General features: G+C 67.5%; 201 protein-coding genes and 1 pseudogene (1 of these 202 cut by a window edge). 83 read left to right on the top strand and 119 right to left on the bottom strand.

What is annotated here, in order from left to right:
- Positions 1-890 carry the 3' portion of an NRAMP family divalent metal transporter gene (locus QZM72_RS01010; protein ID WP_301736881.1) on the top strand. 412 nt of this gene lie to the left of the window's left edge, so 890 of the gene's 1302 nt are visible here — the last part of the coding sequence; the start codon falls outside the window, past its left edge; its stop codon occupies positions 888-890.
- 111 nt (positions 891-1001) lie between these two features.
- Here QZM72_RS01010 and QZM72_RS01005 read toward each other — a convergent pair whose 3' ends face one another.
- From QZM72_RS01005 to QZM72_RS00975, 7 genes are all read right to left on the bottom strand, one after another.
- A complete protein-coding gene (locus QZM72_RS01005; protein WP_089471203.1) occupies positions 1002-1613 on the bottom strand; it encodes a DUF892 family protein in 612 nt (203 codons plus the stop codon).
- 59 nt (positions 1614-1672) lie between these two features.
- Positions 1673-2287, bottom strand: coding sequence for a DUF4142 domain-containing protein (locus QZM72_RS01000; RefSeq protein ID WP_301736880.1), 615 nt, complete (start codon positions 2285-2287; stop codon positions 1673-1675).
- A gap of 34 nt (positions 2288-2321) precedes the next feature.
- On the bottom strand, positions 2322-3179 hold the full coding sequence (locus QZM72_RS00995) for an SDR family oxidoreductase (RefSeq protein WP_301736879.1): 858 nt from the start codon (positions 3177-3179) through the stop codon (positions 2322-2324).
- A gap of 127 nt (positions 3180-3306) precedes the next feature.
- Positions 3307-3873: a hypothetical protein gene (locus QZM72_RS00990; RefSeq protein WP_089471201.1), complete on the bottom strand. Its 567-nt coding sequence runs from the start codon at positions 3871-3873 to the stop codon at positions 3307-3309.
- A gap of 67 nt (positions 3874-3940) precedes the next feature.
- The gene (locus QZM72_RS00985; protein ID WP_089471200.1) at positions 3941-4240 is read right to left on the bottom strand and encodes a DUF2795 domain-containing protein; all 300 of its coding nucleotides are present in this window, start codon (positions 4238-4240) and stop codon (positions 3941-3943) included.
- A 27-nt stretch (positions 4241-4267) separates the two neighbouring features.
- The gene (locus QZM72_RS00980; protein WP_301736878.1) at positions 4268-5296 is read right to left on the bottom strand and encodes an SDR family oxidoreductase; all 1029 of its coding nucleotides are present in this window, start codon (positions 5294-5296) and stop codon (positions 4268-4270) included.
- A 30-nt stretch (positions 5297-5326) separates the two neighbouring features.
- Positions 5327-5725: a BON domain-containing protein gene (locus tag QZM72_RS00975; protein ID WP_301736877.1), complete on the bottom strand. Its 399-nt coding sequence runs from the start codon at positions 5723-5725 to the stop codon at positions 5327-5329.
- A gap of 245 nt (positions 5726-5970) precedes the next feature.
- On the opposite strand from QZM72_RS00975, the gene QZM72_RS00970 reads away from it, so the two are divergent.
- Together QZM72_RS00970 and QZM72_RS00965 are read left to right on the top strand one after the other, a co-directional pair.
- A complete protein-coding gene (locus tag QZM72_RS00970; protein ID WP_301736876.1) occupies positions 5971-7290 on the top strand; it encodes a glycosyltransferase family 1 protein in 1320 nt (439 codons plus the stop codon).
- Positions 7290-8336, top strand: coding sequence for a UDP-glucuronic acid decarboxylase family protein (locus tag QZM72_RS00965; RefSeq protein ID WP_089471197.1), 1047 nt, complete (start codon positions 7290-7292; stop codon positions 8334-8336). Before QZM72_RS00970 ends, QZM72_RS00965 begins: the two co-directional genes overlap by 1 nt.
- A gap of 42 nt (positions 8337-8378) precedes the next feature.
- Here the strand turns inward: QZM72_RS00965 and QZM72_RS00960 are convergent, their stop codons facing one another.
- Positions 8379-10682, bottom strand: coding sequence for a PAS domain-containing protein (locus tag QZM72_RS00960; RefSeq protein ID WP_301736875.1), 2304 nt, complete (start codon positions 10680-10682; stop codon positions 8379-8381).
- Between the two features lie 119 nt (positions 10683-10801).
- Here QZM72_RS00960 and QZM72_RS00955 point away from each other — a divergent pair, with 119 nt between their 5' ends.
- Both QZM72_RS00955 and QZM72_RS00950 read left to right on the top strand, forming a co-directional pair.
- A complete protein-coding gene (locus QZM72_RS00955) occupies positions 10802-11509 on the top strand; it encodes a PIG-L family deacetylase (RefSeq protein ID WP_301736874.1) in 708 nt (235 codons plus the stop codon).
- A complete protein-coding gene (locus QZM72_RS00950; protein WP_301736873.1) occupies positions 11488-12411 on the top strand; it encodes a glycosyltransferase family 2 protein in 924 nt (307 codons plus the stop codon). The genes QZM72_RS00955 and QZM72_RS00950 overlap by 22 nt, the downstream gene beginning before the upstream one ends.
- 17 nt (positions 12412-12428) lie before the next feature.
- Here the strand turns inward: QZM72_RS00950 and QZM72_RS00945 are convergent, their stop codons facing one another.
- A complete protein-coding gene (locus QZM72_RS00945; protein WP_301736872.1) occupies positions 12429-13796 on the bottom strand; it encodes a sigma-54 dependent transcriptional regulator in 1368 nt (455 codons plus the stop codon).
- Between the two features lie 353 nt (positions 13797-14149).
- On the opposite strand from QZM72_RS00945, the gene QZM72_RS00940 reads away from it, so the two are divergent.
- Complete coding sequence (locus tag QZM72_RS00940) at positions 14150-15193, top strand: sigma-54-dependent Fis family transcriptional regulator (RefSeq protein WP_301736871.1); 1044 nt, start codon at positions 14150-14152, stop codon at positions 15191-15193.
- A 42-nt stretch (positions 15194-15235) separates the two neighbouring features.
- Here QZM72_RS00940 and QZM72_RS00935 read toward each other — a convergent pair whose 3' ends face one another.
- The 11 genes from QZM72_RS00935 to QZM72_RS00885 form a co-directional block, all read right to left on the bottom strand.
- The gene (locus tag QZM72_RS00935; protein ID WP_089471192.1) at positions 15236-16186 is read right to left on the bottom strand and encodes a glycosyltransferase family 4 protein; all 951 of its coding nucleotides are present in this window, start codon (positions 16184-16186) and stop codon (positions 15236-15238) included.
- Positions 16176-17264, bottom strand: a complete 1089-nt coding sequence (locus tag QZM72_RS00930) for a glycosyltransferase family 9 protein (RefSeq protein ID WP_301736870.1) — start codon at positions 17262-17264, stop codon at positions 16176-16178. The genes QZM72_RS00935 and QZM72_RS00930 overlap by 11 nt, the downstream gene beginning before the upstream one ends.
- Positions 17265-17489: 225 nt before the next feature.
- Complete coding sequence (locus QZM72_RS00925) at positions 17490-18491, bottom strand: glycosyltransferase family 2 protein (protein ID WP_301736869.1); 1002 nt, start codon at positions 18489-18491, stop codon at positions 17490-17492.
- Positions 18488-20233 carry a carbamoyltransferase C-terminal domain-containing protein gene (locus QZM72_RS00920; RefSeq protein WP_301736868.1) on the bottom strand — a complete coding sequence of 582 codons (1746 nt, stop codon included), beginning with the start codon at positions 20231-20233 and terminating at the stop codon, positions 18488-18490. Before QZM72_RS00920 ends, QZM72_RS00925 begins: the two co-directional genes overlap by 4 nt.
- 3 nt (positions 20234-20236) lie before the next feature.
- Entirely contained in the window at positions 20237-21439 is a 1203-nt protein-coding gene (locus QZM72_RS00915; protein WP_301736867.1) for a glycosyltransferase family 9 protein, read from the bottom strand.
- Positions 21436-22047 (bottom strand): HAD-IIIA family hydrolase, encoded by a 612-nt coding sequence (locus tag QZM72_RS00910; protein WP_089471187.1) that lies wholly within the window; start codon positions 22045-22047, stop codon positions 21436-21438. Before QZM72_RS00910 ends, QZM72_RS00915 begins: the two co-directional genes overlap by 4 nt.
- Entirely contained in the window at positions 22038-22787 is a 750-nt protein-coding gene (locus tag QZM72_RS00905; protein WP_301736866.1) for an SDR family oxidoreductase, read from the bottom strand. The genes QZM72_RS00910 and QZM72_RS00905 overlap by 10 nt, the downstream gene beginning before the upstream one ends.
- Positions 22788-22984: 197 nt before the next feature.
- Positions 22985-23512: a hypothetical protein gene (locus QZM72_RS00900; RefSeq protein WP_301736865.1), complete on the bottom strand. Its 528-nt coding sequence runs from the start codon at positions 23510-23512 to the stop codon at positions 22985-22987.
- Positions 23454-26255 carry an ABC transporter transmembrane domain-containing protein gene (locus tag QZM72_RS00895; RefSeq protein WP_301736864.1) on the bottom strand — a complete coding sequence of 934 codons (2802 nt, stop codon included), beginning with the start codon at positions 26253-26255 and terminating at the stop codon, positions 23454-23456. The genes QZM72_RS00900 and QZM72_RS00895 overlap by 59 nt, the downstream gene beginning before the upstream one ends.
- Before the next feature lie 46 nt (positions 26256-26301).
- Complete coding sequence (locus tag QZM72_RS00890) at positions 26302-27153, bottom strand: BON domain-containing protein (protein WP_301736863.1); 852 nt, start codon at positions 27151-27153, stop codon at positions 26302-26304.
- Between the two features lie 184 nt (positions 27154-27337).
- Positions 27338-27691 (bottom strand): chemotaxis protein, encoded by a 354-nt coding sequence (locus QZM72_RS00885; RefSeq protein WP_089471184.1) that lies wholly within the window; start codon positions 27689-27691, stop codon positions 27338-27340.
- 268 nt (positions 27692-27959) lie between these two features.
- Here QZM72_RS00885 and QZM72_RS00880 point away from each other — a divergent pair, with 268 nt between their 5' ends.
- The gene (locus QZM72_RS00880; RefSeq protein ID WP_301736862.1) at positions 27960-29552 is read left to right on the top strand and encodes an ATP-binding protein; all 1593 of its coding nucleotides are present in this window, start codon (positions 27960-27962) and stop codon (positions 29550-29552) included.
- Between the two features lie 10 nt (positions 29553-29562).
- Here the strand turns inward: QZM72_RS00880 and QZM72_RS00875 are convergent, their stop codons facing one another.
- The 3 genes from QZM72_RS00875 to QZM72_RS00865 all read right to left on the bottom strand — a co-directional run bounded on the left by QZM72_RS00875 (position 29563) and on the right by QZM72_RS00865 (position 32073).
- Positions 29563-29886, bottom strand: a complete 324-nt coding sequence (locus tag QZM72_RS00875; protein ID WP_301736861.1) for a four-helix bundle copper-binding protein — start codon at positions 29884-29886, stop codon at positions 29563-29565.
- A gap of 57 nt (positions 29887-29943) precedes the next feature.
- A complete protein-coding gene (locus QZM72_RS00870) occupies positions 29944-31149 on the bottom strand; it encodes a zinc-dependent alcohol dehydrogenase (RefSeq protein ID WP_301736860.1) in 1206 nt (401 codons plus the stop codon).
- Positions 31150-31434: 285 nt separating this feature from the next.
- Positions 31435-32073 carry a MarC family protein gene (locus tag QZM72_RS00865; RefSeq protein ID WP_089471687.1) on the bottom strand — a complete coding sequence of 213 codons (639 nt, stop codon included), beginning with the start codon at positions 32071-32073 and terminating at the stop codon, positions 31435-31437.
- 122 nt (positions 32074-32195) lie between these two features.
- Between QZM72_RS00865 and QZM72_RS00860 the strand changes: the two genes are divergently transcribed.
- The gene (locus QZM72_RS00860; RefSeq protein WP_059574987.1) at positions 32196-32414 is read left to right on the top strand and encodes a DUF6566 family protein; all 219 of its coding nucleotides are present in this window, start codon (positions 32196-32198) and stop codon (positions 32412-32414) included.
- A gap of 197 nt (positions 32415-32611) precedes the next feature.
- Here QZM72_RS00860 and QZM72_RS00855 read toward each other — a convergent pair whose 3' ends face one another.
- The 4 genes from QZM72_RS00855 to QZM72_RS00840 form a co-directional block, all read right to left on the bottom strand.
- A complete protein-coding gene (locus tag QZM72_RS00855) occupies positions 32612-34138 on the bottom strand; it encodes an FAD-dependent oxidoreductase (RefSeq protein ID WP_301736858.1) in 1527 nt (508 codons plus the stop codon).
- Between the two features lie 346 nt (positions 34139-34484).
- Entirely contained in the window at positions 34485-34940 is a 456-nt protein-coding gene (locus tag QZM72_RS00850; protein WP_301736856.1) for a DUF1269 domain-containing protein, read from the bottom strand.
- Positions 34941-35036: 96 nt separating this feature from the next.
- The gene (locus tag QZM72_RS00845; protein ID WP_301736855.1) at positions 35037-35489 is read right to left on the bottom strand and encodes a phosphate-starvation-inducible protein PsiE; all 453 of its coding nucleotides are present in this window, start codon (positions 35487-35489) and stop codon (positions 35037-35039) included.
- Entirely contained in the window at positions 35486-35860 is a 375-nt protein-coding gene (locus tag QZM72_RS00840) for a LysR family transcriptional regulator (protein WP_367620019.1), read from the bottom strand. The genes QZM72_RS00845 and QZM72_RS00840 overlap by 4 nt, the downstream gene beginning before the upstream one ends.
- Positions 35861-36279: 419 nt before the next feature.
- Here QZM72_RS00840 and QZM72_RS00835 point away from each other — a divergent pair, with 419 nt between their 5' ends.
- The 5 genes from QZM72_RS00835 to QZM72_RS00815 all read left to right on the top strand — a co-directional run bounded on the left by QZM72_RS00835 (position 36280) and on the right by QZM72_RS00815 (position 44383).
- Positions 36280-37359, top strand: a complete 1080-nt coding sequence (locus QZM72_RS00835) for a Dyp-type peroxidase (RefSeq protein ID WP_301736853.1) — start codon at positions 36280-36282, stop codon at positions 37357-37359.
- Positions 37352-38167: a family 1 encapsulin nanocompartment shell protein gene (locus QZM72_RS00830; protein WP_301736852.1), complete on the top strand. Its 816-nt coding sequence runs from the start codon at positions 37352-37354 to the stop codon at positions 38165-38167. Before QZM72_RS00835 ends, QZM72_RS00830 begins: the two co-directional genes overlap by 8 nt.
- Before the next feature lie 104 nt (positions 38168-38271).
- The gene (locus tag QZM72_RS00825) at positions 38272-38541 is read left to right on the top strand and encodes a hypothetical protein (RefSeq protein WP_089471686.1); all 270 of its coding nucleotides are present in this window, start codon (positions 38272-38274) and stop codon (positions 38539-38541) included.
- A gap of 608 nt (positions 38542-39149) precedes the next feature.
- Positions 39150-41981, top strand: a complete 2832-nt coding sequence (locus QZM72_RS00820; protein WP_301736851.1) for an ATP-dependent Clp protease ATP-binding subunit — start codon at positions 39150-39152, stop codon at positions 41979-41981.
- A 122-nt stretch (positions 41982-42103) separates the two neighbouring features.
- The gene (locus QZM72_RS00815; RefSeq protein ID WP_301736850.1) at positions 42104-44383 is read left to right on the top strand and encodes an FdhF/YdeP family oxidoreductase; all 2280 of its coding nucleotides are present in this window, start codon (positions 42104-42106) and stop codon (positions 44381-44383) included.
- 294 nt (positions 44384-44677) lie between these two features.
- Here the strand turns inward: QZM72_RS00815 and QZM72_RS00810 are convergent, their stop codons facing one another.
- From QZM72_RS00810 to QZM72_RS00795, 4 genes are all read right to left on the bottom strand, one after another.
- A complete protein-coding gene (locus QZM72_RS00810) occupies positions 44678-45124 on the bottom strand; it encodes a hypothetical protein (RefSeq protein ID WP_301736849.1) in 447 nt (148 codons plus the stop codon).
- 235 nt (positions 45125-45359) lie between these two features.
- On the bottom strand, positions 45360-45971 hold the full coding sequence (locus QZM72_RS00805) for a hypothetical protein (protein ID WP_089471171.1): 612 nt from the start codon (positions 45969-45971) through the stop codon (positions 45360-45362).
- A gap of 29 nt (positions 45972-46000) precedes the next feature.
- Positions 46001-46294 carry a RebB family R body protein gene (locus QZM72_RS00800; RefSeq protein ID WP_050014033.1) on the bottom strand — a complete coding sequence of 98 codons (294 nt, stop codon included), beginning with the start codon at positions 46292-46294 and terminating at the stop codon, positions 46001-46003.
- Positions 46295-46407: 113 nt separating this feature from the next.
- Positions 46408-46965, bottom strand: a complete 558-nt coding sequence (locus tag QZM72_RS00795) for an RNA polymerase sigma factor (RefSeq protein ID WP_089471170.1) — start codon at positions 46963-46965, stop codon at positions 46408-46410.
- A gap of 411 nt (positions 46966-47376) precedes the next feature.
- Between QZM72_RS00795 and QZM72_RS00790 the strand changes: the two genes are divergently transcribed.
- Positions 47377-48051 carry a Crp/Fnr family transcriptional regulator gene (locus QZM72_RS00790; RefSeq protein ID WP_089471169.1) on the top strand — a complete coding sequence of 225 codons (675 nt, stop codon included), beginning with the start codon at positions 47377-47379 and terminating at the stop codon, positions 48049-48051.
- 81 nt (positions 48052-48132) lie between these two features.
- Here QZM72_RS00790 and QZM72_RS00785 read toward each other — a convergent pair whose 3' ends face one another.
- From QZM72_RS00785 to QZM72_RS00770, 4 genes are all read right to left on the bottom strand, one after another.
- The gene (locus QZM72_RS00785) at positions 48133-48456 is read right to left on the bottom strand and encodes a RebB family R body protein (RefSeq protein ID WP_089471685.1); all 324 of its coding nucleotides are present in this window, start codon (positions 48454-48456) and stop codon (positions 48133-48135) included.
- Between the two features lie 173 nt (positions 48457-48629).
- A complete protein-coding gene (locus tag QZM72_RS00780) occupies positions 48630-49001 on the bottom strand; it encodes a RebB family R body protein (RefSeq protein ID WP_301736848.1) in 372 nt (123 codons plus the stop codon).
- A gap of 190 nt (positions 49002-49191) precedes the next feature.
- Positions 49192-49527 carry a RebB family R body protein gene (locus QZM72_RS00775; RefSeq protein WP_034209306.1) on the bottom strand — a complete coding sequence of 112 codons (336 nt, stop codon included), beginning with the start codon at positions 49525-49527 and terminating at the stop codon, positions 49192-49194.
- Between the two features lie 80 nt (positions 49528-49607).
- Positions 49608-50249 carry a hypothetical protein gene (locus QZM72_RS00770; protein WP_301736847.1) on the bottom strand — a complete coding sequence of 214 codons (642 nt, stop codon included), beginning with the start codon at positions 50247-50249 and terminating at the stop codon, positions 49608-49610.
- A 472-nt stretch (positions 50250-50721) separates the two neighbouring features.
- On the opposite strand from QZM72_RS00770, the gene QZM72_RS00765 reads away from it, so the two are divergent.
- Positions 50722-50877 (top strand): hypothetical protein, encoded by a 156-nt coding sequence (locus tag QZM72_RS00765; RefSeq protein ID WP_301736846.1) that lies wholly within the window; start codon positions 50722-50724, stop codon positions 50875-50877.
- Positions 50878-51086: 209 nt separating this feature from the next.
- Entirely contained in the window at positions 51087-52100 is a 1014-nt protein-coding gene (gene trpS / locus QZM72_RS00760) for a tryptophan--tRNA ligase (RefSeq protein ID WP_301736845.1), read from the top strand.
- 70 nt (positions 52101-52170) lie between these two features.
- Here trpS and QZM72_RS00755 read toward each other — a convergent pair whose 3' ends face one another.
- The 3 genes from QZM72_RS00755 to QZM72_RS00745 all read right to left on the bottom strand — a co-directional run bounded on the left by QZM72_RS00755 (position 52171) and on the right by QZM72_RS00745 (position 54404).
- Positions 52171-52833, bottom strand: a complete 663-nt coding sequence (locus QZM72_RS00755) for an amino acid ABC transporter permease (RefSeq protein WP_301736844.1) — start codon at positions 52831-52833, stop codon at positions 52171-52173.
- Between the two features lie 27 nt (positions 52834-52860).
- A complete protein-coding gene (locus tag QZM72_RS00750; protein ID WP_301736843.1) occupies positions 52861-53511 on the bottom strand; it encodes an amino acid ABC transporter permease in 651 nt (216 codons plus the stop codon).
- A gap of 65 nt (positions 53512-53576) precedes the next feature.
- Positions 53577-54404, bottom strand: a complete 828-nt coding sequence (locus QZM72_RS00745; RefSeq protein ID WP_089471163.1) for a transporter substrate-binding domain-containing protein — start codon at positions 54402-54404, stop codon at positions 53577-53579.
- Positions 54405-54889: 485 nt separating this feature from the next.
- On the opposite strand from QZM72_RS00745, the gene QZM72_RS00740 reads away from it, so the two are divergent.
- The 6 genes from QZM72_RS00740 (at position 54890) to QZM72_RS00715 (ending at position 61568) form a co-directional block, all read left to right on the top strand.
- Positions 54890-55828: a LysR family transcriptional regulator gene (locus tag QZM72_RS00740; protein WP_301737222.1), complete on the top strand. Its 939-nt coding sequence runs from the start codon at positions 54890-54892 to the stop codon at positions 55826-55828.
- Between the two features lie 102 nt (positions 55829-55930).
- Positions 55931-57079, top strand: coding sequence for an SRPBCC family protein (locus QZM72_RS00735; protein WP_301736842.1), 1149 nt, complete (start codon positions 55931-55933; stop codon positions 57077-57079).
- A gap of 49 nt (positions 57080-57128) precedes the next feature.
- Positions 57129-58307, top strand: coding sequence for an ABC transporter ATP-binding protein (locus tag QZM72_RS00730; protein ID WP_301736841.1), 1179 nt, complete (start codon positions 57129-57131; stop codon positions 58305-58307).
- A gap of 2 nt (positions 58308-58309) precedes the next feature.
- Positions 58310-59374: an ABC transporter substrate-binding protein gene (locus QZM72_RS00725; RefSeq protein ID WP_301736840.1), complete on the top strand. Its 1065-nt coding sequence runs from the start codon at positions 58310-58312 to the stop codon at positions 59372-59374.
- A gap of 87 nt (positions 59375-59461) precedes the next feature.
- Positions 59462-60709 carry an ABC transporter permease gene (locus QZM72_RS00720; RefSeq protein ID WP_301737221.1) on the top strand — a complete coding sequence of 416 codons (1248 nt, stop codon included), beginning with the start codon at positions 59462-59464 and terminating at the stop codon, positions 60707-60709.
- A 25-nt stretch (positions 60710-60734) separates the two neighbouring features.
- Positions 60735-61568, top strand: a complete 834-nt coding sequence (locus QZM72_RS00715) for an ABC transporter permease (RefSeq protein ID WP_089471158.1) — start codon at positions 60735-60737, stop codon at positions 61566-61568.
- Between the two features lie 187 nt (positions 61569-61755).
- Here the strand turns inward: QZM72_RS00715 and QZM72_RS00710 are convergent, their stop codons facing one another.
- Positions 61756-62022 carry a hypothetical protein gene (locus QZM72_RS00710; protein ID WP_301736839.1) on the bottom strand — a complete coding sequence of 89 codons (267 nt, stop codon included), beginning with the start codon at positions 62020-62022 and terminating at the stop codon, positions 61756-61758.
- Here QZM72_RS00710 and QZM72_RS00705 point away from each other — a divergent pair.
- The 6 genes and pseudogenes from QZM72_RS00705 to QZM72_RS00680 all read left to right on the top strand — a co-directional run bounded on the left by QZM72_RS00705 (position 62000) and on the right by QZM72_RS00680 (position 67678).
- A complete protein-coding gene (locus tag QZM72_RS00705; protein WP_301736838.1) occupies positions 62000-63352 on the top strand; it encodes an NAD(P)/FAD-dependent oxidoreductase in 1353 nt (450 codons plus the stop codon). The two genes, QZM72_RS00710 and QZM72_RS00705, sit on opposite strands and share 23 nt — an antisense overlap.
- 58 nt (positions 63353-63410) lie before the next feature.
- Complete coding sequence (locus QZM72_RS00700) at positions 63411-63857, top strand: RidA family protein (protein ID WP_301736837.1); 447 nt, start codon at positions 63411-63413, stop codon at positions 63855-63857.
- Between the two features lies 1 nt (position 63858).
- The gene (locus tag QZM72_RS00695; protein ID WP_301736836.1) at positions 63859-64536 is read left to right on the top strand and encodes a DUF1028 domain-containing protein; all 678 of its coding nucleotides are present in this window, start codon (positions 63859-63861) and stop codon (positions 64534-64536) included.
- Complete coding sequence (gene argE, locus QZM72_RS00690) at positions 64529-65713, top strand: acetylornithine deacetylase (RefSeq protein ID WP_301736834.1); 1185 nt, start codon at positions 64529-64531, stop codon at positions 65711-65713. The genes QZM72_RS00695 and argE overlap by 8 nt, the downstream gene beginning before the upstream one ends.
- Positions 65714-65935: 222 nt before the next feature.
- A pseudogene (locus tag QZM72_RS00685) lies at positions 65936-66814 on the top strand (amino acid ABC transporter ATP-binding protein).
- Between the two features lie 141 nt (positions 66815-66955).
- Positions 66956-67678, top strand: coding sequence for a class II aldolase and adducin N-terminal domain-containing protein (locus QZM72_RS00680; protein WP_089471153.1), 723 nt, complete (start codon positions 66956-66958; stop codon positions 67676-67678).
- Between the two features lie 58 nt (positions 67679-67736).
- Here the strand turns inward: QZM72_RS00680 and QZM72_RS00675 are convergent, their stop codons facing one another.
- The 4 genes from QZM72_RS00675 to QZM72_RS00660 all read right to left on the bottom strand — a co-directional run bounded on the left by QZM72_RS00675 (position 67737) and on the right by QZM72_RS00660 (position 71744).
- Entirely contained in the window at positions 67737-68150 is a 414-nt protein-coding gene (locus tag QZM72_RS00675; protein WP_089471152.1) for a VOC family protein, read from the bottom strand.
- Between the two features lie 93 nt (positions 68151-68243).
- Positions 68244-69164, bottom strand: coding sequence for a bestrophin family protein (locus QZM72_RS00670; RefSeq protein ID WP_089471151.1), 921 nt, complete (start codon positions 69162-69164; stop codon positions 68244-68246).
- A gap of 169 nt (positions 69165-69333) precedes the next feature.
- Entirely contained in the window at positions 69334-70341 is a 1008-nt protein-coding gene (gene cydB / locus QZM72_RS00665) for a cytochrome d ubiquinol oxidase subunit II (RefSeq protein WP_050014042.1), read from the bottom strand.
- Between the two features lie 2 nt (positions 70342-70343).
- Positions 70344-71744 carry a cytochrome ubiquinol oxidase subunit I gene (locus tag QZM72_RS00660; protein WP_089471150.1) on the bottom strand — a complete coding sequence of 467 codons (1401 nt, stop codon included), beginning with the start codon at positions 71742-71744 and terminating at the stop codon, positions 70344-70346.
- Positions 71745-72166: 422 nt separating this feature from the next.
- On the opposite strand from QZM72_RS00660, the gene fdhD reads away from it, so the two are divergent.
- The 5 genes from fdhD to moaD all read left to right on the top strand — a co-directional run bounded on the left by fdhD (position 72167) and on the right by moaD (position 76520).
- Positions 72167-73039, top strand: a complete 873-nt coding sequence (fdhD, locus tag QZM72_RS00655; protein WP_089471149.1) for a formate dehydrogenase accessory sulfurtransferase FdhD — start codon at positions 72167-72169, stop codon at positions 73037-73039.
- On the top strand, positions 73036-74250 hold the full coding sequence (gene glp / locus QZM72_RS00650) for a gephyrin-like molybdotransferase Glp (protein ID WP_089471148.1): 1215 nt from the start codon (positions 73036-73038) through the stop codon (positions 74248-74250). Before fdhD ends, glp begins: the two co-directional genes overlap by 4 nt.
- A 217-nt stretch (positions 74251-74467) precedes the next feature.
- Complete coding sequence (gene moaA, locus QZM72_RS00645; RefSeq protein WP_089471147.1) at positions 74468-75592, top strand: GTP 3',8-cyclase MoaA; 1125 nt, start codon at positions 74468-74470, stop codon at positions 75590-75592.
- A 47-nt stretch (positions 75593-75639) separates the two neighbouring features.
- A complete protein-coding gene (locus QZM72_RS00640) occupies positions 75640-76212 on the top strand; it encodes a molybdenum cofactor biosynthesis protein MoaE (RefSeq protein WP_089471146.1) in 573 nt (190 codons plus the stop codon).
- A 50-nt stretch (positions 76213-76262) separates the two neighbouring features.
- Complete coding sequence (gene moaD / locus QZM72_RS00635) at positions 76263-76520, top strand: molybdopterin converting factor subunit 1 (RefSeq protein ID WP_089471145.1); 258 nt, start codon at positions 76263-76265, stop codon at positions 76518-76520.
- Positions 76521-77419: 899 nt separating this feature from the next.
- Here the strand turns inward: moaD and QZM72_RS00630 are convergent.
- Positions 77420-78844, bottom strand: a complete 1425-nt coding sequence (locus QZM72_RS00630; protein WP_089471681.1) for a PLP-dependent aminotransferase family protein — start codon at positions 78842-78844, stop codon at positions 77420-77422.
- A gap of 563 nt (positions 78845-79407) precedes the next feature.
- Between QZM72_RS00630 and QZM72_RS00625 the strand changes: the two genes are divergently transcribed.
- The gene (locus QZM72_RS00625) at positions 79408-81588 is read left to right on the top strand and encodes a DUF4132 domain-containing protein (protein ID WP_089471144.1); all 2181 of its coding nucleotides are present in this window, start codon (positions 79408-79410) and stop codon (positions 81586-81588) included.
- 10 nt (positions 81589-81598) lie between these two features.
- On the opposite strand, the gene QZM72_RS00620 is transcribed toward QZM72_RS00625, so the two are convergent.
- Entirely contained in the window at positions 81599-83011 is a 1413-nt protein-coding gene (locus tag QZM72_RS00620; protein ID WP_089471143.1) for a PLP-dependent aminotransferase family protein, read from the bottom strand.
- Between the two features lie 230 nt (positions 83012-83241).
- On the opposite strand from QZM72_RS00620, the gene QZM72_RS00615 reads away from it, so the two are divergent.
- Both QZM72_RS00615 and QZM72_RS00610 read left to right on the top strand, forming a co-directional pair.
- Positions 83242-84471 (top strand): FAD-binding oxidoreductase, encoded by a 1230-nt coding sequence (locus QZM72_RS00615; protein ID WP_089471142.1) that lies wholly within the window; start codon positions 83242-83244, stop codon positions 84469-84471.
- Between the two features lie 38 nt (positions 84472-84509).
- On the top strand, positions 84510-85664 hold the full coding sequence (locus tag QZM72_RS00610; RefSeq protein ID WP_089471141.1) for a branched-chain amino acid ABC transporter substrate-binding protein: 1155 nt from the start codon (positions 84510-84512) through the stop codon (positions 85662-85664).
- 34 nt (positions 85665-85698) lie between these two features.
- On the opposite strand, the gene QZM72_RS00605 is transcribed toward QZM72_RS00610, so the two are convergent.
- The 6 genes from QZM72_RS00605 to QZM72_RS00580 form a co-directional block, all read right to left on the bottom strand.
- Positions 85699-86619 (bottom strand): hypothetical protein, encoded by a 921-nt coding sequence (locus QZM72_RS00605; RefSeq protein WP_301736833.1) that lies wholly within the window; start codon positions 86617-86619, stop codon positions 85699-85701.
- Positions 86620-86657: 38 nt separating this feature from the next.
- On the bottom strand, positions 86658-86783 hold the full coding sequence (locus QZM72_RS00600) for a hypothetical protein (RefSeq protein ID WP_301736832.1): 126 nt from the start codon (positions 86781-86783) through the stop codon (positions 86658-86660).
- 55 nt (positions 86784-86838) lie between these two features.
- Positions 86839-88575: a site-specific integrase gene (locus QZM72_RS00595; RefSeq protein ID WP_301736831.1), complete on the bottom strand. Its 1737-nt coding sequence runs from the start codon at positions 88573-88575 to the stop codon at positions 86839-86841.
- Positions 88576-88758: 183 nt separating this feature from the next.
- On the bottom strand, positions 88759-88950 hold the full coding sequence (locus QZM72_RS00590) for a DUF2964 family protein (protein ID WP_027786097.1): 192 nt from the start codon (positions 88948-88950) through the stop codon (positions 88759-88761).
- Positions 88951-88963: 13 nt separating this feature from the next.
- The gene (locus QZM72_RS00585) at positions 88964-89443 is read right to left on the bottom strand and encodes a universal stress protein (RefSeq protein WP_301736829.1); all 480 of its coding nucleotides are present in this window, start codon (positions 89441-89443) and stop codon (positions 88964-88966) included.
- 92 nt (positions 89444-89535) lie between these two features.
- A complete protein-coding gene (locus QZM72_RS00580) occupies positions 89536-89685 on the bottom strand; it encodes a hypothetical protein (RefSeq protein WP_301736827.1) in 150 nt (49 codons plus the stop codon).
- 55 nt (positions 89686-89740) lie between these two features.
- On the opposite strand from QZM72_RS00580, the gene QZM72_RS00575 reads away from it, so the two are divergent.
- The 4 genes from QZM72_RS00575 to QZM72_RS00560 all read left to right on the top strand — a co-directional run bounded on the left by QZM72_RS00575 (position 89741) and on the right by QZM72_RS00560 (position 95328).
- Positions 89741-90502: a 2-keto-4-pentenoate hydratase gene (locus tag QZM72_RS00575; protein ID WP_301736826.1), complete on the top strand. Its 762-nt coding sequence runs from the start codon at positions 89741-89743 to the stop codon at positions 90500-90502.
- Between the two features lie 31 nt (positions 90503-90533).
- Positions 90534-91946, top strand: a complete 1413-nt coding sequence (locus QZM72_RS00570; RefSeq protein WP_301736825.1) for a 3-deoxy-D-arabino-heptulosonate 7-phosphate synthase — start codon at positions 90534-90536, stop codon at positions 91944-91946.
- A gap of 498 nt (positions 91947-92444) precedes the next feature.
- The gene (locus tag QZM72_RS00565) at positions 92445-94613 is read left to right on the top strand and encodes a hypothetical protein (RefSeq protein WP_301736824.1); all 2169 of its coding nucleotides are present in this window, start codon (positions 92445-92447) and stop codon (positions 94611-94613) included.
- Between the two features lie 7 nt (positions 94614-94620).
- Positions 94621-95328, top strand: a complete 708-nt coding sequence (locus tag QZM72_RS00560) for a DUF3142 domain-containing protein (RefSeq protein ID WP_089471134.1) — start codon at positions 94621-94623, stop codon at positions 95326-95328.
- A gap of 139 nt (positions 95329-95467) precedes the next feature.
- Here QZM72_RS00560 and QZM72_RS00555 read toward each other — a convergent pair whose 3' ends face one another.
- Both QZM72_RS00555 and QZM72_RS00550 read right to left on the bottom strand, forming a co-directional pair.
- The gene (locus QZM72_RS00555) at positions 95468-96304 is read right to left on the bottom strand and encodes an alpha/beta fold hydrolase (protein WP_301736823.1); all 837 of its coding nucleotides are present in this window, start codon (positions 96302-96304) and stop codon (positions 95468-95470) included.
- 135 nt (positions 96305-96439) lie between these two features.
- The gene (locus QZM72_RS00550) at positions 96440-97273 is read right to left on the bottom strand and encodes an oxidoreductase (protein ID WP_089471132.1); all 834 of its coding nucleotides are present in this window, start codon (positions 97271-97273) and stop codon (positions 96440-96442) included.
- Positions 97274-97367: 94 nt separating this feature from the next.
- On the opposite strand from QZM72_RS00550, the gene QZM72_RS00545 reads away from it, so the two are divergent.
- Complete coding sequence (locus tag QZM72_RS00545) at positions 97368-98339, top strand: AraC family transcriptional regulator (protein WP_301736822.1); 972 nt, start codon at positions 97368-97370, stop codon at positions 98337-98339.
- Positions 98340-98560: 221 nt separating this feature from the next.
- Here the strand turns inward: QZM72_RS00545 and QZM72_RS00540 are convergent, their stop codons facing one another.
- Together QZM72_RS00540 and QZM72_RS00535 are read right to left on the bottom strand one after the other, a co-directional pair.
- A complete protein-coding gene (locus QZM72_RS00540) occupies positions 98561-99766 on the bottom strand; it encodes an MFS transporter (RefSeq protein ID WP_301736821.1) in 1206 nt (401 codons plus the stop codon).
- Positions 99763-100128: a RidA family protein gene (locus tag QZM72_RS00535; RefSeq protein ID WP_089471129.1), complete on the bottom strand. Its 366-nt coding sequence runs from the start codon at positions 100126-100128 to the stop codon at positions 99763-99765. The genes QZM72_RS00540 and QZM72_RS00535 overlap by 4 nt, the downstream gene beginning before the upstream one ends.
- A gap of 134 nt (positions 100129-100262) precedes the next feature.
- Between QZM72_RS00535 and QZM72_RS00530 the strand changes: the two genes are divergently transcribed.
- On the top strand, positions 100263-101081 hold the full coding sequence (locus QZM72_RS00530; protein ID WP_301736820.1) for a TrmB family transcriptional regulator: 819 nt from the start codon (positions 100263-100265) through the stop codon (positions 101079-101081).
- A gap of 16 nt (positions 101082-101097) precedes the next feature.
- Complete coding sequence (locus QZM72_RS00525; protein ID WP_301736819.1) at positions 101098-101958, top strand: PhzF family phenazine biosynthesis protein; 861 nt, start codon at positions 101098-101100, stop codon at positions 101956-101958.
- Positions 101959-101985: 27 nt separating this feature from the next.
- Here QZM72_RS00525 and QZM72_RS00520 read toward each other — a convergent pair whose 3' ends face one another.
- Entirely contained in the window at positions 101986-103149 is a 1164-nt protein-coding gene (locus tag QZM72_RS00520; protein WP_089471127.1) for an aldose epimerase family protein, read from the bottom strand.
- Between the two features lie 103 nt (positions 103150-103252).
- A complete protein-coding gene (locus tag QZM72_RS00515) occupies positions 103253-104158 on the bottom strand; it encodes an AraC family transcriptional regulator (RefSeq protein ID WP_089471126.1) in 906 nt (301 codons plus the stop codon).
- A 120-nt stretch (positions 104159-104278) separates the two neighbouring features.
- Here QZM72_RS00515 and QZM72_RS00510 point away from each other — a divergent pair, with 120 nt between their 5' ends.
- Complete coding sequence (locus QZM72_RS00510; RefSeq protein ID WP_089471125.1) at positions 104279-105187, top strand: LysR family transcriptional regulator; 909 nt, start codon at positions 104279-104281, stop codon at positions 105185-105187.
- Between the two features lie 145 nt (positions 105188-105332).
- Here the strand turns inward: QZM72_RS00510 and QZM72_RS00505 are convergent, their stop codons facing one another.
- The 6 genes from QZM72_RS00505 to QZM72_RS00480 form a co-directional block, all read right to left on the bottom strand.
- Positions 105333-106820: a mechanosensitive ion channel family protein gene (locus tag QZM72_RS00505; protein WP_301736818.1), complete on the bottom strand. Its 1488-nt coding sequence runs from the start codon at positions 106818-106820 to the stop codon at positions 105333-105335.
- Positions 106821-106931: 111 nt separating this feature from the next.
- Positions 106932-107351, bottom strand: a complete 420-nt coding sequence (locus tag QZM72_RS00500; protein WP_089471123.1) for a DoxX family protein — start codon at positions 107349-107351, stop codon at positions 106932-106934.
- Between the two features lie 230 nt (positions 107352-107581).
- Entirely contained in the window at positions 107582-109393 is a 1812-nt protein-coding gene (locus tag QZM72_RS00495) for a winged helix-turn-helix domain-containing protein (RefSeq protein ID WP_301736817.1), read from the bottom strand.
- A gap of 434 nt (positions 109394-109827) precedes the next feature.
- Positions 109828-110649, bottom strand: coding sequence for an alpha/beta fold hydrolase (locus QZM72_RS00490; protein WP_301736816.1), 822 nt, complete (start codon positions 110647-110649; stop codon positions 109828-109830).
- A 64-nt stretch (positions 110650-110713) separates the two neighbouring features.
- Positions 110714-111145, bottom strand: coding sequence for a DUF3331 domain-containing protein (locus QZM72_RS00485; protein WP_301736814.1), 432 nt, complete (start codon positions 111143-111145; stop codon positions 110714-110716).
- A 125-nt stretch (positions 111146-111270) separates the two neighbouring features.
- Positions 111271-111690, bottom strand: coding sequence for a hypothetical protein (locus tag QZM72_RS00480; protein ID WP_301736813.1), 420 nt, complete (start codon positions 111688-111690; stop codon positions 111271-111273).
- Here QZM72_RS00480 and QZM72_RS00475 point away from each other — a divergent pair.
- Positions 111671-112492, top strand: a complete 822-nt coding sequence (locus tag QZM72_RS00475; RefSeq protein ID WP_256979803.1) for an alpha/beta fold hydrolase — start codon at positions 111671-111673, stop codon at positions 112490-112492. The genes QZM72_RS00480 and QZM72_RS00475 overlap by 20 nt on opposite strands.
- A gap of 100 nt (positions 112493-112592) precedes the next feature.
- Here QZM72_RS00475 and QZM72_RS00470 read toward each other — a convergent pair whose 3' ends face one another.
- A complete protein-coding gene (locus QZM72_RS00470) occupies positions 112593-114173 on the bottom strand; it encodes an MFS transporter (RefSeq protein ID WP_301736811.1) in 1581 nt (526 codons plus the stop codon).
- Positions 114174-114256: 83 nt separating this feature from the next.
- On the opposite strand from QZM72_RS00470, the gene QZM72_RS00465 reads away from it, so the two are divergent.
- Both QZM72_RS00465 and QZM72_RS00460 read left to right on the top strand, forming a co-directional pair.
- Positions 114257-115285, top strand: a complete 1029-nt coding sequence (locus QZM72_RS00465) for an HlyD family secretion protein (protein ID WP_301736810.1) — start codon at positions 114257-114259, stop codon at positions 115283-115285.
- Positions 115282-116730: an efflux transporter outer membrane subunit gene (locus QZM72_RS00460; protein WP_301736808.1), complete on the top strand. Its 1449-nt coding sequence runs from the start codon at positions 115282-115284 to the stop codon at positions 116728-116730. The genes QZM72_RS00465 and QZM72_RS00460 overlap by 4 nt, the downstream gene beginning before the upstream one ends.
- A gap of 27 nt (positions 116731-116757) precedes the next feature.
- On the opposite strand, the gene QZM72_RS00455 is transcribed toward QZM72_RS00460, so the two are convergent.
- Entirely contained in the window at positions 116758-118029 is a 1272-nt protein-coding gene (locus QZM72_RS00455) for an NAD(P)/FAD-dependent oxidoreductase (RefSeq protein ID WP_089471116.1), read from the bottom strand.
- Positions 118030-118255: 226 nt separating this feature from the next.
- Between QZM72_RS00455 and QZM72_RS00450 the strand changes: the two genes are divergently transcribed.
- The 7 genes from QZM72_RS00450 to QZM72_RS00420 all read left to right on the top strand — a co-directional run bounded on the left by QZM72_RS00450 (position 118256) and on the right by QZM72_RS00420 (position 126511).
- Positions 118256-118528: a ubiquitin carboxyl-terminal hydrolase 14 gene (locus QZM72_RS00450; RefSeq protein WP_089471115.1), complete on the top strand. Its 273-nt coding sequence runs from the start codon at positions 118256-118258 to the stop codon at positions 118526-118528.
- 325 nt (positions 118529-118853) lie between these two features.
- Positions 118854-120140 (top strand): cytochrome c, encoded by a 1287-nt coding sequence (locus QZM72_RS00445; protein WP_301736807.1) that lies wholly within the window; start codon positions 118854-118856, stop codon positions 120138-120140.
- Entirely contained in the window at positions 120137-120637 is a 501-nt protein-coding gene (locus QZM72_RS00440; RefSeq protein ID WP_301736805.1) for a (2Fe-2S)-binding protein, read from the top strand. The genes QZM72_RS00445 and QZM72_RS00440 overlap by 4 nt, the downstream gene beginning before the upstream one ends.
- A complete protein-coding gene (locus tag QZM72_RS00435; RefSeq protein WP_301736803.1) occupies positions 120637-122898 on the top strand; it encodes a molybdopterin cofactor-binding domain-containing protein in 2262 nt (753 codons plus the stop codon). The genes QZM72_RS00440 and QZM72_RS00435 overlap by 1 nt, the downstream gene beginning before the upstream one ends.
- Positions 122899-123003: 105 nt before the next feature.
- Entirely contained in the window at positions 123004-123921 is a 918-nt protein-coding gene (locus QZM72_RS00430) for a LysR family transcriptional regulator (protein WP_089471111.1), read from the top strand.
- Positions 123922-124102: 181 nt separating this feature from the next.
- Positions 124103-125320 carry an MFS transporter gene (locus QZM72_RS00425; protein WP_301736802.1) on the top strand — a complete coding sequence of 406 codons (1218 nt, stop codon included), beginning with the start codon at positions 124103-124105 and terminating at the stop codon, positions 125318-125320.
- A 78-nt stretch (positions 125321-125398) separates the two neighbouring features.
- Positions 125399-126511, top strand: coding sequence for an alkene reductase (locus tag QZM72_RS00420; protein WP_089471109.1), 1113 nt, complete (start codon positions 125399-125401; stop codon positions 126509-126511).
- A 94-nt stretch (positions 126512-126605) separates the two neighbouring features.
- Here QZM72_RS00420 and QZM72_RS00415 read toward each other — a convergent pair whose 3' ends face one another.
- From QZM72_RS00415 to QZM72_RS00405, 3 genes are all read right to left on the bottom strand, one after another.
- Positions 126606-127280, bottom strand: coding sequence for a phosphohydrolase (locus QZM72_RS00415; RefSeq protein WP_089471108.1), 675 nt, complete (start codon positions 127278-127280; stop codon positions 126606-126608).
- 79 nt (positions 127281-127359) lie between these two features.
- Complete coding sequence (locus tag QZM72_RS00410; protein WP_301736801.1) at positions 127360-129258, bottom strand: amidohydrolase; 1899 nt, start codon at positions 129256-129258, stop codon at positions 127360-127362.
- A 144-nt stretch (positions 129259-129402) separates the two neighbouring features.
- Positions 129403-132336, bottom strand: a complete 2934-nt coding sequence (locus tag QZM72_RS00405) for a winged helix-turn-helix domain-containing protein (protein WP_301736799.1) — start codon at positions 132334-132336, stop codon at positions 129403-129405.
- Between the two features lie 400 nt (positions 132337-132736).
- Between QZM72_RS00405 and QZM72_RS00400 the strand changes: the two genes are divergently transcribed.
- Positions 132737-133657, top strand: a complete 921-nt coding sequence (locus QZM72_RS00400; RefSeq protein ID WP_089471106.1) for an AraC family transcriptional regulator — start codon at positions 132737-132739, stop codon at positions 133655-133657.
- Positions 133658-133833: 176 nt separating this feature from the next.
- Here the strand turns inward: QZM72_RS00400 and QZM72_RS00395 are convergent, their stop codons facing one another.
- Both QZM72_RS00395 and QZM72_RS00390 read right to left on the bottom strand, forming a co-directional pair.
- On the bottom strand, positions 133834-134823 hold the full coding sequence (locus QZM72_RS00395) for an alpha/beta hydrolase fold domain-containing protein (protein ID WP_301736798.1): 990 nt from the start codon (positions 134821-134823) through the stop codon (positions 133834-133836).
- A gap of 184 nt (positions 134824-135007) precedes the next feature.
- Positions 135008-137650 (bottom strand): winged helix-turn-helix domain-containing protein, encoded by a 2643-nt coding sequence (locus QZM72_RS00390; protein ID WP_301736797.1) that lies wholly within the window; start codon positions 137648-137650, stop codon positions 135008-135010.
- Between the two features lie 174 nt (positions 137651-137824).
- Here QZM72_RS00390 and QZM72_RS00385 point away from each other — a divergent pair, with 174 nt between their 5' ends.
- On the top strand, positions 137825-138796 hold the full coding sequence (locus tag QZM72_RS00385; RefSeq protein WP_301736796.1) for a LysR family transcriptional regulator: 972 nt from the start codon (positions 137825-137827) through the stop codon (positions 138794-138796).
- A 316-nt stretch (positions 138797-139112) separates the two neighbouring features.
- On the opposite strand, the gene QZM72_RS00380 is transcribed toward QZM72_RS00385, so the two are convergent.
- Positions 139113-140159: an MBL fold metallo-hydrolase gene (locus tag QZM72_RS00380; protein ID WP_301736795.1), complete on the bottom strand. Its 1047-nt coding sequence runs from the start codon at positions 140157-140159 to the stop codon at positions 139113-139115.
- A gap of 216 nt (positions 140160-140375) precedes the next feature.
- Between QZM72_RS00380 and QZM72_RS00375 the strand changes: the two genes are divergently transcribed.
- Complete coding sequence (locus QZM72_RS00375; protein WP_301736794.1) at positions 140376-141281, top strand: LysR family transcriptional regulator; 906 nt, start codon at positions 140376-140378, stop codon at positions 141279-141281.
- A 23-nt stretch (positions 141282-141304) separates the two neighbouring features.
- On the opposite strand, the gene QZM72_RS00370 is transcribed toward QZM72_RS00375, so the two are convergent.
- The 5 genes from QZM72_RS00370 to QZM72_RS00350 form a co-directional block, all read right to left on the bottom strand.
- Complete coding sequence (locus QZM72_RS00370; RefSeq protein ID WP_301736792.1) at positions 141305-142777, bottom strand: alginate export family protein; 1473 nt, start codon at positions 142775-142777, stop codon at positions 141305-141307.
- A 14-nt stretch (positions 142778-142791) separates the two neighbouring features.
- Entirely contained in the window at positions 142792-143745 is a 954-nt protein-coding gene (locus QZM72_RS00365) for a VOC family protein (protein WP_089471100.1), read from the bottom strand.
- Between the two features lie 170 nt (positions 143746-143915).
- Positions 143916-145805, bottom strand: coding sequence for an amidohydrolase (locus QZM72_RS00360; protein WP_301736790.1), 1890 nt, complete (start codon positions 145803-145805; stop codon positions 143916-143918).
- Between the two features lie 19 nt (positions 145806-145824).
- Positions 145825-145992 (bottom strand): DUF1427 family protein, encoded by a 168-nt coding sequence (locus tag QZM72_RS00355; protein WP_014725963.1) that lies wholly within the window; start codon positions 145990-145992, stop codon positions 145825-145827.
- Between the two features lie 168 nt (positions 145993-146160).
- A complete protein-coding gene (locus QZM72_RS00350) occupies positions 146161-146847 on the bottom strand; it encodes a hydrolase (protein ID WP_301736789.1) in 687 nt (228 codons plus the stop codon).
- 306 nt (positions 146848-147153) lie between these two features.
- Here QZM72_RS00350 and QZM72_RS00345 point away from each other — a divergent pair, with 306 nt between their 5' ends.
- A complete protein-coding gene (locus tag QZM72_RS00345; RefSeq protein WP_301736788.1) occupies positions 147154-147432 on the top strand; it encodes a XapX domain-containing protein in 279 nt (92 codons plus the stop codon).
- A gap of 158 nt (positions 147433-147590) precedes the next feature.
- A complete protein-coding gene (locus QZM72_RS00340) occupies positions 147591-148499 on the top strand; it encodes a LysR family transcriptional regulator (RefSeq protein WP_301736786.1) in 909 nt (302 codons plus the stop codon).
- A gap of 155 nt (positions 148500-148654) precedes the next feature.
- Here the strand turns inward: QZM72_RS00340 and QZM72_RS00335 are convergent, their stop codons facing one another.
- Positions 148655-149392, bottom strand: coding sequence for a YoaK family protein (locus tag QZM72_RS00335; protein WP_301736784.1), 738 nt, complete (start codon positions 149390-149392; stop codon positions 148655-148657).
- Positions 149393-149759: 367 nt separating this feature from the next.
- Between QZM72_RS00335 and QZM72_RS00330 the strand changes: the two genes are divergently transcribed.
- From QZM72_RS00330 to QZM72_RS00320, 3 genes are all read left to right on the top strand, one after another.
- A complete protein-coding gene (locus QZM72_RS00330; RefSeq protein WP_301736783.1) occupies positions 149760-150479 on the top strand; it encodes a TetR/AcrR family transcriptional regulator in 720 nt (239 codons plus the stop codon).
- A 136-nt stretch (positions 150480-150615) separates the two neighbouring features.
- The gene (locus QZM72_RS00325) at positions 150616-151491 is read left to right on the top strand and encodes an alpha/beta fold hydrolase (protein ID WP_301736781.1); all 876 of its coding nucleotides are present in this window, start codon (positions 150616-150618) and stop codon (positions 151489-151491) included.
- Between the two features lie 41 nt (positions 151492-151532).
- The gene (locus tag QZM72_RS00320) at positions 151533-152675 is read left to right on the top strand and encodes an FAD binding domain-containing protein (protein ID WP_301736780.1); all 1143 of its coding nucleotides are present in this window, start codon (positions 151533-151535) and stop codon (positions 152673-152675) included.
- Here the strand turns inward: QZM72_RS00320 and QZM72_RS00315 are convergent.
- The 6 genes from QZM72_RS00315 to QZM72_RS00290 form a co-directional block, all read right to left on the bottom strand.
- On the bottom strand, positions 152603-152872 hold the full coding sequence (locus QZM72_RS00315) for a hypothetical protein (protein ID WP_301736778.1): 270 nt from the start codon (positions 152870-152872) through the stop codon (positions 152603-152605). The genes QZM72_RS00320 and QZM72_RS00315 overlap by 73 nt on opposite strands.
- On the bottom strand, positions 152869-153147 hold the full coding sequence (locus tag QZM72_RS00310) for a DUF4148 domain-containing protein (RefSeq protein WP_301736776.1): 279 nt from the start codon (positions 153145-153147) through the stop codon (positions 152869-152871). The genes QZM72_RS00315 and QZM72_RS00310 overlap by 4 nt, the downstream gene beginning before the upstream one ends.
- 173 nt (positions 153148-153320) lie before the next feature.
- Positions 153321-154070 carry an amino acid ABC transporter ATP-binding protein gene (locus QZM72_RS00305; RefSeq protein WP_301736775.1) on the bottom strand — a complete coding sequence of 250 codons (750 nt, stop codon included), beginning with the start codon at positions 154068-154070 and terminating at the stop codon, positions 153321-153323.
- Entirely contained in the window at positions 154057-154707 is a 651-nt protein-coding gene (locus QZM72_RS00300; RefSeq protein WP_089471090.1) for an amino acid ABC transporter permease, read from the bottom strand. Before QZM72_RS00300 ends, QZM72_RS00305 begins: the two co-directional genes overlap by 14 nt.
- Positions 154704-155390 carry an amino acid ABC transporter permease gene (locus tag QZM72_RS00295; protein ID WP_089471089.1) on the bottom strand — a complete coding sequence of 229 codons (687 nt, stop codon included), beginning with the start codon at positions 155388-155390 and terminating at the stop codon, positions 154704-154706. The genes QZM72_RS00300 and QZM72_RS00295 overlap by 4 nt, the downstream gene beginning before the upstream one ends.
- 89 nt (positions 155391-155479) lie before the next feature.
- Positions 155480-156286 carry a transporter substrate-binding domain-containing protein gene (locus tag QZM72_RS00290; RefSeq protein WP_089471088.1) on the bottom strand — a complete coding sequence of 269 codons (807 nt, stop codon included), beginning with the start codon at positions 156284-156286 and terminating at the stop codon, positions 155480-155482.
- Positions 156287-156755: 469 nt separating this feature from the next.
- On the opposite strand from QZM72_RS00290, the gene ansP reads away from it, so the two are divergent.
- The gene (ansP, locus tag QZM72_RS00285; protein ID WP_301736774.1) at positions 156756-158246 is read left to right on the top strand and encodes an L-asparagine permease; all 1491 of its coding nucleotides are present in this window, start codon (positions 156756-156758) and stop codon (positions 158244-158246) included.
- A gap of 67 nt (positions 158247-158313) precedes the next feature.
- On the opposite strand, the gene QZM72_RS00280 is transcribed toward ansP, so the two are convergent.
- Both QZM72_RS00280 and QZM72_RS00275 read right to left on the bottom strand, forming a co-directional pair.
- Complete coding sequence (locus QZM72_RS00280) at positions 158314-158640, bottom strand: DUF4148 domain-containing protein (protein ID WP_301736773.1); 327 nt, start codon at positions 158638-158640, stop codon at positions 158314-158316.
- A gap of 141 nt (positions 158641-158781) precedes the next feature.
- A complete protein-coding gene (locus tag QZM72_RS00275) occupies positions 158782-159045 on the bottom strand; it encodes an AbrB/MazE/SpoVT family DNA-binding domain-containing protein (protein ID WP_301736772.1) in 264 nt (87 codons plus the stop codon).
- Positions 159046-159252: 207 nt separating this feature from the next.
- On the opposite strand from QZM72_RS00275, the gene QZM72_RS00270 reads away from it, so the two are divergent.
- From QZM72_RS00270 to asnB, 4 genes are all read left to right on the top strand, one after another.
- Positions 159253-162492, top strand: coding sequence for an efflux RND transporter permease subunit (locus QZM72_RS00270; protein WP_089471085.1), 3240 nt, complete (start codon positions 159253-159255; stop codon positions 162490-162492).
- Between the two features lie 49 nt (positions 162493-162541).
- On the top strand, positions 162542-163960 hold the full coding sequence (locus tag QZM72_RS00265) for an efflux RND transporter periplasmic adaptor subunit (protein ID WP_301736771.1): 1419 nt from the start codon (positions 162542-162544) through the stop codon (positions 163958-163960).
- A gap of 31 nt (positions 163961-163991) precedes the next feature.
- The gene (locus tag QZM72_RS00260) at positions 163992-165500 is read left to right on the top strand and encodes an efflux transporter outer membrane subunit (protein WP_301736770.1); all 1509 of its coding nucleotides are present in this window, start codon (positions 163992-163994) and stop codon (positions 165498-165500) included.
- A gap of 574 nt (positions 165501-166074) precedes the next feature.
- Complete coding sequence (asnB, locus tag QZM72_RS00255; RefSeq protein ID WP_301736769.1) at positions 166075-167895, top strand: asparagine synthase (glutamine-hydrolyzing); 1821 nt, start codon at positions 166075-166077, stop codon at positions 167893-167895.
- Between the two features lie 245 nt (positions 167896-168140).
- On the opposite strand, the gene QZM72_RS00250 is transcribed toward asnB, so the two are convergent.
- The 6 genes from QZM72_RS00250 to QZM72_RS00225 form a co-directional block, all read right to left on the bottom strand.
- Positions 168141-169601: a heavy metal sensor histidine kinase gene (locus tag QZM72_RS00250; RefSeq protein WP_301736768.1), complete on the bottom strand. Its 1461-nt coding sequence runs from the start codon at positions 169599-169601 to the stop codon at positions 168141-168143.
- Positions 169598-170275 (bottom strand): heavy metal response regulator transcription factor, encoded by a 678-nt coding sequence (locus tag QZM72_RS00245; RefSeq protein WP_050014215.1) that lies wholly within the window; start codon positions 170273-170275, stop codon positions 169598-169600. Before QZM72_RS00245 ends, QZM72_RS00250 begins: the two co-directional genes overlap by 4 nt.
- Positions 170276-170595: 320 nt before the next feature.
- Entirely contained in the window at positions 170596-171996 is a 1401-nt protein-coding gene (locus tag QZM72_RS00240; protein ID WP_301736767.1) for an efflux transporter outer membrane subunit, read from the bottom strand.
- 71 nt (positions 171997-172067) lie between these two features.
- The gene (locus QZM72_RS00235; RefSeq protein ID WP_301736766.1) at positions 172068-174062 is read right to left on the bottom strand and encodes a MacB family efflux pump subunit; all 1995 of its coding nucleotides are present in this window, start codon (positions 174060-174062) and stop codon (positions 172068-172070) included.
- 4 nt (positions 174063-174066) lie between these two features.
- Positions 174067-175248 (bottom strand): efflux RND transporter periplasmic adaptor subunit, encoded by a 1182-nt coding sequence (locus QZM72_RS00230; RefSeq protein ID WP_301736765.1) that lies wholly within the window; start codon positions 175246-175248, stop codon positions 174067-174069.
- A 322-nt stretch (positions 175249-175570) separates the two neighbouring features.
- Positions 175571-175816: a hypothetical protein gene (locus QZM72_RS00225; RefSeq protein WP_301736764.1), complete on the bottom strand. Its 246-nt coding sequence runs from the start codon at positions 175814-175816 to the stop codon at positions 175571-175573.
- A gap of 458 nt (positions 175817-176274) precedes the next feature.
- Here QZM72_RS00225 and QZM72_RS00220 point away from each other — a divergent pair, with 458 nt between their 5' ends.
- Together QZM72_RS00220 and QZM72_RS00215 are read left to right on the top strand one after the other, a co-directional pair.
- Positions 176275-177927, top strand: coding sequence for a PAS domain-containing sensor histidine kinase (locus QZM72_RS00220; protein ID WP_367620011.1), 1653 nt, complete (start codon positions 176275-176277; stop codon positions 177925-177927).
- A complete protein-coding gene (locus QZM72_RS00215; protein WP_301736762.1) occupies positions 177909-179288 on the top strand; it encodes a sigma-54 dependent transcriptional regulator in 1380 nt (459 codons plus the stop codon). The genes QZM72_RS00220 and QZM72_RS00215 overlap by 19 nt, the downstream gene beginning before the upstream one ends.
- 80 nt (positions 179289-179368) lie before the next feature.
- Here QZM72_RS00215 and QZM72_RS00210 read toward each other — a convergent pair whose 3' ends face one another.
- The 4 genes from QZM72_RS00210 to QZM72_RS00195 form a co-directional block, all read right to left on the bottom strand.
- Positions 179369-180934 (bottom strand): methyl-accepting chemotaxis protein, encoded by a 1566-nt coding sequence (locus QZM72_RS00210; RefSeq protein ID WP_301736760.1) that lies wholly within the window; start codon positions 180932-180934, stop codon positions 179369-179371.
- 101 nt (positions 180935-181035) lie between these two features.
- The gene (locus QZM72_RS00205) at positions 181036-181509 is read right to left on the bottom strand and encodes a hypothetical protein (protein WP_301736759.1); all 474 of its coding nucleotides are present in this window, start codon (positions 181507-181509) and stop codon (positions 181036-181038) included.
- A 91-nt stretch (positions 181510-181600) separates the two neighbouring features.
- On the bottom strand, positions 181601-182887 hold the full coding sequence (locus QZM72_RS00200; RefSeq protein ID WP_301736758.1) for an MFS transporter: 1287 nt from the start codon (positions 182885-182887) through the stop codon (positions 181601-181603).
- A 48-nt stretch (positions 182888-182935) separates the two neighbouring features.
- Positions 182936-184360: a M20 family metallopeptidase gene (locus tag QZM72_RS00195; RefSeq protein ID WP_301736756.1), complete on the bottom strand. Its 1425-nt coding sequence runs from the start codon at positions 184358-184360 to the stop codon at positions 182936-182938.
- A gap of 134 nt (positions 184361-184494) precedes the next feature.
- Between QZM72_RS00195 and QZM72_RS00190 the strand changes: the two genes are divergently transcribed.
- Positions 184495-185391: a LysR family transcriptional regulator gene (locus QZM72_RS00190; protein ID WP_301736755.1), complete on the top strand. Its 897-nt coding sequence runs from the start codon at positions 184495-184497 to the stop codon at positions 185389-185391.
- A gap of 253 nt (positions 185392-185644) precedes the next feature.
- On the opposite strand, the gene mdeB is transcribed toward QZM72_RS00190, so the two are convergent.
- Entirely contained in the window at positions 185645-188335 is a 2691-nt protein-coding gene (mdeB, locus tag QZM72_RS00185; protein WP_301736754.1) for an alpha-ketoglutarate dehydrogenase, read from the bottom strand.
- Positions 188336-188412: 77 nt separating this feature from the next.
- Positions 188413-189429 (bottom strand): 1-aminocyclopropane-1-carboxylate deaminase, encoded by a 1017-nt coding sequence (locus tag QZM72_RS00180; RefSeq protein WP_089471069.1) that lies wholly within the window; start codon positions 189427-189429, stop codon positions 188413-188415.
- A gap of 173 nt (positions 189430-189602) precedes the next feature.
- Here QZM72_RS00180 and QZM72_RS00175 point away from each other — a divergent pair, with 173 nt between their 5' ends.
- The 5 genes from QZM72_RS00175 to QZM72_RS00155 all read left to right on the top strand — a co-directional run bounded on the left by QZM72_RS00175 (position 189603) and on the right by QZM72_RS00155 (position 193951).
- Complete coding sequence (locus QZM72_RS00175) at positions 189603-190115, top strand: Lrp/AsnC family transcriptional regulator (RefSeq protein ID WP_301736753.1); 513 nt, start codon at positions 189603-189605, stop codon at positions 190113-190115.
- Between the two features lie 454 nt (positions 190116-190569).
- Positions 190570-192300, top strand: coding sequence for a methyl-accepting chemotaxis protein (locus QZM72_RS00170; RefSeq protein ID WP_301736752.1), 1731 nt, complete (start codon positions 190570-190572; stop codon positions 192298-192300).
- Positions 192260-192865: a chemotaxis protein CheW gene (locus QZM72_RS00165; RefSeq protein WP_301736751.1), complete on the top strand. Its 606-nt coding sequence runs from the start codon at positions 192260-192262 to the stop codon at positions 192863-192865. The genes QZM72_RS00170 and QZM72_RS00165 overlap by 41 nt, the downstream gene beginning before the upstream one ends.
- On the top strand, positions 192862-193275 hold the full coding sequence (locus QZM72_RS00160; protein WP_089471065.1) for a hypothetical protein: 414 nt from the start codon (positions 192862-192864) through the stop codon (positions 193273-193275). Before QZM72_RS00165 ends, QZM72_RS00160 begins: the two co-directional genes overlap by 4 nt.
- A 406-nt stretch (positions 193276-193681) precedes the next feature.
- A complete protein-coding gene (locus QZM72_RS00155) occupies positions 193682-193951 on the top strand; it encodes a hypothetical protein (RefSeq protein WP_301736750.1) in 270 nt (89 codons plus the stop codon).
- Positions 193952-194155: 204 nt separating this feature from the next.
- Here the strand turns inward: QZM72_RS00155 and QZM72_RS00150 are convergent, their stop codons facing one another.
- Positions 194156-195724 carry a methyl-accepting chemotaxis protein gene (locus tag QZM72_RS00150; protein WP_301736749.1) on the bottom strand — a complete coding sequence of 523 codons (1569 nt, stop codon included), beginning with the start codon at positions 195722-195724 and terminating at the stop codon, positions 194156-194158.
- A gap of 276 nt (positions 195725-196000) precedes the next feature.
- On the opposite strand from QZM72_RS00150, the gene QZM72_RS00145 reads away from it, so the two are divergent.
- Positions 196001-196291, top strand: coding sequence for a hypothetical protein (locus QZM72_RS00145; protein WP_301736748.1), 291 nt, complete (start codon positions 196001-196003; stop codon positions 196289-196291).
- Here the strand turns inward: QZM72_RS00145 and QZM72_RS00140 are convergent.
- The 13 genes from QZM72_RS00140 to QZM72_RS00080 all read right to left on the bottom strand — a co-directional run bounded on the left by QZM72_RS00140 (position 196253) and on the right by QZM72_RS00080 (position 217060).
- Positions 196253-197167 carry an endo alpha-1,4 polygalactosaminidase gene (locus tag QZM72_RS00140; RefSeq protein WP_367620010.1) on the bottom strand — a complete coding sequence of 305 codons (915 nt, stop codon included), beginning with the start codon at positions 197165-197167 and terminating at the stop codon, positions 196253-196255. The two genes, QZM72_RS00145 and QZM72_RS00140, sit on opposite strands and share 39 nt — an antisense overlap.
- A gap of 66 nt (positions 197168-197233) precedes the next feature.
- Positions 197234-198607: an exopolysaccharide Pel transporter PelG gene (pelG, locus tag QZM72_RS00135; RefSeq protein WP_089471062.1), complete on the bottom strand. Its 1374-nt coding sequence runs from the start codon at positions 198605-198607 to the stop codon at positions 197234-197236.
- Positions 198607-200253 (bottom strand): GT4 family glycosyltransferase PelF, encoded by a 1647-nt coding sequence (gene pelF / locus QZM72_RS00130; RefSeq protein ID WP_301736747.1) that lies wholly within the window; start codon positions 200251-200253, stop codon positions 198607-198609. The genes pelG and pelF overlap by 1 nt, the downstream gene beginning before the upstream one ends.
- Positions 200250-201344, bottom strand: a complete 1095-nt coding sequence (locus QZM72_RS00125; RefSeq protein ID WP_301736746.1) for a hypothetical protein — start codon at positions 201342-201344, stop codon at positions 200250-200252. The genes pelF and QZM72_RS00125 overlap by 4 nt, the downstream gene beginning before the upstream one ends.
- The gene (locus QZM72_RS00120; protein WP_301736745.1) at positions 201337-202797 is read right to left on the bottom strand and encodes a PelD GGDEF domain-containing protein; all 1461 of its coding nucleotides are present in this window, start codon (positions 202795-202797) and stop codon (positions 201337-201339) included. The genes QZM72_RS00125 and QZM72_RS00120 overlap by 8 nt, the downstream gene beginning before the upstream one ends.
- Before the next feature lie 34 nt (positions 202798-202831).
- Positions 202832-203329 carry a penicillin-binding protein activator LpoB gene (locus QZM72_RS00115; RefSeq protein WP_301737219.1) on the bottom strand — a complete coding sequence of 166 codons (498 nt, stop codon included), beginning with the start codon at positions 203327-203329 and terminating at the stop codon, positions 202832-202834.
- A 171-nt stretch (positions 203330-203500) separates the two neighbouring features.
- Positions 203501-207709, bottom strand: a complete 4209-nt coding sequence (locus tag QZM72_RS00110) for a tetratricopeptide repeat protein (RefSeq protein ID WP_367620018.1) — start codon at positions 207707-207709, stop codon at positions 203501-203503.
- Complete coding sequence (locus QZM72_RS00105) at positions 207624-210398, bottom strand: sugar ABC transporter (RefSeq protein ID WP_301736743.1); 2775 nt, start codon at positions 210396-210398, stop codon at positions 207624-207626. The genes QZM72_RS00110 and QZM72_RS00105 overlap by 86 nt, the downstream gene beginning before the upstream one ends.
- Positions 210399-210489: 91 nt before the next feature.
- Complete coding sequence (locus tag QZM72_RS00100) at positions 210490-210960, bottom strand: hypothetical protein (RefSeq protein ID WP_301736741.1); 471 nt, start codon at positions 210958-210960, stop codon at positions 210490-210492.
- 536 nt (positions 210961-211496) lie between these two features.
- Positions 211497-212582 carry a Rieske 2Fe-2S domain-containing protein gene (locus QZM72_RS00095; RefSeq protein ID WP_301737217.1) on the bottom strand — a complete coding sequence of 362 codons (1086 nt, stop codon included), beginning with the start codon at positions 212580-212582 and terminating at the stop codon, positions 211497-211499.
- Between the two features lie 24 nt (positions 212583-212606).
- On the bottom strand, positions 212607-214307 hold the full coding sequence (locus QZM72_RS00090) for an NAD(P)/FAD-dependent oxidoreductase (RefSeq protein ID WP_089471057.1): 1701 nt from the start codon (positions 214305-214307) through the stop codon (positions 212607-212609).
- Between the two features lie 51 nt (positions 214308-214358).
- On the bottom strand, positions 214359-215444 hold the full coding sequence (locus tag QZM72_RS00085; RefSeq protein ID WP_301736739.1) for a monodechloroaminopyrrolnitrin synthase PrnB family protein: 1086 nt from the start codon (positions 215442-215444) through the stop codon (positions 214359-214361).
- Positions 215444-217060, bottom strand: a complete 1617-nt coding sequence (locus tag QZM72_RS00080) for a tryptophan halogenase family protein (RefSeq protein WP_301736738.1) — start codon at positions 217058-217060, stop codon at positions 215444-215446. The genes QZM72_RS00085 and QZM72_RS00080 overlap by 1 nt, the downstream gene beginning before the upstream one ends.
- A gap of 793 nt (positions 217061-217853) precedes the next feature.
- Here QZM72_RS00080 and QZM72_RS00075 point away from each other — a divergent pair.
- The 4 genes from QZM72_RS00075 to QZM72_RS00060 all read left to right on the top strand — a co-directional run bounded on the left by QZM72_RS00075 (position 217854) and on the right by QZM72_RS00060 (position 222322).
- Positions 217854-218456 carry a LysE family translocator gene (locus QZM72_RS00075; protein WP_301736737.1) on the top strand — a complete coding sequence of 201 codons (603 nt, stop codon included), beginning with the start codon at positions 217854-217856 and terminating at the stop codon, positions 218454-218456.
- A 470-nt stretch (positions 218457-218926) separates the two neighbouring features.
- Complete coding sequence (gene rbsK, locus QZM72_RS00070) at positions 218927-219853, top strand: ribokinase (protein ID WP_301736736.1); 927 nt, start codon at positions 218927-218929, stop codon at positions 219851-219853.
- Between the two features lie 40 nt (positions 219854-219893).
- Complete coding sequence (fucP, locus tag QZM72_RS00065; RefSeq protein WP_089471052.1) at positions 219894-221267, top strand: L-fucose:H+ symporter permease; 1374 nt, start codon at positions 219894-219896, stop codon at positions 221265-221267.
- 2 nt (positions 221268-221269) lie between these two features.
- Complete coding sequence (locus QZM72_RS00060) at positions 221270-222322, top strand: aldose 1-epimerase family protein (protein ID WP_301736735.1); 1053 nt, start codon at positions 221270-221272, stop codon at positions 222320-222322.
- A 19-nt stretch (positions 222323-222341) separates the two neighbouring features.
- Here QZM72_RS00060 and deoR read toward each other — a convergent pair whose 3' ends face one another.
- The gene (gene deoR / locus QZM72_RS00055) at positions 222342-223112 is read right to left on the bottom strand and encodes a DNA-binding transcriptional repressor DeoR (protein ID WP_124557405.1); all 771 of its coding nucleotides are present in this window, start codon (positions 223110-223112) and stop codon (positions 222342-222344) included.
- Positions 223113-223258: 146 nt separating this feature from the next.
- On the opposite strand from deoR, the gene deoC reads away from it, so the two are divergent.
- Complete coding sequence (gene deoC, locus QZM72_RS00050) at positions 223259-223939, top strand: deoxyribose-phosphate aldolase (RefSeq protein WP_089471049.1); 681 nt, start codon at positions 223259-223261, stop codon at positions 223937-223939.
- A 116-nt stretch (positions 223940-224055) separates the two neighbouring features.
- Here the strand turns inward: deoC and QZM72_RS00045 are convergent, their stop codons facing one another.
- On the bottom strand, positions 224056-224508 hold the full coding sequence (locus tag QZM72_RS00045; RefSeq protein WP_301736734.1) for a hypothetical protein: 453 nt from the start codon (positions 224506-224508) through the stop codon (positions 224056-224058).
- On the opposite strand from QZM72_RS00045, the gene QZM72_RS00040 reads away from it, so the two are divergent.
- Positions 224507-225109, top strand: a complete 603-nt coding sequence (locus QZM72_RS00040; RefSeq protein ID WP_301736733.1) for a hypothetical protein — start codon at positions 224507-224509, stop codon at positions 225107-225109. The two genes, QZM72_RS00045 and QZM72_RS00040, sit on opposite strands and share 2 nt — an antisense overlap.
- A 121-nt stretch (positions 225110-225230) precedes the next feature.
- On the opposite strand, the gene QZM72_RS00035 is transcribed toward QZM72_RS00040, so the two are convergent.
- Positions 225231-226202 carry an ATP-binding protein gene (locus tag QZM72_RS00035; protein WP_301736731.1) on the bottom strand — a complete coding sequence of 324 codons (972 nt, stop codon included), beginning with the start codon at positions 226200-226202 and terminating at the stop codon, positions 225231-225233.
- A complete protein-coding gene (locus QZM72_RS00030; protein ID WP_301736730.1) occupies positions 226199-227107 on the bottom strand; it encodes a DMT family transporter in 909 nt (302 codons plus the stop codon). The genes QZM72_RS00035 and QZM72_RS00030 overlap by 4 nt, the downstream gene beginning before the upstream one ends.
- Before the next feature lie 91 nt (positions 227108-227198).
- On the opposite strand from QZM72_RS00030, the gene QZM72_RS00025 reads away from it, so the two are divergent.
- A complete protein-coding gene (locus QZM72_RS00025) occupies positions 227199-227999 on the top strand; it encodes a helix-turn-helix transcriptional regulator (protein WP_301736729.1) in 801 nt (266 codons plus the stop codon).
- On the opposite strand, the gene QZM72_RS00020 is transcribed toward QZM72_RS00025, so the two are convergent.
- The 4 genes from QZM72_RS00020 to QZM72_RS00005 all read right to left on the bottom strand — a co-directional run.
- A complete protein-coding gene (locus QZM72_RS00020) occupies positions 227956-228297 on the bottom strand; it encodes an anthrone oxygenase family protein (protein WP_301736728.1) in 342 nt (113 codons plus the stop codon). The genes QZM72_RS00025 and QZM72_RS00020 overlap by 44 nt on opposite strands.
- 128 nt (positions 228298-228425) lie before the next feature.
- Positions 228426-229280 carry a 3-hydroxybutyryl-CoA dehydrogenase gene (locus QZM72_RS00015; protein WP_301736726.1) on the bottom strand — a complete coding sequence of 285 codons (855 nt, stop codon included), beginning with the start codon at positions 229278-229280 and terminating at the stop codon, positions 228426-228428.
- A gap of 38 nt (positions 229281-229318) precedes the next feature.
- Positions 229319-230512 carry a beta-ketothiolase BktB gene (gene bktB / locus QZM72_RS00010; RefSeq protein ID WP_089471044.1) on the bottom strand — a complete coding sequence of 398 codons (1194 nt, stop codon included), beginning with the start codon at positions 230510-230512 and terminating at the stop codon, positions 229319-229321.
- Positions 230513-230559: 47 nt separating this feature from the next.
- Positions 230560-230686: 4Fe-4S dicluster domain-containing protein (locus QZM72_RS00005; RefSeq protein ID WP_131931286.1), on the bottom strand; the 127-nt coding region annotated here is incomplete at its 5' end.

The raw sequence follows: 230686 nt of genomic DNA, 5'->3' as shown, positions 1-230686 counted from the left end.
ACGGCCTGGCGTCGCTCGGGCTGCAGGTGCTGCTGTCCTACGAGCGCTACGCGCGCTGGCTCAAATGGATGACGCTCGGCCTGCTCGCGTACGTGATCGAACTCGGCTTCGTGCACGTCGACTGGGGCAATCTGCTGCGTGCCATCGCGCTGCCGCAGATTTCGTTCACGCACGACTATGCGACGACCGCAGTCGCGGTGCTCGGCACGACGCTGAGCCCCTACCTGTTCGTATGGCAGGCCGCGCTCGAGGTCGAGGAGACCCAGGCGGAGCGCCGCAACGGCGACCGGTCATGCGCGCCGGCCGCGCGCCGCGAGACCGAACGGCGCATCACGTTCGACACGTGGACCGGGATGATCGTGACCAACGCGGTGTCGTTCTGCATCATGGTGATCGGCGCGGCCGTGTTCTTCGCGCGCGGGCGGCACGACATCGGCAGCACCGCGCAGGCCGCCGAGGCGTTGCGGCCGATCGCCGGCGAAGCCGCGTTCCTGGTGTTCGCGTTCGGCATCGTCGGCTGCGGGCTGCTCGCGATTCCCGCGTTCGCGGGCAGCGCGGCCTACGGTTGCGCGGAAGCGTGGCGGTTCCGCGAAGGGCTGAACGAGCCCGTGCGGCGCGCGCCCGCGTTCTACACGGTGCTCGCGCTGTGCGTGATCGTCGGCATCGCGATCTGCTTCAGCCCGATCGACCCGATCCGCGCGCTGTACTGGAGCGCCGTGCTCAACGGCATCGCGGCGGTGCCGATGCTCGTGTTCGTGATGCTGCTGGCGCGCCGGCGCGATGCGGCCGGCCAGCCCGGCAGCGGCCCGGTATCGAAACTGTTCGGCTGGCTGGCGGTCGCGCTGATGGCGGCGTCGGTGGCGACGATGATCGTCGATCTGCTTTCGTGAGGGATCGAACCTCACTGGGTCGCTGCGTGGACGGTTGCGTACGCAACCGGATGGAATACGGGCGGCGCCGCATGCGACGCCGCCCGCTTGCCCGCGTACTACAACCGCGTATTACATCATCTTGCCGCGCGAGCGCTCGGCACGCGCCGCATCGGCGGCGGACTCCACCTTCTTCACTTCTTCCGGCGGCGGCAGCACCGCCTTGAAGCCCATCGACTCGATCCACATCTCGCGCGCCCAGCCACGCGTGTGATACAGGTGATGATCCTCGTCGGCCTCGACCTCGTCGTGCGCGGCCTTCAACACCTTCGCCGCGTCGCTGTCGGGCAACTGGTCCGCCGCGTAGCCGATCAGCTCCCAGTTCAGGTGATCCTTGGTTTCGGCCAGCACCACGCACTCGGCCGCGACGACCTGCGCGACGGCCGGGTCGGCCTGCTGCTTCGCCTGCTCGATCACCCGCACCAGCGATTCGCCGGTCGCCGCCACCGCGGCGCGCCCCGGCGATTGCGCATCGGGATCGAGGCCGAGCGTGTCGAACACCTTGCGCAGCACCTCCTGGTGATGCAGCGTCTCGCGATGGTACTTCTCCCATTCCTTGTGCAGGTCCTCGTCGGTCGCGCACTGGAGCGCGGCCTCGTAGATCTTCGCGCCGCCAAGCTCGGTTTCGTATGCCTGGCAGAGCAGTTCGAGGATACCTTCGTGCTTCGATTGCCGTTGGGCCATGACTGCTTCTCCGAAAAAGCGGGCCGCACGTGCGGCCCTGGGGTGGAACCGGGCGCGCGTTACTGCGCGCCCACCTTGCGTGCCAGCGTTTCCGCCATGCTCAAGTGATGCTTGAGCGTCGGCAGCGTGGATCGGGCGAACGCGCGCAGCTGCGCGTCCTTGCCGTCGCGTGCTTCGTCTTCGAACAACGCAACCGCCTTCTTGTGCGCATCCGGGCCGGCCGCCGCGAGATACGCGGTGTCGAAGTCGCGCCCACGCTTGCCGCGCAGCGCCTCGACGTCGGGATCCGAGATCTGTTCGACCTGCGGCTTCATGCCCTTTCGCGCGGCGATTTCGGCGAGCTTCGCGTTCGCCTTGCCGTGATCGGCGACCATCCGTTTCGCGAACGCGCGCACGTCCGCCGACTGCGCCTGCTTCAGCGCGAGCTGGCTCGCCTGTACCTCCGCCTTGCCGGCCATCGCGGCCTTGTCGACGAACTCCGCGTCGGTGCCCTTCGGCGCTTTCGCGATGCCGGAATCGCCTGCACCGGCCGCGCCCGACGACGGATTGATCACGCCGCCCGGCACATGCGCATTCGACGCGGGCGGCTCGCTCGGCATCTGCGCGCGGGCGAGCCCCGATACGGCGAGCACGCCGGCGGCGAGCGCGGCGATCGTCCAGTGGGGTTGTCTCATCTGCTTTCTCCTTGTGCTTGCGTGGAAACGGCCATCAGCCGCCGACGATCGAGCCGCCGTTCGGATGCAGCGTCTGCCCGGTCATGTAGCTCGCGCCTTCGGAGGCGAGCAGCACGTAGCAGCCGATCAGTTCGTCCGGCTGGCCCGGCCGCTTGAGCGGCACGTTCGAGCCGAATTTCGCGACCTGCTCGGGCGTGAACGTCGACGGGATCAGCGGCGTCCAGATCGGCCCCGGCGCGACCGCGTTCACGCGGATATCGCGCTCGGCCAGCTCGATCGACAGCGAGCGAGTGAAGGCGACGATCGCGCCCTTGGTCGCCGAGTAGTCGGGCAGTTTCGGGCTGCCGTGATACGCGGTGACCGACGCGGTATTGACGATGCGGCCGCCCTGCTTCATGTGCGGCAGCGCGGCTTGCGTGCAGAAGAACATCCCGTACACGTTCGTGCGGAACGTGCGTTCCAGCTGCTCCTCGGACACGTCCTCGATGCCCGGCTGCGGATGCTGCTCGCCCGCATTGTTGACGAGCACGTCGAGCCGGCCGAGCCGCTCGACCGTGCGCGCCACCGCGTCGCGCGCCTGCCGGCGATCGCCCACGTCGCAGGCGATCGCCTCGCAGCGCCGGCCGGCCTGCTCGATCAACTGCTTCGTATGCGCGGCGTCGTCGGATTCCTCCAGATAGACGATCGCGACGTCCGCGCCTTCCTTCGCGAAGCCGATCGCCACGGCGCGGCCGATCCCGCTGTCGCCGCCCGTCACCAGCGCGACCTTGCCGGCGAGCTTGCCGCTGCCGACGTAGTCCGCCGCTTCGTCGCGCGGCTTCGGCTGCATGCCGCGCTCGGTGCCCGGCTGCTGCGTCTGTTTCTGCGGGGGTGGAGTCTGTGCGGTGCTCATGGGTTCCTCCTTGAACGGGTGCCGCGGATGCTGCGCAAGCGGCGTGCCACGTGCGGCGCACGCCCGCCCGCACGCGGCGGCCATGCGCGCGCGGGTGGCATTGCAAGCGTTTGGAAAAAGGGCGTAGTCAGCGCGGGCCGCGGGACGCGGCTTCGTCGGGCCGGCGCACCGGGTCGAAATCGCGCCATTCGCCGTCCTGCCAGTCGCCTTCGACGCGCTCGATCGACTTCGCGCCGGTCGCGCGCAGCACGTCTTCCGCGGCCGTCGCGGTGTCGGGCGTCACGCGCGCGGCGAGGATCACGCCGGTTTCGCTGCGCGCGAGCGTGCCCTTGCCTTCGGCCTGCTCGCCGCGCATCCGGCCGAGCGCGCCGCCGAATGCGCCGAGATACGCGCCGGCCAGCGCGCCGGCGGCCGGCACGAACCAGTAGCGCAGGCCGAGCGCATATACGATCAATCCGATCACGACGCCGATCAGCAGCCCGCGCATCGCGCCGACCATCGCGCCGCGCCCGCCCGGCTTCGCCGCCGTGTCGGCGTACACGTCGCCGCCGATCGGAAAGCGCGCGTGCTGGCCGCCGGGGTTCAGGAAGAAGATCGACACGTCGTCGGGCCCGAACGCGCGCTCGTAGAGGTGACGCGCCCCACCTTCCGCTTCGTCGAACGTCGTGAAACGGCCTGCGACGATCATCGCCATGGTCGTGCTCCTCGTGAGGGATTGGGATGCGCCGCGCGCACACGCACGCGGCGCGACGGGGCGGCCCTTACATCAGCCGCCCGAGTTCCTTCGATACCGATGCCGGCGTGTCGTACTCGCGCTCGGGAATCTTGCGCAGCATGTCGAGCACCTCGCGGCTCGCATGCGAGCGTTCCGCGCACTGCACGACGTCCGACTTGCTCGCCGGATAGTCCATCCCCTTCAGCGCCTTCTGCACGTCGACCGGGCTCGGCGGCTTGCCGTGGCCTGTCTGGTGCCCGCCCTTGTCGTGATCCTGCTGCGTGCGCTCGCCTTCGTGCGCGCGCGAGTGACTGTATTCGTGGCCCGTATGTTGTCGGGATGTCATGAAAGCCTCCTTGGGAAATGATCGAAATCACGCGGACGAACGGCGCGTCCGCGCGAATGCGGCAAACACCAGCGCCGCCGCGCCGAGCGCGACCGCGCCGGCGACCTTCGGGCGCTGCACCACCGTGTTGTACGCACAGCTGCGCAGCACCGTCCCTTCCATGCCTTCGCGCTCGTGCAGCGCGTGGCGCGAGTCGTACAGCGCGTTGTCGTCGCGCGGCCGCGCGGGCCGCACCGTGCGCTGGCCGCGCGAGAACAGCGTGGCCGCGACGCGATCGAACAGCCGCGGCGCGTGATACGCGCTCGCCGACGTGAACTTCGCTGCGCCGCCGACGAACAGCGTGCGGCGCGGATGCGCGGCCGCGAACAGAACGGCGTCGGCCACCAGCTCGGGGTCGTAGATCGGCGGCGGCAGCTTCGCCTCGACGTTCATGTAGTTCTTCGCGTGCATCACGAACATCGTGTCCATCGCGGCCGGCTTGATCAGCGTGACGGACACCGGCAGATGATCGGCTTCCATCTCGAGCCGCAGCGAATCGGTGAAGCCCTTCACCGCATGCTTCGACGCGACGTACGCGCTTTGCAGCGGCAACGGCGCGTCGGACGCCTCGCTGCCCATGTTGATGATCGCGCCGCCGTGGAAGTCGCCCTTGCGCCGGAAATGGTCGGCCGCGACGAGCGAGCCATGCACGACGCCCCAGTAGTTGGTGTCGAACAGCCGGCGTTGATCCTCGAGCGGCACCTGGGCCGCCGTGCCGAAGATCGACACGCCCGCGTTGTTCACCCAGGTGTCGAAGCCTCCGTACGTGTCGGCCGCGGTCGCGGCCGCGCGCTGCAGATCCTCGATGTTGCCCACGTCGCCGGCGACCGGCACCGCGAGCCCGCCGTGCTGGCGGATTTCCTCGCACAGCGTGTTCAGCGCGTCCTCATTGCGCGCGAACAGCACGAGTTTCGCGCCGCGCCGTGCCGCCTTGCGCGCGGTGACGAGGCCGATGCCGCTCGTCGCCCCGGTGATCACGATCGTCTGTTCGCCGACCGGTTTGAGCATGCAATTCATCAGTGGACTCCTGTTACGGTCGCATCGCGATTATTTGGGCCGGATGGTCAACTGGTCGCGCACGCTCTGCACGCCGTCGATCTGCTTCACGACGCCGACGGCCTGCGTGCGCTGCTGCTCGTCGGGCACGCTGCCGGTGAGCGTCACGGTGCCGTGCCGCGTCTTCACGTGGATGTCGCCGGACGACAGACCGCTCGTGCCGGTCAGCTCGGCCTTCGCCTTGGTCGTGATCGTCGCGTCGCGGATCTTCGTGCGGGTGCTCGAGTGCGACGACGTCGACGACGACGCCCCGTCGTCGCCGGCGGCGAGCGCGTTCGGCGCGACCACCATGCATGCGGTGGCCGCGGCGATCGCGACCGCCATGCCGGTGCGCAGCGCGCGCTGATGGCGGATGCGCGGAGTGCGGGCTTGCAGCGGGGATACCTTCATCGTGACCTCCTTTTTCATCGGGCCGGACGAACCGGCGGGTGAGCAGAAGTCGCGCAAATCGCGTGCCGCGCCGCGTGCGCCGCATGCCTGCGCGCCATCGCGATCGGACGCCCTTTCATCCAACGCGTTGTAATTTTTGCGGCACCGGGGGAAGCGGTTTTCCCCGCCATGCGGCGGGCATGCCGATTGCCGAGGGGCCGATAACGGCGGCCCGTGTGCGCGGCCCCGATATCGGGAGCACTACCATGCAGAGAATTGCGTTGATCAGTGAACATGCATCGCCGCTGGGCGTGATCGGCGGCGTCGATGCCGGCGGCCAGAACATCTATGTCGCCAACGTCGCGAAGCAGCTCGCGGAGCGCGGCCTCGACGTCGACGTCTACACGCGCTGCGACAATCCCCACTTGCCGGAGGTGGTGCCGATCGGCCCGCGCATGCGCGTGATCCACGTGCCGGCCGGGCCGCCGACCGACGTGCCGAAGGAGCAATTGCTGCCGTACATGGGCGCATTCGCGCAATACATGATCGCGCGCATGCGGCGCGAGCCCGACCCGGTCGACGTGATGCACGCGAACTTCTTCATGTCCGGCGACGCCGCGCTGCGCGTGAAAAAAACGCTCGGCATCCCGCTCGTCACGACCTTCCATGCGCTCGGTCGCGTGCGCCGGCTGCATCAGGGCACGGCCGACGGCTTCCCCGACGCGCGCTTCGCGATCGAGGACACGCTCGCGCGCCGCTCGGACCGCCTGATCGCCGAATGCCCGCAGGATGCGCTGGATCTGACGACACACTATCGCGCCGATACCGCGCGGATCGAGATCGTGCCGTGCGGCTTCGACGCACAGGAATTCCGGCCGGTACCGCGCGTCGATGCACGCGCGCGGCTGGGCTGGCCGCAGGACGCATTCGTCGTACTTCAGCTGGGCCGCCTCGTGCCGCGCAAGGGCATCGACACCGTGATCGACGCGCTCGCGCGCATGCCGCGCGACCCGCAACGGCCGACGCACCTGTACGTCGTCGGCGGCAGCCAGGCGACGCCCGACCCCGCGCGCGACCCGGAACTCGCGCGGCTCGCCGCCTTCGCGCACGAACTCGGCATCGCGAACCGCGTGACCTTCGTCGGCCGGCGCGATCGCGACGCGCTGCACCTGTACTACAGCGCGGCCGACGTGTTCGTGACGACGCCGTGGTACGAGCCGTTCGGCATCACGCCGGTCGAGGCGATGGCGTGCGCGGCGCCGGTGATCGGCAGCGACGTCGGCGGCATTCGCACCACGGTCGACCACGGCGCCACCGGTTATCTCGTGCCGCCGCGCGACCCGGCCGCGCTCGCCACGCGCCTCGTGCAACTGCGGGCGCAACCCGACCTATGCGCGGCGCTCGGCCGCGCCGGCTACCTGCGCGCGCATCGCTTCTACACGTGGCAAGGCGTAGCCGGCCGGCTCGTCGACATCTACCGCGACGTCGCCCACGCGCAGCGCGCCGGCACGTCGGCCGGCACCGGACGGCGCACGCCGGTCGCCACCACGCGAGGCGTGCTCGCAAACCGCAAGGAGAATACGTAATGAAGGGCTACGATCGAAAACGCGTGCTCGTCACCGGCGGCGCCGGCTTTCTCGGGTCGCATCTGTGCGAACGCCTAGTGACGGCCGGGCACGACGTGCTGTGCGTCGACAATTTCTACACGGGCGCGAAGGACAACATCGCGCACCTGCTCGATGCACCGAACTTCGAGCTGATGCGGCACGACGTGACGTTTCCGCTCTACGTCGAAGTCGACGAAATCTACAACCTCGCGTGTCCGGCGTCGCCCGTCCACTACCAGCGCGACCCCGTGCAGACGACGAAGACCAGCGTGCACGGCGCGATCAACCTGCTCGGCCTCGCGAAACGCGTGAAGGCGCGCATCCTGCAGGCGTCGACGAGCGAGGTGTACGGCGACCCCGACGTCCACCCGCAGGACGAGCACTATTGCGGCCGCGTCAATCCGACCGGCATCCGCGCGTGCTACGACGAAGGCAAGCGCTGCGCGGAAACGCTGTTCGCCGACTACCACCGCCAGTACGGCGTCGACGTACGGATCGCGCGGATCTTCAATACCTACGGGCCGCGCATGCATCCGGCCGACGGGCGCGTGGTGTCGAACTTCGTCACGCAGGCGCTCGCCGAACAGCCGCTGACCGTCTACGGCGACGGCAAGCAGACGCGCTCGTTCTGCTACGTGGACGACATGATCGACGCGCTGATCCGGCTGATGGAGGAACCGGGCGACGCGAGCGAGCCGGTCAATCTCGGCAGCGACGTCGAGATCGCGATGATCGACGTCGCGCGCGAAGTGGTGCGGGTCGTCGGCGCGAACGTGCCGATCGAGTTCCGGCCGCTGCCGTCCGACGATCCGCGTCAGCGGCGGCCGAATCTGGCCGCCGCGCAGAAGCGGCTCGGCTGGCGCGCGACGACGACGTTCGCGAACGGGCTCGCGCATACCGCGCGCTACTTCATTCAACGTCAGGTCACGCACCACGCGCCCGGCGACCTCGTGCGCAGCACGCGCATCGCGTCGCATCTGCTCGCGCAAGTCCACACGCAGAACCGGCCGGCGCCCACCACCTGACGCGATCCGACGCGACCTGACGCCGCCGCCATGCAACGCGCGTCAGCCGTCGCCCTTCGTCACGTGCGCGATCTTGTGCGCCAGTTCGCGCACGTCGACGGGCTTGCACAGGTAGCCGTCGAAGCCGGCCTCCAGCGCACGGCGCTCGTCGGCGAGGCCCGCATGCGCGGTGACGGCCAGCACGCGCACGTCGAACGGGCCGCCGTCGCCGTTCGTCGCGCCGCGCCGCAATGCGTCCAGCAGCCAGAAGCCGTCGCCGTCGGGCATCGCGAGATCGGACAGCACGACCGTCGGGCGGATGTCGGCCACCATCGCGAGCGCCTCGCGACCGGACGACGCGATCGCGACGGCCGCGCCGAACGTGGTGAGCGCGGCCGTGAGGCTCGCACGCGTGGTCGCGTCGTCGTCCACGATCAGGATGCGGTGCATGTCGAGCACCAGCGCGTCGCGGCGGCTGCCCTGCACGATGCTCCACGCCATCGCGCCGGCCGGCTGCCAGCCGGCCGGCAGCGTCACCGTGAACGTCGTGCCGAGATTGCGGCCCGCGCTCGCGACGCTCACGCGGCCGCCGTGCAGCTCCGCGATGTGCCGCACGATCGACAGGCCGAGCCCGAGCCCGCGCCGCGGCGACGCGGGCGAATCGTCCGCGCGGCGGAACATGTCGAACACGTACGGCGCGAACTCCGTCGCGATGCCCTGCCCGGTATCGACCACGGTCAACACCGCCTGCTTGTCGTCGCGCACGAGGCCGACCATCACGCTGCCGCCGGTCGGCGTGAATTTCAGTGCGTTCGAGATCAGGTTCGACAGCATCTGACGCAACCGCTCGGCGTCGCCGGACACGATGCACGCGGGCGCGGCGCAGTCGAATTCGAGCAGGATGCCGGCCGACGATGCGGCGGTCTGGAACGTGCCGACCTGGTCGGAGAACAGCCGCACGACGTCCACCGGCGTCGCATCGAGCCGCAGCTTGCCGGTCGCGAGCGACGACGCGTCGAGGATGTCGCCGACCATCCGCGTGAGCGAGCGCGCGCTGCGGTCGATCGCGTCGACCGCCTGATGCTGCAACGCGGGGTCGCTCGTATTGCGCAGCACCTCGATCCATCCGTAGATGACGTTCAGCGGTGTGCGCAATTCGTGCGACACCGTGGCCAGCAGCTCGTCCTTCAGCCGGTTCGACGTGTCGGCCTGATCGAGCGCATCGCGCGCACCCTGCAGCGAGCGCTGCGCCCGCAGGTCGCGGCGGCGCTGCGCGCCGGTTTCGCGCAACGTCAGCGACAGCGCGACCCACGCTCGTGCCTCGCCGAGCACCGGGCATGCCGATACCCTCGCCCGAAAACGCCGGCCGTCGCGTCGCACGCACAACAGTTCGAGCGGCCCGATGGGTTCCTGCATCGTGTCGAACGATTCGGCGAGCGGGTTGAGCCGCAGCCAGCGCCGCGCGATCAACGTGTCGAACCGGCGGCCGCGCGCATCGGCCTCGTCGTATCCGAAGATCCGTTGCGCCGCCGCGTTCCAGCTCGCGATGCGGCCGCTCGCGTCGATTCCGACGATTGCGTCCGGCGACGCATCGACGACCGCATGCTGAAGCCGCGACGCGTCGACGCGCGCCCGCTCCGCCCCGGCATCGCGCAGCAGCAGCACCGCGCCGTCGAGGTTGCCGTGGCCGTCGCCGATCGGCGACGCGACCGCGACGATCGGCACCGGCTCGCCGCTGCCGGCCTGCAGCCAGTGGCGGTCGGACGTCGCCTCGGCGCCGCCGAGCGCGTGGTCGAGCGGCGTGGTCGGCACGCGATGGCCTTCGCGATCGACGAGCCGCAGCACGTCGCGCACGGGCCGGCCGATCGCATCGTCCGCCCGGCAGCCGACGAGTTCGGCCGCGGCCGCGTTGAGATAGGTGAGCCGCCCGTTCGGATCGGTCGCGACCACGCCGTGCGGCAGCGCGCGCAGCACGGCTTCGAGTTGCCGGCGCGCGGCCGCCTCGCGCCGGCGCGCGCGATCGTTCGTGAGCCGCGTGTGATGCAGCAGCGACGCGACCGCGCATACCAGCGCACCGATCAGCATGAACGCGCCGAGCTGCACGAGCCGCTCGGGCAGCGGCGCCGTATAGGCGGCGGGATCGGACAGGAACAGCGTCCAGATCAAGAGCCCGCTGACGACTGTCGACACGATGCCGAACAGGAACGACGTCGCCCACGCGGCGCCGGCGAGCAGCGGGTAATACAGCACGAACGGCAGATTCACGCCGCCGAACCGGATCGCGAGTGTCTGCAGCACGGTCGCGATCGCGACCAGCATCACGGCCGTTGCGTAATTTCCGGCCTGCGGCCGTGCAATTTCGCTCATTGGACACGCTCCTGCGGGGACAGTCGACGGCGGCCGGCGGCGGGCACGACACGTGCTGGCCCGCATGCTGGCCGATTCGCACCGGCGGCCCGGCCGCTCACGATGGAGATCTTTACGCCATGCCCGACCCGACACGCTGGCTCGTCGTCTCGCCGCATCTCGACGATGCCGTCTTCAGTTGCGGGCAACTGCTCGCGCAGGCGCCCGGCTCGATCGTCGTCACCGTCTTCGCGGGGATTCCGCCGCGCGGCACGCCCGCACCGCCGTGGGATCGCCGCGCGGGGTTCCGCCACGCCGACGAAGCGGTGCGCGCGCGCCGCGACGAAGACCGCCGCGCGCTCGCGCTGCTGGACGCACGCCCGCTGTGGCTCGATTTCCTCGACGATCAGTACGGCGTGCCGGCCACGTCGACCGCGATCGCGGCGTGCGTGGCCGACGTGATCGACGCGCACCCCGGCTTCGGCGTGCTCGCGCCGGCCGGCCTGTTCCACCACGATCATCTGCAGGCGCAAGAGGCCATGCTCCGGCTGCTGCGTGACGACGATCCGCCGGACGACGCATCGCGCCTCTGGCGCTTCTACGAGGACGTGCCCTATCGTCGCATCGACGGATTGATGGCCAAGCGCGTGATCGGCTGGCGCGAACGCGGCTGGATCGCGCATCCGGTCGCCGCGCCGGCCGGCAGCGAGACGGACGGCGTCGCCGCGAAAGCCGCCGCCGTCGACGCGTATGCCAGCCAGGTGACGCTGCTCGAGCCTCATATGCGCGCCGCTCTCCGCGAACCCGAAACGATCTGGCGACTCGAATGCGACGTCACGTCCGTGTAACGCCCCCGCGCGCCGCGCTGCCGCCGGCCGAACCGCGCGTGACGGCCGTCGTGCTGACCTGCCGGCGCCCGGCCGAACTCGCGCGCACGCTCGAACACCTGTGCGCGCTGCCCGACCGGCCGGCGATCGTCGTCGTCGACAACGGCGCCGACGACGAGACGGCCGCGCTGATCCACGCGCGCTTTGCGCACGTCGCGCTCGTGCATGCGCCGGGCAACCTCGGCGCGGCCGGCCGCAATCTCGGCGTCGACGTCGCGCGCACGCGCTACGTCGCGTTCTGCGACGACGACACGTGGTGGGCGCCCGGCTCGATCGCCGAAGCCGCGAACCTGCTCGATGCGTATCCGCACGTCGCGGCCGTCACCGCGCGCGTGCTGGTCGGCCCTGACGAGCGCGAGGACCCGACCTGCCGGCTGATGGCCGACAGCCCGCTCGACGCGCCCGTCGCGCTGCCGGGCAGGCCGATCCTCGGGCTGCTGGCCGGCGCGAGCGCGTTCCGGCGCGACGCGTTCGTGCACGCGGGCGGCTATCATCCGCGCTACTTTCTGGGCGGCGAGGAAGCGCTGCTCGCGCTCGACCTGACTCGCGCGGGGCATTGGCTCGTGTATGCGCCGGGCCTCACCGTCCATCACCATCCGTCGACGCGGCGCGACCGGCCGACGCGCGAGCGCACCGCCGCCCGCAACGCCGTGTGGACCGCGTGGCTCAGATGGCCGGCCGCCGCCGCGTGGCTGCATACGGTGCGCATGCTGCCGCTGCTGCGCCGCGAACGCGCGATCGTGCGCACGTTCGCGGGGCTGCCGTGGATCGTGCGCGAACGACGCGCGATCCCGCCGCACGTCGAACGCATGCGCCGACGCCTCGCGCGCGATACGCGCCGCGAGGCCGGAACCGAAACATGAACGCGATCGTAGCGGCATCAGGAATCGGGCTTCTCCGCTTCGTCTTCCAGTTGTGCGAGCCGGTTGTAGATTGTCTTCAGGCTGACGTCGAGCACCTCGGCCGCCTGCGCCTTCACGCCGCCGCATTGGGCGATCGTGCCGAGGATCAGCTTGCGGTCGACTTCCTCGAGCGGCGTACCGAACGGCACCGTCACGCGATCCTCATGCGAATCGACCATGCTGGATAGTTCGTCCATGATCGGCGGCGGCAGCGTGTCGATCACGTCGGCATCGGTGAAGATGCTCGCGCGCTGCACGAAGTTGCGCAGCTCGCGCACGTTGCCGGGCCATTCGTAGGTTTTCAGCGCTTCGCGCGCGGCCGGCGAGAAGCGCAGGTTGCGGCCGCTCTCCTCGTTGTAGCGCTGCAGGAACGCATCGGCGAGCATCGGGATGTCGTCGCCGCGTTCGCGCAGCGACGGCAGCGGGATCGGGAACACGTTGATCCGGTGGAACAGGTCGGGCCGCAGCTTGCCGTCGGCCATCGCGGCTTCGGGGTCGCGGTTCGTCGCGGCGACGATGCGCACGTCGACGTCGATTTCGCGTGTCGAGCCGAGCCGCGTGACGCGCCCGGTTTCCAGCACGCGCAACAGCTTGACCTGCGATTCGACCGGCATTTCGGTGATTTCGTCGAGAAACAGCGTGCCGCCGTCCGCGCGTTCGAAGAAGCCCTTGTGCTGGCGTTCCGCGCCGGTGAAGCTGCCGCGGTCGTGGCCGAACATCTCGCTCTCCACGAGATTCGCGGCGATCGCGCCGCAATTCACCGCGAGGAACGGCCCGCGGCGACGCAGGCTCAGGTCGTGCACGGTTTGCGCGGCGAGTTCCTTGCCGGTGCCCGACTCGCCGGTGAGCAGCACCGACGCTTCGGTGCGCGCGACGCGGCCGATCGCATCGTAGACGGCCTGCATCGCGGGCGAACTGCCGAGCATGCGGCCGAAGCGGCCGAGGCGCTGCAGTTCCGAGCGCAGCTCCGCGATTTCCTCGTGCAGCGCGGTCGTGCGCGGCACGCGCGCGAAGATGCTGTTCAGCCGCTGCATGTTGAGCGGCTTCACGAGATAGTCGGTCGCGCCGCGCCGCAATGCATCGATTGCGGTTTCGAGGCTCGCGTGGCCGGTGGTCAGCACTATTTCGCAATGCGCGCGCTTGGGCAACGCATCGAACAGATCCATCCCGTTGCCGTCGGGCAGCACGAGATCGCATAGCACGAGATCGGGGGTATGCGTCGAGACGAGCGTGCGCGCTTCTTCAAGCGTCGCGGCGGTATCGCACGCGAGTTGCTGCGTGCGTGCGAGCGTGGCGAGCATCGTTCGCGTATCGGCATCGTCTTCGACGATCAGGACGTAAGGCATCGAGGCTCCTGGTAATGCGGCCCGACGCACACATCGGCCGGTACCGCGACACGTGCGGCGCCATGCACGTCGTCATGGCCTGTTCACGACGGCATCTTCAACGCCGCACACACGAATGGGCGGACAAGCCGTCCTGCACTGAAAACGCGTGCTTAGCAGTATAGAAGAATGGTGTCTCGCATTCGTCGTTCATCGAATAAATCTATCTGTTCGCGCACACCGCATTGTCAGATTCAATGTCGTCGCACCGGTATAAAAGGTATTCTGAAGATACGTAAAAAACGGCGAATGCCACGCCATTTTTTACCGGTCATGACACATTCGGTCAAAACTTCCCAACCCGGTCATACTCCATGTCGAAATCCGACGATGACGGCACGCGACTGTTCGGCCGTTCGCGAACCATTCAGGATCTGCTGCTGAAAGTGTCGCGCGTCGCCGCCACCCGCGTGAGTGTGCTGGTGGTCGGCGAAAGCGGGGCGGGCAAGGATATCGTCGCCCGCCTCATTCACGACATGAGCCCGCGCCGGCGCGGTCCGTTCGTGCCCGTCAACTGCGGCGCGATTCCGAAAGACATCGCGGAATCGCACTTGTTCGGTCACGAAAAAGGCAGCTTCACGGGCGCCGTTGCACAACATGTGGGCATGTTCGAAGCCGCGCGAGGCGGCACGCTGTTTCTCGACGAAATCGCCGAAATGCCGCTCGAATTGCAGGTCAAGCTGCTGCGCACGCTCGAAACCAACACGATCGTGCGCGTGGGCGGCCACGAGGCGATCCCGCTCGACGTGCGGATCGTCGCGGCCACCCATCACGATCCCGTCGAGGCCTTGCGCAACGGCACGCTGCGCGAAGACCTGTTCTACCGGATCGCGCCGATCGCGCTGCACGTGCCCGCGCTCAGGCAGCGCGAGGACGACGTCGGCGACATCGCGCTGGAGATCGTCGAACGGCTGAACGCGCGGCACCGCACGAGAAAGCGCCTGTCGACGCAGGCGATGAAGGCGCTGCGCACGTACACGTGGCCCGGCAACGTGCGCGAGCTGCGCAATGCGCTGGAGCGCGCGTTCATCCTCGCCGACGAGCAGATCGAACTGCAATTGCCGCGCCGGCCGCCGCCGCGCGAGGAAGTGCGCCACAACGCGATGACGCTGCATATCGGCACGACGCTCGCGCATACGCAGCAGCGCTTCATCGTCGCGTCGCTGCGGCACTTCAACGGCGACAAGCCACGCACCGCGAAGGCGCTCGGCATCAGCCTGAAAACACTGTACAACCGCCTCGCGCTGCTGCCCGAAAGCGAACGCAATGCGGTGAGCGGCAACACGCCGGCGGCGCCGAATGCCGCGAACACCGCGAATGCCGGCACCGCGCCCGCTTCGCCGCCCGCGACGCCGTAGTGAGCGCGGCGGCTCGCGCCGCGCTCACACCGCCGTACACCGTCACGCCGTCGCGTCCCGCAATGCAGCGTCCCAGTCGCGCGCGAAGCGCTCGATGCCGAATCGCTCGCAGGCGTCGCGTTTGGCCGCCGCGCCCCACTCGCGCGCGAGTTCCTGATCGCGGATCAGCATCCGCATCGCATCGATCAGCACGGCCGGCCGCGTGTCGGCCACGCCGTTGCTGCCCGTCTTCACGAGTTGCGCCATCTCGGTCGTCGCGAGCGCGACGATCGGCAGCCCGATCATCATCGCCTCGATCACCGCGAGTCCGAGGCTCGTGTAGCGGATCGGATTGAAGAAGAACCGGTAGTGCGACAGGAATTGCGGCAACGCCGGATTCGGCACCTCGCCGATCCCGCCGAGTTCGCACGAGCCCATCCCCACCAGGTCGATCGGCACGCTGTGCCGCACGACTTCGAACACATCCGCACCGAGGCGCCGGCCGCGGCGCGCGAGGTTGTTCACGACGGCCACGCCCTTCGGCAGCGTGCCGCGATACTCGACGTCCTTCGGCACCAGCACGCCGTGCTCGATCACGCGCGTCGGCGTCACGCCGTTGTCCCACATCAGCGCATTGAACGGCGTCACGTGCACCAGCAATACGTTCGGATCCTGCACCGGATGCAGCGTGTCGGTCGGATGCTCGCGCGGCGGATCGTGCTCGACGAACAGCGTCGGCAGCGCGCGCTGCGCTTCGCTCAGCAGCCGCAGGCGGTCATGCTCGTAGTGCTTCGCGTGCTGATACAGCACGCAGTCGAATGCGGTGTCGCGCACGCATTCGGCCGGCACCTCGTGCACGTTGTCGCCCCACGGCAGGTGCCCCACGCGGCCCGCATAGCCGGGCGGATGCTGCGGCTTCGTCACGATGTAGAAATCGTGCGGCGCCTGCGACAAGTAATACAGATAGTTGCCATGCACGTGCCAGGTGAGCACGCGCAACCGCTTACGTGACATGACGTCTCTCCTCCGCGAGCAGTTCGCCCGCCCGGTCCATCACATCGCCGACGCCGATCGCGGTCGCGCACTCGTGCCCGTACGGGCAGGTATCGAACATGCACGGCCGGCACGCCGGGTAGTTCGCGAGCACACGATGACGTTCGGCGTCGAGCGGCGCCCAGCGGGCCGTATCGCTGCCGCACGCGACGACGATGCTCGGCGTGCCGAGCGCCGCCGCCACGTGCGATACGCCCGTGTCGTTGCACAACAGGAGCCGCGCACGGGCGATCAACGCGGCCAGCGCGCCGAGCGGCGTGCGGCCGCACAAGTTCACGCACGGCCGCCCGAGATGCTCGGCGAACGCGCTCGCCAGCCCCAGTTCCCCGCGCGTGCCGGTCAGCACGATCTGCCAGCCGTCGTCCGCGAGCTGCCGCGCGGCGAGCGCGAAGCGTTCGACCGGCCAGCGCCGCGACGCCATCCGCGCGCCGGGATGGACGATCACGTAGCGGCCGGGATCGAGCGCATGTTCGTCGCAGAGCACGTGCCACAGCGCATAGTCGAGGCCGCCGAGCGGGAATTCGAGGTAGTCGCCCCAGTCGGCGTAGCCGAGCTTGCGCGTGAGCGCCAGATAGCGCGCGACTTCCGGTTCGTCGTCGCGCCATGCGAGCGCGCAGTCGAGCGCGGTCGTGCCGCCGTCGGCCGGCACGAAACCGGCCGTGCGCGTCGCGCCGAGCGACGCGACGATCGCGTTCGTGTGCGCGCCGCTGCCGTGCAGCTGGATCGCGAGATCGAAGTCGCGCGCGCGGCATTCGGCGATGAACGCCTCGCGCGCGGCCGCGTCGGGCTCGGGCTGCTCGGCGAGGCCGGGCGCGCCGGGGAACGAGATGAAGCTGTCGATGTAGTCGGAAAAGCGCGATGCGAACTCGCGCGCCCACGGCAGGCCGATCAGCGTGATGCGCGCGTCCGGTTCGCCGCGCCGCAGCGCGCGCAGCGCGGGCACCGCGCACAGCATGTCGCCAAGCTGCAACGCACGGAACACCGCGATCCGCTTCGGGCCGCGCGGGCCGTCGGAATCGACGCTGGGATCGAGCTTCATCAGTTGCTCCGAAAAACCCTGTCCTTCAGGACCGGGAGAAAAGGAGCGCCGCTGTTTGACAGCGGCATTCCACCGTTTAAATGGCCGGCATGATCCTTGTCTATCGCTACCGGGTGAAATCGCTCGACGGACTGCTCAACAAGCAGAGCCGCGCGGTGAACTCCGTCTGACACTTCTGCAACGACACGCGGAAACAGGCGCTCAACCTTCAGGGAGAAGAGGACGTCAAAGGAAAATCACCCGGAAGTGAAGCGCGCCGCGCATGCGCCAGTACAACGACACGGGCGGAATCGCGATGGACGTGACGATCATCTCGGCCACGTGCGACGCCGTGAGCTGCGTGCCGCGCAATCGTTTCGCGCAGAACCCTGCAGTAATCGCGGCCCACACCGCCGCGCACACGATGGCCGGCGCCGGCCAGCCGGCGGCGAAACAGCCGATCGCGCCGAGCGCGGCGAGCACGGCCGCGTAGTAATGCCACGGCGGCACGGGCCGGATGTGACGCCGGTAGGTCGCGCGGTGCTTCTTGTACAGCAGCGCATCGAAATACACCTTCGACTGCGCGCCGATGCTCGATCCCCAGCGCGCGGGACGCACCGGATGCACGATGCGCGCGGCGTCGGCCTCGACGATCGGCCCCGCATGCTCGCGCAGCGCGAACATCAGGTCGGCGTCCTCGCGCCACGCGCGCGTGAAGCGTTCGTCGAAGCCGCCGATGCGTTCGAGCGCCGCGCGCCGCACGAAGCAGTTCGCGGTCGCGAATTCCGCATGCGCGAGCCCCGCCGCGTCGCGTTCGTAGTCGGTCGGGCACGGCCGCAACGGCACGTCGATCCGGCCGGCCGCGGCCGCCGCCGACGGCTCGGCCAGCAGCGCGGCCGCGCCGTGGCGCAGCCAGGTCGGATCGGGAATCGTGTCGTCGTCGGTAAATGCGATCAGCGCGCCGCCCGCGCTGCGCCAGCCGACGTTGCGCGCGCCGGCCGGGCCTTGCGTGTCGGGCGCGGTCATGTAGCGGATCGCCGGCACGTGGGTCACGCGCGCGCGGCACGCATCGACGACGGCGCGCGCACTGCCGGCCGGATCGTCGTCCACGACGACGATCTCGTAGGTCGTCGGATCGAACACCTGCGCGCACAGCGCGTCGAGGCAGCGTTCGAGCAGATCGGGCCGCCGGTAGGTCGGCACGACGACCGATACGACCGGCGGCAGGTGCGTGTCGCGCATGTTCATCTCGGTTTCTCCAGCAGGAACGGGCCGATCACGAGCGCGTCGAGCGGCGACGTCCAGAAGCATTCGACCGCGTCGCGCGGCGAGCACACGATCGGCTCGCCGCGCGTGTTGAACGACGTGTTGACGAGCACCGGCACGCCGGTGAGCGCGTCGAACTCGGTCAACAGCGCATGCAGCAGCGGATGTTGCGTCTCGTCGACGGTCTGCACGCGCGCGGTGCCGTCGATGTGGCGCACGGCCGGAATCCGGTCGGCGCGCTCGGGCACGACGTCGTACACGAACAGCATGAACGGCGCGCGCAGCGGCGTGCGCCGGCCGCCGCTGAACCAGTGATGCGCGCGATCCTCGAGCACGACCGGCGCGACCGGCCGGAAATCCTCGCGATCCTTGATCCGGTTCAGCTTGTGCTGCATGTCCGGGTCGACCGGCGACGCGAGGATCGACCGCGCGCCGAGCGCGCGCGGGCCGAACTCCATGCGCCCCTGGAACCAGCCGATCACGCGGTTCGCGGCGAGCAGCGCGGCCGTCTGCGCGGCGACGTCGTCGAGCCGCCGGTACGGCAGCTGCGCTTCCTTCAGGAACGCCTCGATCGCGCCGTCGTCGTAGGCCGGCCCGAGGTACGCATGATCCATCCGCCAGCCGCCGCGCACGCCGCGCATCCGGAAGTCGGTCCACAGCGCGGCGCCGAGCGCGGTGCCCGCGTCGCCGGCGGCCGGCTGCACCCACACGTCGTCGAACGGGCCGCGATCGCGGATCTTCGCGTTCATCACGCAGTTCAGCGCGACGCCGCCCGCCATCGCGAGCTGCCGCTCGCCGGTCTCGCCGGCCAGCCAGTCGACCGCCTGCAGCGTCGTCTCCTCGAGCACGAGCTGCAACGCATGCGCGATGTCGTAATGATGCGGCTCGATCGGGCCGCCGCGTTCGCGCGGCGGCCCGAACCGTGCCGCGAGATCCTCGTCGCGCACGTCGTAGCGCCCTTCGCCGCGATACTGCACCAGCTTGCGCATCTCGTCGGCGAACACCGGCTTGCCGTACGACGCGAGCGCCATCACCTTGTATTCGTCCGACGAGTGCAGGAAGCCGAGATAGCGCGTCACGCGCTCGTACAGCAGCCCGAGCGAGTGCGGCAGATTCACCTGCCCGAGCCGCCGGTACGAGCGGCCGTCGAATACGCCGTAGCTCGTCGTCGCGCGCTCGCCGCGCCCGTCCATCGTCATCACCGCGCAGCGCTCGAACGGCGCCGCGAGAAACGCGCTCGCCTCGTGCGCGAGGTGGTGCTCGACGAAATGCCAGCGGAACGGCCCGTCGTGCGTGACGCCGCGAAAGCGCCGCTGCAGATGATGCGGCACGCCGCCCGCGAGCTGGCGCGGCGCGTTGACGATCGACGACAGGAACAGCGGATGCCACGGCGACGCGCCGTCCTCGCGCGGCGCATGCGCGGACGGCGACAGCGGCAAGGTCAGCGCCGGCGCCGCGCCTTCGCGGTCGAGTTCGAACGAAGGGTCGTACGAATACGCGACGTGGTCCACGTCGGCGAGCGTGATGCCGGCTTCCGCGAGGCAATAGTCGATCGCGTGGAAAGGCAGCTCCCAGGTCGAGAACGGCACCGGGCGCTTCGCGTGCTTCACGTGCGTGAAGCGTTCGTCCTCGGCCGCCGCGATCACGACGCCGTCGCGCACGATGCAGGCGGCGCTGTCGTGGAAGGCGGCGTTGATGCCGAGCGTATGGATCGGATCAGGCATGCGTCAGTTCCTCGTGATGACGTGCGCGAACGGAATCACGTTCGATGCGTGCGCGGCGACCGGCTCGCGGGCGTCCGCGGCAGCCCGCGCGGCCGTGCGTTGCGCATGGCGCGCGCTGCCACGCAGCAACGCTTGCACGGCGTCGACGACGTCGTCGACGCTCACGCCGCTCAAGCACGGATGGCCGGGCTGGTTGCACACGCTGCGGTAGCAGTTGCGGCACGGCACGTCGACGTTCAGCACACGGTGCGGCACACGCCACGGCGTGTGCTGCGGATTGGTCAATGCATACAGGTCGACCACCGGCGTGCCGAGCGCGGCCGCGAGATGCACGGGGCCGCTGTTGTTCGACAGCACCAGGTCGGCCGTCTCGATCAGCGCGCCGAGTTCGCCGAGCGGCAACACGCCCGCGAGCGGCACCGCGCGCGGCCCCGCCCGTTCGCACACCGCGTCGACCAGCGCGCGCTCGTCCGCGCCGCCCGTCACCGCGATGCCGTCGAACAGCGGCGCGACCGCGGCGGCCGCGTCGCCGAAACGCTCGGCCGGCCAGCGCCGCGACGCGGCGGTCGCGCCCGGATGGACCACGAGCCACCGCGGGCGCGCCGCCGCCGGCTGGCGCGCACCGCCGAAGCGCTGCAACGCGGCCTGCAGGCGCGCATGCACCGCATGCCGCGCCGCGTCGCCCGGCTCGAACGCCATCCGCCAGTCCACCGTCTTCGCGCCGACGGCACGCACCAGCGCGAGCTGACGCGCGACCTCGTGGCGCACGTGCGATTCCGGTTCCGTTTCCGGCACGCGATCGGTCAGCAGTTCATACGGGTTCTCGCGGCAATGCGCGAGCCGCAGCGGGATGCCGGCGAGCCAGCACATCATCGCGGCGGGCAGCGGATTCTGGCTGTAGACGGTGAAGATCACGGCCGCGTCGAAACGGCCGGCCAGCAGCCGGTCGATCATGTCGAGATCGGCCACCGGATCGCCGCGCACGTCGGGGTGCTTGACCCATGGCGCGTCGTAACTCCACACGTCGTCGACCATCGGCAGATGCTTCGCGAGCGCGGCGCCCGTGCGCGACGTCAGCAGCGTCAGGTGACGATCGGCGCCGCTCTCCTTCAGCGCGCGCAGCGCGGGGGTGGTCATCAGCACGTCGCCGATGCTGTCGAGCCGCACGCACAGGATGCGGCGCGCGCGGCTCCAGGCCGTGCTCATGGCCGCACCCACGAGCCGTGCCGAAGCGCGGCTTCGCGTACGACGATGTCGGCGGCCAGGTCGACGCGATCGACGACGTGATGCGGCGTGCGCGCGGCGTTGAGCCGCCACTCGGTCTCGTTGCCGCAGTCGACCAGGATCGTGCCGCAGCGCGCGGTGCGGCCGGCCTCGACGTCGTCGAGGATGTCGCCGATCATCCAGCTCCATTCGGGCGCGGCGCCGAGCGCGGCCAGCGCGCGGCGCAGCATGCCGGGGCGCGGCTTGCGGCAGAGGCAGTCGCAGGTGTAGCGCGGCACGCTGCCCCGCGGGTGATGCGGGCAGTAAAAAAAATCCGCCAGCGTCGCGCCGTTCGCTTCGAACAATTCGGCGAGACGCTGGCGGACCGCGCCAAGCTCCTGTTCGGTAAAGCGGCCGAGCGCGACGCCCGGCTGGTTCGACACGACCGCCAGCGGCATCCCGGTCGCGCCGAGCGTGCGCAGTGCGCGCGCCGCGCCCGGCGCGAGGCGCATGCGCGCGGGATCGACGTTGTACGGCACGTCGTCGAGCAGCGTGCCGTCCTTGTCGAGCAGCACCGCGCCGGGCAGCCGCCGTTCGCGCTTCAGGGCCATGACGTCTCCTTCATCGGCAGCACCATCAGCTCCGGCACCACGGTGCCCGGCGGCTGCGTCAGCACGAAGCGCACGGCGGCCGCCACGTGCTCCGGCGGCTGCAGCGTGTCCTCGTCGATGTCCGGAAAACGGTCGAGCAGGAACGGCGTGCGCATCCCGCCCGCGACGATCGCCGACACGCACACGCCGCTCGGCCGCAGCTCGGCATGCAGCGCGTGCGACAGGCCGAGCAGCCCCCACTTCGTCGCGTGATACGCGGACGCATTCGGCCACGCGCGCTTGGACGCGGTCGACGCGATGTTCACGATATGGCCGTTGCCGCGCGCCTTCATCATCGGCACGGCCGCGTGACACATCAGGTACGGGCCGAACAGGTTCGTCATCAGCACCTGCTGCCATGCGTCGACGCTCACGTCGTCGATCGGGGCGGTCACGTCGATCGCCGCGTTGTTGACGATCACGTCGAGGTCGCCGAGCGATTCGCGCGCGTCGTGCACGACCTGCAGCACCGATGCTTCGTCGCGCACGTCGAGCGGCCGGCCCACCGCCTGCCCGCCGTGGCGTTCGAGCCGCTGCGCGACGGCGGCCGCGCGGTCGCCGTCGAGATCGGCGACGACGACGTGCGCGCCGTGCCGCGCAAGCTCTTCGCAAATGGCTTCGCCGAGACCGCGGCCACCCCCGGTCACGAGTGCGGTCCGGCCGGCGAGCGGCGGTTTGGCTGGATCGTGAGTCACGTTCACCTGCACCTCCTGTCGATGTCGGAAAGCAAATCCGGATGACGGCGACGCTTGTCGCGACAACCGTCCGTGCAGGAGGTACAGCGAAAACCGTGCCGGCCTGCGCGCGCCCGCGCCGCATCGGGCCGTGGCGCGCGCTCGCTGGCTTTTTTATAACCGGCTGTAAAAACCGGCCCGGGCGGCCGGGCCCAGGCGGCCCCTCAGATCGCGAGCGCGTCGGGCGTGGCCTGCGCGCGGTGCTTCGCGAGCGCGCGCAGGCAGTGCGCGATGCAGCCCGCGAACGCCTCGTCGAACCATGGCTGCGCGCCCGACACGCCGACCACGATGCCGCCGAGCGCGACGCCGCCCCACAGGTTCGTGTCGCCCGCGCGCAGCCGGTACGGCTCCAGCGCCTGCACGACGTGGCCGTCGCGGCCCGTTTCCCACGACAGCCGCGCCTTGGCCCGCGCATAGGCGCGATAGTCGGCGTCCCAGTCCTTCGGGTCGGGCAGCGAAAACTCATACAGGATCGCGTCCTCGAACGCCGCGTCGCGCGGCCCGAGCGCGGGGTCCATGATCACGACGTGCAGGCAGCCGCTGTCGCCGACGAAATCGCTCTGCAGCGCGGCGGACAGCGTCGGCAATAGCAGCTCGACGGCCGCCACCGCGGCCTGGCGGTCCGCGAACGCGCTACCGCCGCGACGCGCGTTCAGGGCTTCGGGTGTCGTCGGATTCAGAAGGTTCGGCATGAATTTCTCCGGAGGAAAACGCGAGCGCACGCAACGCCGCGATCAGGTCGGCCGCTACCGCGGGCTTGGTCAGGTACGCATGGAAACCGGCTTCGACCGCGCGCGTGCGGTCGCGATCGCGCGCATGGCCGGACAACGCCAGCGCCTCGAGCGGCGCACGGCCGTCGCGATCGCGCGCGGCGTCGAGCTGACGCACGCGCGCCATCACCGTGTAACCGTCCTCCTCGTCGTCGCCGAGGTCGATGTCGCAGACGAGCAGCGCCGGCCAGTCGGCCCGGCGCGCGCGCCACAGGTCGTCCAGCAACGCCTGGCCCGACGCATACGCATGCACGTCGGCGCCGGCCGTCTTCAAGAGCGCGGTGAGGGCCTCGCGCGCCTCGTCGTGGTCGTCCACGCACGCGATGCGCAGCCCGTCGAGCGGCTTCGCGGCGGCTGCCGCACCGGCATCCGGAGGTGGCACGGCGTCACCGGATGGCATCGACGCCGGCGCCACCGCGTACATCGGCAGCGACAGGTGCAGCGTCACGCCGATATCGTCGCGTTCGCGCACGACGTAGCCGCCGGCTTCCTCGATCGCGTCCTGCAGGCGCTCGAGATCGATCAGCGACAGCTCCGTGGCGTCGACGCCCGTGCACGCGATCGTGATGCGCGCTTCCGGGTCGTGGCGCGCCGTGCGCACCTCGAGCTGCCCGCCACTGCTCGCTTCGATCGCGCCGCGACACAGCTCCCACACGAAGCGCCGCAGCGCGGTCGGATCGGCGTTGACGACGAGATCCTCGTCCGACACATGGCGGAACACCGGCACGCCGCGCCGCGCGGCCGCCTCCGCCAGCGAATCGAGCACCTGCGACACGAGCGGGTTGATCCGTACCGGCTGCCGCGCGAACTTCGCCTCCGTGCGTTCCAGCTCGCGCTGCTTCGCCTGCAGCGACCACATCTGCGCATACACGCCGCCGCTTTCGAGCAACTCGTCGTGGGTGCCCTGCTCGACGAGCCGGCCGTACTCCATCACGAGGATGCGGTCGGCATCGACGATCGTCGACAGCCGGTGCGCGATGATGAGGCTCGTGCGATGCCGCGCGACGCGCATCAGTTCCTGCTGGATCGCGCGCTCCGAGCGCGTGTCCAGCGCCGACGTCGCCTCGTCGAACACGACGATCGGGGGCGCCTTCAGCAACGCGCGCGCGATCGCGACGCGCTGGCGCTCGCCGCCCGACAGCCGCACGCCGCGCTCGCCGACGCGCGTGTCGTACGCATCGGGCAGCCGCTCGATGAACGTGTCGAGTTGCGCGCCGCGCGCGGCCGCGATCACGTCGCCGCGCGTCGCGTCGCGCTTGCCGTACGCGATGTTGTACGCGAGCGTGTCGTTGAACAGGATGGTGTCCTGCGGGACGATGCCGAGCGCGTCGCGCAGGCTGCGCTCGGTGACGAGCCGCAAGTCCTGGCCGTCGATCCGGATGGTGCCTGCATCGGGCTGGTACAGCCGGAACAGCAGTCGCGCGAGCGTCGACTTGCCCGAGCCGCTGCCGCCGACCACGGCGATCGTCTGCCCGGGCTCGATGCGGAACGACACGTCGAACAGGATCTGCCGGCTCGGCTCGTAGCCGAAGTCGACGTGCTCGAACTCGATCGCGCCGCCGCGCACGACGAGCGGCTGCGCGCCGGGCGCATCGCCGTCCTCGCCCGGCTTGCCGCGCGCGTCGAGCAACCCGAACAGCCGCTCGATGTTCGTCATCGCGTCGTTCGCCTCGCGGAACACGAAGCCGAGCGCATTCAGCGGCAGGCTGATCTGGATGACGTAGGCGTTGATCAGCACCAGATCGCCGATCGTCATCGCGCCGCGCGCGACCTGCTGCCCGGCGAGCAGCATCACCGCCGCGATCCCCGCGCCGATGCACGCGCTCTGCCCGATATGCAGCGTCGACAGCGCGTACTGGTTGTCGACGCCGGCCTCGCGCCATTCGTCGAGCACGCGCTCGAGCCGATCGCGCTCGACGTCCTCGCGCGCGAAATACTTGACCGTATCGACGTTCAGCAGGCTGTCGACCACGCGCGAATTCGACTCGGCCTCCAGTGCGTTCACGCGCCGCTGGTAGCGCATGCGCCGGCGCGTGAACACCACCGTATACGCCGCGTAGACGGCGAACGTGACGAAGATGATCGCGGTGAACCCGCCGCCGTACTTGCTGATCACGATCACGAGCACCGAGCCGATCTCGATGGCCGTCGGCACGATCGTGAACACCGCGACGCCGAGCAGGTAGCCGATGCCGGCGGTGCCTTTCTCGAGGTCGCGCACGACCGCACCCGTCTCGCGCTGCGCATGAAAACGCGCGCCGAGGCGGTGCAGATGGCCGAACGTGCGCACGGTAAACGACGCGACCGTATGCTGCGTCACCTGCACGAAGGTCATGTCGCGTACTTCGTTCAGGGCGTTCGACGCGAAGCGCACAACCGCGTACGCGAACAGCAGCAGCACCGGCCACGCCATCGGCTGGCCGGCCGCGCGGCCGAAGCCGTCGACGATATCCTTGAGCAGCAGCGGCACCGATACGGCCGCCGCTTTCGCGAGCACCAGCAGCGCGATCGCCGCGAGCACGCGTGCGCGGTAATGCCAGATCGCGCGCCAGAGTTCGACCGCGATCCGGGCTCGCAGGCCGCGCTTGTCGCGGCGATGGCGGAGGTCGCGGCCTGCGGCCGCATCACGGTCCTTCGCGGGCGTTTCGTCGATTCCGGTCGTCATGCACGCATTACTCGCGGTCGGGGGCGCGGCGTCTCACGCACGGGAGTCAGTGGCGCGGCTCGCGCTCGCGGCCGCTCGCCACGACGCCCGGTTCCGGGTCGCGCGCGGCAGGCTGGGTCGGTGTGACGGTCCGCTGGTCCGGATGCAGCACCATGCCCGCGTCGGGTTCGTCGGCGCGGCGCACGCGCACGCGGTTCTCGACGTCGCGCACGCCCAGGCAACCGTCGGCCAGATCCTCGATGTCGTGCTTCATCCAGCGCGCCGGCACCGTGCCGTCCAGTTCGACGCGCCCCGCGCTCACCTGCACGCTGACGTCGCTCACGTCGATCTCGAGCGCATGCGCGAGCCGCTCGCATACGTCCTCGCGAATCCGCTCGTCCGAGCGCGTATAGCCTTTCGGCCCGCGGCGATGGCGCAGCGCGTCGCGTTCGGTATCCCGGCCGAAGCGCGACAGGTCGGGGGCACCGCCGTAGCGCGGATCGCCTACGTCGCGCTCGCCGCCGTACGAACCCATCCGGTGCGGACTGCGGAATTCCGGCCGCTCGCCGCCGTACCGGCCTTCGTGGCCCGCCGCCGTGCGGCGGCCCGGTTCGCCGTAGCCGCGCTCGGGGCCGCGCGCCGGCTGGCGCGCGCCGCCCGGCCAGTCCGGGTCGGCCGCGCCGCGCTGCTGGTCGACCGGCCGCGCGGCGCGCTCGGTCCATTCGCTGCCCCAGTCTTCCGGGCCCACGTCCTCGCTCGCGAAGCGCCGGTCAGCCGATTCGTAGTCTTCTTCCGGCCAACGGGCCGGGTCGTCCGGGATGCCGCGCTCGCCGGCGCCCCGGTACGCGCGTTCGTTGCGCTCGTACCAGTCGGGCGGGCCGCCGCGCTCGCCGGACCGTCCGGGATATCGTCGTTGCATCGTGTCTCTCCTTGATCGCCCGCGCCGCGCACGACACCCTGCCGGGCCGCGGCGCGCGTCGGTCGGGTGAATGCAAATCGCGTGCCGGCGCCGTTGCCGTGCCGCGACGGTCGCGCGCCGCCGCGCCGGGAAGCCGTCAGGCGCCCCAATCTGCAACGCGATTGCAGTTTTTGCGTGTCGGGCGTCACGGGGCACCGCCGGGTTCGTCCGGGTCGTCGGTGCGACCGGGTTCGCTCAGCCGCTCCGTGCGGTCCGGCTCGATGTCGGCGCCGTCCTCCAGCGTCGAATCGCCGTCCGCCGACGCGCGCTCGCCCGTCCCCGCGCGATCCGTATCGGTGTCGAGTGCCGCATCGCCGCGCTCCAGCGCGTGGTCGTCCAGCGGCGAATCGACATCGAACGGATGGCGCCGCGCCCCCGCCGTATCGCTGCCGCTGTCGGACGAGTCGCTCGGGCCGAGCGCCCGGCCGTCGCGACCGCGGCTGGCGTTGTCGTCGTCCGGGCCGGCCGGTTCATTGTCGGGATTCAGCGTGCTGTTCATGTCGGCCTCCTTGCCTGGCTTGCCGCCGCGAGATCGGCCGGATGGCCGCCGCACCGCAGGCGGACCATCCTGGCGTGCAATCGGCATGCCGCGCCCGGCGCGGACGGCCGGCCCGACAGACGGCACGCCCCGTGCGCACCCATTGATAAGCTGAATCGAGTTCCTTTATGCTTTCGAACGTGCCAATTCGCTCCGTATGGCCGCCGCCGGCGCGTCCGGCGGCGGGCCGGCGACCTGCGGCCGCCCGCATTTTCAACTTGCCGCTCCGATGAAGAAAGACGACGCCGATCTCCAACCGCATCCGCCGCCGCCCGGCTCGTCCGACGCGCGCGACCTGCAGCACCGCTTCGCCGAATTCCGGTTCCAGACCGTGGTGAAGTCGATCACCGACTATGCGGTATTCATGCTCGACCCTTATGGCAACGTCGCGACGTGGAACGCCGGCGCCCAGCGCATCAAGGGTTACTCCGCCGCCGAGATCGTCGGCCACCATTTCTCGCTGTTCTATCCGATCGATGCGATCACGGCCGGCCGGCCGTCGCAAGGGCTCGCGCTGGCCGCCGCGCACGGCCACTTCCTGGACGAGGGCTGGCGCGTGCGCAAGGACGGCACGCAGTTCTGGGCAAGCGTGACGATCACGCCTGTGTACGACGCGGCGCACGATCTGTGCGGCTTCATCAAGATCACGCGCGACATGACCGAGCGCAAGCGGCTCGAGGAGCTCGAGGCGTCGACGCAGCGGCTCAGCGTGTTCATCGCGACGCTTGCGCACGAGCTGCGCAATCATCTCGCGCCGCTGCGCAATTCGGTCGGCGTGCTGCAGACCCTGCCCGATCCGCCGCCTGCGCTCGCGCAGTGCCGCGACGCGGTGAACCGCCAGGTCGGTCAACTGACACGGCTGGTCGACGATCTGCTCGACGTCGGGCGCATCACCGCCGGCAAGGTCGAACTCGACGCACGCCCCGTCACCGTGCGCGACCTCGTGTGTCGCGGGGTCGAAAGCATCCAGCCGAAGCTGGCCGCGCGCGAGCAGTGGATCCGCGTCGACCTCCCGGCCGACGCGGTGGTGCTGCACGGCGACGACGCACGGCTCGTCCAGGTCCTGCACAACCTGCTCGACAACGCGTCGAAATTCTCGCCGCACGGCGGCCGGATCGACGTCGGCGCGCGGATCGAAGGGCAGTCGGTAGCGATCCACGTCGTCGACCGCGGCGTGGGGATCGCACCCCGCGCGCTCGAGACGATTTTCGACCTGTTCGAACAGGAAGGGGGATCGGGCCAAGCCCCGTCCGGCGGTTTCGGGCTCGGTCTGGCCATCTGCCGGTCGTTCGTCGAACTGCACGGCGGGCGAATCGCCGCGGAAAGCGACGGGCCCGGCCACGGGGCGACGTTCACGGTATGGCTGCCGATCGCGCACGTGGCACGCGACGAGCCCGCCGCACCGCCTGCACCCGCCGCCTTCGCACAGCCGGCCGTCGAGCCGCTGCGCATCGTCGTCGTGGACGACAACCACGACTCGGCCGACACGCTCGCGGTGTTGCTGCAGATGAAGGGGCACGCGCCGCGCGTCGCGTACGACGCGGACGAAGCGCTCGCGCTCGCCCGCGACTACACGCCGCATCTGATGATCCTCGACCTGACGATGCCGGACGTCGACGGCTTCACGCTGCTGCAGGAATTGCGCACGATCGACGCGCTGCGCGACACGACCTGCGTCGCGCTGTCCGGCCATGCGCGCGCATCCGACCTCGCGCGCACCGAAAGCGCCGGCTTCGACGACCATCTCGTGAAACCCGTCGAGATGGCCGTCCTCGACGCGCTGCTGGAGCGCGTCGCGCGTCGGGTTGGGGATACGCCGTAAGCGCCCGTGCTCACGCCATCGCGCGGCACATCGCGGCACACGCCTCGCACGCGCGCGCGCAGCGACGGCAATGCTCGTGCGCATGCCGCGAACACTCGGCCGCACACAAATCGCACGCATGTGCGCACAGCGCACAAATGCGCGGTGCGAGCCCGCTGCGGCGCGCCATCGCGCCCGACGCGAAGCGGCACAGCTGCGCGCATTCGATGTCGAGCGCGATGCAGGTGGCCAATGCGTGCACGTCGCGCTCCGCGAGGCAGGCGGCCGCACAGGTGTCGCATGCGTGCGCGCAGGCGTCGCACGCGGCCATGCAGTTGTCGTATTGATCGCTCATCGTAGTGCTCCCGGTTTCGGTTGATCGTTTCGGTTCGCATCGTTTCGGTTCGTGTCGTCACGGCGTCAGCTTCACCTTCATCCAGCCCGGCTCGCGCACGTCGAACGCGCGATACGCATCGATCGCGTTCGTCAGCGGCTCGCTGCGCGTGAGCACCGACAGCGGGTCGAACGCGCCGCTGCGCACCAGTTCGACGAGCGGCGGCGTCACCGTCCGGTGATTGCAGTTGCCCATCTTGATCGTCAGGTTCCGGTTCATCGCCTCGCCGATCGGAAACACGCGCGCCGCCTGCGGATACACGCCGATCACCGAGATCGTGCCGGCCTTCGCGACCACGCGCACCGCCCATTGCAGCACCTGCGACGGCCCGTCGCCCGGCACCCAGTTGCGGCCGTCCGGCTTGCGGTGCGGCGCGACCGCCTCGACTTCCGCATTGAACGCACGCGCGGCGTCGCGATCGGCCGCGGCCGGCCCGTGCGTCGCGCGCATCGCGTCGACACCCACCGCGTCGATCACGCGGTCGACGCCGATTCCGCCCGTCAGCCGCAATATCGTGTCGACCGGGTCGTCCTCGGAAAAATCGACAATCTCGGCGCCCTGCGCGCACGCCATCTCGAGCCGCGACGCGATGCGGTCGACCGCGATCACGCGCCCGGCGCCCATCAGCTTCGCACTCGCGATCGCGAACTGGCCAACCGGCCCCGCGCCGAACACGGCGACCGTATCGCCCGGCTTCACTTCCGCAAGCTGCGCGCCGAAATAGCCGGTCGGGAAGATGTCCGACATCAGGATCGCGCGATCGTCGTCGATCTCGTCGGGCAGCCGGATCAGGCTCGCATGCGCAAGCGGCGTGCGTGCGTATTCGGCCTGCAGCCCATCGAACGGGCCCGTTTCCGCCGGCCCGCCGAAGAACGACGTGCCCGCGCGCGGCCCGCCGGGGTTCGCGACGTCGCATTGCGCGGTGTAGCCGGCGCGGCAGTAAGCGCAGCTACCGCATGCGATCGTCGACGGAATCAGCACGCGATCGCCGCGCCGCAGATTGCGTACGTCGCGCCCGACCGCCTCGACGATGCCGACGCCCTCGTGGCCGAGAATCGTGCCGGGCTTCATCCCGCCGAGCGTGCCGCGCACCATGTGCAGATCGGTGCCGCAGATCGCGCTGGCCGTGAGACGCACGACCGCGTCGGTCGGCGCGGAGACTTCCGGATCGGGCACCGTGTCGATGCGAATATCGCCGATACCGTGAAATACGACTGCTTTCATGTCAGGCCCTCCTTGTCGAAAGCGGAAACGGTGAAGGTCACCGTCGAGCCGATCGAGCAAGGGGTGCGCCTGTGCAACGCACACTGCGCGTGGTGACACGCGGGCGGGAAGCGCTGCGATTTCGGGGAAAGACCGGGCCGGGGAATCAGTGGGTCGGCGCGACGTTGCCGCGGGTGCCGCCGTTGTCATTGCACGCGTTCGGCCACGGAGATCGCTTCGACGCGCTTCAGTTCGTCGTCGATCGACAGCGTCGTGCGGCCACCCGATGCAGTCGAACGGACGCGCTCAGTGCGGCAGCCCGAACGCGGCCTTCAGGCTCGCGACGATCATCTGCATCGCGATCGCCGCGAGAATCATCCCCATCAGGCGCTGCGTGACGGCCGTCACGCGCGGCGACAGGAAATGGCCGATCAGCGGCGCCGACAGCAGCGACACGGCGAGCAGCACGAGAAACGCGCCAAGCCCGAGCGCGAACGCGAGCTCCTGCCCGCTCGCGACGGCGCCGTGTCCGAGCACGATCATCGTCGCGATCGTGCCGGGGCCAACGAGCAACGGGATCGTCAGCGGATAGATCGCGACGCTTTCGGCGGCCGTCGGATCGGCGCTTTCATCGCTGCCCGGCGCATGCTGGCGGCTCGGCGAACCATGCAGCATCGACAGCGCGATCAGCAGCACCAGCAGCCCGCCCGCGAGGCGGAAATCGTCGATCGTCAAGCCGAACACGCGCAGGATCGCGCCGCCCGCGACGGCCGACACGATGCAGCCGACCGTCACGCCGATCGCGGCCGTCAGCGCGACCTTGCGGCGCACGCCGTCCGCCGCGCCTTCGGTCAGCGACAGGAACACCGGGATGTTCGCGATCGGGTTCATGATCGCGAACAGCGCCGCGAACACCTTGATCGAAAAGGTCAGGTCGAAGGTCACCGGGTCGCTCCCCTCTCGCGCGGCAAGCGACAGGCCGCGGCCGGTTCGTTTTCGATGCGCGGCGCACGCGAGGCTGATACGATCCACGCACCACGTTCATTCACGACGGAGGGCCCCGATCGATGCAAGCCACCGACACTTTCATGGGTCACGAGATTCGCGTCGACGCGACGCGCAACGCGAACGGCGCGTGGGTCGCGCAGGTGCGGATCTTCCGCGACGGCGCGCCGGTCGATCTGCCCGCGCCCGAACTCGTCACGCCCGAATGGCTGACGTGCGACGAAGCGCTGCGCGGCGGCATCGACCAGGGCCGCGTGATGATCCGGACGCGCGACCGGTAACGACGCCCGCATTGTCCGCGCACCGTCGGCCTGCCCTGCCCGCCGTGCGGCACGACGTCGACCTTCACCTCGCCGGGCTGATACAGGTCGCGCAGGCGCGTTGCGATACGCGGCGCGAACCCGGTTTCGAAACGTACACGGACGTCGGGGTTCATCTCGTCTCCCTTCAAGGTTCGGCGGGTGTCGTCATGCTGCGTTCAGGCGGGCGCGATCTGCCGCTCGAGCGCCGCTTCGGCCTTCAGGCTGTCGAGATCGCGAGCGATCGTCACGACCGCGAGCCGCGTGTTGCCGCGCCAGTACGCGATCGAGCAGTCGTGCGCGCCGAGGTCGCCGTCGATCTCGACGCGATCCCATTGCTCCGCATGCCCGACATAGCGAAGCGTCAGGTCGTAATGCTGACTCCAGAAAAACGGCACCGCGTCGAACGGTCGCTGCTGGCCGAGCAGGTTGCGCGCGGCGACGATGCCCTGCCGCTCGGCGACGACCCAGTGTTCGACGCGAATCCGCTCGCCCGTCAGCGGATCGGGCCACCGCGCGATGTCTCCGGCCGCGTAGATGCCGGGCGCGCTCGTCTGCAGGAAGCGGTCGACCGTCACGCCGCGTTCGACCGCGAGCCCGGCCTCCTGCACGAGTTCGACGTTCGGATGCACGCCGATGCCGACCAGCACGACGTCGGCCGGCAACACGTCGCCGTTCGACAGCGTCACGCTGTCCGGCCCGATCCGCGCGGGCGTCGCGCCGAGATGGAACACGACGCCGTGCGCTTCGTGCAGCGCCTTGATCGTGTCGCCGAGCGCGTCGCCGAGCACGCGGCCCATCGGATGCGGATCCGGTGCGACCACCTGCACGTCGAGCCCGCGCGTGCGCAACGCGGCGGCCGCTTCGAGCCCGATGAAGCTCGCGCCGACCACCACGCAGCGGCGCGCGGTTTTCAGCTTCGCGATCAGCGCATCGCAATCGGCGCGCGAGCGCAACGTACAAACGTGCGGTAAATCGGCACCGGGCACGTTCAAACGGTTCGGCTCGGCGCCCGTGGCGAGCAGCAGCGCGCCGTATTCGATACGGCTGCCGTCGGCGAGCTCGACCGCCCGCTGCGCGGGATCGATGCGCGCGACTCGCGTGTTGCAGCGCACGTCGATCCGCTGCCCGCTATAGAACGACGGTGCGCGCAGCGGCAGCCAGTCGGCCTGAGCCGTGCCCGCGAGGTAATCCTTCGACAGGTTCGGCCGGTCGTACGGCGGATCGGCATCGGCGCTCAGCAGCGTGATCGCGTGCGGGTAGCCTTCCTGCCGCAGTGTCACGGCCGCCGCGATCGCAGCGGCCCCGCCGCCGACGATCACGACCGATGCGGGCAGCCCGGCCGCCTTCGGCGCAGGCGGCGCGGCGGCCGGCCGCGCGTCGACCACGACCGCGCGGCCGTCGCGCCGCTCGACGCGCCAGCACGGCAACCCGTCGAGCGCCGGTGCACGCTCCATCTCGCCGGTGCGCAGGCAGAACGCCGCGTGATGCCACGGGCAGCGAATCGTGTCGCCGACGAGCAGGCCCTTCGCCAGCGGGCCGCCGTAGTGCGGGCATTGCGCGCCCACCGCGAACAGTTCGTCGCCGCGGCGCACGAGCAGCACCGCCGCATCGCCGACATGGCCTTCGATCATCGCGCCGTCGGCGAGATCGTCGAGCGCGATCCCTTGCGTGAGATCGGGTGAGGACGCATCGCTTCCAGTCATGACGTGGCTCCCGAAAAGTCAGGTAACGATCCCATTATCGACATCCCTCCTGAAAAGAACAGGTACAGACGCCTCGCAGCGCACGCAAACGCGGACGGTAGCTCGTACACGATCCGCGACCGGCGTAGAACCTGATCGACGTTGCGGCGCAACACGCCGGCCGCGCGGCGAGGGGCCGCGCGAGCCGCGCAATCCGCGTGCCGCCTTCACCTGCCAAAGGAGCACTACCCGATGGCCACCGTCCTGTGCGTGCTCTACCCCGATCCTGCCGATGGCTATCCGCCACGCTATGTGCGGGATTGATCGACGCGCATGCAATGCTCCCGAATCGGTTCGAAAGGGGCGCTCAGTCGAGCGCGTGGCGAAAGACCTTGCCGCCAAATCCCGTCACGACGTTGTCGACCGAGAACGGCGTGTCCTCCTCGGCTTCGAGAATGACCGCGACGCTGCCGGGCACGAGCCGTGCCGCGACCGTCTCGACGAACGTGCCGTCGAGCAGCGCATTGCCGGCCGCTTGCGCGAGAATGCCGGCGCCCGCGCCGGCCGCCATGCCGGTCACCATGCCGATCGGCCCGGCCAGCATGCCGAGCAAGCCACCGGCGATCGCGCCGATCACGCCGCCCTTGAACGGCCGCGATTCGGTGTCGAGCACCGCGAGCTTGCCGTTCGCGTCCTTCTCGACGACGACGCCATTCTCGATGTGGAATCCTTCGTTCTTCTCCGACAACGCCTCGAAATCGTTCGCGGCCCGGCGGGCCGTCTCGACGCTGCCGAACACGGCGACGATCAATTGTCTGGTCATGCAACACCTCGTGTGTCGGGATGAAGATGAATATGAAGATGAAGCCGCACGTCGCACGGCGCACCGGGGTTCGCTTCGCACGCCACGCGGGCCGCGTTACTTGCGGGCATGCACGTCGTCCTCGACATCGTCGACGTCCGCCGGAAAGCGATGCTGGCCAAAGCTGAGGATCAACACGCCGACCGCGAGCAGCACGATCCCGAAAGTCGTCATCAGCATCCGCTCGGGGCTGTCCGTCGCCCCACGCAGGATCAGGTCGCGCGCGAGCGACGTCATCGCGATGAACAGCGGAAACCGCACCGGCAGCCGGCCGAGCCGCAGGTAGCGCAGGTTCATCGCGAGCACTTCCAGATACAGGAACATCAGCAGCAGGTCGGTCAGCGACACTTCGCCCGCGAGCACGACCTTCCACGCCTCCTGCGTCATCGCGAACGCGGTCGCCAGCCCGATCACGACCAGCCCGGCCAGCTCGGCCGCGTGAAGGAAATGGCCGAAGCGGCGACGAATGCGCTCGGCGGCCGTATCGGCGGAGGCAGTGGAGATATTCAACGCGTCGTCCGGTGCAGTGTCGTCGGTGCCGCGATCGATGCGCCATCGCCGCGGCGGCGGGTGTCGGGAAACGGAAAGCCTGAGACGGGCGGGCGGAAAACCGTTGCGCACGCACCGGTTCCGACCGCGCCGGTCGCCTGCGCGACCGCGGACAGCGTGCGCCGGCAACACGCATGAAACGCGACGCCGGCCTCGGTGCACACGACGTCGCCCGAGCGGTCCAGCAGCAGCCGGCAGCCTAGATAGCGTTCGAGGCCGTCGAGCCGCGCACTCACCTGCGCGACGTCGAGCTGCAGATCGGCCGCCGCGCCGGACAGCCCGCCGTGCTCGACGATTGCACGGAAAATACGCATCGCTTCCAAAAGGTTCATCATGATGGTCGTCGCCGGGCGGAGCGGAACCTAATCTACTGCACGCGACATGCACGCTCAAGAGCACAGCGCCGCGCGCGCGAGGAGTACAGCTGCGCGGGCGCCGCACAAAACCGAGCCCTGTTTGACCCATTCGAATGACAGATCATCGATACGTGTTCCAAAGCCCCGTCGAAGCTGCTAGATTGCAGGCTCGACGACGTTACGCGGTGCGGACAGTTCACGCGCCGGGCGAACGCGCGGCCGATACGTCCGCCTCCCCATCGCGCCGGGAGCCGGCCACCGCCGCTGCGGCCCGTTGCGCGATGCCCGCGCAACGTCCTTCATCCGCATGTCACAAAGCACAGAGAACAGTCGCATGACACAGTTCAACCGTTCGCCTTCGCGCGCCGCGGCTGCCGCGGCCCGTCCGTCCCGACATGACTGACCGGCAAGCCGCGATGCAGACTCCCCCTCCCCCGCTCTCCCAGGCCGTCCACAGCCCGATCACGCGCAGCGCGATCTTTCTCGTGGCGACGATCAATCCCGGCGCCGATCACGCCGACACGATCCGTTCGTGGTGCGGCGACATCGCCGCGCTCGTGCGCTCGGTCGGCAAGCGCGTGCCGGGCGGCAACCTCACGTGCGTGTGCGGCTTCGGCTCCGACGCATGGGATGCGCTGTTCGGCGAACCGCGCCCCGCGTCGCTGCATCCGTTCCGCGAATTCGGCGCCGGCCAGCGCGTCGCGGTCGCGACGCCCGGCGACATCCTGCTGCACATCCGAGCCGAAGCGATGGACCTGTGCTTCGAACTGGCGACGCAATTGCTCAATGCGCTCGGCGACGCGGTCACGGTCGTCGACGAGGTGCACGGCTTCCGCAATTTCGACCAGCGCGCGATGATCGGCTTCGTCGACGGCACCGAGAACCCGGAAGGCCGCGAAGCGGTCGACTTCACGGTAATTGGCGACGAAGACGCCGAATTCGCGGGCGGCAGCTACGTGCTCGTGCAGAAGTACCTGCACGACATGGCCGGCTGGAACGCGCTCGCGGTCGAAACGCAGGAGCGCATCATCGGCCGCACCAAGCTGTCCGACATCGAGCTCGCGCCGGACGTGAAGCCGTCGTGCTCGCACAGCTCGCTGACCACGCTCGACGAGGGCGGCCAGGAAGTGAAGATCCTGCGCGACAACATGCCGTTCGGGCGCCCGGGCGCCGGCGAATTCGGCACTTATTTCATCGGCTACGCGCGCTCGCCGGCCCCGATCGAGCAGATGCTCGAGAACATGTTCGTCGGCCGCCCGCCGGGCAACTACGACCGCCTGCTCGACTACAGCCGCGCGGTCACCGGCTCGCTGTTCTTCGTGCCGTCGGCCGACCTGCTCGAGGCGCTCGCCGACCGCCCGGCGCCGCCCGCCGAAGCCATCCAACCGGAATCCACGCCGTCCGCGCCTGCCGCACCGCATCGCGACGGCTCGCTGAACATTGGCTCGCTGAAAGGAACCCCAACCTATGAATAATCTGCACCGCGAACTCGCGCCGATCTCGTCGGCCGCCTGGGAACAAATCGAGGAGGAAGTGGCGCGCACCTTCAAGCGATCGGTGGCCGGCCGCCGCGTCGTCGACGTCGACGGCCCCGCCGGCCCCGATCTGTCGGCCGTCGGCACCGGGCACCTGCTCGACGTCGACGCGCCGCGCGAGCTCGTGAACGCGCGGCTGCGCGAAGCGCGCACGATCGTCGAGCTGACGGTGCCGTTCGAACTGAGCCGCGACGCGATCGACAGCGTCGAGCGCGGTGCGCGCGACGCCGACTGGCAGCCGGCGAAGGAAGCCGCGCAACGGCTCGCGTTCGCCGAAGACGGCGCGATCTTCGACGGCTACCGCGCGGCCGGCATCGTCGGCATCCGCGAAGGCACGTCGAACCGCCGGCTCACGCTGCCGGCGGACGTCGGCGCGTACCCGGACGCGATCAGCGACGCGCTGGAAGCGCTGCGCCTGGCCGGCGTCGACGGCCCGTACTCGGTCGTGCTCGGTTCGGACGCATACACCGCGCTCAGCGAAGCGCGCGACCAGGGCTATCCGGTCCTCGGTCATATCAAACGGATCGTCAGCGGCGAGATCATCTGGGCGCCGGCGATCAGCGGCGGCTGCGTGCTGTCCACGCGCGGCGGCGATTACGAGCTGCACCTCGGGGAAGACGTGTCGATCGGCTACACGAGCCACACCGACAAGGGCGTCCGCCTGTACCTGCGCGAAACGTTCACGTTCCTGATGCTGACGAGCGAGGCATCGGTGGCCGTGGCGCCGCAGGGCAACGCGGCCGCCTGAGCGCGGTTGCCGGCGCGCGCTGCCCGCCCGGGCGTCGCGCGCGACGGCCGCACCGCCGGCCGCGGGTTCGTCGCCGATCCAGCCCATCTTGCATGGAGGATGTCATGAGCGAATCGAATGACGCATTACAGGCGCTGCAGGCGTCCGTCGCTGCCCTGAAGCAGACGGTGGACGCGCACGCGAGCAGCCAGGCCGGCGACACCGCCGTGCTGTTTACCGTCGTGTCGCTGATGCTGGCCGAGCTGCCGCCCGACACGCGCAACCTGGTCGAGGATTCGTTCTCCGTGTGGGCCAATGGTCTGCAGAATGCGGCGCTGTCGGCCGACGTCAAACAGATCGCGCGGCAACGGCTCGCGATGACACTCTCCGACTGATCGTGGTGCACCGCGGTTGCGCGATGTCCGGCGCGTGCGGTGTCGCCCGCCTTCGCCTTCTCCGGCCGCACGGCGCATCGCGCCTTCGGTGCGCGCATGGCCAAACGCCACCGGTTCGCGCCCGCGCGTCGCGTGCCGTCTCGCGTCCCGCCTCGCGCCCCGTTCGGCCGCTGCCGGGGCACTGCGCGCCGATGTCGCACCGCGCGCCGTTCGGGCGTCGCCCTGTCCCGCTTCCTGCGCCGCAAGCCGTACGCGCCGCACACGCCCGCGCCGCCGCCCGCTTGCGCGTCTGTACTCCTTGCCGCCCCGTCCCGCGTCGATGCGAGGGTGCAATTCACGACCGGTCCGGCATGGAACTGTGTCTTGGACGGACCGCGTCGATTCGTTATTTTGAACGCAGTCGAAGCGATGCCGTGGGCTCCTTGCCGCACTCGCGCGTCCCGCCGCGACCGCGATCGTGCACCACGCCGGCGCGCACCGCGCGACCGCGCGGGTGCGACACGCGCCGCCGCAGCCTGTGTCGTGCGGACGCGCTCGGGACGTGCGAGCGCCGCACCGCATCGGGCGTCACGCTTCGACCCACCTTCACCGACAGGAGCCAGACCACCATGCCCGCACTTTGCGATATCTGCCACGCGCGGCCGGCCGTTGCGCGCGCCACCGTGATGCAGGACGGCGAGCGCAAGACGATCTCGATCTGCGATTACCACTTCCGTCAATTGATGCGGCATCAGAGCATGCTGAATCCGTTCGATTCGCTGCTCGGCGGTGGCGGACCGTCGTCGCTGTTCGGCGGGCTCGGCGACGAATCGCCGCTCGCCGCCGAGATTCCGCGCGAATCGGTCGACCCGACCGACGCGTTCAGCGAGCAGACGCTCGAACTGCTGCAGCGCGCGGCCGAGAAGGCGCACGCGCTGCGCCGCAGCGAGCTCGATTCCGAACACCTGCTGTACGCGCTCGCGGACACCGACGTGTGCGCCGCGCTGCTGAAGGAACTGAAGCTGTCGCCGGAGGACATCAAGTCGTACATCGACGCGCATGCGCACACCGGCACGGCCGACCCCGATGCGCCGCTCGACAAGCTGTCGATCTCGCCGCGCGTGAAGAAGGCGGTGCAGTACGCGTTCCAGGCGTCGCGCGATCTCGGCCACTCGTACATCGGCCCCGAGCACCTGCTGATCGGGCTCGCATCGGTGCCGGACAGCGTCGCCGGCACGCTGCTGAAGAAATACGGCGTGACGCCCGAGGCGCTGCGCCAGAAGGTCGTGAAGGTGGTCGGCAAGGGCGCGGAGGACGGCCGCGTCGATGCGCCGACCGGCACGCCGAATCTCGACAAGTTCGGCCGCGACCTCACCGCGATCGCGCGCCAGGGCAAGCTCGATCCGGTGCTCGGCCGCGCGCAGGAAATCGAGAGCACGATCGAGGTGCTCGCGCGCCGCAAGAAGAATAACCCGGTGCTGATCGGCGAGCCGGGCGTCGGCAAGACGGCGATCGTCGAGGGGCTCGCGCAGCGGATCGTGAACGGCGACGTGCCCGAAGTGCTGCGCGACAAGCGGCTCGTCGAAGTCAACATCAACTCGATGGTGGCCGGCGCGAAGTATCGCGGCGAATTCGAGGAACGCGCGAAGCAGCTGATCGACGAAGTGACCGCGAAGCAGGACGAACTGATCCTGTTCATCGACGAGCTGCATACGATCGTCGGCGCGGGCCAGGGCGGCGGCGAAGGCGGCCTCGACATCGCGAACGTGCTGAAGCCCGCGCTCGCGCGCGGCGAGCTGAGCCTGATCGGCGCGACGACGCTCAATGAATATCAGAAGTACATCGAGAAGGACGCCGCGCTCGAACGCCGCTTCCAGCCCGTGTTCGTGCCGGAGCCGAGCGTCGAGCAGACGATCGTGATCCTTCGCGGGCTGCGCGACAGCCTCGAGGCGCACCATCAGGTGACGTTCGCCGACGACGCGTTCGTCGCGGCCGCCGAGTTCGCCGACCGCTACATCACGTCGCGCTTCCTGCCCGACAAGGCGATCGACCTGATCGACCAGGCCGCCGCGCGCGTGCGGATCGGCGCGACCTCGCGCCCCGTCGACATTCAGGAAGGCGAAGCGCAGATCGCGCAATTGAAGCGCGAGCAGGATTACGCGACGTCGCGCAAGCGCTTCGACGAAGCGAAGCAGTTCGAAGAGCAGATCAACGCGAAGCAGAAGGCCGTCGACGAGATGATGGAGGCGTGGCAGCGCAAGACCGGCTCGGAGACGCTCGAAGTGACCGTCGAATCGGTGGCCGAGGTCGTGTCGCGGCTCACCGGCATCCCCGTCTCCGAACTCACGCAGGAAGAACGCCAGAAGCTGCTGAAGATGGAAGAGCAACTGCGCGAGCGCGTGGTCGGCCAGAGCGATGCGGTGGTCGCCGTCAGCGATGCGGTGCGGCTGTCGCGCGCCGGGCTCGGCCAGACGCACCGGCCGATCGCGACGTTCCTGTTCCTCGGGCCGACGGGCGTCGGCAAGACCGAGCTCGCGAAGGCGCTGGCCGAAACCGTGTTCGGCGACGAGCAGGCGATCATCCGCATCGACATGTCCGAATACATGGAGCGCCACGCGGTCGCGCGGCTGATCGGCGCGCCGCCCGGCTACGTCGGCTACGACGAAGGCGGCCAGCTCACCGAGCGCGTGCGGCGCCGCCCGTACAGCGTGATCCTGCTCGACGAGATCGAGAAGGCGCATCCGGACGTCTACAACGTGCTGCTGCAGGTGTTCGACGACGGGCGTCTCACCGACGGTAAGGGCCGCGTGGTCGATTTCAGCAACACGATCATCATCGCGACCAGCAATCTCGGCGCGGCGATCATCAGGGACAACCTCACGCAGCCGGAGGCCGCGCGCAAGACCGACAAGGCGATCCGCGAGGAACTGATGCAGGTGTTGAAGGGGCATTTCCGGCCCGAGTTCCTGAACCGGATCGACGAGGTGATCGTCTTCCACGCGCTGTCGAAGGACAACATCCGCGCGATCGTGCAGATCCAGCTCGACCGCGTGGTACGCACGGCCGCCGCGCAGGACATCACGCTCGTGATGGGCGACTCGCTCGTCGCGCACCTGACCGAAGCCGGCTACCAGCCGGAGTTCGGCGCGCGCGAGCTGAAGCGCCAGATCCGCCAGACCATCGAGACGCGGCTCGCGAAGGAGATCCTCGCCGATCGGCTGAAGTCGGGCGACACGTGCGAGCTCGACTACGACAAGGACAGCGACGAAGTGAAGTTCAACAAGCTCGCCGCGCCTGAAGCGAAGGACGCGAAGGACGCCGACGGCAAGGCCAAACCGAACGGCAAGGCCGGCAAGGCAGCCGCAGACGCAAAGGCGGACGACACGCCTGCCGACGCCCCGCCGCGCGCCGCGAAGCCGTCGGGCAAGAAGTCGTCCGGCGCGAAGAAGGACGCGCACTAAAACAACGCATGCCCCGCACGCCGGGGCGCGCATGATCGGCTCCGTCCGCGGACGGAGCCGCCCCACGCCGCGACACGGCGCAACCGAGCCACCCGCATCGGGCCCGGCTATTGGAGATTCACATGACAAATCGACGCGAAGTGCCTGGCATCAGGAAATACGACGGGCCCGCCGGCGGTTGGGGCGCGCTTCGCGCGACCGCCGATGCGGTGCGCTCGCAGATGGAAACCATCGAGGCGCCGATCGTGCTGATGCGGACCAACCAGCCCGACGGCTTCGACTGCCCCGGCTGCGCGTGGCCGGACAAGGAACACAAGTCGACGTTCCAGTTCTGCGAGAACGGCGCGAAGGCCGTCACGTGGGAAGCGACGACCAAGCGCGTGACACCCGAGTTCTTCGCGGCGAACACCGTGTCGTCGCTGCTGCGCATGTCGGACTACGAGCTGGAGAACATGGGCCGGCTCACGCATCCGCTCGTCTACGACCGTGCGACCGACACGTTCCGCGCAATCGAATGGGACGACGCGTTCGCGCGCATCGGCGAAGTGCTGCGCGCGCTGCCGCCCGAGCAGGTCGAGTTCTACACGTCGGGCCGCGCGTCGAACGAAGCCGCGTACCTGTATCAGCTGTTCGCGCGCGAGCTCGGCACCAACAATTTCCCCGACTGCTCGAACATGTGCCACGAGCCGACCAGCGTCGGCCTGCCGCAATCGATCGGCATCGGCAAGGGCACTGTGTCGCTCGAGGATTTCGACCACTGCGAGCTGATCATCTCGATCGGCCACAACCCCGGCACGAACCATCCGCGGATGATGGGCACGCTGCACGAGTGTTCGCGCCGCAACGTGCCGATCATCGTGTTCAACCCGCTGCGCGAACGCGCGCTCGAACGCTTCGCCGATCCGCAAGACATGATCGAGATGGCGTCGTTCGGCTCGACGCGCATTGCGTCGACGTACTACCAGGTCGACGCGGGCGGCGACGCGGCCGCGCTGAAGGGCATCATGAAGGCGCTGCTCAAGCTCGAAGCCGAGCGCGGCGACGTGCTCGACCGCGATTTCATCGCGCAGCACACCGACGGCTTCGACGCGTTCTCGGCCGATCTCGAAGCCACGTCGTGGGACGACATCGAGCGCGCGAGCGGCCTCAGCCAGGCGCAGCTCGAAGAGGTCGCGCTCGCGTACGCGAAGTCGAACGCGACGATCGTCACGTACGGAATGGGCGTCACGCAGCACAACAAGGGCACGGCCACCGTGCGGCTGATCGCCGACCTGCTGCTGATGCGCGGCAACATCGGCAAGCCCGGCGCCGGCGTATGCCCGCTGCGCGGCCATTCGAACGTGCAGGGCAACCGCACGGTCGGCATCACCGAGAAGCCGTCGGCCGAATTCCTGAAGAAGATCGAGGACGTGTGCGGCTTCACGCCGCCCGCGAAGCACGGGCACGACGCGGTGCAGGCGATGCAGGCGATGATCGACGGCACCGCGAAGGCGCTGCTGTGCCTCGGCGGCAACTTCGCGGTCGCGCTGCCCGATCCCGAGCTGTCGTTCCCGGCGATGGCCAAGCTCGACCTGAGCGTGCATCTCGGCACGAAGCTGAACCGTTCGCACCTGCTGGTCGGCAAGGAAACCTTCATCCTGCCGGTGCTCGGCCGCACCGAGCTCGACATGCAGGCCACCGGCCGGCAATCGATCACCGTCGAGGATTCGATGTCGATGGTTCATGCGTCGGCCGGCAAGCTCAAGCCGGCGTCGGACCAGTTGCGCTCGGAGCCCGCGATCGTCGCCGGCATCGCGCATGCGACGCTGCCGAACAGCAAGGTCGCGTGGCTCGATCTGATTGCGGACTACGACCGCATCCGCGACCTGATCGACAAGACGGTGGCCGGCTTCGACGCGTTCAACGAGCGGATTCGCACACCGGGCGGCTTCCGCCTGCCGCTGCCGCCCACCGAGCGCGTATGGCCGACGCCGACCGGCAAGGCGATGTTCTCGGTCTACAAGGGTGTAAAGGAGGACGCGGACGTGCTCGGCGCGGAACAGGTGCTGCGGCTGATCACGCTGCGCAGCCATGATCAGTACAACACGACGATCTACGGGCTCGACGATCGCTATCGCGGCGTGTTCGGCCGGCGCGACGTGCTGTTCATGAACGCGGCCGATCTCGAGAAGTACGGGCTCGAGCACGGCGACCTCGTCGACATCGAGACGGTCACCGCGTCGGGCCGCACGCTGCGCCTCGAGAAGATCACCGCGATCGAGTACGACATCGCGCCGGGCTCGGTCGGTGCGTACTATCCGGAAGCGAACGTGCTCGTGCCGCTCGACTACATCGACAAGGAAAGCGGCACGCCGTCGTACAAGTCGGTGCCGGTGCGCGTCGCGCGCTCGGCGGTCGTCTGATGCCGCGGCACGCGCAGCCTCTGCCCGGCGGCTCGCTCATCGTCACGCCGGCCTGCCCGGCGCCGACGGCGAGCGGATCGATCGAGGGCGTTGCGACTGCCGCGGCTGTCTCCTTCTGAAATGCCGCTCACGCAGCGTTCGTGTCGTCGCGTGAGCGGCAAGGGAGACAGTCGGCTGACAGGCTGAGCGGCGCGAAATGCGGTTGTTGGCTGGTGTTGACGCGCCAAAGCCGGGACGGCGCCGTCACCGGCGCCCGCGCGCATCGCGGGCACCGGTTTCGACGAATCGTGTCGGCTACACGTCGGCCCACGCGTCGGTGCCCTTCTGATACTGCATCACGCCGCCGTGGAGCCGCACCCGCAGGTTGCCGTCCGGCACCTGCACCCAGTTGGTCATGTCGAGGCTCATCATCAGCGCGGCGAAGAAATCCTGCACCTCTTGCGACACGTTGGCCTGCCAGACGTCGATGCGCCCGAGGCACGCACGCATGTCGCCGCTTTGCTGCATGATCGTCTCGACCTGCCCGGCGACATCCGCCGCCGTATCGTAGACCTTCGTGCCGCCGTCGCCGATGATCGACAGATGGATGCCGCGCACCAACGTCGGCTGGCCCGGCGTCTGCTCGACGAGCGCGATGCAGCTCGTCATCGCGCCGAAATCGATTTCCGTCGCATCGCCCCATTTGCGCTCGCCAACCCCCAGCGGCGCGACACCGTGTACGTTCTGAATGATGTAGGACATGGGTTCCTCACATGATTGGACAGCACTGCCGGTAGCAGGCCGCGACACGTTCAACCCGGAACGTGCGTCGCGCCCGCCGCTCACATCCCGCATCGGGCCTGCCGGCCCGGCGGGTCGTGTCGATTGAGACTGCTTCGCCTGCCGCACGCGCGGCACGCGCATGCCCCGCTGGTTCTCGAGGCCTGATTGCCCGCGACGTTCGTATCGACGCCGCGCGCTGCGTGCGCTGCGTGCTCTACGTACCCTTCTTGTCCAGCAGCGCCTGATACTTCTGCAGGCTCTCGTCGATCCGGTCGAGCGCGACGCTCGCGGCCTCCCCTTCGATCGCTTCCGCGGCGCCCGCGACGACCGCCGCGGTCGCGACGAACAGATCCGTCAACAGCAGGCCCACCGCATCCATCGCCATGCCTTTCACGTCCTCGTCGATGGTCTTCTGCGCGAGGTCCTTCATCAGCACGCTCTTGCCCGCGATCGCCAGCGACGTCGACGCCTCGAAGTAGTTGGCCGCCGCCTGCGCGACCATGCCGCCGGCCTGCGTGATCATCATGTTCGGGCCGACGGCGATCTGCGTCGTCGCGTAGGACGCCGCCTCCGCGTTGATCGCCTGCACGGTCTTCAGCGCCGACGGGGCGGCCCCGGTCGCCCCCGCGATCTGGTCCGGCGCCTTCAGCGCATCGGTGAACCTGCGCAGCCGGTTGACCGGCCACGCGCGCTTGCCGGGTGTCGGCGTCGCGTCGTGCGGCGCGACCTCGGCCGGCGCCGTTGCTTCGGCCGCGGCGTCCACGGCGTCGTCCGGCGCTTGCGTCGCGCCTTCTCCGCGTCCGCCCAAAAGACCTTTCATGTTCATGATTCAGGTATCCCGATAGTCGTCGCGTTCTAATGCGTGGAACCCGTCGGCGAGCCGCCCGCCGCGGGCAGCGACGCACCGCCCGATGCCGGCTTCGGCGATGCCTCGACGGACAGGATCATGGCCACGGCCTTCGACACGACGGCGTTCGAAATCTGGTTCAACGCCGCCTGCTGCTGTGTCATGTTCTGCGCCGAGATGCCGACGGCCTGGCTGAACATCTGGTAAAGCATGCCCAACGCCTGGGCCGGCGATCCCGCGACGACGTTGACGTTGGTCTGCGTCAGCGCATCGGTAATCTGCTCATTGACTTTGTCTGCCACGAGGCCTCCTCGGATCTCGGCTCCGGCATGCGATTGAAGGAACGGCGGGCCGGCAGGCCATCGACGCCGCGCATGCCGTTAGGAACGCTGCATGCCGGCATTCGTGAACGCGCTCACGCGAGTTCCTCGCGCAACTTCTTGCGCAGCAGTTCGACGCGCTTTCTGGCCAGCGGCTCGTTGATCCCGAGCGTCGCGGCGATGTGGAAATACGGCCGGTCCTCCTCGAACTTCAGCGTGAACAGCATCTGCTGCTGCGGGGAGAGCACCGACAGCGCCTGCTCGAGACGCAGCAGTTGTTGCCGCAGCAGCAGTTGCTGCTCGACCGACGGCGCGTGGCCGGCCAGTTCGACCGCGTGATCGTCGTCCCAGGCCGGATCGAATTCGAGCATGCCGCTTTCGCGCAGGCGGCGGCGCGCGCCATCGAGGAACGCGTGATTCAGCGCGAGAAAGAGAAAACCCGTCAGGTTTCGAACGCGCTCGGGCGAGCGCTGCAGGTAAATGTGGACCTTGAGCGCGGTATCGGAAAGCAGTTCGTCGGCGCGGTGAATATCGCCCTTGCACAACAGGCGCGCGCGGCGCCGCAATTTCCCCTGCATTTCCCGCCACGTGCGGTCGAGCTGCTGCGCCGGAGATTCAGGCGTCGGGGCAGCGTGCTGGTTCGAGGTCGTCATCCCGTGTCTTCCTTTTTTATGGAAAACACAGAATCGATTCGATGCCGGGAATGGCGCTGTTACCCGTGTAACACCGATATAACGATAATCGGTTTCGGTAAATTTTCTTGATTATTATGAATGGAAATTCAAATTCACCGGCATAACCCGATCCGTCGTTTCAGGTGCACCGCCGGGCCTGACCGAATAACGGCATGGCGATGAAAAAGAACGATTGCCGCCGCGATGCGTCCGTGCGCCGGCCTGCTGCTTTCAATGTCGGTCGATCACACGCACTGGCTGCCAAAGTGCCGCCTTGTCCGTACCGCCCGTCGATTATTTCGATACTTTCATTATTCATTTTTCACGCAATGCCGAAAGCAGCGTTTTTCGCTAGGTGGCTGCATCGTCCAACAACCTCGCGCGGAAAACATGCCTGCCCTTGCTAACGCTCAAACGCTGCGCAATATACCGATACTCGCCGATCTGCCGGAAAGCCTGCTCGCCCACGTCGAGCGGCATGTCACGCCCTGGCCCGAACACGGCAATCGCCTGTTGTTCTTCAAGGGCGACCCGGGAGATTTCGTCGCGTTCGTGCACCGCGGCCGCGTCTACAAGACGCTGCACGAGCCCGGCGGACGCGAGATCATTCTCGGCCACTCGATGCCGGGCGAGCTCATCGGCGAAAACACGCTGATTCTCGCGCACCGGCGCAGCTTCACCGCGCAGTTGAGCGCCGACTGCCGCATTTCGCTGCTGCATCGCCAGCACTTCGCGCCGCTGCAGGCCAACGCGGAATTCATGGCGCGCATCCACGAGCAGTTGTGCCGGCACATTCATCAGCTGAGCGACTTCGTCGAGTCGGCGTGCCTGTACCGGCTCGAAGCACGACTCGCGCGCCATTTGCTGAACCGCATGCAAGGGAACGATCTCGAGGTGCCGCTGCCGGAGAGCCAGAGCATTCTCGCCGCGATGCTCAACGTCAGCCGGCCGCGACTGAACAGCAGCCTGCAGAAGATGCAGCGCGACGGCCTGATCCGGCTCCACGAACACGGCGTGACGATTCGGAAACCGGAGCAGCTCCGGACCATCGTCGACGCCAATTGACGCCCCGGCAAGCGTGCGCGTGACGCAGCGCCGCCGTGCGGGCAGGTTGCGCGCGCCGCGTTGCGCGGCGCGCCGTGACGGTCAGCCGCGCCCGTGGCCGATGGCGTTCATCAACTGCGCGACGGCGGCCAGTTGCGAGACGAAGCTGTCGTTCGCCGACCGCGCCGCGCTGGCCTGCGCCGCCGGCGAGCTCGCATAGAGCTGCATGATGCCGACGGTCGTGGCGGCGAGGTTGGACGCCGCCTGGTTCGCCTGCATCTGCACCGCGTTGTGAAGCAGGATCGCGGACGCGTGGCTGTTCGATTGCATGAGCGTGCCCAAGGCCACGGCGGGCGCTTCGCCTACCACCTTGACGTTGGCTTGCGTGACTGCATCGGTCATCGCAGGGGAAACCTGTTCCGGCATGTCGTTGCTCCTGATGGGATCGCCGCTGCGGCGCGGCCGCGGCGAAAGCATGAGTGGGTCGGTCGGCGCCGTCGAGACGCGGCAGGACGTCCGCCGTCACGGGCGCCGACACGACGTCGGGCGCCGGGCGACAGCCACCGGGTTCGGGGCCGCCGCCCGGCGCCGACGCCGGGTTACGCGGCCAGCGCCTTGCCGAGCGCCAGCACGTCAGCCAGCACGGACAGCACGCCGTTCGAGCCGATTTCCGTCGCGGCGGCGCCAGCGCTCGCCGGCCCGAGCGTGTACAGCTGCATCGTGCCGACGTTCGTCGAGGTCGGCAGTTGCACCGCGGACTGCGACTGCTGCTGCACGGCGTTCTCGAACAGCACGCTGAGCGAATGGCTCTGGGCCTGGTACAGCGAGCCCGTTGCCATCGCGGGCGCTTCGCCCACCACCTTGACGTTGGTCTGCGTGACCGCGTCGGTGATCGCGGCGTTCACCGCGCAGGTCTTGCAGGGGGCCTTCGGATCCTTCGTGTCAAGCGGATCGTTGACGTCGTTTGCCATCGTATTTCTCCTGGTTCGGGAACGGGCACCGCATCGAATCGGCTCGGCCCGCTCCGTCGTTTGCTCCGGAACACCGCGCGGCGCCGCTGGTCGGGCGCCGGCGGTCATGCTGCGAATCCGCGGCACAGCGGCGGTATCGGCGGCGCGTGCCGCTTGCGCCGCCGCTCGGCCACGGCGCCGCGACGACGCCTTACTGCTTGGTCACGGCCTTCCCGATCGCGATCACGTCGGCCAGAATGGAAATGATCCCGTTCGCGCCGATTTCCGTGGCGGCCGCGCCCGCGCTTTCCGGTCCGATCGTGTAGAGCTGCATCGTCCCCACGTTCGTCGACGTTTGCGACTGGATCGCGGCCTGCGACTGCTGCTGCACCGCGTTCTCGAACAGGATGCTGAGCGAATGGCTCTGGGCCTGGTACAGCGAGCCCATCGCCATTGCCGGCGCTTCCGCGACCACCTTGACGTTGACCTGTGTGACCGCATCGGTAATCGCGGGATTGACCTGGCACACTTGACACGTATCAGCCATTTGTTGCTCCTTGGTTCACGTAGTTGAGAGGTCGCACATCGGGGCCGGCCGGTTTCGCGTTCGGCCGCATGACCCGCGTGCTACTCCATGGACGCTGCGCCGGGCGTCTCGTGAACGGCAGCGGTGGGTTCGGACGGTTCGGCCGGGCTGGCGCCGATGCGCCGCAACCGGTCCTCCATCGCGTCGAGTTTGACGGCGAGCGCTTCGGCAAGCCGTTCCGCAAGCGCATCGCCGTATTGCCGGAAGCATGCTTCGATTTCCTGACGGATCAGGCCCGTCAACTGTTCGCAGATCATCGTCAGCGCCTCGCGGGTGCTGTCCTGGATCGCGGCCACGTCGGATGCCTGCGCGTCGCCGGCCGGCTCGTGCGCGTCGAGTACGCCCGATACTTTCCGCTGTTCCGACGCGAGCATGCCGAGGGTCGTCTCGTTCTGCGTGTCGATCGTCTGCAGGATGCCGCGCATCTTCTCGTACGCCTTTTGCTGGTTGAGCTGCAGAAAATGCTTGACCTGTTCGCGCGCCTCTTGCCGGGTCTTGAACTGCGGCAAGGGCGGCTTCGCGGCGCTCGCCTGCGCGGCCGGGCCGGCGGCGGGGGCCGGCGGGTTCCCGTGCCGGCTCGGTAGCCGCTCCAGCAGCACCTGTTCTTCGGCCGGCTCGAGAGGCCGCCGCAGTCGCTTCTCCGCAAGTTGCCGCAGCAGCGGTTCGAGTGCTTCGTTGCTCATGGCTTACACCCCGTAAAGGTTCGCCCGCGGCACGGATATATGCGGTTCGGGTTTGGATGGACGCCGCGCCACGGCGGCCTGGTCGGCGTGCTGCAATGGATATCGCATGGGGTTCTCCTGGAAACGGATGTGCGACGGCCTGGCCGGAATTTCGGCAGGACCGTTGCAAGGACGAACCGTGGGACGGGGATGTGAAGTCGGCCGCTGGCGGCGCACCGGTCGCGCCCATTCCCGACAATTTTTGACTGTGTCCGGCCCATCGAACTGGTAGGATGCCGGTCGCCCCGACGCGGGCAGCCGGCATCGACCACGAACTGCCCCTTTTTCGAGGGCCCGCGACTGGTAAACTTCGCGCTCGGCTCGGACAACCCGGGCGAACAGTACCCTATCCCCGTAAAACCCGTCATACCCAGGCTCGCCCCGCGCGACCCGTTGCAGTAACCGTTGGAGTGGCGCACCCGCGCCTGCAAGCATGAAGAAATCGAAGCAACCCATCCGCCCCTCACGCGACAAGGACCGCACGCCGCTCGTACGCGCCGGTGCATGGCTGCTGATGGCCGGCCTGCTGTACCTGCTGTGGCCGTCCGCCGAAACCGCCTACCTCGCGATGGAATCGGTGATCCGCTGACGCACACGTCTGCCCGCGCACTACGCTATACTGCCGCGATGGAAACTCGACCCGCCTCGCCGATCGTGCATTGCTGGTGGCGCGCCTGACCCAGGCGGCCCGTTTCCTTTTTCATGTCCCAAACGTGATGCCGCCAGCCATGGCGGCATTTGCGTTTCTGCGCTGACGTCATCGCTGGCGGCCTCGACAACCCGGAGCCAACCACGACCATGACGCAACCCACCCGCCCGACCATCCTCACCGGCGACCGCACCACCGGCCCGCTGCATCTCGGCCACTACATCGGCTCGCTGCGCGCACGCGTGCAGATGCAGCACGAGGCGACGCAGTTCCTGCTGCTCGCCGATACACAGGCGCTGACCGACAACATGGGCCGCCGCCAGCGCGTCACCGAGAACGTGATCGAAGTCGCGCTCGACTACCTCGCCGTCGGCATCGATCCGGCGATCTCGACGATCGTCGTGCAGTCGCAGGTGCCCGAACTCGCCGAGCTGTCGCAATACCTGCTCAATCTCGTCACGGTCGCGCGCCTCGAACGCAATCCGACCATCAAGGAAGAAATCCGCCTGCGCGGGTTCGAGCGCGACATCCCCGCCGGCTTCCTGACCTACCCGGTGAGCCAGGCGGCCGATATCACCGCGTTCAAGGCGACCCACGTGCCGGTCGGCGACGATCAGTTGCCGATGATCGAACAGACCAACGAACTCGTGCGCCGCTTCAACGCGACCGTCGAGCAGCCGGTGCTGGTCGAGTGCGAGGCCGTGCTGTCGGCGGTCACGCGGCTGCCGGGCATCGACGGCAAGGCGAAGATGAGCAAGTCGCTCGGCAACGCGATCACGCTCGGCTCGACGCCGGACGAGATCGCGCAGGCCGTGAAGGACATGTACACCGACCCGAGCCACCTGCGCGTGAGCGACCCGGGCCAGGTCGAAGGCAACGTCGTGTTCACGTTCCTCGATGCGTTCGAGCCGGACGTGGCGAAGGTCGACGAGCTGAAGGCGCACTATCGCCGCGGCGGCCTCGGCGACAGCGTCGTCAAGCGCGTGCTGAACGAGCGGCTGCAGGCGCTGATCGAGCCGATCCGCGCGCGCCGTCGCGAGTTCGAGGCCGACAAGGCCGAAGTGATGGCGATCCTGAAGCACGGCACGCTCCATGCACGGGAAGTGGCGGGGGCGACGCTCTCGGAGGTGAAGGGCGCGATGGGGTTGACGTATTTCGATTGAGCGGCGATGCCGGCATGCATTGCACCCGCCATGCCATGCACGCCGGACCTGAACGTCGACGTGGGCCGCGTCATGCGAGCCGACGCGCGACGCGCCGTTCGACGGCCGTACCCACCCACGTCGCCATTTCGACGAGCAACAGATAACACGCGGATAGCGCGAGCAACGTCTCGACGAACGCGAAGCTCGCCGAGCCTATACCGGTCAACACGAATGTCAGTTCCGGAACGGTGACGATCGACAGCACCGCGGTTTCCTTGCTCAGCACGATGGTCAGATTGGTCAGCGCCGGCAGGATCAGCACCATCATCTGCGGCAATTGCACGCGAAAAGTCGTTTGCCAGCGGCTCAGGCCGAGACAGGATGCCGCTTCGACATGCCCTTTCGGCACCGCCAGGAATCCGGAACGAAATGCCTCGGTGAAATAGGCGCCCGCGTAGAGGGCAAGGCCGACCACGCCGGCCGTCAGCGGATCGAGCGTCAATCCGAATGCGGGGCCGCCGTAGTACAGCAAAAAGAGCTGCACGAGAAACGGCGTGCCGCGAAACAGCTCGACATAGACACGAATCGCCGCGCGTACGAAGCGGCCGCCCGCCTGCTGCGCAAGCGCCGCACCGAACCCGATCGCCGCCCCCGCGAGCGTACTCGCCGTCCAGGTCGCCACGGTCATCGCGAGACCCGCGCCGATTTCCGGCAGGTTGTTCACGAGTACATCGGGATGGAAAGTCAGCATGAGGATCTCCGGCGAGCAACTGATGCGTCATGCGGCGCGCAGGCGCCGCTCCGCGCCATGCGCGATCAGCGCCAGCGAACCGCAGAGCAGAAAATAGATCATCCCGGCCGCGACATAAGCCTCGAGCGGCTGGTACGTGCTGGCCGCGATGTTCTGCGCGGTTCGCGTGATCTCCGCCACGCCGACCACGGAGACGAGCGACGATGCCTTGATCAGCAGCACCATTTCGTTGACGAGCGACGGCAGCGTCATCCGTACGGCCTGCGGCACCTGGATCCTCCACAGGCGATCCTTCGCCGAGAGCCCGAGCATCGTCGCCGCCTCGAGCTGCCCCTTCGGGAGATTCGCGAATCCGCCCCGGAGAATTTCGGCGATGTATGCGGCCGAGCACAGCGACACGGCGCTGACGGCCGCCATCACGGGCGGCACGTTGACGCCCACGAACGGCAGGAAGTAGTAGACGAGCAGCAGTTGCACGAGCAGCGGCACCCCGCGAAACGCCCGCACATACGCGCCCGCCGCGACACGTATCGCAACGTGCGGTGCAAGCCGCCCGCAGCAGATCGCGAGGCCGATGAAGAAGCCGAGCACGAGCCCGGCCGCGGACACTTCGAGCGTCATCAGCGCCGCATGGAACAGCAACGGCAGGCCGTCGATGAAAGTGTTCAGGCTGAACATGGCAGGTTGCTCGGTAGCGGTGCTCGTCGGCGGTCGCGCTCGATCGTGTTGCCCGGACGCGGCGCTCAGTAGTTCGGCGTGGGCATCTCGGTCGGCAGTGCGGTCGCGACGCCGAGCCACTTGCGCTGCAGTGTCGCCAGCGTGCCGTTCTTGTTCAACGTGACGAGCGCCGCGTTGAACGCATTGGCCAGCGACGCGCTGTCCGCATCCTTGCGCAGCGCATAGGCGAAGTAGACTTTCGCGCCGAACGCAGGCTGCACCACCGAGAATACGGCCGGGCGCTGCTTCGCGACATACGCGATGTTCGTGAGCGAGTTGGCGACGGCGGCGATGCGCCCGGTCGCGAGGTCCGCATACGCCTGGTTGTTATCGACGTATTCGCGGATCGTCGGCGGCTTCGGCAGCGTCGCCGCGTAGCTTTTCAACTGTTCGAGCTGCGCGCTGCCCTTGCCTGCTCCGACGACTTTACCCGCTATATCGGCAGAGGTCTTGAGACTGCCGTCGCCGGTTCGCTTGAGCAACGCATCGGTGGCCTCCGCGACCGGCAACGAGAACGCATAGCGCTCCGTGCGCGCCTTCGTGACGGTCAGCGGTCCCGCGACCATGTCGTACTTGCCCGCGTCGAGCCCGGGCAGCACGCTCTCCCACGGCAGATCGATGAAGCGCACCTTCACGCCGACGATCCGACCCACCGCCGCGAACAGATCCTTGTTGAAGCCCGCCTGCTGGCCGTTTTCGAGGAAATCGAACGGCGCGAACTGCATTTCGGTCCCCACCACCAGCTCGCCGTGCTGCTTGACGCGATCGAGCAGGCTCTCGGCATGCGCGGCCACACCGGCTGCCGCGAGGGTCAATGCGATGAACAGCGAAGTGCAGCACTTGGATCGTTTCATCTGACGTGTTCCTTCGAATCGGAATTGACCGGATGACCGGATGACCGGATGACCGGATTGACTCCCGCCCGGTCGTCGCCCGGCGAATCCGTCGTCAATGCAATCTACGTGGCCAATTTATCGGCAGAAATATTGTTTTCCGATCCACCGAAAAGCTTTTCCTTATGCACGCCGTCTTGCATCGTCTCCGCGCCGCTTCGTGGTGCGGAGACGCGTCTCGCGCGTGCAATCAATCGTCTGCCAATTCATTGCCCGGACGAGCGGTTTGCACGGTTTTGTCGCGTCATGCACCAGTGCGGGTCACCCGTTCGAGCGCTGGATGCACGTACGGAAGCATCCACGCCGTCCTCGGGACGCACGCGCAAATGCGCATGGGAAAAAATGATGCAGATCTTCGATCATCCTCTTTTTGACTATGCAAAATGGCAGCGCGCCTCGCGTTGCGAGCCGTGCCCGATCCCGACACTTTGTGCGAGCCACGCTTCATGGAAAATATTGCGTTGCGCTATTCGTTGCGCCAGTTGCGCTACTTCGTGGTCACGGCGGAAACGCTGTCGTTTACTGCCGCCGCGCGCCAACTGCACATTTCCCAGCCGTCGATCTCCACCTCGATCGGCGAACTGGAATCTTCATTCGGCATCCAGCTCTTCATCCGCCATCGCGCGAGCGGCGTGTCGTTGACGCCGGCCGGCCGCGACCTGCTCGGCCAGGTGCGCAATCTGCTGAAAAACGCGGAAGAACTGCAGACGATGGCACGCGAGATGGACGGGGGCATGTCGGGCACGATCGCGCTGGGCTGCCTCGTCTCGCTGGCTCCCCCGTTGATGCCGGCATTGATGAGCCGCTTCGTTTCCGAGCACGGCGGTATCGGCTTCCGCACGATGGAGGCCAACCAGGACGACCTGCTGTCGGCACTGAGCAACGGCACGCTGGACATGGCGCTCACCTACAGCCTCGATATCGCCGAAGACATTTCGTTCACGCCGCTCGTCACGCTGCCGCCATACGCAATCCTGCCGCCCGAACACAAGCTCACGCGCGGCAAGACGGTCGCACTCGCCGATCTGCTCAACGAGCCGTATGTTCTGCTCGACCTGCCGCACAGTCGCGAGTACTTCGCGGGACTGTTCGACCCGCTGGGCCGACGGCCGACGCCGACGTTCCGTTCGTCGCAGCCGGAAGTCGTGCGCGGCATGGTTGCCAACGGTCTTGGCTACAGCATCCTGAACTTCCCGCTTCGTTCCACCCGCACCGTCGATGGCGCGACTTTCGCGGTCCGTCCGTTTCGCGACGAGGTCACGGCGATCACCCTCGGCATCGCCATGTCGCGCAGCATGAAACCCCGCCAGCTCGTCACGCGCTTCGCGCAATTCTGCGAAACCTACATCCCTCAGGTGCACGTCCAGGCAACGCCGGCCGCATAGGAAAAAACTTCTTGTTGCATCCGAAAAGAATATTTCGACTCTTTATTGGACTTGTTAAATTGGTCGCCAATGTGATCGGTTTGAACGTTTCCCGGAGGCACGATGCGTTCCATTCCTACGGCAGCGCCGTCTATCGACGTGATCGTCCGCGACCTGAAAACCAACTGCGAACGCGACTTCAGCGACGCCCGCGCGATGCCGCCGGGCGTCTACACGTCGCCCGAGTTTCTCGAACGGGAACGGCAAACGCTCTTTCGCAACGAATGGCTGTGCATGGGCCGCGCGAGCGCGCTGCCGAATCCGGGCGACTACCTGACAGCGGAGATCGCCGGCCAGCCGATCATCGTGATCCGCCGCGACGACGGCGCCCTGCGTGCAATGTCGAACGTATGCCTGCACCGCATGTCCACCCTGCTCGAGGGCCGCGGCAACGTGCGCCGTATCGTCTGCCCCTATCACGCGTGGAATTATTCTCTGGACGGCGAGCTGCGTGGCGCGCCGATGATGGACAGGCAGGACGGTTTCTGTAAGGACAGCTACAAGCTTCCGCAGGTTCGCTGCGAGATCTGGCAGGGCTGGGTCTACGTCACGCTCAATCAGGAGGCGTCGCCTGTTGCCGCTCGGTTGAAGGAACTCGACGAACTGATCGCCGATTACGACATGGCGTCGTATGTCGAAACCTTCCACGAAGAACACGTGTGGGACACCAACTGGAAGATCCTCGCGGAAAACTTCATGGAGAGCTATCACCTGCCGATGCTGCATCGCGCGACGGTCGGCCCGCACTCCAAGCTCGACGAGATGGAGTGCCCGCCCGGACTGCCCGCATTCAACTATCACTGGATCACGAAAGAGGCGTCGCTGCCGATCGGCAATGCGCATCCGAACAACACTCGCCTGCAAGGTCAATGGCGCAAGACGACGGCGCTGCTCGCGATCTACCCGACTCATCTCGTCACGCTGACGCCGGGCTATTTCTGGTATCTGGTGCTTCAGCCGCTGGGCGTCGATCACGTGCATATCCGCTTCGGCGGCGGCCTGTCGCCGGAATTCATCGACGACCCGAAGGCCGCCGAATACATGGCGACGCTGAAGAAGCTGCTCGACGAAGTCAATCTCGAAGACCGGCGCGGCGTCGAGGCGGTGTTCCGCGGCGTGCATGCCCCGCTTGCGAAGCCCGGTCATCTGAGTCATCTGGAACGGCCGAACTACGACTTCGCGCGCTATCTGGCGTCGCACGTCGCGATTTGAAGCCGCAGGCCAACGACTCGCCACCCACGTCACCTCATTGAAGCTCACGATGACCAGCCAGCCCTACATTTCGTTCGTCGGCGTCAGCAAGTCCTACGACGGCCGGCATGCGGTTGTCGACGGTCTCGATCTCGACATCGCCCGGGGCGAATTCGTCTCGCTGCTGGGACCGTCCGGCTCGGGCAAGACCACCACGCTGATGATGCTCGCCGGTTTCGAGACCCCGACGGACGGCACCATCCTGCTCGACGGGCACCGCCTCGACGACAAGCCACCGCACCAGCGCGACATCGGCATGGTGTTCCAGAACTACGCGCTGTTCCCGCACCTGACGATCGCCGAGAACGTCGCGTTTCCGCTCTCCGTGCGCAAGACCGGTCGCGAAGCGCGCAAGCAGCGCGTGCAGCGCGCGCTCGACATGGTGGAGCTGTCGCATCTCGCGTCGCGGCGCCCCGCCCAGTTGTCCGGCGGCCAACAGCAGCGCGTCGCGCTGGCCCGCGCACTGGTATTCGAACCTCGCGTGGTGCTGATGGACGAGCCGCTCGGCGCGCTCGACAAACGGCTGCGCGAAACGATGCAATACGAAATCATGCGGCTGCATCGCGATCTGTCGCTCACGATCGTCTATGTGACGCACGATCAGAACGAAGCGCTGACCATGTCGAATCGCGTCGCCGTGTTCTCGGACGGACGCATCCAGCAGGCCGCGACGCCTACCGAACTGTACGAAAACGCGCAGAACGCCTTCGTCGCGAACTTCGTCGGCGAGAACAACGGTCTCGCCGGGCGCGTCAGCGCGCTCGATGGCGAATGGGCCGTGCTTCAGCTTCGCGACGGCATCACGATCCGCGGTCGCCGCGGCAGCCAGATCGAGGCCGGCGACGACGCCACGCTCGCGCTGCGCCCCGAGCGCGCGCAGGTACTCGGCGCGGCCGAAGCCGCGAACGTGCCGGCGGGCTCGAACGCCCTCGCGGCGACCGTGTGCGACATCGTGTATTGCGGCGATCATCATCGCGTTCAGCTGCAACTCGGCAGCGGCGACACGATGGTCGTCAAGGTCTCCAACACGCGCCTCGTCGCGCTGCCGCCGATCGGTGCGGCCGCAACGATCGTCTGGCGACACGACGACTGCAAGGTGCTGTCGCCGTCGGCCATCACCCGCGTCGCGAGCGCCGCCGTTCGTTTACCCACCCTGCCTGTTGCCGTGCCCATCGCCTCTGGAGCCTGATAATGCAAAACCCTCGCTACGCGTCCCCGCGCCGCACGATCGCGGCTGTCGTCGCACTCGGCGCCTTTTCCGCGCTGCCTGCCGCTCGCGCGGCGGATACGCTGTCCGTCGTCACGTTCGGCGGCGCCTATGAAACGGCCGCACGCCACGCGTGGTTCGAGCCGTTCACCGCGAAGACCGGCACCCAGTTCCAGACCGAGTCGTACGACGGCGGCCTGGCCAAGCTGCAGGCCATGGAACAGGCGAAGAACCCGACGTGGGACCTGATCGACATGGAGACCAACGACGCGATCAACGCCTGCGACGAAGGTTTGCTCGAGAAGCTGGACAGCAAGACCATCGGCAACACGTCGGATTTCCTGCCGGGCGCGCTGCGCGAATGCTCGGTGGCCGCGATGGTGTGGTCGACCGTGTATGCGTACGACGCGTCGAAGCTGAAGACCGCACCGACACGCATCGCGGACTTCTTCGACCTGAAGAAATTCCCGGGCAAGCGCGGCCTGAGAAAGTCGCCGAAGGTCACGCTCGAATGGGCGCTGGTCGCCGACGGCGTGGCCCCGGCGGACGTCTACAAGGTGCTCGCGACCCCCGCCGGCGTCGATCGCGCATTCGCGAAGCTCGACACGATCAAGTCGAGCATCGTCTGGTGGGAAGCCGGTGCGCAAGCGCCGCAGCTGCTCGCGGACGGTGCCGTGACGATGGTGCAGGCCTACAACGGCCGCATCGACAGCGCCGTTCACCAGGACAAGAAGCCGTTCAAGATCGTCTGGGACGCGCAGGTGTACGACTATGAATGGTGGGGTGTGCCGAAGGGGGCGAAGCACGCCGCGACCGCGAAGCGGTTCATCGCCGCATCGGCGCAGCCGCAGGCATACGCGGATCTGTCGAAGTACATCGCCTACGCGCCGCCGCGCAAGGCATCGTTGCCGCTGATCGACAAGGCGCGCCTTGCCGACCTGCCGACCGCGCCCGCCAACTTCAAGCGACCGATCCAGATCGATGCGAACTTCTGGGCCGACAGCGGCGATGCGCTGACCAAGCGCTTCCAGACATGGCTCGGCCAGTAATGCGCGTCTGCATGACGTCGTAGCGGTTTTACGCGACGCGCCCCGCTCCGGGCGCGTCGCTCCGGAGTTCCGATGAACGATTCGCCAATGTTTCCCATGACGGCGGCAAGCCCCGCGCTCGCCGCCGGGCACGCCGTCAAATACCGGCAGGCGCGGCGCAAGGCGGCGTTACGCGCGCTGCTGCTGACGCTGCCCCTGCTCGTGTTCCTGCTCGCCACGTTCATCGCGCCGATTGCTTCGCTGCTGGCCCGCAGCGTGCGCAATCCGGAACTGTCCGGCTCGATGCCGTCGTTCGCGCAGACGCTGCGACACTGGAACGGTCAGGGCGTGCCGGACGAGCGGGTGTTCGCGTCCCTCGCCAACGGACTGAAGAGCGCCGGCGACGCCGGCACGCTCGGCGACGTCGCGCGCCGGATGAATTTCTATCAGCCCGAGTTCCGCACGCTGCTGCTGAAGTCGGCACGCACGGTGCGTGCCCAGGATGCCGTCACCGCATGGAAGCCCGTCCTGCTCGCCGCCGACGATCGCTGGAACCGGCCAGAAACCTGGCGCCTGCTGAAACGCGCGGCGTCGCCATGGACGCCGGACTATCTGCTGAACGGCCTCGACGCGCAGGTGTCGCCCGATGGCGCCGTCCATTCGGTGCCCGCGAACAGCGCGGTCTACCGCACCGCGTTCATGCGCACGGTGTCGATCAGCGCCACGGTCACGCTGCTGTGCCTGCTGCTCGCGTACCCGGTATCGTGGCTGCTCGCCAACCTGCCGGCCAGGCAGGGCAACCTGCTGATGCTGTTCGTGATCGTGCCGTTCTGGACCTCGCTGCTGGTCCGCACGACCGCGTGGTACGTATTGCTGCAACCGGGCGGTGTGGTCAACCGCGTACTGCTCGCGCTGCATGTCGTCGATCATCCGCTGCCGTTGATCTTCAACCGCGCCGGCGTGCTGATCGGCATGACGCACGTGCTGCTGCCGTACATGATTCTCGCGATTTACTCGGTGATGAAAAGCGTGCCGCCGATCTACATGCGCGCCGCGCAATCGCTCGGCGCTCACCCGGTCGTCGCGTTCTTTCGCGTGTACGTGCCCCAGACGCTACCGGGCATCGGCGCCGGATGCTTTCTCGTGTTCGTGCTGGCGCTCGGCTACTACATCACGCCGGCCCTGCTCGGCGGTGCGGGCGACGAGATGATCAGCCAGCTGATCGCGTCGCAAACCAACGATCTGCTCAACTGGGGGCTGGCCGGTGCGCTGTCCGCGTATCTCGTGATCTTCACCGCCGTGTTCTATTTCATTTTCAACCGGCTCGTCGGCATCGACCGGCTCCGGTTCGGCTGACGCCCGACGTCACTGGAGCCGCATCGTGTCCGTGAACCCCAACAGCCTGCCGTCGACGCGCATTGCCACTGCCGGTGTGCGCATCCACTGCGCGGTCGTGCTGTTCTTTCTGGTTGCGCCGATCCTCGTGATCATTCCGCTGTCGTTCAATTCGGGTTCGTATTTTTCGTACCCGATGGAAGGCTTCTCGCTGCGCTGGTACGCGCAGGCATTCGGCAGCCCGGACTGGCAGCGGGCATTCCTGAACAGCCTCGCGATCGGCGCGGCATCCACAGCAATTGCAACGACGCTCGGCACGCTCGCCGCGATCGGTCTCGCGCGCGACGACTTTCCGTTCCGCTCGCTGATCATGCCGATCCTGATCTCTCCGATGATCATCCCGATCGTCGTGGTCGCGGCCGGCTTCTACCTGATCTTCGCGCCACTCGGGCTCGTCAACTCCTATCCGGGTGTGATCCTCGCACATGCGGCACTCGGCACGCCGTTTGTCGTGATTACCGTGACCGCGTCGCTGCTGTCGTTCGACCGGAGCCTGCTGCGCGCCGCCGCCAATCTCGGCGCCGCGCCGTGGACGACCTTTCGCCGCGTGACGCTGCCGCTGATCCTGCCGGCTGTGGCCACCGGCGCCGTGTTCGCATTCGCGACATCGTTCGACGAAGTGATCGTGATCCTGTTCATCGGCGGTCCCGATCAACGCACCGTACCCCGGCAGATGTGGAGCGGCATTCGCGACCAGATCGACCCGTCGATCCTCGCCGTCGCCACCGTGCTGATCGTGTTCGCGATCCTGCTCTTCATCAGCATCAACTGGCTGCGTGGCCGTGCGCAGGCCGCGGGCGCCGCGCGCGAAGCGGCATAGCGGCCGTCCGCCGCGCAGCGGGAAGGCGGCCTCGACCCATGCCGTCGCGTCGTGCGTTTCGTTGCGTCCGCTTCCTTTCTTTTCCCTGCTTCGATGGCGGCCTCGGCGTTTTGCCGGCGCCATCCGCTTGCGTTCAGTTCATTGCCGGTCCGTACGCACGCATCTGCATAGGCAAACCGGATGCAATTCATTTTTTAAATATATTTTTCAGATTCAGTGCACCGGCGTAGATTTTCTTCAGCAGAACGCAATGCTCAGGAAACACGTCCGCACGACGCACATCGCTTCGGATTACCGACGCGTTCCGGCTTCGGTGCTTGAACGTCGCGATCGCCTTGCGCAATCGCATCGCGAGCACTGCGGCGAATTGCGGCGAAACGGATTTATCCGTCCATGAACAACCCGATCGATACGCATCAGGAAAAATCAACATGACCGTCGAAGTCACATCCATCGATACGCTGGTGGTCGGCGCCGGACAGGCCGGCATCGCGATGAGCGAACACCTCCGTGCGCTCGGCGTGCCGCATCTCGTGCTGGAACGCGCTCGCATCGCGGAGCGCTGGCGCACCGCGCGCTGGGATTCGCTGGTGGCGAACGGCCCGGCATGGCACGACCGCTTCCCCAACATGACTATCGGCGGTGTCGATGCGGACGGGTTCGCAACGAAGGATCAGATGGCCGAGTACTTCGTCGACTACGCGCGCATGATCGACGCGCCGATCCGGACCGGCGTCGACGTCAGGCGCGTGGTCCGCGACGCCGGCCGTCAGGGCTTCGTCGTCGAGACGTCGGACGGCACCTTCCACGCGAACCGCGTCGTGGTTGCGACCGGGCCGTTCCAATGCCCGCTCATTCCGGCCATCGCGCCCACCGACGCGCGCCTGACGCAGATTCATTCCGCCGACTACCGCAATCCGGCGCAACTGCCCGCCGGCAACGTGCTGGTCGTCGGCGCGGGGTCGTCGGGCGTCCAGATCGCGGCCGAACTGCAACGCTCGGGCCGTCAGGTCTATCTGTCCGTCGGCCCTCACGACCGTCCGCCGCGCGCGTATCGCGGCCGCGATTTCTGCTGGTGGCTCGGCGTACTGGGTCTGTGGGACATGGAAACGATGCGCCCCGGCCGGTCGCACGTGACGATCGCCGTGAGCGGCGCGGACGGCGGCCACACGGTCGACTTCCGCCGTCTCGCGCACGACGGCGTGACGCTGGTCGGCGTGACGCGAGCGTTCGATCAAGGCATCGTCACGTTCGAAGCGGATCTCGCGGCCAACATCGCGGCCGGCGACGAAAACTATCTGTCGCTGCTGGACGCCGCCGACGCGTACGTCGCCAGCAACGGTCTCGATCTGCCGGAGGAGCCTGAAGCCCGCCACATTCCCGCCGATCCGCCATGCCTGGCCGACCCGCTCACGCAACTCGACCTCGCCGCGGCAGGCGTCACGTCGATCATCTGGGCGACCGGCTACGCGAACGACTTCGGGTGGCTGCAGGTCGACGCCTTCGACGAGCACGGCAAGCCGAAACATCAGCGCGGCGTCGCCAGCGAGCCCGGACTCTATTTCCTCGGTCTGCCGTGGCTGTCGCGGCGCGGCTCCGCGTTCATCTGGGGCGTCTGGCACGACGCGAAACATGTGGCCGGACATATCGCGACGCAGCGCAGCTACCAGCACTATCACGAGGCTGCCGCGCGACGCAGCATTGCGGCCGCGCCGCAAGCCGACGATCACGTCGCCGAGCCAACCATCCCGAGCCCGATGCCGACCCGCGCCGCCGCGCACTGAACGCACGACCGAGTCGCACCGCACGGTCTACCGAACCCTCCTTCAGGAATTCATGACGATGAGCCAGCCGACCCACACCCGTATCCGGATGTTCAACACGAAAGACACCTACCCGAACCAGGCGCTCGACAACGATCTGTGCCAGGCTGTCCGGGCCGGCAACACGGTCTACGTGCGCGGCCAGATCGGCACCGACTTCGACGGCAATCTGGTCGGCCTCGGCGATCCGCGCGCGCAGGCCGAACAGGCCATGAAAAACGTCAAGCAACTGCTCGAGGAGGCCGGCAGCGACCTCACGCATATCGTCAAGACCACTACGTACCTGATCGATCCGCGTTATCGCGAGCCGGTCTATCAGGTCGTCGGCAAGTGGCTCAAGGGCGTCTATCCGATCTCGACCGGCCTCGTGGTCAGTGCGCTGGGCCAGCCGGAATGGCTGATGGAAATCGACGTCATCGCCGTGATTCCCGACAACTGGCAGCCGACCGCCGCCGCCGGAGCGTGACATGACATTCTCGATCGTCGGACGGTGTGCCGAAACCGGACAACTCGGCATCGCGATCAGCTCCTCGAGCATCGCAGTGGGCGCGCGCTGCCCGTGGGTTCGCGCCAGCGCGGGCGCCGTGGCGACGCAGAACGTCACGCTGCCGTCGCTCGGCCCGCAGGTGCTCGACCTGCTCCGCGACGGCGCGGCCGATCCCGCGCAGGCGCTCGAAGCCGCGCTCGATACCGATCGCTGGCGCGACTACCGGCAGGTCACGGTCGTCGATGCGCAGGGCCGCACCGCATTCTGGACCGGCGCGCAGGCGCTCGGCCTGCATCATGCGGTGGCGGGCCGACAGTGCGTCGCCGCAGGCAACATGCTGGCCAGTCAGGACGTGATCGACGCGATGGTGCCGGCGTTCGAGCAGACGCCCGGCCCGCTCGCCGATCGTCTGCTCGCGGCGATGCAGGCCGCGATCGACGCAGGCGGAGAAGCCGGTCCGGTGCATTCCGCCGCGTTGAAGATCGCCGATACGCTGGTGTGGCCGCTCGTCGACCTGCGCGTCGACTGGACCGACGATGCGCCGATCTCGGCACTCGCCGCGCTGTGGCATGCATACCGTCCGCAGATGCAGGACTACGTAACGCGCGCGCTCGATCCGACGACCGCACCGAAATACGGCGTACCCGGCGATGAGTGAGCCGACCAGCCGCACGCTGCTCGCCGAACTGATCGGCTTCGATACGGTCAGCCGGCACTCGAACCTCGCGATGATCGAGTTCATCCGCGACTATCTGGCGGGCTACGGCGTCGACAGCGAACTGTTCTACAACGACGCGCGCAGCAAGGCGAACCTGTTCGCCACGATCGGGCCGCGCGAGCGCGGCGGCATCCTGCTCTCGGGTCATACGGACGTGGTGCCCGCCGACGGCCAGGCATGGACCGTCGAGCCGTTCCGGATGAGCGAACGCGACGGCCGGCTGTATGGCCGTGGCACCGCGGACATGAAAGGCTTTCTCGCGTCGATGCTGGCCGCGGTACCGATGTTCGTCGAGCGACCGTTGTCGTTGCCGATCCATCTCGCGTTCTCGTACGACGAGGAGATCGGCTGTCTCGGCGTGCGGCCGATGCTGGCCGAACTGGCGAAGCGCCCGCATCGGCCCGTGCTCTGCGTGATCGGCGAGCCGACCGAATTGAAGCCCGTGCTCGGCCACAAGGGCAAGCTGGCGATGCGCTGCCACGTCACGGGCGCCGCGTGTCATTCCGCGTATGCGCCGTACGGCGTCAATGCGATTCAATATGCGGCGCGTCTGGTCAACCGGCTGGAGGAAATCGGCGAGCGCCTCGCGCAACCGGAGCATCACGACGCTCGCTTCGATCCGCCGTTCTCGACTGTCCAGACCGGCGTGATCCACGGCGGCAAGGCGTTGAACATCGTTCCCGATGCATGCGAATTCGATTTCGAGGTCCGCACGCTGCCCGGCTTCGACGCCGATGAAGTGACCACCGAATTGCAGGCCTATGCGGAGCAGCAACTGATGCCGACGATGCGCGCGGTTCACGCGGATTGCGATATCCGGATGCAGCCGCTGTCCGCCTATCCGGGGCTTTCGACACCGGACGACAGCGACGCCGCCCGCCTGCTGGCGATACTCAGCGGATCGAGCGCGTTCGGCACCGTCGCCTTCGGCACGGAAGGCGGACTGTTCGAGCAGGCCGGCATCCCGACCGTGGTGTGCGGACCGGGCAGTATGGATCAGGGGCACAAGCCGGACGAGTTCGTGAGCGTCGAGCAACTGCAGGGTTGCGATGCGATGCTGCGCCGGCTGGCCGACCATCTCTCCACGACCGAAACGACCGATCGCAAGACTGGCTGATTTCGGTTCCGGCAGCGTACGTGGCGGGCCGGCGCCACGCAGGGTCGCTCGATACGGCGAGCCGGCAGGCGATGCTGCATTGGAAAAACCTGCGAACCCCATTCGAAAAGAGTTTTTCCCGATCAATATTGACCACGTAAAGTCGGCTCGTCGAACTCGCATTGCGCCTTTCGCCCGACACGCGTGAATACGGCGCGGCGACCCGAACCGATCGAGGCAATCATGAACGCAGTCAGCGCCCTCCCCGCAAGCGGACCCGCCGCAACGCTCGCCCCGGCGTCCGCCACGTCGCTTGTCGAAGTCAAGGGTTTGCACAAGCGGTTCGGCGAGACCGACGTGCTGCGCGGAATCGATCTGTCGATCGCGACATCCGAAGTGGTCTGCCTGATCGGTCCGTCCGGATCCGGCAAGAGCACGCTGCTGCGCTGCATGGCCGCCCTCGAAACCTACGATCACGGCGAGATCCGGATCGGCGGCGAGATGCTCGGCTATGTCGAACGCAACGGCGCGCGCGTGCGCGCGTCGAGCGCCGAGATCAACCGCGTGCGCCGCAACATCGGCATGGTGTTTTAGCAGTTCAACCTGTGGCCGCACATGAGCGTGCTCGGCAACGTCACCGAAGCGCTGCGGCGGGTGCGCCGCATGTCGCGCGCGGACGCGAACGCTGTCGCTGGCCGCATGCTCGAAATGGTCGGCATGTCCGGCAAGGCGGACGCCCATCCGTCGAAACTGTCCGGCGGCCAGCAGCAGCGCGTGGCGATCGCCCGCGCGCTGGCGATGGAGCCGCACCTGATGCTGTTCGACGAGCCGACCTCCGCGCTGGACCCGGAACTCGTCGGCGAAGTGTTGCAGGTCATGAAGCAGCTCGCGCGCGACGGGATGACGATGGTCGTCGTCACGCACGAGATGGGCTTCGCCGCCCAGATGGCCGATCGCGTCGTGTTTCTCGACCACGGCCGGATCGCCGTGAGCGGCGCACCGGGCGACGTGTTCCGCCGCTCCACGAACCCGCGGCTGCAGCAGTTCCTGCAAAACTATCGCGACCGCAACGCATTCTGGAAATCGGACGACGCAACGGCCGACGCGAACGGACCGCCCTGAGACAGCAAGCGGGTCGATGCATCGACGCATGGCCGGCGCTCGGCCGCCCCACTGGTCGAGCCTTTTCTGCAACTCGGTGCGTCCAACCATGAACTTGCGGCCGGCGCCCCCTTTCTCACGCTTCCGATCACGCACTTTGACATGAACGAAACCCAGCTTCGCATCGATCTCGCCGCGGCTTTCCGCTGCTTCGCCCGCCTCGGCATGCATGAAGCGGTCGCGAACCACTTCAGCGTGGCCGTTTCGGACGACGGCCGCCGCTTCCTGATGAACCCCAAATGGATGCACTTTTCGCGGATCCGCGCGAGCGACCTGGTTCTGCTGGACGCAGACGATCGATCGAGCCTCGAAAACGGCAGCGTCGACCCGACCGCGTGGGCGATCCATGGTCAGTTGCACCAGCAACTACCGCATGTACGCGTCGCCATGCACCTGCATCCCGTCCATGTCACCGCGATCTCGACGTTGTCCGATCCGACCATCCTGCCCATCGAACAGAACACGGCCCGCTATTTCAATCGCGTTGCGCTGGACACCGCATTCTCCGGAATGGCGGATACCGAAGACGAAGGCGCCCGCCTCGTGTCGCTGCTCAAGGACAAGTCACGCCTGCTGATGGGCAATCACGGCGTACTGGTGACCGCACCCACGGTCGGCGAGGCGTTCGACGACATGTACACGCTCGAACGCGCTTGCCAGATCCTCGTCAACGCGTACGCGACCGGCAAGCCGATCAACGTGCTGTCCGACGAAGTGGCCGAGAAGACCGCGCGTGACTGGGAAGGCTTTCGTGAATTCTCGATCGCGCATTTCGACGAGATGAAGCACATCCTCGACGTCGAGGAGCCGTCGTATCGCGATTGAATCGATGCGAATCGGCGGATGCGGATAGACCCGATGCATCGACTGGCTATCGCCACGGTCAGGGTTGCCCACGCTCCGCCACCGCCGCATGACACACGGCCTCGATCCGGTTGCCGGCCGGATCGACCAGAAAAGCCGCGTAGTAGTCGCCGTGGTACTGCGGCCGCAAGCCGGGATCGCCGTCGGACTGCCCACCCGTAGCGAGGCCCGCCTCGAAAAAAGCATGCACCTGCTCGCGGGAAGCGGCCTTGAAACACCAGTGCCGCTTGCTCGCCCCGACTTCGGCGGGATCCAGATACACCGCCAGAAAGGTCGATGCCGGATCGTTCGCGTTGCAACGCTCGCCATAGCCGAGCGCATTGGGCCGGTCATAGACCTTGGTCGCGCCGAGCGCAGCCATGACGGCGTCGTAGAAGGGCCGTGCCAGATCGATGTCCGGCACGCTGATCGACACGTGATCGAGAAGTTGCATGGTGTGGGCTCCATTGAACGAGCACGAGTCTACACAACCGCCCCCGCTCCAGCCGAGCAACCTTACCGACGACTACACTACCGCCCCCGCCGCCTACGTGATCTGATACGTCGACGCAGGCACGAATTCCTCGGGCATCGGCCGATCGCCGAGTTCGAGCACCGATCGCTCGATCGTGCGCGTGATCGCATCGAGCGCGAGCGCATTCGGCGCAAGACCGAACGGTTCCGCCACTTCGTTCGCAATTGCCTCGAGCGCGATCAGCGTGTAGGAAATGAACACGCAGATCAGCGGCGTGAAGAACTCCGTCGAATCGACGAGCCCGAACGGCAGCAACACGCAATACGCATACACGGTGCGATGGAGCAGCACGCTGTAGGAAAACGGAATCGGCGTCGACAGGATGCGCTCGCAGCCACCGATCGCCTTGCCGAGCGCATCGAGTTGCGTCTCGACCATCCAGCACGTCGCGTCGCTGCCGGGCGCGCGCCCCATCGCACGGACGATGCCGCCGCGCAATTCGTCGAGGATCGCGACCGGCTTGTAGCATTTGCCGCCGAGCGCGGCCGTGCGCTCCGTGCCGAGGATGCGCACCAGGTCTTCGGTCGGATCGGTATGACGCAGCTGGTGTTTCAGCGCATAGGCGAGCGCGATCAGCAGATCGGCAAGCCGGTTGCGCTCGGCGTCGCTCACGCCGTCGGGCAGGTAGCGATGCAGTTGCGACGTCACGGCGCGTGCGGCGATCAGCAGGTTGCCCCACAGATGCCGCGCCTCCTTGAAGCGCTCGAAGCTCGCGTTATTGCGAAACCCGAGGAAGATCGCGAGCGCGAGCCCGAACAGCGTGAACGGCGCGGTGTTCAGCGGAATCTTCTCGCCGAAGATGCGCCCGTTCGTGAAGACCGCCAGCGTGCTGACGATCGCCATGAACACGAGCTGCGGAATGATCGATTGCAGCACGGAGCCGTTCCATACGAACAGCATCCGGAGCCAGTTCTGTCGTGGTCGGACGATCATGATGTTTTCTCGACTGGCAAAGGAATAGGGAACCCGAATACGCAACCCGTTGCGCCCGCACCCGATGTGCAACGGCCCGCGCGTGGCGGGCCGCTTTCACATCGGGTGCCGTGCCGGACGCGGCGCGTGATGATACCCGCGCGCCGCGCCCCGTCACCTCGCTTGCCGCTCAGTGATAGCCGATATCGCCCTCGCGCACCTTGCCGCGGAACACGCGGTACTGCATCGCGTTGTACACGAGGATGATCGGCAGCACGATCACGGTGCCGACGAGTGCGAACAACTGGCTCGAGTGGCTCGACGACGCGTCCCAGATCGACAGCGACGGCGGCACGATGTTCGGCCAGATGCTGATCACGAGCCCCGTGTAGCCGAGGAACACGAGCGCGAGCGTCAGCAGGAACGGCGTGGCCTCGTGCGCACGCTTCACCGCGTAGAAGATGCCCCACACGCATGCGACGACGAGGATCGGCACCGGCAGGAACCAGCCGAGGTTGCCGCTGCCGAACCAGCGGTGCGCGACGGCCGGCAGCCCGATCACGGTCCACAGGCTCACCACGCCCATCACCGCGAGCAGCACGCCCGTGAGCGGCTTCATCAGCAACCGCATCTTGCGCTGCAGTTCGCCGTCGACCTTCAGGATCAGCCAGCCGCAGCCGAGCGTCGCATAGGTGACGAGCACGCCGATCCCGCACATCATGCTGAACGGCGACAGCCAGTCGAACGGCCCGCCCGCGAACTGGTTGTTCTCGATCTTGATGCCCTGCAGCAGCGAACCGAGCACGATCCCCTGGCAGAACGCCGCCAGCGCCGAGCCGCCGATGAACGCGAGATCCCACATGTGCTGCGTGCGGGTGGCTTTCGCGCGCAGCTCGAACGCCGCGCCCCGGAAGATCAGCCCGACCAGCATCAGCACCAGCGGCAGGTAGTTGGCCGGCAGCAGCGTCGAATACACGACCGGGAACGCGCCGTAGAGGCCCGCGCCGCCGAGCACGAGGAACGTCTCGTTGCCGTCCCACACCGGCGCGACGGTGTCGAGCATCACCTGGCGCTCGGCCTTCGCATCGAAGAACGGAAACAGCAGCCCGATGCCGAGATCGAAGCCGTCCAGCATCACGTAGATGAATACGCCGAGGCCGATGATCGCGGCCCAGACGACAGGAAGATCGATGTGCATGGTTACTCCGCCTCGGTCACGTTCAGCGGCGTGGACAGCGCGCTCTTGCGCAGCCCCGGATGCCGGTGCAGTTCGATGTAGCCGGCCTGGGCCGCCGGCCCGCGCTTCATCAGTTTCATCATGTAGTAGATACCCGTTCCAAACACCAGGAAATACACGACCACGAAGACCAGCAGCGACACGCCGACCTGCTGGGCGGTGAGCGGGGAGACCGAATCGATGGTGCGCAGCACGCCGTACACGGTCCACGGCTGCCGCCCGACCTCGGTCGTGATCCAGCCCGCCAGCAGCGCGACGATGCCCGACGGCCCCATCGCGACCACGAACCACTGGAACCAGCGCGTCTCGTACAGGCGCCCGCCCTTTCTCAGCAGCAGCCCGAGCAGCGCGGTCAGCAGCATCAACATCCCGAGGCCGGCCATGATCCGGAACGTCCAGAAGATGATCGGCGAATACGGGCGGTCCTGCGGCGGAAATTCCTTCAGCCCGCGGATCTCGCCGTCCCAGCTGTGCGTGAGGATCAGGCTGCCGAGGTGCGGCACCTGGATTGCATAGCGGGTGGTTTCGGCCTGCATGTCGGGCAGCCCGACGAGGTTCAGCGCGGTGCCGCCCTTCTCCGTTTCCCACAGCCCTTCGATCGCCGCGATCTTCGCCGGCTGGTATTCACGGGTGTTCAGCCCGTGCGCGTCGCCGACGAAGATCTGGATCGGCGCGAGCACCAGCAGTATCCACAGCGCCATCGAGAAGCTGCGCTTCACCGGCTCGTCGCGGCGCCCCTTCAGCAGGTGCCACGCGCCGCAGGCGGCGACGATGAAGCCCGCGACGATGAACGCCGCGATCGTCATGTGCGCGAGACGGTACGGAAACGACGGGTTGAAGACGATCTTGAACCAGTCGACCGGCACGACGAGGCCGTTCTCGATCTTGTAGCCCTGCGGCGTCTGCATGAAGCTGTTCGACGCGAGAATCCAGAACGTCGAGATCAGCGTGCCGACCGCGACCATCAGCGTCGCGAAGAAGTGCGCGCGCGGGCTGACGCGCTGCCAGCCGAACAGCATCACGCCGAGGAAGCCGGCTTCGAGGAAGAACGCCGTCAGCACTTCATACGTGAGCAGCGGCCCGGTGATGTTGCCCGCGACGCGGGAGAACCCGGACCAGTTGGTGCCGAACTCGTACGCCATCACGACGCCGGAGACCACGCCCATCCCGAAGCCGATCGCGAAGATCTTCGACCAGAACTGAAACATGGACTTGTAGGCGGCGTCGCCGGTGACGAGGTATCGCCATTCCAGCACCGCCAGGAAGCTCGCCATGCCGATGCTGATCGCGGGGAACACGATGTGGAACGACACCGTGAATGCGAATTGCAATCGGGCGAGATGGAACGCATCGAAGATTTCCATGACCGTAATTTGCTCGTGGTTGTGAGGACGTACGCTCGAAGCAGGAAATCGCGCGACGGCTTGACGACGACACATGCGCGCACCAGCGGTTGCTCGCACGGCATCGAAGCGTGAACGACGATATCGCGTTTGCAACGATACTCGCAATCATTCGAACGTGCGCTGAAACTGTGCTGCTTGCGCCGCCGAAGATGTGTGCACGGAAAATAGTTACCATGCCGGCGGGACGCTCAGCTGTACTGCTTTCCGCGTGGCGGCGCTGTGCGTCGGACGCACTGTTCACTCCACTTAACATGTCGTGCAACACCTGCCCGCGGCGGTCGCGCGCCCTTCGGCGCCCGCCCGGCGGCATCGATACCCGTGGTTCGGCGTACGCGCCGAGCCCGGCCGGCCCGCCGGCCGCCCCGCCTGGAGAAACCCGCATGGAGTCCTGCATTCGCCGCGACGACCCGACCGGCAGCACCGCGTGCCGGGTGACGCGCCATCGTGCCGGCGACGCGCGCGACACCGTCGATCGCGTCGTCGACGAAACCCCGGTTGCACTCGTGTTCAACGGCATCTCGCACACGGTCATGATGGCGACGCCGATCGACCTCGACGCGTTCGGCCTCGGCTTCGCGCTGAGCGAAGGCATCGTCGAGCGCGCGTCGGACGTCTTCGACATCGAAAGCGAATGCCGGCCCGGCAGCGCCGAAGTGCGGCTCACCGTGTCGCAGCAGGCGTTCATGGCGCTGAAGGCCCACCGCCGCGCGCTGGCCGGCCGCACGGGCTGCGGCGTGTGCGGCATCGAAAGCATCGCGCAGCTCGACCTGCACGCGCCGCGTATCGCGGCCGCCGGCACGGCCGCGGGCATCGGCGCCGACGCGATCGCGTGCGCCGCGCGTGCGTTGCCGGCCCGGCAGACGCTGATGCGCGAGACGGGCGGCATCCACGCGGCCGCGTGGTGCGATAGCAACGGCGTCGTGCTCGACGTGTGCGAGGACGTCGGCCGCCACAACGCGCTCGACAAGCTGATCGGGCAGTTCGCACGCCGCCGCGCCGACCTGCACGCGGGCTTCGTGTTCCTGTCGAGCCGCGCGAGCTACGAACTGGTGCGCAAGGCCGCGCGGGTCGGCATCCCGATGATCGCGACGATCTCGGCGCCGACGTCGCTCGCGATCGACGTCGCCCGCGAAGCCGGCGTGCGGCTGCTCGGCTTCTGCCGCAACGACGGCTTCGTCGAATACGTGTCGCCCGCCGCCGTTCACCCCGATCCACACGAACCCGCACCGGCACATCCGGCCCACGCTTCATGACACACCTGTCCGATTTCGATACCGCGCAGCAACGGTTCGCCAGCGCGTTCGCGCCGCTCGAGGCCGTCACCTCCGTGCCGATCGCGCAAGCGGCCGGCCACGTGCTGGCCGCGCCGCTGACGGCCGTGCTCGACCAGCCGCCGGCCGACCAGAGCGCGATGGACGGCTACGCCGTGCGTCATGCGGACCTTGCGCACGGCGAGCCGCTGCGTGTCGCGCAACGCTGCTATGCCGGCGATACGCCCGCGCCGCTCGCGCCGAGCACGGCCGCCCGCCTCTTCACCGGCAGCCTGATTCCGCCCGACGCCGACACCGTCGTGATGCAGGAGCATGCGCACGAACTGGACGGCCGCGTCACGTTCGACATGCCGCAGCGCAGCGGGTCGCACATCCGCCGCCGCGGCGAGGAAGTACGCGCCGGCGCGCTGCTCGTGCCGGCGGGCGTGCGGATGGGCGCGATGCACGTCGGCGTGGCCGCCGCGCAAGGTCTCGCCCGAATCGACGTGCGCGCGGCGCTGCGCGTCGGCATCCTGACGACCGGCGACGAGCTGGTCGCATGCGGCCAGCCGCGCGCGCCGCAGCAGATCTACAACAGCAATGCGCCGATGCTCGCCGCGCTGGTCGCCGGAACCGGCGCCGACGTCGCGGCGAGCGTGCACGCGGCCGATACGGTGGCCGCCGTCGAACGGGCGCTGCGTGACCTGCACGCGCAGTGCGACCTCGTGATCTGCGTCGGCGGCGCGTCGGTCGGCGACAAGGACCTGCTGCGCCCCACGCTGGCCGCGCTCGGCGCGTCGTTCCTCGTCGCCGGCGTGCGCATGAAGCCCGGCAAGCCGGTCGCGCTCGCGCGGCTCGATGCGCGGCCCGTCGTGCTGCTGCCCGGCAATCCGGGCGCCGCGATGACGACGTTCGCACTGTTCGTCGCGCCGCTGATCCGACGCCTGCAGGGGCGCGACGCTTGCGTGCCGGTCGTGCCGTCGCTGCCGATCGACACCGGCTTCGAGCCGGACGCGCAGCGCGAGCGCTTCGTGCGCGTGCGCTGGACGGTGGGCGCGGACGGCGCGCTCGCGCTCGACACGCTGCGTCAGCAAGGCGCCGGCACGCTGCAGTCGCTGGTGCAGGCCAGCGGGCTCGCGCGGCTGCCGGCGGGACTCACCATCGCGCGCGGCGACGCGGTTCCGTACTACGAATTCGCGCGCTGGCTCGCATGAGCGCAAAGTCGACTATCCGCCCGATAAGGCGCGCCTGCCCCGTTCGCCGCGCGTGTCGCGCGTCCCGCGCGGCGAACTGTATTCCTGCAATTCGGGCGCGATTGTGTCCCTGCCGGCCAAACGCGGCGGACTATGCTCACGATGAGGCTCGTCACGACCTGTGCGCCGACACGTCGGCATCCGCACGGCCGAGCGGCGACGCCCCTCCGCTTACTTCATGCAGGCCGACGACCCGATCGTGAATGCCATCGTTTCCGCCGCGCCGGCCGCCGCCGCTTCATCCGGCGACGCATTGCCCGGCGCTTTCTCCCGCCCGTCCGACACGCTCGGCCGTCCGCTGCGCGACCTGCGCCTGTCCGTCATCGACCAGTGCAATTTCCGTTGCGGCTATTGCATGCCGCGCGAAAGCTTCGGCGCCGACTACGCGTTCATGCCGTCGTCCGAACGATTGTCGTTCGCGCAACTGGAAAAGATCGCCCGCGCCTTTACGTCGCTCGGCGTCGAGAAGATCCGCATCACGGGCGGCGAGCCGCTGCTGCGCCGCCACCTCGAAGCGCTGATCGAACGGCTCGCCGCACTGACGACCGTCGACGGCAGGCCCGTCGAAATCGCGCTGACGACCAACGGCTCGCTGCTCGCCGCGAAGGCGCGCACGCTGCGCGACGCGGGGCTGTCACGCGTGACCGTGAGCCTCGATGCGCTCGACGACGCGGTGTTCCGCCGGATGAGCGACGCCGACGTGCCGGTGTCGCGCGTGCTGGCCGGCATCGAGGCCGCGCACGCGGCCGGGCTCGCGCCGGTCAAGGTCAATGCAGTGATCGAGCGCGGCGTGAACGACGACCAGATCCTGCCGCTCGTGCGGCACTTCCGGCATACGGGCGTGGCCGTGCGTTTCATCGAATACATGGACGTCGGCGGCGCCAGCTTCTGGTCCGGCGACAAGGTGATGCCGGCCGCGCGGATGCGCGAGCTGATCGACGCACACTATCCGCTCGTGCTCGTCGGCGAACCGGGGCACGACGCCACCGCGATTCGTTGCGCGCACATCGATGGTGCAGGCGAAGTCGGCTTCATCGCGAGCGTGTCGCATCCGTTCTGCGGCACCTGCTCGCGCGCCCGCGTGTCGGCCGACGGGCAGCTTTATACGTGCCTGTTCGCGACGCAAGGCACCGACCTGCGGCCGTGGCTCGACGATGCGGCGTCGGCCGCCGACCTCGCCGCCGCCGTGCGCGAACGCTGGACGCGGCGCGACGACCGCTATTCCGAGCGCCGGGCCGCACGGCCGGCCCGCGCGCCGGGCAAGACCTATCCGACCGTGCGCATGTCGCTCGTCGGCGGCTGAAGGGCCGCCGCGCGACACCGGATGCGCCGCCCATTGGAGAACCTGTCATGACGACCTTCACCGAATCCCGCGCCGGGCTGCCGGACGATCCGCTGCGTGCCGGCAGCCCCGCGCCGCCCGTCGATGCGGCCGCCCCCCACATCGAAGCGGCGCCCGCGATTGCCGCCGGCTTCGAAGTGCGCGTGCAGCATGCGCCGATCGACGCGGGCGCGGAGCTTGCGCCGATCGTTCGCAATCCGAATGTCGGTGCGGTCGTGAATTTTCTTGGGGTCGTGCGCAAGGAAGGCGACGTCGACGACGTCGTCGCGCTGGAAGTCGAGCATTACCCGACGATGACCGAACAGGCGCTGTGGAGCATCGTCGAGGAGGCGAGCGCGCGCTGGCGGCTCGAGGCGGTCAGGATCGTGCACCGCGTCGGCCGCATTCCGCTCGGCCAGCCCGTCGTGCTGGTCGTGGTGGCCGCCGCGCATCGCGCGTCCGCGTTCGATGCGTGCGAATTCCTGATGGATTTCCTGAAGACTCATGCGCCGTTCTGGAAGAAGGAGATCCGGCACGACGGCGAATCCGGCTGGGTCGAGGCGAAGGCGCACGACGACCAGGCGATGCGGCGCTGGGGCTGATTGCGTTCGCTTCGTGTTTCCAATTCCGCCGCTCCTGCTGACGACATCCTATGAAACTGACGATCAAATACTTCGCGAGCATTCGCGAACAACTGGATCTTGACGTAGAAACCGTCGAGATCGACGCACGCGAACTCACCGTCGACGCGCTGCGCGGCACGCTGGCCGCACGCGACGCGCGCAGCGCGGACGCGCTGCGGATGGACCGCCCCGTGCGGGCGGCCGTGAACCTCGAAATGGTGACCGGGGACTTCGTCGTGCGGGAGGATAGCGAGGTTGCGTTCTTTCCGCCGGTGACGGGGGGATGACGCGACGCGCGGGGCTGCGCGCTCGCATGCAGTCATTTCGCCGCGATCGACGCATCGAGCGCGGTCATCGGCGCCAGCGTGGAAAAACAAAGGTTCGTCGCGGAGTCCCTGGGGACACCGGGGAGAAACGTCGGCGGTCGGCCAATTTCAGACGTTAGACGCGACCACTTAATTGGTCGACAATTGGATCTACCTCCTACTTGCGCTACATGCTCGGGTACCGACATGAAATCGCTGTTCCCTTCCGATTGTTCGACGTGGCTGAAAGACGAAGAATGTATTGAAGCGCCGTACGGGAAGGCCGGACTAGGCCACACATCGTATTTGCAATTCGCAGTGCCGGAAAACGACGGGGCAGCTTCAGTGATTGTCGACGGCATTCGCAGCTATCTTGAACCCCCGAGAACCTGTTTGCTCCAGGTCACGGATTGGTCGAGGTATGGGGAGCTTGAGGATTCACTATTGGAGGAAATGGAATCGACATGCTCCGGCAAGTTAAACCCGTGGGACGGCTTTGGCCAATTCTTCGAGGCCAGCGAAGCAGATGACGTGCTTAGGTGTTGCGCCACAGTGCTTCGTTGCAGCATGAGCGCATACATCTACATACCGCTAAGAGCCCCATTTCTTCTTTGGGAGGGGGATCGTGTCGATCTTTGGGCTAGCGCATCTGTGGCATGGAATCAGTTTCTGCAGCGCTTAAGAAGCGAAGGGGTACGCATTACAAGCAGCTAAATGGCGACTGCACAGATGTTTAGAGGCGAATGAACGACGGCTATCGGTCGATACCACTGTCCGCAACGGGTCGGCCAGCGACGTCCACGAAACTCCACGAAGCACCAAAACAAAGCCGGCACGAAGCCGGCTTTGTCATCGAAGCCCATGACACCGCCCGCGCCCGTTCATCGCATGCACGCCGCGGCCAGCTTGCCGACCGTGATCACCGCCTGCTCGATCTCCGGCGACCACGGGCTGCTGTAGTTCAGCCGGATGAAGTTCCGGTAGTTATCGGTGATGGAGAACATATAGCCGGGGCCGATCGTGATCCCCTGCTCCAGCGCAAGCTGGTACAGCCGCATCGCATCGACCTGCGCGGGCAGTTCGACCCACAGCACGTAGCCGCCCGCCGGGCTCGAAATGCGCGTGCCCTCCGGGAAGAATCGCGACACCATCGCGCGCATCAGGTTCGCCTGCTGCGCATACGCCTTGCGAATCCGCCGCAGGTGGTGTTCGTAGCCGTCGCGTTCGAGAAACTCCGCGATCGCCAGTTGTGGCAACGACGGCGTCGCGAGCGTATTCAGGAATTTCAGCTTCTCGACCTGATCGCGGTAGCGGCCCGGCAGCGCCCAGCCGATCCGGTACGCGGCCGTCAGGCTCTTGGAGAACGACGAACAATGCAGCACGATACCGGTCCGGTCGTAGGATTTCAGCGAACTCGGATGCGTGTCGCCGAAATACAGTTCGTTGTATACGCCGTTCTCGATGATCGGCAGATCGGCCTTCGTTGCGAACTCAACCAGTTCGCGTTTGCGCTCGTCCGGCATCTGGAACCCCAACGGGTTCTGGAAGTTCGGCATCACCATGCACGCGGCGATCGGCTGCGACTTCGCGATCGCGGCCAGCGCCGCGATGTCGATTCCGTATTCCGGATGCGTCGCGACCTCGATCGCCTTCATCCCCATCCGCTCGATCGCGTGCAGCATCGCGTAGAACGTCGGCGATTCCACCGCGATCGTGTCGCCCGGCTTCGCCACGGCCTGCAAACACAGATTGATCGCCTCCGTCGCGCCGACCGTCACGATGATCTCGTTCGGGTCCACCGACATCCCGTTTTCCAGGTAGCGCCGCGCGATCTGCCGGATCAGCCGCGGATGGCCCGGCGGCAGCCCGTCGGTCACGCCCCACAGCGACTTGTCGCGACCGGCCGCATATGCGTAGCGGTTCAGCTTCTCGAACGGGAACAGGCTCGGGTCCGGATACGGCGAACCGAGCGGCACCGCGTCGTCCGTACCGATCGCGCGCAGCGTCGACAGCACGAGCCGGCTCACGTCGACCGACGACGAGATCGCGATCGGCTTCGACGGCCGCAGTTCGCGCACCGGCGCATGGCCGTCGTCGCGCCGCAGGTTCACGAAATAGCCGGACTGCGGCCGGCTTTCGAGCAGCCCGCGGCTTTCCAGCAGCAGATACGCATGCAGCACGGTCGTGATGCTGATCCGGTGCTGCTGGCTCGCCTGCCGCACCGACGGAATCCGGTCGCCGTGCCGGTATACGCGCTGGCGGATCAGGCGCTCGATATCATCCGCGAGTTTTTCATAGAGTTTCATCGCGCGGCTCCCGCCGGCGCGCACCGCCGCGCCGCCCCGCCGTGTGCGTCCGATACGCACGTGTTGCACGTGTTTCGCCCGTCGACCGGGCCGTCGTGATTCCTGATCTGCCCCTCCGGTTTTGCCTTTTCCATCGCACTGACTCTCTCTTGAAGATGCGCCGGCAGGGCTCCGGATGAGCTGAATCTGCGGCACTGTGCACTTAATGACTGGATCTTAAGAGAAGAACAGTTGGCGGCGAGTACACACATCGAATGAGCGAACAAGAGTACAGTTCCGCGCGAGTCGCACATCGCGGGAAAACTGTACGTCTTATGAAATGCCCGGGGGAGCCGGTTGGCCGGCCCCGCACAGCCGAATCGGGCCGGGACGCCCGCCGCACGGGCATCCGCACGGACGTGCCAATGAGGGTGCAATACTGTGCGCCCGCAGGGTTTCCATCTTTGAGCGCCAGACCATGCAGTCCACGATCGAACATGTAGCCGGCCTCGGCGGCGCGATCCGCGCCGCGCGACCCGTACAGAAGCCATCACGCCAGAACGGCGCATCCGGGAGGTGTGCGCATGACTGATCGCGCCCTCGTCGCGCGGCTCATCGCGCGGCTGACCGACCCGGCCGACCACGCGAGCGCCGCCGACACACCGATCGACCTGTCGGCGCTCGATGCGCGGGCGCTCGGCACGGTGTGGCCCGCGTTGCGGCGCGTCGAATACGAGATCCTCGTGCGCGACGAGGCGTTCGACGATCCGCGCGCCGGATTCGCGTGCTGGCTGCACCAACAGATCGACGCGCTCGGTCTCGTGCCGCTCATCGATGCCGATGCGGCACTCGAACTGTTCCGCGCCATTCCGGCCGGCGAGTGGAAACGCGCGCTGGAGGATTTGCCCTGCCTCGACGCGCTGCCGTCGTCCGCGCTGCAGGCAGAACTCGCGCGGATCGCCGGCGAACCGGAAGAAGGCGGATTGCGCGCGGCATCCGTCTATGGCGCCTATACGCTCGACTGGTTCGCGGGCCGCCGCGACTTCTCGGCGCGCCGCGCCGCGTATGCACAGTTGCTGGCGGACTCGTCGTTTCGCGTACGCGAACTCGACGTGCTGCCGGCACTCGGCCCGGCCGCGCTGCTCGCGCTGGCCGCGACCGACAGCGGCTATTTCATGCCGAAGCGGCTGTGGATCGACTCCAGCGATCCGGCCATGACACTCATGGAGGAAGCCGCGTATGTCGCCTTCGCGCGCGACGCGTTGACCGACGCCGCGCGGCAGGTCGCGGCGCTGCACGCCGGCACCGTACCCTACGAAGCCGATCGCGCGTTCACGACCAACGACGCGCAAGTGCTCTCACGCGCCGCACGCGTGGCCGCCTATCGCGACGAAGCATGGCTGCGCCCGCTGATCGGGCCGCTGCTGACTGGCGTGTGCGTCGCGCCGACGGCCGCGAAAACCGCGCCTTCACAGTCGCTCGCCATCGCGCTCGGCCATGCGATCGAGACGATCCCGACGCCCGAAAGCGTGCGCGCGCTGCGCGACGCGCTGGCCGTCGTCCGTCACGCGGGCGTGCAAAAGAAACTCGCGCGCAACCTGAAGCCGGCCGAGCGCGCGCTCGGCGAACGGCCGCACACGGCGCTGCGGATGACGCTCGACGCGAAGCCCGACAAGAAGGCACTCGCGATACTCGCTGCGTGCATGGAAGCCGGCTTCTGGCAGTCGATGACGCTCGGCCACGCCGAATGGCGCGAGCGGCTCGTCGATGCGCCGGCCGGCGCCGCGTTCTCGGCGCGAGTGATCTGGCAAGCACGGCGCAGCGACGGCACGACGCAGTCGTTCATGCCCGACATCGCGAAGGGCAAGGTCGTGCTGCGCGATGCGGCCGGCAACGCGTGCGAAATCGCCGACGATTGCGCCATCCGGCTATGGCACCCGTTGCTCGCCGATGCGGACGAACGGCTCGCGTGGCAGCGGGCGATCGTCGGCCGGGCGCTGCGGCAACCGATCCGGCAAGCGTTCCGCGAGTACTACGTGCCGGGCGACGGCGACGCGTCGTCCAGCGATACCGCGATGTTCGAGGGTCACGTGCTGTCGAGCCGGCCGCTGCTCGGCGTCGCGCGCCGCGAAGGCTGGTCGATTCGTGCGTACGACGACGCGCTCGTCCGCGAATTCGGCGACGTGCGCGCGACCTTCGTCGTCGATGCGCGGCTTTTTCCCGGTTCGGAAAGCCACGGTACGTCGCGCCGGCTGCATGTCGAACGCCGGCACGGCGCGCGCTGGGCGCCGCTGCCGATCGGCGACATCGATCCGGTCGTGTTCTCCGAAGTCGCACGGGCGGTCGACCTGCTCGTCAGCGTGTCCGCATTCGCGCTCGACGACGAGGCCACCCGCGCGGCGGCGGCTGCACACACGACCGACCCGGCTCGCCAGCGCGATATCGAAACGGAACGCCAGGACCGCCTGAACCGGTTGTCGGATCTGCCGCAGGGCGTGATGGCGCGGCATCGCCGGCACGTGCTGTCGCTCGTGTTCGCCGAACCGGTTGCGCAAGGGAGGATCGTGATCGACGAACGCTACGTGCGCGTCGGCGCGTGGGCGGTGCATTGCGCGACCGGCCGCGTGACGCGCGACGGCGAACCGCTCGAATCGATGATCGATTCGCCGTCGGCGCCATCAGCGCCACGTGCGGTGCCGTGGCTGCCGTACGACGAAGCGCTGCTGCAGCGGATCGTCGACGTCGTCGCAGGATTGCTCGACTGAGCCGGCGCCGTCAGATCGAACCGAACAGCGCGCGCGGCCGGTCCTTCAGCGTGCCGGACAGGATGCGCAGCCCGTTGACGAGCTCGTCGCGCGTGGCCGGGCACGCGAGGTTGATGCGCACGCCGTGCTCGAGTTCCGCGCGGTCGACCGCGAAGGTCGACGACGGCATCACGATCACGCCGCGCGCCTTCGCATTCGCGGCGAAGTCGTCGGCACGCCACGGCGGCGGCAGCCGCAGCCACACGAACATGCAGGCGGGGTCGGACTTCAGTTGCCCGGACGGCAGCAGTTCCCGCGCGAGATCGACGCGCGCGCGAATCTCCGCGAGCTGCGCGGCCATGATCCGCTCGGCCGTGCCGTCCTCGATCCACACCGTCGCGATCAGCATCGACGTGGGCGCCGGCATCCATGCGGTGGTGCGCACGGCTTCCGCGCACAGCGCGACGCTGTCGCGCGGACAGCTCAGGTAACCAAGGCGCAGCCCCGGCGCGAGGATCTTCGACGTCGCGCCGATATGGAACGTCAGCTCCGGGCACAGCCCCGCGATCGCCGGCAGCCGGTCTCGCACGAGCGGGCCGTACACGTCGTCCTCGATGAGCGTCACGTGATGGCGCCGCGCGATGTCGACGAGCGCCATGCGGCGCGCGAGGCTCATCGTCGTCACGGTCGGGTTCTGCAGATTCGGCACGACGAAGATCGCCTTGACCGGCATGCGCTGGCAGATCCGTTCGATCTCGTCGGGCAGCAGGCCGTCGTCGTCGGCCGGCGCGCTGACGATCTCGAACTGGAACACCGGCGCGAGCGCCTTGAGCCCGTAATACGTGAGGCGGTCGGCGACGATCACGCCGTCGGTGCCGATCAGGCTGTTGAGCACCGCATACAGCCCGTGCTGCGCGCCGCTCGTAACGACCACCTGGTCGGGCGACGGCGTGAAGCCCGGCGCGGCCAGCCATTGCGCGCCGGCTGCACGCGCCCAATCGGGGCCTTGCGGCGGCTGGTATTCCTGCAGCGCGGCAAACCGCGGATCGTTCGGCAGCGCACCGAACGTCTGCGCGAGGCTCGCGAGAAATTCGCCGGTCGCCGGGCGGTTCACGGTCAGGTCGATCACGCCGTTGCCCGCCGCCAGCGATGCGCGGGCCGGCTCGATGCTCGGCATCGCGCCGCCGGTCACGAGCGAACCGCGACGCTTGCTGCCGATCACGAGGCCGCGCAACTGCAATTCCTTGTATGCACGCGATACCGTCGACACGTTGATGCCGAGGTCGGTCGCGAGCTGGCGCTGCGGCGGCAGGCGGCTGCCAGGCGGATACGTGCCGCTGCGGATTTCCGCTTCGATCGAGCTCGAGACCTCGACGTAGGTCGGCCGCTTCGCCGGTGCCGGGAGGTCGTCATCGCGCTCGCCGGAAAGTTTGTCTGATGCCATCTGTCGCCCGTGACCACACAAAAAGCGTTTGTCTGCCGTTTTGGCTTGCCCCGCGATTGTATATGACCTCCCTGCCCCGTCAATCATTCATCGAAAAGTCTGCTGAATCAGCGAGTTGAAATCGGGTAAACGCCAGCACCACACAATATTATTTTGATTGCATACAAAAATTTACTGTGTGATTCTTGATCGCAACTTTGTGTGAATCACGTCTCCGGAGGGAAAGCGTCATGGCGAACGTCGCCATTGTGGGTGCAGGCTTCATCGGCCTCGGTGCAGCGGCCTGGCTGCAGCGCGACGGGCATCGCGTGACGCTGTTCGATCCGGCCGGCGTCGGCCAGGGCGCGTCGTTCGGCAATGCCGCGACGTTCGCGCCGTACGGTTGCGTGCCGGTGAACGGCCCGTCGGTGTTCCGCAACCTGCCGCACTTCCTGTTCGCCGCCGACAGCCCGCTTCGCATCCGCTGGCCGTACCTGCTGCGCGGCGCGCCCTGGCTCGCGCGGTTCCTGCTCGCGTCGACGCCCACGCGCCACGCACGCAGCGCGACTGCGCTGGCCGCGTTGCTGTCGCGCGCCGCCGACGGCTATGCGCCGCTGCTCGCGCCGTCGCAGCTCGCGGCGTTCGTGCGGCCGCGCGAATGCCTGTACCTGTATGCACGGCAGGCGTCGTTCGACGCCGCGCAGCCGTCGCTCGCGCTGCGGCGCCGGCTCGGCGTGCCGTTCGAGACGCTCGATGCAAGCGCGATCCACCGGCTCGAGCCCGCGCTCGCGCCGATTTTCTCGCGCGGCGTGCTGTTCGCCGGCAGCTGGCATTTCTCCGATCCGCACGGGTTTCTCGGCGAATTGTTCGCCCAGCTCGCCGCCGCCGGCGCGACGCTCGAACGCGCGCGCGTCGAACGGATCGCCCTGGCCGGCGACAGCGTGAACGTACAAGCGGGCGGCACGGTACGTGCATTCGATCACGTCGTCGTCGCCGCGGGCGCCCGTTCGCGCGAATTCGCGGCCGCGTGCGGCGACGCGATGCCGCTCGACACCGAACGCGGCTATCACGTGCAATTCGGCGTGCACGAGCCGATCGTCACGCGGCCGGTCGGCTGGGCCGAGCGCGGCTTCTACATGACGCCGCTCGACGAAGGGCTGCGCGCGGCCGGCACCGTCGAACTCGGCGGCTTCGACACGCCGATGAATCCGTCGCTGGTCGCGTTGCTCACGCGCTCCGCGCGCGAAGCCGTGCCGTCGCTCGGCACGCCGACGCGCAGCTGGCTCGGCTTCCGGCCGACGCTGCCCGACGGCTTGCCCGTCATCGGCCGCGCACGCGACAGCGCGCGCGTGATCCATGCATTCGGTCATCAGCATCTGGGCGTGACGCTCGCCGGCATCACCGGGCAGATCGTCGCCGACCTCGTCGCCCAGCGCGCACCGCCGCTGGACCTCACGCCATACCGGGCCGCGCGATTCTGACGCGCGCCACGATTTCCACCCCTGCAAGGAGAGGCATCATGAATCGTCGTTACTGGCTGGCTGCTTGGCTGGCCGTCTGCTCGATCGGCACGGTCGCGGCGTCCGCGCGGGCCGCGGACCCGGAAACCGTCAAGATCGGCTTCGCCGGCCCGCTGACGGGACCGGTCGCGCGCGTCGGCAAGGATCTGCAATACGGCGCGCAGCTAGCCCTCGACGAGGAAAACGCGAAGCATCCGACCATCGGCGGCAAACCGGTGCGTTTCGTGCTCGACGTCCAGGACGACCAGGCCGATCCGCGCATCGCGATCCAGGTCGCGCAGAAGCTCGTCGACGACGGCGTGGTCGGCGTGATCGGCCACTACAACTCCGGTTGCAGCATTCCGGCGTCGGCCGTCTACAAGCAGGCGAACGTCGCGATGATCACGCCCGGCTCGACCAATCCGCAACTGACGATGCAGGGCTTCAAGAACGTGTTCCGCACGATGGGGCACGACGGGATCGGCGGCGTGGTGGCCGGCCGCTTCGCGGTCGAGCAGCTGAAGGCGAAGCGGATCGGCATCATCGACGATCGCACCGCGTTCGGCCAGGGTCTCGCCGACGCGTTCGAGCAGGGCGTGAAGGACGCGCACGGCAGCATCGTCGGCCGCGAATACACGAACGACAAGGCCGTCGATTTCCGCGGCATCCTGACGACGATGAAGAGCAACAACATCGACCTGCTGTTCTTCGGCGGACTCGACGAACAGGGCGCGATGCTCGTCAAGCAGATGCGCTCGCTCGGCATCCGCGCGCAACTGTTCGGCGCCGGCGCATTGAAAAGCAACGCGTTCCTGAAGATCGCCGGCAACGCGGGCGAAGGCACGCAGGATCTGGAGCCCGGCCCCGCGCTCGACAAGCTGCCGTCGGCCGTCGCGTTCGCGCAGCGCTACAAGGCGCGCTTCAATCAGGACGTCGAGCTGTATGCGCCGTTCGCGTACGACGCCGCGCTCGCGATGATCGCGGCGATCCACAAGGCCGACTCGCCCGATCGCGGCAAGATCGTCGCGAGCCTGCCCAGCGTGTCGGTCACCGGCGTGACCGGCAAGATCTCGTTCGACGAGCGCGGCGACCTGGTCAAGCCGCCGTACACGTTGTTCCGCGTCGAACAGGGGCAATGGCACAGCATTCGCACGGTCGGCGGCGCGTCGAACTGATCGACGCCGAGCAGCAGGCGGCAGGCAGGCAGCGTCATCGCGCCGTCTGCTGCCGCTGCACCTCCTGCGTTTTCATCTGCAGATACGCGCCCCGCTCCACTTCGTGAAGCTGCTGCGGATACTGCTCGGTCGCGTCGAACCAGCGCGCGAGGCGCTGGTCGATCGGCTTGTCGAGCGTCGCGAGATACGTGTCGATCGCGAGGTAGTAGCGCATCGTGTTGCGCTCCAGCAGCCCGCGCACGCCGCCGACGTACTGCGGCTGCCCGGCCGAAGCCGCGCCGACGGTCGTGAACCCGACCTTGTCGCTGCCGACCGTCGCGAGATAGGTTTTCATCGCCATCCGGCCGACCGTGCCGAAGCCATACGAATACGTGAGATGCAGGAACGTGCGCGACGCGCCGATCGGCACGGCCTCGAGCGCGATCCGGTAATCCTTCGTGCCCATCGGGCCGCTGTCGGCGGTCAGGTCGACCTGGAAATAATCGGGCGTCGCGGCCGCCACGCGATAGCGGAACTGCACGCGATAGGTGTCCGACAGCTTTTGCTCGATCTTGCGGCCGAGGTTCACGTCGAGCACCGGGCCGTTGCCGCCGCTCGACGCGTGACAGTACTTGGTGTTCAGGTGCAGGATCAGCACCGCGCACCAGTTCGCCGGGCCTTGCGCGGGATCGTCGAGCTGGCCGCTCACCACCGCGAACGGATAATCGACGACCGCGTAGATGTCGCCCTTCAGCGACGACGACGCTTCCGACGATTCGAGCACCACGGGCCGGTGAAACGCGTTGTCTTTCAGTTGAGGCCCAAGGCTGCGGTAGCGGTCTAGCAACGCGGCCGCGCCGCTCGCGCCGTCCGCGCCGAACGACAGCGCGCTCCAGCCCACACACAGGGTCGCGACGAGCGCATGCCAGGCGCGGCGCGCCGGCCGCATGCCGCGCGTCAATGCGGATGTCTCCATGTTGGTACTCCCTGGCGCACGATGGTCGCGCGCATGTGTCACAGAATACGCCTGCCCGCTGCGCGGCGTGGCGCCGTATTCGCCGGACATCTTGCGGGCCGATACCGTGCCGGCCGCACGATCTGCTCGACGATGAAATCGACCGCGCCCTGGCTCGACGCCATGCGAATCTCCGGGATCGAAACATCGTCTGACCCGCGTCGATGCCGCGTGTTCAACTCATTTGTCGATACCGAACGCGCTCGACATCTGCCGCGCCCGCTTCACGTCGTCGCCATGCAGATAGATCGACGTCGTCGAGATCGACGCATGCCGCAGGTTGTCGCGCACCGTCGTCAGCTCCGCGCCGCGCGCCAGCGCGTGCGTCGCATGCGTATGGCGCATCCAGTGCGGGCTCGCCTGGCGCAGCTTGTGCGCAAGCGCCGGGTGATCGGCCTCGACGGCGTCGGCCGTCTGCGCGAAGAAACGCTGCATCACCTTCCACAGCCGCACGCTGGTGATCGCGGCCGCGTCGTCTTCGGCAAGGCTCGGAATCAGCGGCGTATCGGGCCGCCAGCGCGCCGGCGTGACCGGCAACCGGCGCGCGACCAGATAGTGATCGAGCGCGGTGCGCGCCAGTGGCGGCAGCGCGACGCGGGCGGCCTTGCTGCCCTTGCCGATCACTTTCAGCCACGCGTCGCCGTGCGCATCCGTCTCGATGTCGCCGAGCATCGCGCCGACCAGTTCGCCCGCGCGCAGCCCGGTCGCATAGCCGAAATCGAGAATGAAGCGCAATCGTTGCGCGGCGGCCGGCGTCCAGCCCGACTGCGGCGCACCGTCGTCCGCGCGCTTGCCGAACTCGAGCCCGTCGGCGATCGTGCGGACCAGCAGCCACTCGCCTTCGGTGAACGCATGCGACGCATCGAGCGCGGTCGCGCCGCGCGTGTCGCGCACCTTGACACCCGCGAATGGATTCGCGAGCAGATAGCGCTGCTCGATCAGCCAGCGGAACAGCGCGCCGAGCACCGACAGCGTGTATGCCGCCGAGCGCGCGGACAGCGCGCCCGAGAACGGCCGCCAGTCGGGCGCGCTTCGCGGCCGCACGGGCCCGACCCAGCGCTCGTGCGGCGTCGGCCGCCGGATGAATGCGCGATACGCGAGCGCATCCTCGGTCGTCAGCGACGACAGTGCGCGCCCGCGCTCGACGATCGCCCACAGAATCAGCCGCTCGGCCTCCTTCCGGTACGCGCGCCGCGTCGCGGCCGATTCGTGCAGCGACAGCCATACGTGCACGGCCGCGTAATCGTTGTCCGCGTCGAGCGTGCTGGTCGCGCGCGGCGCGCGGAACGTGCCGGCCGAGCCGTCGACTTCGTGCGGCAGCTTCAGGTGCTCCCACGGCACGATGCTGCCGCGCGGCGTCGCGGCGATCAGCGCGCGCGCCCGTTCGGTCAGGTCCGGATGGGCGGCGAAGAACGCTTCGATGCGCCGCGCGCTGGCCATGCCGAGGCCGGCGATCGCGCGCCACCACTGGCGCCGGCGCGGAATCCGCACCGTCAGATCGGCGAGCGTCGCGATCCCGTGCGCACGCAGTGACACGACCGCGCGCGCCGGCAGCCACAAGCCGACGTCGTCGCTGATCTGCGGGACCGGCGCACGCGCGTGGCGCAGCAGGCCGATCGCGTCGGTGGCCGCTTTCGCCTCCCGCAAACGCTCACCGTCCGCATGGCCGAGCCGTTCCGCGAGATCGGGGCGGCCGACCTGCCGCGCGACGCGCACGAGGCGACGGCGGATCGCGCCGATCACGCCGCGCGCCGACCGCCCGCCGCCGAGCCGGTCGGGCAGGTAGCGTTCGACGGCCTCGCGCACGGTCATGCCGGCATACCACGCGCGCAGCGCGGCGAGTTCGTCGGCGTCGGGAAAGCCTGCGGGCGCAGGCGCGGAATCGGCGGAAAGCGGTGCAGTGAGGCGCGGTTTCATGGGCGCCAGTTTGACAGAAGCGCCGAGCGGGCGGCAACGTTGAAGCGGCTGATGATCCAGATCGAACAGGACGGCACGAATGCGCCGGCGACGACACGCGACCACGCGAAGTCACGGCGGCGCAACGGCCGTCGCCTGTCATCGCGAAACCGCGGCCCGACGCGCGCCGCCACCCCGCCCGCGTCACTCCTCGCCTTTCGGCCCCGGGTTCAGCATCACGACGAAGCCGGCGACGCCGACGATCAACGCAAGCGCGCCGCCGCGCAACGCCGTCGCGGCATCGAACAGCAGGCCCGTCACGACGGCCATCATCCCGGCGAGCGACACGAACACGGCGATCGCCGCGACGACGATCCGGTACTGGCGGCGTATCATCGCGCGCGCCGCGTCATGCCGCGGCCGCGGCGGCCGGCGCGTCGGCGTCGTCGCCGCGAATCAGCAGCACCGGGCACTTCGCGCCGCGCACGAAACGCTCGGCGACGCTGCCGAGCAGCACGCGCCGGATGCCGCGCCGCCCGTGCGTACCGACCACCGCGAGATCGATCCCGCGCTCGTTCACGTAGCGTTGCAGGCGTTCCGCGATGTCCTCGCCGATGCTCTCGGTCTCGACGAGTTCGCCTTCGCCCTTCGCGCCGGCCAGCGCGATGACCTGTTCGGCTTCACGCAGCACCTTGCGCCCGTCGTCGCGGATTTCCTCGACGAGCGCATGCGGATCGAGACTGCCTGCATACGTAAACAGTACCGACTTGTCGACCACGTACACCGCGCTGACGTGCGTATCGCCCGCCAGCGCCACCTTCACGGCTTCGGCAAGCGCCTGTTTCGACGAAGCGCTGCCGTCGACGGCCACCATGATTTTCTCGTACATGCGAACCTCGCTGGGGTGAGTTGCCGCGCGCGCTGTCGCGCACGGCGATGCCCCCATCATCGGCCGGCGGCGGGTTCGGATGTTGACGGCGGTCAAGCCCCGGCGATCCCGCCGGATGCGGCAAAGCGACGCGACGGGAAACGGGCGACTTGCGTTGTCGGCAGGCCGCGAACCGCGCCGGCCATGCAGGCGCCGATGCTCTTTCGAGCGCCCATCGCGCCGAAGGCGCTATCATCGACCATGCGACTTTCGTCCGGCCCTTTTTTGCCGGCCCCACTTTCAACTCGCTCAACCGACATGACAACGACTACCGAACGCGTGGACGGCGCCGCCCAGCATCTCGTCGCCGCCCGCCATGCCGGCTCGCCCGGCCCGCTGTTGCCCGATGCACTGCGCCCCGACGACATCGACACCGCGCTCGCGATCCAGCAGCGCGTGGCCGACTTGCTCGGCGAACCCGTCGGCGGATGGAAATGCGCGTTGCCGCCGCCCGATCGCGTGATCCTCGCGCCGATCTTCGCGTCGACGATCCGAGACGCCGATGCGCCGTACCGCGTCGTCGGCGGGCCGATCGTGCGGACCGAACCGGAAATCGCGTTCGTGCTCGATCGCGACCTGCCCGCGCGCGAGCAGCCGTATGACGAAGGCGACGTGCGCGCGGCGGTCCGGGAAGTGCGGATCGTGCTCGAGGTGCTCGGCTGCCGCTACGCGGAGCCGGCGCGCGCATCGAAGTTCGAACTGCTGGCGGACGGGCAATTCAACCAGGGGCTGTGCGTCGGCCCGGTCGTGCCCGACGGGCTGAACGTGCCGCTCGCGACACTCGCGCTGTCGTTCGAAGGCGCGCTGAACCGCACGATCGACGGCAGTCATCCGGACGGCGATCCGCTGAAGCCGCTGGTGTGGCTCGTCAATTTCCTCGCGTCGCGCGGCGATGCGGTACGCGCCGGCCAGATCGTGACGACGGGCTCGTACGCGGGCGCGATCGAGGTGCCGCTCGGCGATGCGCTGACGGTGCGCTTCGGCGAGCTCGGCAGCCTGTCGGTGACGCTGACCGCTTGACCGGTCGGGTCTCTTTCACGCCCACACCGCCATGTCGCTGACACCGCTTCCCGCCCTGCTCGACGCCACCCTGCGCACCGTCGCGCGCCGTTACCGGCTGCCGCCGCTCGAGCGCGCGTCGTCGCTGACCGACGCGACGAACCCGGCCACCGCGCTGGCGATCGTGATCGACGAAGCGCGCAGGATGCGGGCGGACGGCCACGCGCCCGGCGCCGACTTGCGGCAGCGCTTCATCGATGCGCTCGCGCGGATGATCCGCGACGCGATGGATCCATCGTCCGGCGATTCGTCGTTTCAGGCGTCGGTGCTGCGTCACGATGCGCCGAACGTGCGCGAATACGCGTCGTTGTCCGCGCACGCCGAGCAGGATCGGCGCGCGCTCCACTCGGCCGTCAACGCGATCGCGCACCCGGCCAAGCTTGAGCGCAGCGCACAGGCCTGGCAACGCGACGGGCTCGCGCGCCTGCATGCGGCGGCGACCGCGGCGTCATGGGCCGAGTTGCATGCGGCGCTCGCGCAACTGCTCGCGCTGCCCGGGATGGCGACCGACGCGGCGTTCGAGCAGGACGTCGTCAAACTCAAGGACAGCCCCGCGCTCGAACGCATGCTGCGGCTCGACGCGCTCGCCGCGGACGAGGACGTCCGTCGCTACCGTGCGCTGTGGGTTCGTCAGGGCCCGCTCGTCGGCAGCACGGTCGCCGTCGCGCAGGGCGTCGCGTCCCAGCAGCGCGGCGCGGCCGTCGAAGCGCTGGCGGCGCATGCGCTCGACGCACTGGCGCGCAAGCTCGACGCGGTGGACGAGCAGCGCACCTACCGCGTGGTCACGTCGATGCGCGTGCCGTCGTCGATCCCGGGCCGGCACGACCGCGCGAAAACCGAATGGGATGCGATCCTGCTCGAACGCGCGCGCGGCAACGACCCGGCGCTCGCATGGAACGTGCGCTTCCTCGTCGAGGCGAAGGCCTCCGCGGATGCCGCGACGACCGATCTGCCGCGGCTGCTGCGCGGCCTGACCTTGCTCGCGCAAGCGGCCCCCGACACGGTCTATGCATTCGAGACGCACCAGGGCACGGTACGCGTGCACGGCGCATCGCTGCATGCGTTGACGACCGACGATGCGGCGCTGCCCCGGGAAGTGCTGTATTGCTGCGACGCGTCTGCGGATGCGACGCCGCGGCTGCTGAGCGCCGCGAGCCGGATGCAGCTGCTGTCCGCGCAGGCGAGCCTCGAATACGCGAGCGCGCTCGCGCAACGGCAGGATGCCGATCCGGACGGCCTCGGCGTCATCTGGCACGCGCTGCTGACCCTGCCGCAATGGCAGGCCGTGCTGCATCAGTACCCGTCGTTGCGGCAGGTCCGCGAACTGATGGTGGCCATCGACGACTTGCGCGCCACGCTCGACGAGATGGACGACGGAGGCATCGCCAGCAGCGTGTGCGCGTGATGTGCGAATACCGCCGCCACCTCACGACGCTCGCGCATGGACCGCTCAGTGGGTGAGCACCCCGAACGGCAGCGTCCAGCCCGCCAACCGGCCGCCGTCGCCCCAGCGCGCATCGGTCGCATCGCACGGCGGCAGGATCGGCGCCGCCGCATGCGGTCAGTGCGGACTCGGCCGCCATGACCATCCATGCAAGGGTTTTCATCGGAAACGCGAACGCCGCTTTCGGCAGCCCTCCCCCGTCGGGCAACGCGGACCCCGTCGGGTCGCCCATCGCCGGACGTCCGCCACTGCCGGCTGCATCTTAATTGAAGCGATCCGGATTCAAGGTGGCGTTGCGTCCACACTGAGTGGATTTCCATTTCGCGGGAGCCGGCCTTCGGCGCGACCGGCAAGCCGGCACACTGCCGGCCATGACGGCCCGTGAGGTACGATACGCGCCGGGCCCACGCGCCCCCTGAGAGAACCGGCCGTCGCGGCCCCCTACCCGACACAAGAAAAATGCGAAGAAACCCGACGCTGCACCGAAACCTGTTCGCCGCGCTGGCGGCCAGCCTGCTGGGGATGCCGGCCGCCCATGCGAGCGGAGACGACGGCTGTTACGTGCCGAACACGCTCCGGCAGACGTCCTACTCGTGCGGCAACGTGCCGATGCTGACGCCCGCCAACGACACGCGCGTCAACGCGATGCTGATGATGGTCGACAGCGCCAAGGTCGCGCAGGTGTTTCCCGACCCGAAGACCATTCCCGCGAAAGAGCGGATCGACCGGATCATCGTGCCGTTCCCGATGGACTTCTCCGGATGGATCGACATCGGCCAGAAGACGCCCGACAAGACCGGCGGCGGGGCCGATGCCGATGCGTCGTCGAACCGGTACGCGGACGGCGAAGGCAGCATCTGCCGCAGCATGAGCGCGGGCGCGGACGCGTTCAACGACGCGCTGGGCGGCGCCGGCGGCCTGCCCGCCGACGAAGCCGCGCGCCTGCGTGCGGCGCGCGCCGACATCGCGCAGAAGACCTGTGCCGCGGGCGGCGCGAGCGCCGCATGGACGAAGCCGCCGGTCAAGTCGCCGCTCGGCCAGCAGTTCGCCACGTACCTCGACGGGACGAACGCGTTCTACCGGGCCGACTTCCTCACCGCGACCCGCGCGTTCGCGAACGCGTCGCACAGCGCGGACCCGTGGCTGAAGGAAACCAGCCTCTACATGGCCGGGCGCGCGCAGTTGAACGCCGCGCAGGCCAACGTATTCGACAACGACAGCCCGACGCCGACGCGCGCGCGCGTGACGAAGGTGTCGCTCGACGCGGCAAACACGGTGTTCCAGACCTATCTGAAGGTGTATCCGAAGGGGCGCTATGCGGCGTCCGCGAGCGGGCTGTTGCGACGGGTCGCATGGCTCGGCGGCAACGTCACGCAGCAGGCCGACCTGTACGGCCATGCGCTCGCTCGCTGGTCGCCGGCGACGTCGAACGTGCCGCTGATGCAACTGGCGAACGAACTCGACAGCAAGCTGTTGTTCGGCCCGGATTTCGATGCGCGCCAGATCCAGTCGCCGACCGTGCTCGCCACCGTCGACCTGCTGCGCATGCGCGCGTCGGACAGCACCGATGCGAGCCGCAAGCCGATGACGCTGGACGAGCTGCAGGCGCAGAAGCCGCGCTTCGCGAACGCGCCCGCGCTGTACGACTACCTGCTCGCAACGTGGTACGTGCAGATCGGGCACAAGCCGGACGCGGCCCTCGATCTGTTGCCGCAGACGCCCGCCGCGCCGCTCGACTACTTCGGGCTGAGCCAGCAGGCGCTGCGCGGGTTCGCGCTGGAGGACAGCGGGCAGAACGACAAGGCCCGCCAGCTGTGGCGCGACCTGATCCCGCTCGCGACGTTCCGCTTCCAGCGCGAAATGCTGGAACTCGCGCTCGCGATCAACCTGGAGCAGGCCGGGCTCGTCAACGACGCGTTCGCCGACGATTCGCCCGTGCAGAACGCCGCGATCCGCGGAGTGCTGCTGCAACGCACGGCCAACGCCGACCTGCTGCGCGCGCAGGCGCAGAATCAGGCGACCACCGGCGCGCTGCGCAGCACCGCGCTGTACACGTTGCTGTACAAGGAGCTCACGCGCTCGCACTACGCGGACTTCCTCGCCGACACCGCGCTGGTGCCCGGCACGCTCACCGATCCGTTGAAGCCGTTCGTCGCCGCCGGCGCGAAAAACGAAGACGGCTACACGTGCCTGTCGGCGCGCGACATCGCCGCGACGCTGCAGCAGAATCCCGCCGATCCGAAAGGGTTGAACTGCCTCGCCGATTTCGTCCGGCTGCATCCGCCCGCATCCGGCCTCGAAAGCGATCCGGTGCCGCTGTGGATCCGCAACGCGTCGAACACGGCCGCCACGCGCGTGCCGCCGACGCTCGGCGCGGCGCCGTCGCAGTTCGCGGGCAAGCCGTACGAACGGATGTCGAGCTACGTGACGGTGATGGCCGATACGCAGGCGAACCCGAACGACCGCGCATACGCGTTCTACCGCGCGATCAAGTGCTATGCACCGGGCGGCTCCAACGAATGCGGCGGCAAGGACGTGCCGAAGAGCACGCGCAAGCGCTGGTTCGACACGCTGAAGACCGCCTATCCGGGCAGCCCGTGGGCGCAGAAGCTTCGCTACTACTGGTAAGCGCCGGATGAAGCGCATCGCGTGCGTCGCGCTGCTGCTGGCCGCGCGCATCGCGCTGGCCGGCACCGTCGACGCCGCGCGGTACGACGCGTTCTGGCTGTGGGCGGGCGTGAAGCCGCAGGCGGTCGTGCGCGGTGCGCGCATCGTCTACGTGCTGCAAGGCCAGATCGAGGCGTCGCCGCGGGACGAGTCGCAGGTGCGCGTGATCGCGCAGGGCGTCGCGCTGCCGCCGGCGCCCGACGCACGCGTGTGGCTCGTCTATCGTGCGCATACGCTGCGCTGGACGCCGCGCGTCACGCAGATCATGCTCGCGCAGCTCGCACGCTGGCGTGCGTCGGGGCGCACGATCGCCGGCATCCAGATCGACTTCGATGCCGGTACGCGGCATCTTCAGGATTACCTTGCGTTCCTGCGCACGCTGCGCGACACGTTGCCCGCCGATTGCCGGCTCAGCATCACGGGGTTGCTCGACTGGAGCAGCCGCATCGATACCGACCAGGTCAACCAGCTCAAGGGGATCGTCGACGAGGTGGTCGTGCAGACCTATCAGGGCCGCCGCACGATTCCCGACTACGCGGCCTATCTGCCGCGCGTCGCGCGGCTGCAACTGCCGTTTCGGATCGGCGTGATCCAGGGCGGCGAGTGGGACACGCCGCCGTATCTCGCGTCGAATCCGTGGTTTCGCGGTTATGTCGTGTTCCTGCGCAACGACTAGCGGTGAGGGACTAGCGGTTAGCGGTTAGCGGGCGGGTGCAAACGCGGCGGGGCGATCGGCAGCCATGCGCGGCACCGCCGCCGGATCGCCCGGTTTCGATCACGGCGCCGCACGCCGCAGCGGGCCGGCGCCGCCATCGTCATGCCCGCACGAACGCGAGCAGGTCGGCGTTGAGCACGTCCGCGTTGACCGTCAGCATCCCGTGCGAATAGCCCGGGTACGTCTTCAGCGTGCCGTTCTTCAGCAGCTTGACCGACTTCAGCGCGGCATCCGCGATCGGCACGATCTGGTCGTCCTCGCCGTGCAGCACGAGCGTCGGAACCGAGATCGACTTCAGGTCTTCGGTCTGGTCCGTTTCGGAAAACGCCTTGATGCCGTCGTAATGCGCCTTCGCGCTGCCTTCCATCCCCTGCCGCCACCAGTTGCGGATCACGCCCTGATGAACGGTTGCGCCTTCGCGGTTGAACCCGTAGAACGGGCCGCTCGGCACGTCGAGGAAGAACTGCGCGCGATTGTCGGCGAGCGCTTTGCGGAAACCGTCGAACACCTCGAGCGGCAGGCCTTCGGGGTTCGATTCGGTTTTCAGCATCAACGGCGACACCGCGCTGACCAGCACGGCCTTCGCGACGCGGCCGGCCGGCTCGCCGTGCTTCGCGACATAGCGCGCCACTTCGCCGCCGCCGGTCGAGTGACCGATATGCACCGCATTGCGCAGGTCGAGCGCTTCGACGACCGCGAACGCGTCCGCGGCGTAATGATCCATGTCGTGACCGTCCCACACTTGCGCCGAGCGGCCATGGCCGCGCCGGTCGTGCGCGATCACGCGATAGCCGTTCTGAACGAAGAACAGCAGTTGCGCATCCCAGTCGTCGCTGGACAGCGGCCAGCCGTGGTGGAACATGACGGGCTGCGCGTCTTTCGGACCCCAATCCTTGTAGAAAATCTCGACGTTGTCCTTCGTGGTGACGTATGGCATCGCGATGCTCCTGTGAGGTGAATGAACGTGGCGAACGGGCCGCAGCCATTATCGCCATTATCGTGAAACCACGGCGCCATCGTGCAATGCAACGGCCGATCGTCGCTCGGCAGGGAACGAACGACGCCGCGCGCGTCAGCCGTCGGTCGACACCGTCACGGCTTCCCACGCGCGGATTTCGTCGTCCAGCGCTGCCAGTTTGCTCCGCACGAGGCGCAGCGCGTCGCTGCCGAGCAGCAGGTGCGCGGGCGGATGGTCCGCCGCGATCACCGCGAGCATCGCCCGCGCGGCCTTCGCGGGGTCGCCCGGCTGCTTGCCGCTTTTCTCCTCGCGCGCGCGGCGGATCGGGTCGAACAGCGCGTCGTAGTCGGCGATCGAGCGCGGCGTGCGCGCCATCGAGCGACCGGCCCAGTCGGTGCGGAACGAGCCCGGCGCGACGGCCGTCACCGCGATGCCGAACGGCTCGAGCTCCTTGCCGAGGGTTTCGGAAATGCCTTCCAGCGCGAACTTGCTGCCGCAGTAGTACGCGATGCCCGGCATCGTGATGTGCCCGCCCATCGACGTGATGTTCAGGATACGGCCGCGCCGTCGCTCGCGCATGAACGGCACGACGGCCTTCATCATCGCGACCGCGCCGAACACGTTCACGTCGAACTGCCGGCGCATCTCGTCGAGCGGCGCCTCCTCCATGATCCCTTCGTGCCCGTAACCCGCGTTGTTCACCAGCACGTCGACGGGCCCGACGTTCGCTTCGACGTCCGCGACGACGCCGTCGATGCGCTCGAATTCGGTCACGTCGAGCACGCGCGCGACGGCGGCCTGCGCGGACAGCGCTTCGAAGTCGCGCGCCGCCTGCGCGCTGCGCACCGTGCCGACCACCGTGTGGCCGGCGGCCAGCGCTTCCTGGGCCAGCGCGCGACCGAAACCGCTGCTGACGCCGGTAATGAGCATGATGTTGCCGGATGCCATGTGAGCTTCTCCCGAATGTCGATTGAAGCGTGCATACTAGTCTGACGATCCGAGCCGAATAAGCCCGATTCCACTGATTTTCTTGCACAAAACTATGAGCACCGTACCCGTCTCCGCCCGGCCTCCGGCGCCTTCGCCACGCGACCGGAAGCGCCTGGTGACGCTGCTGCGCGCGCTGGCGCCCGACGAAGGCTACAACCTGACCTCGCTGCCGAGCGTGCGCATCCTGCGCTCGAACCGCGCACTGTCGCGCACGCCGGTGCTGTACGACCCGGGCATCGTCATCGTGTGCCAGGGGTCGAAGCGCGGCTACTTCGGCGGCGAGCGCTATCTGTATGACGAACACCATTACCTGGCCGTCTCCGTGCCCGTGCCGTTCAGCATGGAAACCGACGCGACGCCCGAGCGCCCGCTGCTCGCGCTGTACCTGCACCTCGATTTCACGCTGGCCGCGGAACTCGCCGCGCAGATCGATCGCGCCGGCGTCGCGGAAATCGTGCAGGCGCCCAAGAGCATGATGTCGACGCCGATGGACGAAGCGATGCACGCGTCGGTGCTGCGTTTCGTCGACGCGATGCAGCGGCCGCTCGACGCCGCGGTGCTCGGCCCGGCGCTGCTTCGCGAGCTGTATTTCCGCGTGCTGACCGGCGCGCAGGGCAACGCGATGCGCAGCGCGCTGGCGATGCGCGGGCAATTCGGCCGGATCGGGCGATCGTTGCGCATGATCCATGCCGATTACGCGCGGCCGCTCGACGTGTCGCAGTTGGCCGACGCAGCCGGCATGAGCGTGCCGAGCTTCCACAGTCACTTCAAGGCGATCACGCAGGTGTCGCCGATGCAGTATCTGAAATCGACGCGCCTGCATCAGGCACGGTTATTGATGGTGCGTCAGGACCTGACGGCGGAAGCGGCCGGCTACGCGGTCGGCTATACGAGCCCGTCGCAGTTCAGCCGCGAGTTCAAACGCCTGTTCGGTTCGACGCCGGCGAAGGAAGCGCAGCGCATGCGCGCGAGCTTCGCGATTCCGGAGGCGTTCGACGATGCGGTATTCGTGTCGTCGCATTGACGTGATTGGCGTGCGCCGAACTCCGAGCGCGACGCACGCGTTCATTGCGCGGCCTCGAGCGCGAGGCCGGCCAGCGACTTCACGACGAACGCGGTCACGCTTCAGATGTCCCGCGGCTGATTCGCCCGATACCAACCGCCCGCACGTTCGCCGTTCGCGTATTGCCGCGCCAGTTCCACATTCGGCAACGCGGCGAACCGGAACGCGACAATTTCCCCGCTTCACCCGGCGGACGTCGGTTCGCCCGCGGCATCGACGCTCACGCGTGCGGCCCCGACCCAGGCGGCCACCGTCACCGCACCCGCCGCGACGAGCATCATCGCGCCCCACCCGATCCGTTCGACGAGCATGCCCGCCGCCACGGCGCCGCCGGCACCGGCCGCGTAGTACAACGTCAGGTACGCGGCGTTCAACGCACCGGCCCGCGCCGGTTGAATCGCCACGACACGGGCCTGGTTCGCGACCTGCGCGGCGAAGCAACCGGCATCGAACAGCGCCAGCCCGACACCCAGCCAGCCCGGATGACCCAACGCCACGCCAAGCAGCAACGTGGCAAGCGCAGCCACCGCGAGCCCGCCACCGATCACCGCACGATCGCCGAAGCGATCCGCTAGCTTGCCCGCCACCCGCGTCACGCCCAGGCCGATCACGCCGGCGAGACTGTATGCGCCGATCGCGGCCGCCCCGAGGTTGTACGGCGGCGCGGCCAGCCGGATCGCCAGCCCCACCCACACCAGATTGAACGCAAAGAACCACAGCATGCCGGCGCAGGTGCGGCGCCTCAATGCGGCGCTGTCGCGCAACAGCCGCGGCATCGCGCCGATCGTGGCCCCGTGGCCGGAACGCCGTTCGGGGCAATCGCCGGGCAACAGCACGCCACTGCCGACGGCCGCCAGCGCCACGCAGCCGGCCAATGCGAGCAGCGCGCCCCGCCATCCGCACCATTGCGACAACGCGCCGCCAACGAAACGGCTCAGCAGGATGCCGGCGGAAATCCCCGCGGAGACGGCGCCCATTGCCCCGCCGCGCCGATGCGGATCCGCGTGCTTTCCGACGACCGCGCTGCATTGCGCCGCGACCGTCGTGGCCGCGCCCACCAACAGGAAGCAGGCGTCGAGCGCGAGCGGCGTCGGCGAGCGCGACGCGCACGCGAGCAATATCGCAAGCACGCTCATTTGCGCCGGAATGAGCGTGCGCGCACCGAACCGGTCGACCAGCGGCACCAGCAGCGCCAGGCCGGCCAGATAGCCGAGCATCGTCACGGACGCGAGGGTCGCCATCCGCGCGGCCGGCACGCCGAAGTCGCCGGCCATCGCCGCCAGCGACGGCTGCAGCGCATAGCCGTTGGCGATCGCGACGCCCGCCGCGAGCGCCAGCATCGCGGTCGCGGTGCGGGACAGGTACGCGCGCGGGCCGGCGACCGTCATGCGGCGGTCCGGACCGCGATCGCCTCGACCTCGACGCGAATCCCGGGATCGACGAACGGAAGCGCATGGACCAGCGAGAACGCCGGCCGGATATCGCCGTATATCTCGCCGTGCGCCCGTGCCGCGTCTTCCCAATGGTCGAAATCCGCGACCACCAGCCGGCTCTGGACGACGTCCGACAGCGCGAATCCGCTGTCCGCGAGCACCTTGCCGAGCGTCGCCAACGCATCGCGTGTCTGCGCATACACGTCGTCGCCTTTACCGGCCGTCCCCGACACGTAGATTGTGTTGTCGACGACGACCGCACGCGAATAGCCCACCTTCGGCTCCCACGGGGAGCCGGTACTGATCCGTTGACGCATCTTGATGATCCTCTTCGGTAAGGTTTGGAAATCCCGCCTACTACTTCGGTAGTAGACGGAATCGATTCTATACTACTCCGGTAGTTAATCAAGCACGGCCGTGACGCACGCCACGGCCATTCGAGTCCATGCAGATGAACGAAAACGCAGAATTGATCACGTCATTGATCCGGCTTGGCTTTACGCAATACGAGGCGCAGGCGTACGCCGCGCTCGTCGGACAAGCCGCGCTGACGGGCGCGGAAGTCGGCCGGCGCGCCGGCATGCCGCCATCGAAGGTCTACGAGACGCTCGGCCGCCTGGAGGCGCGCGGCGCGGTGCTCGTCAACCGCTCCGAGCCGGTCCGCTATGCAGCCGTGCCGCACCGGTCGCTGCTGGAAGAATTGCGCACGCGCTTCAACGCGGATCTCGAACTGGCGGCGGGCGCGCTCGACCGGCTGCCGGTGCGGCAAGAGCCGGGGCTGGTCTGGTCGTTGAGCGGACGCGCGGCGATCGTCAGCGCATTCGCGCGCGTGATCGACCAGGCGAAAACGGCAATCTTCGCGGGCGTGTGGGACGAGGAAATCGACGATCTCGGGCCGCTGCTCGAAGCGGCCGCGGCGCGGGGCGTCGATACGCACGTGGCGATCTACGGCAATCGCACGCTCAACGGGCCGCGCCACTACGACATGGCCAAATGCGGCGCCAGCGCGCGGCTTCGTCTGTCGGGGCGGCGGCTGGCCGTCGCGGTCGCGGACGACACCGAGGCGGTGGTCGCGGAATTCGGCGACCAGTCGCCCGACCACGCGACGCTGACGACCAATCCGGTCATCGCGCTGCTCGCGGTCGAATACATCAAGGCCGACGTGAGCGGCCGCGTCTTGATCGACGCGATGAGTCCGGCGGAATACCGGAAAGTGTTGAAGCATCCCGACATGCAGGCGATGCTTGCACCGATCGACAAGCAGGGCTGACCCGCACGAGATCCCGATGACCCAATACACCTTCCGTCTGCTGAACGTCTTCGCCGAATCGACGTTCGGCGGCAACCCGCTTTGCGTGTTCGACGATGCGCGCGGCATGGACGACGCGACCATGCAGGCGCTGGCCGTGCAGTTCAACCTGTCGGAGACGACCTTCGTGCTGCCGTCCGAGCGCGCGCATGCACGCGTGCGCATCTTCACGCCCGGCTACGAGATGGCTTTCGCGGGCCATCCGACGCTCGGCACCGCGCACGTCGTGCGCGACCGGCTCAAGGCCGGCGATGCGCTGTCGCTGGAATTCAAGGCCGGCGTCGTCGACGTCACCGCGCGCGACGACGTGTGGACCTTCATCGCGCCGCATGCCGGCATGCCGAACACGGCGCCGTGCACGTTGCCCGATGCGCGGATCGCGGCGCTGCTCGGGCTCGCGGAGGACGACCTGCTCGCGCCGCCGCTATGGGTCGACACCGGCGCCGACCAGTTGCTGGTCGCGCTCAAGAGCCCGGCCGCCGTGCGGCGCGCGCAGCCCGACAGCGCGTACCTCGACATCTGGCCGCGAAGCAGCCTCGGCCGGAAGACCGCCTATGTATTCGCGTTCGACGCCGAGCGCCCGGGGACGGTCGTGTCCCGCTACTTCTTCGTGAAGCAGGGCGGCGGCGTATCGGAAGACCCGGGCACCGGATCGGCCTGTGCGAACCTCGGCGGCTGGTTGCTCGCCGCCGGGCACGATCTGCCGGCCGCGTGGCGGGTCGAGCAAGGCGAAGCCGTCGGTCGGCCTTGCCTGCTGCGGTTGTCGGTCGATGCCGCGGGCGAAATCGGCGTCGGCGGGCGCGTGATCGAACTCGGGCGCGGCACGATCAACGTGTGATCGGTGCGCGCCCGCCAGCGTCGACGATCATCGCGCGCCCACCCGCCACACCGTCACTTCGTGCAGCGTGTCGCCCGGCTTGAGCACCGTCGACGGGAAGGCCGGATGATTCGGCGAATCGGGAAAATGTTCGGCTTCCAGCGCAAACGCGTCGGTTTGCCGGTACACCGTGCCGCCCTTGCCCGCGACGCTGCCGTTCAACCCGTTGGCCGTATAGAACTGCAGCCCCGGCTGCGTCGTGTACAGCTCGAGGAAACGCCCGGACGCCGGGTCGTAAGCACGCGCGGCAAACGCGGGCGCCGGCTGGCCGCCCTGGTCCAGCACCCAGTTCTGATCGTAGCCATGCGCGATCACGAGCTGCGGATACCCATCGCGCAAATGCGCGCCGATCGGCGTCAACTGGCGCAGATCCATCGGCGTGCCCGCGACGCTCGCCAGTTGCCCGGTCGGAATCGACGTATTGTCGGTCGGCGTGAAACGCGACGCGGCGATCTCGATCAGTTGCCGCTCGACGCTACCGCCGGCCTGCCCCGCCAGATTGAAGTAGCTGTGGTTGGTCAGGTTGACGACGGTGTCCTTGTCGGTCGTCGCGCGATAGTCGATGCGGATCTGGTCGTCGGGGGTCAGCGTGTAGGTCACGTCCGTCGTCAACGTGCCGGGGAAGCCGTTCTCGCCGTCGGGGCTCACGTAGCGCAGCGTGACGCTCGAACCCGTCGCGTCGCTGTGCGTGCCGGTGACCTTCCACACCTTCGCGTCGAAACTGTCGGGACCGCCGTGCAGCGTGTTCGGCCCGTCGTTGACCGGCAGCGTCCACATCCTGCCGTCGAGCGCGAAACGCCCGCCCGCGATGCGGTTCGCATACCGGCCGATCAGCGCGCCGAAATGGATGTTGCCGTTGTGCGTTTCGTAGTCGCGCAGCGAATCGAAGCCGAGCACGATGTCGGCAACGTGGCCGGTGCGGTCCGGCACGTCGAGCGCCGTCACGATGCCGCCGTACGTGATCACTTTCAACGTCACGCCGTGCCGGTTCGCGAGCGTGTACTGGCTCACCGCCTGCCCGTTCGCGGTCGTCCCGTAATCCGCGCGGCTGATCGACACGTCGGATGCCGCGTAAGCGATGGCGGCATGAAAGCCGATCGTTGCGAACACACCTATCGCGAGCATCGCTCGTCGTGGCCAGCGTCGTTTCATGAAAACCTCCGAAGTCGTGCAGCCCGTGCTCGCCCGCAAGTTGCATGCCTGCACGTCGCCGCGTTTGCGATGCGCGCGCCCCGCCCCCGGCGTATCGCGGCGCTCACGTATGGTCCGCGCGCCACCGGCGTGGTGTGACACCGGTCAACCGCGTGAAGACTCGCGAGAAATGGCTCTGATCGGCAAAGCCGCATGCAAGGGCGATCGTGCTCAACGGCACGTTCCGGTCGCGCATCCATTCCTTCGCCCGCTCGACCCGCTGCACGATGAGCCAGCGATGCGGCGGCAGCCCGGTGGTTCGCTGAAACGCCCGGACGAAATAGCTGCGAGACAACCCGCACGCGCTCGCGACGTCGGCCAGCCCGATGTTGCCGTCGATGTGCTCGAGCAACAGTTCCTTCGCGCGGCTGGCCTGCGACGGCGTGAGCTTGCCGCCCGATCTCTCCCGCCGTTCGCCGACGCCGCCGTAACGGTGAGCGACGTGGGCCTGAAACGCCAGCCCCACATGATCGATGAAGATCTGCGATGCCTCGCCCGGCCGGGCCAGCGCCGGCAGTAGCGACTGGCCGAGCGCGTGGATGATCGAGTCGTGGGTGCTCAGATGCGGCGGCAGATAAAGCTGCGGCCGCTGCCGGCCGCCGAGGTCGTCGACCGTTTCCTCGAGCGTGTGGCGCGGCAGATGGAAATGCAGGCAATCGAACGCGCCCTGGAGGTCGGCCACCCAGCGCCGGTCGAGATCGTAGATCGACACGGTTCCCGCGTCATACGGGACGAACGGTGCGGGGCGGCCGTCGAGCCACAGACCCTGTTCGCCGAACGGACGCAACTGCAATACGATCAGATCCGTATTCTCGAGTTCGTAGGGTGCGGTCAGCCCCGAGTTCCTGCGCAAGCTCTGAAGTCGGACGATACCGATTTGCCCGTTCGGCAACGCTTGCGTGACGACGGTCTGCCTGACGTCGGCCGGGATGAAATCGGACGATGCGATGTCCGGCTGAGGGGCGCTCATGGGGCGATGCGGGGCGGCGAATGACGATACCCGCCACTCTAGCAAATCGCGGCGACGCACGCTGCTCGCGCCGCACCGTGCACTGGTATGATGCGCCAGCCACCTCTCCCGGAATTCGCAATGAAGCTGTCATTCGAAGCGCTCGAAGCCCTGGACGCGATCGACCGCACCGGCACCTTTGCCGAAGCAGCGGAACTGCTGCATCGTGTGCCCTCGGCGCTGACCTACCTGGTGCAGAAACTCGAAAGCGATCTCGGCGTGGCGCTGTTCGACCGCAGCGGACGGCGCGCGAAGCTCACGCATGCGGGACGCATCGTCGTCGAGGAAGGCCGGCGCCTGCTGCGCGCGGCCGAGCAACTCGAAATGAAGGCGCTGCGTGCGCAACAGGGCTGGGAAACGGAAGTGCGCGTCTGCATCGATGAAATTCTGCCGTTCGACGCGCTGTGGCCGTACGTGCACCGGTTCTACGCGCTCGGGATGGACACGCGGCTGCGGCTGTCCACCGAAGTGCTCGGCGGCGCATGGGATGCGCTGATTTCGCGTCGGGCCGATCTCGTCGTCGGCGCGGCGGGCGAACCGCCGGAATTGCCGGGCATCGTCGCGCGGCCGATCGGCTCGCTGAAACACGTGTTCGCGGTCGCGCCGACCCATCCGCTCGCATCGATGCCCGAACCGCTGGCGATGGCGTCGGTCGTCCGGTATCGCGGCGCGGTGATCAGCGATACGTCGCGCGAATTGCAGCCGCAGTCGGTCGCGATCGATGCGGGCCAGCCGACCCTCGCGGTCCCGACGCTGGCCGCGAAACTCGAAGCGCAATGCGAAGGGCTCGCGGTCGGCACGCTGCCGGAATGCATCGCGGCGCGCGCGATCGCCGACGGCAAGCTCGTCGCGCGCCAGGTGACGGGCATGCGCGACACCACGCACTGCTATCTCGCGTGGCGCGGCGACGAGGCCGGCCGCGCGCTGCACTGGTGGGTCGAGCAACTCGACCAGCCCGATCTCGTCGAGCGGTTCACGACACCGGACTGACGCACCCGTTCACGGCCTGCCGGCACGGCGGGGTCGCACCCGCGACCGCGTCGTCGATGGCCGACGGCCCGGCAGCGCGCGCGTGGCGTACCACCAGCTCGCCGCGCTGCCGCCGGCCGCGCTGGCGGCCCTCGCGATCCGCACGTCAGCCGAGCGAATCGTGCAGCCGCTTCATTTCCTTCTCGAGCCAGCCAATCAGGCTGAACCCCGCGTGCGCCTTCTCGACCGGGGGAATCATCATCCTTTCCTCGGTCGCGATATGGTCGGTGAGCGACTCGCACATCAGCCTGCCGAGCGCCGGCTTCCTGCCGATCAGTGCCGACAGATCCTCGCTGCGAAGCTGATGCACAGTCATCGCGGTCACCGCATGGACGGTCGCGTGAAGCCGCGTGCCGGCGAGCACGACCGACTGCCCGATCGCATCGCCCGGCGCCATCCGTCGCACTTCGACGTCGCCCGACGCGCCCGGCACGAACACCGCCGCGACGCCCGATTCGACGATGGTCAGCACGCGCGACTCCGCAGTCGACGCATAGATCACGTCGCCCTTGCCGAACGAACGCGAGACCAGCGCATCGGCCAGCACGGCCAGATCGTCGTCGTCGACGCGCGCGAACAGTTCGACCGCACGCAACAGCAGCAGCCGGCGCGATACCGGATGCGCTTGCGACGTCGACGACGATGCGGACGCCGGCGCCGGCCCCGCGAGCGGCCGCCACGCGACGCCCGCCGCGGCCAGATGCCGATGCGCGAGATCGTAGAGCGCGTTGCGCACGGTCGTTTTCTTCTGCAGCGCGTCGACGTAGCAGACGAGTTCGTACTGGATCGCGTTCGCGCGGAACGCCTTCACGACGGCGATCGGCGCGGGGCGCGCGAGCACGTCGAGCGAACTCGCCGCGGCCCGCTCCAGTGCGCCGACGGCGACGGCCGGCCGCACCGCGGGATCGAGGTCGAGCGCGAGCGTGACGCCGTGCAGGCCGGCCGGCTCGCTGAGGTTCACGATGGTGGCGCGCGCCGCCGCGCTGTTCGGCACGACGACCAGGTTGCCGAGGCTGTCGATCAGCTTCGTCGAACGCCAGTTGCTTTCGACGATCCGCCCTTCGAGTTCGCCGATCGACACCGTGTCGTCGAGCCGAAACGGCTGCGTGGTGTTCAGCACGAGCCCGGAGAACACGTCGTTCAGCGTGTTCTGGAGCGCGAGACCGAGGATCACCGCGACGGCGCCGGAGGTCGCGACCAGGCCGCTCAACGGCAGGCCGAGCACGTAGCCCAGCGCGGCCACCGCGGCCGCGCCGAACACGATGCCCGCGGCGATGTCGTGAAAGAGCCGCTGGCTATGCCACGCACGCGGCAGCAGCAGATGATTGAGCAGCAGGCTGAACACGATCGCGCACTGGAGCCACCACGCGATGCACACGGCCTGGACCACGATCCGGTCGAGCCCGCCGAGCGACGCGGGAACGGCGAGCGGGCTGACGCCGGTCGCGAACAGCACGGCGCTCAGCGCGGCGAACGCCGCGCAGCGCCGGATGGCGCGCGCCACGGGGCGATCGTGCCCGAGCAGCCGCCACGCGGCGAGGTCGGCCAGCACGATCGGCGCGCCGTAGATCGCCGTATCGGAGAAATTCAACATGTCGGATCGCCAGCGCGGCGCGCGAAAGAGTGGAAGCGCCAGCACGCAGGTCGCTGCGGGCACGGAACCGGCGGATACATGGCGGGCGCGCCGCCGACGCGCCGGTTGCGGCTAGCTACGCCGACGCACGACGCCCGGCAACGGCAACACATAGCGGCCGGGGCCCGCGATCGCGATCGTGCCGAACAGGATCAGCAGCATCCACGCGAACTGCGCGTCGCGCAGCGGCCAGTCGGGGTGGACGAACACCAGCGCGACGAGCGTGACGATCATCACCGGCAGCGCCGCCAGCCTCGGGAACAGACCGACGATCATGAAGATCGGGCACACGACCTCCGCGAAGATCGCGAACAGGATCGACAGCGTGCGGCCGAGATGGAACGGATCCTCGATGGCCGCGGCTTCGGCCGTGTAATGGACGACCTTCGGCAAGCCGTGCACCACGAGCAGCAGCACGCTGGCGGCGACACGCAGGAACAGCAGGCCGAAATCGGTCGCGCGACGGGAAAGGTCGGACGGGTCAGGTTTCATGCGGAGGTTCGTCGATTGAGCGGGACGCGCGACGACGTGCACGCCGGGCGTTTCGCCGCGCCGGCGTTCAGTGATGTCGCGCGATGCCGGCGGGCGCACGGGGTCGGCTCGCACGCGTGCCGACGGGGTGCCGGCGCCCTCCGTTCACGCAATCTACGCGCGCGGCCTGCCGCCGTCCTGTAACGGGGCTGAATCGTTCTGAAGCATCGAGACGCGCGACGAACCCGGCGTCACGACTCGCGCGACGGCAGCTCGGCCTCGGCCGCATCGAGCCCGAGCCCGTGCACTTCCGACCACGCATCGTGCACGGCCTGCGTCGAGCCTGCCGTATGCGCGAGCGCGGCCGCATACGCGGCCAGCAGCCGCACGCGCGCATCGTCGGACACGGGCGCCGCGCCTGCGTCCGCGTCGCGCATCGCATCGAGCGCGACGCGCGCCCGCTCGCGGCATTCGTCGACGAGCGACAGGTCGAACAGGCAAGGCACCGCGAGGGCCGCGAGCGCGATGCCGAGCGCCGCGTCGCCCTGCGCCGAAAACGCCCAGTCGAGCGCGGCACGCAGATTGCCGAGCTCGCGCCGGACCGCATCGAGCCGGGTCGTGCTGCCGGCCTCGCTGCGCGACTCGTCGCCATCGTGGGCCGCGCGCCGGAACAACGCGAGGAAGTAGGTCGCATGCGCGCGCGCGGCGGCCGCCGCCTCGCCGTGACTGTCGAGCTGCTGTTGCGCGTAGGCCCGCGTGGTCGTCAACAGCCGGTAGCGCGGCGCTCCGTGCGCGGTCTCGAGGATCAGCAGCGACTTCGACACGAGGCCGGCGATCGTATCGAGCAGGTCGGCGCCGGCCAGCCCGTTGGCGCCGACGACCTCGCGCACGGCCTCGATCGAGAAGCCGTCGCGAAACACGCCGAGCCATCGCAGCAGCAGGCGCTCGGCCTCCCCGAGCAACCGGTAGCTCCAGTCGTACATCGCCTGCAGCGTCTGATGGCGCGGCAACGCGGTGCGGAAACCGCCGGTCAGCAGCCGAAAGTGATCGTCGAGATGGGCGGCCAGCACGTCGATGCCCAGCACGGCGGCGCGGGCCGCGGCCAGCTCGATCGCGAGCGGCAGGCCGTCGAGGCGGCGACAGACCGACGCCATCAACGCCACGCTGCGTGCATCGAGCGGAAAACGCGGATCGGCCGCGCGCGCACGCGCCGCGAACAACTGCACCGCGCTCGCGCGCATCGCCTCGTGTTCGCCGGCCCCTTCGTCGGGCACGTCGAGCGGCGGCACCGGGCACACGCGCTCGCCGTGGATGCGCAGCGATTCCCGGCTCGTCGCGAGCACGCACAGCCCGTCGTCCGCATCGGTGAGCGCGCTCGCGATCTGCGCGGCGGCGTCGAGCAGGTGCTCGCAATTGTCGAGCACGAGCAGCATCCGGCGACGCGCGACGCTGGCGAGCACCGCTTCGAGCGTCAGCGACCCGATCGGCTGCGTGATGCCGAACGCGCCGGCGAGCGCGTCCGGCACGAAGCGCGGACACGCGACTGTGGCGAGCGAAACGAATACGCTGCCTTCCGGAAAGCGGGCGTCGGCGCGCGCCGCCGCTTCGATCGCGACCCGCGTCTTGCCGATGCCGCCCGCGCCGACCAGCGTCACGACGCGCGCGCCCTGCAGCGCGGCCAGCACGTCGGCGACCGTCTGTTCGCGGCCGAACAACGCACTCGGCGCAGCGGACGGCCGCCACGTCGCGGGACGCACGGGCGCGTCGCCGTCGTCCTGCCCGACGACCAGCCGGTAGCCGCGGCCGGGCACCGTCACGATCAGGTTCCGGTCGCCGGCCAGCGCCTTGCGCAGCGAAGCGATGTGCACCTGCAGGTTGTTTTCCTCGACCACGGTGTGCGGCCATACGCGCTGCATGATGTCGTCTTTCGATACCAGCGCACCGTTCGCCCGAATCAACAGCTCGAGAATTTCGAATGCGCGGCTGCCGATGCGCAGCAGCTTGCCGTTCGAACGAATTTCACGTCTGTCGAGAAAAACGTGAAGTGTTCCAATCCGGATCATGAGAATTTCTTGAGGGTGACATTCAACGGCGCCCCACTGAAATCGGGGGCCGGTTCGGTGTCAATGCTACGGTATTTGCATGGCCGAATGATTCAAATTATCAGAATGAACGGCACGATTTTTTTGAAATGACGAAAAACGCCGCCGCGACACGCTGCTTTGAACCCCGCACCGAAAGGCGACAAGGCCGCGCACGTTTCATGTGCAAATCGTGGATGCGCCGATGAATACGACTTCGTTATATCAGACGAAATGTTTTTCGACTGGCGCCATGCGCGCATTTTCGTTTTGATTGACCGGCCGGTTTATTTTCAGGCGCCTCTATTGCGCCGGCCGACTATCCGCCGGCTCGTTTGCCCGCGTTTGCGGCGCGATTCGCCGCGCGGCGCGGGCGCGCCCGCGGCCTCGCGCCGCCACCGGCCGGCATCGCGGGCTCAGGCCCGCGCGAACGCCAGCAGCTCGTCGTTCAGCCTGGCCGCGTGCGTCAGGTAGAGCGCGTGCGGGCCGCCTTCGTAGACGCTCAGCGTCGCATGCAGCACGCGTTTCGCCGTGGCGGCGCCGGTCAGCGCGAGCGGCGCCGTCTGGTCGTCGTCGCCATGAATCACCCGCGTCGGTACGTCGAATCGTTGCAGATCGGCACGGAAATCGGTTTCGGAAAACGCGCGGACGCAATCGAGCGTGCCCTTCAGCCCGCCCTGCAGCGCCATGAACGACGTCCAGCCGAGCGCCGCGCGCGACACCGTCGAGCCGTCGCGGTTCGAACCGGTAAAGAGCGGCCAGAAGCCGTCGAAAAACGCCGCGCGATCGGCCACGATGCCCGCGCGCATGCCGTCGAATACCGCGACGTCCACGCCCTCCGGATGATCGTCGCGGCGCGCGACGAGCGGCGTCACCGAGCCGATCAGCACCGCCTTCGCGATGCGGCGCGTGCCGTGCCGGCCAATGTAGCGCGCCACCTCGCCGCCGCCCATCGAAAAGCCGACGAGCGTCACGTCATGCAGGTCGAGCGTCTCGAGCAGCGTGGCGAGATCGTCGGCGAGCGTGTCGTAGTCGTATCCGCTCCACGGTTGACCGGACCGCCCGAAGCCGCGCCGGTCGTACGCGATGCAGCGCAGGCCGTGCGACGCGAGATGATGCATCTGCACGTCCCACATGTCGGCGTTCAGCGGCCAGCCGTGAACGAACACGACCGGGCGGCCGCTGCCCCAGTCCTTGTAGTGAATCGACACGCCGTCGCGGGTGGTGAATGTGCTCATGAGGGTTCCTTTCGCATCGGGACGCCGCGGCCGCGAACGCGGCCGACGCGTGCGGCGCGGCGCGTCATGCCCGCGACGGCCGCGCGACGAACTGTTCGAGCGCCGTCGCGAGCACCATCTCGCGGCAATTCGCGGGGCGTTTCTCGCCGCGCCACTGCGGTTTGTAGATCGCGTCGCCGATCCGGATCGGCTGCCCGGTGAGCGCGCAGCGCGCCAGCCTGCGCGCCTTCGCGCAGATCCAGCGTTGTTCGTCGTAGCGGCAGCGCGTCGGATCGCTCCACGACACCAGCATCGACGAATCGGTCTGCCGCTCGACGGCGACGATCGCGCTGCGGCGGCGCACGTCGCCGCTCGACGGCATCGGCGCCTCGTCGCGATGCGGGTGACGCGAGCCGTCCGTCTCCCGCGTGCGCGGCATCGGCAGCAGCCGGACGCCCGCGACGGGCAACGGTCCGAGCGACGTGATCATGTGCTCCCAGCGATTGAAGGCGTCCATGGCGGCATATCCAGGCAGGTGACGGGCGGAGCGGGCCCGCCGGCCCGTGCGCGTGGCGCGCAACGTGTGCCGGTGACCCGATGTTGACGATAGCCGCCGTGCGCTGAAGAGTCCCGGTCCCGCGCTTAATTTTTCTGCAGCGCGGCAAATCCGCGCGCGCCGCCGCGGCGTTCAAGAAAATTCAGCCGGATTTCAGTACGGCGGGCGCCGCGCCGGGATACGCTCCCGACGGCTTTCGTTCGTCCGCGCGCGCCAGTCGACGCGCGGCGGCGCACGCCGGACGGCTGCCGGGCGGGATGGCCGCGGCCGGCCGCCATCGAACCACCGTCCCGGGCGGCCTCGCCGCCGCATACCTCAGGAGTCCAGATGCACCCCGAACAGACCGATGCCGTTGCGTCGGCCCGCCGCCGCGACATGCTGCTCGCCGGCGCGACGGCCGTTGCCGCAGCCGCGCTGCCCGCGATGGCGGCCGCCGCCGGCACGCCGTCCCCCAGCCCCTCTTCAGCCCATGCAGGAACGCAGACGATGAACACGATCACCACCAAGGACGGCACGCAGATCTACTTCAAGGACTGGGGTAGCGGCCGCCCGGTCGTGTTCTCGCACGGCTGGCCGCTGTGCGCGGACGCGTGGGATGCGCAGATGCTGTTCCTCGTGCAGCGCGGCTATCGCGTGATCGCGCACGACCGCCGCGGCCACGGCCGTTCGAGCCAGCCGTCGCGCGGCAACGACATGAACACGTACGCGGACGATCTCGCCGCGCTGCTCGACGCGCTCGACGTGCGCGAAGCCACGCTCGTCGGCCACTCCACCGGCGGCGGCGAAGTCGCGCGCTATATCGGTCGCCACGGCACGAAGCGCGTGGCGAAGGCCGTGCTGATCGGCGCGGTGCCGCCGCAGATGGTGAAGTCGCCGACCAATCCGGGCGGCCTGCCGATGGACGTGTTCGACGGCATCCGCAAGAACGTCGCGGAGAACCGTTCGCAGTTCTACAAGGATCTCGCCGTGCCGTTCTTCGGCTTCAATCGCCCGAACGCGAAGGTGTCGCAGGGCACGATCGACGCGTTCTGGTCGCAGGGGATGATGGGCGGCATCCACGGCCAGTACCTGTGCGTGAAGGAGTTCTCGGAAGTCGACTACACCGACGACCTGAAGAAGTTCGACGTGCCGACGCTCGTGCTGCACGGCGACGACGACCAGATCGTGCCGATTGACGATTCGGCCCGCCTGTCGTCGAAGATCGTCAAGCACGCGGTGTTGAAGGTGATCGAGGGCGGCTCGCACGGGATGTGCGTCGTGAGCGCCGATCGCATCAACGCCGAATTGCTCGCGTTCCTGCAGGCGTAAGCGCGCCGTCCGTCGCGGCGGCGCGCATGCCGCCGCGACGGACGCCGCACGCGCGCCATTCAGGATTTTTCAGGAAATTTCAGATCGTCCGGTGCGGCGCTCAAGGCGCCCACACCGGGCGCAGCAGGATGCCGAGCAGCGCGCCGGCGAGCGCGAACGCCATCGCCACGCGGAAGTTGTCGGCCAGCGCGAGCGTCGTGGCCTGCACGCGCACCGCGCGGTCGATGAGCGCATAGGCCGCCTGGTCGCCCGTCGCGAACGTGGCGCCATGCGCGACCAGCGACGCCGCGCCCGCCCTCAGCCGTTCGAGCGTTTCCGGATCCGACAGCGACACATGCAGACCGACGAGATTCGAATGGGTAGCCTCCCTGATCCGCTGAATCACCGCGATCGACGTCGTGCCGAGCTGCCCGCTCAGCAGGCGCGTCGTCTGCACGACCGCGCCGAACGTGAGCGCATGCTCGGCCGTCACGTGCCGGCCGAAGAAAACGATGACCGACGTGAGCGCCGTCGTCTGGCCGAGCGCCTGCAGCAATTGCGACGGAATGAAATCGGGTTCGGCCCACACCGGCGTGAGCCGCGAACCGAGCGCGAACGCGATCGCCACCATCGCGAAGCCGGCGACGATCAGCCGGCGCGGGTCGACACGCTGCAGCAACAGCGCGACACACGGCGCGAACAGCAGTTGCGGGATCGCGATCCAGCGCAGCGTGTCGCCGATCTGCAGCGGGCGCAGGCCGTACGTGCTGGCGAGGAACAGCGACGGGATGAAGCTCGTGTTGAGCACGGTGAAGCGCACGAGGCCGACGAGCACGATCAGCAGCGCGATGTTGGGCCGTGCGAGGTAGCCGAGATCGATGCCCGCGCGCGGCGACGCGAGTTCGTGGATCAGGAATGCGGCGATCATCAGGATGCCGGCGACGAGCAGCGCGACGATCAGCGGCGACTGCAGCCAGAACAGCCGCTCGCCCTGGTCGAGCGCGACGCACAGGCACGCGAACCCGCCTGCGCCGAGCAGCATCCCGCGCGCGTCGATGCCGGACGCGAAGCGCTTGATCGGCTCGTCGGCGAGCGACAGCATCAGGCACGCGATGAACGGCACGGTCAGCGCCGCGTTCTGCCAGAACAGCCAGCGCCAGCTCAGGTGTTCGCTGTACCAGCCTTCGAGCGTGGCCGACAGGTTAAGCGACATCTCCAGATTCATCGCATACGCGGCGATGCCGAACGGAATCAGCCGCGGCGGCAGCGTGCGCACGACGAAGCCGACCGTCAGCGGCACGAATACGCCGGACGCGAGCCCCGCGATCGCCTGGCACACGATGAACGCGCCGAATTGCGTGCAGAGCGGCAGCACGGTTTCCGCGCCGAGAAACACCACGGCGCCCGCGACCAGCACGCGGCGCGTGCCGAACATGAAGGCCGCCGCGATCGCGAGCGGCCCGACGAACATCTGCGACGCGGTAAACGCGGTGTTGATCCACGCGCCTTCGTCGAAGCCGATGCCCAGCGCGCCGCGCACGTCGGCCAGCCCGAGCGACGTGATGCGCGACGTCAGCGTCGCGATGATCGCGCCGAGCAGCACGGCCGCGATCGCGGCGATCGACCGAAACGTCGGAATGTCGGAGGCCGGCCCTGCGGCCGGCGCCGGCATGGCACTGCCGGTGGCGAACGTCGTGTTCATCGTCGAGCGGCTCCCGCCTGTCAAGCTGGCGCAAGCATAACGCGGTGCGTCGAATCCTGCCCGTACGACGGAGTTTACCGATCATGACCCCACCCTCCCCCGCGCCGTCGCCCGCCGTGCCCGCGCGTTCCCGCAAGCCGGCCATCGTCGCGATCGCCGCGATCGCGCTGCTGCTCGCCGCATTGCTCGTGTACGAGTTCGACGCACGCGATCGCGGCACCGACGACGCGTACGTGACCGGCCACCTGCACGTGATCTCGCCGCGCGTTTCCGGCACGGTCGAACGCGTGCTCGTCGACGACAACCAGTTCGTGCACGCAGGCGACGCGCTCGTGCAGATCGACCGGCGCGACTTCGACGTGCGTGTCGCCGCGCAACGCGCACGCGTCGCCCAGGCGCATGCCGATGCGAGCCGCGCCCACGCGCTGATCGAACAGGCGGACGCGGCGCTCGTGTCGGCGCACGCCGATGCCGAAAAGGCCGAACTCGATTACGCGCGGGCCCGCGAACTGACCCGCGAGACGCCGCGCGGCCTGTCGAAGCAGGAGTTCGACGCGGCCGATGCCGCCCGCAAGTCCGCCCGCGCGCGTGTCGTGGCGGCCGACGCGCAACGGCGCAGCGCCATCGCCGCCGCCCAGGCCGCCGACGCCGCGTCGAGCCAGAACGATGCCGAGTTGCGCGACGCGCTGCTGCAGCTCGGCTACACGGCGGTCGTCGCGCCGTCGGACGGCTACGTCGGCAAGAAGACCGTGGAGACCGGCGAGCATGTCGCGCCCGGCCAGGCGCTGCTCACGCTGGTCGAGCCGCATCCGTGGATCGTCGCCAATTTCCGCGAGACGCAGTTGCGGCACGTGCGCGCCGGCGACGCCGTGCAACTGCGCTTCGATGCGCTGCCGGAGCGCGCGTTCAGCGGCCACATCGACAGCCTGTCGCCCGCGACCGGCGCGCAGTTCGCGCTGCTGCCGCCCGACAACGCGACCGGCAACTTCACGAAGGTCACGCAGCGCGTGCCCGTGAAGATCCTGCTCGACGGCCCGGCCGCGACGGAGCCGCGCATCCGGCCCGGGCTGTCGGTCGTCGTCACGCTGCAACCCGGCGGCGCAGCGCAATGAAGCGCGCCTTCGCCCTGCTCGCCGCGAGCCTGCTGGCCGCCTGCTCGATCGCGCCGCAGCCGCTCGCGCCCGTGCCGGTCGGGCGCGACGGGTTCCGTCATGCCGATCCGTCGGCCGATGCGCATGCGCCGTCGCTCGCGGCATGGCCCGCCTGGTTCGGCGACCCGCGGCTCGGCCGCCTCGTCGACGCCGCGCTCGCGCACAACCTCGATATCCGCGCGGCGGCCGCGCGCGTCGATCAGGCGCAGGCGCTGCTCGGCGTGCGCGAGGCCGCGCTGGCGCCGACCGTGCGCGTCGACCCGTCGTTCAGCCGCTCGCGCGTATCCGGCACGGTCGACAACGCGCTGCCGAAGCGCACGATGCACAACTGGTCGGTGCCCGTCGCCGCGAGCTACGAAGTCGATCTATGGGGCCGCTTGCGCGGCGATGCCGACGTCGGCGAACAGAACGTGCTGCAGGCGGCGGCCGACCGCGATGCGCTGCGTCTGCGGGTAGCGACCGAAGTGGCCGTCGACTACCTGACGCTGCGCTACGTCGACGACGATCTCGTGACGCTCACGCGCGCGATCGGGTTGCGGCGCACCGCGCTCGACGTGATCGCCGCCCGCGTGCGGGCCGGCGCGGCGAGCGATCTCGACGGGCTGCGCGCGTCGGCCGATCTCGATACCGCGCATGCCGATCTCGCGGAGAGCCGCCGGCTGCGCGAGAACCTCGTCGACGCCATCGCGGTGCTGACCGGCGTGTCGCCGACCGCGTTCGACGTCGGCACGGCCGCCGTGCCCGTGCAGGTGCCGGAGGTGCCGGCCGGGCTGCCGTCCGCGCTGCTCGCCCAACGCCCGGACGTATTCGCGGCGGCCCGGCGGGCCGACGCGGCGTCGCTCGAGCTGGGCATTGCCCGCACCGCGTGGCTGCCGACGCTGACGCTGACCGCCGACGGCGGTTTCGCCACCCGCGACCTGCGATCGTTTCTCGACCGCAACAGCTCGCTGTGGAGTCTCGGCGCGAACGTCGCGCTGACGCTGTTCGACGGCGGCAAGCGCGACGCCGCGGTGGCCGCCGCGCGGGCCGGCACGGACGTGGCCGACGCCAACTATCGCGCGACCGCGATCGCTGCGTTGCGCGACGTGCAGGATGCGCTCAACGACATCGCCGCGCAAAAGGAGCGGATCGTGCGCTACGACCGCGCGGCGCACGCGACGGACGCCGCGGCGCGGCTGTCGCTGAGCCGTTACGCGCACGGTTACGTCAGCTACCTGGAAGTGATCGACGCCGATCGCGATGCGCTGAATGCGCGGCGCCAACTGATTCACAGCCGGCAGGCGCTGGCCGTCGCGACGGTGAGCCTCGTGCGCGCGTTGGGCGGCGGGTGGACGCCGCCGGCGCGCGCGGGCCGGGATGGGTTGCGGGACGGGCTGCGCGACACGACGCAGGCCGACGCGCGATGAATGGATCGAACGGCCCGCGCGAGCGCGTCACGCGAGCGCGAGCCGATGCGCATCCTCGCCGAGAAACCGGTGCACGAAGGTCACGGCCATCGCGCCTTCGCCGACCGCCGACGCGACGCGCTTGACCGATCCCGATCGCACGTCGCCGGCCGCGAACGATCCCGGCACGCTGGTTTCGAGGTGGTACGGCCGGCGCTCGAGCGGCCATACGCGCTCGAACGCCGGACAGTCGTACAGGTCGCCGCCGGTCACGAGATAACCGTCCGGATTGCGAATGATGTCGGTGTCCTTCGCCCAGTCGGTATTCGGCGCGCCGCCGATGCACACGAACAGGCGCGTGGCCGGCAGCCGTTCGAGCGTGCCGTCCGCCGAGCGAAGCTCGATCGCGTCGAGCCAGCCGTCGCCGTGCAGCGCGGCGACGCTCGACCGGTAGCGGACCTCGATGTTCGGCGTGCGCTCGATCCGGTCGATCAGGTAGCGCGACAGCGTGTCGGCGAGCGACGCCCCGCGCACGAGCATCGTCACCTGGCGCGCATGCCGCGCGAAATTCATCGCGGCCTGGCCGGCCGAATTGCCGCCGCCGACGATGAACACCTGCTCGCCCGCGCACATCGGCGCTTCGCTCGACCCGGCGCCGTAGAACAACCCCGCATTGAGAAACGCCGGCTCCTCGGGCAGCCCGAGGCTGCGATATTCGATGCCGGTCGCGCAGATGTTCGCGCGCGCGACCAGGATCGACCCGTCGGCGAGCTCGACGCGGATCTTGCCGTCGACGAACGTCGCATGCACGCCCTCGCGCATCGTCAGCAGCTCGACGCCGAACTTCACCGCCTGCTCGCGCGCGCGTTCCGCGAGCTCCGCGCCCGGGATGCCGTCGGGGAAGCCCATGTAGTTCTCGATCAGCGAACTCGTGCCGGCCTGCCCGCCGATCGCGCCGCGCTCGATCACGACCGCGCGCAGCCCTTCGGACGCCGCGTAGACCGCCGCCGACAGCCCGGCCGGCCCCGCGCCGTAGATCGATACGTCGTATTCGACGAAGCGCGGGCGCGCGACCCAGCCGAGCCGCGCGGCGATTTCGGCCAGCGTCGGCTGGTACAGGCGCGAGCCGTCCGGAAAGATCACGACCGGCAGCCGGACGTCGCGCAGCGGCGCGATGCCGAGCATCTGTGCACAATCGGCGTCGGATGTCAGCTCGCACCAGTCGTACGCGATCATGCGCCGCTGCAGGAAATCGCGGATCGCGTACGCGTCCCTGCTGCGCGGCAGGCCGACGATTCGCACGTGTTGCGGTTGATCCATGAGCGCCTCCCGATGAAGTCGATGTCGAATGCGGTCCGGCCGATGCCGCGGCGTGGCCGGACGCATTCGCGACTGTACGCCGCCGGTGCGGGCCGCGCGGGTCGCTTCATGACAATTAAGGTCGGGCCGCGACGCGACGCTGCACAATGCCGCGTATCCCTTCCGCTTGCGGCCGCGTGCCGGCCACGCCGCAAGCGTCGCTCCCGCGCCGGCATCGGAGCGCAAGATGGCCAACGCCTGTACGCATCTCGACGAAGCACGCGTGTTCGACACGGACAAGGACTACTGTGAGGAATGCGTCAAATCGGGCAGCCGCTGGGTGCATTTGCGGATGTGCCTGATCTGCGGGCACGTCGGCTGCTGCGACTCGTCGCCGAATCGCCACGCGAGCCGGCATTTCCGCGAAACCGGCCACCGGCTCGTCCGCTCGATCGAGCCCGGCGAGCGCTGGATCTGGTGCTACGCGGACGAAGTCGTCGCCGGCGAGATGCCGTCGTGACGCGACGCGTGGAGCCGCCGCGACACGGCGCGCCCGGGATCGGCCCCCCGGCCGATCCGGCGCCGGACACCGTTCAGAACGTTTCAGCGCCGTTTCAGGCAAGGGTCGCGGCCTCTGCGTAGACTGCCGTTCATGAGCCGCCGCGCAGAACGGCGCTTGCGCCCGTTATCGACTGCTGGAGTAAAAACATGATCCCCGCCGCCAATCACCGCCGCTCGGCAACACGCTCGCGGCCGCATCGGACGACACCGCGCAGCCGACACGCATCGTCCGGTGTCGCCGCGCCTCGCATGACTTGCGGCGCACCGCGTCGCCTGGAGCGCGCATGAAGCACAAACGACTCTGGTTCGGCGCGGCCGGCATCGCGATCGCGGGCGTCGCAGTCGCGATCGGCATCATGGTGCGGCCGCCGATCGCGCCGATCGATCCGCCGGCCCCTGCTTCGTTCGATCCGCAACTGGTGCGCGCCGGCGCGCGCGTCGTCGCGCTCGGCGACTGCATCGTGTGCCACACCGCGAAGGACGGCAAGCCGTTCGCGGGCGGGCTGCCGCTCGCGACGCCGTTCGGCACGATCTACGCGACCAACATCACGCCGGACGCCGAAACGGGGATCGGCCGCTGGTCGCGCGACGCCTTCGCCCGTGCGCTGCGCACCGGCATCGGGCGCAACGGCCAGCCGCTTTACCCGGCGTTTCCGTACATTCATTTCACGCGGATGTCGGACGACGACATCGCCGCCGCGTACGCGTACCTGATGACGCGCGAGCCGGTACGTGCGAAGGCGCCCGCCAACGACCTGATCTTTCCGCTGAACTTCCGGCCGCTGGTCGCGTTCTGGAACGTGCTGTTCCTGCGCGAAGGCGCGTATCAGCCCGACCCCGCGCAGTCGGCGCAATGGAACCGCGGCAGGATGCTCGTCGACGGGCTCGGCCACTGCGCATCGTGCCATTCGCCGCTGAACGCGATCGGCGGCGAGCAGCGCGGCCGCGCGTTCGACGGCGGCATCGTCGATGGCTGGGAAGCGCCGCCGCTCAATGCGCTCGGCCAGGCCGCGCGGCCGTGGACGCAGGCGCAGCTCGTCACCTACCTGCGCACCGGCCGCGCGAGCGAGCACGGCGCGGCGGCCGGGCCGATGCTGCCTGTCACGCGCGACCTCGCGACGGTGCCGGTGGAGGACGTCGAGGCGATCGCCACGTACATCCTGTCGATCCAGAAACCGGCGACCGCGCGTGCGGCCACGGCAACGGCCGCTGGCGAACACCCCGCGACGACGCCGGCCGCGCAGCGCGGCGCGACGCTGTTCCAGGCGTCGTGCGCGCAGTGCCACGGGCCGGCCGCGCCGATGCAGTCGATCGGCGAGCGGCCGACGCTTTCGTTCAGCACGGCGGTCAACGCCGATACGCCGCGCAACGCGATCCAGATGATGTTCAACGGAATCGGCTGGCACGGCGAGGACACGCTCAACTACATGCCGTCGTTCATCGACCAGTACGACGACGCGCAGATCGCCGATCTCGCCGCGTACGTGCGCGAGACCTATACCGATCGCCCGGCGTGGTCGGGCGTCGACGCGATGGCCGCGAAGCTCAGAAAAGAGGACACCGCACGATGATTACCCTCACCGTCAACGGCGTGCGGCACACGCTGGACATCGATCCGTCCACGCCGCTGCTGTATGCGCTGCGCAACGACCTGCACCTGCACGGCGCGAAGTTCGGCTGCGGCCTCGGCCAATGCGGCGCCTGCACCGTGATCGTCGACGGCAAGCCGACCTTCTCGTGCCTGATGCCGGTGGCCGCGATCGGCGCGCGCAGCGTGCGCACCATCGAGAGCCTCGGCACCGCCGAGCATCCGGGCCCGCTGCAGCGCGCGTTCCTCGAGCACCAGGCCGCGCAGTGCGGCTACTGCATCGCCGGGATGATCATGCGCGCGCAGGCGCTGCTCGAACGCAACCCGAAGCCGACCGAACAGGAACTGCGCACGCACATGGAACCGAACCTGTGCCGCTGCGGCACGCACATGCGGATTCTCGCGGCGGTGCGCTCGGTCGCGGGGCTGCCGCCCCCGGAACCCGCTTCCGCTCCCGTCACGATCAGCAAGGGGCTGTGATGAATTCCCATGACGACATCGACGAAGGCCGCCGGCACTTCATCGTCTCCGGCGCGCTGTTCGTCGCGTTCACGCTCGCGCCCGCGTCGCGCGCGGCCGCGCAGCTGGTGATCGCCGACGAAGGCGCGGCCGTGCACGTGGCGAAGGCCACGCAGGCGCTCGCCGGCAGCCTGAAGACCAATCCGCTGCTCGATGCATGGGTCAAGATCGCGCCCGACGGCAAGGTCACCGTGTACACCGGCAAGGTCGAGCTCGGCACCGGCGTGCGCACCGCGCTGCTGCAGGTGGCCGCCGAGGAACTCGACATGAAGCCGTCGCTGATCACGTTCCTGACCGCCGACACCGGCGCGTCGCCGGACGAAGGATTGACCGCCGGCAGCCATACGATGGCCGACAGCGGCTCCGCGCTGCTGAACGCGACCGCGCAGGTGCGCGCGCTGCTGGTGGAAGGCGCGGCGAAACGCTTCGGCGTCGATCCGCGCACGCTGACGACCGCCGACGCGGTGATCACGGCGCCCGACGGCCGCACGATGACCTACGGCGACGCGATCCGCACGGTGGACCTGCACCGCAACGCGACGCCCACGTCGCCGCTGAAGAACCCGGCGACGTTCGCGGTGATCGGCACGTCGCTGCCGCGCGTCGACATCCCGAACAAGGTCACGGGCGGCGTCAGCTACGTGCAGGACATGCAGCTGCCCGGCATGCTGCACGCGCGCGTCGTGATGCCGCGGGTGTATGAAGCGAAGCTGCTGTCGTTCGACGAAGCCGCGATCCTGAAGCTGCCGGGCGTCGTGCGGATCGTGCGCAACGGCAGCATGCTCGCGGTGGTCGCGCAGGGCGAATGGCAAGCCGTGGTCGCGCAGCGCGCGCTCGCCGCCGGCTGCCGGTGGTCGCCGGGCCGCAAGCTGCCCGAGCGCGGCACCGTGCACGCGGACCTGAAGCGAATCTCGACGCAGCGCATCGAGATCGCGAACACGCACGCGGCCACCGCGCCGGCCGTGAAAACGCTGAACGCGACGTTCCTGAAGAACTACCTGCTGCATGGGTCGATCGGGCCGTCGTGTTCGGTCGCGCATCTCGAGAACGGGATGATGACGGTGTGGACCCACTCGCAGGGCGTCTATCCGCTGCGCGACGCGCTCGCCGAGATGCTGTCGATGCAGAAGGCGAACATTCGCTGCATTCACACCGAGGGCTCCGGCTGCTACGGACACAACGCGGCGGACGACGCGGCCGCGCACGCGGCGCTGATCGCCGCCGCGATGCCGGGCAAGCCGATTCGCGTGCAATGGATGCGCGAACAGGAACACACGTGGGATCACTTCACGCCCGCGATGGTGACGGAGGTCAGCGCATCGCTCGACGCGAGCGGCCGCATCGTCGACTGGAACTATGCGTTGTGGAGCAGCTCGCACAACGAGCGGATCGTCAACGCCGGCCGGCTGCTGCCCGCGCGCATGCTGGAGCCGCCGTTCGTGCCCGCGCCGTCGACGCCGATGCTGCAACCGGAAGGCGGCGCCGACCGCAACGCGATTCCGCTGTACGCGCTGCCGAACCAGCACATCGTCAACAACTTCTCGCCGACGATGCCGCTGCAGACCTCCGCGATGCGCTCGCTCGGCGCGCACACGAACATCTGGGCGATCGAGAGCTTCATGGACGAGCTCGCGCATGCGGCCGGCGTCGATCCGGTCGAATTCCGGCTGCGTCACATGGAAGACCATCGCGCGCGGCAGGTGATCCAGCTCGCCGCGAAGCACTTCGGGTGGCCGCGGCCGCCGCGCGCGCGCAACCGCGGCGTCGGCTTCGCGTTCGGCAAGTACAAGAACCTGATGGCCTACGTCGCGATCGCGGTCGAGGTGTCGGTCGTGCCGGAAACCGGCCAGGTGACGCTCGAACACGCGGAAGCCGCCGTCGACGCGGGCCAGATCGTGTCGCCGGACGGGATCCGCAACCAGATCGAGGGCGGCATCGTGCAGGCCGCGAGCTGGACGCTGTACGAGGCGCTGAAGTACGACACGGAACGGATTCGCAGCTTCGACTGGAGCAGCTACCCGATCCTGCGCTTCTCGGCCGCGCCGCGGAACGTGAAGGTCCACCTCGTCAATCGCCCCGGCGCGCCGTTTCTCGGCGCGGCCGAGGCGTCGATGGGCCCGACCGCCGGCGCGCTGGCCAACGCGATCTTCGATGCGACCGGCCAGCGCCTGCGCGAAATGCCGTTCGCCGGCGATTCGCTGAGAAAGCGCATCGAAGCCTAGCGGCGGCGTCGCACCCGCCACGCGACACGCCCTATCCGATACCCGACAAGACGGCGCCGGCACGCACCGGCGCCGCGCCCCGACAGGAATGGAGAGCTTCCGACGATGGATACCTTGCTTTCGATGCGCGTGTTCACGCGCATCGTCGAAACCGGCAGCTTCACGCGCGCGTCCGACACGACCGGCCTCACCACGCCGCGCGTGTCCGCGCTGCTGAGCGCACTCGAGCAGCATCTCGGCTGCCGGCTGCTGAACCGCACCACGCGCCGCATCTCGCTGACCGAGGACGGTCAGGCGTATTACGAACGCGCCGTCGCGGTGCTGCGCGAGATCGACGACATGGAGGCATCGGTCTCGCAGGCCCGCAACGTGCCGCGCGGCCGGCTGAAGGTGAACCTGCCGCCCGCGATGGCGAAGCAGGTCGTGGTGCCCGCGCTGCCGGCGTTTCTCGACGCCCATCCGGACATCATGATCGAACTCGGCGTGACCGACCGGCAGATCGACCTCGTCGGCGAAGGGGTCGATTGCGTGGTGCGCATCGGCGCGCTCGACGATTCGGGGATGATCGCGCGGCGGATCGGCAGCCTGACCACCTGCACGTGCGGCTCGCCCGCGTATTTCGCGCGGTGCGGCGAACCGGAGACCGTCGACGATCTCACGCAGCACGTCGCGGTCAGCCACATCTCGGCCGACACCGGGCGGCCGCGCCCGTGGGATTACGTCGTCGACGGCGAGCCGCGCATCGTGCAGATGTGCGGCACGGTGGCCGTCAACGACGCGGACAACTACATCGAGTGCGGCGTCGCCGGCATCGGCCTGATCAAGACGTCGCTGTACCTCGTCGAGCCTTACCTGAAATCGGGCCGGCTGCGCGAGGTGCTGACCGATTTCAACGCGCCGGCCAAGCCGATCTCGGTGCTGTATCCGCCCAATCGCCACATCCCGGTCAAGCTGAAGGTGTTCGTCGACTGGCTCGCGGGGCTGTTCGAGCAGATTCCGACGCTGCAGGGCAAACGCGGCTGAACCGGTGCGGCGCGGCACTTTTGCGTGCCGCGCAACGCTCGATTGCGCGGCAGCTCGCTTCCGGCTTTATCGATTGATCAATAGTATGGACGGCAATGCGATGCACCGTATCGCGGCCGGGCGAACTCGATGCCGGCGCGACGCTTCGGTGTCCGGCCTTTCTCTTTTCCAGGAGTCGATCATGTCAACGGATTCAACACCGCTCGCGCCGCCCGCGCACGGCGTCAAACTCACGCAGGGGCTGATCCTGCTGTTCGCCTTCAGCTGCGGCGCGATCGTCGCGAACCTGTACTACGCGCAGCCGATCACCGAGCTCATCGCGCCGAGCCTGCACATGTCCGGCAACACGGCGAGCCTGATCGTGTCGCTGACGCAGATCGGCTATGCGCTCGGGCTGTTCTTCATCGTGCCGCTCGGCGACCTGCTCGAAAACCGCAAGCTGATGATCGTAACGGCCGTCGTGTCGATCGCGAGCCTCGCGGCGGCGGCGTTCGTGCGCACGCCCGGGCTCTTTCTCGCGATTTCGCTGCTGATCGGGTTCAGTTCGGTGGCCGTGCAGATCCTCGTGCCGCTCGCCGCGCACCTGGCGCCCGACCATTCGCGCGGCCGCGTCGTCGGCACGATCATGAGCGGGCTGCTGCTCGGCATCCTGCTCGCGCGGCCGCTGTCGAGCGTCGTGGCCGACGCGTTCGGCTGGCGCTTCGTGTTCGCGGCGGCGGCCGTGCTGATGACGCTCGTCACGGCCGTGCTCGCGCTGACGATTCCGTCGCGCCAGCCCGATCATCGCGCAACCTATTTCGAACTGATCGGCTCGCTGCTGCACCTCGTTCGCACGATGCCGGTCCTGCGTCACCGCGCGTTCTACCAGGGCCTGATGTTCGCGTCGTTCAGCCTGTTCTGGACCGCCGTGCCGGTCGAACTGACGCGTCACTACGGGTTGTCGCAATCGGCGATCGGCCTGTTCGCGCTGGTCGGCGCGATCGGCGCGACCTCGGCGCCGGTGGCCGGGCGCCTCGCGGATGCCGGCCATACGGTGCGCGCGACGCTGATCGCGCTCGTCGCCGGCGCGCTCGCGTATGCGGTCGGGTTCGTGCACGGCGCCGGCCTGTACGGGCTCGTCGTCACCGGCATCGTGCTCGACTTCGCGGTGCAGATGAACATGGTGCTCGGCCAGCGCGAGATCTACGCGCTGCATGCGGCGAGCCGCAACCGGCTCAATGCGCTGTACATGACGAGCATCTTCGTCGGCGGCGCCGTCGGCTCCGCGCTCGCGAGCCCGCTGTACGAGCACGGCGGCTGGCCGCTCGTCGCCGCGGTGGCCGGCGCGTTCCCGATCGTCGCGCTCGGCCACTACCTGCTCGTCGGGCGGCCGCACGCGCAACGTCACGCGGCGGGTTGAACCCTCGTCACCCATCGAATCGATCCGTTCGCGGGGCGCGAAGCCGCCCCGCTCCCCGTCGAACCACAGGAGTCCATCATGTCTTCCCTGCTCAGTGCCTACGATCTGCGCGGCCTCGCGCTGCCGAACCGCGTCGTGATGGGGCCGATGACGCGCTCGCGCGCGCCGTCGCGCGGGCTGCCCACCGAACTGATGGCCGAGTACTACGCGCAGCGCGCGTCGGCCGGCCTGATCGTGACCGAGGCCACCAACGTCAGCCGGGCGTCCGCCGCCTTCGAGCTGACGCCGGGGCTCGTCGACGATGCACAGGCCGCCGCCTGGAAGATCGTCACCGACGCCGTCCACGCGAACGGCGGACGCATCTTCGCGCAGCTGTGGCACGGCGGCCGCGTCAGCTCGCTGACGCTGCTCGGCGGCGCCGCGCCGCTGTCGCCGTCCGGCGTGAACGACGACCTCGAACAGTTGCAGGTCTGGGCGCAGTTGCAGAACGGCTACTACACGAAGATCCATGCGACGCCGTCGCGCGCGATGACGACCGATGAAGTCGTCGCCGCCGTCGACGAATTCCGGCAGGCCGCCGTGCGCGCGATGGCCGCGGGCTTCGACGGCGTCGAGATCCATGCGGCCAACGGCTACCTGCCGCACCAGTTCCTGTCGTCGACGCTGAATCGCCGCGACGATCGCTACGGCGGATCGGTCGCGAACCGCGCGCGCTTTCTCGAGGAAATCGTCGACGCGGTCGGCGGCGTGATGCCGCTGAGCCGCGTCGGCGTGCGCATCTCGCCGTACGCGAAATACAACAACGTGCGCGACGCCGATCCGGACGCGACGCTCGCGTACGTCGGCCGGATGCTCGACGCAGCGGGCATCGCGTATCTGCATGCGGCCGACACCAACGGCTGGAGCGGCGAACCCGATCTGCCGCGCATCGTCGAGCACGCGCGCCGGTCGTTCCACGGCACGCTGATCGTCAACGGCGGCATTTCGCCGGAAGCGGCGAACGCGCTGATCGACGCGGGCGACGCCGATCTGGTCGCGTTTGCGCGCGCGTATATCGCGAACCCGGATCTCGTGGAGCGCATCGCGGCCCGCGCACCGCTCGCGGAGCCGAAGGCCGCCGGCTGGTACGGCGGCGACCGCGCCGGCTACGTCGACTATGCGCGGTACGACGCGGCGCCCTCGCACGCGTGACCCGCACATGCGGCGCGCAACATGCCGCATCCCCGGCGCGGCCGCGCGCCGCGGCCGGCCCAGCGTGCGGCAGCCGCACGCTCGACCGGCGCCGTCAGGTGTCGTTCCACCGCGCGCCCAGCACGCGCCCGCAGAAATTCGGCCGATGGAAATCCGGATCCGCGCGTTCGAGCACGTCGGCGCTCCACGTGCCGAAGGTCGACTGCGGCCGATGCGAGACGCCGCGCGCGACCAGGTCGAGAAACGCTTCGGGAAAACCGCTACCGCGCGGATACGCGGCAAGGAGCGCGTCACGCTCGTCGGCCATGTATGCGTCGAAGTCGGTCGCCATCAGGTCCGTCGACACCGCAGCCGCCAACGCGCGCGCGAGCGGCGACGCGCGGACGGCCACGCCCGGCGTCGTATGCAGCGCGATCGCGTGCCACACGTCGTCGCGCATGCGCCGCGACCGGCGGTGCCGCAGCAGCAACGCGCGCGCGGCATCCGCGCCGTCCAGTTCGTAACGTTCGGTCGAACGGCAGTACGCCGGGCTCAGCCCCATGTTCGCGTACATCGCGGCGACGTACAGTGCATCGGCGTCGCACGCGTCGCCGGCACGCCGCGCGGCGAGCGACGCGAACACGAACACGCGCGCCGCGTGATCGACGAGCGCGGCGGGCAACGATGCGCGGGCCGCGTCGGCTGCCTCGACCGCAACGGGCGTGCGCGGAATGCGAACGCCGGCCACTTCGTCGCCGGTGGCCGATGCGCGCGGGTGCGCAGCATTCATCCTGTCTCCTTCATGCCCCGTGCCCGGGGCGGAAAATCGTTCCATGCACGGCGGCGTGCGTCGCGCACCGGTACGCCGCTCAAAACGCGACGCAGCAGCGGCCGAAGGCTTCGCAGTGTTCGGCGGCCGCGCTTGCCGTCGGATAGCGCGACCGCGCGAAGCGGCGTCCGTGACTGTGCGCGCGGCAGGCATCGACGCCGGAAGCCGCGCATACGTCGCCCGCCGCCGATGCATGCGGCGCGGCGCGCCCGCCGGCGCCCGCCGCATTGGCGACGCCGCCTGAACCGACCGGCGACCATGCCGGGCTGACGGGCGGAGGCGGCGGCGCCAGCGGCGAGAATTCCTGCTCCGCGTGCACGACCTTGCCGTCGACGACCGTCAGCACCGACGACAGCGCCGGGATATGCCGCGCGTCGACCGTGAAGTAATCGTCGCTCAGCACCGCGAAGTCGGCGTACCGGCCGGGCACCAGCGCGCCCTTGCGATGCTCGTCCGCGGAGAACCATGCGCTGCCGACCGTGTAGCGGCGCAGCGCCTCCATCCGGCCGAGCCGGTTGCGCGCCGGATACAGCGCGGTGCCGCCGACGCTGCGCCCCGACACCATCCAGTACAGCGCGACGAACGGGTTGTAGCTCGCCGCGCCCGTCGCGCCCGAACCGGCGCCGACCGGCAGCCCGGCCGCGAGCATCGCACGGATCGGCGGCGCGCGCGTGGCCGCCGCCGCGCCATGGCGCGCGATGAACGCTTCGCCCTGGAACGCCATGCGCGGCTGCACGGTGATGCCGCCGCCGAGCGCCGCGACACGCGCGATATTGGCATCCGAAATCGTCTCGCAGCGGTCGAAGCTCCAGCGCAGCCCGTCGAACGGCGTGTCGCGATCCACCGCTTCGAACACGTCGAGGAAGCGGCCGATCGATTCGTCGTAGGTCGCATGCAGCCGGAACGGCCAGCGATGGCGCACGAGCAGCCGGACGATGGCCGCCAGCTCCACCTCGACCGATGCGGGCAGGTCGACGCGCGGTTCGAGAAAATTGCCCAGATCGACGGCCGAGAACAGCAGCCGCTCGCCCGCGCCGCTCGCGCGCAGGAACGCGTCGCCACGGCCGGGCGCCGTCAGCGCGATCCATGTCGCGAAGTCGTCGAGCTCCCGGCCGGCGTGCCGCGCGCCCAGCGCATAGGCGATGCGCGTCGTCAATTCGCCGCGCCGCGCGAGCGTCGCGACCGCCGCATAGTCGTCCGGATACGCGAGGCCGTCGCCGCCGGCGTCGATCGCGCTCGTCACGCCGACGCGGTTCAGCGCGCGCATGAACTGCCGCGTCGAGTTGACGCGGTCGTCCGCATCGAGCATGGGCGCGCGAGCGAGCGCCGCGCCGAGCACCGCCGGGTCCGGACGCGCGAGCAGCAGCCCGGTCGGCCGCCCATGGCGGTCGCGCCGCAGTTCGCCGCCAGGCGGATCGGGCGTGTCGCGTCCGTAGCCGAGCGCGCGCAGCGCGGCCGCGTTCAGCCACGCACTGTCGGCCAGATGCTGGATGAACACCGGCGTGTCGGGTGCGATCGCGTTGAGCTCGGCCGCCGTCGGGCCGCGTTTTTCCGCGAACTGCAGCGCGGTCCAGCCGGCCGCCACCCGCGCCCATTGCGGCGCGGGCGTGCGGCGTACCTGCCGGCCCAGCAGCTCGAGCGCGTCGGCCAGCGACGGCACGCCGTCCCAGCGCACCTCGAGGTTGAAGTTCATGCCGCCGCGGATCGCCTGCAGGTGCGCGTCGATCAGGCCCGGAATCACGGTACGGCCGTTCAGATCGATTCGGGTCGTGTCGTCGTGCGCATGGCGCAGCACGTCGCGATCGTCGCCGGTCGCGACGATGGTCCCGTCCTTCACCGCGAGCGCGCGAACGAACGAGCGCTGTTCGTCCTGGGTCGCGATCTTGCCGTTGAACACGACGAGGTCCGCCGAACGCGCGGGTTCCGTCGCTCTAAGCACCGTCGGGCCTCCCGTGCGCGCCCGCGCGCGACGCCATCCGACACGCGCGGCTTCCCGCCGCGCACCGGCAAGCGTCCACGGCGCGCGCGTCGGCACGCATGCTGCGATCGCGCGGCCGCCCTGCGGTACTCGGTTCGCGCATCGTTATGCCGCCTGCTGCGCCGCGTCGGCGGCATCGCGTCGCGTGCGCGTCAGGCACGGCGCGAGCGGCGCATCCGGACGGACGAAGTTCTGCACGCGCAGCAAGCGGCGCACGTCGTGGGCGCGCGAATGCGGATCGAAATGCCGCGCGACCCCGGCGACGAGCGCCGACGCCTGCGCGGTGTGCCCGCGCTCGATCAGGTGATCGGCGAGATCGAGCGAGCCGCGCAGCGCCCACATCGCGGCGCCCTGCGCGTTCGCGGTCTGGATCGCCATCTGCAGATGACGGTGCCCGTCCGCCTCGTACGCGGCGGCGAAATCCGCGCCGACGGTGCGCGCCTGTTCGAGCATCGCGACGCCTCTCACGCGCAGCAGTTCGGGGACGAACAGGTGCTCGCCGTGCGCGCGGCAGCGCGCGAGCGTCGCATCGAGCCGGGTGCACGCTTCATCGGCGCGGCCGGTTCGCACGAGGCCTTCCGCGTACGCGACGGTCAACGGCGCGAGCACGCGCCGGAAGCCGCTCGCCTCGACGCGCCGCAGCGCGGGTTCGAGCCGGGCGAGCCCGGCGCCGGGATGGCCGGCCTGGATGTCGAACTGGCCGGTCAGGCATTCGGCGTGACTGCGCCAGATGTCGAAGCCGTGCGCGTCGGCGGTCGCGCGCAGCGTCGCGAGATAGTCGGAGGTGATGTCGTGATCGCCGTAGCGCAGCGCGATCGGCACGGCGGCCGCGCCGAGCACGATGCACAGCGCGAGCGGCGACGGGCCGCGCCGCGCGCACTCGACCGCCTGCGCGGCGACGCGCATCGCGTGCTCGGGCTCGCCTTGCATCCACAGAAGACGGATCAGCATCGTGCGGCCCAGCGTCGCCATGTCGACGCCCAGCGCGGCCTGCGCGCACGGCGATTCGCCCGCGTCGGCAAGCTCGGCCGTCGCCGCTTCCAGCCGCTCGCGCGCCTGCGCATGCTCGCCGAAGTAATGCAGCGACGTCGCGACCATCGTGTTCGCCAGCAACCGCTGCGACCGGTCGCCGCGCCGCTCGGCCGCCCGCTCGAAGCGCGTCGCGTAGCGCAGCGATTCGTGAATGTCCGACAGCGTCAGCATCGTGTTCCACAGCCCGACCAGCGCGCGCGCGTCGAACGCATCGTCGCCGACGTGCGCGGCGAGACCGAGCGTGCGGTCCCACATCGCAGCGGCGGCCAGCGCGTCGCCGTCGGTATGCAGCAGCGCCGACGCGCAGGCCGCCCGCAGCCGCATCTCGCGCGCCGCGTCGACCGGGTCTGCCGCGCCCGTGTCGAGTTCGTCGAGCACCGCTCTCGCGCGCGCCGTGCACGCGCGCATCCGCGACGGCTCCAGCAGCGCGCGCGCCAGCCGGTCGGGCTCGGGCACGCCGGCGGCCTCGGCGGCGTCCGCCGGTTCGTCCAACGGTTCTTCCACGGCCAGCAAGGGCGCATCGGCAGGCGTCACGTCGGCGGGCGTCACGGGCGCGACGAGCCGCACGGGCGCACGCTCGCGCTCGTACGCCGCATGGCGCGCGACGATGCGCTCGAACTCGCCTTCGTTGTGCAGTTTTTCGAGCGCGTACGCGCGCGTCGATTCGGTCAGCCGGTAGCGCGCATACGCGCCGTGGAACTCGACGGTCACCAGCGATTTCGCCACCAGCTCGCCGAGCACCGCGATCATGTCCGCGGCCGACGTGCCGGGCTCGGTGGCGACCGCGTATGCGGCATCGAACGAAAACGGCCCGATGAAGCACCCCATCCGGCGAAACAGCGCGCGCGCGGCCCGATCGAGCAGCACGTAGCTCCAGTCGAACGTCGCGCGCAGCGTCTGATGACGCGGCAGCGCCGAGCGCAGCCCGCCCGTCAGCAGGTTCAGCCGGTCGTCGAGACGCGACGCGACGACCGCGAGCCCGAGCGTCGCCACGCGCGCCGCGGCCAGTTCGATCGCGAGCGGCAGCCCGTCGAGGCGCCGGCAGATGTCGCCGATCAGCCGCACGCCGGCTTCGTCCACCGTGCACTCCGGCGCGGCCGCGCGCACGCGCTCCAGGAACAGCTCGACGGCCGAACAGCGGACGATTTCGTCGGCCGACGCGTTGCCGTCCGGCACCGCGAGCGGGCTCATCCGCAGCACCGCTTCGGCCGAGATGTGCAGCGGCTCGCGGCTCGTCACGAGCACGCGCAGCGAGCCGGCGCTCGACGTCAGCGTTTCGACGAGGCTCGCCACCAGATCGACGATGTGCTCCGCGTTGTCGAGCACGAGCAGGCAGCGCGACGCTGCGAACGCGTCGCCGATGCGGTCGATGGCGGGCACGCCCTGCGTGTCGAGGCCGAGCTCGGCGGCGAGTGCGATCAGCATGTCGTCGCGTGTCGACGCGCGCGCCAGTTCCACGAACAGCACGCGCTCGCGCGAGCGGCTGCGCACGCCGTGCGCGACGCGCACGGCAAGACTCGTCTTGCCGATGCCGCCCGCGCCGACGAGCGTGACGACCGGCGTGCGTTCGAGCATGTCGACGATCTGCGCGATTTCGGCGTCGCGCCCGACGAGCGGCGCGGGCAGCGACGACGCGGGCGCATCGGGCAACGCGACGACGGGCGGCGCCGCCTCGATGGCCGGCGCGTCGACCACGGGCACGAGGTCCGGGCCGGACGACGTGCTCGCCACCAGCAGGTAGCCGCGCCCGGGCACCGTCTTGATCAGATCGCGGCTCGCGCCGAGCGCCTTGCGCAGCGTCGCCACGTGCACCTGAAGCCGGTTTTCCTCGACGATCAGGCCCGGCCAGACCGCGTCCATGATGTCGTCCTTCGACACGACCGAACCGCTCGCGCGGTGCAGGACTTCGAGAATGTCGAGCGCGCGCGCGCCGATGCGCAGCGACGCGCCGTGCTGGCGAATGTCGCGCTGCTCGAAATCCACAGACAAAGTTCCGATCTGGATCATGGCCGCCTCCGGTCCCTCGGGATGGCTGCCCGATGAACGCGGCAGTTCACCCGGCAGGAAGTCCGCGTCCGGCGCGCCGTTGCACCGGACGGAAAATGTCGAATTCCGGACCGAGTGTAGACGGGTGGCCGCCGAAAATCTTGAAGGAAAATGCGCTCTGGCCGCCGATTTCGGTCGGGCGCGACCGGCACGATCACTTGCGTGTAAAAGTGGGGCGCTATACTCTGCCGGGCCGCTCGCGCAGGCGTTGAGCCGGGCCACGCACGCATCGCGCGCATGCATTGAAAGCACTTTGTAATGATGGCCGGTGGACGTTTATGCAAATTCATTTTGAACGTTCGCGTGCGCATCTAAACTGGACTCGTCATTTCACGCTCCGAGTCCCTCGCTGGGGAATTCCATGTCAGACTCCGTCATCGCCGCGCCGGTGGCATCGCCTCCGCGGCGGCCGAAAGACACGCTCGGCTGCGTGTCGAGCCTGCTGGCAAAGGATGTCGAGACGGCATCCGGCGGCCTGAGGCTGCACCGCAAATGCATGCGCGAAGCACACGTCGAACGCATCGAGATGCCGCCGTGCGACCGCGGCTTCCTGGTCGGCGTGTCGCTGGGCGGCGGCCACCGCCGCACGCTCTATGGGCGCGCCGGCGCGAGCGAGCGCCGGTTCCAGCATCACTCGATCTACATTCGCGATTTTTCCCGCCATTTCCACGCGGACCTGTACGGCAACTTCGACTTCGTGCTGGTCGAGCTGCCGCATGCGTATCTCGAACGCGTCGGCCCCGAGCACGGCGGCCAATCGATCGGCGGCCTCACGTGCCGCCCCGACGTACGCGATCCGGTGCTCGGCCATCTCGCGCACGCGGTAGCCGACAGCCTCGACGCAGGCGGCCCGCTGAACGCGCTGTTCATCGAACAGATCGGGCTTGCGATGGGCACGCATCTGGTGCGCCGCTACGGCAATGCGCGCACGCGCGAACTCGAACGCAAGGGCGTGCTGTCTCCCGCGAAGGTGGCGCGCGCGCAGGAGCTGTTGATGGAAAAGGCGGACCTCGGCGTGTCGATCGAGGAAGTGGCGAACGAATGCGACCTGTCGCGCGGTTATTTCATCCGTGCGTTCTCGCGCACCACCGGCCGCACGCCGCACCAGTGGCTGCTCGAACAGCGCGTGACGCGCGCCCGCGAGCTGATCGAGACGTCCGACATGACGCTGGCCGACATCGCGATCGCGTGCGGCTTCGCCGACCAGAGCCATCTGAACCGCGTATTCGCCCGGATCGTCGGGCATCCGCCCGGCGCGTGGCGGCGCGCACGGTCGCGCTGATCGGCCTTCCATGCCGTTGGCAAGCGGGTCGAACGTGCAAGCAGGATCGGAAAGCATGGCGACAAACCTGCGTGCCGAACCGGTCGCACAGTGCGGGCATCTGCCGCACGAGGAACAACCCGGGCGCGTCGACGCGCTGCTGCTCGTTTTCCCGAGGCGATCGATCTGTCCCATATTCAGTGTCCGCGTGGCGTCGCGCGGATCGTGCCGCATGCCAATCGCAATGCCGCCTCGGTGGGCGGCGTGTCGGCGAGGCCGTCGAGCACCGTGAAATCGCGAATCGTGCCGAGGCAGCGAACCGCGCTGACGCGAACCCCGGCGAGCATCAGCTTGCGGGCGTAGGCTTCGCCGTCGTCACGTGCGACATCGTTTTCAGCCGTGACGATCAGCGCGGGAGGCAGGTCTTCGAGATCCGTGTAACTCGCGTTTAGCGGCATGGCGATTGTTTCGCCAAGGTTTTCTGACGGAAAGCGCGTCCGTGCGTGCATGCGCCCGGTGTGCGCGGTCAAGCCGGGGCCGTCGGCGTATCCCGCTGCCGACGCGCCCGCCGTGCTTGTGGAAAACGTCGGACACAGCATGATCTGAAGCGCGATACGGGGACCGCGGCGCGCCTTGGCGAGCAGCGCGAGGGTCGCGGCGAGATGACCGCCCGTGCCTTCGCCGGCGACGATAAGGGCGCCGCCGTCGAGATTCAATGCGCGTGCGTGCTCGTGCAGATGGGCGAGCGCGGTGAACGCCTGCTCGTTTTGGGTCTGAAAGCACGCAGCGGGTGCCGACGTGTAATCGACGAGTACGACGGCCGCCTCGGAGTCGGTGGCGATCCTGCGCGCGAGCCGGTTGTCGCTTTGGCAACCCGCGAAGCTCGCGCCGTCCGGCAGGAAGAGCACGGCGGGCAGCGGCGTCGGCGCCGCCTGCGGCGGTCGTACGATCCGTATCGTGAAATCCGAGGCCGCCGCGCCCGCTTTCAGCGCGATTTCTTCGGCGTGCATCGCGTCCGTGGCATCGCCGTTTGCCCATTCGCGCAAACGCTCTGCCGGAACTCCTGCCTCGGTGGCATGGTCGACGAACGATTGCGTTTCCGCATCGAGGACCGGATACGAATCCGCGGATCGGATCAGGCCCGGTGCGGCGTCTTCGGGCAGACGGGCAGACGTGAAATCGTTCATGGGGCAGTTTCCGATGAGTGAGCTTGCTTGTCGATCCGGCACCGTTGGCCGTCGACAGAACAAATTTTCATCGGATGCCCGCACGAGCGACAGTTAAGCGTTGCTAAGAGGCGTTAAGCCCGTGTCCAGCAAAGCGTTCAGGCCAGTGACGCACGCTTCGAGCCGATTTAGCGTCGCTTCATGTCTACGCACCGCGCATTGCCGCGGCTTCCAGCAAATGCACCTGTAACCACGATGGCGTGTTCGCCCGTCCGGCTTCGATCAATGCGTTAGCGCTCCCTGCGTCGCCAGCGCGCGCGAACACTTCGAGTTGCATCGGGGTGGCGCCTGCCGGCATGACGGGTCTCCCTTCGTGAACGGCCTCGAAGCCCTCGCCCCATTTGTCCCAATACGCGAGACCGCGCCGGCGCGTGCGCTCGCGAAGCCGCGCGGTCCATTCGCGCGCGAGCGTCACTTCGCCTTCCCATGTCGCGACGGCGATCGAGCCGATCGCGAGCCCATAACAGACGGTCAGATCGTGGTCGATCGCGAGCGCCTCCGTCGCGCAGTCGCGCGCGAGCGCCATCGCCGCGTCGGTCTCGCCCTGCAGCCACAGAATGCGCATCAGAATGGCAATCGCAGCGATATGCGCGTCGACCTGCGCGTGATTCGCGTGCGTCGCGCGCACCGGGTCCTTGTCGCGAGCCATCACCGCTTCGATCAATGCGCGCGCGATATCGTGGTCCCCGAGGAAGTGATGTGACAACGCGCACATCCGCTCGCCGGTTTGCGTCGTCGAAAAATCGCCCGTGCGTGCGGCGGCAGCGCGAAACGCACGCGCATGTTCGAGGCTTTCCGCGTACGCGCCCGCGAGCGTCCGATGCGCCCACACGCCCCACAGCATGCGCAAGGCGAGCCGGTCGTCGCCGAGGCGCTGCGCGGCGGCCTGTGCGGCGTCGAACGCGTTCGCCATCTCCGCCGTCGGCCCACGCGTGTGCCAGAGCGCGTGACCGTACGCGGCAAGCAGCTCGATATGCTGCTCCTTGCCCGCCAGATCCGAGCTTTCCGCGGCAGCGATCGCGCGCTCGGCCATCCCGAGGAACTCGTGAGGTAGCGAAAGATGAAACCACAGCGGCGCCGTCGCGATCAGCAGGTCGATCGCGAGCTTCGGCTCGCCATCCTGGCCGGCCGCCCAATCGAACGCGGCTCGGACGTCGTCGATTCGCTGGCTGTGAATCGCGAGCCACTGACGCGGCGCCTTGCCTTCCCACGCCGCCACGGGGTCGGCAAAGCTCGCACAGCAGTACGACGCATGGCGGCGGCGCGCGTCATCGCGCTCGCCCGCCTCTTCAAGTCGCATGGTTGCGTAATGGCGCGTTGTGTCGAGCAGTCGATAGGGATGGTCCGAATCGTCGATTGCGCAGGCGATCAGCGACTTGGCGATCAGGCCGGTGACGGCGTCGAAGGCTGCGACGTCGTCGACGTCGCCGCCGGCCGCGACAGCCGCCGCGGCATCCATGCCGAACGCGGCCCGCATGACCGAGAGGCGGCGCAGCACCTGGCGTTCCTCCGGCCCGAGCAACTCATAGCTCCAGTCGAGCGTTGCGCGCAGCGTCTGCTGGCGCGCAAGCGCCGTGCGGCGGCCCTGCGTGAGCAGCGCGAAGCGGTCGTCGAGCCGCGCTGCAATCGAATGCACGTCCATCAGGCCGACGCGCGCCGCCGCAAACTCGATCGCGAGCGGGATACCGTCGAGCCGTCGGCAAATATCGATAACGGGGCCCAGATTCGCGTCGCTCAACGCAAACCGGTCATTGGCGGCGCGCGCGCGGTCCTGAAACAGCGCGATCGCCGGGAACTGCACGGCGTCGTGGAGGCTCACGCCTGCGTCGGTTTCGGGCGACGACAACGCGGCGAGGCGATGGACGGATTCGCCTTCCGCGCGCAACGGCTCGCGGCTCGTGACCAGCAGATGCACGCCGGACGCGCCTTGCAGCAGTTGCTCGGCGAGCACGGCAATGGCATCGATCAGATGCTCGCAGTTATCCAGCACCAGCAGCACCGGCGATGCTCCCAGCGCCTGGATAAGGTCGGGTACCGGATCGCCGCTGGAGACGGCAACGCCGAGCGCCGAGGCGACCGTACTGGCCGCGCTCGCGGCCGCCGAAACCGGCGCGAAATTGACGAACACGGCGCGCATGCCGGTGCGCTGCGTGAAGCGATGCGCGACAGCGATGGCGACGGTCGTCTTGCCCATGCCTCCCGGGCCCGCGATGGTGAGCAAGCGTCGCTCGGGCAAGTGGTCGGTCAGGCCTGCGATGACGTCGTCGCGGCCTATCACGCGAGCGAGCGTGACCGGTAGACCGCGTGAACCGCTTTCGGCCCCGGCGGAAGGCCGGGCGACGTGCGTATGAGGCCGTGGTGCGGCAGGGTCCACGGCTTCGGCCCGGGTAACGGGCGCGGCGAAACGATAGCCGCGTCCGGTCTCATTGACGATGTAACGCACACCGTCCGGTCCGTCACCGAGCACCTTGCGCAGCGCCGACAGATGCACGCGCAGCGCGCCTTCCTCGACCACGTTGTCCACCCAGACGCTGTCGCACAGATTGCGCGTGGAGACCAGCGCGCCCGCCTGCTCGACCAGTACGACGAGAATGTCGAGCGCGCGGCTACCGATTTTCAGCGGCGTCCCGTCCTTGAGCAGGACCCGTTGCGGAAATTGCAGCGTAAAAGGGCCGAACGCGAGGCTGTAGGGAGCGGTCATCGAGAGCGTCATCGCGCGGGTTGAGTGTCGGCCAATACGGTGCGCCGGGCGCGCGCATTGACGCAAAAACAGCCAATCATTGCTCAAAAGCGCGGTACGCGCCCTTAAAAGATCTTAAAAAAACCTGTCTTGTTGCAGCCGACGAGGATCGGCACGGCTCCGGGCGCCGACTTAGCAACGCTTAACAAGTCGTAACTGGCCCGATGCGCGTCTCCCCGCCAACATTGCTCCATGCAAGCCAATCAATGATCGGAGGTCGAGATGGAGCGTCTGAAAGCGCTGGAGGTATTCAAGGCAGTGGCGGACCACGGCAGTTTCACGCGGGCAGCGGACGCCACCAATCTTGGCGTACCGTCGGTGAGCCGCGCGGTGCAGGATCTCGAAACGATGCTCGGTGTGCAACTCTTCAACCGGACCACGCGCCGCGTCGCGTTGACCACGGCGGGCCATGCGGTACTCGAGCGCGTCGCAGGCGTCCTGTCCTCCTATGAAGACCTCGCGCGCACCGGCAGCGACGAAGCCGGCGATTGCGCGGGTAACGTCCGCATCGAGGTGCCGGCAATCTTCGATACCGCCCGCCTCACTTCCGTCCTGGTCCGCTTCATGCGTGCTTGGCCGAAAGTACGGGTCGACGTGCGGCGCGTCGATCACCTGGCCGATACGCTCGGCGATCTTGCGGACCTCGCAATCGTCGTCGGTCGCTCGGCGCCGTCGTCGTGCATCGCGCGATCGCTCGCGGCCGTGCCTCTCGGGCTCTATGCGAGTCCTGCCTGGCTCGAACGGACCAACGATCTCGCTCACCCGCTCGACGTGCCTGCCGAAGCTTGCCTCGCGACCGGCGCACAGCATTCGGTATGGACGGTCAGCCATGAAGCATCCGGGGAGTGTGTGTCGCTTGCCCCGCGCGCGGCGCTGCGCACGAATTGTCCTCATGCGCTGCTCGCGGCGGCCGTCGATGGCGAGGGAGTAGCAATCCTGCCCGACCCGCTCGCACAAGCGGCGCTCAATCGCGGCGAACTCGTGCGTGTGCTCGATGCGTGGCAGGTGGCGCCACTGGAAGCCTGCCTCGTCTACCGGTCCAGACGCAATCTCCCCGCGCGGGTGCGCAGATTGACCGAGTATTTGCTCGACGCCTTCGCCGAGCAACGAGACGAGGTTGGCGCCATGGCGGCTGTACCGAACATTGCCCGGATTGCAGCGACGCAGGCGACGCTCACGCCGTGCGCAGCTTGATGAAGATTTTGCTGATACGAATGCAGGGGAAACAACGAAATGATGGTTGATTTTGCTGGATGTCTGCTGGACGTGTCGTCGCGGTATCTCGGACTCGCGATCAAGAACCGGACGGTCGTGGCTTACGTCGAGGCCGGACCAGGACACGCCACGCGCGCGAGCGATTCACCTCGTGGCGCGTCGTCCGCCAGAACGCCGCAGCATGCGCATGCGGCCACGGACGTGGCCTCGCCGATGTAGCCGGCCCGTCAGAGAAGCGATGTGACGGCACTTCGCGTGCGGTGACGAAGGACGCCGGGCGCCGGGCGCCGGCTCGTCACCGCACCGGCGTCGCGTCATAGTTGACCGGCACCCAGTCGTATTGCGCACCATCCCGGCGCAGGTGGCCGAGCCCGGGAAACGCGATATGCGCGGCGCCGACGAGATAGCGCCGATCGGCGACGCGCTTCAGCGTGTCCCGTCGCGTGCGGCGGGCCGCGCCCGCATCGCTGTCGTACTGGACCGTCGCGTCGACGTCGCGCAACTGGATCGCCGCCACGTGCACGATGTCGCCCCACGCGAGCAGGCCCGCATTGCCGCTCTCGATCAGATAGGCCGTATGGCCCGGCGTATGGCCGGGCATCGGCACCGCGCGAATGCCGGGCGCGAGCGTCGCTTCGCCGCGAAACGTCTTGAAGCGGCCGGCCGCGACGTAAGGCGCGACCGCCGCCGCGGCCGCATCGAAGAACGACGCGAGGAACGCCGGCGTTTGCGCCTTGTTGGCGGGATCGAGCCAATACGCGGCCTCGACGGCGTTCACCCGCACGACGGCATTCGGAAACGTCATCGCGCCGTTCGATACGATGCCGCCCACATGATCCTTGTGCAGATGCGTGAGCAGCACTTCGTCGATCTGCCCCGGCGCGTAGCCGGCCGCGCGCAGGTCGTCGACCAGCTTGCCGCAGCAGTCGCCGTACAGCGTGCCGGCGCCCGCATCGACGAGGATCCGCTTCGATCCGGTATCGACCAGGAATGCGTTGATCGACCCCTGCACGGGCGGTTCGAGGAACGCGCGGTCGAGGTCGCGCCGGATCTCGTCCTTCGAGATGTCGCGAAACACCGTGTCGACCGGAAACGGATGGGTGCCGTCGGACAGCGCGATCACCGTGAAGTCGCCGATCTTCTGCCGATAGAAGCCGGGGGGCTGCCGGCCCGCGCCGGGGGCCGGCGCCGTGGACTGCGCTTCGGGTTGCGCATTGGCACGGGCGTCGGACGACGCCTCGGCCTGCGCGAACGCCGCGGATGCGAGCAGGCCCGCACATCCGGCCACGACGAGCAAACGGGCCGCATGCACGACGCACGCGTGCCGGAACAGGGTCTTCATATGTTCTCCGTGACGAACCGGACGCCCGCCCGGCCACGAACGGACCGACCCGAACGACACGCGATGTGGCGCAGCTTATCGGGCGCCTTGGCGAAAATCCCGCGCGTGGCCTGAATTGTCCTGAAGACCGGTACGCGCGCGCGGCCGCCACGCCGGCCGGCGCTAGAATGCGAACCGCATGCACCCCGACCTTACGACCCGCATCGAGGCGACCCCATGGACAAATTCTCCGCGCTGCGCGCCTTCGTCGAAGTCGCGGAAGCCGGCGGCTTCTCGAGCGCGGGGCGCCGGCTCGATCTCGCCGCTTCGTCGGTCGTGCGCGCGGTGGACGCGCTCGAGGCGTCGCTCGGCACCGTGCTGCTGAACCGCACGACACGGCAGGTCACGCTGACCGATGCGGGCGCCGTCTACTATGCGCGGGCGAAACGCGTGCTCGGCGAACTCGCCGATGCCGACGCGCTGGTGGCCGATCGCGGCGACGCGCCGTCCGGCCCGCTGCGCGTGTCGGTCCCGGTCGCCTACGGTGTGCGCCGCATCGCGCCGCACGTCGCCGCGTTCGTCGCGCGGCATCCGAAGCTCGACCTCGACCTGCAACTGACCGACGAACGCGTCGATCTCGTGTCCGCGCGGATCGACGTCGCGATCCGGCTCGGCGACGCGGCCCCGACCGCGGAAGTCGTCGCGCGGCCGCTCGGCACGTTCCGGCGCTACGTGGTCGCGAGCCGCGCTTACCTCGACGCGCACGGCACGCCCGCGGCCCCGGGCGAACTGGTCGATCACGCGTGCCTGCGCTTTCATTTCGGCGTCGACCAGCAGACGTGGACGTTCGCCGGCGCGCAACGCACGACGCAGGTCGTCGTCACCGGCCGGCTGAAATCGAATCACAGCGAGGTGCTGCGCGAGGCCGCGCTCGACGGCGCCGGCATCGCGCTGCTGCCCGACTGGCTGATCGATGCGGACCTCGAAGCAGGCCGCCTGCAGCGGCTGTTCGATCAATACGACGTGACGCCGGGCTCGGCACGCGCGGTGATCACCGCGCTGTACCTGCCGAACCAGCGCGGCTCGAAGCGCGTGAGCGCGTTCATCGATTTCGTCGAATCGCTCGCCCGCGCTCAGGCCTGACACGCGCGGCGCCGCGCGACGCGTCACCAGCCGAACTTCGCTTCCATCCCGAGATAGTCGGCATTGCGTGCGCCGAGCGCGCGAATCGACGAGCCGAGCTGGAAGTGCACGGCTTCGAGCGCGAGCGCGACGTTCGCGTTCACGAGCCAGTCGACACGCGCCTGTGCATACATCCCCGTCCACGCGCCGCCCTTGCCGGCCGTGCCCGGCACCGCCGACATCCCCTGCCCGTAGATCGCGTCGGCGGTCGTCTGCCGCCACTGGAAGCCGACGGCGGTGAGCACCGTCACCGAGCTGGCCGGCTTGAACGTCAGCGACGGCTTCACGTGGATCAGGTTGCTGTATCCGGTATAGCCGGCGAGCGTGAAGTAATAGCCGTTCGGAAACATCGGGTTGAACGTGCCGACGCGCCGGTCGCCCGGATGCGCGTCGCCCGATGCGCCATCGACCTGGATGCCGACGCGCGGCGTGCCGGCCGTCTTCGCGAACGTGTAGCCGCCCAGCGCGCCGAACGCCCACGCGCCGACCGTGTCCTGCCCGACGTGGCCGGTCTGCAGCATCGCCTCGACGTCCCAGTCGAACCCGTCGGTCTTGCCCGCGTAGCGCATGTCGAACACGTCGCGCCGCTCGGTGCCGGAGGCATCCGGATAGCGCGCGTTGTCGCGCGTATAGCGCGACCAGTACGCGGACAGATCGCCGGGCCCCGTGCCGGTGCGCTCGACGCGCACGCCGTCGAACCGCAGGTGCCGGTTCGACACGTCGTCGAACACGGCCGCATTGCGATACTGCACCGGCCGCGTCACATAGCCGATCAAGCGCCATTTGCCGATTTCGTAATCGGTCCACAGTCCGTCGTACGCCTGCCGCACGTTCGGGCCGTCGCGCACCGACACGAAGCGCTGCAAGTCGAACGCCATCTCCTGCCGGCCGACCCGCGTCTTGAACGTGCCGGGCCCCAGTTGATCGACGTACGCGACGAACGCCTGTTCGAGGTCGAGCTGATCCTTGTCGACCGGGCCGACCGTGTCCTTACCGAACGGCCGCGCATCGACGAACTGCACGAACGCCTGGAAATGCCCGCGATAGCGCAGGTCCGCATGCACGTTCGCGCGCTGGATCACGTAGTTGTCGTCGTGCGCGGCGCCGAGGCCGAACAGCGGCGCGTTGTTCAGTTCGAAGCGCTCGCGCAGGTTGGCGCCGAGCGACAGGTAGGTCGACGGGTCGTCGCCGAGCCGTATGTATTTCAGCGCGTCGAACGGCTTGCGCGGCACGCACGGATTCGCGAGCACCGACCAGTCTTCCTGCCAGCGGTTGAACGACACCGTCGGGCGCTTCGCGGTGCACGCCGCCGCGGCGGCGGCCGGCGACGCGGCCGCGCCGGCCGCCGCCACATTGGCATCGACAGCGCCATCGGCGCCGACGGCCGACCCCGCGTGCAACGCGGCGCCGCCCGCCAGCACGACGCACGGCAGCGCACCGCGCCACGATCGCTTCATCGGCCGGCGCACCGTCATTTCGACCGCGCGTGGATTTCGGCGACGTAGCCGCCCGGGAACTGCACGAGCGCCGCGTCGCGGCCGTCCGACTTGAACGGCGGCACGAGCACCGTCACGCCCGCGGCTTCGGCCTGCTTCAGCGTCGCGGCGAGATCGGCCACTTCGTAGCCCGTCATTTCGCGCCCGAACGGGTAAGGCAGATGGCCGTCGGTCGCGAGCACGGTCATCTTGCCGAAGCCCGACTCGATCCGGATGCGGCGGTACGTGTCGTTCGGCCGGCCGATCTCGATGCCCGGCGCATGGCGCACGTCGGACACGATCTTGCCATGCGAGAACGCGGCGAAATCGCGTGCGAGCTTGCTCGCGCTTTGCGGCGATACGTACACGCGGTTCTCCGGCACCGTCTGCAGCGGGTCGTAGTTCGGCGCCTGCGTGTGCCAGTACAGCTGCATGTTCACGCCGCCCGGCCAGCGGACGATCGCGTCGCGGCCGATCGGGTCGGGGAACGTCGTCACGACGATGTCCGCGCCATGCGCGCGCGCCGACTTCACCGCGACGTCCATGTCGGTGACGAGATAGCCGGTGCGTTCCTCGCAGAACGGATACGGGATCGGCGTCTTGAAGCCGAACACCGAGATCGTGCCGACCGGCGTCAGCACGAGTTGCGACATCGTCTGGCTCGGCGTCGGCGTGACCTGGAACACGCCCTGCTTCGACTTCTTGCCGCCGAACGTCGCGACGAAGCTGTCCGTGAAGCGGTCGAAGTCTTCGGGTGCGACGCACACGTGGGTCGTGTCGTATTGCGGGCCGACCGCAATCGCGGGGGAGCGCGCCGCGGCGGCCGGCGACGCGATGTCGTCGAGGTGGGTTTCGTCGGCGAGTGCCGGCGCGCCGGCCAGCAGCGCGGCGAGCACGGCCGACGACGCGGCGGTGATGCGCAGCATGTTGCGCAGATTCAGTGAACTCATCGGTTTTCTCCTTGATGGTGACGCGCGCGGCGTGGCGCCGCGCGCGGATTCGGATTCAGCGGAATGCAAGCCACTCATCCAGGCGGCCCGGACGGCAGGCGAAAAACACGCGCCGCGAGCGGCGGCGTGCGGCCCCCTGCCGGGGCGTTGCAAGCGGTATGCACGCGATATCAGATCGCCCAGCACGAACAGCCGAACGCGCCCCAGAAGCCCTTCGCGTCCGACGTCGGCAACGCGCTGGCCCATGCGCTCGCGTGCGCATGCTGGTGAAGGTTGCATTCGTTCGCGCAGGCGCACATCGCGGCGGCCGCCGCGCGTTGCAGCGGCGCGCCGCTACGCTGCGTCGCGCCCCAGCCGCCATAGCCGCCGAACTCGCGCACCGGCGACCAGTCCGGCATCGCCGGCGGGATCGGCGCGTCGTGCGACGCGAACGGCCCCGCGCCCCACACGATCTTCCCGTCGACCACCGTCAGCAACGCGGTCGTGGCGGCGATATCGTCCTCCGCGCACCCGAAGAAATCGCGATCCGGGACGACCAGGTCGGCAAGCTGCCCCACCGCGATCCGGCCTTTCTTGCCTTCCTCGTTCGAGAACCACGTCACGTACTCGGTCCACATCCGCAGCGCGGTTTCGCGATCGAGCAGGTTGCGCTGCGGATACATGCGCATGCCGCCCACCGTCTTGCCCGTCACGAGCCACGCGAGCGACACCCACGGGTTGTACGATGCGACGCGCGTCGCGTCGGTGCCGGCCGATACCTTGAGCCCCTTCGCGAGCATCTTCGCGACCGGCGGGGTCGCCTCGGCGGCCTGCGCGCCGTAGCGTTCGACGAAGTATTCGCCCTGGTACGCCATCCGGTGCTGCACCGCGATGCCGCCGCCGAGCGCGGCGATCCGGTCCATCGATTTTTCGGTGATCGTTTCCGCGTGATCGAAGAACCAGTTCAGCCCGTCGAGCGGGATGTCCTCGTTGACCTTCTCGAACACGTCGAGCGCGCGGCTGATGGTTTCGTCGTAGGTCGCGTGCATGCGCCACGGCCAGCGGTTTTCCGCGAGCGCGCGCACGACGCCTTCGAGATCGTCCTCCATCTGCTCGGGCAGGTCCGGACGCGCGACGCGGAAATCTTCGAAGTCGGCCGCGGAAAACGCCAGCATCTCGCCCGCGCCGTTGTTGCGGAAGTAGTCGGTGCCGTCGTGGTACTTGACGCTCTTCGTCCAGTTCACGAAGTCTTCCTTCTCCGCGTTCGGCTTCTGCGTGAACAAGTTGTACGCGATCCGGATCGTCATCTCGCCCGCGTCGTGCAGCTTGCGGATCACTTCGTAATCGTCGGGATAATTCTGCGAACCGCCGCCCGCGTCGATCACGCCCGTCACGCCGAGCCGGTTCAGCTCGCGCATGAAATGACGCGTCGAGTTGTACTGATATTCGAACGGCAGCTTCGGGCCCTTCGCGAGCGTCGCGTAAAGGATCGTCGCGTTCGGGTTCGCGAGCAGCAGCCCGGTCGGGTTACCGGCGGCATCGCGCAGGATGGTGCCGCCCGGCGGCTCCGGCGTGTCCTTCGTATAGCCGACGACACGCAGCGCGGCCGCGTTCAGCAACGCGCGATCGTACAGGTGCAAGATGAACACCGGCGTGTCCGGCGCGACTGCATTGAGTTCGTCGATCGTCGGCAGCCGCTTCTCCACGAACTGGTGTTCGGTGAAGCCGCCGACCACGCGCACCCACTGCGGCGCGGGCGTCACGGCGACCTGACGCTTGAGCATCTCCATCGCGACCGCGAGCGACGGCACGCCGTCCCAGCGCAGTTCCATGTTGTAGTTCAGTCCGCCGCGAATCACGTGGCAGTGGTTGTCGATCAGGCCCGGCAGCACGCCGCGGCCGCCGAGATCGATCGTCTTCGTCGCGCGGCCCGCGAGCGGCATGACGTCCGCGTCGCTGCCGACGGCGACGAAGCGGCCGGCGGCAATCGCGACTGCCGTGGCGACGGGGTTCGTGCGGTCGAGCGTCGTGAATCGTCCGTTATGCAGGATCAGATCCGGTTGGGTCACGGTTGCGGTCATGTGCATCACCTCTTGTTGATCAGAAGCCAAACAGCTGTTTCACGGTGGGTAAGGCTTGCACGCCGATCAGCATGCCGAGCAACCCGACCAGCGCAATCAGCGGCGGTGCGGGAGAGCGAACCTTGATGGCGCTGTAAATCACACCGATCAGCAGGCCCGCACCAAGGGAAACCAGATAAGGTTCCATGCGATAAATCTCCCGGACAAATTCAAATGCAGGCGCAGTGTTTCGAACGGCATGCCGCGGGCGGCATTCGTGTTTCGGTCACGTCCGCCGCCCGCGGCAAGGGAGCCCATGCGGCGCGTTCGCATCGAACCCGCCGCACCGGCATCGGCCGTTACAGGCCGTCAGCGCTTACTTCGCCGGAACGGGCGCGATCGACTCGTGCGGCGTCGCGGTGCGCTGCGGCGCCTTGTGGAGCATCGTGTACGCGTAGTCCACGCCCATCCCGTAGGCGCCCGAATGCTCCTTCGCGATCGCCATCACCGCGTCGTACGTCTCGCGGCGTGCCCAGTCGCGCTGCCATTCGAGCAGCACCTGCTGCCACGTGACCGGCACCACGCCGGCCTGCACCATGCGCTGCATCGCGATATCGTGCGCAGCCTGCGTCGTGCCGCCCGATGCGTCGGCGACCATGTAGATCTCGTAGTCGCCTTCGAGCATCGCGCACAGCGCGAACGTCGTGTTGCAGACTTCGGTCCACAGGCCCGACACGACCACTTTCTTGCGGCCGTTCGCGGCCAGCGCGTCGCGCACCTTCTGGTCGTCCCACGAGTTCATCGACGTGCGTTCGAGCGTCTTCTGGTTCGGGAACACGTCGAGCAGCTCGGGATAGGTGTGACCCGAGAAGCTCTCGCTTTCGACCGTCGTGATCGTCGTCGGGATGTTGAAGACCTTCGCGGCCTTCGCGAGGCCGATGACGTTGTTCTTCAGCGTCTGGCGATCGATCGACTGCACGCCGAACGCCATTTGCGGCTGCTGGTCGATGAAGATCAGCTGGCTGTTGTGCGGGGTAAGTACTTCAAGCTTGGGGTTGCTCATGATGGTGATGTCCTTTGACGCGGAGAAAGATGAGGCTTGCCTGGCCGACGCATCCGCGCGGCGTCCGATGCGCGGTGTCGGAAGCGTCGGCAGCCGGCCTGCGTCATTCAATACGCGAATGCGCGACCGCACCAGTTAATTGTTCTGATTCTCGCCACGCGCTGAATTCAGACTGAAAAGATCTGAATTTCATTGAATGCGCTGACGACGAACGCGCAGACCTGATAGGCTGGCCCAACACTTTCGGATCGACGCCAGCCCGGTATTCATCCGTATTTCTAACGGCCGTCACTCCATTCCACATCCATGAAACCGTACATTGCTTCACTTCTCGCCGGCATCCTCGCCGGCGTCGTTTACGCGCTGATCGGCGTGCAATCGCCGGCGCCGCCCGCCGTCGCCCTGGTCGGCCTGCTCGGCATTCTGGCCGGCGAGCAGATTCTTCCCGTGGTGCGCCGGATGTTCGACGGCATCCGCCCGGGAACCGCGTGGCGCGACGCGAAGTGCAGCCAGCACATGTTCGGCGCACTGCCCGGCGCGCACGCGGATGCTGCCGTGAAGCGCCGCGAATCGACGCCGACGTGACAGGCGGATGTCGAGCGCATGCGGCGGCGGCCCGACGGTTGGCGCACATGCGTGCGTGTCTCGGTACGTCGGACGACGAACCGTTTTGAACCGTACTGGATTCAGCGTCGCTCGACGGCGCGACATCGGCTGATGCCCTTGCCGTAGCGGAACTCGTGATGAAGCTGTCATTCGAAGCACTCGAGGCACTGGACGCGATCGACCGCACCGGTACGTTTGCCGACGCGGCGGAGTTGGTGCACCGCGTGCCGTCCGCACTGACATACGTCGTACAGAAGCTCGAGAACGATCTCGGCGTCGCGTTGTTCGATCGCAGCGGGCGTCGCGCGAAGCTCACGCGCGCGGGTCGCGTCGTCGTCGAGGAAGGCCGCCGCCTCCTTCATGCCGCCGAACAACTCGAACGGAAGGCGCAGCGTGCGCAGCAAGGTTGGGAAACCGAGGTCCGCGTCTGCATCGCCGAGATACTGCCCTTCGACATGATGTGGCCATACGTCCACGCGTTCTACGATCTTGAAATGGACACGCGGCTGCGACTCTCCACCGAAGTGCTCGGCGGCACCTGGGATGCGCTGATTTCGCGGCGGGCCGACCTGATCGTCGGCGCGGCCGGCGAGCCGCCGGAACTGCCGGACATCGTGGCGCAGCCCATCGGCACGCTCCGGCACGTATTCGCGGTCGCCCCTACCCATCCGCTCGCTGCGCTGCCCGAACCGCTGTCGATGGCGTCGATCGTCGCGTATCGCGGCGCGGTGATCTCCGACACGTCCCGTGAACTTCAGCCGCAGTCGGTCGCGCTTGACGCCGGCCAACCGTATCTCGCGGTGCCGACGCTCGCCGCGAAACTGGCCGCGCAATGCGAAGGACTCGCGGTGGGTACGCTCCCGGACTGCATCGCGGCGCCCGCGATCGCGCAAGGCAGGCTCGTCGCGCGGGAAGTCACCGGCATGCGCGACACGACCCATTGCCATATCGCGTGGCGTGCCGACGAAGCCGGGCACGCACTACGCTGGTGGGTCGACCAGCTCGGTCACCACGACCTCGTCGACCGGTTCACCGCGCTCGCGTGACGCCGCGCTTTCCGCAAACAGTCGAGCGGTCTCGCGCTTGCCGGCCTGCATCCAGCCGTTCTCGAAATCAGCGTTGAAGGAAACGAAGAAACGCGGAGCGGCTTCGCCGCCGCTCCGGTCGCGCACGCAGCCGACGCCGCGCGCGGAATCGGCGTTCAGCGCGACGCGGACGGCTCGCCGGCTCGGCCGGATCGCCAGGTGAGGAAACCGAGCGCCGCGAGCGGCAGCGCCAGCGCCCAGAATCCGGCGTACAGGTAGGCGCTCGCCCCGGCGCCCGCGCCGAGCGCGAACCCGACCACCGGCGGCAGCGTGCGTCGCAGCCGCGCGCGCGCGGCTTCCCGTTCGGCCGGCGCGGCGATCGGCACGAGCCAGTCGAATGCATCGATGACCGCTTGCGTGACGTTGCCGGTCATCACGGTGTTCGCGACGACGGTGCGCGCGGTCAGCCGGCCGTGCGCGTTCTGCACGCCCATCGCCGCCGCACCGAGCAGCCCGCAGACGATCGTCGCGGGCGCATCGGCGCTGCCGATCGGCGACGCCGCGACGCCCGCGAGCATGAATCCGGCCAGCAGGATCGTCTGCAGCGCGTACAGCGAGCGCGCCCGCGGGCCATGCCCGCGCACGCGCATCCGGTGATCGAGCAGGCGGGCGGCCACGATTCCCGCGATGAATGCCGGAAACGCGAGCCACTTGATCATGAGGCCCTGACCGACACCGGCGAGGCCCGAGCCGATCAGGATGAAGTTGCCGGTAACGTGTGCGGTAAAGAGCCCGAACAGCGCGACGAAGCCGAGCGTGTCGACATAACCGGCGATCGACGCGAGGAACACGTCCTCGCCGCGCACGTGATCGGGGGCCGCCGTGCCCGCTGCCGTTACTTGCGCGGGCTGCATGTCGTGGCTTCCGCGGTTGTGTCGGCGGTGTCCGCATCGCGGACCTGTGCGGCGGGCAATGGCACGCGCCAGAGAGGGGGCAGGAAGCCGACTGCGATGCCGGCTCCCGGCGAGATCAGATGAGGCATGGTCCATTCCGGTTGCGCCGCGAGCCGGGCCGACAGGATGACGCCCGGCCGTGCGGCGGTTCTGAAGCAAGATTAGGGAACGCCGGCCTGAAAGTCATGGCGGCGAGCTGAATTTTCCTGAAAGCGCCGAACGGCGCACGGCTCTGCGCGGTGCCCGCCTGCGTGGCCGGCCGCGCCGGGGCGCGCGTTGCCATCTTTCGATCGACAAGGGCAGAATGGCCGCATTCAGGAGCCGACGCATGACCGAAGCCAAGCGCAATGCCGCACCCCGCACGCGCGGGACGACCGTCGACGCCACCGCCGGCCCGTCGGGCCGCCGCCTCACGCCCGAAGCGCGCGAGCGCCAGATCGTCGAAAAAGCGGTCGAGCACTTCGCGACCCACGGGTTTTCCGGCAGCACGCGCGAACTTGCACGACAGATCGGCGTCACGCAACCGCTGCTCTACCGGTATTTCCCGAGCAAGCAAGCGCTGATCGATCGCGTGTACGACGAGGTCTACACGTGGAATCCCGACTGGGAAAAACTGATCGCCGATCGCTCGGTGCCGCTGCAGCAGCGACTCGTCGCGTTCTACCGGTCGTATGCGCAGACGATCCTGCGGCGCGAATGGATCCGCACGTTCATCTTCGCGGGGCTCAGCCGCGAAGGCTTCAACACGCGCTATCTTTCGCGGCTGCGCGAACGCGTGTTCCTGCCGGTGCTGCGTGAACTCCACCACGCGTACGACATCGCGACGCCGGGTTCGGAAGCGCAGCGCAACGCGGAAATCGAGCTCGTATGGAGCCTGCACGCGAGCATCTTCTATCTCGGCGTGCGCAAGTGGGTATACGGGCTGCCGATCCCCGACGATCTCGACACGGAAATCGAACGGCAGATCGACGCGTTCCTCAACGGCACGCCGGCCGCGCTCGAGCGTGTCGCGTCCGCCGCGGCCGCGAAGCGCCCGCGCCGCAGGTGAGGCAGCGGCGCCGCGCACGGGCCGCGCTTGGGCCGGTTCAGAACGATTCAGCCGCGACGCACGTCGCCTGCCCTATGCTCGGACAGCATCGGACGCGTGCCGTATCGCGCACCGCCCGCAGAACCAGGACTCCCACATGACGACCGACACGCTTGCACCGACCCATCACACCGTTACGGCGAACGGCATCCGCCAGCACGTCATCGATGCCGGCGCGGGCCCCGTCGTCGTGCTGCTGCACGGCTTCCCCGAAACCAGCTTCGCGTGGCGCTTCCAGATTCCGGCGCTCGCGCGGCACTATCGCGTGATCGTGCCCGACCTGCGCGGCTACGGCGAAACCGACAAGCCCGCGGCCGGCTACGACAAGCGCAACATGGCGCGCGATCTCGCCGCGCTACTCGATGCGCTCGGCATCGAGCGCATCGCGCTCGTCGGGCACGATCGCGGCGCACGCGTCGCGACGCGTTTCGCGAAGGACTTCCCCGAACGCGTCGACCGGCTCGTCGTCATGGACAACGTGCCGACGCGCATCGTCGCGCAGAACATGACCGCGCAAACCGCGCGCGCGTACTGGTTTTTCCTGTTCCATCAGGTGCCCGACCTGCCGGAGGCGCTGATCGCCGGCAAGGAAGCCGAATGGCTCAGCTACTTTTTCGCCGACTGGTGCTACAACCCGCACGCGATCTCGGGCGATGCATTCGACACGTACGTGCGCGCGTATCGGCGGCCGGGCGCCGTGCGCGGCGCGCTGGCCGACTATCGCGCGAACGCGGAAGACGTGCGGCAGGACCTCGTCGATGCGGATGTCAGGATCGCGTGCCCGACCATGGCGATCTGGGGCGAGGATTTCTACGCGGTCGGCAAGATGTTCGACATGAAGGCCGTGTGGGAAGGCATGGCGACCCATCTGCGTGCCGAGCCGATCGCGCAGTGCGGACATCTGCCGCACGAGGAGCAGCCCGAGCGCGTGAACGCGCTGCTGCTCGATTTCCTGCGCGGCTGGGCCGGCTGACGCAACGCCCGCCGCACGCGGCATCATCGGGGGAACATCGGATGGAACACGGAACGGGCCGCAAGGCCGTCATCGCCGGCGGATCGGTCGGCGGGCTGTTCGCGGCGACTGCGCTGCGCGCGGCCGGCTGGGACGTCCGCGTCTTCGAGCAATCGCAGCACGCACTCGACAGCCGCGGCGGCGGCATCGTGCTGCAACCGCCGATCGAGCGCGCGTTCGCGTTCGGCGGCGTGGCGCTGCCGCACGACGCGGGCGTCGATTCGGTCGACCGCATCTACGTCGACGCGCAGGACCGGATCGTGCAGCGCTTCGCGATGCCGCAGACGCAGACCGCGTGGAACGCGATCTACACGGCGCTCAAGCGTGCGCTGCCGGCCGAAATCATCCACGCCGGCGACGCGTTCGAGCGGTTCGAGCAGGACGGCGAGCGGATCGTCGCGCATTTCGCGAGCGGCCGCGCCGAGACGGCCGATCTGCTGATCGGCGCGGACGGCGGCCGCTCGACCGTGCGCGCGCAGTTGCTGCCCGACGTGCAGCCGACCTATGCGGGCTATGTCGCGTGGCGCGGGCTCGTCGACGAACGCGCGCTGCCCGAGCAGGTGCTGGTGATGCTGCGCGAACGCTTCACGTTCCAGCAAGGCGATCGGCACCTGTTCCTGACCTATCTGGTGCCCGGCGCCGACGGCACGACCGAACCGGGCGGGCGGCGCGTGAACTGGGTGTGGTACCGGCGGCTCGCGTCCGAGCGGCTGCCGTCGCTGTTCCTGGCGCGCGACGGCACGCAGCGCGACGGGTCGCTGCCGCCCGGCGCGATGCGCGACGACAACCGCGCGGAACTCGTCGACGCCGCCGACCGGATGCTCGCGCCGACGCTCGCCGCGCTCGTCGATGCGACCCCCGCGCCGTTCGCGCAGTCGATCGTCGATCTCGCGGCCGCACGCATGGCCTTCGGCCGCGCTGTGCTGCTCGGCGACGCCGCGTGCATCGTGCGTCCGCACACGGCGGCGGGCGTCGCGAAAGCGGCGGACAACGCGGTCGATCTCGCCGAAGCGTTGCGCGACGTCGCACGCGGCGCCGCGTTCGACGCCGCGCTGGCGGGCTGGGACGCGCGTCAGCGGGCGGCCAGCGCGTTGTTGTCCGCGCGCGGGATCGCGCTCGGCGCGCGGCTGATGGGCGCGGCGTGACGGCTCGCTGCGCGGAGGTCGACTGCCGCGTGGTGCGGATCGAAGTCGGGATTGAGCGCGCGCAGCACGCTGGCGCGCCCGCCATCGTCATCGGGCAGTTGCGGCTGCCCGCGCGCGAAAGCCGGGGCCGCGGCCGCCGCGAGCCATACGGCGGCCGCCAGCCCCCTCGCGCACGTCGATATGGCGGCCCGCTTCATCGCGCGCTCGCGGTCGACACGGCGGCCGACGTCATGGCCATTGCCGTGTGGCTGTCGCCATGGGCGATCGCATACAGCTCGCGATTGCGCGCAATCGTCTGCGTGCTCGGCGGATAGTCCCAGTTCGACGTCGGCAGCGTACCGTCGCGTTCCGCCTGAATCAGCTCGGCGCGCACGTCGGCGCGCGTGACCGTATGGTCGGCGGTTTGCGCGAATGCGACGACCGGTGCGCTCAGCGCACAGGAAAGCAGGACTGCGCGAATCAGTTTGTTCATGACCTTCACCTCTCAAAGATGGCGTGTTCGCGTCCGCAGATCAGGCCGGACATCCGCTCCGCATCGATGCGATGAGGAGTGGTGTCCATTCTGCGATTCGCGCGCTTTCCGGAAGGTGAGGCTTCGATTACGGTCTTGTCATCTGGCGCGGCCCGGCCGCTCGGCCGTGTCGGTCAGCGCGCAGCGGTTTCCGGATTGCGCACGCTGCCCAGAAACCGAGTCAACTCCACCGTCCGCGGCCGCTCGAAGATCTCCTCGGCGGTCCCGCTCTCCCACACGCGCCCCTGGTGCATGAACACGATCCGGTCGCTCACCGCCCGCGCGAAGTTCATCTCGTGCGTGACCATGATCAGCGTCATGTCCTCGCGCGCGAGCTGCTCGACCACGCCCAGCACCTCGCCGACGAGTTCCGGATCGAGCGCGGACGTGATTTCGTCGCACAGCAGCACGCTCGGCTTCATCGCGAGCGCCCGCGCGATCGCGACACGCTGCTGCTGGCCGCCCGACAGCTGTTCCGGAAACGCGTCGAACTTGTCGCCGAGGCCGACGCGCTCGAGCATCAGCTCCGCGATCGCGCGCGCCTGCTGGCGGTGCGACTTCTTCACCACCGACTGCGCGAGCATCACGTTCTGTCCGGCGCTCAGGTGCGGGAACAGGTTGTATTGCTGGAACACCATGCCGACCTTCAGCCGCAGCGCACGCAAGTCCGCATGCCGTGCATCGACGCGTTCGCCGTCGACCGAGATCGTGCCCGCGTCGATGCTCTCGAGCCCGTTGAGCGTGCGCAGCAGCGTGCTCTTGCCCGAGCCGCTGCGGCCGATGATCGACACGACCTGCCCGCGCTCGACGGAGAAATCGATGCCCTTGAGCACATGATGGGTGCCGAAGTTCTTTTCGAGACCCCGGGTTTCAACGAGCGGCATGCCATCTCCTTTGCAACGTGCGCGCATAACGGGTAAGCGGATAACAGAGCGCGAAATAGATCAGCGCGACGAGGCCATACACGACGAACGGCCGGAACGTCGCGTTCGAGATCGCGATGCCGGCCTTCGTCAGCTCGGTGAAGCCGATGATCGACACCAGCGCCGTATCCTTCACGGCCTGCACGCCGAAGCCGACCGTCGGCCCGATCGCGATGCGCGCGGCCTGCGGCAGGATCACGTGACGCAACTGCTCGACATAACTCATCGCCAGGCTGGCCGACGCCTCCCACTGCCCTTTCGGCACCGCCTCGACACAGCCGCGCCAGATCTCGGCCAGATACGCGCTGGTGAAGAACGTGAGCCCCGCCGTGGCCGCGACCCACGGCGAAACGTCGAGCCCGACGAGCGGCAGGCCGAAGAACACGATGAACAGTTGCATCAGCAACGGCGTGCCCTGGAACACCTCGATATAGAGCTTCGCGACGCCGCGCAGCACCGTCGAATTCGACACGCGCATCACGAGCAGCCCGAGGCCGACGAGGCCGCCAGACACGAACGACACGATCGACAGCACGATCGTCCAGCGCGCCGCCAGCAGCAGGTTCGCGAGAATCTGCCCGAACGTGAAATCGGTCATCGCGCACCTCGCACGCGGCGGGAGAACAGGCGGCGGCCCATCGCGCCGAGCGTCGCGCGCATCAGCAGCGCCATCGCCAGATACGCGAGCGTGATCACGAAGTACGTCTCGAACGCGCGGAAGTTGCGCGACTGGATGTAGCTGGCCGCATAGGTCAGATCGGCCACCGAGATCTGCGATACGACCGCCGACCCGAGCATCGTGATCACGATCTGGCTCGACAGCGCGGGAAACACCTTGGCGAGCGCCTGCGGCAGCACCACGTGGCGCAGCATCTGCGCGCGCGACATCGCCAGCGCGGACGCCGCCTCCAGATGCCCTTTCGGCACGGCGGCCACGCCCGCGCGCACGATCTCGACCGAGTACGCGCCGAGGTTGAGCGTCATCGCGAGAATCGCGGCCGTGTATTCGTCGATGTGCACGCCGAGCGCCGGCAGGCCGAAGAAGATGAAGAACAGCTGGACGACGAACGGCGTATTGCGAATTGCCTCGACGTACGCGCCGATCAGCGGGCGCAACCGCACGGCCGCGCGCGCGTCGGCGCTGTACGCGGCCGCGCCGAGCACGCCGACGGTCACGCCGAGCACGGTCGCGACCGCGGTCAGCGCGAGCGTGATCGCCGCGCCGCTCGCGAACACGCCGGCGTACTCGGCAAGCTCGCCGAATTGAAGCTGGTAGCTCATGGGAACGGAATGAATTCGGGTTCGGACAACGACACGCGCCGCGCCGGCCATGCCGGCCGCGGCGGCGTGTCACGCGACACGGCGCTTCGTCACAGTCCGGCCGGCAACGGCTGGCCGAGCCACTTGCGTGACATTTCGCCCAGCGCGCCGTCCTGCTTCGCATGCGCGATCGCATCGTCGATCTTCGCGAGCAGGCGCGGTTCGTTCTTGTTGACGCCGACGAAGCACGGCGAATTCTTGATCACGAACTTGACCTCGGGGCGGCGCGGCGGATTCTTCGCGAGAATCGCCGCCGCGACGATGTTGCCGGCCGCGATCAGTTGGACCTGCCCCGACAGGAACGCCTGGATCGTTGCGTTGTTGTCCTCGAAGCGCTTGATCGTCGCGTTCGGCGCGAGCTGCGACAGCGCGATCTCCTCGAGCGCGCCGCGCGTCGCGCCGACCGTCTTGCCGGTCAGGTCGGCGGGCCCGCTCACCTTCACGTCGGACGGCCCGAACACGCCCTGGAAATACGGGGCGTACGCGGTCGAGAAGTCGATGACCTTCTCGCGCTCCGGCGTCTTGCCGAGCGACGAAATCACCATGTCGACCTTGTTGGTCGTCAGGTACGGAATCCGGTTCGCACTGTTCACGGGCACCAGCTTCAGCTTGACGCCGAGCGCCTTGGCGAGGAGTCCTGCCATGTCGATGTCGTAGCCCTGCGGCTGCATGTCCGTGCCGACCGAACCGAACGGCGGATAGTCCTCGGGCACCGCGACGCGCAGCGTGCCGTTTTTCGCGATGGTGTCGAGCGCATCGGCATGAGCCGGCGCGGCGGCAAACAGCGCGATCACGGGGGCGGCGAGCAGCGCAGCCAGCCAGGTGCGTCGGGGGAACGGTCGGGTCGTCGGGCTCACGGTGAATCTTCCTTGTCTGGTATGTCGTCGGGCAGCGCAACGATTGCGCGGCCGACACCACTCCAGCAAAAACCGGGCCATCGACGTGAAACGCTTGCCGCACCGGCGCGAGACGGAAATTGCGGCGGACCTTGCGGCGAACCGGATTCCTCATTTCGGTGCATGAGCCGGCGCCGTCGGTAACGGTTGCCCTCGCAGCGCGCGCGGGCGCACCAAATTACCTATCCGGTTCACCCGGCGCCGCGACGCTATGCACGGATTCGAACAGCCCCAGTCCAAATTTGCATTCCGTTTGTGCCCGGAATTACGGCTGAATACGTTCGCGACGTACCGTGCCTTTCGTCACGTCAGACGAATCGCAATCGGGACGGACGCGCTCGATTGCGCGCGCCGGACCGCCGGTACCGGTGGTCCCGATCGCCCCGCGATCGGGATGAATCCAATCCCATCCGTGCGCGAGGATACCGTCATGGCATCGATTCCCGACCCGTCGACAACCGGCGAAACCGACAAACGCAGTTGGCTCGAATCGCACGAAGCCGGCTATCACAAGACCCTCGGCAATCGACAGGTGCAGATGATCGCGATCGGCGGGGCCATCGGCACAGGGCTGTTTCTCGGGGCCGGCGCCCGGCTGCAGGCCGCCGGCCCCGCGCTCGCGATCGTCTATCTGGTATGCGGCGCGTTTTCGTTCCTGATCCTGCGCGCACTCGGCGAGCTCGTGATGCATCGCCCCAGCAGCGGCAGCTTCGTGTCGTATGCACGCGAATTCCTCGGCGAGAAAGCGTCGTTCGTCGCGGGCTGGATGTACTTCCTGAACTGGGCGATGACCGGCATCGTCGACATCACCGCCGTCGCGCTCTACATGCACTACTGGGCGCCGTTCGCGGCCGTGCCGCAGTGGATCTTCGCGCTCGTCGCGCTGTGCATCGTCGCAACGATGAACCTGATCGGCGTGAAGTGGTTCGCCGAGATGGAATTCTGGTTCGCGCTGATCAAGGTCGCCGCGATCGTGCTGTTTCTCGTGATCGGCGCGGCGATCCTCGGCACGGGCATGCCGGTGGCCGGGCACGGCACCGGCATGCATCTGATCACCGACAACGGCGGGTTCTTTCCGCACGGACTGATGCCGGCGCTCGTGCTGGTGCAGGGTGTGGTGTTCGCGTTCGCGGGCGTCGAGCTGGTCGGCACGGCCGCCGGCGAATGCAAGGATGCGCGCAAGGTGCTGCCGCGCGCGATCAACAACGTGATCTGGCGCATCGCGATTTTCTACGTCGCATCGGTCGTGCTGCTGGTCTGCCTGCTGCCGTGGAGTGCGTACAAGGCGGGCCAGAGCCCGTTCGTCACGTTCTTCGGCGCGCTCGGCGTGCCGGGCATCGGCTCGGTGATGAACCTGGTGGTGCTGACGGCCGCGCTGTCGAGCCTCAACTCCGGCCTGTATTCGACCGGGCGCGTATTGCGTTCGCTGTCGATGGGCGGCTCGGCCCCCGCGTTTCTCGCGCGGATGAGCGGGCAATCCGTCCCGTACGCGGGCATTCTCGTGACGGTCGCGATCTATGTGGTCGGCGTGCTGCTCAACTATCTGGTGCCGTCGAGCGTGTTCGAGATCGTGCTGAACATCGCGTCGCTCGGCATCATCAGCACATGGGGCTTCATCGTCGTGTGCCAGATGAAGTTCCGCGCCGCGGTCAGGCGCGGCGACGTGGAAGACGTGTCGTTCAGGATGCCGGGCGCGCCCGTGACGTCGTGGCTCACGCTGCTGTTCCTGCTCGGCGTGCTGGTGCTGATGGCGTTCGACTACCCGAACGGGACGTGGACGATCGCATCGATCCCGCTGGTCGCGCTGCTGCTCGTGGCCGGCTGGAAGTGGCTGAGCCGTCGTGCGCGCCGTGCGTTGCTCAAGCCGACGATTCCGTCGATCGCGCTCACGCAGAACGTGCTCGAGAACGGCGAGAACTGACTCGCGGCGGCATGCGCGCCGCCGAACGATCCGCCGTCGGGCCACCGACGGCGGTCGACGGCCGCATTCAGTGATGCTCGTACAGCGGCTGCGTGTCGAGCGACGCGAGCGATGCGAACGACGGCGCGGCGGTCTTGGCGGCGGTCTTGGCGGCAGTGCTCGGCCGTGCGGCGGCCGATTGCGCCTGCTGCGCGACGACCTTCGCTTCGGCGGCCTGGATGTCCTCGGGATAGTACGGATCGCTGACGACCGGACGATAACCGGCCTTTTCGACGCGGACGAGATCGGCGCGCACGTCGGCCCGTGTGACCGCATGGTCGGTGGTTTGCGCAAATGCGACGATCGGTGCGCTCAGTGCGCAGGACAGCAGGACTGCACGAATCAGGTTGTTCATGATGTTCACCTCTCAAAGATGGCGTGTTCGCGTCCGCAGATCAGGCCGGACCTCCGCTCCCCATCGATGCGATGAAGAGTTGGGTGCATTCTGCGATTCGCGCGCTTTCCTGAAGGTGAGCCTTCGATTACGGTTTTGTTATCAGCGCGTATCCAGTCCGATCATCGAGCGGACGCCCTGTTCGACGATGGCCCGACTCATGTCCTCGATTGACACCGGCTTCTCGGGCTTCTTCACGACGCCCTTCAGCGATGCGAGCGAGCGCGTGGCCGGGTGGATCTCATACCGGCCCGTTGCCTCGTTGAAGCTGAATTCGATCCGGTCTCCGGACTCCAGGCCCAGTCGATTGCGGACGTCCACCGGAATGGTGACCCGCCCCTTTGACGTGATAGCGGCTGCCGTCATTGCGGCACCGCCAATATTCCTGGCTTTCTTGTAAGGCATATGAAAAAGCAAGGGCGAGCCGCAGGCGACCAAACGCCGACGCTGCCGCCGCCCGCACAGATAACGGTTTCGTAATCCTCGAGTCAGGGTCGGGTCAACGCCGCGCCGGCAGACTGCATGCTCGTCGCATCGAATGCGCATCCAAGCCCTGCTTCGAGGAGCACCATCATGTGGATCGTCCGGCTGGCGTTACGCAGGCCCTACACGTTCGTCGTACTCGCGCTGCTGATCTTCATCGCGGGGCCGCTCGCGCTGCTGCGCACGCCGACGGACATTTTCCCGAGCATCGACATTCCGGTCGTCAGCATCGTCTGGTCGTACAACGGCTTCTCCGCGGAGGACATGGCCAAGCGGATCACGTCGAACTACGAACGCGCGCTCACGTCCGACGTCGACGACATCGAGCACATCGAGTCGCAGTCGCTGAACGGCGTGTCGGTCGTGAAGATCTTCTTCCACCCGGGCGCCGACATCAATCGCGCGATCGCGGAAGCCGCGAGCAACGCCGCGTCGATCCTGCGCATCCTGCCGCCCGGCACGCTGCCGCCGAACATCATCACCTACAACGCGTCGACGGTGCCGATCCTGCAGCTCGGGCTGTCGAGCGACACGCTCGCCGAGCAGCAGCTGTACGACCTCGGCAACAGCTTCATCCGCACGCAGCTCGCGACCGTCCAGGGCGCGGCCGTGCCGCTGCCGTTCGGCGGCAAGATCCGCCAGATCGTCGTCGATCTCGATACGCGCGCGCTGCAGGCGAAGGGCCTCGCGCCGATCGACGTCGTGAACGCGATCAACGCGCAGAACCTGATCCTGCCGGGCGGCACCGCGAAGATCGGCACGCACGAATACAACGTGCAGATGAACGGCAGCACGCAGACGGTCGCCGCGCTGAACGACCTGCCGGTGAAGACGATCGGCGGTAATGTCGTCTATGTGCGCGACGTCGCGCACGTTCGCGACGGCTACGCGCCGCAGACCAACATCGTGCGGGCGGACGGCAAGCGCGCGGCGCTGCTGACGGTCGAGAAGACCGGCAGCACGTCGACGCTGACGATCATCGACCAGGTGAAGACGATGCTGCCGAAGATCGCGGCCGGGCTGCCGAAGGCGCTGCACATTTCGCCGCTCGACGATCAGTCCGTGTTCGTGAAGGCGGCGGTCCAGGGCGTCGTGCGCGAGGCGCTGATCGCCGCTTGCCTGACCGCGCTGATGATCCTGCTGTTCCTCGGCAGCTGGCGCGCGACGCTGATCATCGCGATCACGATCCCGCTCGCGGTGCTCACGTCGCTGCTCGCGCTGTCCGTGCTCGGCCAGACCATCAACATCATGACGCTCGGCGGGCTCGCGCTCGCGGTCGGCATTCTCGTCGACGACGCGACCGTCGCGATCGAGAACATCACGCATCATCTCGAACTCGGCGCGCCGCTCGAGGAGGCCATCCTGACCGGCGCGGGCGAAATCGCTGTGCCGACCTTCGTGTCGACGCTGTCGATCTGCATCGTGTTCGTGCCGATGTTCCTGCTGACCGGCGTCGCGCGCTATCTGTTCGTGCCGCTGGCCGAGGCGGTGATCTTCGCGATGATCGCGTCGTACTTCTTCTCGCGCACGCTGGTGCCGACGCTCGCGATGGCGCTGATGCGCGCCAAAGGGAGCAGCCGGCCGCCGCGCGGCGTATTCGCGCGCATCGCGCGTTTCCAGGCCGCGTTCGAGCATCGCTTCGAGGCCGTGCGGCTGCGCTATCGCGCGCTGCTGTCGGCGGCGATCGCGCGGCGCCGCCGCTTCGCGGCCGCGTTCCTGCTCGCCTGCATCGCATCGACCGGCCTCTACGCATTCGCCGGGCAGGACTTCTTCCCGTCGGTCGACACCGGCGAGATCCGCCTGCACCTGCGCGCGCCGACCGGCACGCGAATCGAGGAAACCGCGCGGCTGACCGACGAAGTCGAAGCGAAGATCCGCAACGTGATTCCGGCGAACCAACTCGCCGGCGTGCTCGACAACATCGGCGTGCCGGTGAGCGGGATCAACCTCACGTACGACTCGTCGGATCCGATCGGCACCGAGGACGCCGACGTGCTCGTCACGCTGAAGCCGAATCACGCATCGACGGCCGCATACGTCGCGAAGCTGCGCAACGTGCTCGCGCAGTCGTTCCCCGGCGTGACGTTCGCGTTCCTGCCGGCCGACATCGTCAGCCAGATCCTCAATTTCGGGCTGCCCGCGCCGATCGACATCCAGATCGTCGGCAACAAGCTCGACCAGAACCGGGCGGTCGCGAATGCGCTGCTCGCGAAGCTGCGCGGCGTGCGCGGGCTCGTCGACGCGCGCATCCAGCAGCCCGGCGACGAACCGGCGATCAACGTGAACGTCGATCGCACGAAGGCGATCCAGGCCGGCCTCGAACAGCGCGACGTCGCGCAGAACCTGCTGATCGCGCTGTCCGGCAGCTCGCAGACGACGCCGAACTTCTGGCTCGATCCGCGCAACGGCGTCAGCTATCCGGTGCTCGTGCAGACGCCGCAATACACGGTGAATTCGCTGCAGTCGCTCGCGAACGTGCCGCTGCCCGCCGGCACCGCCCGCTCGCCGCAGACGCCGGCCGGCGGCCCGGCCGCGGGCGTGCCCGCGCAGAACCTGCTCGGCTCGCTCGGCACGTTCTCGCGCGCGACGCAGCAGGCCGTGGTGTCGCACTACAACGTGCAGCCGGTGCTCGACATCTTTGCGTCGGTGCAGGGGCGCGACCTCGGCGGCGTCACGGGCGACGTGACGAAGCTCGTCGACGCCGCGCGCGCGCAACTGCCGCCCGGCTCGTCGATCGTGCTGCGCGGCCAGGTGCAGGCGATGCACGAATCGTTCACGGGCCTGCTCGGCGGCCTCGTGCTCGCGATCTCGCTGGTCTACCTGCTGATGGTCGTGAACTTCCAGTCGTGGCTCGATCCGCTCGTGATCGTCGGCGGGCTGCCGGCGTCGCTCGCCGGCATCGCGTGGATGCTGTTCGTCACGCACACCACGCTGTCGGTGCCCGCGCTGACCGGCACGATCCTGTGCATCGGCATCGCGACCGCGAACAGCATCCTCGTCGTGAATACGGCGCGCGAGCGGCTCGCGGGCGGCGAGCCGCCGTGGCAGGCGGCGCTCGACGCGGGCTTCAGCCGCTTCCGGCCCGTCGTGATGACCGCGCTCGCGATGCTGATCGGCATGCTGCCGATGGCGCTCGGCCTCGGCGACGGCGGCGAGCAGAACGCGCCGCTCGGCCGCGCGGTGATCGGCGGGCTCGCGTTCGGCACGGTGTCGACGCTGCTGTTCGTGCCGGTGCTGTTCGGCTTCGTCCACGCGTGGCTCGCGCGGCGTCGCGACGCCGCGGCCGCCCGGCGCGCGCAGCACGCGCCCGATACGCCCGCGCTGCGTTGAGCGCGGACGCCCCCTTCCCATCCTTCGATTCGCCCGACCCGGACCCATCATGAACGACTCGATCGAACCCGTCGCCCCGCCGCCCGCCGCCGAAGCGGCCACCACGGCCACCGCGGCCGCAGCCGTGCCGCCCGCCGTGCGCGGCGCCGCCGCCGACACCCCGCCGGCCCGCCGCGGCCGCAAGCTGGCCGTGCCGCTCGCGGCCGCCGCGCTCGCCGCCGCGCTGCTCGCGCTCGGCATCGTGCCGCGTATCGATGCACGCGCCGCGCAGCGTGCGCAAGTGGCCGTGCAGCAGGCGCTGCCGGTGTCCATCGTCGTGCCCGGCGCGGCGCCGGCCGACCAGACGCTGACGTTGCCCGGCTCGGTCGCGCCCTATGCGGACGCATCGATCTATGCGCGCACGAGCGGCTATATCGCGCACTGGAGCGTCGATCTCGGCACGCACGTGAAGGCCGGTCAGACGCTCGCGCAGATCTCGGCGCCCGATCTCGACGCGCAGCTGCGCCAGGCGCGCGCCGACGAAGCGAGCGCGCAGGCGAACTACGACTATGCGAAATCGACCGCGCAGCGCTGGCAGGACATGCTGAAAACGCAGTCGGTGTCGCAGCAGGACACCGACACGAAGGTCGCGGACATGAACGCGAAGCGCGCGATGCTCGCGTCCGCGCAGGCGAACGTCGCGCACCTCGCCGAACTCGTGTCGTACGAGTCGGTCACCGCGCCGTTCGACGGCGTGATCACCGCGCGCAACGTCGACGTCGGCACGCTGGTCACAGCGGGCGGCACGCCGGGCAGCCCGGGCCTGTCGGGCGAACTGTTCCATCTCGAACAGACGGACATGCTGCGCGTGTTCGTCGACGTGCCGCAGGACAGCGCGAGCGGCGTATCGACCGGCACGCCGGTCTACCTGACGACACCGCAGTATCCGGGGCGGCGCGTGGCCGCGCGTGTCGCGCGCAGCGCGGGCGCGATCGATCCCGTCACGCGCACGCTGCGCGTCGAGATCGACGTCGACAACCGCGACGGCACGCTGATGCCCGGTGCGTATGCGCAGGCGCATCTCGTCTTGCCGAGCGCGGCGCCGGCGCTCGACCTGCCGGTCAGTGCGCTGCTGTTCCGCCCGAACGGCGTGACGGTCGCCACCGTCGGCACGAACGGCCGCACCGCGCTGAAGACCGTGCAGATCGGGCGCGATTTCGGCACGCGCGTGGAGATCGTCGCGGGGCTCGCGGCGACCGACCGTGTGATCGATAACCCCGGCGATGCGATCACGGCCGGGGAAGCCGTGAAGATCGTGGCGACGTCGCACGATGCGGCGCCGGTTGCGGCTTCGTCTGCTTCGTCTGCTTCGTCCGCGCAAGCCGCGCAACCGGCGTCCGCCGCCGGTGCGCGCGACGTGCCGCCGCTGCGCGCGGCCGGCATCGCGCCCGCTGCTTCAACGCCCGCTCCGGCGCCCGCCCGCGGCTAACCCATCGACGCCCATCCACGAGATGCCTGCCATGCGCCTTCTTCATCCGCTCCCGTTCGCTCGCCGCATCGTCGCGCTCGGCGCCGTCGCCGCACTGACCGCCTGCTCGACACTGCCACCCTATTCGCCGCCCGCCGTCGCGGTGCCCGCGCACTACGCGGGCGCGCCGGCCGCACCGGCTGCGCAAGCCGGCTGGCGCGCCGCAATGCCGGCCGACGCCGCCGCGCGCGGCGCGTGGTGGACCGTGTTCGGCGACGCCGACCTGAACGCGCTCGAAGCGCGCGTCGACGTGTCGAACCAGACGGTGAAGAAAGCCGTCGCCGACCTGCAGCAGGCACGCGCGATGGTCGACTATCAGCACGCCGGGTTCCTGCCGACGATCACGGCAGGTGTCGCGCAAAGCCGTGCGCGCGTGTCGCAGAACCGGCTCGGCTCGTCGCTCGCCGGCAAGACGACGCCCGACTACCAGGCCGGCGTGGCCGCGAGCTGGGAGCCCGACGTGTTCGGCCGCGTGCGCGACGCGGTAACGGGCGCGCAGGCGAATGCCGCCGCGAGCGCGGCCGACCTGCAGGCCGTGAAGCTGTCGGTCACGGCCGAACTCGCGACCGACTATTTCGCGCTGCGCTCGCTCGACACGCAGAAGCAGTTGCTCGACGACACGGTACATGCGTACGCGGACGCGCTGACGCTGCTCAAGCAGCAACTCGCGGCCGGTGCGATCGACGCGTCGGCGGTTGCGCAAGCCGAGACGCAGCTCGAATCGACACGCACGCAGGCCACCGACATCGACGCGTCGCGCGCGCAGTTGCAGCACGCGATCGCGACGCTGGTCGGCGAGAGCGCATCGACGTTCGCGCTGCCGCCGCGCGTGCAGGCATTCCACGTGCCGGCCATTCCGGCCGGCGTGCCGTCGCAATTGCTGGAGCGGCGGCCCGACATCGCGGCGGCCGAGCGTCGCGTCGCGGCCGCGAACGCGCAGATCGGCGAGGCGTGCGCCGCGTTCTTCCCCGATCTCGTGCTGTCGGCCAGCGCCGGCCTCGAAAGTTCATTCTTCGCGCCGTGGCTCGCGGCGCCGAGCCTGTTCTGGTCGCTCGGCCCGCAACTCGCCGGCACGCTGTTCGACGGCGGTCGCCGCAGCGCGTCGCTGCGCGGCGCGCATGCGCAATACGACGGCGCGGTCGCCGATTACCGGCAAACGGTGCTCGTCGCGTTCCAGCAGGTCGAGGATCAGTTGTCCGCGATCGATGCGCTCGCGTCCGAAGCCGGCAGCCAGCAGCGCGCGACCGACGCGGCCGACCTGTCGCTGCGGCTGACGACGAATCGCTTCAACGCGGGCGCCGTCAGCTATCTGGACGTGGTGACCGCGCAGACGATCGCGCTGACGAACCGGCGCACGGCCGATCAGATCGACGCGCGCCGGATCGAGGCCGAAGTCGGGTTGCTGAAGGCGCTGGGCGGCGGCTGGCAGGCGAGCGCGAGCGCAAGCTCAGGCGCGGAATCGAAAGCCGACGCGAAAGTCACGAACACGATGTACCCGTAACGTTTTCTGTCCTTCACCCTGGTTGCCCCGCTTCTGGCAGTCGGGAAAAAATTCCAGATGTGGGAGGGCGAGGCGATGAGTTCGTTCTGGCGTGTGTCCGGAGATACAGGGGCAAGTTCACTGAGCAGCAGCAGGCCGTTGTCAAGGTGTTTCCATGAGGTGCGTCGAACGCCAAACGATGGTGTTGAAGCGTGGGCTGGACGTTCGCCAACGCTCAATGTGAACCTCCGACGCCCTGTAAAACAAGCACTGGCGTCGCCCCACCGGGCGTCGGACGATGATTGTATCGTTGTGCATGCACCCAATTTGTTGATCATCTGCTACGTGCACGCTATGCTCTTGTCATAAGTCGCTTTCCTCATCACGCCACTCATGAACCCCATCTGACATTGCAAGCTCTTGAAGGCGCATTGGCCACATCTTCGCGCATACACCCCCCATTTTTTGCATGAGCGCAACGCGTGCAGACACGAAAAGAACGTCGCTCTCAGCCTTTGCTGACGGCACTACCACGAGTTTTCCCAGTAGCAGTATCCGTGGTGACTGTTAGCAGAAACTTCGAACGGCAACAGCAATGGACCATGCTGTTGCCCGCCCCCGTTCAACTGGGCGTGCCCGTCTGATGTGCGGCTTAGCTGGGCTGATTCGCCATGACGGCCACGCGCCCGCACAGGTCGAGCGGGTGCTCGCGATGCGCGAGCGACAACGGCATCGTGGGCCGGATGGCCGCGGCTTATGGCATGACCAACACGCCGTGCTTGCTCACGACCGTCTGGCTTTACTCGACGCCGAACATGGCGCGCAACCGATGTGCAGTGCCGACCATCGTTACGTGCTGGTCTACAACGGCGAGATCTACAACTACGCGGAGTTACGCCGCGAACTGAGCGGGCACTGGTCGTTCCGCACGAACACCGACACCGAGGTGGTGCTCGCCGCGTATGCGGTATGGGGCGAAGCGTGTCTTCGGCGCTTCAACGGCATGTTCGCGTTCCTGGTATGGGACGCCCATCGTCAACGAGCCTTTGCCGCGCGCGACCGGCTGGGCGTCAAGCCGTTCGTTTACCTGCAGCAGGGGGCGGAATTCCTGTTTGCGTCGGAGGCCAAAGGACTGCTGCCTGCGATGCAAGCGCCGCGTGCGAATATCGACGCCGTGCTGGAATACCTGGTGGCGCCGTTCTTCAGCGGCGTGACCCAACCGATGTTCGATGGCATGGCGTACCTGCCGCCCGGCCATCTGCTGCGCGTGGATCGCGATGGCTTGCAGCTATCGCGCTGGGCGCCGGAGATTGCCGAAAACCCCGCTGCGAAGGCCGACGATGTCGCCCACGCGCTGCGCGAGCGCCTCGCCGCGGCTGTCCAGCGTAGCTTGATCTCCGATACACCGGTCGGCCTGTTTTTCAGCGGCGGCCTCGACTCCACGCTGATAGGCGGCCTGGCGCGAGCGGCTGGTGCGACACCGTCCTGCTTCACCATCCGTTTTGAAGATCACCATCGCTACGACTACATGCGTTCGCTGATCGTGGCTTCCGACGATCAACCTTTCGCCGAACAGGCTGCGAACGAATTGGGCCTGCCGCGCGAAGACGTCGCACCGACGCGCTCGACACTCGCCCAGGATCTGCTGCAACTGGCCACGCAAAACGATGCACTGCCCGCGTGGGAACAGGAGCTGGCGCAACATTACTTGGCGCGAGCCGCCAGCACGCGCGTCAAGGCGGTATTGGTGGGCGATGCAGCGGACGAAACGCACTACGGTTATCACTTCCTGCTCGACCCGCACGCCACCCGCGATCCGACCCATATCCTTCAGCGCTTGACCGCCGATCCCTATCTACGGCCCGGCGTGCTGGCGCAACCGTTGCAACACTACGGCGAGGTCTATCGCGAACTGGCGACCGCAGCCGGACACGATTGGCATACGCCTGCCTCGCGTGTGCGCGCCACGCAATGGCTGGTGCGCCATCGTTGGTTGCAGCGGCTGTTGCATAACGGCGATATCCACGGCATGGCGCATGGACTGGAAGCGCGCGTCCCCTTCAGCGATACCGAAGTATTGGACCTGGCCGCCACCATTCCGGCCGAGCTGGCGCTACGTGATGGCGTGGAAAAAGCCATGTTGCGTGAAGCGTCGCGCGGTGCGTTGCCGGAAGCCGTGCGCCTGCGCAGGAAGTCGGCCTTACCCAAGGATCAAGGCAACGGCGAGGCATTGCGCCAGCACGCCCGCGAAATACTGGCGACGGACGCCGACCGCATCGCCGGTTTGCTCGACGTACCGCGGCTGCGGCGCCGCTGCGCCGATCCGTCCCCGCTGAACGAGCACGAGCGCGCCGTGATGTTTCGGGCTTGCTCGCTCGCGCACTGGTCGCGGGCTCACGGCGTGAGCATGCCATGAGGCAGCCCTCGTTTTGCGTGGTGCCCGAGAACGAGCATCTCAATCCTCCTATCGAACCGGATCAGCGCGTGCGAACCGGTAAGCTTCGAGGTGGCGTTCTACGCGCCAACCATCCCGGCCTTGGTCGGGTTCGTGAAGGCGCTGGGCGGCGGCTGGCAGGCGAGCGCGAGCGCTGACTCGGGATCAGGCGCGGAGTCGAACACCGGCGCGAAGGAACCCGCGGCCGCCGTGCGCCCGTGCCGCCGTCAAGCAACTGGCGGCCGGTTGAACGTAAGCACGAACCGCGTGCCGCGCGCATCGCTTTCGACCTGCGCGGTGCCGCCGTGCAGCTCCATCACCGAGCGCACGATCGCGAGGCCGAGCCCGGCCGTGCCGCCCGGCGCGCCGCCGCTGCGTGCCGGGTCGCCGCGCACGAACCGGTCGAAGATCCGCGGCAGCAGTGCGGGATCGATCGGCTCGCCCGGATTCGCGACGACGACGCGCACCGCGTCCGGCGTTTCGTCGACGGCGAGCGTGATGACGCCACCGGCAGGCGTGTAACGCAGCGCGTTCGCGAGCAGGTTGCCGACGGCCCGCCGAAACAGCTCGACGTCGGCGGTCAGTTGCCCGTGCCCGTCGACGCGCAGCGTCGAGCCCGCTTCGTCGGCGAGCCCCTCGAAATACTCCGCGATGCGCTCGAGTTCTTCACGCACGTCGAACGCGCGCTGCCGCGTGACGAAACTCGGATGCTCGGCGCGCGCGAGGAACAGCACGTTCTCGATCATCCGCGCGAGACGGTCGTATTCCTCGAGATTCGATTCGAGCAGCGTCTGGTACTCGTCGACCGAACGCGGCCGCGCGAGCGCGACTTCGGTAGCGCCGCGCATGTTGTTCAGCGGCGTGCGCAAATCGTGCGCGAGATCGGCGCTGAATTGCGACAGATGCGCGAAGGCCTGCTGCAGGCGGCCGAGCATCGCGTTCTGCGCATCGACGAGCGCGCGCAGCTCGGGCGGTGCGCGCGACGCGTCGAGCCGCGTGTCGAGCTTGTCGACCGTGATCCGGCCGGTGTCGTCGACGATCTCGCGCAACGGCGCGAGCGCCCGGCGAATCAGCCAGTAGCCGAGCAGCAGCGCGAACAGCGCGCCGAGCCCGCCGGCGAGCTCGAGCCGGTCGCGGTAGCCTTCGAGCAGATCGGCCCGGTCGCGCATGTTGCGCGCGATCGCGATGCGGATCGGCGTGCGGTCGCCGAGCGCGGCCTCGATCACGACGCCGCGCATCGGCATGCCGCCACCGGCGGTCCACGTGACGAGCTGGTCGGTCGTGATCCGGTCGTTCGCGGGAACCGGCACCGCATGCGGCGCGAACAACTGCGCGTCCGCCAGCGGAACGGATGCGGCCGCGGGCGCGTCGTCGAGCGCGGCGAGCCGGACGTTGTGGCGCGCGAGCACGTCGCCCTGCGCATCGACGACGACCATCGACAGCGCCTCGTTGCCCAGCACCTGGCTCGTGAGCCGCTCCGCATGCGCGCGAACCGCATCGAGCGACTCGAGCTCGCCCGCGAGCCGGCGCGTGTGGCGCGCGGCCAGCACGATGTCGAGGTCGTCCTGCGTGTTCACCTGCCGCTCGAGGCCCGCATACACATACGCGCCGACGAGCGCGAACGCGGCGAGCGTGGTCACGGCGAACGCGAGCGCGAGCGTCGCCGCAAGCGAGCGCGGGCGCGTCATGCGTCGTCCTTCGGTTCGAGCACGTAGCCCACGCCGCGCACGGTATGGATCAGCTTGACGGGGAACGCGTCGTCGATCTTCGCGCGCAGGCGCCGGATCGCGACCTCGACGACGTTGGTGTCGCTGTCGAAATTCATGTCCCACACGTACGACGCGATCTGCGTTCGGCTCAGCACCTCGCCCTGCCGGCGCGCGAGCAGCTGCAGCAGCGAGAATTCGCGCGGCGTCAGGTCGATTCGCGTCGCGCCGCGCTTCACGCGGCGGCGCACCACGTCGATTTCCAGATCGCCGACCACCAGGTGTTCGGTCTCGCGCGGCGGCCCGCGACGCGCGAGCGTGCGGATGCGGGCGAGCAGTTCGACGAACGCGAACGGCTTCACGAGGTAGTCGTCGGCGCCGAGTTCGAGGCCGTGCACGCGGTCCTGCACGTCGTCGCGCGCGGTCAGGAACAGCACGGGCGTCGTGTGCGTTTCGCGCAGCCGCTTGAGCACGCCCCAGCCGTCGAGCACGGGCAGCATCACGTCGAGCACGATCACGTCGTAACGCTCTTCCTGCGCGAGCATCAGCCCTTCGGCGCCATCCTTCGCGAGATCGACGCTGAAGCCCGATTCCTCGAGCCCCTTCTTCAGGTACGCGCCCGTCTTCGGTTCGTCTTCGACTATCAGGATGCGCATGGCCGGCTCCGTCGCTTTGGTGGGGACATCCGGCGATGTTACCCGGAAATGGCGACACGGCTGCGCTCCGTGCAAGCGCGGATGGCGTAGATGACAAAACGGTAATCAAACGGTCAGCCTGGCGTGCGGCGCGGCGGGTCGAGCGTGCCCGCCTTCTGGTCGAATGCCTCGAACAGGACGCCAGCCCGGCGAACACGGCCCGGCCCGAGCGGTGGCTTCAAAACGAGCCCTCGACCACGGTCGACAGGCCGTTGATATCCATCAGCGAGTCGACCGCGGTCTTCGAGTGGCAAGGCGTCTCGTCCGCACCTCGCCGCCGGCTATCTTCCGCCGAGCGCGACGTAAAGGGCGACCTGATTCGTGAGGATCGAATAGCGTGCGTTCGCGAGTTCGGCATCGGCGTTGCGGCTTGCCTGCTGCGCGTCGAGCCAGTTTTGCAGCGGAATCGAACCCGCCCGGTACTGCCAGCCGATGCGTTGCTCGCTTTGTCGTGCTGCTTCGAGCGCATCGGCCCATTGTGTGATTTCGGCCTGATAGTCGGCGCGCGCAGCAAGCGCGTTCTCCACATCAGCGAGTGCCTGATAAAACGTCCTGGCGAATGCAACCGCCGCGGCGTCATAGGCTGTTTGTGCCGAACCCACCTGCGCTTTCATCGTCCAGACATTCAGAAACGGCGCCGCGACATCGGCTGCGATCGTGCCGAGCGGGTTTTGCAACAGATTGCGCAATGCGTCGCTCGCGGTACCGGCCGACCCCGTCAACGTGAGGTTGGGGTAGAAACTGGTCCGTACGGCATCCACCCTTGCGAGCGTGCTTCGCGTGCGCAATTCCGCCGCCATGACGTCCGGACGGCGAACGAGCACGGAGGCCGGCACGCCCGCGGCGACGGCGGGCAACGGGGTCGTCAGACGCGCCGAAGGGACGACGAAGACTTCGCCTGGTGGCTGACCGAGCAAGATCGCGAGCGCGTTTTGGGTTTGTGTTCGCTGCGCCAGTAGAACACTGCGCGACGCGCGTTGCGACGCGAGCGATTGACGGGCCGCAAGCAGGTCCACTGCCGTAATCGCCCCCGACGCATACCGGACATTCGTCAATGCCAGCGTTTGCTCGCCGTAAAGAATCGATGCATCGCTCTGTTCGATCTGTTCCGTCAGCAGCGCGAGCAACCAGTAGTCTTGGGCGACCAGGGATGCGACGGTCATCTTGACCGTCCGCTCATCCTGCTCGGTTGCCCGCGCCTCCCAGCGCGATGCATCGGTCGAACTCGCCAGCGAACCCCATAGGTCGACGACGTAGCTAGCCGATGCGAGAAGCGACTTCGAATGCGACACGACGCGCGTGCCACGCAGCGAATGAGAATTCGACAACGCCGCACTCGAGCTGATCAGGGGCAATTGATTTGCGCGGGCGAGATCGACGGCAAATTGCGCCGCGCGCAGATTGACGACGGCGGTCTTGAGATCGTGATTGCCCGCCAATGCGCGCTCGATAAGCCGGTTCAGTTCCGGATCGCCGAACGCGTTCCACCACGGGTCGATATTCGCATCACCGCCGGGGTTCGCTGCCGTGTCCGCCGGCGACGACCTGGACGCGGCGGATTCTGCCTGCCAATGCCGGGGAATCGAGACGTCGGGCCGCGTCCATGTCGTGCGCGTCAACGTCCCGCATGCGGAGACGCCCAGCGACACGATCACCAAGGCGATCGTGCCGAATCGCGACATCGACCTGGACGCTCGAACCGGTCGTAGAACCGTACGTGTCAAAACAGCATGCAGTGAATGAGAGAACGTGTTCATTCGCGGGCCAGTGCTTCTGCCGGGTTGAGGCGCGCGGCCTGACGCGCCGGGAAGTAGCCGAACACGACACCGACGAGCGCGGCACTGGCGAACGCGGTCACGACCGAGTCGGGCGACAGCACCATGTAGAAGCGACTATGAGGCTCGGAAAAAAACCGGATGATCCCGAACGCAAGCGCCACGCCGACCACGCCACCGGCGACGCATAGCCAGACGGACTCGATCAGAAACTGATCGCGAATATCGGAGCGGCGAGCGCCGATCGCCATGCGGATGCCGATTTCATGGGTGCGCTCCGTCACCGACACGAGCATGATGTTCATCACGCCAATGCCGCCGACAAGCAACGAAATGCCCGCAATCGACGCAATAAAGAGGCGAAAAGTTTCGTTCGACGCCGTCGCGACCTGAAACAAGGCGTCCGAATTGAAGGTCGTGAAATCGATGGCGCCATGGCGCATCTTCAGAACCTTGTTGATGCCGGCAAGCGCGGCGCTCGAAGGTATGCCGTCGGCGAGCCGGACGGTCACGCTCTGGAGGTTGTACGAGCCGGTCATACGCGACATGACCGAGGTGTACGGCATATAGACTCCCAGCGTACCGGGTGCAAACGACATGGCGTTCGAACCCGCCACGCCGATCACATGGCCCGGCAGATTTCCGACGAGTACCACTTTCCCTATCGGCGAATCGGAGCCGAACAGCGTTTGCCGGGCCTTCTCATCGACGACGACAACCGGAGCGTTCGATTCGACCAGCGACTCGTCGAAAGGGCGGCCTTCAATCATATGGATGCCGTGGACGCGAAAATAGTCGGCGCCCGTGCCATGAACCGTCGCGGATACGTCTTTGTTGCCCACGCGAATCGTTCCTGTGCTCGTCACTTCCGGCGTCACGCTATCAATGTAGCTTTGCGCCTGCAGCGCGTGCACGTCGCCGAGACTCAGCGTATGAATCGAGTTCGCACGCAAGTCGCCGGCCATCCGTCCTGGATAGATGCTGATCGTGTCCGTACCAAACTGCCGTAAATGATCGATGATCGCCCTGCGGCTTCCTTCGCCCCGCGCGACCATGCACGCGACCGACGCAATACCGGCAATAATGCCCAGCATCGTCAGGAATGAGCGCAGACGATGGTTCGCCGCCGAGTGCATGGCAAGCCGGAATGCTTCGATGAGCCGGCCCAACGCGAGCGGCTGCGCATTTTTGCGTCGAAGCAGGACCGCAGGCTCAATGGGCGAGGCAGACGACACATCGCAGGCGTTCGCCGATCGCGTCGATTCAGGGCGACTGTCTCCGACGATGCGCCCGTCGCGAATCTCGATGATGCGGCGCGCATGCCGGGCGACGTCCATATCGTGCGTGACGATGATGATCGTATGGCCCTGCCCGTTGAGCTCGTGGAACAGCGCCATCAGTTCTTCGCCGCTCTGGCTGTCGAGTGCGCCTGTCGGTTCGTCGGCGAGAATGACGTCGCCGCCGTTGATCAAGGCGCGCGCGATGCTGACCCGCTGCTGTTGACCGCCAGAGAGTTGCATCGGCCGATGGCCGAGGCGGTCACCCAGACCCAGGCGCTCGAGAAGCTTCCTTGCTCGTCCGCGTCTTTGTTCCGCGTCGAGGCCCGCATAGACGGCAGGTGCTTCGACGTTGGCGAGTGCGGTCAGATCGTTCAGCAACTGATAGCGCTGGAATACGAAGCCGAAATGCTCGCGACGCAACTGCGCGAGCGCGTCTGCGTCGAGCGACTGCGTCTCGACTCCGGCGATCCGGTAAGTACCGGACGTCGGCGTGTCGAGACAACCGAGGATATTCATCAACGTCGATTTTCCCGAACCCGATGCGCCGACGATGGCCACCATCTCACCTCGCTCGATGCGCAGACCGATCTGGTGCAGGACGGTAAGCGCCGCCTCGCCGGCGCCATAGGTGTGGCTCACACTATCGAGTTCGATCAGCGCCGGATTCGACGTCCGTGCGTGTGGCGTGGACATTCCGTTACCCTGCAATGCCGTAAGGGTCACGCGGCCCCGCGCCGGAAGACTGACCGACGACGATACGATCGCCCGCCCCAAGGCCGCTGACGATCTGCACGACGGTGTCGTTGGCAATGCCGGTCCGTACCATCCGGCTCGTGACGGTGCCGTCGGCCGCCAGCACCCGCACCATCGCGCGCCCGTCGCGCGGCGGTGCGGTCAGTGCAGCGACCGGCAGGACCGCCACGTGTCGCGCCCGCGCAAGCACGACCGACACCTGTGCCGTCATCGAAATGCGAAGTCGATGATCGGGATTCGGCATATCGAGCCGGCCGTTGTAATAGATAGCCGTATTCGTCGCCGACGAAGTGGTCGTGGGACTGGTTGTCGTGTCGGTCATGATCGAGTCCGGCGCGGGCTCGATGGCTTTTAGCGTGGTTTCATATCGATGCGACGGGTCGCCGAGAATCGTGAAATAGGCGGGCAGGCCAGGCCTGAGCCGCACGACGTCGGCCTCCGAGATTTGCGCCTTGACCTGGATCGTGTCGAGGCGCGCGATCTTCACCAGATTCGGCGTCGTCTGATTGGCGTTGACGGTTTGGCCCTCTACCGCGAGCACGGCAACAACTTCCCCGTCGCTCGGGGCGACAATGCGCGTGTAGCCGAGCGTGACGCGCGCGGTGTCCACATTGACCTGCGCTACCTTCATCTGGGCATGACTCGTTTCGACATTCGCGCGAGCCACGTCGAAGGCTGCCTGTGCCGTTTCCAAATCGGCATGCGCGCCGGCGTCATGTTCAGCCAGTTCCTTCTGCCGTCCCAGCGCGAGCCTGGCCTGGACAAGCGACGCCTCGCTCGAATGCACTGCGGCCACCGCGCTTTGCAATTGCGCCCGAGCCGTGTCCAATGCGTAGATCTGTGGCTGCGAGTCGATTTCCGCGATCAGTTGACCTTTCCTGACATGATCGCCGAGCGCCACGTGCATCGACTTGATCTGGCCGTTGACCTGCGCGCCGACGCTAACGAGATCCGCCGCGCGGATCGTTCCCACGGCCTCGACGGTGGACTCGATGTCCTGATACGAAACCTGGGCGGTAACGTATTGAATATTTGGCTTGTCGTGCCGTGTATATCTATATGCGACGACAGCCGCTGCGGTAATCGCGAAAGCCAAGATGAAATACTGAATAATTTTCTTGTTCACGCCCCATCTGCCTTATTCTGCGAAGCCTTCGCTCTCTCGCTCGTTGTTGTCTCGCCTCCGAATTCCCGGATCGACACAGCGTCAACGGTCAATTCAGATTTCCGCATTGGCCGTCAACTTCGATCCGAATGCCATGGTAACCCGCGAAAACTGGAATAATTTTGCTTTTTCGTTCCCGCAAGGGGAGCAGCAGTGAGTGGTGGCATCAATGCGTCGGCGTAAAAACGGTATGAGATTCCACATGCGACGCCTGTATTAATTTAAAAATAGCTCAGTGAAATAGCGAATCTGTCGGCCCCTATGGTCACGTATCCAGAGTCGACTACAGCCACGGACGGGCTCGCTCCTCCCGTATCGAACAGCAAGACACGAACGTAGCATCAAGTACGAATTCGTAAAGATATTGAAAGACAATACGGTGCACGATTAGCAATATCGGGATCACGAAGGTTTGCAGCCAGTCGTCCAGCGCAGTGCCGACGCGCTCGTACGCGTCGTCGAAGCCGAAGCCCTCGGGGCAATCCGGCGAAGCATCGGCTTCGATCGACCCGCCGAATGCCGGGTGCAACGCCCGCGCGTTCGCGGCCTCGATCGATGCGATGCCGAGCCACGGCCGACGAGGCCACCGAATGCACCTCAATAAAAGTCAGCCCGCCTACCTGCGGTACGGACCCATCTGCGTGCGTGTTCCGAAGGCCCGACCTGCTTGCGCGCAACGTCCCAACGCTTCCGGGATGACACTTTCACGCTCGCGGCGTGACGGTGTCGGTTCGGGACCGCATTGATTTATTGACCGCGCACCGCGCGCAAACGATTGCGCACAAGACGAAAGCAAAACGTTTATGTACCATTCAGATAATAAGGATCACTTCCAGATACGAACACGAACCGTGTCTGACACATGGATTTCATTATGTACTTAAGACGGGCGTGAAACGGGACGCTCGTCGCCCCGCGCCCATGTGGGTGCTTCCGCGCCTCCACCGCCTGGTTATTGCACATACCGCCTGCCCCATTGCTTCGAGCGTGACCGAAATCGGCGCGCTCGTCCGTCGCTCGATCGTCGACACACACGCGAACGCGATTGCCCTGCATTGCGCAGACCATTTCCATGAGCACCGACGTAGCACCCTTCAACGCAAGACCATGCCGCTAGTCAGACCGAGGTTTTCAACGCAATTGTCGCTACTCAGGGCACTTGCCGCAGTGTTGTGCGCGTCGCTGGTCGCAATCGTCTGGTTAATGGCCAGTTGCACCGAAGGCCAGCGGATCGCATCCGCCAGGCAGCGCGCGAGCGACGCGTGCGAGGCGATTGCTTCCCACTACACGCTGTCGTTACCGCACGCGACGGAGCCGAACGTTCAACTGTTGCACGACGTGCTCAACGCAGCCCTTGCCGCATCCGCGGGTATCGAGGGAGGGTTCTGGCGGGCTGGCGCGTCGTATTCCGCGCCGCCGGCGAGTGCGCCCGAGCATGCTGGTGGATTCCTGGCCTACGCGTTTCCCTCTTACCCCGGCAGCGGCATCAAACGCGACATTCCGGAAGCGGAAACGCCGCTGATCCTGAGCGCACTCTCCGCTGCTTCCACCGCCGTTCGTACTGCCGCCGAGATAGTCGGACGACGCCGCGAGGCAGTCATCGCGACCGCGTGCCCCGTGAACGGACATACCGGGCTCTATGCGTGGACCCTCGTGCGCGCGCAATCGATGCTGGTCCACCAAGGCGACACCATCGTAGCGACGTTCGCCGTCGTTCTGGCGGTGCTGTTCGCCGTTTCCCTGTATCTCGCATTCGCCCTGTGCGCATGGCGTGACAAATTCGAGCGGCTCGACACCGCGCTCTCGAACGACGACGCCGATTCGATCGGCAGCATCTCCTGCCCGGGCGAACCGGAGCTCGATCGAATCGCGCATGCATTCAACCGCTGGATTGCGCGTACCCGCGACGCTCGCGAACAGGCGAGCGAACTGGAAACTCGCCTCGCTCACGCGCATCGCGTCGCGCTGCTCGGCACACTGGCCGCCGAGGTTGCGCATGAAATCCGCAATCCGGCCGGCGCGATGCGCTTGAAAGCCGAGAACGCGCTGGCCGGCGATGCTTCCCGGCAGCAATCGGCGCTGCGCTCGATACTCGGCCAGATCGAGCGCATCGAAATCCAGGTGTCGAGGCTGCTGGCGCTCACCCAGCCCATTACGCCGCGCATCGAGCCGGTCGATCCGGGCACGTGGCTCCCGGAAAGCGTGCAGACGCATGACGAGCTCGCGCGCAGCAAGGGCGTCGCGTTGACGGTGGCCTGCACTATGCCGACAGCACCCACCGGAGAAACGACCGATCGCCCCGTTTTCGATCCCGCCCAGATGCGTCGTGCGCTCGACAATCTGATCGTCAATTCGCTGGCGCACGTTCGACCGGGCGGCACGGTTCACATCGAAGCCAGCCGTCGCGCTTCGCCATGCGGCGTGCGCTTCGTGCTCGAAGTCGCCGACGACGGCCCCGGCGTGGCCGAAGCCGAGCGCGCGCGCATCTTCGAACCTTTCGTCAGTGCGCGGCCCGGCGGCTGCGGGCTGGGTCTCACCCTGGTTCGAGAGATCGCGGCGTCGCACGGCGGCAACGCCTATCACGCCGCCACCCCTACTGCCTGCTTTGTCATCGATATCCCATGGCGACCATCCTGCTGATCGACGACGACGATGCCTTCCGCGAAGGATTGTCCGAAACCCTGACCGATCTCGGTCACGAAACCCTATGCGCCGGCACGGGCGAGCACGCGCTCGCCCGCATCGAGCGAGGTCTGCAACCCGCCTGCATATTCCTCGACGTCCGGCTGCCCGACATGGACGGAATAGCCGTGCTCGAGAAACTGCGGCGCGTCGACCGACTCGCGACGGTACCCGTCGTGGTATTGACCGCCTATGCCCGTAGCGGCAACACGATCGCCGCGATGCGCCTGGGCGCGTTCGACCACCTGGCGAAGCCGGTCGGCCGCGACGATATCGCGTGCCTGCTCGAGCGCATCTTCGCGGCGCATTCTCCGTCCGACGCCGTTGCCCATGCGCACGCGAACGTCGACACATTCGACGAGCCTGTCGGTGCGGAGCCGCGCTTGCTCGGCATCAGCGCGGCGATGCGCGAAGTACAAAAATGTATCGGCCGCGCGGCAGCGTCGGACGCGACCGTTCTCATCACCGGGGAAACGGGAACCGGCAAGGAAGTCGCGGCCAGGGTGCTCCATGTCGAGTCGTCGCGTAGCGGCCGCCCGTTCGTTGCCGTCAATTGCGCGGCGATTCCTCACGAGCTTCTCGAAAGCGAGCTCTTCGGCCATTGCAAAGGCGCTTTCACGGGCGCCACGGCCGCACGGACGGGCCGAATCGTCGAAGCCGATGGCGGCACGCTTTTTCTGGATGAAGTCGGCGACATGGCGACCTGCATGCAGGCCAAGCTGCTGCGCGTGCTGCAGGATCAGCAAGTCACCCCGCTCGGCGTCAACCGGTCCATTTCGGTAAACGTCCGCGTGATTGCGGCAACCCACCGGGATCTGCGAACCATGGTCGCGAACGGAACGTTTCGCGAAGATCTGCTTTACCGACTCAACGTCATCCCCATTCATCTGCCGCCGCTGCGCGAGCGGCTGGCCGATATCCTGCCGCTCGCCGTTCATTTTCTCGACACGACGTCGAACTCGACTACGACGAAGCGGCTGTCCGTGCAGGCGGAGCGCCGCCTGCTCGCGTATGCGTGGCCGGGCAACGTACGCGAGTTGCGCAACGCGATCGCTCGCGTGAATGCGCTCGCGCCCGGCGCCGTCGTCACCGGATGCGATCTCGCGTTCCTCGACGAACCGGGTGTTCCGTCGCGCGACGCGCTGCTGCCGGCGGCGATGCTCAATCGTCCGCTATCGGAGGCCCTCGCCGCCGTCGAGCGCGAGATGATTCTGCGCACGCTGTCACTCACCGGCGACAATCGCGCGGAAGCGGCGAAGCGGCTCGGCATCAGCCGCCAGTCGCTGTACACGCGCATGGCGAACCTCGATATCGGCTAGCGTCGGATTGCCGGACATACGGGTCCGGGCGCGTCGACACGCGCGCTGCCGCACCGCCGGCAAAGCCGTGTCGCCCGGCGCTACAGTGCTTCACCGCGTCCAAGCTGAAAAACCGAGACGACCTCCACCAGTTCCCGTGACTGCTGGCGCAGATTGATCGCGGCCGCCGCCGTTTGCTCGACCAACGCGGCGTTTTGCTGCGTCGTGCGTTCCATCTGGCCGACGGCTTCGCCGATCTGGGCCACGCCGAGCGATTGCTCGGTGCTCGCGGCGCTGATTTCGCTCATCGTCTCGGTGACGCGACGAATCGAGTTCACGACTTCCGTCATCGCCACCCACGCGCGCTCGACTTCCGTCGAGCCTTGAGCGACGCGCCCCACGCTCGAGCCGATGAGCTTCTTGATCTCCCTGGCCGCATCGGCGGAACGTCCGGCCAGGCTGCGCACCTCGCTGGCCACCACCGCGAAGCCTCTGCCCTGCTCGCCGGCGCGCGCGGCCTCCACCGCGGCATTCAAGGCCAGGATGTTCGTCTGAAAGGCAATGCTGTCGATGACACCCGTGATGTCCGAGATCTGGCGGGAACTGTCGTTGATGCCCTTCATGGTTTCCACGACCTGATTGATCACTTCGCCGCATTGCGCGGTCACCGTGGACGCATTCATCGCCAATTGATTCGCTTCGTGAGCGTTGTCGGCGTTCCGTGCGACGGTGGAACTCAGTTCCTCCATGGAGGCGGCGGTTTGCTCGAGCGCGCTGGCCTGGCTCTCCGTGCGTGAACTGAGATCGTCGTTGCCCTGCGCAATTTCGGCGCTCGCCGCCGCGAGGTTATCCGAGCCGCGGCGCACGTTGGACACCACGCGAAGCAGTGCAGCCTGCATGTCACGCAAGCTGCCGAGCAATTGGCCGAGTTCGTCCGTGCCATGAACGTCGACACGAACGCTCAGGTCGCCTCTGGCCACGCGATGCGCGACGTCCGTCGCGCGCATGAGCGGCCGGGTAATACTGCGGGTGATCAGCCATCCGCATACCACGCTCAGCAGCATGCCGACCATGCCGAACGCGATCATCAGCGTGCGCCCGAATCGATAATTCGCGTCGATCTCGGCCGCGAGTCCGTCGATTTCTTCGCGCTGGTACTTCACCAACGCGTCGACCTTTTCGACAAGTTGCCGCGCGGTCGGTATGAACTGCTGTTCGAGCAACTGGTCGGCCTGTTCCGCCTGTCCTTCCTTCTTCAGCGCATAGATCTGATCCCGGATCGCGAGGAAGCGCTTGCGTTGCTCGCCGATGGCGGCGAACAAGCGCTTTTCCGCGTCCGACGTCATCAATGCCTCGATGGCCGTCTGCTTCGCCGCGGACACTTTCGATGCGGCAATGGCTTCGTCGTTGAAATAGTTGGCCAGCCCCGGATCGGCGCTCTTGGCAATCGCGGTAGTACGCGTGACCGCGACGCTGATTTGTCGGGACCAGTCATTGACCAGCCGCTCGGTCTGCAACGGCCTGGCAACCATGTCGCGGGTGGCCTGGGCAACGGAAGACAGACGCGCCAGTCCGATGACGATCCCGATCAACGACATCGCCAATACCATCGCAAAACCGAGCCCCAGCCGCTTGCCGATGTTCAACTTCGAAATAACGGTCAACATACCTGTCACTTGTTTGTGTTGTTGAAGAAATGGATGAATTGCAGATACGTGACTCGCAAGCGTATGTCGCGACATGCCGAAGCAAGACCATTTCTACTGCATCAAAAGATCAACATGTTCTCGGCGATCGCGTGCTTCAACTCCTTCAGAACGAGCGCGAGAAGACGAGATACCTGCATGTCGACCTCGTCGCCCTCGAAGGTAACGAGGGCCCGCACCCTGTTGCCTTCGATACCGCCGAGCCAGTCGAGGTCTTGCGGGCGCGTCGACCACACCAGCAACGGCACGCCTCGCGGCAATCGACTCGATCGGCAATCCGCGCGCGTGTTCGCCGCATTGGGACCGTCACCCGACATGAGCGACTCGCTCCATGCACGGTGGGCATCGACGGGATCGTCGATCTGGAGAAGCGCGACTTCCGGCATCGCCGAGAAGCAGGCGACGGCCGCCGAAACCGCGGCCGCGCCGGGGCTCGGATCGATGACGACACACACGCGGGCCCGCTCCGAAGGCGGTAACAGCCAATTCCACGTCGACGCGGCCAACGATATCGTGTCCAGTTTCCTTGCACTCATTGCGATCTCACCTCGCCTGTCGTCGAAACAGTCTCGGCCGCACCCGGCGAAGCCATCGCCCGGCGGTGCGGGGTTCTCTCGATGCGCTGCCTTATCGGAGATTCAACATTGATCGACAGCCGCGCAATGCCATCAAGCTCAGCACGCCGAGCAACATCAGGTAAAACGCCGGCGATGCCAGATTGCCGGTCTGATGGATCAACGAGGCGACGATCAGCGGCGCGAAACCGCCGAACAGCGTGACGCCGATGTTGTAGCTGATGGCCATGCCCGTCGCCCGGGTTTCCGTCGGAAATACTTCCGCCATCAGCGCGGGCAGCGCGCCAAAATAGACCGCCTTCAGCGTCCCGATCCAGGCCATCATCGCGATGAGCCGTCCCAGATCGGGATGCGCCCCAAGCAATTTGAAAACCGGATAAATGGTCAGAATGAACGCGATCCCGGCCCAGATCATCAGCCTGACGCGGCCGATCCTGTCCGAGAGATAGCCGACGAACGGCGTCACGAACGTCAGGATGGCGCCGGTCAACATCGTTGCAATGAAGCCGAAACTGGCGGGCAGATGAAGCTCGCGCACCGCGTAGGTCGGAATATAAAGAATGACGTAACTGGCGCCGGTGGAAAGGACGAGCGTACCGATCGCCAACAACATTCTGGTTTTCTGCTTGACGAACACTTCTCGTACCGGGAACGATGCGGGCCTTTCGCGCCTCGCGCCATCGGCCTCATGCACGTGCTTTCGCAAGTACAGGCCGACGGGGCCGATCAACACACCGAAGAGAAACGGGATGCGCCAGCCCCATGCGTCGATCGCATCTCCGTCGAGGGTCAAGGTCAGGAGAACGCCAAAACCGGCCGCGAGCATATAGCTCAACCCCTGACTCGCGAACTGGAAGCTGGCGAACAATCCCTTGCGTTCGGGACACTGTTCCACCAGGAACGCAGTGGTGCTGCCGAACTCGCCGCCCGCGGAAAAGCCCTGAAGCAGTCGAGCGCAGATGACCAGAATCGGTGCGATCACGCCGATCGACGCGTAACTCGGCGTCAGTGCGATCGTCGTCGTGCCGACCATCATCGTCACGATCGACACCATCATCGATGCCTTGCGGCCGCGACGATCCGCATACGAGCCCAGCACGAGTGCTCCGATCGGCCGGGCCAGATACGAGATCGCGAACGTCCCGAACGTCAGAAGAAGGGATACCCCGCTGCTCGACGCCGGAAAGAAAGCCTTTGAAATCGAGATTGCGAAGAATCCGTAAATCAGTATGTCGAACCACTCCAAGGCATTGCCGACGGTTGCGGCGGACACCAGCCGCAACACGTTTGGCCCCTGCTCTCTTGTCGGCGCGGCATCCATCATTTCCATAGTACGCATCTCATTCTCCGTTAACTGACGATAACAAGTGCATTAAAAACGGGCGTCTCATGCCTGGGTGACAAGCGCTCCTTCCTTGCGCCGATCCCGGACGGCGGATGCCGACTCCCCGAGATCCCAAAATATGCCCGCCATGATCTGCAGCGCCTCGCGCGCGACACTTCCAAGCAGGTGTTCGTTCGGGGCATGCTGGGAGCAGGCGCCGTATGAGTGCGGAATCCAGACCGTCGGAAGGCCCAGCACCTCGGAAAAGACGTCGTTGGGCAGCGACCCGCCAAGATTGGGCAGCAAATCCGGCTGCTTGCCGGTCGTCCGCTCGATCGAATCGAGCGCCCATGCGACCCACGGATCTTCCGGCGGCAAGCGCGTGGCGCCCATCCGCTCGCCGATGGCCACCTCGACCCGATCGAACCCGCATGCGTCGAGGTGATGCCGCAGAACTTCTTCGATACGCTCGCAATCCGTACCGACGACGTATCTGAGTTGGCAATGCGCGTGTGCAACGGGCGGAATCGCGCCGATCGGGCTGGTCGGGTTGCCGGTGGTAAAGGCCAGGACTTCCAGCGCGTTCCATGCATAGACGCGCTCCGGGGTGGTCAAGCCAGGTTCGCCCCAATTGGCATCGACGTGGGGATCGTTAGGTCCGCCACCCACGGCAATATTTTTCAGCGCAGTCCGCACCGCATCCGGAATATGCGTAGGCAACAGCGCGTCGACGAGGATCCGCCCACGCCCGTCGACGAGCGACGAGATCGCGTTGGCGAGCACGGTGCCGGCATTACCGAGCGCCCCGCCCCAGTTTCCGGAATGATGTGCGCCCGACCGGAGCCGGACGGAAAGCGTGAAGTTGACGAACCCGCGCGCCCCGAGAAAAACGCAAGGGACGTTCGATCTGGCCCGGGGGCCATCCGAAGCGATCAGAATGTCGGCGGCGAGAAGATCCTTGTTCTGCTCGCAGACCGCGCGTAGCCCGGGCGACCCCGTTTCTTCCCCCATCTCGAGCAGCAGCGTCGCATTGAAACCCAGGCGTCGATTCCTGGCCTCGACGACTTGCTCCAGCGCGGCCAGGTTGATCGTGTGTTGCCCTTTGTTGTCCGCGGTGCCCCGCCCAAACCATCGGTCTCCGTCGACCGTGACGTTCCATGGCGACATCTGATCCTGCCACTGTCCGTCATGGCCACGGACGACATCACCGTGCCCGTACATCAGGATCGTCGGAAGCGAGGGGTCCTCGATACGCGTCGCAATCAAAAACGGCGCGCTCCCCGCAACCGGGTTCTCGACGATACGAGACTCGAAACCCATACGGGCGATCGACGGCGCGATCTCGTCGACGAGGTAGGCTCGAAGCTCGCTTGCCCTTCCGGAATCCTGACTTTCCGTCATCATGTGGACGCGTCGCGCGAGATCTTTCAGGAAGCTTCCCGAATCGAAATATGTTGTGGCAGAGTCGATTGCTTGGTGGCGCGTCATGGAGATCCTCGCGTGTATCGTGGAAGAGCGGTTTGTTCAACCCTGATGGATCGAGCGTACGAAGCCAAAACGCGCACTACAATTGACTTTTTTGCGCGCCCTGCTTTCCAATAACGCAAACTTGGCGGCCCGTCATGCACAACGCTGCACTCCGATACTTCCTTGCCGTTGCCAACACCGGTTCGTTGAGCGAGGCGTCCGAGAAGCTGCACGTTTCGATCTCGGCGCTCAGCCGTCAGATTACGAAGCTCGAGGAGGAGGTCGGCTGCCCGCTGTTCGAGCGTCAGGCGCGTGGCATGGTCCCCAACAAGGCCGGGGAGCTGTTGGCTGCGCATGTCCGACGAACCCTGCTGGAAGGTCAGCAGGTGATCGACGAGATCAAGGCGCTGAACTCGTTCGATCGAAGCACGATCCGCGTCTCGACGTCGGAGGCGTTTTCCCGAGATGTGCTCCCTCGCGCCATCACGCACTTTCTGGAAAAGTCGCCCGGTACCCGTTTCGAGGTGGCGGTGACTGCGCCGGCGGAGGTAACGGCACACGTAAGGAGCGGCGAAGCGGATATCGGCCTGACGTTCGGTGTCGTACGAGAGCCGGAGATCAACGTCGAGTACACGCAGAGCGCGCCCATTTGCGCGGTCATGCCTCGTTCACACGCGCTGGCCGGGCATGCGACGGTATCGATGGACGAGTTGCGGAATTACCCGATTGCCTTGCTTGATCGCGGCACGACGATCCGTCAGCTTTTCGATACGACGGCGAGCCTTGAGAATCTTCTCTTCGAGCCCGTCCTGACCTGCAACAATTCCGGCACTCTGTATGCATTCACACAAATGTCGGGGGTGGTGTCCCTGACGAGCCGCCTGACGGTGCAGGCGCGTCTGGCGACGGACGGCCTGGTCGCGATCCCGATCGATCATCCGGGCATGTCGTTACGTGCGATCCAGATCCAGACCTTGACTGGAAGGGTGTTGTCGACCGTATTGATCGACTTCGTTGGCGAATTGGTGAAGCAACTGCATACGACCGACTAGGTACGCAGCGACGTCGTACCCGAATACCACGAACTGGTGCGACAAACAAAACACGAACCTGAGCAGAACCCCCTTTGCCGTCCGCCCAAGGACGCGCCTTTCTTTTGGTTACTTTTCTTTGGAAGACAAAGAAAAGTGACCGCCGCCCCGCGCAGGGGCGACACTAATAGACCGCTAGCAAAACAGGTTCAACGACAAGCGCATGGAGCGCGCCTAAAAAAAACCACGCACATATCCAACCGATATCCCACCGTTATCCCGCCACCACCCCGACGACATTAGCAGCACCCGATTGCTTGCAAACCTCATTCCCCGCCCCCTGCCCCTCGAAGGCCCGCAGGCTTGCCTGCACGATGGCATGAGCATCCACCTCAAAATACCGCCGCAACTCCGCCCGCGAATCGCTCCGCCCAAACCCATCGGTCCCAAGCGTGACATATCGCCGCCCGTCCGGAATATACGCACGAACCATTTCCGGAAGCGCTTTCACATAATCTGACGCGGCGACAATCGGCCCGACCGTCGCGCGCAGCTGACTATAAATCCACGACTCCCCGATATCGCCGGAACCAAGCCGCCATTCCCGCTCGCATCGCGCGCCATCGCGCCCCAGCTCGACATAGCTGGTGACACTCCAGACGTCCGCGCCCACCCCATGTAACCGCTCGAGTTCGTCCGCCGCCTTGAGCACCTCGCCCATGATCGCGCCGCTGCCGAACAACTGAACCCGCCTCTGAAAACGGCCGCCCTGTCGAAACAGATACATGCCTTTCACGATACCTTCGTGCGAAGCATCGGCAATACTCGGTTGCGCGACGTTCTCATTGGTCACGGTGACGTAATAGAACTCGTCCTGCGCATCACTCAGCATGCGCCGCAACCCATAGTCGACCAGGACAGCCAGCTCGCCGGCAAAGGACGGATCGTACGCCCGACACGTCGGTATCGTCGACGCGAGAAGATGACTCGAGCCATCCTGATGCTGCAATCCTTCTCCACCGAGCGTCGTGCGACCCGACGTGGCGCCGACGAGAAAACCTCTGGCTCGCTGGTCCGCGGCCGCCCAGATCAGGTCGCCGATACGCTGAAAGCCGAACATGCTGTAGTAAATGTAGAACGGCATCATCGGAACACCGTGCACGGCGTAACTCGTCGCGGCGGCCGTCCACGACGATATGGCTCCTGCCTCCGTAATCCCTTCCTCGAGAATTTGACCATCGGACGCTTCACGATACGAGAGCATCGATGAATTGTCTTCCGGATCGTACAATTGCCCGAACGGCGCGTAGATTCCGACCTGTCGGAAAAGATTCGCCATCCCGAACGTTCTGGCCTCGTCCGCCACGATCGGAACCAATCGAGGGCCGAGGTTGGCGTCCTTGAGCAGCGCACCGAGCTGCCTGACGAAGGCGGTCGTCGAACTCATGACCTTGCCGTCCGCATTCATCGAAAAACCCGCGACGCTCGCCAGCGGGGGCACCACGAGTCGCTCGGATGCCGCACGTCGCTCAGGGAGATAGCCGCCGAGCGTCTCGCGACGCGTGCGCAAGTACCGCAGTTCATCGCTATCGTGCGGCGGTCGATAAAACCGCGCTTCCGATGCCGCTTCGTCGGAAAGCGGGAGCGCGAATCGATCCCGAAACGCGATCAGGTCGTCCCGTTCCAGCTTTTTCTGCTGATGCGTCGTCATGCGCCCTTGCGCGATCGTGCCCATGCCATAGCCCTTCATGGTCTTGGCCAGCACGACCGACGGCCGGCCATTCCTGACCGTCGCCGCGGCAAAGGCGGCATGGATTTTCACGGGATCGTGCCCGCCGCGCCGAAGCATCGCGATGTCGTCGTCGGACAACGAATCCACCAGCGCTCGCAGTTCCGGCGTCCGACTGAAGAACGTCTCGCGATTGAACGCGCCGTCATTGGCCGACAATGTCTGAAAATCGCCATCGACGGTGTTCGCGAAAGCCCGCTCCAGCACACCCTCACGATCGCGGCCGAGCAACGCATCCCACTCGGAGCCCCAGATGCATTTGATAACGTTCCATCCGGCGCCGGCGAACAACGCCTCGAGCTCGTCGATGACCCGGCCGTTGCCGCGAACCGGCCCATCCAGTCGCTGGAGATTGCAGTTGATGACGAATACGCAGTTGTCGAGCCGCTCGCGAGCCGCGAGCGTCAATGCGGCGATCGACTCGGGCTCGTCCATTTCTCCATCGCCGAAGAAACCCCACACGCGACGCTCGCCGTGCTCCTTCAGGCCGCGATTTTCCATGTACCGCATGAACCGCGCCTGATAGATGGCGTTGAGCGGCCCCAACCCCATCGATCCGGTTGGAAACTGCCAGAAGTCCGGCATCAGGAAGGGATGAGGATATGAACTCAATCCCCGGATGCCGCGAGCCTCCGCCACGATCTCCTGGCGGTAATGGGACAGCGATTCTTCCGACAGTCGTCCCTCGAGGAACGCCCGGGCATAGACGCCCGGCGCGGAGTGCGCCTGGAAGAACACCAGATCGCCGCCGTGCACCGCATCCGGGCCGCGAAAAAAATGCTGGAAACCGACCTCGAACAAATCCGCGGCGGAAGCATAGCTTGCAATGTGCCCGCCCAGTTCACCCTGCGCACGGTTGGCACGGACCACCATCGCGAGCGCGTTCCACCGTATCAACGCCGCGATCCGCCGCTCGATTTGCAGATCGCCCGGATAGGCCGGCTGCTCGTCGGGCGCCACGGTATTGACGTACGGCGTGACCAGGGGCGGCCGCCACCCGACGCGACGGGCCTGTGCGTGGGCCAACAACGAATCGAGAAGATGGCGCGCACGTGCGTTGCCTTGATCGCCGCCCCACGCATGCAACACGCCATCGAGCGCGTCGCACCATTCCCGGAGTTCCTCCGGGTCGGGATCCGTCATCGTGCTGGCCGGAAGTCGATTCTGCATGTCCATACTTGGCACCCCGAATTGGCGATATGCACGCCGCGTTCCGACTCTGACTCTAGTTGCAGCCGGAACGCGGCCAAGCCTCAACCGTTCTTGAACAGGAAGCTGTAGGCGTTCAATGCGGGGACGCCGCCGAGGTGCGCATACAAAACCCGGGACCCTTCCGGAAACTCGCCGCGGCGCACCTTATCGATCATGCCGTGCATCGACTTGCCTTCGTAAACCGGGTCGGTCAGCATCCCCTCGGTCTTCGCGCACAGGCGAATCGCTTCGAGCGTGCCTTCCGACGGCAGGCCGTATTCCGGGCCGCCGTAGCGCGTGTCCAGCACCACGTCCGCGTCCGCGATCGGCCGATCGAGTTCCACGAGATCGGCGGTCTGGCGTGCGATGCGCAGAATCTGCTCGCGCGTCTGCTCGGGTTTGGCCGACGCATCGATACCGATCACGCGATCCGCGCGTCCGTCCGCCGCGAACCCGACGACCATGCCGGCCTGCGTGCTTCCGGTCACCGAACACACGACGATGTAGTCGAACTTGAATCCGAGTTCAGCTTCCTGGGCGCGTACTTCCTCCGCGAAACCGACAAACCCCAGGCCGCCCAGCCGATGCTCGGAACAACCGGCGGGGATCGGATACGGCTTCCCGCCCGCGTTGCGAACACTCTCCATCGCCTGTTCCCAGCTCGGGCGAATGCCGATGTCGAAGCCGTCGCTGACCAGCCGAACGTCGGCGCCCATCATGCGGGACATCTGGATGTTGCCGACGCGGTCATACACCGCGTCCGAGTAGTTGACCCAGTTTTCTTGAACCAGCACGCATTTCAGGCCAAGATGAGCCGCGACTGCCGCGACCTGACGCGTCTGGTTCGACTGGATGCCGCCAATCGATACGAGCGTGTCGGCGCCGCTCGCCAGAACGTCCGGCACGATGTACTCGAGCTTGCGGGTCTTGTTGCCGCCGAACGCCAGGCCGCTGTTGCAGTCTTCGCGTTTTGCATAGAGATGCACTTTTCCACCCAGCTCCTTGCTGAGGCGCGGCAACTCATGGATGGGGGTGGGTCCGAAGGTCAGCTTGTGGCGAGGAAAGCGATCGAGGTTCACGGAGGTTCTCCGAAAGATGGGCGGTGGGTTCCGACGCCCGATGTCGCCGGGGCGACCGGGCACGAAGAAATTCTAGTTAAATACCCGCGAAACATGGTTGCAAACATATTTCCTTCTCCGTGCTTTGAAATACAATTTCCAGCATCTCCACGAACGTAAATTTTTTCGAATCGATGAAATCGACAACAAAATTTCTCGACAAATCGCGCCCGGACGACACCAGCCACGTCGAACTTGACCGCACGGACAAAGCGATCCTGCGCGCCCTTCAGAAGGACGCATCGATCTCGAACGTGGCGCTGGCGGCGAAGGTGAATTTGAGCGCGCCGGCCTGTTTGCGCCGCGTCGAACGGCTCAAGAGCCTGGGTTTGATCCGAGGAATCGTCGCGCTGCTCAACGCGCCTGCCCTCGACGCGGGCATGGTCGTCATCATCGGGGTCGTGCTGGATCGATCGACTCCCGAATCCTTCGCCGCGTTTGAAAAAGCGGCCCAGAACGTATCCGGCTGCATGGAATGCCACGTGGTGACCGGCGAGTTCGACTACTTCATGATGCTGCGCACCCGCGATAGCGAAAGCTTCAACCGACTCCATGCCGAGCAACTGCTTTATCTGCCCGGCGTGCGTCAGATCCGGACTTTCATGGTGCTCAAGCAGGTTTTTTCCTCGACGCAGATCGCCATATAGCGGCTGAGCCAGGCCGCCGTTTCCCGCGCACGCCGGAACTCGCCGGCGACGATCGCGCGGAAGCAGCGAAGCGGCTCGGCATCAGCCTCCGCGCACGCGCATCGCGAGCCTCGACATCGGCTAGCGTCGGATTTCCGGACACGCGTGTCCGGACACGTTGACACTCCCGCCGCCGCACTGCCGGCACAGCCTTGTCCGACAGTCCCCTTTATGTGGCACACCGCTTGCATGTATTGCCCGAAACGATCTCGCGGATCGCACCGGGCGGGCGGCGTTCATCCTTCGCGAAACGGCACGCGAAGACATCGAAGCCGGTACCGGTCCCTGCGTGGTCGTGATTTCAACGACGGGAGGCGGATGAGCTTCGACGCATGTCGACGCCTTCCCGACCCGACGTTCATAACAAGCACAACGACAACCGCTCACCGGAGCGAACGACAGGGGAAGACCAAAGATGAGCTTCGGACAATTGACCGTGCGAGTAAAACTCGCGTCGACCTTCGGCATGATGGCCGCGTTGGTGGTTCTGGTTTCGGTGCTCGCGCTCAGTGCGCTCGGCGACGCGAACGACGGCTTTGCCGGCTACGTCGACGGCGCGCGCGCCCGCGCGGCGTTGACGGAGACAATTCGTGCGGCGGTACTGCGGCGTGCGGTCGCCGTCCGTAATCTCGTGCTCGTGACGAAGCCCGACGATATCGAAGCCGAACGCGTTGCGATGACGCAGGCGCACGACGAAGTGCAGGCGCGGCTTCGCCAGTTGAACGAAGCCATCGCCACCGATTCCGACGTGACGGCGAACGCCCGTGCGCTGGTGGCCGAGATCAATCGCATCGAGTCTCGATACGGCCCGGTGGCCATCGCGATCGGCGACGCCGCGTTGCATGGCCAGCGAGACCAGGCGATCGCGATGATCGTCGATCAATGCCGGCCGCTACTGAAGGAACTCGTCGCGGCAGCCGACACCTATGCCGGTTTCGCAAGCAATCGGGCGGCTGAAAGAAAGCAGGCGTCCGTGCAACAGTACGGCCGACACCGCGTCTTGCTGATCGGCATCTGTCTGGCTGCACTCGCGGCAGCCGTCGTGGCGGCCTTCCTGATCACGCGCAGCATCACGCGGGCACTCGGCGCGGAACCCGGCGACCTGAGCGACATCACACGCCGCGTCGCGGCGGGCGACCTCGGCACCGTCGACGGCGCCGCCGCCGCGCCGCGGGGCAGCGTGCTCGCCTCGATGGGCGAGATGCAGGCGAGCCTCGTTCGGCTGATCGGGCAAGTCCGCACCGCCGCGGACAGCATCGCGACGGGATCCAGCCAGATTGCATCCGGCAACCAGGACTTGTCGTCCCGCACGGAGCAACAGGCGGCGTCGCTACAGGAGACGGCATCGAGCATGGAACAGCTCACCGCCACCGTGCGGCAGAACGCGGAGAGCGCGCAACAGGCGAGCGCCCTGGCCGACGGCGCGTCGGACGTCGCGCAAAAAGGCAGCGCGGTGGTGAGCCAGGTCGTGGACACCATGACCGACATCAGCCACAGCTCGTCGAAGATAGCCGAGATCACCGGGATCATCGAAGGCATCGCGTTCCAGACCAATATTCTCGCGCTGAACGCCGCCGTGGAAGCTGCCCGCGCGGGCGAACAGGGTCGCGGCTTCGCCGTCGTGGCGAGCGAAGTCAGAAGCCTCGCACAGCGTTCGTCGGGTGCGGCCAAGGAAATCAAGGCGTTGATCGGCGCATCCGTGCAGAAGATTCAGGATGGGTCGCGTTTTGCCGACGACGCGGGCCACACGATGGCCGAAGTGACGAAAGCCGTGGCGCGCGTGACGGACATCATGGGCGAAATCGCCGCGGCCTCCTCCGAACAAAGTCGCGGGATCGAACAGGTCAACATCGCGATCACGCAGATGGACGAAGTCACGCAACAGAACGCGGCACTGGTGGAGGAAGCGGCGGCCGCGTCGAAGTCGCTCGAGGATCAGGGCCGTCGATTGACCGAGGCTGTCTCGTTCTTCCGCGTCGGCTCCGCGGACAGCCGTGCATACGACCAGCCGGCCGCGCACCGGGGTGCGGCAGCCACGGCGGCCGTGTCGCGGCCGGTGCGACCGGGCCGCACGCCCGTGACGGTGGCGAGCACACCGTCACCCCGTGCCGCGATGGACGCTGCAACAGACTGGACCACCTTTTGATTCGGCACGAACCATCCATTTTTTGGAGCATGACATGACGGAAGCAGTTGAAATCGCGGAGAGCACACCCGTACGCGATAGCGCCGGCGACGCGACCACGCAGGTATTTGTCGCCTTCGTGCTCGGCGACGACGAATACGGAATCGATATCCAGAGTGTCCGCGAGATTCGCCCTTATGTAGAACCGACGCCCGCCGCCGATGCGCCGCCGTTCGTCAAAGGCACGATCAACCTGCGCGGCTTCGTCATGCCGATCGTCGACCTGCGCATGACGTTCTCGCTGGACCCGATCGGTGGCACCGTGCCGACCGCCATCATCGTGCTCGACGGTGCGGAACAGGCGATCGGCCTGATCGTCGACTCGGTGAGCGGCGTCGTCGATATCGATCGCTCCGCGCGCCGCCCGGCACCGGAGGTCGGGGCCGCGATGCAAACGGAATGCGTCACGGGCCTCGCCGCCTACGAAGGAGACGACGGCGAACAACTGCTGGCCCTGCTCGACATCGATCGACTGATGGAGACGATCGACGTCGGCGCGCGCTGGAACCGTCCGAGCAAAGCTTGATCGACATTCAAACGATGACGAAAGACACACAACGGCCGCCGGTATGGCGGCCCATCGAGTTTTTGCCGAGCCTGTTCTATCTGGTCGACGCTCAAGTGGACGAAGCCCGGGCGACCTTCGACAAATTGACCCGGCACACGACGGAACGACACATGCCGGACCCTGCGATGCGCGAGCGAGTCAGGCATGACTACATCGGGCAACGGAAGCTGTTGCCGATTCAATACGAGCAATTCATGCGTTGGCAATGGGAAGCCACGACTGCGGAGCAACGGGACATGCTCAAGCGGATCGGCGAGCGCGCCGACCACCTCGCCGCGCTGTACGATTCGATCATCGCGTGGCTCGACGAATCGTCCCGGGCCACATCCGGCGTCAAGCAGCCGAACGATTCGTCGACGTTCGCCTGAGCTCGATTCGAGCCGGCGTCATCAGCCTATGCGCGCCGGCTTTGCTTCAACCCGCCGAGCGATTGAATGGTATCGGCGATGTAAACCGGCCTCGCGTCCCTTTCCAAACTATTTCGGTTGATTGACGACAATAAAACACGCCCCACATCAACCTCGATCGGCGTCTAATTCGTTGACGCCGGTGTATCGATTGATTGACACATCCGATTGTTCGCTGTTGGCAGTGTCTCGTCCGGCATAGGCCTTGACGTGGCACGTCGCTTGCATATTTCGCGCGCACAGGAAGCGGCCCATGCAACGGCGGACGTAGTCGAAAGCGGGCCGGATAGCGCGGCATGCTCGCCTGACCGTCATGCCGACCCGATGCGTGACGAAATACCGTATGGTTTTCAGACAGGTGCCAAGGATGAACATGCAACCGATGGAGAGCACGCTGCCCGTTTTGACGGATGCAGCCACGCTGCAATTTTCCGCTTATGGATTCGGTTGGGGATATCGTTCGTTTTCGTTATTGCGCGAGACGATGTGCGCCTTCCTGGGCGCCCGGGATACGAGCGAGCAGCAGATTCGGCTGGCCTTCGAACTGAACCGGCATCGGATCCTTCGCGCGGTCGGACCGTTCTCGGCGATGCCGTATCAAGGCGAGACGATCCCCGTTCCGGTCGAGAACCTGTAGACGGCTTGCGCCGGCATTCACCGATGCCCGGATAGCGGGTGACGACATGCGTGCACGATGTCGTCGCACCCGAAGCGCGATACAGCCGGCGTTCGTTTCACTGAACATCCCGCGGCAAACTGCTTCGGCCGGCGAAGCATCGCCGCGCGAGCGGCTCGGCTCCCGCTCGCGTCGACTTCCGGCGAAGCACGGGGGCCGAGCCCGTCAGTGCGCAAGCCCGCGACCGATCCTGAATACCCCGACGACCTCGCGCAGCGTGGTGGCCTGCTGCGCCATCGCCTGCGCCGCTGCCGATGCCTGCTCCACGAGCGCCGCGTTCTGCTGCGTGACCGAATCCATCTGGCCCACGGCAACATTCACCTGCTCGATACCCGTTCCCTGCTCGTCCGACGCCGACGCGATTTCACTCATGATGTCGGTCACGCGCCGTACGGACTGCACGATATCCGACATGGTCGCGCCCGCGCGTTCGACCTGCTGCGACCCCTGCGCCACGCTCTCCACCGAACTCGTGATGAGATCCTTGACTTCCTTGGCCGCGTTCGCGCTGCGTTGCGCCAACGTGCGCACTTCGCCGGCCACCACCGCAAAGCCACGCCCCTGCTCGCCCGCGCGCGCGGCCTCGACTGCCGCGTTCAACGCGAGAATGTTCGTCTGGAACGCGATCCCTTCGATCACGGTAATGATTTCGGCAACCTTGCCCGAACTGCTCGAAATGGCGCGCATGGAGTCGACCACCTGGTTCACCACTTCGCCGCCGCGCATCGCGACCTCGCAGGCGCTGCCCGCAAGCGCATTCGCCTGCTTGGCGTTTTCCGTATTCTGACGAACCGTCGCGGTCAACTGCTCCATGCTGGCCGCCGTTTCCTCGAGCGAAGCCGCCTGCTCCTCCGTTCGCTGCGAGAGATCCAGGTTCCCCTGCGCGATTTCGCCGGCCGAAGTCGTGATCGATTCCGCGGTCGACTGAATTTCCGACACGATGCCGCTCAGTTGCCGTCGCATCGATTCGAGCGACGCCATCAGGCTGCCGCGATCGTTCGGCGCGACCGACACGGGCGCTTCGAGATCGCCTTCGGCAATCCGCCCGGCCACGACCGCGGCGTCGGTGGGCTCGCCGCCCAGCGACCGCATGATTCCACGCGTGATGACGGTCCCCAGCACGATCGAGAGGATGACGGTGATGATGCCAGCCGCCGCGAGCGTCAACTTGGTTAACGCAGTCAAGCTGGCCACCTCGTCTGAACGTTGATCGAGCAGCGACTGCTCGGCCCCGGTCAGTTCGGCGGCCACCGCTCGATAGCGATCCATGAACTGCTTGTCGTCGCCCTGCTTGAAGTAGTCGATCAGCACGTTGGCAGGCTGCGTACCGGCATTGACGTCGCGCCGCATGGCGATCAGCTTGTCGTCGACCTCCGCCACCTTCCGATGCATGTCGCGCAGTGTCTCGAGACGACGCTGTTGTGTGGCATTGTCCGAAGTGAGGCTGCGCACGACATCGAACGACGTGGCGAACTGCTTGAGGCCGGCCTTATAGGGCTCCAGGTACCGGTCATCCCCCGCGGCCACGTAGCCGCGCACGCCCGTCTCCATGTTGACCATGCTGGTCAACATGTCGTCATTCGCGCGCAGGACCTGGTAACTATGAACGTTCCAGCCGTTCGCCTGGTTCAGCTTCAGAAAATTGACGATCGAGATCGCGCTGCCGATCAACGATATGAGTACGACGATACCGAATGCTGCGCCCAGCTTCCTGCCGACTGTCATGGAGCCCATGCTTGCTTCCCCCCTGTGTTGTTGTTCGTTATGTCGGCACGCAAGCAAACTTACTGTAATGCCCACCCATCCGGCCCGAAGAGACATTTCGCAAGATGGCCGGCCATATCGGTTGGCTTTCCCCGACACGCAGCCGCATCCGGTGACTATCCATCCTCGCAAACGATCGCGGACGTATTATCTTTTTATCGGTTTCCGCAAAAAACATTGCGCCGGGCGTGATAAACATGCCGGAATCCTCTGACAAATTCGGAATTCGGAGAATTTCTCCCGTGAATGGAACCGCACGTGCCGGACGGTGCGATGCTCGGACGAATCCGGCATTACCACACCCGGCAACGAACAACGTTACCGCGTCAAGACGAGCAGTTCATGCGCTGGCAAGCAGAGGCGACGACCGCGAAGCAGCGAGAAATGCTTGCTCGCATCCGTGTGCACGCAAACGCACTCTCCACGCTGTTCAATTCGATCATCGCGACAATCGACGCGCTCTCCAGAGATGCGCTCGACAGCAGGACGCCAGATGCGTCACGCTCCGCCCGACTTCGCCTCGCGGCATTGCCATGATGCCGTCGCATCGGGGCCCGTGCCGACGGTGCGCAACGCGCCATCCGTCACGTACGGAATGAGACCCGCCGCGCGAATCTTCGCGGCGATCGTGCTGCGGCACGCCGCGTCGTCCGCCGCGCAATAGTCGATCGAGATTACCGGCAGCGCGTAGCGCTCTTCAATGGCCTTGGCTTGCGCGAGCAGCCAGTCGCGATCCGCTGCAGGGACGGCGCCGTAACGCCGGTTGCGTTGATCCCAGTTGCCGAACAGCGATTCGAATGCAACCGCGGCGATCGCATCGTGCACCCTCGGCAAGATCTCGAAGCCGCGGTTCAGGATCAGTTGCGCGCTCGGGTAGCGCGACTTCACCGCGCGGATCACAGCGACAAGGCCGGCCTCCTGCTTCGCGCGCGCCGCTTCCGTCTTCGCGACGAGCTGGTACGAATCCAGCGTATCGAAAAAGAAGCCGCGGTACCCACGCGCCCACAGCGGCGCGATCACCTGTTCGACGAAAAACGACGGCCACCCCGGCGCCGACTGATCGACGACCGTCGACGCCCATGTCGTATTCCGCCCGAGCAACCACTGTTTCGGCATCCTGCGCGCATAGTCGCGCTCTGGTGTGACCTCGCCGACGCTCACATAGGCAAACCACGCAGGGCGTCGCGCGTCTTGAGAACGTGGATCGAAGCCGCTGTCGGGTTCGACGACGACGACATCGAACTTCTCCAGCTGACGAACCGGCACGTCGTTGCCGTAGAAGAACGCGACGGAATGCGGACGCATCGCATCGGCCGGATCGCACGCGTCAGGCGACGATACCGGCGGGGCGGGTTGCGCATAGACTGCCCGCCCGCACAGCGCACCAAAGATGACGACGGCGACGGCGGCCACGGACGACGCCGCTGCCCTCATCGGCGGCCTGCTCGACCGACGGATTCGGAATGAAAACATATCCCCTCAATGACGCAACATATAGGTTTCGTATTCGAGGCGGCCGAACTTGCGGTCAAGCAGCAGCACCGCCGCGACATCGAGAATGAGCAGTGCAAGCGCGAAGCCGTAGCCGTATGCATCCGGCGTCATCCATAGCGTGATGCCGGTCAGTACGCCGTTGAGCACGACGAAAGCCGCCGACAGCGCCACGACAAGCCGACGCGCGTCGAGATAGAAGAATACGTTCAGCAAACCCAACAGCAGCACCTGCAGACTCGCGGCGATCACGTCGACGAGCAGAAGCGGAAGGTACAGCATCGAAATGTGCAGGGCCGCCAGCAGCCAGTGACCGAAAGCGACGATCAGCACCAGCACGGCGGCCTGCACCTTGATGATTTCATACAGCCCGGCGCGCACGCTGCCGACCATCATGTCGCGCATGTCGTTGATGTGCCGCAGCGTCGCACCGCTGCGCACGGCTTCGTAGAACGCGTCGTAATACTCGACGAAGTCCGCCTCGATGCGTACCAGGAACGTCGCCATCCCGGGCATCACGCAAACGTACGCGATGAACACGGGAATGTCGTAGATCACCGATGCATGCAGCGGCCCGATCACCGGGGCACCCGTGCCCGGCGCATACCAGAACATGAACTTGTCGAGCCATACGCCGAGATTGAACAGCAGTCCGACGAGCGCGAGCGTCGGATACGCGAAGCGCCGGTCGAGCATCTCGAACGACACGAAGCGATCGCTGCGGTAGTTTCGGTAGATCAACCCCGAAAGCCCGGCGAACAAGACGAGGTGCCCTGCGACGAAACCCCCGAGCAGGCCGCAGATGCCCTGCCGGTTCAGCATCAGCGCGAACGCGACCGTGCAGCCGTAGCCGACCAGGAACACCGCAAGGATCTGCCGGTACTGTTTCACGCTGGACAAAAAGATCACCGCGATCCAGATGTTGCTGACGATGACGAATCCCGCGACCATCAGCAGCCGATACAGCAGCGGCTCACCGCGAAATCCCGCCGCCACCGCGATGAAGCCGATGCATCCCGATGCCGCCGTGGCGATGAGCGCCACGCCGTTATAGTTCGACAGCACGAGATCGTCGCGCTTTTCGAACAGCCGGTCGGAGATGAAGCGTGTGAACGACAATTGCAGCGGCCCGGTCAGAATCAGACTGCACGCGATCAGGTAAGTCACCGACACCTGAAACTGGACGATCGCATATTTGGGTATCACGAACGCGATGCTCATCACGCCAATGATCAGGATCCCGAATATCGAAAGAATCAGCGGCCCGGAGCTGATCAGCCCCGCATACGCGTATGCGCGTGCGACGCCGAAAAGCGTCTGCTGCCGCAGGATCTTGCGCAATTCGAAGCCGATGCCGGCCATCAGCGGCCCTCCTTGCGCGAGCCGGACGCAGCCACGCCCGCACCCGCATGGTTCACCGGGCATCCGACTTCGAACGGCTGCCCGCGACGCATCCGGTCGGGGGCGATCGCGAGCGCATCGTACAACGCCCGATACCGGTCGATCATCTGCGCACGCGTGTAGAAGCGTCGGACCCGGGAGAGGCCGGCTTGCTGCGCGGCCTGCCAGCGCCGCGCGTCGCCGAGCAGGTCGAGCGCCGCCTGCGCGAACGCGGCCGGATTCGCGATCGGCACGACCGCGCCGGCGGGCCCGAACGCGCGGTCGTCCTCTCCGAGCCCTTCGATCAGTTGCCGGCACGACCCGACGTCCGTCGTAATCGACGGCACGCCGGCCGCGAAGCCTTCGAGCACGACGAGCGGGAGCGCCTCGCTGATCGACGTCAGCGCGATCACGTCGACTTTCGGCAAAATGTCGTGAATCCGCTGGAAGCCGAGAAAGCGCACCGTCGTCGCGAGCCCGAGGCTCTGCGCGAGCGCCCGGCATTCCAGCGCATAGGCGGGATCCTCTTCTTCCGGCCCGACGATCCAGCCTTCGATTTCCGGCATCGTCCGCGATGCGATGAACATCGCGCGGACGAACGTCTTGATGTCCTTGATCGGCACCACACGGCCGATCAGCGCGACGACGCGGCGCGGGCCGCCGTCCCGCTTGTCCAGCAGCGGCGCGAAGCCGTCCACGTCGACGCCGTTCGGAATGTTGCGCGTCCGGGCGGCCTCGGCGCCGTCGGCGATCTGACGGTGTCGATTGGCCTCGTAGAGCGCGACGATCTCGTCGGCCGCGTCGTAGGCGAGCTTGCCGAGCGCTTCGAAGAAGCGCACCCACAGCGCGCGGAAATAGCTGATCGTCGATACGTCCCGCTCGAACGCGCCGCGGTTGTCGCGGATCCACTCGCTTTGCAGCAGATCGATCTTGCGTTCCTTGGTATAGATGCCGTGCTCGGAAACGAGCAGCGGACGGCCCGTGCGGTAATGCAACAGCGCACCGAGAAAGCCCGCGTAACCCGTCGACACGGTGTGATAGACGCGCGCCGGCGGCAGTGCGCGTGCGATCCGCGCAAGCTGCCACAGCGGCTTGTGCATGATCCGCACCGTCCAGAAGTAGTCGGTGAAGGAAGGGTCGGTGCAGTAGCGGTGATAACGCTCGACGATGAAGTCCCACGCCGCGCGGCTGGTGGAAAACTGCTGTTCGTTCAGTGGTCCGTCGTCGCCGATCAGTTGGACCAGGTCGGCCATCAGCGCAGCCGGGTTCGCCGCGACACCGTCCGTACCCAGCCCGCGCCACGCATCGTGCAGCGCGGCCGATCGCTTGAACGCTTCGGGGTCGCCGGGAATCTCCCGTGCGCCGCCCGTATCGGCAGGCACGTCGCCATACAGATAATGGGATTCGAAGTGAACGACGTTGTCGGGCAATCCGTACGCGGCGCCATGATAGTCGTCTTCCCGGCTGCCGATGAACACGATCGCGAAGTGCTTGTGCGGGTATGCACGAATCATCTCGTTGACCCAGCTCGATACGCCGCCTCGCACATACGGGAACGTGCCTTCGAGCAGCAGGCAGACGTCGATCGCGGTCGACGGCCCGGCACGGCGGTGAATGGACGGTTTCATGACGACCAGTAACGAACGACGGGATTGAGAACGGGCAGCGCGGCCGCATTGCCGAGCGACGCGAGCAGCTCGGCCGTGCGCGAATACTCGCCGCGCAGGAACGCGGCCTCGGCGAGCCACGGCACGAGACGCTCGCGCGGAAAGCCCCATTCGAGCGCGCGGCTCATGTATTGCATGGCCGCATCCGCGTCGCCGGTCGCGAGTGCGAGGCGGCCGCGAACGAGCCACATCGCCGCGTCGCCCGCGTCGATCGCGAGCGCGGCCTGCGCGTGGCGGTCGGCCTGTTCGCGCGTGTGCCCGTGCACCGCACCGAGCACGAGATTCTGATAGACCAGCTCGAAGTACAGCTCGGCAAGCCGGCGATGGGTCGCCTGGCGCGTTGCGTCGTCGGTGGCGGCGTCGAGCGTCTGCTGCGCGTGGAAGATGTTCTGCGCGATCTCGTTCTCGGCGCGGTCGAGCGTGCCGTATGCGATGAGCCGCACGTCTTCGAGCGGATCGGCGAGCAGATCGCGCAGCAGCGTGCCGGTCGTGCGCGTCGGCATGCTCTGGATCGCAACGAGCGCGGAGAGACGATCCGACGCGGCTACCCGGGTATTCACGAGACGCGCCTGCAGACGCGCGCCGCCGCCGTGCGAGACGCGCGACACGAGATAGGTGACGAACTCGGGCAAAGGCACGTCGGCGTATGCGTCGTCGCCCTGCTTCGCGGGCCAGCAAGCCGCCCACGCACAGCTGGCCAGCACGACGAGGCCGCCGCCGACAGGCACGAACGTACAGGCGAGCCAGAGCGCCGCGAGCGTCCCGTTGCGCGGGGTTCGGTAACGTTGCGGCAGCAACTGCCGGTACAGCAGCGCCTGCGCCGCGCCGCCCACCACCATCGCGCCGAACACGGGCCACAGGGGGTCGACCGGCGATGCGGGAACGGGCATCGCCGCCCCCGCCCGGGCGAACCCGCCGAACCGCGCGAGCACGGCATACTGCAGCGCCGCGACGATCGCAATGCCGACGGATGACGCGAGTGCGGCCAGCATCGACGCCGATGGCACCCGTAACGCGCCGGGGGGCCACGAACCGGATCGCAGCCTAGACATGGATGCCGCTTCCCTTCAGCAGGCGCTGCAATGCCGGCCCCGGTTCGAGGCTGCCCAGATGCAACGTATGCACGCCGACGCGCGCGCCTTCGAGATCGAGACCGAACTGCGCATCGAGGCTCGCCTCGACGCGTGCGAGATAGCCGTCGACGCCGGCCGTATCGGTCGCCGGCATCAGATTCACGAGCACCGATTGCGTCGGCGTCTTCAGCGGCCATACGAGATCGAGCGAACGGCGCCCGCGCATCACGTGCTCGAACAGCGAATCGTCCGCCTCGTCGTGCTGGAACACGAGCGCGACCACCGACGACGCGATCCCCGACTCGCGCTGCAGGCGCGTCAGACGCGCGATGTCGAGCGCGAATTCGTACGGGCACGCCGGTACCGCCGCCACCACGTCGCGCACGCACGTCGCATGCTCGACGCCGTCCGCGTAATAGCCGAGCAGCACCAGCAGCAGTTGCAGATTGTCGAAGTTCAGCGACAGAAACGGCATGCGCTTGATCGCGAGCAACGCGATCAGGCGACCGTCTGCGCACACGACCGGCGCGGCGACGAGCAGCGCCGTATTCGGCGCCACGTCGCCGCTGCTTTTCGGATGGGCGATGCATTTCGTCTCGAGCGCGCGGGCCACGAGGCTGTCGCGCGGATCGAAATCGAATGCATCGCCGAGCCGCGCAACCGGTTCGCACACGATTCCGGGCGAGTTCGTCGCGCCTTCGACCGGATACAGCGCCGCCACCTCGATCTGACACGCCTGCGCGACGAATTCGAGCAACGCGTGCGCACCGGGTAGCCGTACCGTGCTCGCCGCACCCTGCGGCGGCGCATCGAATCCGTGCGCGAGCGACAGCCGGCGCAGTTCGGTGATCGAATCCCGCAGCGTGGTCGGCTTCGACAGCAGGTCCTTTTCCAGCCGCTCGTGCGACAGACGCATCAGGTAGTGGCTCTTCGTGATCGCGACGAGCCGGTCGTTCAGATAGTCGTTGAGCGCGTTCGCCCGAGTTGCGCGAGCGCCCCACGTGTCGCCGAAATGGCCGACGACGATCGTCTGCAGCAACCCGCCGGCGAAGCGCTGCAGCGGCCACGCTTCGCCGGCCGCGGCAGGATGCAGGTGGGCGACGCATTGCCATGCGCCGATCATCAACGCGTTCGCGAGCAGCCCGAGCAGCGTCCCGTAACGCAGCGCGACGATGAGCGGGCCGAACCACAGCCACGGAAAGTCCGCACGCAGCAGCAGCGGATCGCTCCGGTCGAAGTACCAAGCAAGCGCGAGCACGAGCAGCATGAACACGATCGTTTCCACGACCGAAACCGGCCGTGCAGCGGCAGGCGCGACGAGACGGCGTACCGTACTCAGGTGCCCGAACGGATTCGCCTGACGCGATCGAGGCGACGCCGGTGCAGGGCCGCTCCCGCCGTGCGGGTTGCCGGTAGCGTTCGCGGCGCTCATGGTCGCCTCCGGGCCCAGTCGTGTCGGGCACGCATCACGAGCGCGGCCGCAACGGCGCGAGCAGGCGGCCGACCAGCGCATTCGCGACGCTCGACAGGCTCGAACGGCTCCAGCCGCTGCGCGTGCCCGCCGCGCTCCAGACGACCCGGCCCGAATCGACGTCGACGAGTTCGAAGGTCAGCCCCGCGACCGGCTCGCCATCGACGCCCACCTTGTAGCGCCACTCCTCGACGGCGCCGGCCAGCACGTACTTCACGTGATGCTCGCGCGCCCATGCGAGCCGACGCTCGCCCGTGTCGCGCTGCGCGGTGTCGAACATCGCGTTGCCGTCTCCGTCGGCCGGCGCGAGACGCACGTCGGCCAGCCCGTTCGCGCGCAATACGGTCGCCGCGAGCGCCGCGGCGCTCCCGCCGGCCGCGGGCGTTTCGGTGAAGTTCGCAATCGGTGCGATCGCCACCGCATCGCTGGCCGCGAGCGTCGGCGCCGCGGTCTGTCGCATCGAGCCGCAGCCCGCCAGTACCGCCGCCGACATCGCGATCGCCGCGCCCCAGCGGACGAGCCGGGCCGCCTCCGCGCCGCGCAACCATCCGGACCGTACAGTCGCTTCGTTCATCTCGTTCATCGAACCACTCCCTACTCACTTCGTTGCATGCATCATCGTGTGCGTCGTTCCGTTCGCGCCGCGCAACGATGGAAACCGGAATCAATAAAACCAGCGGTATTGCGCGCCGACCACCGTCACGGGCGTACCGAGGCGTGATACACGCTGGTGCTGGATGAACAATGCGGCGTGATCCCCGCCGAACACCGAACCCGCCATGCCGGCATCGACGGCCGCTCCGCCGCCCTGAATCGAATCGTGCAGGACGCCGACCTCGAGAAACGGCCGCCACCGATGCGTGTACCGCTCGCGCAGATCGGTCCCGAACCCCGCGAACAATCCGTATTGCGTGTACGTGGCCGGCATGAAGTTTCCCGCGGAGCCCGACCGGCTCGCGGCAGGCAGAAGCGACGAAATCAGCGTGTCCGCCCGCCCCCCCGCACCGTAATCGCCGTGCGTGCCGACGACGCGGATCGTATAGTCCGGGTACGCCGTACGAATTCGGTAGCTGACCTGCGCGGTCGACAGCACGCCGCTGCCGAGATAGGTGCGCGCCTGGCTGTAGAAACGGTCCATCTCGACACTGCCGGACACCGTCACGCGTTCGTTCGCCTGCCAGCTCCCATCGGCGATCAGGTTGTCCTTCATCCCGCCGATGCGCAACGTCGGCAGCTCGTCGGCGACCTGATCGCGGCCCGCACGTATGCCGAGCTGCAACGGTCCGTTGCGTCCGAATTCCGCGCCCAGTCCGATCGTATAGAAGGCGTCGAGTCCTTCGCGGCGGCCCGCACTCACCGTGAACGCATCGTCACGCGTCTGCCGCCTGGCATGGACCACCAGCGAGCGGTCCGCCGACGGCACGTTGACCAGTTGCGATGCGTCCGTCGATCGCTGGAGGTCCAGCGTGGCGGTCATGCCGATCAGGTAATGCCCGGCGATCTTGCGGCTTGCCGCGATCGTCTGTTCGCTGTAATCGAGCGGATGTTCGGCGTAGCGCGTCACGGTCGCGTCGAGCGACTGCGGCCACGCGAGCGCGGTTTCGACGAAACGCCGATGCATTTCGCTGTCGTCGGGCGCGCCATCGAGGCCGTCGAACGCGAGCGTTTGTGCTTGCCCCGGACGGTCGACGGCTTCGGCCGCATCGATCCGGTCGTAGCGCGGCAGGCGCACGCCCCGATCGAGCAGACGCTCCATCGTTCCGATGTCGCCGTCGGCGAGCGCGACGGTCAATTGCGCGGACGCCGGCCGCGCGAACAGGTTCGCCGCCTGCAACGCGAGCCACCGCTTCGCAAGCGGATTCGCCTCGTGCGACAGCGCCCACGTGATCGCCACCTCCTGCGCGACTGCCGCGTACGCACGGCGATCTTTTTTCAGCATGTCCTGCATCGATTTCGCGCTACCCCGCGCCGACGATTCGAGCGGCGAAAGACCGCGTGCATCGCCGAGCAAGGTACGGCGTTCGCTGATGAAATCGGCAGCCGCCGAGCCGTCCTTCAGCAGTGCGTCGAGCAGCGCGACCGCGTGGTCGGCGTTCGAATATTGCGCAGCCAGATCGACGCCGCGGCTGCGCACCTCCAGGCGCGTCTCGATGTCCTGCGACGTACGCGCCGGAACACCGCGTTGCATGGGTTGAGCGGCTTGTGGCGCCTGCGTCGTCCGTCGCGGCGGCGAGGACGATGCATCCCGTTCCTGCGGCGTCTGCCGGGCCCGCTTCCGGCCGAATGCGCCGATCTGCAGCCACACCTTGCGGCGAATCGACCACGCGAGATCCGGACGTCCCGCCATTTCCTGCGCGTCGGCGTACGTAAGCAGCCACAGCGGATCGTGCGACATCATCACGGCCTGACGGCGCAGATATTCGAGTGCATCGACGGGCCGGTTCAGGCGCAGTTCGGCCGCGGCATACGGTCCCCATAGCGGCGCGTCAGCCGAAGCCTTGTCGCGCCAGCGCTTGAGCGCCGCACGCAACTCGGCATCCGTGCCGTAATCGACCAGCGTCCACAATAGCGCCGCATTCAGATCCGCCGATGCGCCAGGCAGATCGACCGCACGCTGCAGATCGCGCAACGCATCGAGCGGACGCCCCGCTTGCCGCTCGTACTCGGCGCGCACGCCGAGAAAACCCGGCGACGCCTCGGCCGCCTCGCGCTCCTGCGGCGTGAGGCTCGCGAGCAGCGCGTCGATGCGTTCCATCGCGCCGGCCGCCGTGTAGTAGTAAACCGCCTGCTGCAGCGCACGCACGGTATGGTCGCGCCGGTAGTGCAGCGCCGAGATGCGGCCGGCGTCGATCGGGTACGCATCGTAGAAGTACGACATGTCGGCCAGATCCTCGGGTGTCGCCGCATCGCTCGCCAGCAGGTGGCGATACGCGTCGTGCGCCGCGTCATCACGTTGCAGCAGGCGCGCCAGTTCGCCGTAGTTGCGCCAGAACGCCACTTCGCCGTCCTGCGCGTAACGGCTCGCGTTCGTCATTGCATCGAGCGCGCCCGCGTAGTCGCCGTCGCGGTACAGGACGTTGGCGGTATGCAGCGCGTAGCGCGGATTGCGCGGCTCGCGCCGTTGCAGCCGACGGTAGATCGCGAGCGCCTCGTCGTCGTGGCCGGCACGTTCCGCGAGCGCACCGGCGCGTTCGTCGAGCGCGTTCGCTTCACGGCCGTGCGGCAGACCGTCGAGGAACGCGATCGCGTCGTCCGGCCGCCCGAGGCGCTCATACGTTGCGGTGATGGAATCGACGAGCTTGAGATCATTGGGCGTCGCCCGCGCCGCCTGCAGCAAAGCCGCCAGGTAGGCGTCGTCGTCGTCCAGCATCGGGGCGATGCGCCGAACGTTCCGCCAGCCGACGGGGTCGCCCGTTTGTCGCGCATAGTCGAGCCAGGACTTCAGCGCGAGCTGCGACGCCCCGTTCCATTCGGCCACCTGCGCCAGGCGCTTGCGCCACAGCGCCGAATGCGGCTCCTTGGCGAGCTGCGCGAGCGCGACCTTCTGCGCATTGGCGGGATCGGCGGACTCCAGGAACGACTTATAGAGGAGATCGGCAATGCCCGCCCCATCGGCAGCCGGCGGCGACGGAAGTTGCACAGCCCCCGCATGCTTCGATACCTGTGTCGCGGCGACGAAGCCCATCATTGCGTCGCGCCGTTGCAGCGCGACCTTCACGACGTGCGCCCGCGGTTGCGTCTGTGCGGTGACTTGCGCTTGCGCCGCATCGATGAACGGGCCGTGGCCGTCACGGCCTGCCCGGAGCTGCCGCGCGACGCCACCGCGACGTGCGCTGCCCCATGCCGTCGGACCGTCCAGATACGCGTACGCCCGCGGCGTCGAATCCGACCCGTGAACCGCCGACATGGCGAGCGCGCGCTCCGCGCGCCGGCTCCGATAGGCAATCCCGCCGATCCCCGCGCGCCGCGCCAACGCCTTCGCATACCGCTCGATCAGGTCCGGCCGCTGCGCCGCCCGTGCGAGGTCGAGCAACGCGACGAGCGTCGGCCGATCGTCGATGAACGCGTCGTTCTGGCGCTGCGCAACCGCGATGGCATCGGCGGTCAGATTGCCGGCCTGCAGCACGCGAATGCCCGCGATGAAGCAGCGTCGCTGGGCGCCGAGCGTCGTCGCGTTCTGCTGACGCTCGAACCAGCTGTCGGCCGCCTCCTTGTAGTCGCCGATCTGCAGCGCGTAGCGCGACACGTATCCGTCCCACGTATCGCGATGTGCGGTGTCGCGCCGCGCGAGGCGCACATAGAAACGCAGCGCGAGCGCGGGGGCACCGACCGATGCCGCGGATTGCGCGAGCCATTCGAGATCGGGATCGGACCAGTCGAGCGCGGCCGCGTCGGAGAGCTGCCGGCGCAGCGCGGCAAGCGCAGCGGAACGGCGCGGATCGTCGGCCTGCATCGCGTTCGTGCGTTGCTGCGCGATCGCGAGCCGCAGCTTCATCGCGGCCTGCCGCAGCGGCGCGGAAGCCGCCTCGTCCATCCGTTGAACGACCCGCCCTGCATCGGCGAGCCGGCCCAGCGACACATATTGCTCACCGAGCATCGCCAGTAGCGCTTCGTCGCGCGGCCGCACTTTCAGCCACGCTTCGAGATACGCCGCGCTCAGATCGCTCGGGCCGCCAACCGCGGCCATCCGCTCACGCAGCCCGTCGTGCGGTGCAACCGCATAGCCTGCCAGCAGCACGACGCCTGCCAGCACCAGCACCAGCCATGGCGGCGCGATACGCGGACGCTTACCGGCCACACGCAATCTCGACCGGTTGGTAGTGCATCGGGTGACGGACGTCGGCCGCCGTTTCGAAACGGAGAACCGTTCCATCGCGCCGTGCATCGATCGGTCGGCCCGCGATGCGCACACGGCAGCGCTGCGCGTCGGCGAGCTCGACGAACGGCTGATAGTAGCCGCCGAACTCGAATGACATCCCGTCGGCGGTACGGTGGAAGTTCCGGACGAATCCGTTCGCTTGCGCGATATACGGCGTCCCGCCCGGGCCATGCGGTTGCGCTGCGCCGCGCAAGCCGTTCTCCGTGTCGCGCTCGAACACGACACGCGCCGCGCCGTCGGCGATATGGATATAGAGGCCGTCCGGGCCGGGCGCATAGCCGGTCACGCCCTGCGATGCACGCAGGTCGGGCACGTCGTTGCGCGGCCAGTGCAATTCGCGCACGTCGCCGTTGCCGCGCACGACCCATGCGCCGCCGGCCACTTCGCGCGCGACCGCGAAACCGCGCCAGTCCAGCACCTTGTGCGTGTAATCGGTGATGTAGACAGGCAGCACCGGCTGCTTCAGCACGGTCGAGTAGATCTGGTCCAGCGCGCGCAGCGACGCGAGCTTCGTGCCGCTGTACATGTGGTAGTACACGTCGATCGGTTTGAAGCGATACGGATGCTCCGTCATGTCGTAGGTCTCGAGTACCTGCGTGAAACCATAAAACGGGCCCTGCCAGTCGTTCGTGTAAACGTTCTCGTCCTGGTTCGGCGCGTATACCTGGTACGCGCCCGGCCCCTTGTCGACGCCGAGCGGCGCGATATGGGTCCAGCTGTTCATCGACTTGCGGATGATCGTGTCGCCGCCGTTGATGTTCTGCACGCCGGCCGCATAGGCCTTGCGCACGGCGATCGCGGGCGGCTCGCAGTCGCCCGGCCATTGCAGCACTTCGGTACGCTTGCCCGGCGGCGCGAGACGCGAATCGATGTACGCGATCGAACCGGCGATCTCGCGGTCGAGATCGAACGTGTAGCCCGGGATATCCAGCGAGAACGCCGTGTCGCCGCCGTTGCCGCGCTCGACGTTGTTCCGGTGGTCGACGCGTGCGCCCGTCGTCGCATCGAGGTCGGCCATCTGGAACGGATGCGAGTAGGTATGCGAACCGATCTGCACCCACGGCAGCGCGAACATCTGCCGCGCGAGCGCTTCGAGGCGCGGCGACAGTTTCGGATACAGGCCGGTCGGCCCCACTTCGCCTTCGATGACCGACAACGTCATCGGCACCTTGTAGCGCGTGAAGATCCGTCGATAGAGCGCGTCTCCCGAATAATCGGCGCCGGGGAATTCCGCGCGCGACGCATAGCCGTCGCCGTCGACGTGCGACATGAACAGGCGCCGGCCGTTCTCGGTCGTGACGCTCGGCGACGGCATCCGCACGAGACGCAGCGCGTCGGTCACGAACGAGATCGGCTGAATCGCCCAACGCGTCTGCCCGATGCCGTTCAGCGAAACCACCGTGTACGGACTCAGCGTATAGCCGCCCCACGGCGTGATCGCGGCCGCGTCGACGTTCGTGCCCGCCGCCGCGAGCCGCAACAGCACACGGCTGCGCGATCCGACGCGCATCCCGACGAGATCGCGCGCATCCGGCCTCGGATCGATCTCGAAGTGCATCATCGGATCGCGCGTCACGACGCTGAGCGGCGCCGTGAACGGGCCGGGCACCGGCTGCAGATCGAGTGCCGCGCCCTCTTCCTGCGCGGCGTCGAAGCCGAACTGTCCCATGAAGGCGACCGGCACGTGATCCGCGATGCGCGCATCGATCCAGCGCCGCCATCTCGCGGGATCGGCGGGCTCCGCGCCTTCGATCCAGGCGACGACGCCCGCGTAACGGTCCGGTGTGATATCGGTCGGCAACGGGGCGTCGAGATCCGCGTATTCGACGTCGTAGCCAAGATAATTGAGCGGCATCGCGAGGTCGCGCACGCCGCGCGTTTCGTCCACTGGCGTATCGGCGTCGCGGTTCTGTACGATCAGCACCTTGCGCGGCAGCACTTCGATCGCACCGATGCCGACGACGTCGCGGCCGGCGTCCGTCACGTACGGTGTCACGCCGGTCGCGACGACCTGCGCGGCCGTCGCGCGGGCACATGCCCGGTCGGTGCGCTCGCAGATCTCGAGCGACAGCACCGGCACGTGCGTCTCGCGCATGAAAAGCCGCGCCGCGTCGACGCGTGCGCTGCGGTCGGCGGCGGCGACGTCGCGTACCGAACGCATGTCGTCGCCGTCCATGAAACCGCGTACCAGCGGCGGACCGAGCACCGCGTAAAGCACGCTCGCATGCGATTGCGCCGCACGCAGCGCATCGTTGCCGCCGACGATCAGCCGCGCGTCAGGATAAGTCGCATGAATTGCCTCGCTCGATGCAATCGCCTCCGGCGTGTCGAGCAGGAAGCCGCGATAACCGCGCGCCCACAGCGGCTCGATGCGCTGCGAGACAAACGCCGCGGGCCCGAGTGCCGGGCCCGACGCGCCGTGCGGTACGCGTGCGACCCAAACGGTATGCGCGAGCGGGTGCGTCGCCGGATCGAAGCCCCGGGCGGGATCGAGCACCACGGCGTCGAACGCTTGCAGCAAGCCTTCGGGCGGCTGGGCACCGTCGAAAAACGCGACGTTTGCACGTGGCGCGGCCGGCGGGGATGGATGTTCCGGGGTATCGGCCGCCAGGGCGTGCAGCGAAACGAACGCAAGCGCGGCGATGCACAGAGTCGCGGCAACGCTGCCGCGGGCAGCAAGCATGGAGGCCGTGCTCGCTCTGGGTTGGTGATTCAATTCGTGTCGTTCCGGACGTCAGGCAATGCCGGCGCATGCCGCCCCGGCACAGGTAAGATTAGCGGATGGTGTCTACAGCCGGGAGCCGTCCCCACATACGCACGGGACCGTCGCGCCCCATCGGCGCACGCGCATGCAGCAACCACGATGCAGGGGAGATCGTTTGCGCACGCACCGTTTGCCGGCGCCCACGCCCGCTGCGCCCCGCGTCGGCGATACGCGGCATCTGCAAGCGCGTGGCGACGCCGAAACCGGCGGCCCTGTCGGCAGTCAATACCAGGGCGGCTTGAAGTGCGCCCATGCCGTGTATGTCCGAGTAATATGCGAGGCGATCCGTGCTCTCGATCTTCGCCGCGGCGGGCAGCACTTCGCCTCGATAGACGACGAAAAAACAGCACGTGATGATCCACACACACAAGACCCGCACCGCAAATGGCTGCACGCGCGGCGCATTGCAGCCATCGACCGCGGAAGAGCCGATGGAACTGGCGACAAGCATCGAACCGGATGCTTTTTCCGACTTGGCCATACTTATTATTTCCCCGTTTGTTCTTCTTTTTAAAATTACCATGCCCAATGGTGAATTTTATGTTCTTACATAAATTTATGTTTTGATGCGACATCGTAAAGATGGCGAAGGCATTTCGACGGAAATCCGCCGCGTGATGGGATAACACCTTCGCCCAATCGGACCATAGCCATCCAGCGAGAGCGAAATCACCGGCGACGTTTGTGGATTATCCCGGCCCAAGATGACCTGCGTATGGCATTCGACTCTTTCGATACGTCGTAGAGGGCGCGACGCGCACCATGGCCGCACACGTTTGCGCCGCCGCACTGCCATGGATTGCGATTGCTCCGAATATCGCATTCAATTGCCGTGCAGCCTGCCTTTAACCGGGATTTACCCGCGCCGCCGCACATGCGGTTGGCATGCCTACGCGCAGGCACGCCCGCATTCGCTTCGATCGATACCCTCGCCGGCCGGGCGCGACCCGGCCATCTTGTCATCGCGTATCGCGCATATCGATGTCGCCGGCAATCCCCGGCATCGCCGCGGCACCGCTATCGGCCGACGCGGTCGACCCAGCCGCGGTAGAACGCGCGGTACTTGAGCACGAGCTTGTCGTACTTGCTGTACGCGCCACCGCCGTCCGGCTTCATCCCGTTCCAGATCTTGACGTCGTACCCGGCGGCTTGCCGGGTCTGAAGCCCGAACAGCACGTAGTCGGTCGCGCGGCGCAGGACGCCGCCCACCTTCTTGATCGAGATCAACATGTGCATGACGTTCTTGCCGTCGCTCACCGGCGTCACGCACTGGAGCAGCTTGTACTTGACGACGCCATCCAGCGCGACGGTCATCACGCAGCCGCCGGGGTAGCCGTCGAAGTGCAGGTTCATCTGCGACATGTTCAGGCCCAGCGCGCGCGACAGCATGCCGAGAGGCCCGAAATACCGGTTCACGGTGAAGTCGATCCCGGCGCCGAACCACGCGCCGGCCCGCGCCAGCGACTCGACCTCCGGCCACGCGCGCCAATCGTCGAAGAGCTTGAGCTCGAAGGCCGAGATCGGGAGCGCGTGGACGGGCGTCGCGTGCTGCGCGTCGTAGAAGTTCTCGACGATCCGCAAGACCGCCGTCGTCGTCTCGAACGCGAAGTGCAGGTGCATGAAATCGCCGTTGTCGACGTCGGCCGCGGCGATCTCGGGCAGCGGGTGCTGCGGCTGCGGAGAGCCGTACCAGACCCACACGTAGCCATACCGATCGGCGGTGACCCACGTCGGCTGGCGCGCCCCGCGCGGCACCGGCTCCAGCCGGTGCACCGTCGCGCTGTGGCCGGGAATATGCACGCACTGGCCGTGCTCGTCGTACCGCCAGTGGTGAAACGGGCACTGGATGCACCCATCCTTGATCTGCCCGTCGGCCAGGTTCGCGCCGAGATGCGCGCAGTGGCGGTCCATCACCACGGCCCGGCCCGTCGTGCCGCGCCACGCGACGCACGGGCGGCCGAACAGCGTCAACGCGGTCGGCTTGTCCTTGAGGTCGTCCGAGCGCATCGCGACGTACCAGCTCGCGGCCACGCGCGTGGTCGCGTCATACGCCGCCGACGGATGCTCGCCGGCGCGCACTTGATTCAATTGAACGTCGTCTATCATTTTCATTCCGGGGTCGGTCGACTACTTCAGCGCCAGGCCGATGCGGGTCGTGACGTACGCCCTGAGCAGCGCGAACATCGGGTTGTAGTCGAAATACCGTTTCACCTCCGCCGGCGCGCTGGTCTGCGTCCAGTGCAGCAGCTTCATCGCCGGCAGCAGGCTGTACTTCGAGTTGTTGAGCTGCGGTTTGGCGCCTGTGATGCAATATCCGAAGCCGAACATCGGCTTCGCGAATTCGCGTTCGTTGATCAGAACGTGAATCCGCGCCGCGGCTTCCTCGGCCGACTTGAGCCCGGCGCTCACGGCCTCGACCTCGGCCTTGGCGTCGTTGAACAACTGGTAGTAGCCCTCCATGTCCGCGCACAGGAACCCGAGGTACGGCGCGTTGTCGTCGAGGTGATCGAGATCGCGCTCGTCGCGCGACGCGCGGAACCTCGCATGCGCTTGCACGAGCCGGAACTGCCCGAGGATCGTGCCGACCGCCCACAATCGGTGGAACGCGTCCCACAGGCGGAAGTCCGAGAACGCCGTGTAGCAGCAGCTGACGAAGTCGTCGTTGTGGTCCAGCAGCTTCTGCTGCAGGCGCTCGATGTACTCGAAGCGCTCGGGCGAGAAGTCGTCATCGCGCAGCGCCTTAATCAGGCGCGCCGCGAGCGCATGGATCGTCACCGCGGTGTTCTCGAGCCCGCGGGAAAAAAGCGGATCGATGAACCCGTTCGCATGCAGCATCAGGCAGTAGCGGTCGCCGACGCAGGCGCTCGACGAAAACTGCAGGCGGTCGGTCTTGACCCAGTCGCGCACCGGCACGGCATCGCGGAACTGCGCCGCGATGCTCGGGAACCGCGCGAGGAATTCGTCGAATTCCTGCTGCGCGGAGATATCCGTTTTCGGGTAGACACGCGGGTCGAGCTGCAAACCGACGCTCACCAGGTTGTTGGTCGAGCGCGGGTGGTTGTTGAACGGAATCACCCAGAGCCAGCCGCCCTCGAACATGTGGTGCAGGGTCCCCTCGTGCCAACGCCAGCGCTGCCCCTTGACCTTGAAGATGTCGTCGAACGGCTTGACCCCGAGCATGTGCGTGTAGAGGCTGCGCGAGTGCGTCTTGAAACGGCACGGCTCTTCGCGCAGCCCGAACTTGGTCGCGAGCGGCGCGCGCGGGCCGCCGCAGTCGATCATGTAGCGGCCGGTGAAACGTTCGCCCTGGGCGGTGGCCACCGCGACGCCGTCCTTGTCGGCGTGGTATTCGGTCACGCTCGTCTTCTGGCGAACCGTGCAGCCGTACTTGATGGCGGCTTGCAACAGGTACGCGTCGACGTCCTGCCGGTAATAGTGGCTCTCCGGCCCCCACGGCAGCTCGGGAATCACGCATTGCGTGAATTCCTTCGGGTCGTGCTCCTCGCCGGGCTTGTGGAACACGAAACCGAAGTTGCGCTTGATGCCCGTGCTCGACGCGACGTAACGCTGCGTCGCATAGAACGACGTGATGTGGTCGAGCTCCGGAATGCCGTAGCGATCGGCGATGATGCGGTTCATCAGCGACGTCTCGGGGATCGACGATTCGCCGATCGTGAAGCGCGGGTGCGACGATTCCTCGAGGATCAGCACGCGAAACCGCTGCTTGGCCAGGATGGCGCCCATCTGGGTGCCCGACATGCCCGAGCCGAGGATGATCACGTCGTAGTGGTTGCTGTCGCGCCCGTTCGCGGGGCTCTGCTGAGTCATGGGGCAAACTCTCCTGGTGAGATGGAACACATGGCCGCCCGCGCCAAGCCGTCAGCGCGCGCCGAGCGCGGCGCGAACGCGTGAGCGCGCCGCGCGTGTGAGCGTGAGCAGATCGCCGAGCATGCTCGGCGCGTACCCGCCGCTGCCGATCGTGGGGCCGCTTCGGCCCACTTCGTACGCGCGCTCGGCCAATTTGCCGTGCGGCGCGCGAAAGCGCAGCAGCACCTCGAATACGCGGTCGAGGGCCGCCAACCCGGCGTCGACCGGCTCGCCCCGCGCACGGGCCGCTTGCGCTTCGCCGAGCACGCGGTCGACGAGCGCCGGCCGCCCGGCGAACCGCGCGTAGATCGCCCTGAACGTGGGAAGCACGTAGGGCAGGTACGTCTCCTTGAATTCCCGATAAGCCCGGTGGTCCGATTGCGCCCCCCACAGCACGTGCTCCAGCACGAAAAGAGGCATTTCGACCGCACCGGGGCCGAGGTAGTCGTGACCGCCGACTCGAATCGGTTCGTAATACGGACGAAGCTCGTCGTAGAACACCTGCAGCGAGATGAAGCGATACGCGTAGACGATCGAGTCGACCATTTTCTGCAGATAGTCCGCCAGCGTGTCGCACCCTTGCGCGAACGCGGGCGAGCGCAGCGGCACGTCGGTCAGTTCGACGGTCAGCGCGATGGCCGCCTCGAGCGCCGCCATCGAGATGCGAACGCTCTCGAGCAGGTGCGCTTCGTCGCGCAGCCCGGTGTAGCTGCGCTGCGCGTCGGCCGCCGCGGGGTTCCAGACCGTCACGTGCAGCAGCGTCTCGCGCGGCGGCAACTCGGTCGCGCGCGCCAGGTCGAGCAGCACCGGCTCGAGCCCGGGCACCGCGTCCACGGGCTCGTGTCCGTGCCGCTTGAGCGATCCCAGGAAGAACCCGATGTCCCGCATCGCGGCGGCGGCTTCGACGAAGCCCCAACCCGAGGGCACGCCGCGTGCCGGAAGGAACTCGCGCAACAGCCCGACGATGCCGGGCACATCCTGTCGACGGTTCAGGCCCGGCAGCCGCAGGACGCGCGCGCGCGCCTGCAGCGGGTCGCAGGCCGCCACGGCAGCGTGCGTGGCCGCGATCGCGCGCACCCGGTCCGGAGCGCGCTCCACTACAGGATCTCCGGCGTCGCGAGCGTCGGCCCGGGCCGGCTGCGCGACAGCGCCGCGTCGCCCTCGCGCAGCGAGCGCAGGTAATCGTAGTTCGTCGGCAAGCTCGCCCGCAGATGCTCGGCGTCGCGCCGGATCCGCGCGAACATCGCCTCGGCCTTGTCGATCGATTCCGGCCGGTGCCGCAAGAGCGGCAGCGAACGGTCGGGCAACAGCCCCAGGCCGGCAAAAATGCAGTAGTAGTTTCCGTTCAACCAGAAGTTCTTGAACTCGTAGTCGAAGGTGTCGTAGTACGTCGAATCGTCGAACGACGTGGTGGTCAGCGGCAGCCCCGCCTTGTAGCGTTCGACTTTCTCCTGGATCGCGTCCGACAGCCGCAGGTCGTGCCGGTTCGCGCGCCAGAACGCGGTGTCGTCGCGCGACGTGGTGAAATAGTGCGCCTGCACGAAATCCCGGCAGTCGTCGAACATGTAGACGATTTCGGCGTTGAATGCGTCGGCCAACCGCGGGTCGAACGACGTATCGGGGAAGTGCTTCACGAGCTGGTACAGCGCCGCGTAGATGAAGTAGATGCCCGTCGATTCCAGCGGCTCCAGAAAGCACGACGACAGCCCGATCGCGACGCAGTTGTTGACCCACGCGCGCCTGTTGCGCCCGACCCGGAACTTGATCTGGTTGAGCGACTGCTTGTCCGACAGCCCCCACAGGTCGAGGAAGTCGGCGGTGGCCTGATCGCGCGACGTGAACTTGCTCGAGAACACGTAGCCGCTGCCGAACCGGCCCAGCATCGGGATCTTCCAGGTCCACCCGGCGTTCATCGCGATCGCCGACGTGTACGGCTCGATTCCCTCGCGCGCGTCGTCGGCGGGCACGGCGCTGGCGACCGCGCTGTCGCACAGCAGATGGTCGGACATGTCGATGAAGGGCTCCTTCAGCGCCTGGTTGATCAGGAGCCCGCGCATGCCGGAGCAGTCGATGAACAAGTCCGCTTCCAGCGTGCGCCCCTCCTTGGTGGACAGGCTGGCGATGTAGCCGCGATCGTTCAGATGAACCTGCTCGACCTCGTCGATCACGCGCTTCACCCCGCGTTCGGTGGCCCAGCACTTCAGGAAGTCGGCCACCAGGTGCGCGTCGAAGTGCCATGCATGGGACATCTGGCGGGTGCCGTCGGGCAGGCACGGCGCCAGCCTGGCGTCGAGCGCCTCGGTCTGCGGGTAGCACGCGTATTCCATCGGCTGCGGGAAGCCCTGTTCGCGCTTGCGCAGCCAGTAGTGGGTCAGCGGCACGCCATCGCAGTTCGGCACGTTGCCGAACAAATGGTAAAAGTGATCGCCGCGCGAACCATCGGGAGCCTTCCTCCAGTTCACGAACCTGATCGCGGACTTGAACGCGCCGTTCACCTGGGGCATCCACTCCCGCTCCGGTATCCCGAGGAAGTCGAAGAACACCTTCTGCAAACTCGGAATGGTCGCCTCGCCCACGCCGATCCGCGGGATCGCCGCGGATTCGACGAGCGTGATGTTCGCGTGCTGCTGGAGCGCCCGGACGAGGTACGAGGCGGACATCCAGCCCGCCGTGCCGCCGCCCACGATGACGATATTCTTGATCGGGTGAGTCATGACACGCTTCCCATAGGATTGAAAATCGGAATGGATAGTGCCGCCTTGTCGAATTGAATCGGCAACGCTTCCGGTAACGCGTGATGACGCGTCCGGCCCATCACGACAAATGACATCGAAAAGGCGGAGTGAATCGCAACGAACGCATGCAACAACGCGAAGCGCCCATCGCACGCGGCGGCACACCGCGGAAGGGATTCTGCTTCGGCAAATTGACTTTCGGATACGGCGACTGTTACTAGCGCATTTATAAACTCAGTCTACCTAATTGTTTCCAGGATCGTCGCACCGCACGCTTGAACCTCCGACACACCATAGCAGCGTTCATGACGGTGCACTTCGAAAAATTTCATATCAATCTCCGGTTGTTCAGAGAAATTCTAAATGCCGTTAAATTTCGACGAAATACCGCACAACGATCGATTCAAATTTTTCGAAACAACAGAATTCATTTTTTCATTTTAAGCACGTGAATCCAGAATCTTTTCCATCTTTAATATGCGAAATGGCAGACTGAATTCACAGGAAAGAAACAAAGAATTCACCACATCAAATACAAAACCGACGATCTTTTCATATTTTGTCGATCGTGATCTCGACCTAAAAATAATTCGACTCGCCGGCAGAGAAATTCGTCATGATGTGCGCGAGCGAACATGAAGGTCATGCGATGAGTACGGGCAGTTCGCGAAAGCGCGGATCGAACGACCGTGCATGCAGGGCAACCGCTATTTCACGGTGCGCCAACTTCGACCGGACGCGAACCGCGACACTGACGAATCGAGGAGGCCGCGTGCCCATCCAGGAAGCGTTGCTGAAGATGGCGATGTACGTCTCGCTGGTGCTGATCGTGCCGGGGCCGACCAATACGCTGCTGCTGTCGTCCGGGCTGAAGGTCGGCCTGCGCGGCACGTGGCCGCTGGTCGTCGCCGAGGCGCTCGGCTACGCGATCGCGATTGCCGTATGGGGATTCTTCCTGGCCGCGTTCGCTGCCGGCCGGCCCTGGCTTTATGACGTGGTCAAGCTCGCGAGTTCCATCTACATCTTTTTCCTCGCGCTCAGGATGTGGACGCATAGCCGCGTGCTGCAGGACGTATCGGTCGCGCCGGTGCGCTTTCGCGACGTGTTCGTCGCGACGATGATGAACCCGAAGGCGCTGTTGTTCTCGAGCACGCTGTTTCCGCTGGAGGCGTTCAGGTCCGCGCACTATTTCGCTTGGGCGCTCCTCGTCTTTCTGGTCGTGCTCGCGCCGATCGGCGTGGGCTGGTCGTCCCTCGGCGGGATCCTTACTTCGCAACGCGCGTGGGCCGCCCGTACGTCGACGCTGCTGCGCGGCGCGTCGCTCGTGTTGTTGATGTTCTCCGGCACGCTCGTGTACTCGGTCGTGAACCGCTGATCGACGCGGCGTCGCACGCGACGCTTCTCGGTGCGCCCGTCATTTCTTTCGACATCGTTCGCGTGCGAACCCTAACGGGGGCTATCGAGCGGTCAGAAATGAAGGAATCGGCGAACCGGCGCGCGCCGGCTATGGCCACGTTACCGGAATCTCAGCTCCGGCGGCACCCTGCCGGGCACGCCCCGAATTCTCTCTGCACCGCGGAGAGAATTCAGCCAACTTCCCACCCAAGCCCCCGCTTCTCACCGTGCCAAATGCGAGCGTCCGCAATTGCGCTGCAGCACCGCCCGAGGCGAAGCCTTCTCTCCAGCAGGCATGGGCGCATTCTTCGCCTTGCCGCCGGCCAAACAAGTGACCCTCCTAACATCAAAGGATTGCATTTTCACATTTAATGTGATTTTATTATCATCCATCGCGCCCCGCCCCTAACCCTGCGCGGTCGCACCCCATATACCAAGGAAGACACGCAGATGGAGACAATCGCCGTCATCGGCAGCAACATGGTCGACCTCGTGACCTACGTCACACGCATGCCCGCCCGGGGCGAAACGCTAGAGGCGCCGAACTTCGAGCTCGGCTGCGGCGGCAAGGGCGCGAACCAGGCCGTCGCGGCCGCCCGCCTCGGCGCGCGCGTCGTGATGGTCACCAAGGTCGGCGACGACGTGTTCGCCGACAACACGATCCGCAACTTCGAGCGCGAAGGCATCGACACCACGCACGTGCGCAAGGTCGCCGGCGTGCCGAGCGGCGTCGCGCCGATCTTCGTCGAGCCCGATTCGAGCAACAGCATCCTGATCGTCAAGGGCGCGAATCGCCATCTGCGGCCGGCCGACATCGACGCGGCCGCGCCGATGCTCGCCGAATGCGCACTGATCGTGCTGCAACTCGAGATCGAGCTCGACACCGTCTATCACGCGATCGAATTCGGCGCGCGGCACGGCATTCCCGTGTTGCTGAACCCGGCCCCCGCCGTGGCCGACCTCGATTTCGAACGCATCCGTTCCGTCGAATTCTTCGTGCCGAACGAAACCGAGCTCGCGATCGTGTCGGGCATGCCGGTCGATTCGAGCGAGAGCGCGGCCCGCGCTGCCCAAGCGCTGGTCGCGCGCGGGCTCGAGCACGTGCTCGTCACGCTCGGCGGCAACGGCTCGCTGCTGGTGTCGCGTGACGGCGTGCACCACGTGCCGGGCGTCCCGGTCGACGCGCGCGACACGACGGGCGCCGGCGACGCGTATATCGGCTGCTTCGCACGCTGCTATGCGGCGTCGCGCGACGCGATCGATGCGATGCGTTACGCGTCCGCGTACGCCGCGCATTCGGTCACGGGCCTGGGCACGCAGAAGTCGTACGCCGACGCCGCGACGTTCGAACGCTTCCTCCGCGACGCCGGCTTCTGACCGGCGCCTTCATCGACGAGACATTGGGAAGGAGACACCCATGAGCCGGACCCCGATCGAACACACGCCCGACGGCTATTACCTGAATCGCACGCCGCTCTTCGCGTTCACGCTGCTGTGCTGCCTGTTCGCGCTGTGGGGCACCGCCGCGAACCTGAACGACGTGCTGATCGCGCAGTTCAAGAAATCGTTCTTCCTGTCAGATTTCGAATCGGCGTTCGTGCAGTCCGCGTTCTATCTCGGCTACTTCTTCCTCGCGATTCCGGCCGCGACGGTCGTGAAGAAGTTCAGCTACAAGACGACGATCCTCGTCGGCCTGCTGCTCTACACGACCGGCTGCCTGCTGTTCTTTCCGGCCGCGTCGATGGCGAAGTACGGGATGTTCCTCGTCGCGCTGTTCGTGATCGCGGCCGGCCTGTCGTTCCTCGAAACGGCGTCGAACTCGTATTCGACGCTGATGGGCCCGCGCGACACCAGCACGCGGCGGCTGAACATCTCGCAGACGTTCTATCCGTTCGGCGCGATGGCCGGCGTCTACATGGGCAGCTTCCTGATCTTCAAGGAAGGCGACGCGTCGCATGCGCAGCTCGCGGCGATGTCGGCCGCCGACGCGCACACGCACCAGCTCGCGATGATCCAGGCCACGCTCGAGCCTTACAAGTGGCTGATCGTCGTGCTCGTCGCCGTGTTCATCGTGTTCGCGCTCACGCCGTATCCGGCCTGCAAGGGCAACGGCGCGAGTACGGTCACGCACCGGATCGACGCGCGCGGCACCCTCGCGCGACTGTTCGGCAACCGGCGCTTCGTCGCGGGCGTCGTCGCGCAATTCCTGTATGTGGGCGCGCAGGTCGGCGTGTGGAGCTTCACGATCCGGCTCGCGATGCAGATCGGCGGCCTCACCGAGCGCGGCGCGTCGCGCTACCTGCTCGCGACGTTCTTCGCGTTCTTCGTCGGCAAGCTGGTCGCGACGCTCGTGATGAAACGCGTCGGCCCGGCCAAGGTGCTGATCGTCTACGGCATCCTGTGCATCGCGCTGCTCGCATACACGATCAGCGTGCACAACATCACCGCCGTGTATGCGGCCGTGTGCGTGAGCATCTTCCTCGGCCCGTGCTGGCCGACGATCTACGGGCTGACGATCGACGGCCTCGGCAAGGACACCGAATACGGCGGCTCGATCCTCGTGATGAGCATCGTCGGCGGCGCGGTCGTGCCGCTGATCCAGGGGCTGATCTCCGATCACACCGGCGGCAACATGCAGCTCGCGTTCGTCGTGCCGCTCGTCTGCTTCGTCGTGATCGTCTACTACGGCTTCTACTGCCTGCGTCACCTGCCGGCGGCGACGCCCGACGCGACGGCCGACGGCCATGCGGCCGCGCGCTACGCCGCGACGCGCAACACGTCGGGAGCCTGATCATGCGCGGCGAGATCGAATTGCGGCGCGACGACTTTCGCGAAGCGCCGCGCACGCTGTACCGCACCGACGGCCTCACCGTCACCGCGTTCGCGTATCCGTCCGGCGTCGAGGCGCTGAAGCTCGAGAATCGCCGCGGCCATCTCGTCGTGCTGCCGTATCTCGGCCAGATGATCTGGGCCGCCGAATTCGACGGTCGCGACCTGACGATGAAACACATGTTCCGGCAGCCGAAGCGCGCGCCGTCGATCATCGATACCTACGGCTGCTTCATGTTCCACAGCGGGCTGCTGCGCAACGGCTGCCCGGGGCCGGACGACACGCACGCGCTGCACGGCGAGATGCCGTGCGCGCCGATGGACCGCGCGAGCCTCGTCGTCGGCATGGACGCGCGCGGCGCGACGATCGAAGTGACCGGCGAATACGAATACGTGCAAGGGTTCGGCAGCCACTACGTCGCGCGTCCGTCGGTGCGGCTGGCCGAGCACGAGTCGCGGATGACGATCGCGATGGACGTGACGAACCTCGGCGGCACGCCGATGGACCTGATGTACATGGCGCACCTGAACTACGCGTACGTGCCGGGCGGCCGCTTCGTGCAGTCGCTGCCGCGCGGCGGCATGCGGCTGCGCGACAGCGTGCCCGCGCACGTGAAGCCGACCGCCGCGTGGCGCGACTACACGGCCACGCTCGCGCGCGATCCGGCGCGACTCGCGACGCTCGATGCGCCCGCGCTGTACGCCCCCGAGATCGTGTTCTTCATGAACGAGGTTGAAACGGACGCCGACGGCGTCGCGCATTTCCGGCTTGCGCATCCGGACGGCGGTGCGTTCCACACCGCCTACCGCCCCGCGCAATTTCCGCATGCGACGCGCTGGATCCTGCACAACGCGGATCAGCAGGTCGCCGCGTTCGCGCTGCCGTCGACCTGCGAGCCGGAGGGTTACGAAGCAGAGCGCCGCAAGGGCCACGTGGCGGCGCTGGCGCCCGGCGCATCGCGCCGCTTCGAAGTGCTCACCGGCTACCTCAGCGCGGCGGAAGCGCGCGATGCGTGACGCGATGCCCGGCGCCGCGTCAGGTCACGAGCGCGATCCCGTGCTCGCGGATCGCCGTTTCGTAGCGGCGGCTCAGTTGCCCGTCGGAGATCACGTAGTTGAAATCGGTCAGTTCGGCGAAATAGGCCGCGCGCACTTCGTCGAACTTCGTGTGGTCGACCAGCAGGAAGCGGTTCTGCGCGCGCGCCATTACCTTCTTCTTCGCATCGACTTCGTGGAAGTTGAAGCACGTGACACCGCAGCGCTCGCTCACGCCGGCCGCCGAAATGAACGCCTTCGACACGCGCACGGAATCGAGAATGCCCGTTTCGGCGACCGATTCGAACACCATGTTCTGACGGTGATACGCGCCGCCGCACAGGATCACGTTGCAATGCGGCTTCTGCTGCAGCTTCGCGAACACGTTCAGCGAATTGCAGACCGCCGTGAATTCGAGGTCGTCGGCAATGAAGTCGACGATGAACGGCGTGGTCGACCCGCAGTCGACGAAGATCGTGTCGCCGGTCGTCACGAACTGTGCGGCCAGCTTGCCGATGCGACGCTTTTCCTCGGTCTGCCGGTTGTTCTCGGCGCTGATCAGGTACTCGCCGATATCGCTGCGCTGCGCGGCGAAATGGCGCGTCACGTAGCCGCCGATCAGGCTGAGGCCGTGCGGGTTGTCCGCGAGATCGCGGCGGATCGTCATTTCGGACACGCCGAACAGCTCGGCGACTTCCCTCAGATGAATCGCGTTCTGCCCTTGCAGCACGTTCATCAATGTCTTGATCCGTTCGCCCTTCTTTGTTTCCATGCCTGTATCCTGCGTGCCCGCCGCGTGAGTCGCTCGTCGTGCCGGGCGCGCGGGCCCGACCGGAATGTCGTATTTGTAACAAACCGATGTGAAAACATCAACTTTCCGTGTGCCCTTTCCGCACACGATCCGTGGAGTCCTGACACATGCCGCTTTCCAACGCCCAACTCGCCCAAACCATCGATCACACGCTGCTCGCGCCCGACGCGAGCGACGCGCAGATCCGCGAACTCTGCCGCCAGGCGGCCGAGCATCGCTTTTACTCGGTCTGCGTGAATTCGGCGAACGTGCCGCTCGCCGCGCGCGAGCTGGCTGAGACCGGCGTGCTCGTCTGCGCGGTGGTCGGTTTCCCGCTCGGCGCGGGGCTGTCCGCCGCGAAGGCGTTCGAAGCCACCGCCGCGATCGCGGCGGGCGCCGGCGAGATCGACATGGTGATCAACATCGGCGCGCTGAAAAGCGGTCGCGCCGACGACGTAAAGGCCGACATCGACGCCGTGCATCGCGCTTGCGGCACGGTGCCGCTCAAGGTGATCCTCGAAACGGGGCTGCTGACCGACGACGAGAAGGTGCGCGTGTGCGAGATGTGCCGCGATCTCGGCGTCGCGTTCGTGAAAACGTCGACCGGGTTCGGCCACGGTGGCGCGACGCTTGCGGACGTCGCGCTGATGCGCCGCACGGTCGGGCCGACGCTCGGCGTGAAGGCGTCGGGCGGCGTGCGCGACCGCGCGGCCGCGCTCGCGATGCTCGAAGCCGGCGCGACGCGGCTCGGGACGAGTTCGGGAGTGGCGATCGTCAGCGATCAGGGAGCGAGCGCGTCGGGGTACTGATCGCCAGGGTCACCCGCTTTCGTCGGCCACCCGTGAGAACGTTCGTCAACGTGCCGCAAGCAGGCGTCCTGCTCGCGGCCGGACCGGCATGCATCCTGGCCGGCGGCGCGCGACGCTCACACGGTAATATCCGACTTGAACGCTTCGGGCGCGTGCCTGCGCAGGATCTCGAGGCATTTTTTCCGGTCGTCGATGCGCATTTCGGCAAAGGGCAGCTTGACCTTGCGCACCTTGCCGGCGCCCGAGCGCGTCGCAACCCGGTACAGCACGACCAGCGAGAACGGGCCGCGCGTCACCTCGACGACATCGCGATACGGCACCGAGATTCGCTGCACCTTGAAACGGTCGCCGAAGAACACGGCGCGCGTCATCACGAACAGGTAAGCGAGGCCACCCAGCGCGCCGACGAACGGCATGATGAACGACGTGAAGCTGAAAAACGGATTCGCGCTCGCGGCCCAAATGAAACCGCCGCCGATCACAACCAGCGCGAATACCAGGGTCGGCAACGCGAAACGGCTGCCGCGCACGATCAGCTCGGGCTCGGATAACTGCGTCAGATCGTTCATGCTTGCCTCCCGGCGTGAAAAAACAGCGGTCGTCGAATGCCGGAAATTCTACGCTGGATCGGTGCGTGCGCAACCAAGCGCGCTTGGCCCGCCGGGTCGCCCCTTCCCCGGGCCCGGCAACCCCGGCACAATGCTGCCCATGCGCTACGACAACGCCTTCGTCTACCCGTCCTCCGGCCTCGCCGGCCGACTGCGGCGCGTGTTTCCGTCGCCGCTGCAGAGCAATTGGCGGCTCTACGTCGATACGCTGCCGGACGGCGCGCCGGCCGAGCGCACCGTGCTGTTCGTGAAGAACGTGTTCGATCACCCGCTCTATGCGCTTGGCAGCCGGCTGTTCAGCGACGCGCTGCCGTCGCATCTCGCGCGGCCGTTCACGCATACGGCACGCGACGGACGCTACGACACGCGGCTGGCGGGGAGCGGCGGCAGCGCGCCCGACTTCCGCTGCACGGCCGAGCGTCGCACGACCGGACGCTGCCCGACGCCTTCGCGCCATTCTTCGGCGACTGACGCGCGGCCGTCGCCCATGTCGAAGACTGTGACCGCCTCGCGTATGCGTCGATCGACCGGCCGATCGACGTCGACGCGATCCGGCCGCTGAAGACGGTCGGCCTCGCCGACGGCGCCCCCTCGCCCGCATCGGCGCGACCGGCGAACCGCTGTGCTTCGCCGTGCCCGACGTCGCATTCCGCGTGCTGTCCGAGCGGCTGCTATAGCGCGGCTCAGGCCGTCCGGCGCGCGGACGCGCCCTCGCCGCTTTCGTCCGCGAGCCGCCCCGCATAATCGCGCGCGAACTGCACGGCGATGCGGCCCGAACGCGCACCGCGTTCGAGCGCCCACTGCAGCGCGGGCTCGCGCGCCGCGCCAATCTGCGCGTCATCGAAACCGGCCGCGCCGAGGCGGCTCGCGACGACGGCCAGGTACTCGTCCTGCGTGAAGCCGTAGAACGTGACCCAGATCCCGAAGCGCTCGGACAGCGAAATCCGCTCCTCGACCGCATCGCCCGGGTGCAGTTCGCCGTTCTCCGCGCGCGTCACGTTCGCGTTGTCGCTTGCCTGCTCGGGCATCAGGTGGCGGCGGTTCGACGTCGCGTACACCAGCACGTTCGACAGATCGCTCGCGACCGAGCCGTCGAGCACCGTCTTGAGCCCTTTGTAACCGGTCTCGCCGGCCTCGAACGACAGGTCGTCGCAAAACACCAGGTAGCGCTCGGGCCGCGTGCGCACCAGTTCGACGATCGCCGGCAGATCATTCAACCCTTCCTTGCTGACCTCGATCAGCCGCAAGCCGTGCGCCGCGAACGCATGCAGGCACGCCTTCACGATCGACGACTTGCCGGTGCCGCGCGCGCCGGTCAGCAACACGTGGTTGGCCGCGAACCCGTGCACGAACTGGCGCGTGTTCCGCTCGACGATCGCCGCCTGCCGGCCGACGTTGCGCAGCGTGTCGAACGCGACGAGCGCGGGCGAGGCGATCGGCTCCAGCGGCGCCGTTCGATGGCCGCCGCCGAAACCGCGCCAGCGAAACGCAATGGCCGCGTCGAAATCGACGGCCGCCGGCGGCGAGGTGCCCGCCAGCGCCTCGAGTGCGGTCGCGATCCGTTCGAGCTGGCGCGCGAGCGCCGGCGCGGCCCCGGGCGCACGTCCGTCCGGCAGCGCGGCCGGCAGGTCCTGCATGTCGGGATGGGCGCTCATTGTCGAACGCCTTGCGCCGTGCCGGCATGAAACGGAAAGCGCTGTGCGATCGCGACGCCGAGCAGCGCGACGCCGCCGCCGATCAGGTGATACAGCCGCAGCGATTCGCCAAGCAGCACGATCGCGCCGCCGGCCGTCATTACGGGCAGCAGGTTCATGAACATCGCGCAGCGGCTCGGGCCGAGCCGCTGCACGCCCTGCATCCATAGATACGGGAGCACCACCGACGCCAGCACGCCGGCGTACAGGATCAGCGGCACGCTCGCGCGCGTCGGCCACGCGGCGTGCGCGGGCAGCCGCAGCAGCATCGGCGCCATGAACACGAGCGCCGCGAGCGCCTGCACGTAGGTCGACTGCCAGGCCGGCAGCGCGCCGATGCGCCAGCGCTTGAGCAGCACGCCGTAAAGCGCGTACGCGGCCGACGCGGCCAGCATCAGCAGGTCGCCCCGATGCACGCCGTGCGCGACAATCGCCGCCGGGTGCCCTTCGGCGATCAGGTAGACGACACCCGCGAGCGACAGCACCCCGCCGCCGATCATGCCGGCGCCCGGTGGATCGCCGAGCAGCAGCGAGCTCAGCAGCATCGTCATCAGCGGTACGAGCGCGGTGATGATCGCCATGTTGGTCGCGCTGCTCGTCTTCGCGGCCTCGTAGGACAGGCTCTGGAACAGCGCCATCGCGAGAAAGCCGAGCACCGCGAGCTTCGGCAGGTACGCGACGAGCACCGCGCGATTGCGCCACGCGGGGGCCAGCGTGAAGACGCTCATCAGCGCGACGGCGAGCAGCAGCCGGTAGAACGTGATGGCCGCCGGATCGATCGTCGAGGCGGACAGCTTCGACACGACGACGTTGCCGGCCCACAGCGCGATCGCGCAGAAGGGGAGCAGAAAAGGAGACTTGTTCATCGCGTTTGTCGGATTAATATCGTGACAGGAGGGTCTGGCGTGAATCGGAACGCCATCGTGCCCGGCCGCCCACTGCCTGTCTCACGCCAAAATGTCACGACTTGTCGCCAATCGGACACTCGAGTCCACCCCGCCCTTCGCCCACCTGCGCTACGAATCGACGCCGATGCCCGTGTCGGCGATGGCGGCCACGTACGCGCACGGCACGTCGATCGCGCCGCACCGCCATCGCCGCGCGCAACTGCTCTATGCGATCGAGGGCGTGATGCACGTGGAGTCCGAAGGTGCGTCGTGGGTCGTGCCGCCGACGCGCGGCGTGTGGCTCGAAGCCGGGCTCGACCATACGGTGCAGATGAGCGGCGACGTGCAGATGCGCACCGTGTTCGTCGAACCGGGCGCGGTCGAGCACCTGCCCGCGCGCAGTTGCGTCGTCGAAGTGCATCCGCTGCTGCGCGAGCTGATCCTAGCCGCGGTCGACGTGCCGCTGGATTACGCGCCGGGCTCGCGCCACGATCACCTGATGCACCTGCTGCTCGCGGAAGTGACCGTCGCGCCGCTGCTGCCGCTGTATCTGCCGTGGCCGCACGACGCGCGCCTGCGGACGATCTGCGACACGCTGGTCGCCACCCCCGACGATCAGCGCACGATCGCCGAGTGGGGCGACCTGCTCGGCCTGTCGATCCGCACGCTGCATCGCGCGTTCCGGCGCGAGACGGGGCTCAGCTTCCGCCGCTGGCGCGAGCAGGCGCGGCTGCTGCTCGCGCTCAAGCGGCTGGCGCACGGCGAGAAAGTGCTGACCGTCGCGATGGATCACGGCTACAGCAGCCAGAGCGCGTTCTCCGCGATGTTCAAGCGGCACTTCGGGATGTCGCCGTCGGCGTTTTATGCGTAACGGCAGCACGACCGCTACCGCGCCGCGATTGCCGCGACGAAACACGCGCATGCGGCATGCCGACGCCACGGGGGCGCACGTGATTCCACCTCGTCCGGCCGTGCAGGTAGCGCATCCACAGCGCCGTGCCTTGCGTCGCGGCCGGATCGGCCGCGGCGAGCACATCGTCACGCGGCACATTGACGGCCCTCGTCACCGCGAAGATGCCGAACACAGGGAGCACGCCGCCTGCGAGCGCGGCCATCGCGCCCGGCGAGCCGCGATAGCACAGCGCGATCGCGACGAGCGCGAGCACCATCAGCGTCGTGCCGAGGAACAGCGGCATGAACGGCGAACGCACGATGTCGACGTCGATCGATGCTCGGCGGCGCCCTCAAAATAAACGGCCGCCCGAAGGCGGCCGCTGGAAGTGGAATGAAGTACCGCTTACTTGCTGTAGTCGTACACCCCACGCCCGGTCTTGCGCCCGAGCCTGCCCGCCGACACCATCTCGCGCAGCAGCGGACACGCGCGATACTTCGGGTCGCCGAAATCCTTCAGGAACACGTCCATCACCGCGAGGCACACGTCGAGCCCGACGAGGTCGGCCAGCGCGAGCGGCCCGATCGGATGGTTCGCGCCGAACTTCATCCCCGCATCGATCTCCTCGGCCGACGCGATGCCTTCGGCCAGCACGAAGAACGCCTCGTTGATCATCGGCACCAGGATCCGGTTCACGACGAAGCCCGGCGAATTGCGCACGCCGATCGGCGACTTGTCGAAACGCTCGGTCAGCGCGCGCACGGCCGACGCGGTCGCGTCGCTCGTCTGCAGCCCGCGGATGATCTCGACGAGCGGCATCAGCGGCACCGGGTTGAAGAAGTGCATGCCGAGAAAACGCGACGGATCGGCGAGCGGCGCGGCAAGCGCGGTGATCGAGATCGACGACGTGTTGGTCGCGATGATCGCGTCCGGGTGCGCGACCGCCTCGATCTGCTTCAGGATGCGGCCCTTCAGCTCGACGTTCTCGGTCGCGGCCTCGATCACGATGTCGACCGAGGCGAGCGTCGCGTAGTCGGTCGACGTCGTGATGCGCGCGAGCGCCGCATCGCGTGCATCGGCCGCGAGCTTGTCCTTCGATACGAGCCGTTCGAGGCTGCCCTTCAGCGTCGCGAGGCCCTTGTCGAGCGCGGCGTCGCTGACGTCGATCATCACGACGTTCAGTCCTGCAACGGCGGCGGTTTGCGCAATGCCGTTACCCATGGTTCCGGCGCCCACGACGCCGACGGTTTCGATGGCCATGACGATTCCTGTGTATTCGGATGCTGAGCGGTCGATTATCAGATGTTCTCGAAGATCGCGGCAATCCCCTGGCCGCCGCCGATACACATCGTCACGAGCGCGTAACGCCCGCCGATGCGCTTCAGCTCGTACAGCGCCTTCACCGTGATCAGCGCACCGGTCGCGCCGATCGGGTGGCCGAGCGAGATGCCCGAGCCGTTCGGGTTGACCTTGGCCGGATCGAGGCCGAGTTCCTGCGTGACCGCGCACGCCTGCGCGGCGAACGCTTCGTTCGCCTCGATCACGTCGAGATCGGTGATCTTCAGGCCCGCGCGTTCGAGCGCCTTCTGCGTGGCCGGCACCGGGCCGATGCCCATGTACGCCGGATCGACGCCCGCATGCGCATACGCGACGAGGCGCGCGAGCGGCTTCGCGCCCTGCGCGCGCGCGGCGTCCGCGCTCATCATCAGCACGGCGGCGGCGGCATCGTTGATGCCCGATGCGTTGCCGGCCGTCACGGTGCCGTTCTCCTTCGCGAACACCGGCTTGAGCTTCGAGAAGTCGTCGGGGCCCGCGTCGTGCCGCACGTGCTCGTCGGTGTCGAACGCGACTTCGCCCTTCTTCGTGCGGATCGAGATCGGCAGGATCTGGTCCTTGAAGCGGCCTTCGGCGATCGCACGCGCCGCGCGACGATGCGATTCGAGCGCCAGCGCATCCTGCGCGTCACGCGAGATGTCGTATTTCTTCGCGACGTTCTCGGCCGTCACGCCCATGTGGATCGTCTGGAACGGGTCGTGCAGCGCGCCGAGCATCATGTCGACGAGCTTCGCGTCGCCCATGCGCTGGCCGAAGCGCGCGGCCGGCACGGTGTACGGCGCGCGGCTCATGCTTTCCGAGCCGCCGCCGATCGCGACGTCGGCGTCGCCGAGCATGATCGTCTGCGCGGCCGACACGATCGCCTGCAGGCCCGAGCCGCACAGGCGGTTCACGGTCAGCGCCGGCGTGTGCTGCGCGACGCCGCCGTTGATCGCCGCGACGCGCGCGAGATACATGTCCTTCGGCTCGGTGTTCACGACGTGGCCGAACACGACGTGGCCGACCGCATCGCCCGGCACGTTCGCGCGCGACAGCACTTCGGCGACCACCTTCGCGCCGAGGTCGGTCGGCGAGAAATCCTTCAGGCTGCCGCCGAAATCACCGATCGCGGTACGGACACCGCTCACCACCACGACTTCCTTCGCTGCATTGCTCATCGTCTCACTCCGGTTCGTTCGCGCCCGCGGGCGCGGGATGCGTTGCGTTACATGTTCGGGTAATTCGGCCCGCCGCCGCCTTCCGGCGTGACCCACACGATGTTCTGCGTCGGGTCCTTGATGTCGCAGGTCTTGCAGTGCACGCAGTTCTGCGCGTTGATCACGAGGCGATCG

The organism is Burkholderia sp. AU45388, from assembly GCF_030481585.1.
In the GTDB taxonomy this organism is placed as follows: Bacteria; Pseudomonadota; Gammaproteobacteria; order Burkholderiales; family Burkholderiaceae; genus Burkholderia; species Burkholderia sola.
The sequence above is the reverse complement of the archived record's forward strand: the minus strand, read 5'-3'. Positions and strand labels throughout refer to the sequence as shown.

Excerpts from the sequence above, each read along its gene's own strand:
- QZM72_RS01005 (WP_089471203.1), bottom strand. The coding sequence starts at position 1,613 with ATGGCCCAACGGCAATCGAAGCACGAAGGTATCCTCGAACTGCTCTGC.
- QZM72_RS01000 (WP_301736880.1), bottom strand. The coding sequence starts at position 2,287 with ATGAGACAACCCCACTGGACGATCGCCGCGCTCGCCGCCGGCGTGCTC.
- QZM72_RS00995 (WP_301736879.1), bottom strand. The coding sequence starts at position 3,179 with ATGAGCACCGCACAGACTCCACCCCCGCAGAAACAGACGCAGCAGCCG.
- QZM72_RS00990 (WP_089471201.1), bottom strand. The coding sequence starts at position 3,873 with ATGGCGATGATCGTCGCAGGCCGTTTCACGACGTTCGACGAAGCGGAA.
- QZM72_RS00985 (WP_089471200.1), bottom strand. The coding sequence starts at position 4,240 with ATGACATCCCGACAACATACGGGCCACGAATACAGTCACTCGCGCGCG.
- QZM72_RS00980 (WP_301736878.1), bottom strand. The coding sequence starts at position 5,296 with ATGAATTGCATGCTCAAACCGGTCGGCGAACAGACGATCGTGATCACC.
- QZM72_RS00975 (WP_301736877.1), bottom strand. The coding sequence starts at position 5,725 with ATGAAGGTATCCCCGCTGCAAGCCCGCACTCCGCGCATCCGCCATCAG.
- QZM72_RS00970 (WP_301736876.1), top strand. The coding sequence starts at position 5,971 with ATGCAGAGAATTGCGTTGATCAGTGAACATGCATCGCCGCTGGGCGTG.
- QZM72_RS00965 (WP_089471197.1), top strand. The coding sequence starts at position 7,290 with ATGAAGGGCTACGATCGAAAACGCGTGCTCGTCACCGGCGGCGCCGGC.
- QZM72_RS00960 (WP_301736875.1), bottom strand. The coding sequence starts at position 10,682 with ATGAGCGAAATTGCACGGCCGCAGGCCGGAAATTACGCAACGGCCGTG.
- QZM72_RS00955 (WP_301736874.1), top strand. The coding sequence starts at position 10,802 with ATGCCCGACCCGACACGCTGGCTCGTCGTCTCGCCGCATCTCGACGAT.
- QZM72_RS00950 (WP_301736873.1), top strand. The coding sequence starts at position 11,488 with ATGCGACGTCACGTCCGTGTAACGCCCCCGCGCGCCGCGCTGCCGCCG.
- QZM72_RS00945 (WP_301736872.1), bottom strand. The coding sequence starts at position 13,796 with ATGCCTTACGTCCTGATCGTCGAAGACGATGCCGATACGCGAACGATG.
- QZM72_RS00940 (WP_301736871.1), top strand. The coding sequence starts at position 14,150 with ATGTCGAAATCCGACGATGACGGCACGCGACTGTTCGGCCGTTCGCGA.
- QZM72_RS00935 (WP_089471192.1), bottom strand. The coding sequence starts at position 16,186 with ATGTCACGTAAGCGGTTGCGCGTGCTCACCTGGCACGTGCATGGCAAC.
- QZM72_RS00930 (WP_301736870.1), bottom strand. The coding sequence starts at position 17,264 with ATGAAGCTCGATCCCAGCGTCGATTCCGACGGCCCGCGCGGCCCGAAG.
- QZM72_RS00925 (WP_301736869.1), bottom strand. The coding sequence starts at position 18,491 with ATGAACATGCGCGACACGCACCTGCCGCCGGTCGTATCGGTCGTCGTG.
- QZM72_RS00920 (WP_301736868.1), bottom strand. The coding sequence starts at position 20,233 with ATGCCTGATCCGATCCATACGCTCGGCATCAACGCCGCCTTCCACGAC.
- QZM72_RS00915 (WP_301736867.1), bottom strand. The coding sequence starts at position 21,439 with ATGAGCACGGCCTGGAGCCGCGCGCGCCGCATCCTGTGCGTGCGGCTC.
- QZM72_RS00910 (WP_089471187.1), bottom strand. The coding sequence starts at position 22,047 with ATGGCCCTGAAGCGCGAACGGCGGCTGCCCGGCGCGGTGCTGCTCGAC.
- QZM72_RS00900 (WP_301736865.1), bottom strand. The coding sequence starts at position 23,512 with ATGCCGAACCTTCTGAATCCGACGACACCCGAAGCCCTGAACGCGCGT.
- QZM72_RS00895 (WP_301736864.1), bottom strand. The coding sequence starts at position 26,255 with ATGACGACCGGAATCGACGAAACGCCCGCGAAGGACCGTGATGCGGCC.
- QZM72_RS00890 (WP_301736863.1), bottom strand. The coding sequence starts at position 27,153 with ATGCAACGACGATATCCCGGACGGTCCGGCGAGCGCGGCGGCCCGCCC.
- QZM72_RS00885 (WP_089471184.1), bottom strand. The coding sequence starts at position 27,691 with ATGAACAGCACGCTGAATCCCGACAATGAACCGGCCGGCCCGGACGAC.
- QZM72_RS00880 (WP_301736862.1), top strand. The coding sequence starts at position 27,960 with ATGAAGAAAGACGACGCCGATCTCCAACCGCATCCGCCGCCGCCCGGC.
- QZM72_RS00875 (WP_301736861.1), bottom strand. The coding sequence starts at position 29,886 with ATGAGCGATCAATACGACAACTGCATGGCCGCGTGCGACGCCTGCGCG.
- QZM72_RS00870 (WP_301736860.1), bottom strand. The coding sequence starts at position 31,149 with ATGAAAGCAGTCGTATTTCACGGTATCGGCGATATTCGCATCGACACG.
- QZM72_RS00860 (WP_059574987.1), top strand. The coding sequence starts at position 32,196 with ATGCAAGCCACCGACACTTTCATGGGTCACGAGATTCGCGTCGACGCG.
- QZM72_RS00855 (WP_301736858.1), bottom strand. The coding sequence starts at position 34,138 with ATGACTGGAAGCGATGCGTCCTCACCCGATCTCACGCAAGGGATCGCG.
- QZM72_RS00850 (WP_301736856.1), bottom strand. The coding sequence starts at position 34,940 with ATGACCAGACAATTGATCGTCGCCGTGTTCGGCAGCGTCGAGACGGCC.
- QZM72_RS00840 (WP_367620019.1), bottom strand. The coding sequence starts at position 35,860 with ATGAACCTTTTGGAAGCGATGCGTATTTTCCGTGCAATCGTCGAGCAC.
- QZM72_RS00835 (WP_301736853.1), top strand. The coding sequence starts at position 36,280 with ATGACTGACCGGCAAGCCGCGATGCAGACTCCCCCTCCCCCGCTCTCC.
- QZM72_RS00830 (WP_301736852.1), top strand. The coding sequence starts at position 37,352 with ATGAATAATCTGCACCGCGAACTCGCGCCGATCTCGTCGGCCGCCTGG.
- QZM72_RS00825 (WP_089471686.1), top strand. The coding sequence starts at position 38,272 with ATGAGCGAATCGAATGACGCATTACAGGCGCTGCAGGCGTCCGTCGCT.
- QZM72_RS00820 (WP_301736851.1), top strand. The coding sequence starts at position 39,150 with ATGCCCGCACTTTGCGATATCTGCCACGCGCGGCCGGCCGTTGCGCGC.
- QZM72_RS00815 (WP_301736850.1), top strand. The coding sequence starts at position 42,104 with ATGACAAATCGACGCGAAGTGCCTGGCATCAGGAAATACGACGGGCCC.
- QZM72_RS00810 (WP_301736849.1), bottom strand. The coding sequence starts at position 45,124 with ATGTCCTACATCATTCAGAACGTACACGGTGTCGCGCCGCTGGGGGTT.
- QZM72_RS00805 (WP_089471171.1), bottom strand. The coding sequence starts at position 45,971 with ATGAACATGAAAGGTCTTTTGGGCGGACGCGGAGAAGGCGCGACGCAA.
- QZM72_RS00795 (WP_089471170.1), bottom strand. The coding sequence starts at position 46,965 with ATGACGACCTCGAACCAGCACGCTGCCCCGACGCCTGAATCTCCGGCG.
- QZM72_RS00790 (WP_089471169.1), top strand. The coding sequence starts at position 47,377 with ATGCCTGCCCTTGCTAACGCTCAAACGCTGCGCAATATACCGATACTC.
- QZM72_RS00785 (WP_089471685.1), bottom strand. The coding sequence starts at position 48,456 with ATGCCGGAACAGGTTTCCCCTGCGATGACCGATGCAGTCACGCAAGCC.
- QZM72_RS00780 (WP_301736848.1), bottom strand. The coding sequence starts at position 49,001 with ATGGCAAACGACGTCAACGATCCGCTTGACACGAAGGATCCGAAGGCC.
- QZM72_RS00775 (WP_034209306.1), bottom strand. The coding sequence starts at position 49,527 with ATGGCTGATACGTGTCAAGTGTGCCAGGTCAATCCCGCGATTACCGAT.
- QZM72_RS00770 (WP_301736847.1), bottom strand. The coding sequence starts at position 50,249 with ATGAGCAACGAAGCACTCGAACCGCTGCTGCGGCAACTTGCGGAGAAG.
- QZM72_RS00765 (WP_301736846.1), top strand. The coding sequence starts at position 50,722 with ATGAAGAAATCGAAGCAACCCATCCGCCCCTCACGCGACAAGGACCGC.
- trpS (WP_301736845.1), top strand. The coding sequence starts at position 51,087 with ATGACGCAACCCACCCGCCCGACCATCCTCACCGGCGACCGCACCACC.
- QZM72_RS00755 (WP_301736844.1), bottom strand. The coding sequence starts at position 52,833 with ATGCTGACTTTCCATCCCGATGTACTCGTGAACAACCTGCCGGAAATC.
- QZM72_RS00750 (WP_301736843.1), bottom strand. The coding sequence starts at position 53,511 with ATGTTCAGCCTGAACACTTTCATCGACGGCCTGCCGTTGCTGTTCCAT.
- QZM72_RS00745 (WP_089471163.1), bottom strand. The coding sequence starts at position 54,404 with ATGAAACGATCCAAGTGCTGCACTTCGCTGTTCATCGCATTGACCCTC.
- QZM72_RS00740 (WP_301737222.1), top strand. The coding sequence starts at position 54,890 with ATGGAAAATATTGCGTTGCGCTATTCGTTGCGCCAGTTGCGCTACTTC.
- QZM72_RS00735 (WP_301736842.1), top strand. The coding sequence starts at position 55,931 with ATGCGTTCCATTCCTACGGCAGCGCCGTCTATCGACGTGATCGTCCGC.
- QZM72_RS00730 (WP_301736841.1), top strand. The coding sequence starts at position 57,129 with ATGACCAGCCAGCCCTACATTTCGTTCGTCGGCGTCAGCAAGTCCTAC.
- QZM72_RS00725 (WP_301736840.1), top strand. The coding sequence starts at position 58,310 with ATGCAAAACCCTCGCTACGCGTCCCCGCGCCGCACGATCGCGGCTGTC.
- QZM72_RS00720 (WP_301737221.1), top strand. The coding sequence starts at position 59,462 with ATGTTTCCCATGACGGCGGCAAGCCCCGCGCTCGCCGCCGGGCACGCC.
- QZM72_RS00705 (WP_301736838.1), top strand. The coding sequence starts at position 62,000 with ATGACCGTCGAAGTCACATCCATCGATACGCTGGTGGTCGGCGCCGGA.
- QZM72_RS00710 (WP_301736839.1), bottom strand. The coding sequence starts at position 62,022 with ATGGATGTGACTTCGACGGTCATGTTGATTTTTCCTGATGCGTATCGA.
- QZM72_RS00700 (WP_301736837.1), top strand. The coding sequence starts at position 63,411 with ATGAGCCAGCCGACCCACACCCGTATCCGGATGTTCAACACGAAAGAC.
- QZM72_RS00695 (WP_301736836.1), top strand. The coding sequence starts at position 63,859 with ATGACATTCTCGATCGTCGGACGGTGTGCCGAAACCGGACAACTCGGC.
- argE (WP_301736834.1), top strand. The coding sequence starts at position 64,529 with ATGAGTGAGCCGACCAGCCGCACGCTGCTCGCCGAACTGATCGGCTTC.
- QZM72_RS00680 (WP_089471153.1), top strand. The coding sequence starts at position 66,956 with ATGAACGAAACCCAGCTTCGCATCGATCTCGCCGCGGCTTTCCGCTGC.
- QZM72_RS00675 (WP_089471152.1), bottom strand. The coding sequence starts at position 68,150 with ATGCAACTTCTCGATCACGTGTCGATCAGCGTGCCGGACATCGATCTG.
- QZM72_RS00670 (WP_089471151.1), bottom strand. The coding sequence starts at position 69,164 with ATGATCGTCCGACCACGACAGAACTGGCTCCGGATGCTGTTCGTATGG.
- cydB (WP_050014042.1), bottom strand. The coding sequence starts at position 70,341 with ATGCACATCGATCTTCCTGTCGTCTGGGCCGCGATCATCGGCCTCGGC.
- QZM72_RS00660 (WP_089471150.1), bottom strand. The coding sequence starts at position 71,744 with ATGGAAATCTTCGATGCGTTCCATCTCGCCCGATTGCAATTCGCATTC.
- fdhD (WP_089471149.1), top strand. The coding sequence starts at position 72,167 with ATGGAGTCCTGCATTCGCCGCGACGACCCGACCGGCAGCACCGCGTGC.
- glp (WP_089471148.1), top strand. The coding sequence starts at position 73,036 with ATGACACACCTGTCCGATTTCGATACCGCGCAGCAACGGTTCGCCAGC.
- moaA (WP_089471147.1), top strand. The coding sequence starts at position 74,468 with ATGCAGGCCGACGACCCGATCGTGAATGCCATCGTTTCCGCCGCGCCG.
- QZM72_RS00640 (WP_089471146.1), top strand. The coding sequence starts at position 75,640 with ATGACGACCTTCACCGAATCCCGCGCCGGGCTGCCGGACGATCCGCTG.
- moaD (WP_089471145.1), top strand. The coding sequence starts at position 76,263 with ATGAAACTGACGATCAAATACTTCGCGAGCATTCGCGAACAACTGGAT.
- QZM72_RS00630 (WP_089471681.1), bottom strand. The coding sequence starts at position 78,844 with ATGAAACTCTATGAAAAACTCGCGGATGATATCGAGCGCCTGATCCGC.
- QZM72_RS00625 (WP_089471144.1), top strand. The coding sequence starts at position 79,408 with ATGACTGATCGCGCCCTCGTCGCGCGGCTCATCGCGCGGCTGACCGAC.
- QZM72_RS00620 (WP_089471143.1), bottom strand. The coding sequence starts at position 83,011 with ATGGCATCAGACAAACTTTCCGGCGAGCGCGATGACGACCTCCCGGCA.
- QZM72_RS00615 (WP_089471142.1), top strand. The coding sequence starts at position 83,242 with ATGGCGAACGTCGCCATTGTGGGTGCAGGCTTCATCGGCCTCGGTGCA.
- QZM72_RS00610 (WP_089471141.1), top strand. The coding sequence starts at position 84,510 with ATGAATCGTCGTTACTGGCTGGCTGCTTGGCTGGCCGTCTGCTCGATC.
- QZM72_RS00605 (WP_301736833.1), bottom strand. The coding sequence starts at position 86,619 with ATGGAGACATCCGCATTGACGCGCGGCATGCGGCCGGCGCGCCGCGCC.
- QZM72_RS00600 (WP_301736832.1), bottom strand. The coding sequence starts at position 86,783 with ATGGCGTCGAGCCAGGGCGCGGTCGATTTCATCGTCGAGCAGATCGTG.
- QZM72_RS00595 (WP_301736831.1), bottom strand. The coding sequence starts at position 88,575 with ATGAAACCGCGCCTCACTGCACCGCTTTCCGCCGATTCCGCGCCTGCG.
- QZM72_RS00590 (WP_027786097.1), bottom strand. The coding sequence starts at position 88,950 with ATGATACGCCGCCAGTACCGGATCGTCGTCGCGGCGATCGCCGTGTTC.
- QZM72_RS00585 (WP_301736829.1), bottom strand. The coding sequence starts at position 89,443 with ATGTACGAGAAAATCATGGTGGCCGTCGACGGCAGCGCTTCGTCGAAA.
- QZM72_RS00580 (WP_301736827.1), bottom strand. The coding sequence starts at position 89,685 with ATGGTCGATGATAGCGCCTTCGGCGCGATGGGCGCTCGAAAGAGCATC.
- QZM72_RS00575 (WP_301736826.1), top strand. The coding sequence starts at position 89,741 with ATGACAACGACTACCGAACGCGTGGACGGCGCCGCCCAGCATCTCGTC.
- QZM72_RS00570 (WP_301736825.1), top strand. The coding sequence starts at position 90,534 with ATGTCGCTGACACCGCTTCCCGCCCTGCTCGACGCCACCCTGCGCACC.
- QZM72_RS00565 (WP_301736824.1), top strand. The coding sequence starts at position 92,445 with ATGCGAAGAAACCCGACGCTGCACCGAAACCTGTTCGCCGCGCTGGCG.
- QZM72_RS00560 (WP_089471134.1), top strand. The coding sequence starts at position 94,621 with ATGAAGCGCATCGCGTGCGTCGCGCTGCTGCTGGCCGCGCGCATCGCG.
- QZM72_RS00555 (WP_301736823.1), bottom strand. The coding sequence starts at position 96,304 with ATGCCATACGTCACCACGAAGGACAACGTCGAGATTTTCTACAAGGAT.
- QZM72_RS00550 (WP_089471132.1), bottom strand. The coding sequence starts at position 97,273 with ATGGCATCCGGCAACATCATGCTCATTACCGGCGTCAGCAGCGGTTTC.
- QZM72_RS00545 (WP_301736822.1), top strand. The coding sequence starts at position 97,368 with ATGAGCACCGTACCCGTCTCCGCCCGGCCTCCGGCGCCTTCGCCACGC.
- QZM72_RS00540 (WP_301736821.1), bottom strand. The coding sequence starts at position 99,766 with ATGACGGTCGCCGGCCCGCGCGCGTACCTGTCCCGCACCGCGACCGCG.
- QZM72_RS00535 (WP_089471129.1), bottom strand. The coding sequence starts at position 100,128 with ATGCGTCAACGGATCAGTACCGGCTCCCCGTGGGAGCCGAAGGTGGGC.
- QZM72_RS00530 (WP_301736820.1), top strand. The coding sequence starts at position 100,263 with ATGAACGAAAACGCAGAATTGATCACGTCATTGATCCGGCTTGGCTTT.
- QZM72_RS00525 (WP_301736819.1), top strand. The coding sequence starts at position 101,098 with ATGACCCAATACACCTTCCGTCTGCTGAACGTCTTCGCCGAATCGACG.
- QZM72_RS00520 (WP_089471127.1), bottom strand. The coding sequence starts at position 103,149 with ATGAAACGACGCTGGCCACGACGAGCGATGCTCGCGATAGGTGTGTTC.
- QZM72_RS00515 (WP_089471126.1), bottom strand. The coding sequence starts at position 104,158 with ATGAGCGCCCCTCAGCCGGACATCGCATCGTCCGATTTCATCCCGGCC.
- QZM72_RS00510 (WP_089471125.1), top strand. The coding sequence starts at position 104,279 with ATGAAGCTGTCATTCGAAGCGCTCGAAGCCCTGGACGCGATCGACCGC.
- QZM72_RS00505 (WP_301736818.1), bottom strand. The coding sequence starts at position 106,820 with ATGTTGAATTTCTCCGATACGGCGATCTACGGCGCGCCGATCGTGCTG.
- QZM72_RS00500 (WP_089471123.1), bottom strand. The coding sequence starts at position 107,351 with ATGAAACCTGACCCGTCCGACCTTTCCCGTCGCGCGACCGATTTCGGC.
- QZM72_RS00495 (WP_301736817.1), bottom strand. The coding sequence starts at position 109,393 with ATGATCCGGATTGGAACACTTCACGTTTTTCTCGACAGACGTGAAATT.
- QZM72_RS00490 (WP_301736816.1), bottom strand. The coding sequence starts at position 110,649 with ATGAGCACATTCACCACCCGCGACGGCGTGTCGATTCACTACAAGGAC.
- QZM72_RS00485 (WP_301736814.1), bottom strand. The coding sequence starts at position 111,145 with ATGGACGCCTTCAATCGCTGGGAGCACATGATCACGTCGCTCGGACCG.
- QZM72_RS00475 (WP_256979803.1), top strand. The coding sequence starts at position 111,671 with ATGAACACGATCACCACCAAGGACGGCACGCAGATCTACTTCAAGGAC.
- QZM72_RS00470 (WP_301736811.1), bottom strand. The coding sequence starts at position 114,173 with ATGAACACGACGTTCGCCACCGGCAGTGCCATGCCGGCGCCGGCCGCA.
- QZM72_RS00465 (WP_301736810.1), top strand. The coding sequence starts at position 114,257 with ATGACCCCACCCTCCCCCGCGCCGTCGCCCGCCGTGCCCGCGCGTTCC.
- QZM72_RS00460 (WP_301736808.1), top strand. The coding sequence starts at position 115,282 with ATGAAGCGCGCCTTCGCCCTGCTCGCCGCGAGCCTGCTGGCCGCCTGC.
- QZM72_RS00455 (WP_089471116.1), bottom strand. The coding sequence starts at position 118,029 with ATGGATCAACCGCAACACGTGCGAATCGTCGGCCTGCCGCGCAGCAGG.
- QZM72_RS00450 (WP_089471115.1), top strand. The coding sequence starts at position 118,256 with ATGGCCAACGCCTGTACGCATCTCGACGAAGCACGCGTGTTCGACACG.
- QZM72_RS00445 (WP_301736807.1), top strand. The coding sequence starts at position 118,854 with ATGAAGCACAAACGACTCTGGTTCGGCGCGGCCGGCATCGCGATCGCG.
- QZM72_RS00440 (WP_301736805.1), top strand. The coding sequence starts at position 120,137 with ATGATTACCCTCACCGTCAACGGCGTGCGGCACACGCTGGACATCGAT.
- QZM72_RS00435 (WP_301736803.1), top strand. The coding sequence starts at position 120,637 with ATGAATTCCCATGACGACATCGACGAAGGCCGCCGGCACTTCATCGTC.
- QZM72_RS00430 (WP_089471111.1), top strand. The coding sequence starts at position 123,004 with ATGGATACCTTGCTTTCGATGCGCGTGTTCACGCGCATCGTCGAAACC.
- QZM72_RS00425 (WP_301736802.1), top strand. The coding sequence starts at position 124,103 with ATGTCAACGGATTCAACACCGCTCGCGCCGCCCGCGCACGGCGTCAAA.
- QZM72_RS00420 (WP_089471109.1), top strand. The coding sequence starts at position 125,399 with ATGTCTTCCCTGCTCAGTGCCTACGATCTGCGCGGCCTCGCGCTGCCG.
- QZM72_RS00415 (WP_089471108.1), bottom strand. The coding sequence starts at position 127,280 with ATGAATGCTGCGCACCCGCGCGCATCGGCCACCGGCGACGAAGTGGCC.
- QZM72_RS00405 (WP_301736799.1), bottom strand. The coding sequence starts at position 132,336 with ATGATCCAGATCGGAACTTTGTCTGTGGATTTCGAGCAGCGCGACATT.
- QZM72_RS00400 (WP_089471106.1), top strand. The coding sequence starts at position 132,737 with ATGTCAGACTCCGTCATCGCCGCGCCGGTGGCATCGCCTCCGCGGCGG.
- QZM72_RS00395 (WP_301736798.1), bottom strand. The coding sequence starts at position 134,823 with ATGAACGATTTCACGTCTGCCCGTCTGCCCGAAGACGCCGCACCGGGC.
- QZM72_RS00385 (WP_301736796.1), top strand. The coding sequence starts at position 137,825 with ATGGAGCGTCTGAAAGCGCTGGAGGTATTCAAGGCAGTGGCGGACCAC.
- QZM72_RS00380 (WP_301736795.1), bottom strand. The coding sequence starts at position 140,159 with ATGAAGACCCTGTTCCGGCACGCGTGCGTCGTGCATGCGGCCCGTTTG.
- QZM72_RS00375 (WP_301736794.1), top strand. The coding sequence starts at position 140,376 with ATGGACAAATTCTCCGCGCTGCGCGCCTTCGTCGAAGTCGCGGAAGCC.
- QZM72_RS00370 (WP_301736792.1), bottom strand. The coding sequence starts at position 142,777 with ATGAAGCGATCGTGGCGCGGTGCGCTGCCGTGCGTCGTGCTGGCGGGC.
- QZM72_RS00365 (WP_089471100.1), bottom strand. The coding sequence starts at position 143,745 with ATGAGTTCACTGAATCTGCGCAACATGCTGCGCATCACCGCCGCGTCG.
- QZM72_RS00360 (WP_301736790.1), bottom strand. The coding sequence starts at position 145,805 with ATGACCGCAACCGTGACCCAACCGGATCTGATCCTGCATAACGGACGA.
- QZM72_RS00355 (WP_014725963.1), bottom strand. The coding sequence starts at position 145,992 with ATGGAACCTTATCTGGTTTCCCTTGGTGCGGGCCTGCTGATCGGTGTG.
- QZM72_RS00350 (WP_301736789.1), bottom strand. The coding sequence starts at position 146,847 with ATGAGCAACCCCAAGCTTGAAGTACTTACCCCGCACAACAGCCAGCTG.
- QZM72_RS00345 (WP_301736788.1), top strand. The coding sequence starts at position 147,154 with ATGAAACCGTACATTGCTTCACTTCTCGCCGGCATCCTCGCCGGCGTC.
- QZM72_RS00340 (WP_301736786.1), top strand. The coding sequence starts at position 147,591 with ATGAAGCTGTCATTCGAAGCACTCGAGGCACTGGACGCGATCGACCGC.
- QZM72_RS00335 (WP_301736784.1), bottom strand. The coding sequence starts at position 149,392 with ATGCAGCCCGCGCAAGTAACGGCAGCGGGCACGGCGGCCCCCGATCAC.
- QZM72_RS00330 (WP_301736783.1), top strand. The coding sequence starts at position 149,760 with ATGACCGAAGCCAAGCGCAATGCCGCACCCCGCACGCGCGGGACGACC.
- QZM72_RS00325 (WP_301736781.1), top strand. The coding sequence starts at position 150,616 with ATGACGACCGACACGCTTGCACCGACCCATCACACCGTTACGGCGAAC.
- QZM72_RS00320 (WP_301736780.1), top strand. The coding sequence starts at position 151,533 with ATGGAACACGGAACGGGCCGCAAGGCCGTCATCGCCGGCGGATCGGTC.
- QZM72_RS00315 (WP_301736778.1), bottom strand. The coding sequence starts at position 152,872 with ATGAAGCGGGCCGCCATATCGACGTGCGCGAGGGGGCTGGCGGCCGCC.
- QZM72_RS00310 (WP_301736776.1), bottom strand. The coding sequence starts at position 153,147 with ATGAACAAACTGATTCGCGCAGTCCTGCTTTCCTGTGCGCTGAGCGCA.
- QZM72_RS00305 (WP_301736775.1), bottom strand. The coding sequence starts at position 154,070 with ATGCCGCTCGTTGAAACCCGGGGTCTCGAAAAGAACTTCGGCACCCAT.
- QZM72_RS00300 (WP_089471090.1), bottom strand. The coding sequence starts at position 154,707 with ATGACCGATTTCACGTTCGGGCAGATTCTCGCGAACCTGCTGCTGGCG.
- QZM72_RS00295 (WP_089471089.1), bottom strand. The coding sequence starts at position 155,390 with ATGAGCTACCAGCTTCAATTCGGCGAGCTTGCCGAGTACGCCGGCGTG.
- ansP (WP_301736774.1), top strand. The coding sequence starts at position 156,756 with ATGGCATCGATTCCCGACCCGTCGACAACCGGCGAAACCGACAAACGC.
- QZM72_RS00280 (WP_301736773.1), bottom strand. The coding sequence starts at position 158,640 with ATGAACAACCTGATTCGTGCAGTCCTGCTGTCCTGCGCACTGAGCGCA.
- QZM72_RS00275 (WP_301736772.1), bottom strand. The coding sequence starts at position 159,045 with ATGACGGCAGCCGCTATCACGTCAAAGGGGCGGGTCACCATTCCGGTG.
- QZM72_RS00270 (WP_089471085.1), top strand. The coding sequence starts at position 159,253 with ATGTGGATCGTCCGGCTGGCGTTACGCAGGCCCTACACGTTCGTCGTA.
- QZM72_RS00265 (WP_301736771.1), top strand. The coding sequence starts at position 162,542 with ATGAACGACTCGATCGAACCCGTCGCCCCGCCGCCCGCCGCCGAAGCG.
- QZM72_RS00260 (WP_301736770.1), top strand. The coding sequence starts at position 163,992 with ATGCGCCTTCTTCATCCGCTCCCGTTCGCTCGCCGCATCGTCGCGCTC.
- asnB (WP_301736769.1), top strand. The coding sequence starts at position 166,075 with ATGGACCATGCTGTTGCCCGCCCCCGTTCAACTGGGCGTGCCCGTCTG.
- QZM72_RS00250 (WP_301736768.1), bottom strand. The coding sequence starts at position 169,601 with ATGACGCGCCCGCGCTCGCTTGCGGCGACGCTCGCGCTCGCGTTCGCC.
- QZM72_RS00245 (WP_050014215.1), bottom strand. The coding sequence starts at position 170,275 with ATGCGCATCCTGATAGTCGAAGACGAACCGAAGACGGGCGCGTACCTG.
- QZM72_RS00240 (WP_301736767.1), bottom strand. The coding sequence starts at position 171,996 with ATGTCGCGATTCGGCACGATCGCCTTGGTGATCGTGTCGCTGGGCGTC.
- QZM72_RS00235 (WP_301736766.1), bottom strand. The coding sequence starts at position 174,062 with ATGTCCACGCCACACGCACGGACGTCGAATCCGGCGCTGATCGAACTC.
- QZM72_RS00215 (WP_301736762.1), top strand. The coding sequence starts at position 177,909 with ATGGCGACCATCCTGCTGATCGACGACGACGATGCCTTCCGCGAAGGA.
- QZM72_RS00210 (WP_301736760.1), bottom strand. The coding sequence starts at position 180,934 with ATGTTGACCGTTATTTCGAAGTTGAACATCGGCAAGCGGCTGGGGCTC.
- QZM72_RS00205 (WP_301736759.1), bottom strand. The coding sequence starts at position 181,509 with ATGAGTGCAAGGAAACTGGACACGATATCGTTGGCCGCGTCGACGTGG.
- QZM72_RS00200 (WP_301736758.1), bottom strand. The coding sequence starts at position 182,887 with ATGCGTACTATGGAAATGATGGATGCCGCGCCGACAAGAGAGCAGGGG.
- QZM72_RS00195 (WP_301736756.1), bottom strand. The coding sequence starts at position 184,360 with ATGACGCGCCACCAAGCAATCGACTCTGCCACAACATATTTCGATTCG.
- QZM72_RS00190 (WP_301736755.1), top strand. The coding sequence starts at position 184,495 with ATGCACAACGCTGCACTCCGATACTTCCTTGCCGTTGCCAACACCGGT.
- mdeB (WP_301736754.1), bottom strand. The coding sequence starts at position 188,335 with ATGGACATGCAGAATCGACTTCCGGCCAGCACGATGACGGATCCCGAC.
- QZM72_RS00175 (WP_301736753.1), top strand. The coding sequence starts at position 189,603 with ATGAAATCGACAACAAAATTTCTCGACAAATCGCGCCCGGACGACACC.
- QZM72_RS00170 (WP_301736752.1), top strand. The coding sequence starts at position 190,570 with ATGAGCTTCGGACAATTGACCGTGCGAGTAAAACTCGCGTCGACCTTC.
- QZM72_RS00155 (WP_301736750.1), top strand. The coding sequence starts at position 193,682 with ATGAACATGCAACCGATGGAGAGCACGCTGCCCGTTTTGACGGATGCA.
- QZM72_RS00150 (WP_301736749.1), bottom strand. The coding sequence starts at position 195,724 with ATGGGCTCCATGACAGTCGGCAGGAAGCTGGGCGCAGCATTCGGTATC.
- QZM72_RS00145 (WP_301736748.1), top strand. The coding sequence starts at position 196,001 with ATGGAACCGCACGTGCCGGACGGTGCGATGCTCGGACGAATCCGGCAT.
- pelG (WP_089471062.1), bottom strand. The coding sequence starts at position 198,607 with ATGGCCGGCATCGGCTTCGAATTGCGCAAGATCCTGCGGCAGCAGACG.
- pelF (WP_301736747.1), bottom strand. The coding sequence starts at position 200,253 with ATGAAACCGTCCATTCACCGCCGTGCCGGGCCGTCGACCGCGATCGAC.
- QZM72_RS00125 (WP_301736746.1), bottom strand. The coding sequence starts at position 201,344 with ATGTCTAGGCTGCGATCCGGTTCGTGGCCCCCCGGCGCGTTACGGGTG.
- QZM72_RS00120 (WP_301736745.1), bottom strand. The coding sequence starts at position 202,797 with ATGAGCGCCGCGAACGCTACCGGCAACCCGCACGGCGGGAGCGGCCCT.
- QZM72_RS00115 (WP_301737219.1), bottom strand. The coding sequence starts at position 203,329 with ATGTCGGCGGCGGTACTGGCGGGCTGCGGCTCGATGCGACAGACCGCG.
- QZM72_RS00110 (WP_367620018.1), bottom strand. The coding sequence starts at position 207,709 with ATGGAACGGTTCTCCGTTTCGAAACGGCGGCCGACGTCCGTCACCCGA.
- QZM72_RS00105 (WP_301736743.1), bottom strand. The coding sequence starts at position 210,398 with ATGCTTGCTGCCCGCGGCAGCGTTGCCGCGACTCTGTGCATCGCCGCG.
- QZM72_RS00100 (WP_301736741.1), bottom strand. The coding sequence starts at position 210,960 with ATGGCCAAGTCGGAAAAAGCATCCGGTTCGATGCTTGTCGCCAGTTCC.
- QZM72_RS00090 (WP_089471057.1), bottom strand. The coding sequence starts at position 214,307 with ATGACTCAGCAGAGCCCCGCGAACGGGCGCGACAGCAACCACTACGAC.
- QZM72_RS00080 (WP_301736738.1), bottom strand. The coding sequence starts at position 217,060 with ATGACTCACCCGATCAAGAATATCGTCATCGTGGGCGGCGGCACGGCG.
- rbsK (WP_301736736.1), top strand. The coding sequence starts at position 218,927 with ATGGAGACAATCGCCGTCATCGGCAGCAACATGGTCGACCTCGTGACC.
- fucP (WP_089471052.1), top strand. The coding sequence starts at position 219,894 with ATGAGCCGGACCCCGATCGAACACACGCCCGACGGCTATTACCTGAAT.
- QZM72_RS00060 (WP_301736735.1), top strand. The coding sequence starts at position 221,270 with ATGCGCGGCGAGATCGAATTGCGGCGCGACGACTTTCGCGAAGCGCCG.
- deoR (WP_124557405.1), bottom strand. The coding sequence starts at position 223,112 with ATGGAAACAAAGAAGGGCGAACGGATCAAGACATTGATGAACGTGCTG.
- deoC (WP_089471049.1), top strand. The coding sequence starts at position 223,259 with ATGCCGCTTTCCAACGCCCAACTCGCCCAAACCATCGATCACACGCTG.
- QZM72_RS00040 (WP_301736733.1), top strand. The coding sequence starts at position 224,507 with ATGCTTGCCTCCCGGCGTGAAAAAACAGCGGTCGTCGAATGCCGGAAA.
- QZM72_RS00045 (WP_301736734.1), bottom strand. The coding sequence starts at position 224,508 with ATGAACGATCTGACGCAGTTATCCGAGCCCGAGCTGATCGTGCGCGGC.
- QZM72_RS00035 (WP_301736731.1), bottom strand. The coding sequence starts at position 226,202 with ATGAGCGCCCATCCCGACATGCAGGACCTGCCGGCCGCGCTGCCGGAC.
- QZM72_RS00030 (WP_301736730.1), bottom strand. The coding sequence starts at position 227,107 with ATGAACAAGTCTCCTTTTCTGCTCCCCTTCTGCGCGATCGCGCTGTGG.
- QZM72_RS00025 (WP_301736729.1), top strand. The coding sequence starts at position 227,199 with ATGTCACGACTTGTCGCCAATCGGACACTCGAGTCCACCCCGCCCTTC.
- QZM72_RS00020 (WP_301736728.1), bottom strand. The coding sequence starts at position 228,297 with ATGGTGCTCGCGCTCGTCGCGATCGCGCTGTGCTATCGCGGCTCGCCG.
- QZM72_RS00015 (WP_301736726.1), bottom strand. The coding sequence starts at position 229,280 with ATGGCCATCGAAACCGTCGGCGTCGTGGGCGCCGGAACCATGGGTAAC.
- bktB (WP_089471044.1), bottom strand. The coding sequence starts at position 230,512 with ATGAGCAATGCAGCGAAGGAAGTCGTGGTGGTGAGCGGTGTCCGTACC.